Genomic DNA, 230,686 nt, shown 5'->3' on the forward strand with positions numbered 1-230,686 from the left:
ACAGCCTGTTACCCCGGCTTTTAGGAGCGGTCGAAAAGGACCGGAGACTCTCCCGGAAAGGCGTTGAGTTTTTGGGACTCAGGTACTGGGATCGCCTTGCGGTAGACGAGCTATTGGCGGATCTTGTACCAACGGCGGTGCGCTTCAAAAAAGGGAAGGCCAAGGCATGTGTTTCTGTGCACTTCAAATACAATCCGGCTAATCTAAATTGCATCTACATCTGGAATTTTGTGCGCAATATTTACGTCGAAGTGCCTTGCGTTAACGTCGAATATGCCAATGGCCTGAGCCTTTTCCAGCACAACTTCATCCGGGCTCGTGCAAGAGAAGAAGGGATGGAGTTCTCTACAAACCTTCAGAAAATCAAGGCTCGTCTACGTGTGAAGGAACTGTATGCTTCCCTTGTCCCAAAGGTCAGGGTGCAAAGACGAAGCAAACTTGAGCGATTAATGACTTCGCCGCGCGTTCAGGAACTGATCTCTATCGAGAGCTTGGGAGCGGACTTTCCTGACTTCGATCTGCTGCCACAAAAAACGCTCGCCAGTATTCGTACAGATAAGGGAGAGCCCCCAGAGATTTCCCCGCCTGGCGCTGCCAAAGCCAGAAGGACACGCGCGCAAACGCGTAAAGCTCTCGAGGCCGGTAGCCAGGCCCCTTCGACCGAAGAAATCACCTCAAAATACTTTAAATCCAGTTCATCTCAGGCCCCATGGAAAGGGTATGATAATGGCTAAAATCTTTTATATGCCTCTTACGGGGCAGTTGAGCGCTGACTTCAGCCCTAGCACAACTAAAAAAGTTGCGTCAGCTTTGTCAAAATTCTCTTCAGTTTTCATCAATTTACCACAGCAAACACAGGTTCATGCTCATTTGGATTGCCTGCGTCTTACTGGCAAAGCGAGTAAGGGAGAGCCGCAAAGGGCCCTGCGCTGTTTGGCGCCGCCAGCATCGGGCAAAAGCACCTTGGCGCAGACCTACGCCCGCTCCGTCAATACGGCTGTACCTGCGGGTGAAAACAGTACGCCTGTAGTGTACGTCTCTCTACAAAACAATGCGACCAGCAAGCGGTTTATGCAGTCGATATTGTTTGGCCGTAACGCCTCTGACGTCGGTACCGAAATGATGCTCAAGCGGCGCATCGTTGATGATTTTGCTAAAAACGGGGTGGAGCTGTTGATAATTGATGAGATCCATCATGCATCGACTAGGGATGATTCAACCCCGCTCACCAATGTCGTGAAATCATTTCTGAACGATGCGATCTGTCCCGTAGCATTTTTCGGAACGCCGGCCGCCGAAAACCTCTTTAGGGGGAATCGGGAGTTGGCGCAGCGAACCCAAATTGTATGTGACATCAAACCGCTTAAGTCTCATGCGGAAGATATGGAAACCTTGGCTGCATTCCTCGTTCAGATGGATCGTGAGCTCGTGAAACGTGATATTTTTCGACGATCATCGTCGTTCCTACACGATCACGCCGTTGAATGCCTTATGGAAGTTTCTGAAGGGGTTGTCGGGGCTGTAGCTCGCATATTGCAACATGCCCTCGAAATTGCCGTTTGGCGCCATGCTGACCACATCGAAATGTTCGATCTTGCACGGGCGGTAGACGAATGGGCGATTCCTCAGGGTTACGTCAACACTAACCCTTTTCTAAGGGGGAGAGCATGATGACATCGTCTGATCTTCCACAGCGTTTGCCCATATCCGTCGAGATCATTCCTGGAGAGACTCTGCACGGATACCTGCGACGTGTGGCGAACGCCAATCATATGCCCACAATGCGCTCCCTGTTTGTTTTACTTGGTATCAGTGTTGAATCCGAGCGTACAAGAGCAAGCCAGATGCTTGCCGATTTGCCCCGTATGACCGCTATATTGGGACAAGATGCCGAGACTATTCGTGAATTGATTCCTGTATTCAATGTCAAAAGTGGGCAGACGGCGGAATTCCACAGGCTTAAAATCAGAGATTTGTATATTAATCACAATGGAAGGCGGGTTTCGCCGTCAGGGCTACAAGTATCCTCCCACCACAGATTCGAGTGGGATTTATTACCGCTAGGATTTTGTGCCGAGACATGGGACTTGCTTATTGACCGATGCCCACAGGACGGTTGCGGAAATAGACTGACGTGGGCAGGACGTGGAGCTATCCACCTTTGCGGCCATTGCGGGTACGATCTACGATCAGCTTCCGTCGCCAAGGTTCAGCCCGAGCACCGCCAAAACCTGTCATTCCTAGCGGATATAATCTGCGGTGAGCCTCTTCGCCAACAACGCGCTCTACTGCGGCTGCATCCTCAGCTTCGTCATTTGAACAGGGGATCATTGTTTGAGCTCGTTTTGTTATTCGGTCGGGTAGAACTTACATTTTCTGGGAAATACGAGAGTTTAAGAGGGCGCCATAAACTGGGGTACCCGGAACGTCTCCTTTTGGGGAGTGAAATTTTGATCGGCTATCCCCAAACTATTTTAGATCGCATTGCGGCAGATAATATTTGGCTGATGCCAAAATATTTCACGGTCTTGAGGGAGATGGCCCTCTCAAATCTTACAGAAGAGGCCGCCAACTTTTTATCATTTATGATTCAGGAAATGCGGCCAAAATCGTCCAACAAAATTGAGGACTTGGCCGCCACGCGGCAGACCGAAGGCATGCTAACACTCAGGGAGGTTGCTCGCACATTGAAGATTCAGAATGCCGATGTACGCAGTCTTGTTAACAACAAGCTGTTGCCAGCAATCAATGTTCGATGCAGGCATCGTGCTTACCAATGGTATCGCCGTGGTGATGTCGAGAAGCTCTCAGAAGAGATGGAAGATCGTATCTGTTTGGCCGATATGAGCGCAGACACCAAGCTACCCATTCAGGCATTTGAACAGCTAGTCGATATTGGCGTTCTTAAGCGCCATCCATCAGTGGCACTCAGCAGCCTATATAAAGGCACATATGTCTATCCTTGGCACTGGCATGTGTTCCAGCGAAAATTCAACAAATCAGTCGGCATCACTGAAGAGGGGGATAGCGAGCGGATACCATTGGCCGAGGCTTTCAAATCTATTGGCGGGCGCCCTAAGCCGTGGGGCGGTTTGATTGTAAAGACACTTGCAGGGGCACTTCCTGGTGGTCTGAAAATGTTTTTGCCAGAAAACGGATGGAGCTCTGAAAACCTAAGTATTAGCAAGGAGTGTTATCATCTCTTGATGTATGGCCAGGTTGATTTCAATCTGATGGGCACGTTCAGTAGAGCGGCGTGTACGCGGCTTGAAGCAGAGGAATATTTGAATTGTTTTCCGCGTGATATATCAACGCTCTTGAATTTGGGGCTGCTGCGCTATGTTAAACATACCAGCGCAGCCTTGGACTTCGAATGCGTTCAGTCAGTTGGGAAGGTCTATATTTCTGCCTGTGAAATTGCAGCGCGTTTGGGAATAAAGGCCATGAATCTTGCGAAATGGGCTAGGGTACATGGTCTTGAGAAGCCTGATGAAAATAGTGTCATGTGGCGAAGGCAGGATGTAGAAATTTATCTGCCGACGCAGCAATCCACATGGTCACATTCAAGCCAAAACGAGAAGGCGCGTTACGGATAGAGAATATATGCTCGCCGTCACATCATGAATAATGCACATGTCGTAACGGCGAGCATCTCGCTACGTTCAAGGCACAATAAAAGCCTCCGTTAACAGGCCTTCCAAGACGGCTTGACCGGTTTGGTTGTGCAAATAATCTTTCGGTGCGACATCAAGAGCCGGGTGCCAGGTTACCAACCAAGTCCGGGTCCATTTCCAGGCATCAAAATTTGGCAATGGATTGACTACTTTGAGTTGCCTGGCAATTGTGCCAATCAAGCGAGCAAGCCCCAATGCCTGCTCTGTCTCACGCGCATCCAACATTTTGCCCTCCCTGGCTTTTTGAACGACATCGGATGGGCAAAGGTCAAGCGCATGCAGGAGCGTAAGGTCTACATCGGTCGGACTAAGTCGCTTAACCAGAGCGATCAGATCCGTTGCCGACATGCCGGAGCGGATCAATTTAACCCGATCCTTAAGTGGCAAATCGTTGACGGCTTCGACGTCGCATAAATTGAGGGCACGTAACTCCTTCGATAGCGGCGCCGACAGTACCTGGTCTCGCCAAACTATCTCCTGACCAACTGGAAGCCTGTTGAGCCATGCCCGATCTTCGTCGCTGAGGTTGTCATGACTTGCGATTGGCCACAGCAGGTCTTCCATCGATATGTGATGTGGCGTAGGGCGAAGTCGTCGTGTGGGATTGGTCTTCAGGATGTTTTTCATGCGCTTGTTCCATAGCTATACGCGCGGGGCAATCCCGCGTGCAGGTTATGGAGCTGATCAAGGTCGAACAAGCCGGGTAAAACTAATCCTCCGGCCGACGAAGGTCAATGTCCGTGGCGGCTATCAAGATTCCTACAATAGGAATCGAAAAATAGCAAAAAATCGCATTTTATGGCCGGGAAAATGACAATATTTACAAACGGTTGTGGGGCGAGCGACAAAAGTGGAAAGTCTAAGCGTCAAAATGGGGCGAACTGGACGAACTTAGCCGGTCCGCTCGAACAAGCGGACTTTGCAAATCCGAAATAGGTCAGTATGTTAGCAAGCGCGCCTTAACCGGCCCGCACAATTTTTGTGCGTTAGCATTAAGACACGCAGATTTTAGCGTTAAAGCACGCAGATTTACCCACTCAAAATTGATTTTGACAAATTTCGCTACCCAAGATGTATAATTTTGGGCGTCAATGCCGCTCTAAACGCGCAGAAAACGCGCAAATTTCATTTGCTAATCCCGTTCCCGGGGGAGCCATCAAAACGGCCAGCACCTGACGGGTTTTGGCCCAGAGCGGACATTGATACATAGGGATGATTTCAAAAAGCGGACATAGTTGAAGTTGGCTTAAATTAGTCGCACCACTCTTCCTGTTGGCAGAGCCACGAAAGTCGCTTTGCTCAGCGCCCTAGCCACCTCGTTTAGGGGCGTTTCAACTGGGGCCCCGCGATACAAGCAGAACACAAAGGCGCACCTTAACCATATATTTGAATGCGGCATGATATTTTCCCGGAATGAAGAAAGCTGTACTTTTCGTGGTGCTGACCTTTTGGACTTCGAGCGCCATAGCCCGTGAGACCAATCTCGACCTTGCGGGCCCGGCAACGATTTCCGGCTGGGTCGATCTGCGTTTGGGCCATGCAGACGGCGAAAAAAGCTGGCTAAAGGGCGGCTTTGGCAAGCTGCGCAAGGGCGGTCATTCGGCCAACGCGTATTTGGCTCAGGCGGCGTTATTGTGGACGCCCCGGCTCAGCGACAATATCACGGCCCATGTGCTGGCGCATTACGTACCGGACGCGGTCAATCCGCTTGGCGTGTCCGAAGCCTATTTTAAATGGAAGCCGGTGCCAACGTCGCCCACGCGCTACAGTATGCGCCTCGGCCGCATGTTTCCGCCCATTTCGCTTGAGCATGATGGTCCCGGCTGGACGACGACGCGCACCCTGACACCTTCGGCGATCAACAGCTGGGTGGGTGAAGAGCTTCTGCTAGATGGGCTTGAAGCCAATGTTCAAACCACCGTTGGCGATCATAAGCTTGGCGGAACGTTTGGCGTTTACGGCTCTGACGACACCGCCGGCACGATCTTGGCGTTCCGTGGCTGGGCATTGCATGACATTGCGTCCTCCGGCAATACGAAGCTACCTCTTCCAACGGGCAATGGCACGGGATACAGCGCTGTCTTCCTCGAGCAGGCGCCCTACAGCAAACCGTCGGTAGAGGTCGACGGCCGCATGGGCTATTACGGCCGTATTGACTGGCGCCCGCCTGTTCCGGTCGCTTTCAATGTGATCTATCTCTACAATCCGGGAACGCCGACGATTGTCAAGAATGGACAGTACGGCTGGACGACACGGGTCGTCGGTGGCGGGCTGCAGGCAAGAATTAGCCCGAAGGACGAGGTCCTAAGTCAGGTCATGTGGGGCACGACCAAGATGGGCGGAATCGTTGACGCCAACCGTCACGCCGTCGATATACATTTCGATTCGGCCTATGCCTTAGTGTCGCATAGCTTCGACGACGGTACCAAACTGACAGCGCGCGGGGAGTATTTCGAGGTCATCGACCATTCGTGGGTCGACTCTGACAATAATAACGAAAAGGGCTATAGCGGGACCCTTGCCTGGCGAAAGCCCGTTGGCCCGAATCTCGACCTGGCGGTTGAGGCTGTCCACATATGGAGTCTAAGACCGGCGCGCCGCACGCAGTTCGAGGCCGCCAATCAGACTCAAAGTCAGATACAGCTGGCGCTTAAATTCCACATTTAGAGCAAGGGCGCGCTCACGTCCCATAATTCGGGATGAGCGTCGATATAGGCGTCCATGGCGTCAGCCATGCGTTTGTGGTCGGCCAGGCTTCCATGATAGTCGCAGGCCGTGCCCTCGATCGTTTTTGCATCGATTGGGATGAACCCGGTTCGGACGATGCCTATCTGCGCCGCGGCCTTGCGCCAGGCTTCTTCTCGTGCTGCAACCCTCTCAACCTGTTTCGGATCGCTTAACTTAGTAATGTCGGCTGTCCAGACGACAAAAGCAGCTGACGGATATTTCCGGTGCAACGTGGTAGCAAAAGCCACATAAGCCTTCTCATAATCCGCCTCAAGCGCCTTCTGCGTCGCCCACTTTTCTCCAGGTTTGACCGGTGTCGCAAAATCGGCGTCCAGCTTGAGCATGACGATCTGCGGCTGCCACGTCTTGTCCTCATCGCGTACCGACCTGTCGAACAGTACGAAGGGATAGACCTTCGGCATGGTCAAGTCAGGCTCGGCGCCGTCATAATTCCGCACCACGCCGCGGCCCGACCAGGCATTGATCCGGTAATCGGCGTTGAAATGCTTCGCCGCCAGCACTGCATAGCCTTGTTGCGTATCGGTCCGCGCGCGGACCTCTTCGCTGGTGCAGGTGCGAGTGTCGGACCGGTCGCCATATCCAGTCATTGAGGAATCACCGATGAACTCGATCTGGCGAGGCCGAGCGGGCGCCGTAAGTGGCGTCTCGCCAGCCGGGATATAGAAGCCGTCGAAGGCCGCGGCATGGGCTATGCTTTCTGTCACCTTTTCCAGCCGGACGGCGTGTGGTCCGTCACCCAGACCATCGACCTTAAACCGCGCTTCGCCCGGCTGGTTGATCGTGACAGGACCGAGATTGTCGATCAGCAGGCGATATTCATTGTAGGGATCACTGAAAGCCAGATAAAATTTGGGGCCTTCGAAGCGGCTTTCAAAGTAGACGCCGGGCCATTGGTGCTCGTAAGCGGCGCCGCCGCCCGGCATGGGATGGACGACAACCCGTCCACCGACATGGACGTCCACAACCTGGAGGTCTGCGGGAACCGCCGGCACAGGCGTCACCGTTTGGGCAAACGCGGGCATGGCGATCGATATCAGCAGCCATCCCGCTAGCGAAACTCCGCGCATCATTACACCCCTCCGGACGGCAAACTGCGCAATCGTGTCGACGACATGCTTATCGTTCTCGATTGTTGGCATGTCTGAACTGGCACTTGTGTGGGAGACTATAAGGCACAAACTGCGGGTTGAATCTACTCTATAAAGTTTGGTCGCCCTTCAACACCAATTGTGATGAAAGAAAACGGGAAAGAGCGCCGCATCCGGCGCTCTTTGTTGGTTTGGACTAAGGCGCCCTGCGCAAGGTTTATGCGGCGGCAGGTCCGGGCTGGGCGGGCTTTTTGCCGCCTGCGTCCATCCACGAAAAGCATAAAGAGGCGACGACCAGCATGACCCACGGGATCAGACAGGTATAGAATGAAATAAAGACGGGCGAACCGGCATGTACGGCAGTCGCGATCAGGAGCGCTGGGCCGATCAGGGCGGCCAGGCAGCACCAGGCAAACGCTTTTGGGCGCCACCGGATCAGGCAGATTGCCGCGGCAATGTAGCTACTGGCGGTGAAGCCGCAATAAGCCAGCAGGACCGGATAGTCGCGAAGACGGGCCGCCGCCACATCGGGATGCCGCAGCAACAACTGGTCGTAAAATCGGTCAGGGGCATGGAAGAATAGGACAGAGACAAAAAACACAAAGCCTGAGATGAACAGCGTCCCGTAAAGCAGGGTGACGAGTCCAACGCCCAAGCGGCCAAAACCAGTGATCAGTTTCATGACGGTAATCCTTTCCGAACAGGCGGCCCACAGGCAGCCGAAAGCGAATATCAAGGCTTCCTGGCCATTGTCGATGATCTCGATTTCATGGCGCATGGCTTCGCCCCAGGCCTTGCGGTGCTCTGGCAACATGGCAGTGGCGATGTTGAGTATGTCGTGCGCGATCATGCCGGCTTCACTTGAATCTGACCGGTTTGACCGAGGGGCGCCGGTGAGCCGCGCGCCAGTTCGACGCCGTCACTCGTCAATCGGTAAGCGTGGCGCGGCGGACGCCCCGCCTGCTGTGCCGGCAGCCATTCGCTTTCGAGCAGGCCTTGATCGCCCAATCGCATCAGGATCGGGTAGAGGGTGCCGGACTTCAACCCGGTTTCCTTCGACAAGTCATAACCATAGCGCCAGGCCTGCGGCTGAGCGAGCAGGGCGGCGAGTACGGATCGGGTCTGAACGGATATATTGGGCGAACGTGCCATGACACAATAACTATATATGTAGAGTTTATTGTCAACCCCGTGTGGAATAGACTGAGCGTTGGTGTTGGGCGATTGCTATTTGAGTGATCTCAAGCCGAGGCAGTAAAAATATTCGATGTATTTGTCGTGCATTAACCGTCCCCGTTAATATCGCCGTTATTTAATCTTGCTACATGTTTCTAAAGTTTTTTTTGGCTATTGAGTCCATATGTATCCGTTCAAGCGTTTCAGCGATCAGCCAGAGCTGGCAAGACCCACCATCATGCCCGACCTTTTGGTCGTCACAGCTGTTAGTTTGATTGGCACTTTAGCGCTGCATAGATTCGACTGGTTCGAAGCCGTTTATGCGTTCACCCGTCCGTATGAGAGCCATGAAATCGATAATTTATTGATTATTGTGGCGTTTATCGCTGTGGGGGCGACGGTCATCTCCATACGCCGGTCCCGGGAGGTGCGCCGGGAGTACGAACAGCGTCTGAAGGCGGAAGGCCATATGGAAACGCTGGCCCTGACGGATGCTCTGACCGGACTGGCCAATCGTCGCCATCTTTACGGCGCTCTTAAGCGCAGGTTGGGGGCAGGTTCGACCGAAGGCTCGGGTTTCGCCGTCTGTATTTTTGACCTCGACAGATTCAAGCCCATTAATGACGTTCACGGCCATCTTGTCGGGGATAGGCTGTTGCAGCAGATTGCGCAGCGTGCCCAGGCACACCTTCGCTCTGGCGATCTGTTGGCCCGCCTCGGTGGGGATGAATTCGCCCTCATCATTAATAACAGCTCCGCCGACGAAGATATGTCCGGATTTGCCGAGCGTTTTATCTCAAGTCTGTCTGAACCGTTCCACGTCGATCAACTGGTTTGCCACGTCGGGGCGAGCATGGGGATTGCATTTGGCCAGGGTGGAGCGTCACAGACGCCAGATGGGCTTTTGCAAAAAGCCGATCTGGCGCTTTATCGCGCCAAGACGGAAGGTCGCGGAACGTTCCGGTTTTATCACGATGCCATGGATGCCAAGGTTCATGAGCGTACCCTGATCGAACTGGAGCTGCGGAATGCCGTAGAACGGGGCCAAATCCGACCCTATTTTCAGCCCTTGGTGTGCCTGCGGGATGGCCGCATCGAAGGCTATGAAATCCTGGCCCGCTGGATTCATCCCACCATGGGGCTTGTCTCACCTGACCGGTTTATCACAATTGCCGAGGAAGCGGGGTTGATCGGCGAGATTTCGCTGTCGCTTCTGGACCAGGCTTGCGAGCAGGCGCGCAGCTGGCCGAAGGGAACCTATCTCTCGCTCAATATTTCTCCGGTCCAGTTCCGTGATCCGCAGCTCAGCACGAAAATTTGCCACATCCTCGATAAGGCCGGTTTTTCGGCCGAGTGCCTGGAAATTGAAATTACCGAGAACGCCTTGGTGCACGATGTCGAGGTTGCACGTAATACGCTGATGGCGCTGAAGGCCAGAGGCATGACTTTGGCTCTGGACGATTTCGGCACGGGGTATTCCAGCCTGCAACACCTGCGTTCCCTGCCGTTTGACAAGCTCAAGATCGACCAGTCATTCGTCATGAACATGAGCGAGAGTGCGGAAAGTCGCAAGCTGGTTAAGGCCATCATCGCCATGAGCCACAGCCTGGGCCTGAAAACAACGGCGGAAGGCATTGAAACCCATGCGCATGCGCTGCGCTTGACGCAAATGGGCTGCGAGACCGGCCAGGGCTATCTGTTTGGCAGGCCGGCGCCTCAGGCTTGCCAAACCCTGGCCGAGGTCAGCGGGGCAGCCTGACGAGGGATGAAATCGGTCAATAACAACTATTGTGCTGGTGCGGGTGTTTAAAGCGACGAGGCGTATCAGATACCGAGCAGCTTACTTCATGGTCCGTTTAAGTCCTTCCTTTGCATCCGTATTGCCAGGGTTGAGGGTCAGGGCGTAGCGGTACATCTGCGCGGCCAGGCCAGTCTGGCCAGCCTTTTCAAGTATCTCCGCATAGCTTTCCGGCAGGTTGTCGCTGTCTGGATAAAGGCCGATGGCGGTGCGGAGGGTGTCGTTCGCCTGGGACAGATGGCCGTGTTCGGCGAATTCATAGCCGAGATTGTTCAGATCGTCTTCGCTGAGCGCGTAGCTGCGGTCGCCTTTCAGGCTGTAAAGCTGTCCGAAAGCGGCGTCGCTGCCATGATCCATCAGCGCGCGGCCGTAGATTTTCGCCAGAGACTTCTGGATTGGAAGCGGCGGCAGGTCATTGAGCAAACGCATGGCCGACAGGGCCTTCTTGTATAAGCCCTCGCTGTCGGTGTTGTCGAAGACAATGACCGTCTGATGACGGGTCAGATTGCGCATGAACATAGTAGCACAGCCCGGCATGCCGCCAGCGTGCCAGACGATCGTGCCCAGTGACTTGTCGCGGAAGATGAACCAGCCCAGGCCATCATCGGCATCACCCATGCCGCCGATGTTCTTCCAGACGAAATTAGGGCTGCCATCGGCCAGTCTCGCCGGAGCGTAGGCCGTGGCCAATGTCTTGGCGCTGAGCAGACGGCCATCGGATAGGGCCAGATCGAACTTCAACATATCGCCGGTGGTGCTAACCACACTGGCGTTGCCGTATGTCAGGTCCTGGTAATAGCTGCGCGCGCCGTCGAAACGTACGCGCTGGCTGGAATAGCGGAATGGGAAATCGTAATTTTGGGCAAATTGCGGTGTGTCGGCATGATTAAGCTGCGCCGTTTTGAGGTAGGTGTGCGCCATGCCGGCGGGTGTCAAAACGTGCGATATGAGGTAGGCATCGAAGCGCTGGCCGGTCCGTACCTCGACCAGATGCGCCAACAATTCGTAACACAGATTGCAATACCACCATTTCTCACCGGGTTTCAGCCTGTGGTTGATGTTAGCCGCTGCGATCGCAGGCACCAGATCGTCCATAGTCATTTGCCGGCCGGTCTTGGCCTGATAAGCCGCGAATGGCGCTTCGAAGTCGCCTTCCAGAAGACCGGAGGTGTGCGACAACAATTGCCGAATGGTGATGTCCTTATAGGGAAAAGCCGGAAAATAGCGGACGAGTGGGATATCGAGTCCGATCTTGCCCCGGTCAACGAGTTGCAGCACCGCTGTTGCGGTGAAGACCTTGCCAATCGAGGCCATTTCGAATTCAGTATCGGCTGTATTGCGCCGCTCCGCCTCGAAATCAGCAAATCCAAAGGACTTTTGATAGACGATTTTGCCGTTTTCGGCCGCCAGTACATTGCCGTTGAAGGCATCGCCTTGGGCCTGAGCTGCGAAGAAGGCGTCGATTTTCGCCGCCCTCTCATCAGCGATTGCGTTACCGACCCAAAAAACACCCAACACAGCCATAATCGGCAGTAACATTTTCATGGCCATCTTTCCTGAGAGGTGTAATAGTCCGATTAGGACCATAATAGTCCCAATCGTACTATAAGAGTCAAATGGAAAAATCTCTTACAGAATTGGAAGGCGCCGTCCTTTCGGAAATTCACCATCGCGGCAAGGCGACGGCGTTCGCCGTCCGCCGCGCATTTCAGGTCTCGCCATCGGTTGAATGGAGCGGAAGCGCTGGCGCCGTCTATCCAGCAATTAAGCGCCTGACTAGCAATGGCCTGATCCGGTCTGAGACGCAGAACACGGCACGCAAGACGAGCCATTTGTCTCTGACGCCGCTCGGTATTGCTTTGCTGGACGACTGGGTGGCGGATATAGGACGGGCCGTCGGCGTCGGCCTCGATCCGTTCCGCCTGAGATCCGGTCTGTGGGCGCACTTGCCAACCGAACGCCGTCAAACGGCGTTTCTGGCTTTGCGCGATGCTCTCGTCTCTCAGATCGCTGAGGCCGAAGCCTATCATGCCACTCTAGATGCCGTTGAGCAGCGCCGCACCGAATTGGCCATGATCCTTCAGCGCGCTCGGCTACAATGGGTCGAGCGCGAACTGTCGGCACAATAGAACTGTGGCGGTTTCCAACCGAATTGCGACGTTCGGTTTTGGGTCAGCGGTCAACCGTCATTGGCACGGCTCTTCGATCGGTTATGCTGAGGGCGTTCTTTCCCGAAGCCGGATGCCATACAGGGCCTGTACCGCAGCAACGAAGTCCCCTGAATTGTGCGTATCGAAAACGCCGTTGACCCGCACCCTGGCTGAGGTTGCGTTATCGACGACGAGTGGGGTGGTGCGGTAACGATTCATTTCGGCGACGGCGTCACTCAACGGGGTGTCGTGGAAATAGGCGCGCTGGTTCAGCCAGTTCTCAACGCGCAGGCTTTCCGCCGGAATCTGGGCCAGAACCTCACCCTGCTTGTCCAGGCGCAAGGCCTGCCCGGCAGACAGGCTGCGCACGCCCGCCTCTTCAACCGCGTGGTCGCCCCGTTTGCCGGTTCGGATGTGGCCTTCGAGCAGGTCGATATCGATCCGTTGGTCCGGGTGAAGCTGTACGGCGAAACGGGTGCCGGTCACGCGGATGCGTGCGGCGCCGGCCGTGACGTAAAACGGATCGCGGTCGGCACGATGGGCCACCTCGAAATAAGCCTCTCCGGACACCAGCCGGATTTCGCGTTTCCGGCCGTGGAAGCGTACCTCCAGATTGGAGCCGGTATTCAGTGTCACGCGGCTGCCATCATTCAGCGCTACCGTCAGTTGGCCGCCTACGGGGGTGCTGTACGTCAGCGGACGTTGCGTCCACAGCGCCGTTCCGATGGCCGCGCCGGTGAGGCCGGCCGCCAGCAGGCCGCCCATGGCCCAACGACGGGACATCTGCGGGGTGGCCGTGTCGGCGCGCACATCTTCGATGCCCAATAGGCCAATGGCGTCCCATATGTCGGCCATTTCATCGTCTTTAGGTGTGGTGCTTCCCGATGTCTCCAGATTTGCGACAAAGGTTTCGCTGTCGGCTGGGGGACGAGAGGGGAAGTTGATTAAATTTCGAACCATCCACATTCCTTTAGGCTATCGCGGCAGTGCGCCAAGGCTTGGCTAAGTTGCCGTTGAACGGTACGCATCGGGGTGCGGTTCTTGCGTGAAATTTCGCCGAGGCTTAAGCCTTCGATGCGGCTTTGTAATAGGACGCGGCGCTCGGGCGTGGGCAATTTTGCAATGGCCGCGCGCAGAAGGTCGGCATTTTGGCGCCAGCGCACTTCGTCAAACGGTGACGGCTGTTCTGCGGCCAGGTCGGCAGGGATTTCGTCGTGGTCGCCGGCATGGCGGGCACGACGGCGGCGATACAGATCATGGAGCACGCTGTCGGCGGTCTTGAAGACATAGGTCGCATTGAAGTCAGGGGGCGGTTCGCCCTGGGCCAGTCGCGACAGCCTCAAATAGATTTCCTGCAAAGTGTCCTCCACGTCTTCTCTTTTCAAGGCGCGCGCCAGGTAGCGGCGCAGGCGCCCGTCGAAGCGCGCCATCACGTGGTGAACTTCAGTGCCGCGTTTGAGCTCGCACGTGTCGTCGGTCGTCTCCGTGAGGGTCACGAACCTGTGCCTTTCTCAATGCGCCTGTTACTAGTGACGCAAGGCTGTGGCGATTACGCCGCGCCTTTTGTCAAATAATCAAAAAAAACGCTAATACGCCGGCAACGTCACAAAACTATGACATGGCGGCGATAGGCGTGCCTGACATGAGACAGCCAAACCGCTCACGGTGGCGCGCCGGAATAGCGGCGGTAATAGTCCTGCTGTTTCTGGCCGTTCCCGTCCATGGTCAGGCGCAGGCCTTGCATTTTGACGTGCCGCGCCAGCCCTTGGGCGATGCGCTCAATGCCATAGCGGAGCAAAGCCATACGCAGCTGCTGTTTTCACCGGACGCCGTCCGTGGCCGCGTCAGCGAGGGCGTTCGCGGCCAGTTGACGGCTGAGGCGGCGTTTAAGAAGGGACTGGCGCATAGCGGCCTATGTGTGCGACGCGTCAGTGCGCACACCTTTGTCATCTATGCCGAACCGACCGCCGCGCTTCCTATAGCCGATCGCGTAAAGCCAATAGCGGAAGGCAAGCCGGTAGAAGTCGTCGTTACCGCCCGTCGTCAACTCCTCTCGGTCGATGGCGGAGGGACGGTGATCCATTACGGGAAGGCCGGGGCACCCGTGGCCGAAATCGGCCGCGATGTCTTGCTGTCCAAACAGGGCGGCAATGCCTTGGACAGTTTGTCCCTGTTTAGTGGCGTCCATATTCTGAATACGGGAAGCTCGTTTATCGGCGGTGTGGATGGCGCTTCGCGCGGCGAAGGGATGTATGTTGCGGCGAGGGGGCTCAACGCCGAGTACAGCCTGAATCTTTCGGACGGTGTGCCGATAGCCCAGGGCATGCCCTATTCACGGGCCATGCAGATGGGGGTGCTGCCGCCTGAGGGTTTGCAGGCGGTTAGTCTTTATCGCGCCAATACGGCGGATATGGCGGGCGATGCCATTGGCGTCACATTGGATTGGCGCACGCCAAACCCGTTTGATTTTCCGGCCAATGGCTATACGCGCCTGCAAGTGCTTTCAACGACGGAAAGTCGTGCCCGGGATTACGGGCTGACAGGTCTGGGCGGCGGAGTCACGTTTGAACTGGCGCGGCGATGGGGACGCCAAAAAGATATTGCCGTCTATCTCAGCCTGTATAGCGATAGACGGTTGTTCGCCAATTCCGAAATCGGCGGGATTATGGCGGCGCAAAATGACCACGCCTGGGCGTTCGGACTGGCCACGTCGGCAACGGGCACTGAGCCCGCGCATGACGCCGATACCAATCTGGCGCTCACAGGGTTGAATTTTGGCGTTTCGGAAGGGACAACGCGGCGCACCGGGGGTGTTTTCAATATCGACTGGCGGCCTGTCGATGGCCTGGACGCCTATTTGCGGCTGAATATGATAAAGGCACATACGGAGCAAGCCTCGACCCTGGACCAAATTGTCCCAACGGCGGTGTCGTGGCGCAAAACCGATGCGGACACATACAGGCTGAGTGTGGACAGTGTTTCGACGCGGGTTTGGTACGAAACCAATCCGGAAACGATCAAACTGGCTAATGTAAAAACCGGGGTGGATCTAAAGACAGAGGCGTTCAGCCTGTCTGCCTACCTGTTCGCCAGCCATTCTGGTTTTGACCGCCCGGACCATTTGGAAACGTCGATCCGCGTCGACGAAAATGATGGCGTAAATGCCGGCAATGCCCCCCGCCCGTTGGGGGGAGACCTTATACGCTATAGTCAGTCTGGACGGCCGCTGCTCAATTTGACGCCCGACATGCTGGCGGATTTCGACCAGGCGGATACCCGGCTTTTGGCCCGGCGCGCCGGACAATTGACGGCTCAGACCTCAGAACAAACACGCGCGGGCGGCGGGTTTGACGCCCACTGGCGGCCGGCGGGGGGATTGATGCTGGATTGGGGGGCGCGCGTTACGGATAGCTGGCGAAGCATGACCTACCGTGACTGGCGCAACGACTATTTTAGCGCCCTGATGGGGCGTGCCGGTGTGACCTGGTCCGATCTGGGTCTGGTCAAGGGCACCTATTCGCAGGCGGTTCCGGGGCTTTATGACTGGCGGTTGCCGCGAGTAGACAATCAGCATTTGGAAGCCCTGTTCGATCACTACAAAACGGACGCCAGTTTTGATACCTGCGGCGCTTTATTCATAAATAACGACAATTGCGCCAACCAGTCGGGCAGCGAACAGAGTCTTGCCGCCTATGCCGCCTTGCACATACCCTTAGGGAAATGGACGCTTTCACCCGGGTGGCGGCAGGAGTTGACAACCATCCGCAACACCTACTGGTTTCTGCCTATGGACACCGGAAACGAGCAACCCGGTGAGTGGCAAAACAGCGAGACATCCTACAATGAAGGCTTGCCCAGCCTTTTTGCCACCTGGCGCGGGGACGACGGTATGGCCTTAAGTCTGGGCGTGTGGCGGGCCTATTCCCGTCCCTCTTTCCAGCAGCTCGCCGGCGGTGCCAAGGCGACGGCGACGGGCGGGGTTATAACCATTGAAAGTGGCAACCCCAAACTAAAGCCCGTTACGGCGACCAATGCCGATATATCCCTTGTCTGGCCTTTGGCACACAGCGGGCAGATACGGCTGGCCGCGTTTGGTAAGGGTCTAAAGGATTACCTTTATGACGCGGGTACAGGTTTTGTGAATGCCAGTTCATCAGACGCGGACGCCATTCGTTATGTCATTCCGCACAATGGCGGTCGCGGCAGCGTGGTCGGTCTTGAGCTTGAGGGGCAGGTCTTCCTATATCGTCACTTCAGTCTATCGACGGCCCTGACGCGTCAATGGACGGATGTCGATACCGGAAGCGCCGCGGTCGGTCGTCATAAGCCTCTGCAAAATGCCCCAGGGTTTATAGCCAATCTCGGCCTGGGCTATGCGGGTCAAACCCTGAGCGCAACGCTGAACTACCGGTTCAGTTCAGCCTATCTCGCCAGCTATGACGTCCTATATATCCAATCGTCCTGGGATGATCAGTGGGTGCGACCATCACAGCGTCTGGATGTGAACGGCAGTTGGTCGCTGACGCCGCACGCGCGGGTTCGGTTCGGCGTCGACAACCTGTTAAATGAGGTCTCCTACTGGACGCATGTCGGCAAGCACAGTCTGGCTGTCTCCGATATCGTCGATTCCGGCCAGACCTACCGCCTGTCCTTCGATTACAGCTTTTAGACGCTTCATCGCCCTTTCAGGGGAAGCCCCGCGTCGGTGATCAGTTTTTCCGTCGCTGTGTCCCCGCCGGTTTGCGAGGCCTGCCACAGGCGCATAGGCCCAATCTGAGCCAGGGCAGGCAGACGCAGACGCCAGTTATAGTCGGCGGTGCCGGCTACGAGCCCAAAGCGATGTGCCACCTGGGCCAATGCGGCATCGCTGGACTGTGCGGCGGGCTCCGAAACGATCCAGTTCTGGTCGCTCAGGGTGTGAACGAAACATTCCGGCGGCCAGGGCGCCTGCGTATAGAGCGCGGTCTGCGCGTCTTTTTGGGCGATGATCGCGGCGGCTTCCAGCCAGGCGGCTACCTTCTTTTGGTCGCCATCCAAAGGGGCGGCGTGGGCACAGGCCATGGTCTGGATGAGCTTCGGGGGCAGGCCGCGGCTTATAGCCTCCGCCAGGGCCAGCACATGGTGTGCGCCAGTGCCCGCTACCTGAATTTCCGTTTGTTCCGAGCCGTCTTCGCGCCATTGAAAGACCAGGGCCTTGCCCCAATCGTGCCAGATGACCGCTGAGGTCAGCAGATCTTGGTCCAGTATAAGGCCGGACTCGTCGTGCCAGGCCTGAACGAGGTCATGACTCTGGCGCAGGTTAAACGCCTCATGAAGCGCCAGGCCGCCGGGCCAATCATGATGGCTGCCCATATTGCCGCCAGGCGCGGACAGAAAAGGCTGCGGGCGCGTGGGGCAGGCGCCGTCATTGGCCAGAAGTGGTGGAAAGACGCCGTCCGCCAGCCTCAGGCGATCGGCTGGGTCGCGCGGGGCGGATAACCATCCGGCGGAGACCAGATGGTCAATTATGCGCGTTTTATCGCGAGGGGTTAAACCGGCGCGGTGGTGAATGCAGGCCGTGTCATCAAGGGCCGCCAACGCCGCCTGACGCAGCGCCGGATCGCGGATGGCCTGAGCCGACTGGGTCAGTGTTTTGAGCGCGATGCTGGCTTCGGCGGACGCTTTGGCGACCTGCAACGCCTGTTCATTTCCCGCCTGCGCCAAGGCCGAGGTGGCCAGGGTCAGGAACAGGCAAGCAAACGCCGCTAGAGCTTTCACGGCTTGGTCGCCGCTGGTTTTTCGGCCTTCAGGCTGAGGGCGTAGGCCATGACCTGATAGATGTAGCTGGACTCAACCGTCCCAGAGAGCAGATGCGCCTGTGGGCCCGTGGCATAGACAGGCACATCCTCGCCGGCATGTTTGGCGCTGCCCGTCAGGATCAGGGCCTGCTGATGGTAGTCGGGTGATTCCGCCACCTCTTCGGTGAGCGGTGTCTTGTCGTCGCGCTTGGCGCCGGGACCAGAGGCGTAGCTGAGGATGGTATAGGGCTGGCCATTGTCATCCAGGATCGGCTTGCCGTCGATTTGCGCCAATCCCATTATGGAGGCATTGCGCGATGCGTAGCCGGACATGACCAGGCCGTGGCTGTGATCCGCCGTGACAATAATCAGGGTGTCCGCCGGGTCGGTCTTGTCGAGGGCGACCTGAACGGCTTTTGACAGTTCGTCGACATCGGTGAGGGCGCGGTAGCCGTTATTGACGTGATGCCATTTGTCGATCGAGGCCGATTCGACCATCAGGAAAAAGCCGTTCGGATTTTGCGACAAGACGTCGATGGCGCTGGCGGTCATCTGGTCCAGGTCCGGGATATTGCTGTGTTCCGGATCAACGGGTGATGGCAAATCGCCCTCCGAAAACAGGCCCAGCAAATGGTCCGTCTTTTTCGGGTCAAGACTTTTCAGGGCGGACAGCGAGTCGGCGAAAATGGCATGCGGGCTTTGCGACAGCCATTCGCGGGTCAGGTCGCGACCGTCGGCGCGGACGCCTTTGCGTGGACCGAGATCCGGTAGGAATTTCTCTATATCGCCACCCATGGCGACATCCATGCGAATGGCGGCCGGGGCTTCGACCAGTTGCCGCGCCAGATCGACACAGCCGTTTTCGATGGCTTCGGCGCTCATATCGCTGTCGGCGCGCCACTGACGTGATGGGGTGTGGCCATAAGCGCCGGCGGGGGTGGCATCGGTTACGCCCGCTGTTGTCACGATCCCGGCAGAGCGGCCGCTGAGCTTGGCGGTTTCGGCCAGGCTTTCGATTCGGGCCTTGAGTGCGCCGCGGCAGCGATTGGTGGTGATGCTACCGTCGACGCCGATGGCGGCATTGCGGGTTTTCACACCGGTCATGATCGCTGAAATCCCGTTGGCCGAGTCGGTGACGAGGTTGTCGATCGAATAGGTTTTGGAAAAACCGCCATAGGGAAAGGTTTCAAATGACAGGCGATAGCTGGCGCCATCCAGCCCGCGTTTTTGGCCCGCCAGGATGCGCCCGGCGGTGACGGAATTGATACCCATGCCATCGCCGATAAACAGGATGACGTTCTTGGCTGGCCGGACGTTGGGTGCGCGTTTCAGGGCCTCTTGCAGCGCCTTATCGCCCTGATAGTAATCGATATTCTGGCTGCGGTCGCGTACGGCGGGCAGGGTATCCTGGGCGGCGACGGGAAGGGCAATGGCCCACATCAGGGCAATCAGGCTGGAAAAACGTCCGATAGGCATACGGTATGTCCTTAAGTCAAAGTTGGGTATAAGCGCCGGGCCTAATCCTCAAGGCGCATCCGATCGTTCATCAGGGATGTAAACCTTTTTAGCGGGCAAAGGGCCTGGCCGTTGACCGTGCAGGTCTTCATCCTGAGGGTTTGGACAACGGGCGGATGCTGCAAATCCAAAGGCGTCAGAGTGCGCAATTGGTCGAGCGTTTGCGCCTGATATATGACACGCACATAACGCTTGCCCGTCTTTTGCGACTTCAGAACCTCAAAGCCGATCGCGCCACCGACGGGCATATCCTGATAGCCATAGCTGTCGATATGGAAATCCACCCCGACGAGCGCGGCCAAGGCGGCGATGTTGTTGTCATGTCCCACCAGAAGTGTCACGGGTGGCGCATTGTCGGCCGTAAGCGTATCCAGGATGCGGCGGCCCATCGGGCCGGCGATACGCGGCGCCATGTAAGGTGAACGCACATAGACGTCGAACAGCAGGCCGTGCAGGCGCGAAATTTCGCTTAGACGTGCCGGGCTGGCGCGGCCCCACCCCACCTGATCCAGCGGCAGGCCTTCGATATATTGCAATATAAACACCTCGGCCGTGCCTGACGTCGTGGCAATCGGGCCGGTCAGGTCTATGCCGCGCCCATCGGCGCCGATTTTGACGTCGCCGGGAACGGAGGCCAGGTCGCAGGCCGGGTGGGTGTGGCGGCAATCCAGTATGTTTTCGAGTGTGCGAACCGCCTGACGGTGACGCGCCATCAGTTTGTCCGCGCTGCCAAACGCGGTCTTGAAAGACGACAGGGCGGCTGCCGGATCGTACGGAACGGCCTGTGCCTCGATAGGTTCGAACAAGGGGTCGTGTGCGTCGGCGGCCAAGTGTCCAACCGGCACGGCGCAGCCGGGCGCCAGACCCTCTGCCAAGGCCGTGGCCGATGTAATGGTTCGTTCTTCCTTATTGGCCCAGATATCTACCTGTGCTGTGGTCGCGCAACCGCTTGGCGGCAAAAGCCCTTCTTTTGTCAGCCATAGACGATCATAAACCCCCAACAGCCGCATCCCCGCCTTGCCGTGCGGCGTCATTCGGCTTTCCGGCGTTGACCAGACCGGCCAGGCCTCATGCGCCAGGCTTTCCTCGGCTTCGCCTTGGAGCGGTGCGCGCACGCCGTGTCGATACAGCATGACGACGCGTTCCAGCTTCATATGTGCGGCCGCCGGTCTGGCGGAGGCGGGGCCAGTAGCACAAAGGGCCATGAGCCAGACAAGAGACAATTTAGAGGCCAGGCGCATGGGATACTCGATCTAAGGGCAGGGGTGAAAAAATAGATATCCCGCCGCTCGGGCTTGAGAGGCCGAGCGGCGGGACAGGGTAAGCCTCAGTACTGATACTTCAGCGTAACCAGGGTGGTCTGGCCCGTATCAACGATATCGTTGATGGTGTAGGCCTTCTTGCCGACATGCGACCAGTAGCTGTAATCCTTCAGCAGGTTGGCTACGGACAGGTCGAGTTTCAGATGCGGGTTGATGGTGTAACCGGCATGCAGATCCACGCGGCGGGCTGGCTTGATCCACAGATCTTGGCCGGCGATCAGGGCGTAATCGGTTATATAAGCGCCCTTGTAGTTCCAGTTCAGGTCCAGGCTCAGGCCGTGTTTCTCATAGAAGATCGAGGCGTTGGCCAGCCATTCAGGGGCGTTCTGGATCGGCTTGAACTGTCCCGAGCCCATGTCTGCACCGAGGTCCACCCGCGTCCACTGGCGCGTGGCGTTCATGCCCAAGCCGAAGCCGGACATCCAGCCGGGCAGCATGGAGAATTTCTGACGCAGTTGTGCCTGAAGGCCCGTTACGTGACCATTGCCGCCGTTTTGCGGTTGGGTGGTGATAACCTTGCCCTCGGTAAGGGTGGCCGTATTGAGGTAGTTTGAGCCATTGTCGTAGATATAGTGCGACAGGGACTTGTAATAAGCGCCGATCATGGCGTGACCGCCGGCGCTGTTGGTCCATTCGGCGGACAGGTCGTAATTGACCGCATCGATGGCCTTAAGCTTCGGATTGCCCATGCTTATGGTCGTCGTACCGTCGGCCGAGATCGAGGTGTTCGATCCGCCACCCAGCTGCGTAAAGGGCGGACGGGTGTAGGAGGTCCATACCGAGGCGCGATAGACTGCGTTTGAGGCTGGACGATAGTTCACGAACAGGCTCGGCAAGAACTTGTTATAGCTGACATGATTGGTCTCGAAATGGCCGTCCTGTTCTACGCCGGCTTGTCTCGGCGTAACCCAGTAGGTGTTGTCGATCTGGGTGTGTTCGTAACGGGCGCCCGGAATGACTTCCAGGTTGTTGAAGAGGTAATTGGCGGTCAGATAGGCGGCGCTGACGTCTTCGGTGCCCTTCTGCGTATTACAATTCAGATTGTTGATCGTATTGTTGGAGCAGGTGTCGAGGCTAGAGTCGGTTTTGAACTGGTAGAAGTACTGGAACAGCTTGGCCTGATCGACCTTAGGGGCGCGGATATTGTAAACGCCCGGGAAGACGCTGTTATAATAGTCCGTGGCAAGGCCCAAAGAGGACCAGGTTTCGCCGCCATGTCCGAGAGAGTTGGCGAAATGGTCGTTCGTCCAGTCGATGTTGGAGATCGCGCGACGGCTTTCGGTGAACTTTAGGCCGGTCTTGATATATTGCAGCGCGCCGCCATCCGCATCATAGCGGGCGTCAAAGCGGAAGCCATCCTTGTCCTGCTTGGACAGGCCCTGGGTTAGCTGGCCCGAACGACGGGCGAGCAGGGCGGTTTCCGAATTGTTCAGATCGTTATAGATCTGGGTCGTATACAGCGGAATGGGGAAGCCATTGTTGTCATAGCCGATGGACAGGCCGCCCAGCGGGCGGTTCGAACCATGGTTGAAATGGTCGCTTTGGTTGATGCGGGCAGAGGCTTCGATATGGTCAGGACGGTCGTTCTGGCCATGGCTGTAGAAGGCGCTGGACGACAGGGTCCATTGGTCAAGGCGCTTTTCGCCGCCGACGGTGAAGGTCGACAAGATCGCCTTTTCCGGATTGGTTTCATACCAGACGCGCGTCGAGATCTGGTCGACACTCAGGCCGTAGCGGTCCGTGGTGCCCATTTGGGGATGGCTCTTGGAGGCGCTGACATATTGCACCAGGGTGGAGTTTTGCTCGGTATCGGCACGAGCATACGAAGCGCGTGCGTAGAGATCGGTGGTGTCATCCAGCTTCCAGTCGAACGACATATTGCCGCCCCAACGTTTGGTCGAGCCGGTCGATACGCCGATATTCAGGCCGGTCTGGGCCAGGTTGGCGGCCTTGTTGATGCCTGGATAGGAATTTCCTTTTGCGTCGGTAACCAGATAGTCCCAGCCGCCGTCATTGGTGGCTGCCATTACGCCGGCGGATTCCGAGTTGGCATAGCTGCGCTCATCGTAGAAGGCGCTGACATAGATACCCAACTGGTCGTGATCGCCGAACTTGTGAGAGAATTCACCCGCAATGCCGCCGCCGGTGCCGTTGTCACCGTAGTCACGGGCCCGGCTTTCGAGGCGGCCTGAGACGGTCAGGCTGGCGGAGGTTTTTGGGCTGAAGTTAAAGGCCGTCGGTGTACGGAAATCCACCGTGCCGCCAATCGCATCGCCGTCCATGTCCGCGGTCGAGGTCAGATTGACGACGATGGTTTGCAGGCCGGACGGCGGCAACAGGCTAAGTTGGACGCCGCGCGAATAGGGCATGCCCTGGGCGACCGGCACGCCATTGATCAGGTTGAGGTTATATTCGCTGTTCATGCCGCGCAGAGACACGAACATGCCTTCGCCGCGTGAGGCACCGTCGATGCCACCGAAGAAGGAGTGGCCCGTGTTCATGACGTTCACGCCAGGCAGAGTGCCCAGGGCTTCGGCGACATTGTGAACGGCCGTATGGTCCAGATCGTCCTTCGACAAGGCCGTGATCGTGTTCGTCGCCTTCATTTGCGCGCTGATGGCTTTGTCACGCGTGGCGAATACAGTGACGATGGTCGTGCCGTCGTCCGCGGCTTTGGTGTCGGATGCTTGGGTTTGTGCCTGAGCGACGCTATAGCTGCCGAAGGCCATGGCTGACGCCAGCAGCGCCAGTTTGAATGTGTACTTTTTCATCTTTGTCCTCGTGTGGGTAGATGGCGGCTAAAGACCGCTCCCCAGGACAAGTGACGCAGGCGATTTCACATCGCGCAGATTTTAACAAAAAATTCACACGGCGGGCTATTTCGGTGCGGCGCTGACGCGTTCGCCCTTCCGGATGACAAGGGTGGTGTCGGGCGGGACGGGCGTCCAGGTTTCATTGCGCGTCAGGGGCGTGGAGGCCAGGATGATCACCCGGTCGTCGGGCGTGGTTTCCTTGGCAAAGTCGACCTCCATATCCTCGTCGATCAGGCTTGCCTGACCGAAAGGGGCTTTGCGTTCAACATAGCACAGCTTGGTTGAGCAACTGGCGTAGAGGGAGCGGCCGTCGCTCAGCAGGGCATTGAATACGCCGAGTTCGCGTAGATCGGCAAACAGGTCGGACACGGTCCGTGCCAGTTTGCTGTCGGACGGACGGCGCGGATATAGCGCTCTGAGCTCATCAAGAAGCCAGCAAAATGCGTGTTCGCTGTCGGTGGTGCCGATGGGCAGATAGTGGCCAAGCTTGCGTTTTTTTATACCCTTCAACTGGCCGTTATGGGCGAAGCTCCAGGCGTTGCCCCATAGTTCCCGCGTGAAGGGGTGCGTGTTTTCAAGCGATGTCTTGCCGCGGTTCGCCTTGCGGACATGGGCGATGACCATAAGACTCTTGATCGGGTAGGCGCGGATAAAACGGGCCAATTCCGATTGGGCGCTTGGGTTGGGATCGTGGATCGTGCGGCAGCCCTTGTGCTCGTAAAAGCTGATGCCCCAGCCGTCGGTGTGCACGCCGGTCGCGCCGCCGCGCTGCGCCAGCGCGCTGAAGCTGAAACGGACATCGGTCGGCACATTGGCGCTCATGGCCAAAAGCTCGCACATAAAAACCTCCCTGGAGGCCTTCGGTGTCGCTTCATATGGCGCGATTGTAAACCGAGAAATGCTACATCGATACGGCAGGGGACCTATACAGGCCCATACTTCGGGCGAAAGCGCGCCGCCCGCCCTTGACCTTGGTGGGCGATGATGGCCTCATCGCCGTATGAAGTATATGGCGGGCATGACGCGGATATTGGTGATGGTGTGGCTTTGCCTGGCGTCGGGCGTGGCCGCGGCACAGCCATCTTCGTGCCAGACCGGCAAGGCCGTCATGTTTGCCGGGTTGAACTGGGAAAGCGGTGAATTCCTCACGGCCGTGTTGCGCGAAATCCTGGAACGCGGCTACGACTGCAAGACCGATTCCCTGCCCGGCAACACCGTCACCCTGGAACAGGCCCTGGCGAATGACGATGTCCAGATCATCGCCGAGGAATGGGTCAGCCGCAGCGACACCTGGAAACGGGCCGCCGACGCCGGGACCGTGCGCGCCGTTGGTCATCCATTCGTCGGCGCGACCGAGGGCTGGTATGTGCCGGATTACCTGGTGGCGGGCGAAACCGCACCGGCGGCGGGCCTGCGCGACGTTGCGCAACTGTCCCAACCCCGCTATGTCGCCCTGTTCCGCGACCCCGAACAACCGACTAAGGGTCGATTTCTAAACTGCCCCTCGGGCTGGACGTGCGAAGGCGTCAACAGCGCCAAATTGCGCGCCTACGGCCTGGATGGTCATTATGTCGATTTTCGCCCCGGCACCGGACCGGCCATGGATGCGGCCATCGTTGCGGCCTACGCGCAGAAACGGCCGCTCCTTTTTTATTATTGGTCCCCCAGCGCGATTGCCGGAAAATTCAATCTGGTCCGGTTGCATGAGCCGCCCTATTCCGAACGCTGCTGGTCGGCCCTGACCAGCAAGAGTGGTAAGCTGGCTGGCGGGTGTGCCGCGCCGGAAGCCGATATCGCCTATGGCGTATCCGCCGCCTTTGCTGAAAAGTCACCGGATGTGGTGGCCCTGCTGACGCGCGCGACGGTGCCGCTCGACATCCTCAACGCTAATCTGGTCGCGATTTCTGCCAAGACCGCCGATCCGCGCCAGCAAGCGGTGATTTTCCTCAGGTCGCATCCTGAGGTCTGGCACAGCTGGGTAGATGCACCGACCGCGCAACGCATCGATGCGGGGCTGGGGCTCACCGCCGTGACAGCGAAATCGAACTTTCCTCAGGGGCTGACCGTGTCCATCCGCCAACCAGTGAATGCGGCGGTTGATCGGCTGATAAAGGACCATGGCGGCGCCTTCCGGGTGGTGTCCGACCTGATGCTGAGCGTGGTGCTGGGCGTGGATGCGGTACTCGGGTGGCTGCCGTGGTGGCTGCTGATAGCCGTCGTGGCGGCATTGGCGTGGCTGGGGTCACGGCGGCTGTGGTTGACGGCTGTGGTGGCCGTGCTGTTGTTCGGCATCGGCGTGCTGGGCTTGTGGGACCTCATGACGCAAACCCTTAGCCTGATGATCATCGCCTGTGTCATCGGTCTGATCATCGGTGTGCCCGCCGGTATAGCCGTCGCCAAGTCGCGCACGTTTCGCGCCATCGCCATGCCCGTGCTTGACGTCATGCAGACCATGCCTGGCTTCGTCTATCTCATTCCTGCGCTTATGCTGTTCGGGCTGGGCAAGGTGCCTGCCATTCTGGCGACGGTGGTTTTCTGTCTGCCGCCGATGGTCCGCCTGACCGCGCTCGGCATCGAACAGGTCGACCGTGAGATACGCGAAGCCGGTGAGGCTTTCGGCCTGACACAGTGGCAAATGTTGCGCAGCATAGATTTGCCGCTGGCCCGTCCTGCGATCATGGCCGGTCTTAACCAGATGATCATGCTGGCCCTGTCCATGGTGGTTGTGGCCTCCATGATTGGCGCGCGGGGATTGGGCGAGCAGGTGCTGAACGGCATACAGACGCTCGACGTCGGTCAGGGGCTGGAAGCCGGCATAGGCATCGTCATCCTGGCCTTCGTGCTCGACCGCGTGACCCAGGGTTTCGGGAAGGCGGGCAAATGAAAATCGCCGTGCGCACCATCAGCAAGGTGTTTGGCAAACGCGATCAGGCGGCGTTGGCCATGGCGCGCGACGGTGCGACCAAGGCGGATATACTGGCGCGGACGGGCTGTACCCTGGCCTTGCGCGACATTACCCTGGATATTCCGTCCGGTGGCATCTTTGTCCTTATGGGACTATCGGGATCGGGCAAATCGACACTTGTGCGGCATCTCAATCGTCTGATCGAACCGTCGGCAGGGCAGGTTCTGTTCGACGGCCGCGACATACTGGCGCTCGATCCGCCGTCTTTGAGGACGTTTCGCCGGCACACAGTGAGCATGGTGTTTCAGGGCTTCGGCCTGCTGCCCCATCTGTCTGTGCGCGATAATGTCGCCTTCGGGCTGATTGCGCGCGGGGAGCCGAAGGCCGAAGCGCTCGCCAAGGCAGCGCACTGGATCGCTACGGTCGCGCTCGATGGTTATGAAAATGCCCTGCCATCGGTCTTGTCCGGCGGTATGAAGCAGCGTGTGGGACTGGCGCGGGCGCTGGCGACGGATACGGATGTGATTCTGATGGACGAAGCCTTCAGCGCGCTCGACCCTCTGATCCGCGCCGAGATGCAGGACTTGCTGCAAGGTTTGCAGGCGCGGCTGGCCAGGACTATCGTCTTCGTTACGCACGATCTGGCCGAGGCGACGCGCCTGGGTGACACCATCGCCATCATGAAGGATGGCGAAGTCGTTCAGGTCGGCGCACCGGCGGATATCCTGAATGCACCCGCCGACGACTATGTCGCGCGCTTCGTGACAGCGCAAACGCGCGCACTGCGCTGAGCCATTTCCGGTCAGGCCTTAAGGCTGAAGACGGCAAATTCCGGGGCTGGGCTGACCCACACCTGTTCGACCGTGAAACCGGCGTCGGCGGCCAGAGCGCCGAAGCTTTGACGGGTGAACTTGTGCGAATTTTCCGTGTGCAGGCGTTCACCTGCCTTGAAGGCAAAGGTGTGACCAGCGGCATGGACAATCTGGTCGACGCGGCTGACCAGATGCATTTCCATGCGCGCATATTCGGCATTCCAGATCGCCAGGTGGTCGAAGGCGTTGAGGTCGAAGGTGCCGGCGAGTTCTGCGTTAATCCGGCGCAGCACATTTTTGTTGAACTCGGCTGTGATGCCTGCCGCGTCGTTATAGGTCGCCACAAGAGTGGCCTCGTCCTTGACCATGTCGGCACCGACGATCAGGCGCGCATCGCTTCCCAGCATGGCGCGCATGTTGCGCAGCAATTGCCGGGCTTCCGGCACTGAGAAATTGCCGATGGTCGAGCCGGGAAAGAAGCCGACCAATGACCGACCGCGCAAGGCGCGCGGCAAGTCCAAAAGGGTGGTGAAGTCGCCAACCACGGGCGTTACGACAAGATTGGGATAGTCGCGGTTGAGGCGCAAGGTGGCCTGACGCAGGGCATCGTCGCTGATATCGATCGGGACATAGGCGGTGATTTGCGGCGCGGCGTCGAGCAACCGGCGGGTCTTGTCGCTGGCGCCGCTGCCAAATTCGACCAGCACCGCGTCGGCGGGTATGGCGGCGGTCAGCTCGGCCGCAATGTCGGCCAGCAAGGCGGATTCCGTGCGCGTCGGGTAATATTCCGGCGTGCGGCAGATGGCTTCGAACAGCTCCGATCCGGTCGCGTCGTAGAAATATTTCGGCGACAAGGATTTTTGCCGTGCCGATAATCCCGCCACGACATCTGACGCAAAGGTGGCCTCGTCCCTATCCGTGGCGGCCACACCGGCGTGAAGGTCGCGGGCCAGGCGCACGCCTGACCGCATCCAGCGTTGTTCCGGCCGGAAAAAGTTGCGGTAGGAGGGGCGCGCGTGTCCGGGCGGGGTGAAGGCGCAGCCGCCGCGCAACACCATTTGGCCGCTCATGAACTTGCCATTATATTCGCCGACCGCGCCGCTACCGGGCGTAAAGCCGGGATAGGGCAGGTAGGCGCTGGCCGTCCATTGCCAGGCGACCGTGTCGACCTGTTCCAATGCGCCGTCGCTGGCGGCGGCCTCCCATTCGGCTTCGGTCGGCAGACGCGCGCCGGACCAGCGGGCGAAGGCGTCGGCTTCATAAAAACTGACATGGGTGACGGGTGTATCCGGCATGACCGGGACGGCGCCGCCCAAGGTCATCTCGCGCCAGCCCTCCGACGTGGCGTGCCAATAGGCGGGCGCTTGCCATCCGTTTGTCTGCACCTGGGTCCAGCCGTCGGACAACCACAGGTCAGGCCGCGCGTATCCGCCGTCAGCCATGAAGGCCAGCCAATCGCCGTTGGTCACCAGGCGGTCGCTGATTTCGAACGGTTGCAGCCAGACCTTGTGGCGCGGCGTCTCATTGTCGAAGGCGAAGCCGCAGCCACTGTGGCCTATGTCGACCAGGCCGCCGGGACGCAACTGGAAACGTCCGGCGCGTCCGCTGTCGTCGCCGGGCCAATCGGGGGCTGCGGCCGGGCGCAGGGGCGACTGGCTGAACAGGTGCAAAATATCCATCAGCAACAATTCCTGATGCTGCTCTTCGTGCGCGAGGCCAAGCCGCAAAAAATCAATCGTTGATTCGTTGATGTCCCCGGCCAGAAGCGCGTGCATATGGGTATCGACATGACGACGATAGGCCAGGATGTCGTCCAGCGGTGGCCGGGTCAGCAGGCCGCGTTGCGCGCGCGGCTGGCGTGGGCCGAGCGCTTCGTAATAGGAGTTGAACAGGAAAGCATAGTCGGGATCGAAGGCCTTGTAATGCGGCTGTCCGTTCAACAGGAAGGTCTCAAAAAACCAGGTGGTGTGGGCCAGGTGCCATTTGGCCGGACTGGCGTCAGGCATGGACTGCACCACCATGTCTTCCGGCGACAGAGGCGCCACCAGATCAAGGGTACGGGCGCGCAGCGTGAGATAGAGATCAAGCAGGCTGTCCTGCGGTGCGGCGCGCATCTGGCCGGGCATCTGGCATGGGGCGGTGTTCATGACGACTGACTTTCGTGGTCCGGACGTTTGTGGGTATGCGGTCTGGGTACGCGGGCAGGGCAGATCAGCGCTCGACGAGGGCGTCGATGCGATCGGGATAGAAGGCCAGGTATCCGGCGATGTCACTGACACTGGGGTAAGGGTGTTCATAGGACCAGACGGCATTGACCGCCTTGTCGCCGCCGGCGGGAATACTGAAATAGCTGCAATCGCCTTTGTAAGGGCAGTAGGTGGTATGATCGGTTCCGGTCAGTTGCGACATGTCGGTGTCTGCGCGCGGGATGTAGATCACCGCCGGGTAGCTGGCCTCTTGAAGATTCAGCGCCCGATCTGTTTCGGCGATGACCCGGCCGGCGACGGTGACCGTTACATGGTGGCCGTTCGGCGTAATCGTGATGGGATGATCGGCGCTAGGAATTTTTACAGGCTTGTCGCTCATGTCGCGTCTCCGATGGCATCTGGTGGATGCATTATCGGTCATCGGGAAATAAAAATTCCAGCCGGACTATAAAGGAATTGCCGCCCGTCGCCTCAGATGACCGCAATAGCATATATACAGCCGTCCTGCCCAATTCTGACAGCAGCCATATGAGGCACTGTCCAGACGCAACACATAGGGCATCGGGGGGCATCGGGATATCGTTCCTATGTCGTGGCCGATATCCCTTGCTCAGTCAGTCGCGCTATTGCGCGCCCGCATAGGTCCAGGTGACGCGGTCATGCAGGTCCTTGCCGGCAAAGGCTTCGACGACATTTTCCCCGTCACGCAGATCGATATCCCAAGTCGCGATATGGTCGGTTACGGGTTTGGCGCCGAGGGGTTGGCCGTTTAACGACAGGCGTACCTCGTCCATGTTGGAATAGACCTTCACCGTAACGTGCCGCACGCGCTTATTGGTGTCGCGCGGGCTGGTGATATGGATCATCCGCTTTTCCGCCCAGTTGGCCTGGTACCAGTAGTAGGCGTCCTTCTTCGTCTTGCGGTCTTCGGTGATCAGCCCCTTGTCGTTGATGGCCGGGCGATCGCCTTCGTTGCGACGGAAAGACGGGAAATCGATAGCCACCCAGATGAAGTTCGACCACAGATAGGGGCGGCTTTTCAGGATGTTCCAGTTGGCTTCGTGATACAGGGCCTGATACTGCTCGGGGTGCCAATAGGCCTGGGGGATGACGGCCTTGGGCGGGTCTTCCTGATGCAGGATGCTGGCGCCGGCGCCGTATTCGCTGACCCCGAAAATGCGATCTGGATATTTGGCATGCAGTTCGTCGGCCCATTTGCCCATATCGGCGAAGCTGTTGCCGTACCAGCCGAAATACCGGTTGTAGGAGGTGACATCGCTGTGATTGGCGACGGCATCGTCATCGGCCAGGCAGCAATGGGCATAGACGGTGAGGCGCGACGGGTCCATCTCCTTGGCGGTCGATTGCAGGGCGGCCAGTACCGGATTGGGATCGGGCTCGAGATGGCGGATTTCATTGCCCAGGCCCCACAGGGCGACCGAGGGATGGTTATAGTTTTGCGCGATCAGTTCGCGCATCTGCTGCACGGCATTATCCTGGAAGGCCTGGCCGGCGCTGATTTCGTCGACCAGGGGCGCCTCGGTGGTGATAAGTATGCCCATGCGGTCGGCGTCGTCATAGACACGCTGCGGGTGCTGCATATGCGCCAGCCGCAACGCCGTGACACCCATCTCGTTCATCAGGGTCATGTCTTCGTCGATATCGGCGTCGCTGACGGCAGTGCCGCGTCCCTTGCGCACCGGTTGCTGCATGTTGGCGCCATAGACGGCATAGGGCTGGCCATTGAGCAGGAAGCCCTTGTCGCGGGTCACGGTCACGGTGCGGATGCCTAGCGGCACGGTGACGCTGTCGTCACCGGCATCGACCACGACGGTGTAGAGGTATGGATCCTTGCGGCCGGCCCAAAGACGGGGGCGATTGACCTTTAGCGCCTGTTCGACCGTCTCGCGGCTGGCGGGGGCCAATGTCCGGGCGGTGGTAGCGGTGGCCACGGTTTTGCCGTCAGCATCGACGATGCGGATGCGAACCTGCACCTTGGCCGCTTTCGCGGTTTCATTGCGCAGCAAAACGCGGGCGGAGATATCCGCCTTCGCCGTGGAGATCGCCTTGGTCGTGACGTAGACGCCCGGGCCGCCGTGGTCCATCAGGTCGATATGGACGCCACCGGTCGTGATCAGGGACACATTGCGATATAGGCCGCCGAATATGTTGAAATCGCCGGTCAGCGGCGCGATCTGCGGCACGCGGCTATTGTCGACGCGGACCGCAATCAGGTTGTCGCCCGCCTTGAGCGCCTGGGTGATATCGAAGCGAAACCGGGCATAGCCGCCTTCGTGGTGGCCGACGTTCTCGCCGTTGACATAGACGTCGGTGGTGAGCGCGGCGCCATCGAATTGCAGGACGTAATGCTTGCCCGCTTCGGGTGTCAGGGTGAGCTGATGGCGATACCAGGCCGGACCGCGATAATAGACGCCTTCCGGCTCGCCGCGCGATTTGTCGCCGCCCTGATTGGCGTCGCCGGCATTGAAGGTGTGGGGCAGGTTGACCGGCTGCCAGCTATTGGCGTGAAAGTCCACCTGGCTGGCGGCCGGCACGTCTTCCTTGATGAACAGCCAGTTGGCGTTGAGCGACCTCTGTTCGCTGGCAGCGGCGGGCAGTGCCAGCAGGGCTAGGCCGAGGATAAGGGCGAAGGGTTTCATGAAGCGTTTCCTCTTCTTGTGTTTCAGGCCGCGACGCGGACGAGGCGCACGGCCATCCACGGCTTGCCGGGCAGGGTGATGACGGGGCGGGCGGGGTCGTTGAAATCGTAGGCGTCCTTTTTGGCCAGGGTGAACGCACCATCGACCGGGGTCACGGTCATGTTCCAGGTGTCGATAATGTCAGCGCGGAATTTTTCCCCGCCGGTCAGTCCGTTTTTCGGCAGGCTTAGCGGCCACTGCGTCGGCGTTTCTTCGCCGAAATAGCGCAGATAATACTGGCCTTCCTGACCGCCGAGGTGACGTTCCCACCATTTGTCGATCGGGTCGATCCCGCTACCGGGACCTTCGGCCATGATCTGTTTCAGGAAGGCGATGCGACGCCAGCTTTGGCCCAGCAGCGTGCCGCCCTGACCGAGCCACGAATGGTCAGGCCCGCTCTTGTCGGCGGTGAAGGTTTCGGAATGGCCGACATAGGTGCCGCCGATCAGGCCGTGCCAGAACCGCATCAGCAGCTGTTCGCCGCTCAGATTGCCCCAGCGTGCCGCGATATCGCCTTCGTAGCACACTTCGTCGAAGACGACCGGCTTCTCCCAGACGCTGCGATAGGTTTCCGCCGTGCGGTCATCAAGAACGGCTGAGCCGTTCTGGACGCTGGAATGGGTTATCCAGGGCTTGCGATTGTCATAAAGGATCTTGAGATTGTGGATCGAGCGCAGGCGGTCGTGGGCGTCTTCGGACTGGATCAGCCGGAACAGGTGGTCGATATCATCGGTCGTTTTGGTCTTGATCAGGTCGAATTCGTTGGCGAACGACCACCAGACATTGCGGTAGGCGGACAGTCGGGCGATCAGGTAGCGCAGATAGCGTTCGTCCTGGGCGCGGGTCATGTCGGAAAAGCCGCGCTTGGCGTCATAGGGCTGGTAGATGATGATGTCGGCTTCGACGCCGATGGCCAGCAGGCGGGCGACGCGGTCTTCGAACCGGCGGAAATAGGCCGGATTGAAGCGGGTCCAGTCCCAATCTTTATCCCCTGTCCCCAGCTTTTCGAAGGGGTAGATGGCTTCGGCGGCGACATTGGGGAATACGCACATGCGGATCTTGTTGAAGGGCGAAGCGGCCAGGGTCGCCAGGGTCTGGTCGCAGCGGGCGTCGGATTGTTGCGCCCACGAATAGCAGGTGGTGCCGATAGGGGCGTAGGGGGTGCCATCGGCATAGGCGAAATGGTAGCCATGCGCCACGCGGACGGGGCCGTGATTGTCGCGCGACGGTGGGACGGCGTCGAAGGCGCCGGTCTGGTCATTCAGCGCCGGCGCATTGCTGACGGTCTTCCAGCGCCAGGTGCCTATGTCCGGCGGGCTGAAGCGAATCCGGTAGACGCCGCCACCATCGTAAAACCCGCCGACCCGCATCACGGACCGGCCATTGGTGAAATCCGCCGCGATATCAACATCGATGAACGGGTTGCCGGTATCGGGACCGGTAAAGGTCAGTTCATGACAGCCCCAGCGCTCGGTAACCGGTGTCTTGGCGGCGGGCTTTACCGGCCAGGCATCCGCGGCGGTGAAGACGCCAGCGGACAAGCCCGCCAGGGCGGCGGCGGACAGCAGGCTGCGGCGAGAGAGTGTCATCTGGCATTTCCTCGTTTTTATAATACGTATTATGTTTTCACAAAGCGCCACGCCGCGCAAGTGTTTCCGGCATACGATTTTTCGGCACACGATGATGTCAGGGCTGCTCGGTCAGGCTGTAGATGCGCTCCATTTCCAGCCAGGTCGATCCTTCAGGCCCGAAGGGTAGGGGCTTCTGAAAGGTGCGCATCAGGGCGTCCCATGCCTGCACATCCGGGTTGTCGGCATCGCGCGCGGCCTTGGCGACGGGGTCGAACCTGTCCCCCTGGTCCATGATGAGGACCATCCGATCCCCGACCAGGTAGATTTCCAGGTCGCGGATGTCGTCAGCGCGAATGGCGGCGGTAACGGCAGGCGGGGGCGCTCCGGCGGCGTGCCAGGCCCTGTAGCGCGCAATGCCTTCGGCATGGATGTCAACGGCGAAGACTTTACGAACCATGGGGTTTCATTCCGGGATGTTTTCCTTGAAAATCGCCTGGACCCGTATCGGCAGATAGGCCTTCAGCGTTTCGCCGCGCACGGTTCGCGCCAACTGGTCCACGGCGTCACGCGCTTCGACGTGCGGGTTCTGGTCGATGACCGCATCCATCGTGCCGGATAACAGGAAACGCCGCGTGTGGTCGGTCAGCTCATGGCCGATAAAGACGATCTGTTGGGCGCGGCCGCTTTCTTCCAGAGCCCGGGCAATGCCGCGGTTGCCGGCACCGATGTTGTAAATGCCGGCCAGGTCGGGATATTCGTGCAGCAGGGCGCGGGCTTCGGTATAGGCGGCCTCGTCGTCGTCATGCACTTCGCGCAGTTCGACGACGGACAGGTTGGCGTAGGATTCGCGCAGGATATGCCGGAAACCCATCTCGCGTTCTTCGTGGCCGCGATAGGACAAGGAGCCTGCGAACAGGGCCAGCTTGGCCGGCGCGCGGGGCAGGAGCCGCCCCAGCAGATAGCCGCTCAGGCGGCCGGCGGCGCGGTTATCTATCCCGATATAGCCTTCGCGCGGCACATTGGAGATGTCCGAAATCAGGGTGAAGACCACGGTTCCGGCATTGCGCAACTGACGCAGCGCTTCGCGCACGACCGGATGATCCAGGGCGATGACGCCCACGCCGGTTGACTGTCCGGCCAGCTTCAAAAGTGCATCGGCCAGGGCGTAGGGATCGAAACCTTCGATGAAGTGGAGGCGTAGGTCGATGTCGCCGCGATCCGCGCTGACCTCTTCCAGCGATCGCGCCAAATTCTGCATGAAGGTGTTGGTGCCGTTTGGCAGAATGAAATCCAGCGTGACGGGGGCGCGGCTGATCGAAGTTTCACCGGGTTGGCTGATATAGCCAAGCCGGGCCGCGGTCTGGATAACGATGTCGCGAGTGCGGTCGCGCACGCCGGGGCGCTTGTTCAGGACCCGGTCCACGGTCGCGGTGGAAACGCCCGCCTGCCTGGCGATATCGATCAAGGTGGCACGTGTTACGGCCATTCGGCGCTCTCCCTGTATGGCCGCAGACCGTGGCGATGAGTCTTGCGGCTTTTGACATCAAAATACATCGGACGGGCGTGCCGAAGTCAAGCGGTTTTATAGGCTGGCAGCGTGGGTAGGCTTTGGGGTCGGTATAGGTATGAATATATATAATTGAATTTACTTGGATAAATTCACCGCTATGCGACGGCGAGAAAGAAATTACACATATGATGTATGATGATGCATTGACATCAAGTCCGATCGGTATATGACTGGTCACCATCAAAAAAAGTCGCGTACAGGGATTGGGACCAGCGAATGGCTGAACTTTTCAAGCGAACCTACACGCGCCGCGATCTGGCGGCGCATACCGGGCAATTGTCGCAATTCGCGGGGGTGCGCCTGATGACCCTGGGTGACGGTATTGAACGCGGCGTGCGCTTGCTCGAATTTCGTACCGGATCCGGATTGCGCTTCACGGTTTTGATCGATCGTGCCATGGACATTGCCGACTGCGACCATAATGGCCGTGCGGTCGGCTGGCATTCGCCGTCGGGCTTCCGTCATCCGGGTCTGCACGACTATGAAGGCGAGGGCGGCCTGGGCTGGTTCCGTTCCTTTTCGGGGCTCATGGTTACCTGCGGCCTGGATCACATTCTGTTCATGGATGAGGATAACGCGGACCACTATGTCTACGGACCGCGCAAGAGTGTGAAATCGTCTTTGCATGGCCGCGTCGGCACCATTCCGGCTCGACTGACCGGCTATGGCGAGCACTGGGACGGTGACGTTTGCACCTTGTGGGCCGAAGGGGTGGTCCAGCAATCGACGGTGTTCGGCGAAGACCTGCACCTGATCCGCCGCATCGAGGCGACCGTCGGCAGCGATGAAATTCGTCTGCATGACCGCGTCGTCAATCACGGCTTTTACCGCACGCCGCACATGTACTGCTACCACATCAATGTCGGCCATCCGGTCCTGGCCGAAGGGGCGCGCTATGTCGCGCCGGTTCGCGACGTTGTCTGGGCGTCCCATGCCGGTGACGATTACCGCAAGCAGGCCGTGGGCTATCGCACGCTTCCCGCGCCGCAGATGAATTTTCACGAGCAGGTCTGGCAGCACGACATGCAGGCCGATGCCGATGGCCGGGTCACTGTCGCCCTGGTCAACGAAGCCATCGGTTTCGGTTTCGAGGTCGAAGTGCTGAAGTCGCAGTTTCCGGCCATGTACGAATGGCAGAACCTTCAGGCCGGTCATTATGCCCTGGGTATAGAGCCGTCCTCGAACCACGTCTTTGGCAAGCCGTTCGCCAAGGCGCGCGATGAACTGATCTGGCTCGAGCATGGCGATGAGCGGCGCTATGACAGTGTCTTCCGCATCCTGCCCGATGAGAGGGCCATCGCCGACGCCGTTGCGCGCATCGAAGCGGTGGCGGTTCAACCTGCCGATGACTATCCGGCGCCGTCGGGACACTTCCCGCCGATCGGGGAGCGTTGATATGTCGATAAAGAATACAATGGCGGGTAAGGTCGTGCTCTATACGGGTGCGGCGGGCGGACTGGGTCTGGGGACCACCTTGCGGTTTCTCGAACGCGGCGCCACCGTCGTAGCGGTCGATCACGACGAGACGAAGATTGCGGCCTTAAGCGCCGAGGCGGACAAGGTCGGCAGTGGGCGGCTACTGGTGACGCAATCAGACATGTCTGACCTGACCGGCTTTCGCGCCGACCTGAGGGCCAGCCTGAAGGAAACGGGCGGCTTCGACATCGTCATCAACAACGCCGCCATCTATCCGTCCAAGCCATTCGAAGAGTTCACGGTCGAAGACCATCAGCGCGTGCAATGCGTCAATGTCGATGCCGGTATCGTGGCCGTTCAGGAGTCGCTGCCCGGTATGAAGGCCAAGGGTTTTGGGCGCATCATCAATATCGCCTCCATCACATTGTCGGGCGCATGGCCGAACATCTATCCCTATGTCGCATCAAAGGGCGCGCTGATTGGGCTGACCCATGCCTGGGCGCGGGAATTCGGCGCGTGGGGCATCACGGTCAACGCCATCTCCCCCGGCGCGTTTCCGACCGATGCCGAGGCCATCAATCCCGATCCCGAAGGCTATAATCGGCATGTGCTGGCGCAGCAGTCGATCAAGCGCCGCGGCCATGTCGGCGACATCGCCAATGCCATAGCCTTCCTCGCTGCCGAGGACACGGGCTTCATCACCGGCCAGACGCTGAACGTCAACGGCGGCTGGGTGATGCACTGACTTTCAAGCAAGGAATGAAATCACCATGGGTATCTTAAGCGGCATTCGCGTCCTGGACTGTTCCATCGCCATGGCCGGGCCGTTCGCGGCGCAGCGCCTGGGCGACATGGGCGCCGACGTTATCAAGGTCGAGCCGACGACCGGCGAATGGCAACGCCACGCGCCGGCGGGCGGGGCGTGGGGCAATGAGATAAACGTTTCCTTCCTGTCGCTCAACCGCAACAAGCGGTCCCTGGCCGTCGATCTGAAGTCGGCAGAAGGCAAGGCCTTGCTGCTGGAAATGGTCAAGACCGCCGATGTCTTCCTGCAAAATTACCGGCCCGGCGTCGCCGCCCGCCTGGGGGTCGATTACGAAACCTTATCGGCCATTAATCCGAAGCTGATCTATGTCTCCATGTCGGGCTATGGCGAGGACGGACCCTACAAGAACTATCCGGGCCAGGATTTGCTGCTGCAATCCATGTCCGGTGCCATGATGTCGGCCGGTTCAAAGGACGCACCGCCATCGCCGGCGGGCCAGTATCTGGTTGACGCCATCACTGCCTATACCGCGTTCGAAGGAGCCTTGGCGGCGTTATTCCACCGTGAGCGGACGGGTGAGGGGCAGAAGGTCGAAGTCAATATGCTTGACGCCATCACGACCATCCAGATGCAAGAGCTGTCCGTCTTCACCGTTGGCCACAAGCCGCAGACCCGTTCGGTCGAGCCGCACGCGCACAGCTATATCCGCGCGCCCTACGGTGTCTTCAAGACCAAGGACAGCTACATCACCATTGCCATGGCCAATCTGAAAACGCTCGGCAAACTGATCGAAGAACCCTTCTTCGCCAATCTGGAAGACCAGACGGATTCGTGGACATACCGCGATGAAATCTACGCCATGACGCGGATCAAGCTCGAAGGGAAAACAACTCAGGAATGGCTCGACCTGTTCCGCCCGGTCGATATCTGGTGCGGTCCGGTCTACGGCTATGCCGATCTGGTCGAAGACCCGCAGATCAAGCACAATGGCACCTTCGTCGAATATGACCACCCGACCGAAGGCCACGTCAAGACACCGGGCTTCCCGATCAAGTTTTCCAAGACGCCGTCTACCATCGGCCGGGGCGCGCCGCGTGTCGGCGAACATAGCCGGGAAATCCTGGCCTCGCTCGGCAAGTCGGAAGTGGAGATCGACGCCATCCTGGCCAGTGGCGCGGTGAAGCAGGCCGATGTCTGACACGGTTGCGTATCGCGGGCTGACCTGGGATCATCCGCGCGGCTTTACTGCGCTGGACGCGGCGGCCCGGGCTCGCCCTGAGCTTGGCCTGTCGTGGGCCGTGCATTCTCTGGAAGGGTTTGAAACCCATCCCATCGCCGACCTGTGTGATCGCTACGACCTGGTCGTTCTGGACCATCCGCATGTCGGCGAGGCGGTAGAGGGCCAATGCCTGTTGCCGCTGGAAGACCTGTTTTCGGCGCATGAGATCGAAGGGTGGCGGCGCGACTGCATCGGGCCGTCCCTGGCCAGTTACAATTTCGCCGGCCGGCAATGGGCGCTGCCGCTGGATGCGGCAACCCAGGTCATGGCCTGCCACCCGTCCGTCAGGGACATTCCCCGGACCTGGGACGACGTGCTGGCCTTCGACGGGCCCGTCGCTTTGTCGCTGGCCGGGCCGCACGCCGCCTTGAGCTTTCAATCGATCTGCGCGGCCCTGGGTGAACGCCCGGCCACGGTGGACCCCGATATCTTCATCAGCCTGCAAACAGGCCTGGCCGCCTTCGACCTGATGCAGCGTCTGAAGGACGCGTCGCCGCTCAGTGTGCGCGACCTCAATCCGATCGGCATTCTTCAGCACATGGTCGATCATGACGATGTGGCCCTGTGTCCGCTGATCTACGGTTACGTCAATTACGCCAACCGCCTGACCTTCGCCAATGCGCCGCGCGGAAATGTCGAGACGGGGGGCGGCATTGGCTCGACGCTTGGCGGCACGGGGATTGGCATTTCGAGACGCTGCCGGATGACGCCGCAACTGCTGGATCATCTGCGCTGGTTGATGTCGCCACAGGCGCAGGTGGATTTCATTCCCGCCCATGAGGGGCAGCCGTCCTTGCGTGCCGCCTGGCGCGACGCCGGCGTAAATGCCCGGTGGGGCGGGTTCTACGCCAACACCTTCGATACGCTGGAGGCGGCCTATGTGCGCCCGCGCCACAACCGCGCCATTGCCTTCCAAACGGAAGCCTCGGCGCGCTTGCGTGCCGCCCTCTTCGATCACGGCGATCCGGCCGCCCTGCTGAACGACCTGCAAACCGCCTATGCCCGCACCCGTGTCCCTGGTACCGAGAGATAACATGACGTCTGACCTGATCTTCGACTTCGATGGCGCAGTCGCCATCATCACCATCAACCGTCCGGCCAAGCTCAATTCAATGACGCCGGACATGGCCCATGCCCTGGAAGCCGCGGTGGCGCACTGCAATGCGTCTGACACTATCCGCTGCGTTATCGTGACCGGCGCCGGCGATCGCGCCTTTTGCGCCGGGTCGGACATCCGCACGCTGGACGACTACGCCACGCCGTGGGATTTCCGCAATCGCGGCGACTATTGCGATGCCATCCGCCTGTGCTTGAAACCCACCATAGCAGCGGTCAACGGCTATGCCTTCGGCGGTGGGCTGGAAACGGCAATGAGCTGCGATATCCGCATCGCGTCGTCCAACGCGCAATTCGCCGCGCCGGAGATCAAGCTCGGGTGGATCGGCGGCGGTGGCATGGCGGCGGGACTGGTCCATTCGATCGGGGCCTCAAACGCTTCGCTGATGATCCTGACCGGCGATGCCATCACGGCGCAGAAGGCGGAGCAATGGGGGCTGGTCAGCGAGGTCTGTGAGCCGGCGGACCTGATGGCCCGTGCGCGGGCCATCGCCGACACCATCGCGTCGCGGGCGCCGATCGCCGCCGAAACCGGCAAACTCAATTTGCGTGCAGCCCATACCATGCCGTATGAGAAGGCGGTCGAATACGAGCGCGACCTGCAAACCATCTGCTTCGCTACCGATGACGCGAAGGAAGGCCGCGCGGCCTTTAAGGACAAGCGCTCGCCCGTATTCAACAGACGCTGATACTATAAAAGGACACACTGCCTATGACCCTGCCTAAAATCCTGATCACCCGTCCGTGGCCCAAGGGCGCTCAGGCCTATATGCAGGCGAAATACGATGTGACCGTCAATGACAGCGGTGTGCCGCTCACTCATGACCAACTCATCCAAGCCATGTCTGACTATGACTGCGTCTGTTCGTCCCTCGGCGACCCGATGGACGCGGCGGTTTTCGCCGTGCCCAATGCGCGTGCCCGCATGATTGGTCACTATGGCGCCGGCTATGAAAATATCGATGTCGCCGCCGCCAAGGCCGCAGGCATCACGGTGTCCAACACGCCCGATGTCCTGACCGACGCCACGGCCGACATCGCCCTTATGCTGATGCTGATGACCTCGCGCCGCGCGTCGGAAGGTGAGCGTCAGTTGCGCGCCGGCCAGTGGAAGGGATGGGGGACGACCGCCCTGATGGGGCAGTCGCTCGAGGGCAAGACGCTGGGGCTGGTCGGCTTCGGCCGCATCGCCCAGGCGACAGCGGAAAAGGCAGCGCGCGCGCTTGGCATGAAGATCGCCTATTACAGCCGCCGACAAGCGCCGGCGGAGGCGGAAGCGGCACTCGATGCGCGCTATGTCCCGTCACTCGACGGTCTGGCCGCGGTGGCCGATGTCCTGTCCCTGCATACGCCTGGCGGCGCGGAGACCCGGCATATGGTCGATGCGCGCCTGCTTGGCCTGATGAAGCCGACGGCCATCCTGATCAATACGGCGCGCGGCTCGGTGGTCAAGGAAGACGACCTGGCCGAGGCGCTCAAGGCCGGAACGATATGGGCGGCCGGTCTCGATGTTTACGAACATGAGCCCGACGTGCATCCCGCCCTTTTGCCCCTGAACAATGCTGTCCTGCTGCCGCATCTCGGCAGCGCCACGGTCGAAACGCGCGAAGCCATGGGGATGCGGGCCGCCACCAATGTCGATCTCTTCTTCGCGGGGGAGCCCGTTCGTGACCGCGTCGCTTGAGACGGTCGCGGCGCATCTCGCCCGGTGGCGACGTGAGGCGGACGGTCCGTTTGTCCTTGGCATCTGTGGCGCGCAAGGGTCAGGCAAATCCACCCTGGCCGAAGGCTTGCGCGATCGTCTAACAGCGGACGGTGTAAACGTTGCCCTGCTGTCGCTGGACGACCTGTACCTGCCGCGTGAGGCGCGACCGGTGCAGGTGTCAAAGCTGTTCGCCACGCGTGGCGTGCCGGGCACCCATGATGTCGCCCTGGGCGAGCGGACGATCAAGCGCCTGATTTCCGGCCTGCCGACACGTTTGCCGCGGTTTGACAAGGCGACAGATGCGCCGGTGCCTGAAACACAATGGCCCGAAGTGACGGCACCCGATGTCTTGATTTTCGAAGGTTGGTGCGTCGGTGCGCGCCCGCAACCGGAGGCGGCCCTGTGCGATCCGGTCAACGGTCTGGAGCGCGAGGATGACGGCACGTGGCGGCAAGCGGTCAATGCGGCCTTGCACGGGCCCTACGCCACCTTGTTTGCCCATATCGACCGGCTGGTTTTGCTGGCCGCGCCCGATTTCAGCGTTGTACGCGACTGGCGGATCGAACAGGAGCAGGCCCTGCGCCAACGCCTGGCGGCCGAAGGCCGGTCGGGGAGCCGCGTCATGAGCGATGACGAGATCGGCCGCTTTATCCAGTATTATCAGCGGCTGACGCAACATATCCTTGACACCATGCCCGCCTATGCCGATTTGACCCTGCGGCTTGACCGCGCGCGACACCTCGTCTGATATCTTCAAGGACCCTTTGTCATGATTATTTCCGCCGCCACCGATTATCGCGAAGCCGCCCGCCGCAAGCTGCCGCGCTTTCTGTTCGATTATCTCGACGGCGGGTCCTATGCGGAAATGACTCTGCGCAACAATGTCTCCGACCTGTCGTCTCTGGCCCTGCGTCAGCGGGTCCTGCGCAATGTGGCCGACCTGTCGCTGGAAACCGAGCTGTTCGGAGAAAAGATGGCCATGCCGGTGGCCCTGGCACCGGTCGGGCTGGGCGGCATGTATGCCCGGCGTGGTGAAGTGCAGGTGGCGAAGGCGGCGAAAAAGGCCAAAGTGCCCTATATCATCTCCACCGTCTCCTTGTGCCCGCTCGAGGAGATCGTCGAAAAATCGGGCTGCGACATCTGGTTTCAGCTCTATGTGCTAAAGGATCGCGGCTTCATGCGCCATGCCCTGGAACGGGCGCAGGCGCTGGGGGTTACCAAGCTGGTTTTCACGGTCGACATGCCGGTGCCGGGCGCGCGCTACCGCGACCGACATTCGGGCATGAGCGGCGATTTTGGCCCGGTGCGCCGTATCGTACAGGCGATGCTGAAACCCGGCTGGGCGTGGGATGTCGGGGTCAAAGGCACGCCGCACGACCTGGGCAATGTCTCGAAATATCTCGGCAAGGCGACGGGGCTGGAAGACTATATCGGCTGGTTGGGGGCCAACTTCGATCCGAGCATTTCGTGGAAGGATCTGGAATGGATCCGCGATGTCTGGAAGGGCCCGATGATCATCAAGGGCATACTCGATCCGGACGATGCCCGCGACGCGGTGCGGTTCGGGGCGGACGGTATTGTTGTATCGAACCACGGTGGGCGGCAACTGGACGGGGCCTTGTCAACCTGCAAGGCCTTGCCGGCTATTGCGGACGCGGTCGGGGATCAACTGACCGTTCTGGCCGATTCCGGTATCCGGACCGGTCTGGACGTGGTGCGTATGCTGGCCCTCGGGGCGAAGGGCGTGCTGCTGGGCCGGGCCTATATCTATGCCCTGGCCACCCATGGCGAGGCCGGGGTGACCAACCTGCTGGGCCTGATCGAAAAGGAAATGCGCACGGCTATGGCCCTGACCGGCGTCAAGTCCATTGCCGAAATCGACCGGTCCCTGCTGGCTGAGGTTCGATAAGGGCTATTTCCGGACGCCTGCCTGATCGATGACGGTTTGCGCTGCGTCGGGCCAGTCCTTGTCAGGGACAAGGTGGTCGTCGGTGATCAGGTTCCCGGAGTCGGCGATCCAGCGCCCGCCGATACGGTTGCTGTCATGGAAATTGCCGGTGGCGGTATTCTGTGTCGTGATGCCGCGCGTGTACTGGCGGCCCACCGTATTGGCATTGAGCCAGCGGCCGCGCGTTTCAATAACGTTGTTGGTGACGGTGATGAATTTCGAACCTTCGTCGAGATAGATGCCGATGGCTTCGCCGATGCCGAAGACATGGTTGTCACGGATCACCGCGCCAGGATTGGCCGACAGATTGTAGATGGCGCCGCCATCCTTGTACCAGCTTTTGACGCCATGCACCCGGTTGCCGGCCACCAGCGTGTTGCGCAGGGTAGTTGGCGTATCGTAGGCGGTGTTGGTTTCATAGCCTTTTTGATTGTCGCGATAGTTGGGATTGCCGCCGGCGTCGTTATAGCCCCAGCCCCAGCCAATATCGATGGCGTCGTAAGGCGCTTCGGAAATGTCATTATGGGTGATCTGCGCCCCGTCGATATAGGTGGTCAGGATGGCGGCGCCTTCTTTGTAGTCCTGGCTAACGTTGCTGATGACATTGTTGTCTATAACGATCCGGGCATTGATCAGGCGCGGATCGGAGGGGTGGTGCGCGTCGGCACGGACACCGCCGGCCATGACCGCGCCGCCCGACAGGCCGGTGAAGCGATTGCCGGTAACGGTGATGTCCTGCGCGGCCAGTCCCGCACCGCTGAGGTTGGCGGTGTCGTCATTGCCGATGCCGAGACCGATCTGGCCCAGTTGCGAAAACTGATTATTTTCAAAGCGAATATGCCGAGCGGCCGCGACCTGGACGGCGGCGGGCATTTGGTGCCACCTCTGGCGCATGGCTTCGAATTCCGGGCAGCCCCAGCCGCAGGTCTTGTAGGCGTCCGCCGGTCGCTTGGTGGCCACGTCCTTCAGGTAGGCGGCGCTTTGCTGGCTGGCGTAGCCGGTGGGCGCGGAGGGACCGGTCCATGACGAATAGGAGAAGCGCAGGCCCTTGAAGGTCAGGTTGCGCACCGGCGCGTCCAGCGTACCGGAAATGCTGACCAGGGTTTCCAGGCGCGGCAGGGTAACGGTCAAGGCCTTGATGTCCGCATCCTCGGCGATACGGACGTACAGCTTGCCCGCCTCGGGGTCTATAAACCACTGATAGGGATTGGAATGCCACTGGTTGGTCACGCCAAACAGCTCCGGCGCATTGACCAGGAACAGGCGGGAATCGTCGGGGAAGATCGGCGAGGAGAGGGTGTCGTAGCCCCAGGTGTTATTGTCCCATGATGGTTGCTGCATGGTGACGGTCTTGCCGTCGATGCTTTTCACCGGCGCGTAGCGGTCGGTGAAGAAGCCGGTCATTTCCATTTCCAGACGCGACGGATGCTTGATATCGGCAATATAGGCCAGGTCAGGATTTTTGATGACGAATCCGGTGGCGGTAAAATCGATATCGTGCGCCTTTATTTCAATCTTCGGGCGTTCGGCCAGCACGCCGTCGATCCAGAGCTGACGCGACTCCAGGCCCTTCGGGACATCGGCGACATAGACGAAGGTCTTGGCATCCACCAGCGTGAAACCGGTGACATTCATACCGCCCGACAGCATGGGTTTGGCCTTTGGCGTAGCCTGCCATGAGACCGTATGCGTGCCTTGGCCGCCGTCGGCGGCGGTGAAGACAAGGGGCGCGGTCAGGCTATAGACACCGTCGGCGAGACTGACGGTCACATCACGGGACGTATTGACTGCGCGCACCGCCGCCTGAGCACGCGGCAGGGTCTTGAAGGGGGCCTTGGCGCTGCCGTCGCCGTTGTCATTGCCGATGGGGGAGACATGAATTTGAACGGCGGTCGCCGTCTTGGCCTTGGTGCGGGCTAGAGAGGCAGCTGGGTGGAAGGCCAGGCAGGCAGCCAAGACAAGGAGTGGTGCGGCGCGGCTGGCATATGACATCTGGCATTCCCTAAAATTATATGATGTATTATGTTTTAGCCTATGGCACGCACGCCCTCAGGTCAATTGAAAAGGGCCTCCGGATCGCTCCGGAGGCCCTGATTGCTTTATAATTAGGCGGCGCCGACGGTCTGTTTCTGCGACCCCAGGCCCTCAATGCCCAGTTCCATGACATCGCCGACATTGAGATAGATCGGGTCCGGCTTCTGGCCGAGGCCGACGCCCGGCGGCGTGCCGGTCGAAATCACGTCGCCCGGATGCAGGCTCATGAACTGAGAGACATAGTGGACCAGGAAGGCGGGCTTGAAGACCATGGTGGCCGTCGATCCGTTCTGGAACCGCTTGCCGTTCACGTCCAACCACATCTTGAGATTGGTGACATCGCCGGCTTCGTCCTTTGTGACCAGCCACGGGCCGATGGGGCCAAAGGTGTCGCACCCCTTGCCCTTGTCCCAGGTGCCGCCGCGCTCCGTCTGGAAATTGCGTTCGGACACGTCATTGATGGTGCAGTAACCGGCAACATAATCGAGCGCCTCGGCTTCCGACACGTAGGACGCCTTTTTGCCGATAACGAGACCGAGTTCGACTTCCCAGTCGAGCTTGGTTGAACCGCGTGGCTTCAGCACTTCGTCGTTCGGGCCGATGATGGCGGATGTCGCCTTCATGAACAGGACGGGTTCATCGGGGACAGGCAGGTTGGATTCGGCGGCGTGGTCGGCATAGTTCAGGCCGATGCAGATAAACTTGCCCACCCGCGCGACGCACGGACCATAGCGCGAACCGGCCGGAGCCAGCGGCAGGTTGGCGGGGTCGATGGCGGCGATTTTGGCCAGGCCGGCGTCGGACAGGGTGTCGCCGGCGATGTCGTCAACCACGCCGGACAGGTCGCGGATCCGGCCATCGGCATCGAGCAGGCCGGGTTTTTCCGAGCCCGACGGGCCGAAGCGAAGCAATTTCATCTTGAATATCTTTCCCAGTGAAGGCGATTTTGACAGAGAGGGGCGTATTACAGCATCACGTCAAAAAAGTGGATGCCCCTTTTGAAAACAACTTGCCTATTTAAAACAGGCCGGCCATTCGCAGGCTGATTGGCGTTTAGCGTCAGTTCAACCAGCCGCCATCGATAATGTGCGCCTGACCGGTGGTGAACCGCGATTCGTCCGACGCAAGATAGACGGCAAAGGCCGCTAGTTCCTCGGGTGTGCCGAAACGGCCCTGAGGTTGGCGGGCCAGGAAGGCGGCGCGGCCTTTTTCGTAGTCGCCAGTGTCGCGCATCCTTTGTTGCAGGGACGGGGTTTCGATCGTGCCGGGACAGATGGCGTTGCAACGGATGCCGTGGGCGACATAATCGGCGGCGACCGACTTGGTCAGGCCGACCACGGCCGCCTTTGAGGCGCCGTAGGCGAGGCGGTTGGCAACGCCCTTGAACGCGGCGACGCTGGCCATATTGATGATAGAACCGTTCTGACGCGCCAGCATGCCGGGCAGAAAGGCCTTAATGGTGTGGAACATGGCCGTGACGTTGATATCAAAGCTGAACTGCCAGGCCGCGGCGTCGGTGGTCAATACCGTACCGGCGTGGACATAGCCGGCGCAGTTGTACAGAACGTCGACATCCGGGAATTCCTCAGCGAGCGCAGCAATGGCCGCTGGATCCGTGGCGTCAAGCTGGCGGCAGATTGCCCCCTCAAGGCCCGCCAGGGTTTCCAGCTTTACGTCGGTTGCGATAACCGTGGCCCCCTCGGCGATAAACGCTTCGGCGGCGGCGCGGCCCATGCCTTGTCCGGCGGCGGTGATAAAGGCGGTTTTGCCCGACAGGCGTCCCATGGCTTACTCCAAATATATCATATGTATTATGTTTTGGTTTAGCGGCGCACAGGTGCTGTGTCAATTGGATTTGCGGGCGAAAAACGGCGCGGACGGTCAAAAAAAGCCCGCAGAGTCCATAAGGACGCTGCGGGCCAAGAAACCTCTGTTTCCCAAAGCGGCCAACGGGTGAAGCCGCTTCGGGGACGCAACAGGAGGTGGAACCTCAAGATCGGGAGGAGAGTTGAGGCGGGGAAGAGCTAGTAGCGGAAGCGGACTCCGAAGGCGACGCGCTTGCCGGTGGTGCGGTATTCCTTGGTGCGGTCCGGTGTAACCGAGTAGATGAACTCGTTCTCGTCGGTCAGGTTGAGGCCGTCCAGGTAAACGCTGAAGTGGTCGTTGATGTCGTAGGACAGGCTGGCGTCCAACTGGCCGTAGGCATCGAAATATTCCGGCTCGCCGTTCCGGCCCGAAGCGACCTGCAGGAACTTGTCGCGCCAGGTGTAGGCGAGACGTGCCTGGATCGGACCCTTTTCATAAAAACCGATCAGGCTATAGCTGTACTTCGACAGGCCTTCCAGGCCGTAGGACACATTAGCCACGGTGTTGGTGTAGTTGGCGTTCGACTCTGCGTAGGTGAAGCTGGTCTGCACGCCCAAGCCGTCGAATGGCGCCGGCAAATTGCCGAAGACCTGGCGGTAGCCCAGTTCCATGCCCTTGACGACCGCGCCCTTGCCGTTGGTCGGTACGGTGACCTGGAAGGTGACCTGATCGACCTTTTGCGGCGTCGTCGTCAGGGTGACGAACGAGTCGATATTCTTGTAGAAGGCTGAGAAAGTAAGGGCCGACAACTTGTCGAAATACCATTCCAGCCCGCCTTCGATCTGCGAGGCACGGAACGGCTGAAGGTCTGGATTGCCACGCTTGATCGTTTCGTTGCCGGGATTGGTCTGGATGGACTGTTTCGGCGATAGGTCGGAAAGGGTCGGGCGGGTGATGACACGTGACGCCGAGAAGCGGGCGATCAGTTCGTCGGTCAGGTTGAGGCGAGCGTTCAGCGACGGCAGGATATCGGTGTACTTGCCTTCGAAGCTGACCGGCACGACGCCGGACACGGTGATGATGTTCTGGCCCGCCCCGTTAGGTACAGCGCTGAGCACGGTTTGCGACGCACCAGACGAGGTATATTTGGTGTCTTCGACACGGACACCGACATTGATCGCCAAGGGCATGTTGCCGAGATCGGCGCGGATGTCGCTCATCAGGTAGCCGATCAGGACCTTTTCATCGACGACCGAAGATCCGGCCGGATCGAAGCGGCCCGGGGCGAAGGCCTTGCCGTCTTGGGCGGCAAATTGGGCCACCTGCTGGATGACGGCCAGCGGATCGTAGGCCACCCAATCACGGATGATGTTGCCGCTATGGCTGGCGAAGAAATCCATGTTCGTGTTGGAGAACAGGGACTGCGGTAGGACACGGTCAGAACCGCAATAGGCGCATTGTTCGCCACCGGGCGTCGAGTTGGTGGTGATGGTCTTTGTGCGGTTTTCGCTGGCGATGCCGCCATACAGGGTGACATTGCCTTCTGGCGACCACTTGCCGTCGATCTTGAACTCGTTGGTTTCGTCGTCGATGTCCGAACCGCCGCCCCAGATATAGTAGTGGGCCGTGATGCCCTGCGGGTTGGTCGAGGCGTTGGAATAGTTCGGCGACGTGAAGCCGTAATCATAGATCGGGCTGCCTGAGCGACGATCGAACCACAGATCCATATTCTTGCGGCGGATGGTCGTGAAGTAGTCGTTCTCCTTGCCACGGCGTTCGGCCTTCGAGGTCGAGGCGTCGAAGCTCAGGGTCAGGGTGTCGGTTACCTTCCAGGCGGCGTTCAGGCCGACCATCGAGGTGGTGACATTGCGCGTATCGTGTTGCAGGATCTGATCGACCGTACCGCCGGTATAGCGTTGGTACACGGCTTCCTTGCCCTGGACGACCTGCTCCACCAGCGTGCCGCCGGAAAAGTCATAGGCGAGACCGGTCTGGTCTTCGGTGATTTTAGCCTTGGAATACAGGCTGTCGAGGGTCAGAGTCAGGTTTTCGACAGGCTTCCATTGGACCGAGGCGTTGAGGCCGGCCATGCTCTTCTTGCGCACGAAGAAGAAGGGCGACAGGTTGGACGGCATGGAAATCTTGCTGAACGGCGCCACGTTCGGGCCGACGCGGGCACCGACGACCCCGCCCGACGTATAGTAGCTGTCGGTCGATGAGCGGTAGACGTGACCGGCGCCAATGGTGAATTCATCGTCACGGACGGTCTGGTCCATGTAGGAGGCCGATAAGGCGACGCCCAGGGTGCGGTCGCGGTTGCGCCAGCTCATGACGGCCGAGGCTTCCGGGTTGTTGGTGTCGGCCAGTTCGGCATGGGAGGAACCGACGGAACCGGCCAGCATGAAGGTCTTGGTCTGATCGAGTGGGCGCAGGGTGCGGACATCGACCGTCGCGCCGATCGACGCGCCGTTGATGTTGGCCTGGGGCGACTTATAGACGTCGGCGCCGGCGATCAGTTCCGACGGCAGGACGTCGAAGGAGAATTCGCGGCCGTTATTGTCGGTGGCCAGCGTGCGGCCGTTGACAGTGACCGCATTGAACTTCGGTCCGAAGCCGCGCACCGAGATGTAGCGGCCTTCGCCGCGGTTGCGTTCGATGGTCACGCCGGGGATGCGTTGCAGCGATTCGGCGACGTTCTGGTCGGGTAGTTTGCCGAGGTCTTCGGCGGCAATCGAGTCGACCGAATTGATGGCGGCTTTCTTGATGTCGAGCGCCGCTTTGATGGAGCGTCGGATGCCGCGCACCGTGACGATGGTTTCATCGGCAGGCGCCGTCGCTGTGGTCTCCTGGGCGGCTGCGAAGCCGGGCGAAGACAATACGGCGGCGGACATGGCTGTGGCGGCCAATAAGAGCAATTTCCTGGACATGGTTTCCTTCCTTGATCGCCCCTTGTGGTCGGAGCTGATGAGGTAACACTATTGCAACATAATATGTGTGTCAAATTATCATCATATGTCCGACAATATGGATTTTGATTATGCCGTTGGGTGTGACGCGCGCATGGCGTGGTCTGATGACAAAATGGGTCCATGGGTCATGACGGCCCCTGACGTTTCCTGAACGCCGGGGTCTGCGCCCCGATCGCCTTCTGCATTTGGGTTTTAGCCTTAGCCACGCCGCCGATTCCGCCGGGAGCCGGCGAAAGCTAGGGCATGGCAATAGAGGCATATCGCCCGTCAGTATTGTAACATGAAATTTTCGCAATACATCATCACGCAGACGAAAAAAGAGGCGGTTTGACGTGGTTGTCGACGAGTTTCCCGCTCAGCGATAGCCTCTATCTGTCAAGGAATACCCAGGCTTGTGATTGTCTTTTTGCGCCGAGGCGAAAGGGTTTTGGGGTTGTGACCAAATGATCACATTTATGATTTGAATTTTTGGAAATGCATCATTTAATGATTTAATTTGATGTTTTCGATAAATAATTGTCTGAGTTAATGGGTGGCTTTTGCCATAAAAAAGCCGCCTCCGGTGCGGGGCCGAAGGCGGTAGGGACGTATGGGTAGGGGAATCGAACCCTATTTGACCGAGCGGATCGGCAGGACGAAGAAGGACCCGGCGAAGACGAAGACGATGGCCGCGATAAACAGGACGCGATAATCGGTATCGAAATATTTGAGCAGTTGCGCCGCCATGACCGGAGAAATGATCTGGGGGATGTTCACCGCCGTGGTCAGCAGGCCGAGATCCTTGCCCGCTTCGCCGGTGTCCTTGGGCAAGACCTGCGTCATCAGGGCCATGTCGATTGACATGAAGGCGCCATAGCCGATGCCGATCAGGGCGGCGTAGCCGTACATGCCATTCAGGTTCGGCATGATCAGCGGCACCACCAGCGCCGCACCCATGATCAGGCTGGCCGCGAAGACAAACGGCTTGCGGCGCTTGACCCAGTCGGACAGCACGCCGGACAGGAAGGACGAGGTCATGACACAGACAAAGGTGATGGCCGACACTGTGCCGATTACGATATTGGCGCGGTCGGTGCCCAGGCCGATATAGTCCTGAAGGATGTAGAGCAGGTAGGTGACGATGGCCTGATAGCCCATATAGATGGTAAAACGGCCGGCGAAGGCCCACCAGAAGTCGGGATAGGCCTTGGGGTCGATCCAGAAGCCTTTGGCAAAGTCGCCGAGGCTGAATTTGACCAGAGGTTGGCCCTTTGACGACGTGTCGGGATTAAGTATGACAAAGGCGATGCAGCAGATGGCGATGGCGGCGGCGAACACCCCATAGGCTAGCGGCATATTGTCGGCGAGGCGGCCGGCGACAATCATCCCGACCGTGCCCCCCGCCGTCATGCCGGCGCCGACGAAGCCGGACGCCGTGCCGCGCGCGTGTTCGGGAAACCGGTCGGCGACCACGGTCGTCAGGGCCGGCTGCATGGCGTTGAGCGCGATGGCGGCAACGACCCAAACGGCGGTGATGGTCCAGAAGGTCGGCATGTAGGCGACACTGGCCAGGGCGACGGCGCCAATGATCGATCCGGCGACGATCCAGGGCGTGCGCCGTCCCCAGGTGGACAGTGTCCGGTCGGAAAAGGCGCCGGCGATCGGTGTGGTCAGGGTTGAAAAGATCGAGGTCACGAAGAACATCAGCCCGAGGTTTTCCACCTTGTGCGCCGGGTCGAGCGCGGCGATCTGGTTCGGCAGCAAAACCGCCAGCACGCCGCAGTAGAGGGCCAGCAGCATGAAAAAGCAGATGAACAGCGAGATGAGCAGCTTCCAGCGCGCGGCGCCTTCGACATGCGGAATGCCCAGACTGACGGCGGGGGCTTCGGTTAAGGTCGGCTGCTGATCCATGGTTTCCTCTTGTTTTGTTTTTTTCTTATACGCGATATAGGCGCCGGGCGGTCCGTGACCAGACTTGGGCCTGGGCGTCCGGCGGTAAATGGGCGAGGGCATCGGCCACGACCGACCGCCAGCGCGAATAGCCGCCGGCCAGTTCGACGACGGGCCAGTCGCCGCCGAAGAGGCAGCGATCCGCGCCGAACGCCGTCAGGGCGTGGTCGAGATAGGGGCGTAGCTGATCGGGTGTCCAGGTTTCCCAGTCGGCTTCGGTCGGCAGGCCGGACAGTTTGCACGCCACACCCGGCATATGCGACAGCACCGTGATATGGTCGGCCCAGCCATTGGCGTCGATGTCCGCGCCATGCGTCTTGATGTCCGGTTTGCCGAGGTGGTCGATCACGACGCGCGCGTCGGGTACGGTGGCGAACAGCTGTTCGAGCGCCTGACGCAGCTCCGGCAATTGGCGCGCGCGGATGCACATATCCAGGCTAAAGCCTGCGCGCGCGGCGGCGGCGAGCCCCGCAATATAGCCCGGGGAGGTCATGAAGCCATCCGGCTCGTTCTGGGCGCTGCGCCGGATGCCCACCACCTTGGGCTGGTTTTTCAAAGCGGCGATGTGTGCTGTATCGCCCCGTTCGAGCGGGGCAAAGGCAACAATGCCCAGAATCGGAAACGCAAGGCCGGCGACCCATTCGGCCTCGGCCAGCGCCTGGGCCGGATCGCAGTCGGCCTGCACGAAGATCGCGCCCTCTATCTGCGCACCCGTGGCGGCGAACTCCGCCGGGCCCATGCGGCCGCTGATCGCGGGCACATATTTCAGCCAGTCGTAGCTCAGCAGGGCCGGGTCCCAGACATGCAGGTGGGCGTCGATCATGGCATCATTTTCCGGCCTTGCCACCGTTTCCGGGCAGGACATCCCAGCCTTTGTCGCGGACGGGCGCCAGGATCGCTTCGACCTGCGCCAAAAGAGCCTGATCGATGGGTTGCGACAGGGCGGCGATATTGTCACGCATGTTGGCCGGACTGGAAGAGCCAATCACGGTCGTGGCCATGCCGTTTTGAATTGCGCCCTGAAGGGCGAATTGCAAGGCCAGTCGCGATATGTCGGTGCCGGCAGCTTCGCACAGGCGCGCCGCTTCGGCCGCTGCGGCATGGACCGAGGCATGGCCCGGATGCCAGTCGGGTGGGCCGCGCCGGGTCAGCAGGCCCATGCCGAGCGGCGATGCGTTGAAGACGCTGATGCCGTGGGCCTGAAGGCGCCGAGCCACGGGGGCCAGGCGCTGGTCCTGGAGCGTGTAGGTGCAGTAGGCCATGACGGTATCGACGTTGTGTTCGACGGCGACGCGTTCAAGCAACGGCAGGTCGTAGCCGGTGATGCCGACGAAACCGATGACGCCTTGTCGCTTCAGATCGTGCAAGGTGGGAATCGCTTCTTCGACCAACTGGCGATAGTCGCCCATTTCGATATCGTGGCATTGCAGCACGTCGATATGGCCACAGCCAAGGCGGGCAAGGCTGGCGTCAAGGCTGCGCAAGGTGGCGTCGCGCGAAAAATCCCAGTCCTTGTCGCCGTAACGGCCGATCTTGGTGGCCAGGACATAGCGGTCGCGCGCGATGCCGGACAGGGCGTGGCCTAGCGCGGTTTCGGCCTTGGTCAGACCGTAATAGGGGGCGACATCGATGAAATTAACGCCGAGCTCCAGGGCCGTATGCACGGTGGCGTCGGCATTGTCCTGGGACACATCGGAATAGACGCTGCCAAGCGACGCCGCCCCCAGGGCGAGGGCGGATATGGCGGGGCCATTCGGCGACAGGCGGGTTTTATGCATGAAAGAGATCCTGGGCGAGCTATTGGCCGGGCCGTAGAAGGGGGCACGACGCCCGGTGAAGCGGGAGCGGACGAGGTAGGCGTCAGGATTCGGGGACAAGGCGCAATCCCGCACGGGCTGGGCGCACGTGCGGTCCGCCGGTCACGTTCCATTGGCCGGACTGACGCTTATTGACGATCAGATCTTCATCGACGGCGATGCCCAGGCCGGGCGCGTCGCCCAGCACGATGCCGCCATCGACGATCTGCTGGTCCACAGTCAGTCCGAATGGCGTCTTCCAATCCTGCACTTCGACGGTCAGCAGATTGGGCACGGCGGCGGCGGCGTGGGCGATGGGATTGGCGTTATAGCCGACCGGCGACACCGGAAGGTTATGTGCATGGGCCGCCGTAGCCACGCGGTTGAAATGGGTGATGCCCCAGACCATGCCGGCCTGGACCACATCGACCGCGCCGGCGGTGAAGAGGGCGAGGTACTGATCGAGACCGGTCAGGTTTTCGCCTGTCGCCACGGCGCACTTGCTGGCCCGTGAAATGAGGGCATGGCCTTCGGCGTCCCAGCGGCGCACGGGCTCCTCGATCCAGGTCAGGTCGATGTGCTGTTCGATTTCGGCAATGTGGCGGACTGCCTGCTTGCGTGACCACGATTCGTTGACGTCGAACATGATGGCGGGGCGCGGGCTGTTGCGTTTAAGCACCTCACGCACGCCCACCATGCGGCGAATGTCGCGGTCGATGTCGCGGCCGCCCTTCAGCTTGGCCGAGCTATAGCCGCGATCGGCCCACTCACCGTACAGGGCATATAGGGCATCGTCGTCCAACCCCATGCACAGACCGGACGCGTAACCCGGCACGAAGCGGTCGCGCGCACCCAGGGTCCGCCACAGGGGCTCGTCCGCCAGCTTGGCCTTCAAATCCCACAGCGCCATATCGACCGCACCGATGGCCCCATAAGTCGCGCCGGCATGGCCGCTTTTGAATACATGCGCCAGCATCCGGTCATATAGGGCCGAGACGGCGCGCGGGTCTTCACCTTCGACCGCGGGAAAGACGCGGGCGATATCGGCGTGCGCGCCCAGGCCGACGCCGGTTACGCCTTCGTCCGTTTCCAGCAACAGAATCGGCACGTCGGTAATGCCCGACATGACCAGACCGTTGACGTCTCCGATCGGGCGGCCCCAGTTGTGGATGGTGGTGAGGCTGCGATACCCGGTAATTTTCATCTGAACGACTTTAGAAGGACGGGACGGGTCCCGTCATATGGAATTATAATATGTATGACGACATTAGCATGCGTCCTGTGGGGTGACAAGCGGCATAAATGGAACGGCGCGGGTGAATTTTTCCCGGCAATTGCGCGACCGGATTCGACCGCTCAGCCGCTACAGATTCTAAGTCATTGAAAAGGTGTTGAAACAGGGCTTGCGGGGCTTCGCAAAATATATGACATATGCTCTTTCTGAGCCTGTCGCGTCGGGATTGAAAGCCGTGATGTTTTCGAGTCTTCCGTGGTAATCTCATTAGATTCGCCCCCGTTAAGGTACAATCGATTGACCGCCATCGCCTTTTCCGCCCGTAACGCCCGCCGCCGTCCTCGCCTTGCCGTGGCCGTCGTCGAAGATCTGGTCACCGCCATAGTGACCGAAGTGTATCCGGCCGGCTCCGCCTTGCCGCCGGAAAACGTGCTGTGCGACATGTTCGAAGTCAGCCGCACCGTTATCCGCGAAGCCACGACCGCCATGACCGAAAAGGGGCTGGTCGTGTCGCAGCAGGGGCGGGGCACGATCGTTCAGGATTCGTCGCATTGGAGCCTGCTTGACCCGATGGTGCTGGGCGCCCTGTTCCAGCGCGACGACGGGCTAAGCTACCTCGATAACCTTGTCGAAATTCGCGTGACGCTGGAAGCCTCGATGGCCGCCAAGGCCGCGAAGAAGGCGACGGTGGAGGACCTGGCCGAGCTGACGGCGCAGATGGAAAAGCTGGAAAGCCTGATTCCGACGCCTGCGGCCTATGTCCACGAAGACGTGAAATTCCACGACATCATCATGCGCGTGTCCGGCGACCGGCTGAGCGAGGCCATCATCAACTCCATTCAGGGCAAGGCGCTGAAAAATCTCAACTATTCCGGCAAGCTTAATATTGCTCATATCAAGGAAACCCACGCCGCCCATGTTCAGGTCTATCAGGCGATCCTGAAACACGATGCGGATGCCGCCGCCAAGGCCATGCGCGACCACATCGAAGGGTCGTGGAAGAAGCGCCGCCCAACCAGCCTCAAGGCGTGAAACGGTCATCCTTGCGTCGCAGTCGTCGCTAGCCGGCTAGCACTCGACTCAAGGCTGACCGTTTCACGCGTCGGTGTTTTAAGAGACGGTGGTGATGTCGGAGCCGTTCTTTTGAACGACGGTATTGGATGCAAAGCCGTCGATGCGGCCGCCTTTTACATCGTCGAGCACGATGACCGGGCGGGCGTCGGGCTTTTCAACCTCAAAGGTGCAGCCCGTAAGCGTGAGGCCGCGCACATTGCGGGCATAGAACCCATAGGCGGGCAAGGTGCCCATAAAGCTGACCTCCAGGCTCGATTCCCGTTTTTCCTTTGGTGTCCGCGCCGCATCTTCCGCCGTGCCGCCACCGGAACTGACGACGAGGACGTTGCGAAAGCTGACATCCATGATCGGCGCGTCGGGGATGCCCTGAACGCCGCAAGGGTAGCGGCCATCGGCGCCGGACACCTGAATGGTATCAAACCGCACGCGGCGACAGGCGCCGACGCTTGTGCCTTCGGGGGCGCGCAGGCGGGCGGCCTGACGCACGAACAGAGGATGATTGACCGGGTTGCGCAGGACGATGTTTGAAATCACCACGTCTTCGAGCACGCCGCCATCCACCACGCCGACCAGAATGCCGCGCGTGTTTTCGCAATCGCAGTCGCTGATGCGGATATTGCGGAAACCGCCATTGCTTTCGGTGCCGAGCTTGATGCGCCCCAGCACTCCGATATCGTCGACCGAGCGGTAGTCGGACGCGCGATAGGTGCCGTCGAGCACCGAGCCCATGGCAAAACCGGAGGTCCGGCAATTGGTGATGCTGATGTTTTCGGAAACGATCTTGCGGCCCAGGGCATAGCTCGATTTGACGACGATAGCGTCGTCCTTGGGCGCATTGACGCGGCAATTGACGACCTGAACGTCGCGGCAGCAATCGACATCTATGCCGTCGCGGTCCGTATCGACCAGGATGGTGTCGATGGTCGCGTTGCGGCATCCCAGGAGATGACAGGCAAAATGACCGCCCTGCAAAATGGTGATGTCGCGGACGAGCACATTACGGCAGTTTTTTAGCCCAAGGGCGCGAATCCCTTTGCCCTGCATGGCGACTTCCTTGGGATCAGCCGACCGGGGCGCGATCCAACCGGTGACGCCGTGCCAGCGCGCACCCGGGTCTTCGCGCACCAGTCCCTTGCCGTGGATGACGCCGCGCCCGATGACGGAGACATGATCGGCGCCATCGGCATAGATCAGGCTGCAATGGAATTGTGTGATGCCGAAATCCTGAAACTGTTCGGGCAGATCGGCTTCGGCGACGTCATAGCCGCCCTTATGGATGGCCGGATCGGCGGCTTCCAGTACGCAGCCTTCGGCCAGCAGCAGGGTGATGTTGTCGAACAGGCGGATCGAAAAACTGAGATAGCGTCCGGCGGGAAGCAGGACCGTGCCGCCGCCCGCTTTGACGGCGGCCGCGACGGCGCGGTTGATGGCGGGGCTGTCCACGGTGACACCGTCGCCGCGCGCACCGAAGTCGCGAACATCGAACAGGCCGCGTGCCGCCAGGGCAGGGAGGGCTATCAGGGCTGCAGCACCGGTGAGCAGAGAGCGACGGATCACGACGGTTTCCTTATCTTTTCGGCGACTGGCGATCCATCCGGCTTGGGCAGGTCGGCGGGCTTGGGCCTGGGCTTCACGTCGCCGAATTCGACCGGCCCGGCCTCTGGCATGATGCCGGCATTGGCCATGACCTGACGCGCGCCGTCCGGCCATTTGCCATCGGTGACCAGATGATCGTCGACGATCAGGTCTTCCTGATAGGCCGACCAGATGCCGCCGGTCGTGGTGGTGTTATGCCAGTTGCCGCGCGCGGTGTTGTTGGTCGAGGTGCGCAGGGGCAGGGCGGAGCGTGCCGTATTGATATTCAGCCACTGGCTGGCGTCCTCGATAACATTGTTGCGCGCCAGTATGCCGCGCGATCCTTCGTCGAAATACAAGGCGATGCGGTCGCCGATATCGAAGACATGGTTTTCGGCGAATACGCAGTCGGGGCAGGCGCCCAGATTGTAGATCGCGCCGCCGTCCTTGAACAATTGCTTGACCTTATAGACACGGTTGAAGCCGACGAAGACGTCCTTGTGCGTTGTCGGCGTATCGTAGACGGGATTGCCGCCGCCGCCGGCCGCCACCGTGCCGTAACCGCGCTGACGCGTGCGGTAGTTGGGGTTGCCACCGGCATCGACATAGCCCCAGCCATAGCCGACATCTATGGCGTCATAGGGGGCGTCGCTGATGTCGTTATGCAGGATGACCACGTTCCAGACATAGGTGCTGAGGATGGCCGAATTGTCCTTGTAATCCTGGCTGATGTTCTGGATCAGGTTGTTTTCGACAATGAGCTGGCGGTTGGTCAGTTTCGGATCGGACGGGTGGTGCGCGTCAGGCAGCACGCCGCCGGAGGAAATGGCCCCGCCGGCCAGGTCGGTGAAAACATTGCGCGACACGACGATGTCGGCGGTGGCCAGTCCTTGGCCCGACAGGTTGGCATTGGCGTCGTTGCCGATGCCGAGCGCATACTGACCCAGGTGAGCGAAGACATTACTGTCCAGCACGATGTGTTCGGCAGCAGCGAATTGCACGGCGGCCGGTGTCTGGTGCCAGGTATTGCGCACGGTTTCGAATTCCGGGCAACCGGTCTTGCATACGGTCAACACGTCCTTCGGAAAGGCCGCTGCCTTGCCAGTCAGGAAGGAGCCGCTTTGCTGGCTGGCGAATCCTTCGGGCGAAGATGGGCCCATCCATGACGTATAGGAAAATTGCAGGCCCGACAGGGTCAGGTCGGACAGGGGCGCCTCAGGGGTGCCGGCGGCGCTGATCAGGACTTCGAGCCGCGGCAGGACGACCCGCGCCGTTTTCATGTCGGCGTCCTGGGCCGGCCGGTAATAGAGCATTCCGGCGGCGGGATCGATGTACCACTGGTTGGGCTTGGTCAGGAAGGCCAGGCTGTTTTGCAGAAGCAGGTGCGACCACTCCGGATGGAAGGGGTAGGGGATGCTGTCATAGCCCCAGATATTGTTCGACCAGGCCGGCTGTTGCATGATGAGGGTATTGCCGGTGATCGTTTCGACCGGCGAAAAGCGGGCGGTGAAGAAGCCCTGGCTTTCGACTTCGATGCGGCGCTGGTCTGGCAGCTTGGCCAGCCAGGCCAGGGATGAGTCCTTGAGCGTCATGCCGGTTTCGGTGAAGGTCACGGCGTCGCGGGAAATCTCCATCTGGGCGCGCTGCGCCAGGCGGTCATTGACCCACAGCTGGCGCGTATCCGTGCCCTTGGGCACGTCGGCGACATAGATATGCCGCGCCGCGTCGAACAGTTTCCAGCCCTTGACCTCGACCCCGCCGGACAGGACAGGGCGAGCATTTGGCGCGTTTTTCCAGGTGACCTTGAACCCCTTCTGTCCGCCGTCGACGCGTGTGAAGACCAGGGGCGCGGTCAAGGCATAGGTGCCATTGGCCAGAACGACCGTCACGTCTCCCGCCGTATTGGCCAGCCGCACGGCGGCCTGGGCCCGCGTCAGGGAGCGGAAGGGTTTGGCGGCCGTGCCGTCATTGGCGTCGTCTCCCTTGGGCGAGACATGGATTTCGCGGGAGGGGTGTTCCCATTTGGTCTGGGCATGGACGGGCAGGGCCAGACCGGCGCCGAGCAGCGCCAGATAGAGGCGGGGATTGATGGGCATTTTTTATGTCTCCTCTTTATCGGCGGAACACGTATCGGCCGGACCCGACCTCGAAACGCACCTGTCCGGCGGCGCGGGTCACACCGCGAATATCGGCATGGCGGTCAACGGGCGTATTCCCTTCGCGCCATGGTCCGTCCGGCAATATCACCTCGGCCACCGCATTGGGGGGGACGGTGAGGTCATAGCGGGTCAGGCCGCCGGCGTTGCCTTCGCATTTGCCGGCGAACAGACCGAGGCAAGAGTCGTAGGTGGCACCGACCGAGCCGGCTTTCGGCAGGTAGACAGGCTCAGCACGCAACCGGCGGAAGCCGGGCGCGGCGGGCGATAGTCCAGCCAGACGGCGATACATGAAACCGCACACGGCACCGTAGGCATAGTGGTTGTAGCTGTTCATCGCCAGGTCACCCGTATCGCCGTCCCACCGTTCCCACATGGTGGTGGCGCCCTTGAGTGGCATATAGCCCCAGGACGGCTTTTCTGTCTGTAGCAGCAGGCCCGATACGGCGTCGAAATGGCCGGTATCGGCCAGCACGTCGAGCAGGTAGGGTGTACCCAGGAAGCCGGTCGATAGCTTCATGCCGCGGCGGCGGATATCGTCGGCCAGGACCTGGGCCGCACCGGCGATACGGTCGGCGGGCACCAGTTTGAAATAGAGGCTGAGGACCTGGCTGGTCTGGCTGCCATTGCCGCATTTGCCCCGTGCGTCGATGAATTCGCGGGCGAAGGCCTGGCCGATATGGCCGCGCAGGTCGCGGTATTGACCGGCCAGGTCGTCACGGCCGATGGCGTGGGCCATGTCGGTCATCAGGTCGGCGCAATAGGCCCAGTAGGCGGTGGCGCACAGGATGCGTGGTGTGGTCTCGTCGTCCGGCTTCACCGCATCGACGGACAGCCAGTCACCGAGATCGAGGCCGCGATCCTTGCGCCAGACATGGTCCGGATTACGGGTCAAAAGATAGGTCATCCACGCCGTCATGGCGTCCCAGTTTTCAGCGATGACCGCCGTGTCGCCGTAGCGTTTCCACAGAGTCCACGGCAGGATGACGCCGGCCTCGGACCAGCCCGCCGTCGTGACTTTGGGGAAGGATTCTGGCTGGGGCACGACAATGGGATAGGCGCCTTCTGGCGTCTGGGCGGCGCGGGCTTCGATCAGGAAGCGGCGGATGAAGGGATCGACCTCCATGTTGAAGGCGGCAGCGTCCAGAAAGACCTGGATATCGCCCATCCAGCCCATGCGCTCGTCGCGCTGGGGGCAGTCGGTCGGCACGGCGAAGAAATTCGAGCGCTGGCTCCACACGGCGTTGTTCCAGAACTGCTGGACCAGCGCGGAGTCGAAGGTCATGCGGCCGGTGTCGCGGCACGCCGACGACACGACGATGCCTTCGATATCGGCGGCCTTCGGGGTTCCGGGATAGTTTTCAACCTGGACATAGCGGAAGCCGTGATAGGTGAAGTGCGGTTCATAGGTTTCGCCCCCGGCGTCACCGCGCAGGGTATAGTGGTCCTGGCATTTGGCCATACGCAGATTGGCCTGATCGACCTCGCCATCGGCCTTGAGATATTCGGCGAATTTCAGGGTGACGGTCTGTCCGGCCTGGCCCCGCACCCTCAGGCGCGCCCAGCCGGCGAAATTCTGCCCGAAGTCGAAGACGTACACGCCGGGTTTCGGCTGTGTGATCCGCGCCGCGCGGCGTGTGCCGATCGGGACGAGGTGAGGACTGGTTTGCGCCAGGATGCGGGTATCGGGCGCATCGCCCAGGCGGACGCGGGGCCAGCGTGTCGCGCCGAAGCCGGGCAGGTCCCATCCCGGTGTTTGCTGGCGGGCGTCGAAGACTTCGCCATTATAGATTTCCGAACTGACGATGGCGGACTGGCCGATGCGCCAGGTGTCGTCCGTCACGATCCATTCCGAACTGCCGTCAGCATAGTCGAGGCGCAATTGCGCCAGCAGGCGGCGCGGCGCGGGACCGAAGCCGTAGCGTTCCAGCCGCCAACCAAAGGCGCTGGCATACCAGCCGTCACCGACCAAGACGCCGAAGGCGTTTTCGCCGCTGCGGATCAGCCGCGTGACGTCATAGGTCTGATAGAAGATATGATCGCGCGCCACGCTGATTTCCGGAGCGAGCCGGGCGGGCGACACAGGCTGGCCGTTCAGGCGTGCCTCATAGGCGCCAAGCGCCGTGGCATAGAGGCGGGCATTGACCACCCGTCCCTTCGGCGTGAAGGCGGTGCGCAATTGCATGGCGGGTTCGGCCGGGCGCGGATCGTTTTGCGCGTCCGAACCCGATTTTTGCGCGTTGGTCCAGTCGGTGGCATCGAAAGTCGCCGCCGTCCAGCCTTCCGGCGGCAGGGGCCGGACCTTCCAGTGGTTGTCGCTGACCAAGCGCTTGATCGTGCCGTCGGACAGGCGCAGCCGGATCAGGGCCGCGAACGCCCCGCCATCGACCGGAAAGAAGCCGGTGGTTTCAGCTTGGACCATAACGCAGACGCTATTGCGGCCGGGTTTGAGGCGGGCGGGGACGGGGACCAGCGTGCCCCAGTTGGGCACGGGCTGATCGGGAACGGGCAGGGTTTCACCATTGGCCCATACCCCCCGTATCCAGTCCTTGCCGGAAATCAGAACGTCAGCCGATACCAGAGATGTCGGCACGTCGAAATCGAGACGAAAGGCATGCAGGCGGTCATCGAGCGCGGTTTGCGACCAGATCCATTGCAAGGCGGCGGCGCGGTCGCCTTCGGCCAGTCCGTCTTCGGCGACGATCCATCGGGCCTTCCAGTCGTCAGGGGTGAGCAGGCCGGTCTCGAACCAGGTCGCGGCCGACCGGGCGACCCGGCCGCGATTGTCCGTCACCTCGACCGACCACCAGACGCGCTGCATGGCGGCAAGTGCCTTGCCCGCATAGGGGATATCGAAACAGGCCTCGCTGGCGATCACGCCTGAATCCCAAAGGTCGGCCCGGGTCGTATCCGGGGTGGAGGCGGCGCGCAGGCGGTAATGGGTTTGCATCAGGCCGCGATCCGCCCCGCTCAGGCGCCAGGACAGGCGCGGGGCCCGTTCCTGGGTGCCCAGTAATTCCACTGTCTGCTCGGCCCTCAGATCCGTCACGGCGAATCGTGCGGTCGGCGTCCTGGCCAATGCGGTATTGGCGGGAACGGCTGCGGCCACGCTTGTGGCGGCGAGGAAATGCCGCCGGTTCAGCCGGGGTCCGATAGGGGGCATGGGCGTTGTCCTGTATCCTGTGCGGCCCGATGGGAACTGCAGGCTCTAAAAATATAATACGTCATACCTATTATAGGGAGCCGATCAAATCAACCGCCGAATTGTGAGCTCTCATGCCCAAACGTGTACGCCAGGTTCAGGCAGAGATTGCGGCGCGGTAAAATTCCCCCATTGGCAGAATATCAATGTTATATTATCTTAGGTTGCCGAACCGGAGCGATACCGGTCCCGCCAGTAGGACTTTCCATGCGTATTCGATGACTTCTTACAGGCCTTGGGGGACAACCATGCCGAATGCGAACGATATTGCCTGGTTCAAGACGCAGTTCGAACCGACCCTGGCTGCGGCGCTCGCAGGGACGCCCTATACTGCGAATTTCCTCTGTGCCCTGGCGTGCCAGGAAACGGGCGAGGTCTGGCCAGTTCTGCGCAAAAAAGGGTTGGCCACGGATGAAATTGTTCGCCTCTGCGTTGGCGATACGCTGGACGATACCAAGGGACGCAGCGCCTTTCCGCGCAACCGGGCAGAACTGGAGGCGGCAAAGGATGGGTCGCGGATGTTTGGTATCGCCCGCCAGGCCTTGCTGGATATGTCGGCCTATATCGATGGCTACAAGGGCGCGGCCAGCAATCCGAACAAGTTCTGTCACGGCTTTGGCGTGTTTCAGTATGATTTGCAGTTTTTCAAAACCGATCCCGACTATTTCCTTGACCGCAGGTATGAGACGTTCGGCGCTAGCCTGGGCAAGTGCCTGCAGGAACTGGATCACGCGGTCGAAAAGCGTAACCTGCCGCGGACCGGTAAGCTGTCGGAAGCGGACCTGGCATCGGTGGCGATCGTCTATAACACCGGCCGGTATGACCCCAGAAAGGGCCTGAAGCAAGGCTATCGGAACGCGGCGGGGGTCTATTACGGCGAGGCGCTGGTTGCCTTTATGCGCTTGGCCGGCACTGTCTCCGTCGATGTCGTGACACCGCCGCGCCCTTCAACTGAACCGGCCATAGTTACGCCGCCGACCCCCGTTGCGGCGGCGGGCAAGCGGTACAGGGTCGATACCCAGTCGGACCCGCTGGTCCTGCGATCTGCGCCGGTCAAATCACCGCCGGGCAAAAAGACGAACCGCATCGGTCTGCTGCCTGACGGCACCATCGTCAGGGCGGTCGGGGATGCCCGCCAGAACGGCTATTTGCAGGTGCAGACCAGTCTGAACGGCGCCCTGCTGACGGGGTGGGCCTATGCCGACCTGCTGAAACCGGTCGTGGAAACAACGCCAATACCAGTTGTCGAGGCGGCTGAGCCTTCGGTCACGCCACTCTTGCCGGCCGTCTATATGCCGCGCAAGGCTGGTACGGTCACGAAACGGACGGACCCCGCCGGGGCCTATTCTCTGAATGAACCCGGGCAACCGGGCCGGACTGGCGATACACCGGACGCCTTGAAGACGTCGATCGCTCGCATCATAGCCTGGCTGGCGCCTGATCTTCCGGCCCACAAACGCTATCAGCCTACGGCCAGCAGCACCTTCTGTAATATCTACGCCCATGACTTCTGCTACCTAAACGGGGTCTATCTGCCGCGTGTGTGGTGGAGCCAGGCGGCCATTGTCCGGCTTCTCAAGGGAGAGACCGTGACGCCTGTTTACGGAACCTCAATCGACGAGATTCGCGCCAATGGCCTGTTTCGCTGGCTAAGGGACTTCGGCCCTGATTTCGGCTGGCGTCAGACCGGTACGGTGACGAAGTTGCAAGCGGAAGTGAACCAGGGCGCGATTGGATTAATCGTCGCCCGCCGGACCGAAGAGGGCAAATCTGGTCATATCGTCGCCGTCGTCCCGGAAACTGAAACCCACCGGGCCACGCGCAATGCGGCGGGTGAGGTAACCAACCCGCTGCAAAGTCAGGCCGGTACGGTGAACTTTTCCTATGGCACCGGACGCAAGGATTGGTGGCTGGGGGCGCAGTTTGCCGAACATGCCTTCTGGATACATGGCTGATCCAATAGGCATCTTATGGCTTTTTGATGCGCCCGCTTAACGGACCCTCGATATTTCTTACCTTTCCGCCCTTATGCTGCGGTGCAGGACATATAACTATTCAGGAGCCGGAACATGGATACCCTAGACACGGTCAAGACCGGCAAGACGCCGGAAGCGAATGAGGTAGAGCCCGGGGATATCGGCCTGGCTGCCGCGCTCCCCGAGTCGGGCGACGTTGCGGATATGGATGGCCCCGCAGATTACGAACAAGACGCGGAACAGGACGCTGCCTCAGTCGCACCTAAGCGGAATTGGTGGAAGATCGCGGGCATAGCTGCCGGTGGTCTGGCGGTTGTTGCGGCAGCGGGCGGCTATGTCTACTGGCGCGCGCAGCAAAACAAGCCGAAAACCCGTTTCGAGCGGTTCAAGGCGCAATTGGGACTTGATCGTCTGCCCAAGGCGCTCAGGCAAATTGATCTTGATGATCTCGACCGCCGCCGCCGCGAAGCGACACGCGTTGCCAGACAAACCGTTCACGCCGGCGCGAAACGCGTCGCTGAATTGACGCGTTGATTGGAGCCTATGATGAAAAAGACCGAAGACACCGCTGTAAACGCCATGCCGGAAGACGTTGTCGCCATTCCCCGTCCGGCGAATGAACTGGATGGCGGAGGTGAGGCATTCGCCCATTGGCCTAAGGAGAAGGCGTCGAAAGACAAGTCTGACAAAGCCGGGAAATAGCCAAGAGGCGTTGGCGCTGGCGTTTACAGCGCCGGATTCACCTTGAGCAAAACCGCGCCATGCGCGGGCAGGATTACGGTTCGCGAATCGGTGGGTTTGATGTCCTCAGCCTTCCAGACGTCGCGAACCGTTTTTGGCGTAAGGCCTATTGCGCCCCACGGTATTGTGACGGTCGCTTGACCTGCGCCGCGATTAAAGAGGCCGACCGCGATTGAACCGTCGGACAATTTTTTGGTCCAGATTTCCGTTGTGCCATCCTTGTGGACCGGCAGGCCTTGCGCCCCAAGGCGGTCCTGATCGATAGAGATAACCTCCGGGTTGGTCAGCAGGGCCAGGGTTTCCGGCGTCATGGTGCGGACGTCGTTGCCGAGCACCAAAGGGGCCGCCATGAGCGCCCATAACGACATGTGGGTGCGGTATTCATCCGTCGTCATGCCGCCATTACCGACTTCCAGCATGTCCGGATCGTTCCAGCCGTTCGGACCCGTGTGATTGGCGACGCCGTTCTTATCGAAACCGATCTTCGCCATGGTGTCGTAATTGTCTTCGATATCGCCGGTGGTGCGCCACAGGTGACCGCCGACCTGGCGACCCCACGCGCCCACATCGAAACGGCCGTACTGACACAGGCTGTAGACGATGTCGCGGCCGGTGGCGTTGAGGGCCTCGCCCATCTCCTGATAGGTGGCGTAGACGGTTTCGGGCGTATGATAGAAGGCTTCCCCGGAACACAGGTCGTATTTCAGATAGTCGACACCCCAGTCGGCGAAGGTTTGGGCATCCTGTTTGATATGGCCGTAAGAGCCTTCGTAACCGGCGCAGGTCTTTGGCCCCGGCGACGAATAGAGGCCTAGCTTCAGGCCGCGCGCATGGACGTAATCCGCCAGCGCCTTCATATCCGGAAAATGGGCATTCGGCTGCAACGCGCCGTTGGCGTCGCGCTGCCCCTGCCAGCCGTCGTCGATGTTGACGTAGATGTAGCCGGCGTCGCGCAGGCCGGAAGACACCAGGGCGTCGGCGATTTCGCGGATGGTCTTGTCATTGATATCGGTGGCGAACTTGTTCCAGGAACTCCAGCCCATGGGCGGAGTGGCGGCCAGGGGTTTCTGTGGGACAACCCGATGGTCGGGCAGGGTATGTGCCGGAAAGTCGAGCGCCTTGATTTCGGCGGCATCGCCCTTGTGCGCGGTCACGTCGAAGTCCTGATACCAGACCTTGCCGGTCATGCGCACCTTGTCGCCATCCGGCTTGACGATGATGTCGGTCATGGCGACGCGCGGATTGCCGTTATAGAGCTTGAAAACAAGGGCATCGCCGTCCTGTTTCAGATCGGTCAGCGGGAGGTCGCCGTACCATTTCGACGTGATCCGGCTATCGGCGCCATCGATGATCAACCGGGTAAAACCGGGAAATTCAGGCGAGCTGTCGAACACCCACGCGCCCTTTGGCGCATCGGCGAACGCAGAGGCCGTGGCCATAAGACCGGCAAGGACAGTGGTGATCATCAGACGGCGCATAGCAGGCTCCTTGGTTGACATAAAGTATATAGTATACATAAATGCCGCTCTGACAATGCAGGAGCGGCCCTATGCGAACGAAAATTGCAGCTACCGGTTTCATATTGGCGCTCACACTGGCTACCTCTTTGACCACTACGATTCCGGCGCAGGCGGCGCCGACGGTCGCGGACTATCAACAGGCGCTTGGGCTGCGCGATGCCTGGTCCGGTCTGACCGAAAATATTGCCGAGCCGGCCCAGTGGATCGAGGGCACGCATAGATTCGTTTACCGCAAGACCGTGCCCGGCGGTTTCCAGTTCGTGATGATGGACGCCGATACGAAGGCGAAAACCCCGGCCTTCGATCATGACCGCCTCGCCAAGGCGTTCACCGCGGCGGGCCTTGACGGTTCGGATGGTCTGCACCTGCCGTTCGTGCGCAATTTCAGCCGCATGGAGGTTATCGACGGCGGCAAGGCGCTCACCGCCTATATCGACGAGGTGTCGTGGACCTGCACCCTGACCGACTATGTCTGTACGCGCCAGCCGGACAATGACGGCCGCCAGCCGCGCGGCTTCGACGTGGTGCGTGACCTTAAAATTCCGGCGGCCAACAAGCCGGTGGCCTCGCCCGATGGCAAATGGGTCGCCTTCGTGCAGAATTTCAATATCGCGGTGCGTCCGGCATCGGGCGGTGACGTGGTCCTGCTCAGCAGCGATGGCTCAGAAGGCGAGTTTTACGACGCCGATTCGATCACATGGTCGCCGGATTCGCAAAAACTGGCCGCCTATCGTGTCCGTCCCGGATTCCGCCGCGAGGTCACGCGGGTGATTTCGTCGCCGAAGGATCAGGTTCAGCCGAAGGTCGATGTCCAGCTCTATCCGAAGCCGGGCGACGCGGTGGATATCGACCGGCCGGTTCTGTTCAACGTCGCAGCGCGAGCGCAGATCGCCGTGCCATACGATCTGTTTCCCAATCCCTATGTCATGTCATCCCTGACCTGGCGCGCGGATTCCAGCGCGGTGACCTTTGAGTACGACCAGCGCGGCCATCAGCTTTACCGCCTGATCGAAGCCGACGCCAAAACCGGTTCGGCGCGGGTCGTCGCCGAAGACAGCGCCAAGACCTTCGTCAATGTCGAGCGGCGCTACAGCCACGACGTCAAGGGGCGCGAACTGATCTGGATGTCGGAGCGCGACGGCTGGAACCATCTCTATCTGTACGACGTGAAAACGGGCCGGGTGAAAAACCAGATCACCAAGGGCCAATGGGTGGTTCGAAACGTGCTTAAGGTCGATGACGACAAGCGCCAGATCTGGTTCGCCGCCGGCGGCATGTATCCGGGCAAGGATCCGTATTTCCAGCATGTCTACCGCGTCGACTTTGACGGCAGCCACCTGACGCCGATCACCACGGTGGATGCCTATCACGACGTCAGTTTCTCCTCGGACATGGCCTATTATGTCGATACCTATTCGCGGATCGATCTGCCCAATGTGTCCGAACTGCACGCTGCCAACGGCACCCTGGTGACCGAGGTTGAGCATGGCGACATCACCAGGCTGCTGGCCGCCGGTTTCCAGCCGCCGGAGGTTTTTGTCGCCAAGGGCCGTGACGGCAAGACCGACATCTGGGGCGTTATCGTCCGTCCGCAGCATTTCGACCCGGCGAAAAAATACCCGGTCATCGAAAACATCTATGCCGGACCGCACAGCTCCTTTGTGCCCAAGACCTTCTGGCCGTTCGGCCCCCATTCCAGCGGCGATAAGGTGATCGGCATGCAGGCCATGGCCGATATGGGTTTCATTGTCGTGCAGATCGATGGCATGGGCACGATGAATCGGTCGAAGGCCTTCCATGACGTCGCCTGGAAAAACCTCGGCGACGCCGGCTTCCCCGACCGCATCCTCTGGCATCAGGCGGCCGCCGCGAAATATCCATGGTACGATATCAGGCAGGTCGGTATCTATGGCGGCTCCGCCGGCGGTCAGAACGCCTTGAGCGCTGTCGAATTTCATCCCGAATTCTACAAGGCCGCCGTCGCCTATGCCGGTTGCTTCGACAACCGCATGGACAAGATCGGCTGGAACGAAGAATGGATGGGCTGGCCGGTTGATGACAGCTATGCCAAGGCCTCCGGCGTCGATAATGCGTGGCGCCTGAAAGGCCATGTGCTGCTGATCGTCGGCGAACAGGATATGAATGTCGATCCGGCCTCGACGCTTCAGGTCGTCAATGCCCTGATCAAGTCGCGCAAGGAATTCGACCTGATCGTGGTGCCCAATGACGGCCACGGGGCGTTGCGCAACACGGGCGACGTGACCTATGGCCTGCGCCGCCAATATGACTTCTTCGTCCGTCACCTGCGCAAGGAAGCGACCCCTGAATGGAATGCCCAATGAACGAGCGGGGTAAGGCAAGCGCCGTCACCGCTGAAACCGGACAAGACAGCCTTTGAAAAAGCAGGTCGTGACGATTGGACGGTAAATCGTATAATTTATATTTGACGGAAGGGCATGGAGGTGTTTTACATTACTCAGTCAAATGCGCGACTTCTGGTGCGCCCTTGACGAGTCCGCGTAGCGGTTCCGGTTGTGGTGTCAGTGTTTCTCCGGGCTTGCGCCCAACCCGTTCCGCCTACGATGTCTTCCTCCCGATCCGGTGTTCGGATCACCCTAACCGACGCGACGCTTCACTCCCGTGGCGTCGCCTATGTCGGTGCCCAACTTGAAAGCGTCCGCTGCGAATTCTTCCCTGCGGCGGACGCTCTTTTGTCATTTTGAAGGTCTTGCCGATGCTGTTTCGCCCCGCTTCTGTTTCCCTGTTGGTTCTGGCTGCAACGCTGAGCCTCGGTGGTGTATGGAGTGGATCGGCTCAGTCAGAAGCCTTGGCGCAAACCCCGGCATCGACTCAGGGCGTTCACGCCTGGAACTCACCCGACGCGCAGATTGCCGTCTTTGAAACCCCCGATTTCCTGATCTCCCTGCAAGAGACGTCGCAGACCCTGGTGTCGCTGATGCCCAAGGCGGCTAAGGACGGGTTTGACTTCGCGCCGTCAAACCGCTTCACCCAGCGTCTCGGCGATGGCGCCTATCGCATCGGTGATCTCGACCTGCGCCTGCGGGCTGTCGGCGCGACCGACTGGCAGGATTATTCGACCGCGTTCAAGCGTAGGCCGGTCACGCCGCTCAAGGTCAAGGGCGCATTGGCGTCCGCCGACCTCACGCCCTCGCTTGGTGCGGGCTTTCCGCTGAAGGTGACGCGCACCTGGGCGGTGGCGGATGGCAAGCTGGTTCTGCGCTACACGATTTCAAATCCGGGCAAGACGGCGATCGAAATCGGCGGTCTGGGCCTGCCTATGGTTTTTGACAATATCATCACCGGACGGCACCTGGACGACGCCCACGAAACCGCGTCCTTCTATGACCCCTATGTCGGCCGTGACGCGGGCTACCTCCAGGTCACGCGCCTCAATGGCGCCGGCCCGGCCCTGCTGGTCCTGCCGGAAAAGAACACGCCGTTCGAGTTGTACAAGCCGATCCTCAATGAACGCAACGCCGACAAATCGCTGAAGATCTATAGCGACCCCGAACAACGCAACATGACGTTCGAAGGCTTCTACGACTGGATGGTGGCATCGAAGGGCTTTGCCGATACCGACTGGAAGGGTGTCGAGCAATGGAATGAGACCGCCTCCCTGGTGCTGAAGGCCGGTGAGAGCCGCACCATCGGTGTCCGCTTCGTGCTGTCGCCGTCGATCCGTGACATCGAGCCGACCCTGATCCAGCATGGCCGCCCCGTCGCGGTTGGCCTGCCGGGCTATGTCGTACCGACCGACATGGACGCCTCTCTGTTCATCCATTCCGCTTCGGCGGTCAAATCGGCCACGGTTTACCCCGAAGGCGCGCTGGAACTCAGCGCGGCCGAAAAGGCCAAGTCAGGCTGGGTGCGATACGCGGTAAAGGGAAAGACCGCCGGTCGCGCCCGCCTGGCCCTGACCTATGCCGACGGTACGGTGCAGACCGTCCATTATCTGGTCACCAAGCCGGAGCAGCAGGTGGTGGCCGATATGGGCCATTTCCTGACCACCCGCCAATGGTATGACGTCCCGAACGACCCGTTCCACCGCAGCCCGTCCATCATGGGCTACGATCGCGACAAGAATGAAATCATCACCCAGGACAACCGCGTCTGGGTGGCGGGCCTGAGCGACGAGGGCGGCGCCGGATCGTGGCTGGCCACCATCATGAAGCAGCTCGACAACCCCGTGCCGGCGGAAGTGGCGAAGTTCGAAACCTTTGCCGATACGACCCTATGGGGGCAAATCCAGACGCCTGACGGCAACGATAAGTACGGCGTGCGCAAGAGCGTCATGTTCTACGATCCAACCCTGCCGGAAGGGACCTACGATCCGAAGCTGAACTGGAAGGTATGGTCGGCCTGGGACCGCGAAGGGGCTGCCGACCTCGGCCGCTCCTATAACTATCCCCACGTCGCCGCGGCCTGGTGGACGCTCTACCGGCTCGGGCGCTATCACAGCGGCCTGACCCAGAAGGAAAGCTGGCAGACCTACCTGACGCGCGCCGCCGAGACGACCAAGGCGATGATGACCAAGGCACCTTACTACACCCAGTTCGGCCAGATGGAAGGCGATGTCTTTGTCTACATCCTCCAGGATCTGAAGCGCGAGGGCTTTACGGCCGAGGCGACCGAAATCGAAGCGATGATGAAGGGGCGTGCCGATCACTGGAAGACCCTGAAATATCCGTTCGGTTCCGAAATGCCGTGGGATTCGACCGGTCAGGCCGAAGTCTATATGTGGTCGCGCTATTTTGGTGATGAAAAAGCCGCCGACACCACCCGCGAAGTCATCCTCGCCTACGATCCGACGATCCCGCACTGGGGCTATAATGGTTCGGCCCGCCGGTTCTGGGACTTCCTCTATGCTGGCAAGCAGTCGCGTATCGAGCGTCAGTTGCATCATTACGGTTCGTCGCTGAACGCCGTGCCGCTGTTCGATGCCTACCGCGCCAATCCGAAGGATTATCAGCTCCTGCGCGCGGCCTATGGCGGCCTGATGGGGGCGCTGACCAATATCGATAGCGAAGGCTTCGGGGCCGCCGCCTTCCATTCCTTCCCCGACGCCATGCACTGGGACGGGATGAATGGCGATTATGGCATGAGCTTCTTCGGCCACGCCGTGTCATCGGCCTCGTATCTTGTCGATCATCCAACCTTCGGCTGGACTGGATTCGGCGGCAATGTCAGCCAGTCCGGCGGCGTCATCACGCTGACGCCCCGCGACAGCGCTCGCACGCGTGTCTTCATCGCGCCGGCGGGCCTGTGGGTGACGCTCGACGCAGGCAAGATCGCCGCCGTGAGCTACGATCGCATGACGGGCAAGGTGGTGCTGAGCTTCGAGCCCGCGGACACCTATACGCCGGAAGCCTGGGTCAACGTCACGACCACGACGGCGGACGGTAAGCCCTATGCGGCATCGGCCCCGGTTCAGCGGGGCGCCTACGTTGTCAAATTGGGTGCAAATGAAACCACCCTTGAGTTGCTGCCGAAAGCAAATTAACACTTGTCAGGCCACGGTCCATATCGGATCGTGGCCAATATAATTTTTAGGGACTGAGTATGGGACTGTTTGGACCACTAAAGCCGCTTCACCGGGCGGAAGAAGACGGCAAGGCGCTGGCCAAGACCTTGAGTTGGCCGCACCTGATGGCCCTGGGCATAGGCGGGATTATCGGCACAGGTATCTATACCCTGACCGGGGTCGGCGCGGGTCTGGCCGGTCCGGGCGTCATATTGTCGTTCGCGATCTGCGGGCTGGTCTGCGCCTGCGCGGCCCTGGCCTATACCGAAATGGCGACGCTTATCCCCACGGCGGGGTCGGCCTATACCTATACCTATTCCGCCATCGGTGAGATTGCCGGTTGGGTCGTCGGCTGGGCGCTTATCCTCGAATACTCCCTGGCCTGTTCCAGCGTGGCCGTCGGTTGGTCCGCCCACCTGGTCGGCTGGCTGGAAGAAGGGGTCGGCCTGCATTTGCCCGCCTTCCTGCTCAACGGGCCGCACGCGGGCGGGCTGGTCAATCTGCCGGCGGTTCTCGTGTCTTTGGCCGTCATGGGCCTTTTGCTGATCGGTGCGCGCGAAAGTGCCACGATCAACATCATCCTCGTCATCATCAAGATTGTTGCGCTCGGCGCCTTCATCTTCCTCGGCCTGCCGGCCATTCAAGCCGGCAATTACGATCCGTTCGCGCCCTATGGCTTTATCGGCCAACAAATGGGCGGTGAAAAGGTCGGCATCATGGCAGCGGCGGCGATCGTCTTCTTCGCCTTTTTCGGCTTTGACGCCGTGTCGACTTCGGCGGAGGAGGCCAAGAACCCGGCGCGCGACCTGACGGTCGGCATCATCGGCTCGATGGTTGTTTCGACGATCATCTACATGCTGGTGGCCGGTGTCGCCGTGGGCGTGGCCCCGTTCCGCGAAATCGCCGACAGCGCCGAGCCGCTGCCGCACATCCTGCGCAGCATCGGCTACCCATTGGTCGCCAGCCTCGTCGGCATGGCCGCCATTGTCGCCCTGCCGTCGGTCATTCTGGTCATGATGTATGGCCAGAGCCGTATCTTCTTCGTCATGGCGCGCGACGGCCTGCTGCCCGCCTTTGTCGCCAAGGTCAATTCCAAGGGCTCGCCGGCCCTGATCACGCTGCTGACCGGTATCTTTGTCGCCATCTTTGCCGGTTTCGTGCCGTTGAAGGAAATCGCGGCCCTGTCCAATGCGGGCACCCTGATTGCCTTCATCGCCGTGGCGCTATCCATGATCATCCTGCGCCATAAGATGCCGCACGCCGTGCGGACCTTCAAGACGCCGCTGTACTGGCTCGTCGGGCTGGTGGCCATCGGTGGCTGCGGCTTCATCTTCTATAGCCTGCCGATCCAGAGCCAGCTATTCACCCTGATCTGGATGTGTATTGGCCTTGGCGTCTACTTCTCGTACGGGTTCTGGCATAGCCGCCTGCGCAAGGAAGAGACAAGCTCCGCCGAATAAATGAAAGCCCCGGAGACGATCCGGGGCTTTTTTCATGGCTGTTTTACGGGTTGTTTTAGGGCTGGCTGTATTCGGTAATGAGGTCCTGGAAGGTGGCATTGATATGCCGGTGGACCAGTTCGATGACTTCGTCCGCCCGTCCGTTGGCCCAGTGGTCGTAGATGATCTCATGCTCCTGATGGGCCTGGTCCTCGCTGCCGGCAGGAATGAGATATTCGCCGACATTGCGTTCGGAAATCAGATGCAGACGCTCGATGAAGCGCACCGTTACGGGTTTGCGCACCGGATGGATGAGCGAGAGGTGGAAGAGGCGGTTATACCGGCCGATTTCCGCCTTGTTGGTCTCCGCCGCATGTTGAAGGTCGTCGAGCGCGGCCCGCGCCTGACGGCGGTCGGCTTCAGTTGTCCGGGTTGCCGCCAGGCCGACAGCCTGTGGCTCCATGCTCAGGCGCAGGGTGTAGACATCTTCGGCTTCTTCGAGGGTCAGGGGCGGAACAAAAAAGCCGCGATTGGCTTCGAGCACAATCAAGCCCTCGTTTTCGAGGCGAATGAGCGCCTCGCGAATGGGAATCTTGCTGACGCCCAGTTCGGCGGCCAGCGCATCCTGACGAATCGCGTCGCGAGGGGTCAGAGAGCCAGACACCAGCCGGTCGCGAAGAATGTTGTAAATTTGCTCGGAAAGCGACTGAACGTGAATTCCCATGGGACACCTGGCTATCTTGTGATCCCGGCGCGTTACATCCCTGTTTTCGTTCCGCCGGTTGGCCCGGCTGTTGAGTCAATTATACCCCCGGAATGCATCTTTTTTGCGACGCGCCGGACAGGAAAGGAAAGCTGCGGCTTCTATAGTAAGCCGTGTTTAGGCATGCGCCTTTTCGGTTTCGAACTGCTTGCGCAGGTCTTCGAGGGTCATGGCGATGTGCTGGTGCATCAAGGCCGCCACCTCGGTGGCCTTGCCCCCCGACCATAGTTCGAGTAGCGCCATGTGTTCGTTATGGGCGCGGTCGTCCCGGCCAGCCGGTTCGAGATGTTTTCCGACGTAGCGTTCGGAAATGATGTTCAGCCGTTCGACGATCTGGATGGTAACCTGGCGGTTGAGCGGTCGGACCAGCGACATATGGAAGGCGCGGTTGAGGCGGCCGACCTGCGTTTTGTCGGTATTGGCGGCGGTATCTAGCGCGTCGAGCGCGGCCTTGGCTTTGCGCTTATCGGCATCGGTCGCGACTTTTGCGGCTTCTGCGACCGCGTCAGGCTCGATCTTCAGGCGCAGGGCATAGACCTCTTCGACCTCTGTGGCATTGAGCGGCCGCACGAAGAACCCCCGATTGGCCTGAGACAGCAGCAGGCCATCCTGTTCCAGGCGGGCCAAGGCTTCGCGCAGAGGAATTTTGCTGACCCCGAGCTCTGCGGCCAGCGCGTCCTGTCGAATGGCAACATCGGCGGGAATCTTGCCCGAGATGATACGGTCGCGCACGAGCGAGAAAATTTGTTCGGATAGGGTCTGAACCACTAGGGTCATGAAGGTCGTCCGCTCTGGATCGGGGAGTCTGTCGAATCCCCGCTGTCATTTTTATATAGTATACCAGTATCTAGACACTCATTTCATTCTGTGACAAGGGACCAGTACTGGTTGCAACTGTAAAAATCACACATTTTGTGACAAGCGTCGCGTTTTCACCGTTTCCGTGTGATGTGCTGAGTTAAAGCACTTGAAATCCTTGCCAAAAGCGGTCTTCGCGGTCAATCCAGATATTATTGAAACCGGTGGAGATGGCTGAGCCTTCTATCGACGGGATGATCGCCTTCTGATCGCCAAGCATGACCTCGTCTTCGACGCGGCCGATGAACTGGCTACAGATATAGCTTTCGTGAACGAAACGGTCGCCCTTTTTCAGCTTGCCCTGGGCGTGCAGATGGGCCAGGCGCGCTGACGTGCCGGTGCCGCAGGGCGACCGGTCAATGGCGCGTTCGCCGTAGAAGACAGCGTTGCGCCCATCGGCGTCCGGCGATTTCGGTTTATCGGCCCACAGGACGTGGCTGACGCCGCGGATGGTGGAATCCACCGGATGGACGGGCTCATAGACGTCGCGGACCAGCTGGCGGATCGTGCGGCTCAGTTCGATGATGCGGGCGGCGCCCAGGTCGTCGAGGCCGGTATAGGCGCCTTGCGGTTCAATGATGGCGTAGTAGTTGCCGCCGTAGGAGACGTCGAGGGTGAGGGGGCCAAAGCCCGGCACGTCGATCTCGATGCCGGTCTTGGCCAGATAGGCCGGAACATTTGTGATGCGGACCGACGTCACCTTGTTGCCTTCCGAAGCATAGGCAATGTCGATGATGCCGGCGGGGACTTCCAGCTTGAGCCGGCCGGGCGTGCGAGGCGTTACCAGGCCGTTTTCAAGGGCGAAGGTCACCATGCCGATGGTGCCGTGTCCGCACATGGGCAGGCAGCCCGAGGTTTCGATGAACAAGATGCCGGCATCCGTGTCTTCGCGCGCCGGCGGATAGAGGAAGCCGCCGGACATCATGTCGTGGCCGCGCGGCTCGAAGCACAGACCCGTGCGTATCCAGTCGAAGCGTTCCAGGAAGTCCTGACGCCGTTCCGACATATTGGCGCCTTTCAAAAGCGGTGCACCGCCCGCGACAAGGCGGACCGGATTGCCGGCCGTGTGGCCGTCGATGCAGAAGAAGGTGTGGCGCATGGGAAGACTCCGGGACGAAGACAGGCGGTCCGCGTTACACGAACCGCCTGTCTCAGGCAATAATAGCTAGGCAGGCACTAAGGCATGCCAGTTAATACAGGCTTGGCTTAGGCGGCTTTGGTGATCTTCAGGCTGGGGCGTGTCGCCGCTGCCTTTTCGACCATCGCGGTCACTTCGGCGCGGCGCGCGCCGGTCAGCGGCATGCGCGGCATGCGCACGCGTTCTGACCCGCGGCCCATGATCTGTTCGGCCAGCTTGATCGACTGGACGAGATCGTGTTCGGCATCGAGGTGGAGCAGCGGCAGGAACCAGCGGTAGATTTCGCGGGCCGTGTCGATATCGCCGGCCTTCAGAGCCTTGACCAGCATGACGGATTCATGCGGGAAGGCCGAGGTCAGGCCGGAAACCCAACCCTGGGCGCCCAACAACAGACCTTCGAAGGCCACGTCGTCGAGACCGGCGAATACCGTGTAACGGTCGCCGAACGCATTGTACATGTCGGTGAACCGGCGGGTGTCGGCGGTCGATTCCTTCACGGCGACGATGTTCTTCACCGGACGCAGGGCTTCAAGCGCTTCGTTGGTGATGGCGACGCGGTAGGCGGTCGGATTGTTGTACAGCATGATCGGCAGCGACGTGGCGTTGGCGACCTGCGTGAAGTGTTCGACCAACTCAGCCGTCTTAGGCACATAGACCATGGCCGGCAGCAGCATCAGGCCGTCGGCGCCGAGCGCTTCGGCATCCTTAACCCAGGCGATGGCCAGCGTCGTCGTCAGTTCGGACACGCCGGTGACGACCGGGACGCGCTTGTTGACGACTTCGACAATGGCTTTCAACAAAACACGCTTTTCGTCAGCGGTCAGGGAGTTGTTCTCGCCGCAGGTCCCCATCGCGATAATTCCGGTGACGCCGTCATTGATCAGGTCGTCCACGACACGTTGCGTGTCCGCGACATTGATCGAAAAATCTTCATTAAATTGCGTCGTTACGGCCGGAAACACGCCCTGCCAATCGATTTTCATCTATATACTCCTGGAGCTTGCGTAAGAACATATACCGTATACTATATGCGATGGTGTATTGCAACAAGGATGATGAACGGCCATGAATGCCTCCTCTCAGACTCTTATTATCGGCGGTGGTGTCATCGGTTGGAACATTGCCCTGGCGCTTCAGGCGGCGGGGCATGAGGTTCGCCTATGCGATGACGGTAACCGCGTTACCTCTGCATCCTATGGCAATGCGGGCCACATTGCTACAGAGCAGGTTGATCCCCTGGCGTCCATGGCCGTGGTGCGGTCGGCGTGGAAGCGCTGGTTTGTCCGCGGTGGGGCGCTTTCCCTGCCACCGCAAGGGTTTGGCGCCTGGATGCCGTTTTCATTGCGGCTGCTCCGGGCGGCGCAACCGGCAAGGTTCACGCGTGGAAAAGCGGCGCTGAGTGGCCTGTTGACCCAGGCCATGCCGGCGTGGCGGCGGCGCGTAGCGGATATAGACGCGCCGGACCTGCTGCGCGAAGACGGCCATTTCGTCGTGTGGGAAAGCGCGGAAAGCGCGGCACGGGGGCTGCGGTCCTGGTCATCCGCCGATACGGGCACGGCCAGCCTGAGGCCGGTGACCGAGGACGAAATGTCACAGTTATCGGCCCTGACTAAGCGCAAAATCCACGGTGCAATTCGATTCAACGGTACCGCCCAGATCAGTGACACCCGTCGTATGCTGGAAACGCTGGAAAACCGATTCGTTGCGCGCGGCGGGGCGATTGTTGCCGCCCGGGCGGTGGCGCTTGTGCCGGGCGGCGTGCGTCTGTCGGACGGGACCGTGGCGATGGCGGATAACGTCATCGTCGCCGCAGGCATCGGATCGAAGCCGCTGCTAGAACAGGCGGGGCTCAAGGTGCCGATGATCGCCGAACGCGGCTACCATATCCAAAGCGCCGACCACGGCTGGCCGTCCGGCTTTCCGCCGGTGGTGTTTGAGGACCGCTCGATGATCGTCACCGGTTTCGAACGCGGGCTGCGCGCCGCCAGCTTTGTCGAGTTCAACCGGCCGGATGCCGCCCCGGACCCGCGCAAATGGGCGCGCCTGCGTCACCACGTCGGCGAACTGGGATTGCCGTTCACGGGGGCGGGTGATGAATGGATCGGTATTCGTCCGACCCTGCCGGACTATCTGCCGGCCATAGGCAAGGCTTCGAACGGACTCTATTATGCCTTCGGCCATCAGCATCTGGGCCTGACCCTCGGGGCGGTGACGGGCGAAATCGTCGCCGCCATGATACAATCGGGCCAGGGCCCGCAAGACTTCGACCTCAAACGTTTTCAGTAAGGACACCCCATGATCGGTTCTTCCACCCCCGCCGCCGAACTGGCCAAATTGTCACCCTATGCCAAGCTGGCGCCTGCGATCACGGTTGCCGAGCGTCTGGCGCGGATCGAAAAGGCGCGCAAGCTGACGCGCGACATGGGCGCGGACGCCTTGCTGGTCGGAGCAGGCGCCAGCCTCAACTATTTCGCCGGCGTGCCGTGGGGCGCGTCGGAGCGCCTGGTCGCCATGCTGTTGCCGGTATCGGGCGATCCGGTGATGATCTGTCCGTTTTTCGAGCAGGGATCGTTTGAAGCCGATCTGAAAATCAGCGCCGACCTGCGCCTGTGGCAGGAGCACGAAAGTCCGCACGCCCTGATCCGGCAGGCCATGGACGGTTTAGGCGCGTCGGTCATCGCCGTCGATCCGGCCATGTCGTTCGAAATGGTCAGCCGTTTGGGCCGAGAAACTGGTCTGGATATCCGTGAGGCGTCATCGGTGATCAATGGCTGCCGGATGTACAAGTCGGCGGCGGAAATCGCGCTGATGCAGCAGGCCAAGGACATGACCCTGCTGGTCCATCAGGCGACCGCGCGGATGCTGCATGAAGGGATCACCACAACAGAAGTGAAGAACTTCATCGAGGCCGCCCACCGCGGGCTGGGCGCCGCCGGAAATTCGTTCGTCATCGTCCAGTTCGGCCACGCCACTGCCTATCCGCACGGCCTGCCCGGTGAACAGGCACTGGCGGATGGCGATCTGGTGCTGGTCGATACCGGCTGCTACGTCCAGGGCTATACCTCCGACATTACCCGCACCTACAGCTTCGGCCAGCCGACTGCCCACCAAAGACGTATCTGGGACATTGAAAAGGAAGCGCAGGCCGCCGCCTTTGCGCGGGTCGAAGTGGGCTTGCCGTGCGAAGCGGTCGATTATGCGGCGCGCGAGATCCTGCAAAAGCATGGTCTAGGGCCGGATTACAATCTGCCTGGCACGCCCCATCGCACCGGCCACGGCATCGGCCTAAGCATTCACGAGCCGGCCTATCTGGTGCGGGGTGACACGACGCCGCTGGCGCCCGGCATGTGTTTCTCAAACGAGCCGATGATCGTCGTGCCCGAACAGTTCGGCGTGCGTCTCGAAGACCATATGTATGTGACGGAAAGCGGCGCGAAATGGTTCACCGAACCACAGGAAGCCATAGACCGGGTATAGAGTCTACTCCGTGTAAACTTAGAGCCTTCGTCGGCTCAGTTGAGCCGCCTCATGGCTCTCATTTTTTGTAACGCCTCATGTTTTTCCGAAAAGTGGGGTCCACTTTTCGGCATGAGGCTCTAGGCTAGGCTGCCAGCTTTACGCAGTTTCTGCCGGCTTGTTTGGCCTTGTAGAGCGCGGTATCTGCCGCCTCGATCAAGGCCTGCGTGGTGCGGGGGGTATCTTCCAGCATAGCCAATCCGGCGGATATGGTCACATTAGGCAGTCCGACGCCTTCATGACTGAACGTTAGTTGCGAGATCGCTTCCCGTAATTGGTCTATCCGCGCCAGGGCATCTTTACTTTGGGTTTCAGTCATCAGAACCATGAATTCTTCTCCGCCAAAACGGAAAACCCAATCGGTCTCTCTCAGGTGGGTTTGGGCAAATTTTGCAACGGCAATCAGGGTAGTGTCACCGGCCAAATGGCCATGCAGGTCATTGAATTTCTTAAAATGATCGATATCGAACATGACCAGGCCCAGCGGGCGGTTATGCCTCAGAGCTTTGCTGATCTCTTTTTCGGCCACAATATCCAGATAGCGACGATTAAACAGGCCTGTAAGAGGATCGCGTATCGATTGTTCGTTCAAGCTGTCGCGCAGGCGGATATTGGCGATCGTAAGGCCAATTTGATGACTGACCATTTCCGCAAAGCGCATCAGGTCAGGACTGCTCGCCTGAACCGCTTGCGTATTTTGGTAGACCAGACTGAGTAAGCCTAAGGTCTCGCCGTGGGCAATCAACGGCAGGCACAGAGTTTCATTGGCACCGTTACAGGAGTCCAGATGTCTGCAGATGGGGGTCGGCGAATTTTCGTGATGCACATGAGCCTGGCCCAATCTTAAGCCCCAGCACTGCTGTGGAGTAAGATAGGGGGTGAATTCGATATCGCCCCAGGTCACCAGCGTATCCAGTTGGTTGCGTGACGGCGCAAAAGTATGAAGCGCGCCGGCGCTCCCGTCAAACAGGCGTCCAAGCAGGGGCGCCGCAACCTCCGTCAGTTCCGCAAAGGAATTGCAGCTCTGCAGATAATTGCTGGCTTTATTAAGTCTTGAGACCTCATTACGTTCGCGGGTCAGGTCGGCCATGCTCTGATCGAGGTCTTTGGCATAGGTGGCCAGTTGCTCAGAGGTTCTTTGCTGTTTACGTAGTTCGCGCCGTGGAAGTACAAACAAAAGAATCCCGACGACAACGGCCTCAAGAATGAAAAGTGTAAATGATACGGTCGCCTGTTTTAGGGCGCTGGCATATTCATTTTCGAGATATGTGGTCTGACCCTGCTCTGCGGAAATTACCCCCGCTACAAGCGCTTTACGCTTTTCCATAAACTGGCGGCTTGTGGACTTTTGGATAAGGTCAATAGCGGCCGCTTTTTTGCCCGAAGTGGCAAGCGTCATAGCCTCGTCAATCTCAGTCAGTCGGCTTTCAAGCACGCTGGTGACCTGATCAATTTGTTTGCTCGTGGCCGTCTTGGCCTGAGTAACCGTCCGGATATCTGATATATTGTCGTATGCGTCGTGCCGTGCGCTTTGATATTGAGCCGCATCCATGGGATCGCCGGTCATTATGTAGCGCTGCTGGATGTTTTCAACCAGAACAGTGTGGGAAATTGCCGCGAAAATCTTCTCGCGCACTAGGGTTGATTGCCTCAATCCATTGGCGGCATGATGCAACTGGCGCATACTGTTGCTGAGTACCGCAATATTGGTGGCAGTGCCTACAAAAATTGCTACAATAATGCCTACGTTGAGTAAGTGTTTGGTGTCAATTTTTCTCAAAATGGTCTCAGGTAAGCTTAACAATGTGGGTAAATGAACCCAATTGATGTAGCGTGCCATATTTAGGTAAATATTTCATCTGTTGCATGGTTTTATCAATAGCTTAAGCCCAGGCCAGAAAGAGGTAAGGGGTTTCTATAGAGCTCGTCCCGATCTATTTGGATCAAGCCCGAGCTCTAAGTTTATGATTAATCCGCTATAATAGGCGCTTCCGTTTTGCCCGTCATAGGTCCCCTTGCCGCCGTCGGCGATGAAGCGGTCGCTAGCTGCTCTTACTCAGCAGGTCCCGATCCGACGACCTGGCCGCTCGGTTCTGAGCTGAGCCAACGATAGGTCACGCCACCGAAAACGCCGCCAGCAATCGGGGCGAGCCAGAAAAGCCAAAGTTGGTGTAAGGCCCAACCGCCGGCAAACACGGCCACGCCCGTGCTGCGCGCGGGATTGACCGAGGTGTTCGTCACATCGATGCTGATCAGGTGGATGAGAGTCAGTCCGAGCCCGATGGCCAGAGGGGCAAAACCGGCCGGGGCCTTGCCATGGGTGGCGCCCATGATAATGAACAGGAACAGAGCGGTCAGGACGAACTCGGCCACAAGGCAGGCCAGCAGCGAATAGTGGCCCGGCGAGTGGTCGCCATATCCGTTCGACGCAAAACCACCGGCAAGGTCAAAACCGGCTTTACCGCTGGCGATGACATAGAGGACGGCGCCGCCAATCAGGCCGCCGACGACCTGGGCGGCCACGTAAGGAAGGATCTGGTTGGCGGGGAAGCGGCCGCCGGCGGCCAGTCCTATTGTGACCGCCGGGTTAAGGTGGCACCCTGAAATATGTCCGATGGCATAGGCCATGGTGACAACGGTTAGACCGAAGGCAAGAGACACGCCCAAATAGCCGATGCCAATGTTTGGCAAGCCTGCGGCGATGACTGCACTGCCGCAGCCTCCGAACGTTAGCCAGAATGTCCCGATCGCTTCGGCTGTGTATTTCTTCATGGTCATTGACAAACCCCTGTTGAAAAGATGCGGCCCCCAATGGCTGCAGCCCAGGCGTCTATATATCCCGCACACAACTGAAGGCGCAATGATAGGTTAAAGGGGCGGTCGCCTCGCTGTGATATGGTCTTCTCTGACTGGGGTCAGGAATAGCAGTCGTCCTTGACCTTGCCGCCGGCATCGAGGTCGATATGCGTGCTATTCATACGGGCGGGGTGCATATAGTAGACGTCGGCCGGAATGCGATGATCCCAGCGATAGACCTCTGACAGGAGAGCGAAGAACTCCGGGTCGCGCGCCTTGAAATCATCCGCGTTCACGATGGTGATGGCGTCGGTGATGTAGGCCTTGTTGGAATTGAACCAGAACTGCGTGCCCTCGGCCCAATATTCCTCGACATTGAGCGCCATGTAGGCGCCGGCCCACAGGCCCTTTTCCTTCGAATGGGCGAATGCGGTTTCGACACGCGCCGCCAGGGCCGGGTCGGCGGTGCGGATGGCGCCAAATATGCTGTGCGAAAATTCGTGGACCAGAATGTTTTCGCCGTAATAGCGCGTCTTCGGCACCCCCAGGATGTTTTCTGCTGCACCCGTGGTGTAGATACCGCCCATGCCGCGCGCCCGCTGGGCCCAGTAGTCGCGGTCGCTTTGCAAGCCGATGGTTTTCGCGTAGTCGCGCACGTCGCATTTCGACAGGCGCGGGTCGTCTATGGCCGGCTTTTTCCAATCGCTCTGTTCGGGCAGATCGGTCGTGGTTTCGTCTATCGCCATTATGCCGACACGCGCGCCTTCGCGGATCAGCTGGTTTCGGATATCGGGTCGTTCGGACAGCATATAGAGCACGATGTCGCGCGCCACCAATATGCCCGCGTCCGGCACACTGCGCGAGCCGACGATCGGGATGCCGCCGGCATCGGCGTATTTCTGGTAAAACGGACTGAGCCCCAGCCATGATGGTGGCGGGGTGATCATCCGCGCATCGAACGCCTGGATTTCCGCCCCCGCCATGGCGGCCCGATCCGCCTCATTGGCGGTTGCCGGCGTCACGCAGACGAGGGCTGCGGCCAGGGTGGCAATGGCAGCCCCGTAAAATCCGTTATTCCTCGTCGGCATAGGGTCCTTTACCGCCATCGGCGATGAAACGGTCGATACGTGCCTCGAGCACGGGCAGGGGCACGGACCCCAGTTCAAGCACGGCGTCGTGGAATTGGCGAATGTCGAACTTTTCGCCCAACGCCGCTTCGGCCTTGTGACGGGCCTTCCAGATGGCCATTTCGCCGAGATAATAGCTGAGCGCCTGACCAGGCCAGGCGATATAGCGGTCAACCTCGGTTGTGACTTCGTGCTTCGACAAGGCAGTGTTTTCGAGAAGGTAGTTTTGCGCCTGTTCGCGCGTCCAACCCTTGGCGTGGATACCGGTATCGACGACGAGACGGCAGGCGCGCCACATCTGATAGCTCAGCATGCCATAGCGTTCATAGGGGGTGTGGTACATGCCCATTTCGACGCCCAGGCGTTCCGAATATAGGGCCCAGCCTTCGCCATAGGCCGAGATATAGGTGTATTGGCGGAACGGCGGCAGCGATTTGTTTTCAGACGCCAGGGGCATCTGCCAGGCATGGCCCGGCGCGGATTCATGCAAGGTGAGGGCGGCCAGTGAATAGAGCGGGCGGGCAGGCAGGTTATAGGTGTTGACCCAGTATCCGCCCGGGCCACCGCGTCCACCCGTGTAGAAGGGCGCCAGTTCCGGCGCGACAGGGATGATGGCGAAGCGCGACCGCGGCATACGACCGAAATATTGCGCGGCCTTGCCATCGAACTCCTTGGCGGTCCAGGCAGCGCGGTCGAGCAGGTCCTGCGGCTTGGTGACATAGAATTGCGGGTCGGTGCGCAGGAAGTTATTGAAAGCGGGCAGGTCGCCCTTGAAGCCGACCTCTTGCTTGATGGCCATCATTTCGGCCTTGATCTTGGCCACTTCGTCCAGGCCGATCTGATGAATCTGTTCCGGCGTCATATCGACAGTAGCGTATTCGTGCACCTGGGCCTGGTAGAAGGCCTTGCCGTCGGGCAGGTCATAGGCGGCGATGGATTTGGCGGCGCCGGGGATATATTCGTCGCGGATGAATTTCAGCAGGTCGCGGTGAGCGGGTAAAACCTTGCTGGTGATGGCCTCGGCGGCCAGCTTGCGCAGTTCGGCCTGCTTGGCGGCCGGAATCGTGACGGGCATGTCCTTGAACGGCTGGTAATAGATATTATCCTCTACCGACTTTGCGTCGAGCACGCTGGTGATCGTGGCGTCACGGCCCTGCAACGAAATCTGCGGCAGGGTGAAGCCACGTTTCAGGCCGGCACGCATATTGTCGCTATTATCCTTGAAATAGCGCGGCATGTCGTTGAGTTGGCTGATATAGTTGCGGTAATCCGCTTCGGTGCGAAACGTGCCGCGCGCCATTCCGGCCAGATCGCCCCAGAATGAGGTGTCGCCGCTTAACGGGCGCTCATAGATCTTATAGACCTGACTCTTGATCAGGGTTTCGATCTGGAAACGATAGACCTGATAATTTTCGGCCTCGCGCGGCGACAGGGCCTTGACATCGACACCGTCCAGTTGCTTCAGCACGTCGCGCCAATAGGCCAGTTTGGCATCCTGCGCTTTTTTGGAAACATCGGGCAGGTGGGCGGCCACGTCACCTGACGGTGTATCTTCGTTGGCGGCCTCGGTCTTCTGGCGCCAGTCCCATTCCGTCTTATATATGCTTTGAAACTTCGCATCGGTCGCCGGGTCGGCAAAGGCCGGGGCGACTAGGACGGACGAGGTCAACACCGAGGTTGTGACGAGCAGGAAAGCGGTGGCGCGCAGAAGCTTTTTCATCGGATTTGACCTTGTCTGGGGAGTTGCACATATATTGTATACAGTATAATCATTTTGCGACAATCCCCGGATTTATGAAAAACGAGGCCATTATGACCCGCTTGAATGCCACTATCGATCGTCGTTTCCTGCTGCGTGGCGCTGCTGCCGGCACCCTTTTGAGCGCTGTGGGCGGTGTCGCCTTCGCGGCCACGCCACCGAAGGGGCCAATTGTCGCCGAGGCCGTTCCGATGCAGGACGTGCGCCTGACGCCGTCGCCTTTCCTTGATGCTATCGAGGCCAATACCAAATATCTCATGTTCCTGTCGCCGGACCGCTTCCTGCACAATTATCACAAGTTCGCAGGCTTGCCGGTCAAGGGCGAAATCTACGGCGGCTGGGAATCCGACACCATCGCGGGCGAAGGGCTGGGCCATTACCTCAGCGCCCTGTCCTTGATGTACGCACAGACGGGTAACCCGGAGTGCAAGCGTCGTGTCGACTATATTGTCGATGAGCTGGCCAAGGTGCAGGCGGCGCAGGGCGACGGCTATACCGGCGCCATCATGCGCAAGCGCAAGGACGGCAGCCTGGTTGATGGCAAGGAGATTTTCCCTGAGGTCATGGCGGGTGATATCCGTTCGGCGGGATTTGATCTCAATGGCGCGTGGTCGCCGCTCTATAGCCTGCATAAGCTGTTCGCCGGCCTGCTCGATGCCGACAAATACTGCGGTAACAAGAAGGCCATCGCCGTCGCGGAAGGCTTCGGCGGCTATATTGAGAAGGTCTTCGCCGCACTTGACCCCGAACAGACGCAAAAGCTGCTCAATTGCGAATATGGCGGCCTCAACGAGTCGTTTGCGGAGCTGTACACGCGCACACACAATCCACGCTGGCTGGCGCTTTCAATGCGCATCTATGATACGCGCATGCTGACTCCGTTGGCCGAAGGCCGCGACGTGCTGGCCAACAACCATGCCAATACCCAGGTGCCGAAACTGGTCGGTCTGGCCCGCATCTATGAAATCAATCGCGAGGAAGGCTATGGCCACGCCGCCTCCTTCTTCTGGCAACGCGTGACCCAGCATCACAGCTTTGCCATCGGCGGCAATGCCGACCGCGAATACTTCTTCGAGCCGGACACCATTGCGCAGCATATCACCGAACAAACCTGCGAAAGCTGCAATACCTACAATATGCTCAAGCTGACGCGCCACCTGTACAGCTGGTCGCCTCAGGCCTCCTATTTCGATTACTATGAGCGTGCGCACCTCAACCATATCCTGGCGCACCAGAATCCGAAGACCGGCATGTTCACCTACATGATGCCGCTGATGTCGGGGACGGCGCGCGAATATTCGTCGCCGGACAACGACTTCTGGTGCTGCGTCCTGTCGGGCATCGAAAGCCATTCCAAGCACGGCGACAGCATTTACTGGCAGCAGGGCGATACGTTGTTCGTCAACCTGTATATTCCGTCGAAGATGACCTGGGCAGCGCAAAAGGCGTCGTTCGAGTTGACGACGCGCTATCCGTACGAAGGGCAGGTGACGTTGAAGCTGGGCCAATTGTCGGGCGCGAAGACCTTCACGGTTGCCTTGCGTATCCCGGCCTGGGCCAAGACATCGACCATCCGTGTTAATGGCAAGCCGGGCCTGGCGACCTCGGCCAATGGCTACGCCCTTGTTCGTCGTAAGTGGCGGGCCGGCGATGAGGTCACGCTTGACCTGCCGCTCGACCTGCGTTTCGAACACGCCGCCGGTGACGAAAAGGTTGTTGCGCTGATGCGTGGGCCGCTGGTTATGGCGGCCGATCTCGGCGCGGCCGATGACAAGTGGGAAGGCGATGCACCGGCCCTGGTCGGGGCCGATCTGCTGGGCGCCATCACGCCGGTGTCGGCGGAGCAGGCGGTTTACCGCAGCAATGGTATTGGCCGCCCGGGCGACATGACGTTCAAACCCTTCTACGCCCAGTATGAGCGCCGCAACGCCGTTTATTTCAGCAAATATACCGATGCCGAATGGGCCGACGCCCAGGTGACCTACCGTGCCGAGCAGACGCGCCTGAAGGACGAAGCCGCGCGATCGGTCGATGTCATGCACCTCGGGGAAATGCAGCCCGAACGCGACCATAACCTGCAATCGGAAATTTCCTATCCCGTCGTCTATCGTGGTCGTCAAGGCCGGGACGCCCGGACACGCGGCTTCTTCTCGTTCGACATGAAGACCCAGCGCGACGGCAAGGAGATGGGGCCGCTTATATTGCAGGCGACCTATTGGGGATCGGAAAACAACCGGGTGTTCGACATATTGGTGGATGGCGTGGCCATCGCGCATGAACGCCTGACCGGCCGTCAACCCGGCGCGTGGATCGATGTCAACTATCCGATCCCGGTGGAACTGACCAAGGGCAAGGCGAAGATCACCATCAAGTTCGACCCGAAGGAAGGCAAGACCGCCGGTCCGGTCTTCGGCGTGAAGTTGTTCACCGCCACGGCGGCCGGAACGACCACTTAGGTGCTCTAAGGTTTGCCCGCATCGAGAGATCTGGCCAGGGATTGTTTTATGCGTCTGGCCAGATCCGGGGTCATGGGGCCAAGTGTCCCGCGATCCCGGTCTGACAGGTGGGCCAGCGCTGCCTGGTCGAAAACATAGTAGTCGAACAGGGGGCGCCACAGGTCGTGGTGATCCGCCGGCAGATCGCGGACAGCCAGTATGGCGTGAAACAGGGCGTCATATGGCGACGCCGCACTCGCCGCGTCGTCCCACCAGTAGTTCACCAGTACATTGAAGGCCGACAGCGAGTGTACCTGATGCCACCATCCGTAAGGGATATAAAGGGCGTCACCCGGTTCGAGATCGGCGGTTAGCATCGTCTTCTGCGCTTCGGCGAATAGCGGATAGCGGTCAAGGTCGGGATTGGATGCATCGACCATGCTGACCGGTACGCCGCCAATCGTACGATCGAACGGACCTGGATAGAGATTGGCCACCTGGTCGGGTGGAAAGAGCAGGAAGCGGCGGCGACCGGCGACGACACAGGCGATGTTGTAGTTCAGGTCGTAGTGGGCGCGCGTCACCGCCTGATTGCCGATCCAAATGCGGGGGGCGACGTCGGGCAAAAGATCGAGGCGGTTTTCGGCGCCGAAGCCCGGCATATGCTTGCTGATTTCAGCGGACTGAACATACACGGAATGGGGCCGGTCTTGATTGCGTTCCTGTCTCAGGCGGTCGAGCGCCTGAGGAATAGGCGCGGGGCCGTAACGGAAATTGTCAGACCGCGTATCGGCACCGTAAAAGAAATGTCCGGCGATCTCCGGCGTGCCGACATAGACGCCGGCGATTTGGCCCGTGTCATGACCCGCTATATAGTCGATCAAGGCATCGTCGGACTGTCGCCCGTGGGAGACGGCCGGCCAGTCGGCGACCGCGCCCTTCAGAATAGCCGGGCGACCCAATGGCCGAATCTCTCCGGCGAAGCGCTCAGGCGTCACAGAGGTGTAGGTGGCGGTAACGGTCATGAGGGCTCTTTCGCGGCGATTGCCTCCAGTTTAGCGCGGAGAAGCATGACATAAAAGCATCACCTGACACAGGATCGTCATTTTCGTATACCTTATGTCTTTAAATCGTATAATTTATAATTGACGTCATCTTTCATCGGTGTTTTTTTCGTTCGGGTCAAATTTGTTGCGTGCGGGCGGCGTGTACCGTGCGTCAAGACGATCTAAACAGAAAAGGATTCACAATGACATCGAGAAAAAGAGCCTTGATTATGACCGGGGTTGCTGTGGCCGCGCTCGGAACTGCCTGCTTGACGATGCCTGCTTTCGCTCAAAGCGAAGCGGCCCCGGCGCCTGAGGCGTCGGCCGCCACCGAAGTGGTTGTGACGGGTACGCGTATCCGCCGCCCCAATCTGAAGAGCGCATCGCCGATCACCTCGGTCGATTCTAAGGAGGTCAAACTCCAGGGCGCCATCGCGGTGGACACCTTTCTGAAGAGCTTGCCGCAAGTCGAAGCCGGCAACAATGAAAACCAATCCAACAATTCGGACGGCACCGCGGGCGTGAACCTGCGCAGCCTGGGCGTCAACCGCTCGCTCGTCCTGATCGACGGCCAGCGTTTCCTGCCCACTCTCGGCGTTGACCTGAACTTTATTCCGTCAACCCTGGTTGAGCGCACGGACGTGCTGACGGGCGGCGCGTCCTCCGTCTATGGGTCGGACGCCATGTCGGGTGTTGTCAACTTCATCATGCGCAAGAAGCTGAACGGTCTGCGTGTCGACGCCCAGTACAGCATCTACGAGCATACCAATGATGACAGCTACCTGCGCGGCATTCAGTCAGCCGCCGGTATCAAGCTGGCCGACAAGAACGTCTGGGATGGCCAGAAGTATGATTTCAACGTTGCGGCCGGTGGTGACATCGATGGCGGCAAGGGCAATGTCATGGGCTATTTCGGCTATCGCAAGATGGAAGCCGTGCGCCAGGATTCCCGCGACTATTCGAACTGCGCCCTTGTCTTCGCGGATGATAGCGGTTCGCAATTCGGTTGCGGCGGGTCGAGCAACCATGCCTATGGCCGCTTCCGCCCCCTGACCGGTCCGAACGCCAACCAGGATTTCGCTAACGCCAAGGACGGCACTAAGACCTGGGTCACAAACGATTCCAGTTTCAACTATAACTACGCGCCTGACAACTATACGCTGCGCAATTCTGAGCGTTATCAGGCCGGTACGTTTGTGAACTACAAGTTTAATGAACACGTCGAAGCCTATGGCAGCGCCATGTTCATGGATGACCACTCCATCAGCCAGGTGGCACCGTCGGCCATCTGGTCGGGCCGCCCATTCACTGTCAACTGCGACAACCCGCTGATGAGCGATGCGCAAAAGACCATCCTGTGCGGATCCACGACCTCGACGGCCGACGCCCGGACCCAGGTTGTTTATCGCGCAGCGACCGGCGCACCGCGTCGTAACGACATGCGCCATACCAACTATCGCTTTGCTGGCGGCTTCCGTGGTGCCATAAACGACGTCTGGTCGTATGATGCTAACTACATGTACGCCAGCACGACGGCGCAATCGAACTATCAGAACGACATTAACCAGGACAAAGCCGCAAAGGCCCTTCAGGTTGTAAACGTCAACGGCGTGGCGACCTGTAAATCCGTTGTTGATGGCACTGATCCGCTGTGTAAGCCGATCGACGTCTTTTCAGCCAAGGGACCTGACGCTGCCGGTTACAACTACATCTATGCGCCGACCTTCACGCATATCGCCCAGACGATCAACGTGTTCAACGCTTTCGTCACCGGTAACCTTGGTGAGTACGGCGTGAAGTCGCCGTGGGCAGATGGCGGCGTGGCGCTCGTGCTCGGTGGCGAAAAACGCCGCGAATCCTATGATGCGAAATACGATGAGACCCAATTGGCCGCCGGCCTTGTCAATACCGACGGCAAGATTTCCGTCAACGAATACTTCACCGAACTGGATGTTCCCGTCGTCAGCGACAAGCCCTGGGTCAAGTTGCTGAACCTGGGCATCGGCTATCGGAATTCAGATTATTCGGCGTCCTCGTCTTCGACGTCGGGCTCGTCAAAGAAAACGGAAACCTACAAGATTGAAGGCCGCTACGCGCCTACGAGCGATATCCAGTTCCGCGCCAGCTATAACAAGGCCATGCGCGCCGCCAATATTACCGAGCTGTTCGCGGCTCAGGGCGTTGGCAATGTCGGCCTGATCGATCCATGCGCCGGTGCGACCCAATCGGCCACAGAAGCACAATGCGCTTTGACGGGCGTGACCCATAACCAATATGTCAACAAGACGATCGAAGCGACGCCGGCCGATACGGGCACGGCCTTGAGTGGTGGCAATCCGGACCTCAAGCCGGAAGAAGCCAAGACGACGACCTATGGTTTTGTCTTCACCCCGCGTAATATTCCGCTGGCCGTCAGCGTCGACTACTACAAGATCCACGTCGATGGCTACATCGGTTCGATCGATCCTGCGGTCTCGCTGTCGCAATGTCTCACGACCGGGAGCGCCTTCTACTGCGGCCTGATCCATCGCGATCCGGAGACGGGTGCCTTGTTCGGGTACAACATGGCCGGTGGCCACGTCATTTCGACCAATGTCAATACCGGCTTCCTTGAAACGACTGGCTATGACGTGACCGCCACCTATAACCTCGCCACGGAAAACCTGTTCGGCAAGGACTACGGCACCGTCAACTTCAGCATGGTCGGCACCTATCTGAAGTCGCTGAAAACCGAAGTCCTGCCCGGCCTTGGCACTTACGACTGTACCGGCCTCTTTGGTGGCACCTGCGGTCAGCCCAAGCCTAAGTGGCGCCACAACCTGCGCACCACCTGGAACGTACCGGGTGACAACGTCTGGGCGCCGACCACGGTTTCGGTCAACTGGCGCTACTTCGGTAAGGTCGATCTGGCAACGAATACCAGCGATCAATATCTGTCGGGCACCAAGTCGGTCATCAACGCCAAGATCGAAGCCTATAACTATATCGATCTGGCGATCACTAAGAACTTGCCGCATGACCTGGTCCTGCGCGCCGGTATCAACAATGTCTTCGACAAGAACCCGCCTGCCATCATGGGTGGTCTGCTTGTCACTAACGGTAACGGCAACACCTATCCGAGCACCTACGACCCGCTCGGCCGCATGTTGTTCATTGGCATTTCCTCGGCGTTCTAAACCAGCAGAACGTCTAACCGGAGCGAAGCGACCTGAAATGGACACCGCGTTTCGCTCCGGTTTTATGATTGAGTATCCTGTCTATCCAAACAGTGGCCTTGACGTCTTGGCCTGATGATTGAGCGGCGCTGCCGGGTTTCCGGCGGCGCCGTTTCTGTATTTACGGAGCCTCCCCATGCCCGCCTTCGACCGCCGCGCCTTTCTCACCGGTTCCACCATCGCTGCCGCGACGGCCGTGGCCGCGCCAGCCATCGCCCTGCCGAAGCTGACGCCCGCCGGCGATGTGACGGGCCATGCTGAGGTGGCGCGGTTCGGTGACTGGACGGTCTATGAGGACCAGACGCGCCGCGATGGGGCCATCACCTTTGTGTCCAGTGGGCAGGCACTCGTGCTGGGCAAACGGCTCGAAGCCTGTTTCGACGACATTACCCCAAGCTATCTCGGTCTGGCGCTGAAAGACATCTGTCTGGCCGACGCCGACCTCCTGGCCGACACACTACTGGCGGGCGGTGGCGATCCGGATCCGCAGCAGGTGCGCGGGGCCGCGCCGCCGCTCGGCTGGAACTTCACGCCGGAAAGTCTCTATACCCGCCTGGCCTGGACCAATTTCGTCGGCACGCGCCAGCAGGGCGACACCATGCCGGTCTTTCCCAACGGGCGAACGCGCGGCTATCGGCCGGAACACGATTTCCCGGAATTACAGGGCGACGCCATGGCGAAAACCCGCTGGGAGGGCCTTCTCGGCGGCTGGTTGCCGGCGATCCACAAGATCATTCAGGTGTCGGATAGCCGCTATTACGACCTGATTGTCTTCGCCGACGTCAAGGCAACCGATCCGTTGCTGGTCCAGACTTGGCACCGCACGGTGCAATATGACAATGGCAAGCCGGTCAAGACGCGCTTCGGCTATTCCTATGCGCCATTCCCACCCCGGCGCGCGGAACCGGAGGCGACGCAGTTCTATCAGGCCCTGTTCGATTTCGCCGCCTATTGGCACGCGGAAGTGAGGGATCAGGCCGCCGTGAGTCTGCCGGATGGGGCGCTGTCGGACATGGTCAGCCATGCCTTCGTCAAGGAACTGATCACCCGCCCCGGCGGCACCTATCCGAAATATGGCGTGGTGGACCGCGACTATTTCGGACCGGAATATGACGGCTTCCAGGATATCTTCACCTCGTCGCTCTACGCCAATCTGGAGTGGGGACGCTTCGGTCAGGCGAAGATAGTCATCGACAACTATTTCGATCAGTTCGTCGCACCGGACGGCATGATCAATATGCGCGGACCCGAAGTGCCGCAATTTGGCCTGACGCTGAGCCTGCTGGCGCGATATCTGACCTATACGGGCGACGCCGCGACACTGAATCGGCACGCGGGCAAGATCGCCAATACGGTCACCCTCTTGACCGAACTGCACGACCTCAGTCTGAAAAAGCCTGCGGGCGATCCGGGCTTCGGCCTGATTGACGGCTGGAGCGAGTCGGATGCCTGCCTTCATCCCGACCCCAGCCTGTGGTGGAAGCCCTACTGGAATAATTCTGCGTTTGCGGTGCGGGGCTGGCGGGACATCGCACGCGTCTGGCCCTTGATCTCGCGCGACCCGTTGCCGGAAGTGTCCCTCCGCGCCGACCGGTTGCAGGCGCAGCTTGTCAAGACGATGCGCGCCAGTGTGCGCATCGATCTCACGCCACCCTATCTGGCCGTTCTGCCTGGCACGCGTCAGACCCACCGCGAGGCCTATGCTGAGGCCCACGAAAAGAAGCAGCGCACCGAGCAGGGCTGGGCGCACCGTGTCTATGCCGAACTGCTCCATGCCGATGTTTTGCCCGACGACCTGGCGCAGATCGTGATCGACGGCGTGCGCGGACATGGCGGGACCTGTATCGGTGTCGTCGCCAATATCGCCCCGGCCAACGAAACCTCACGCAGTCAGTTGGGCTTCATTTCCTACGGTTACGCCCAGCAATTGCTGCGCAGCGACCGCATCGAGGAATATCTTCTGTTCCTCTATTCTCATCGCTATCATTCGCATACACCGGGTACATGGGTGGCCGGGGAAGTGTCGGATATCGACGGCGGCCTGCCGCTGTACTGCGTTCCGGCGCAGCTGACGATTCCGAAATTGGTGCGGTGGATGCTGGTCTTCGAAGCGTCGGACAGCGAGACCCTGTATCTCGGCCGGGCGATTCCGCGCGACTGGTTCACGTTAGGCCAGCCGATCGCGATCACCGGCGCGCCGACCCGCTGGGGCCGTGTCGATCTCAGCCTGAAGGGGGATATGGCGGGTCGCGTTGTCACTGGGACGATTGCGCTTCACGGTGCTGCCAGACCGCAAGAGGTGCGTTTGAGGCTGCGCCTGCCGAAGGGCAAGCGCCTGAAGAGCATACGCATCAATGGAAAGGCCGTCCGGCTGGAGGGTGACACGGCGGTGTTCGCGCCCGGTGGTCAGTCGCAAATGACCCTCCGGGCGGATTTGGTGTAATCGCCTGCAAAAGGGGATCGGGGAGGGGCTGTTTGCAATGGCCACCGGGCCCCTCACCCGGTCGCCCTCGCAGCGTTCGGCTCCCGTCCTCTCCCCACATGTGGGGAGAGGGGGATTTGTGCTCAAGGCGCTACAAATAGCGATTTAGGCCTTCTGGTCCTTGATCCAGACCTGGGACTGCAATCCGGTGAAATGCCGGCGCGGTCCCACTTCGGCCTGAGCGGCCTGAACCGTACCGGGGGCGTAATTGACATCACCCGCGCCGATTTCCGCCGCCGCGCCGATCCGGTTCATGCGGGCGAAGTTCGGAATGGCCAGCAGGGTCGAGCCATCGGCCCATTTGCCGGTCAGGGCGACCACGCCGCCCAACAGGTCGGGACGCCATTCGGCTTTGATCGGGGCGGCGCTCAGCGGTTGTTCGATGCTTTTCTGGTCCGCCAGTTCCACATTGTAGACCAGAGGGCCATAGCCCAGGGCCACCTTGCCGCGATCGGCTTCGATCTTCGGATCCGCATGGATGCGTTGCGGCGCCATCGGCAGTTCCAGTTCGATGCGGTCGCCGGCTTTCCATTGACGGGTGACGACGGCGTAGCCCTTTTCGACCTTTGGCGTGATAACCTGTCCGTTCACCTTGAACACCTTGACGCCGCTGATTCTGGGTTCGGCGGTATAAAGCGCGCTGGTGGTACGGTCGGGAATGCGGACGTGGACGGTGAAGGTCTTGCTTTCCTTGGGGTTGACGGTGATCGATACCGTGCCACTCCACGGATAATCGGTCTTTTGCACCATTTCGACATCGGTGCCGGCGACCTTTTCGACCGTGATCTTGCTGCCTACGAACATGTTGACGTAAATCCCCGCCTTGTCCTTCACATAGGTCCAGGTCGGCAGCATCAGCAGGGTACGCGGGATATTGGCGACGCAGCACGGACAGACGTGCCACAGGGTGCGTTCGGTATTGATCAGCGGATTGGTGTAGCAGAAGCTCTTGCCGTCCAGGTCCACGCTGCCGAGCAGCGCATTGTACATCGTCTGCTCATATAGGTCGGCATATTTGGCATCGTGATAGGCCAGGTTGAGCTTGTACTGGAAGAAGATCAGGCCGCAACTGGAGCACGATTCGCAATAGGCAGTGTTGCGCAGGCTGTAGTCAGGGCCGAAGCCTTCCGAGGTTTCGCCGCTGCCGATGCCGCCGGTGACATAGTATTTGCGGTTGACCATATTGTCCCACAACGACATCACCGCGCTCTGGTAATCGACATCCCCGGTTTCGGCGGCGATGTCGGCCATGCCGGAATAGAAGTAGACGGCGCGGACGGCGTGGCCGACGGCCTCATACTGCTTGATCGGCGGCAGGTGGCTCTGGTCGTATTCCTGGCCGCCGCGACGCGATTCCAGCAGGAACCGCGCCAGGCTGATATAGGCGTCGCCGCGGCCATGACCTTCTTCGTCATTGACGAAACGGCCAAAGCGCACGAGCGCCTGTTCCATTTCCTGGTGGCCGTCGAACCATTCCTTTTTGCCCGGGCCGATATTGGCCACCCAGCAGTCGGCCAGCTTCTTGGCGGCGTTGTACAGGCGCAGATCCTGACCGTTGGTCAGGGTGTAGTGATTGATGGCCGATTCGATGAAGTATCCGGCGATATAGCCTTCATGATCGGCGCGGTGTTCCGGCGACCAGCGTTCCGGCCACGCGCCCGGCGCAGCCAGTGTATGGGCCGTTTGCAGATAGCCGTCCGGTTCCTGGGCGGCGAGAATGATCGGAATCCAGCGCTCTAGCGTAGCGCGCATCTTGTACTGGGCGGCTATCATCTCGGCATCGCCCTGCGGATCGACCATCAGGGCGATACACATGGCCTCGACCGACTCGACGACCCATGCGTTGGAGAAGACGTAGCCCTTATGCGGCGCGTGCGGTTCGCCGCGGTTAGCCTTTCCGGCCTCGATGAAATTATCGATGCCGCCATTGCCGATTTTCAGATCCGTGCGTTCGCAATAGTCGATGACGTGCGGAATCCAGTTGACGATCAGCGCCTTGGCACGGGCATTCCATAGCGGGCTGTCGATGCTGTAGCGCTTGGTGTAGACGACATCCAGCCGCTCGGCCGGCGGTCCCGCCTGGGCATGGACGCGCAGTGTCGAGGTCGAAACCTTGCCGCCGGACTTCGCCGCCAGTTCGACCTCATAGAGGCCGGGCGCCGAAAAGGTTGCCGTGGTGTCGGCCTGGGCGGCGTCGGCGAAGGTCACGGTGCCGGGGCCGGACACCTTGCGCCACAATACGCCCGCGTCGGCCGTCGGGGTCAGCCAGTCGGCCTTGCCCATCAGATAGGTCTTGCCGCCGAGGATGACGGTTCGGTCGATCCCAGCCGCTACAGCCGGGGCGAAGGCGGGAATGACGCCTTCACTCCATACACGCCATTCCAGTATGCCAGTCGACAGTGTGCCGTCGGAGACGATTTCCAGACGCAGCTTGTCCGTCTTCACCGCAGTGAAGGTGACAGTATTAAAGGCATCCTTGGCCACACCGTAGCCGCTGGCGGCGGCCACCGGCACGAAGGCCTTGCCGTCCCAGTACAGCAGACGCCACGCCTTGGGCGCGCCCACGCCCTGGCCGTCGATCCACCAATAGACCTCGACCTTGTTCGTGGTGACCGGCTGGCTCCAGTCGTATTGCACCCACTGGGTGTCGGTCTTGGGCCAGTTGCCGTACATGCCCTTTTCGGCGTCGGCGGAATTGGCCGGCGTGTTGCCGTCGTTCAGGGCGGCGACCTTGGTGTCACCGGAATTATAGGAGGTCGACGGCGTCGCGACCTTGGCCAGGTTTACCGACGCGTCGGCGGCCATGGCCGCGCCCTGCCAGGCAGTAGCGGCGAAGGCGGCCGCGCCAAGACTACCCAAAAACCAGCGGCGATCGAGGCCGCAATCGCAAGACGCGCCCGTGTCATGGGTCGTGCACTGAAACTTGGATAGTCTGGGCATTGGCATCCTCCGGGGAGTTTTTGTTATGGGCTTTGCGCCGTTAGGTCGGCATTCTGGACTAGGTGTGATAACGTATGGGATCGGTATGCTATACTCTATTTACCGTCAGGCGGGCGTTCCGGCAGGCGCGGCGGTGAACAACAGAACGCCGAACACCATGGCGGTGGAGCGGCCTTCGTGCGGCACCAGCTTGACGGTGACGGATGCCTTGCCCTGAGTCAGCGCCTCCGGCACAGGGTATTGCTCATCGAAGAATTCGCCGGGCTTGGGTGATTTATGCGAGACGGTCGTAAGCTTCTGGCCGTCTATCAAAATGTCGAAATCGCATCTGTCATCACCCCAATAGCTAGCCTGCATGACCAACGGGCCAGGCTTGACCTTCATGGTGAAGGACATGAAGCCGCCTGATCGCGCGTCGCGACCGTTGCGGCCACGATAGGTGCCGGGCCACGATACGTCCGATTCCAGGTTGTGATCGCGTTCGGCCTGCATTTCGCCCAGGTGCATGACATCGACCGAACGGGTGGCCAGGTCGCGCTGGCGGTCCTGGTCAGCCAGGAAGGCGGCTTCTTCGACCTTCCAGTCGGCTTCGTTGAAGGCCTTGAAATATACGGCGCTGCGGCGTTCCCACTGGCTATAGAAGGGCACGAACTGCAATTCTCCCGGCCGTCCGATCCCGACCGTCTTGTAATGGGCCTTTTCAGCGGCGACAGGCGTGAAGCCTGCCAGCAGGTCATTGCCGACAAGGGCCGGGTCGGTCGCCTTGTAATCGTCTTCGACTGAGCCGAGGTCGGCGGCGAGAACCAGCGGGCCGCGCAATATGGCGACCACGCCCGGATTGTCGCCGGTCGGTTCGACGCGCAGATCGAGCGGCAACGAAAGGGCGATACGATCGCCGGCTTGCCATACCCGGTCGATGACGAGGTAGCCGCCGTCGCGCGTGGCCTCGATACGCTTACCGTTCAATGTCAGGGTCGCCGTCTTCGCCCAACCGGGGACGCGCAAGGCCACCTTGAAGCGAGAAGGGCGGCGCAGGCTGGTTAGGCTCAACCGCGCTTCGCCGTCGAAGGGGTAGCCGGTGTCGAGCCGCACGGCGGCGCCCTTGGCCGCCCATTTGGCGGTCGAGGGAATGTACAGGTTAACGAGCAGTGTGTCGGCCTTTTGCCAGTAGATCGACTCGGCGTGCTTGGCGTGGCTTTCCATGCCCGAGCCGTGGCAACAGGTCCAGTTATCGACCGGATCGGAGAAGCCGCGCGCCGCGCCCGTGAACAGCGGTGTCATATAGCTGAACATGCCGGTCTTCGGGTTTTGCTGCGCTAGGATATGATTGAAGTGGGCGCGTTCGAAATAGTCGAAATAGCGCGCGTCGGGCGACCAGCGATACAGATCGCGCGTCAACTTCATCATGTTATAGGTGGCGCAATGTTCGCACGTCGCTTCGGTGATGTGCTTCGATATGGTGTCAGCCGCGAAGAAATATTCCCGGTCACCATTGCCGCCGATGACATAGCTATGGTGTCCGGTGACACGTTCCCAGAAGAAATCGGAGGCGGTGCGATAATCCGCCTTGCCCGTGATGTCGTAGAGCCGGGCCGCGCCCAACACCTTCGGGATATTGGTGTTGGAATGGATATTGGCCAGCTTGTCTTCGCGCGCCACCATCGGGTCCATGACGCGGTGGTGGTACAGACGCTCAGACAGCTTCAGCCAGCGCGGGTCCTGGGTGCGCTGGTACAGTTCGGCAAAACTATCCTCAATGCCGCCATGTTCGCAATCGAGCACCGTCTGGACCTGTTGGTCGCTGAGCGCCGCAAAGACCTTGTCAATATAGACGCTGAGCCCGACGGCCACGGGAATGGCCTTGTCATAGCCGCACAGGGACTGGGCATCGAACAGGCCGCTATAGAGCTTGTGCCAGTTGTAGAAGGGCACCCAGCAGCCGTTCAGATCGAAGCCGGCGGACCGAATATCGCCCGACATGATCTCCGGGAAGATTTCCTTGCCGTCAACGACCGTGCCGTCCTTGCGCTTACGCAGGAAGCCGGCGACATAGCCGTCACCCTGGGCGCCCTGAATCAGGGCCAGTTCATCGATGACGTAACCGGCGCGTTGCTTCAGCACCGGATTGCCGGTTTGCGCATACATCAGTGAGATCGCCGACATATAGTGCCCAAGACTGTGGCCGGCGATGGTGTCCTGTTCCCAGCCGCCATAGGCCTCGGCCTTGGGCTTAAGACCGGCGCCCTTGCGGAAATTGTGCAGGAACCGGTCCGGTTCGAGCGTCAGCAGATAGGTCTCATTGACATCCAGCGCCGTCTTGAACGGTGAGGGCAACAGGCGGACATCGCTAAGCGGCAAGGCGCTGACCGAAGCGGCAGGTGTCTGGCTGAAGGCGGCCGAGGCCGATACCGCGCTCAGGCCGGTGAGGGCAGCGCTGGCGTACAGGAACTGGCGGCGGGTGTGCACGGACAAGGACATAAGGGGCTCCATGTTGTCGGACAATTTGGTATACAATATACGCGAAACTGGCAAGGCGGAAGTCGGAGAATCCCGAAAGCCAGTCCAAATTTCGCCGTTATTTGACTGTTTTGAGCCTTATTTTTATTGCAAATGCCAACCATAGAAATGGAAGAATTGCAGGTCTAGGAGCGAGAAGTTTTTTATATTGTTGTAATATTTAAGAAAAATCTTGTCCTTTGTCATCGCTTCGTTACGCGGGTGGCCGCGAGATACGAGCAAAAATGTTTCACATGAGTAACATTTAATTGTCTTGTTATTGAGATCGGTTTCGTAATGTTGTATATCGTATAAAATATTTTGCCGATATGTGAATTCGTGCCTTCTTGCGGCGTCAAATTACCGAACCAAGGAACAAAGATGGTTAAATCTACGAAGAGTAAGAGCTTGCTTTACGCCGCGACCGGCCTGGTCGTCGCCATGATATGCGCGCCTGCGCTGGCACAGGAAACCACACCGGTCACGACCACGACAGAAGCGACGCCCGACAGCGACGTTGAAGCTGTCGTTATCGTAAAAGGCTTGCGCAAAAGCATGAAGACGGCGGTGGACCGCAAGCGTCGCTCCGCGCAGATTGTTGATTCGGTTGACGCTGAAGATGCTGGAAAGTTGCCGGATAACAATGTCAACGAAGCCATTGCCCGGATTACCGGTGTTCAGATCGAACGTGAGCGCGGCGAGGGCACTGGCCTGAAAATCCGCGGCATGGAAGATGTCCAGACGACCCTGAACGGATCTCCGAACAATACCGGCGTCGGCCGTAGCGCTTCGCTAAATGATATTCCGGCAGAACTGCTTAAATCGGTGCAGATTTATAAAAATCGCACGGCGGATCAAGTCGAAGGTGGCATTGCCGGTACAGTCAATGTCGATTTGCGGCGGCCTATGGACTTGCCTAAAGGGTGGACGTTGGCGGGCAGTGTCCGCAATGTGTACGCCAATGTTGGGAAAACAGAGAGCCCGTACGCCAGTGCGCTGATCGCCAAGCGTTTTGACACGCCGATCGGTGAAATGGGTTTCCTGGTCAACCTGTCGCATCAAGAAAATAATTATAATGAGCAATGGGTTATTTCCGAAACACCGGCCTATTTTTGGGGTACCCAGCAGGCCAGTTTGCCGGCCGCTCAGCAAAACACGACGGTTGCGCCTTATAAGGTTCAGAACGGCATTCAGCGCGGTACAGTTAAGCGCAACGCCTACAATCTGGCCTACCAGTGGCGCGTGAACGAAGATCTCGATTTGCTCGTCGAGGCTATCGGCTTCGATGCCGATGAAAACCGCGCGGTCGATTTCCTGGAGGCCAGCCCAAAGGAAGGTCCCGGCGTCTTGACCGATGTTGTCTACATGGCTGACGGTAAGACCGTAAAGTCTATGACGTTGAAGGATATCAATCCGTCTGATGGCAACATGCTGGCGGCAGGCCCGTTCGCCCGTGACGATGTCTACACCACGCGTAACAGCCGCATTAATGCCGAAGCGCATTGGCATAAAGACCGTTGGACGGTGAACGCAAGCATTTCGAAGGACAAGAATCGCTTCGACGACAGCTGGTACCAACAGATTATCCGTCTCAACGGGTTGGCTGCCGTTAATTTCGATTTCGCCTCCGACAAGATGAAGGAGACGGGGCCATATGTTGAATTTCTGGACGTTAACGGTAAGTCGATCGACCTGACCGATGTAAATAACTACAACATGCGTCAGATTGAGAACGGCAAGGGCTTCGAAACCAGCGAGGAGACCGCCTATGCGTTCGACGCGACCTATCGGGTTAGCGACGATAAACTGATCCGTAGCGTACAATTCGGGGCGCGAAAAACGGCCCGCGACGTAGAGCGTCTTTATGGTTATCGTTATGCCGGCTTTATTGATGCTAAGGCGATCAAGCTGGCGAATTTTCCAGGCGGCAATAATCTGGATACAGTTTACGCCAATGTTCCGGGCTATCAGTCCGCTCAATGGTACCGTTTGTCACTCGATAGCTATCTGGAAAATTTCGATACTATTCGCGGCCTGGCTTCTAACCCTGCGACCTTGTCTTATGGCGGCGGTGGCGCATGGGATCCTGCCGCTCAGGCGGAGGTTCCGGCTACCCAGCAGTGGTCAACGCGCGATGTCCAAACTGAGCGGATGATGGGTACGTTCACGTCTAATGAAAATACTGCGGCGGTGTATGCCCAGCTTTTCTACGGCTTCGATGTCGGCGGCCTACCCTTTGACGGCGTTATTGGCGGGCGATCGGTTCATACCTGGGGAGCAAGCTTCTCGGTCGATCGTCAGGTCGATATTACGGACCCCGATAATGACCCCTCGACCAACAACAACGTAACGACGGTCCGGATGGTGCCGCGGACGACGGAACTTGACTACGAGGACTTCCTGCCAAGCGCGCACATCGTCGCTCACTTCACGCCGAAAATGCAATTGCGCATGGCCTATTCGAAGAATGTTCAACGTCCAAACTTCGCGCAGGCAACCTCCTTCACCTTCTTGAACACGCCGGTTATCTATCCCAATCAGTCGACCCAACCTAAGGGGTCGGGCTGGGGGGGTAATGCCGAGCTGAAGGCCAATCGCGAAGATAACTATGATGCCTCGCTGGAATATTATTTTGGCCGCGGCGGCGTGGTGTCTTTCGCCGCTTACCTTAAAAAGCCTGACGGCTTTATCTATGACGCGCCAGCCGATGAAGTGATCGACGGCATCACCTACAACATCTGGCGTCCGCGAAATGCGAGTGCCGGTACGTTCCAGGGCTACGAATTCAATGCCCAAGGCTTCTTTGACTTCCTGCCTGGCAAATGGGCCAATTTTGGTGGCCAGTTCAATTACTCGTACAACCAGGTCGCTAAAATTGATTACAACGGTGCTGACAGCAATGCGCTTGGTAGTTCAAAATATACGTACAATCTTATACTTTACTATGATACGCCGACATTGAGTGCGCGCGTGGCATACAACTATCGAGACCGGTTCCGTACGGGCATTTTTGAGCAGCAATATGCTCAATACTCCCCATATATCGAAGCGACCTCGCGTTTAGACGCAGCGATTAACTGGACGCCGATACGCCGGCTTACGCTAAGTCTTGAAGGCACCAACCTGCTTGAGAACAACACCAAGCTGTCATGGGGCAATGAACGTTTGTTGCCGCAAGGCATTCGTGTTCAGGCACGTACCGTTCAGCTCAGTGCCCGCTTCCGCTACTAAATTCTGTACGCTATGAATACTTAAAGCCCCGTGCCATCTTGGCATGGGGCTTTTTTCGCATAAACCGAAAATTTTGGGAATGGCGGGCGACTTGTCTACTCATTTCGGCGTCCAAATATGCGTGCAAAGCGCGCCATATCCTGCCGGCTCATATTCCGGCGAAAGGGACTAGATATCTGGCCGGGCAGATGCGCGACCGGATCGCCCAGGGTCTCAAATACGAAGTAATCGAGTAGGGCGCGCCAGGCTTCGCGCTGAGTAGGTGGCATGTCTTTGAAAGCCAGCGCCGCCAGGATCAACGCATCCACCGGGTCGGGCGAATCGTCGCGCGCGGGGTCCCACCAGTAATTGATGAGCATGTTGAGTGGCCCGATTGTTTGAACATGATGCCACCACAAAGGGGGAATGAACAGGCCATCGCCGGGTTCTAGGCGGGCCACTACAGCCTTGCCAATCGCTTCCTTCAGTCGGGGAAAATGTTCGAAGTCCGGCTCTTCCAATGAGGCCATACTTACGGGAACGCCGGCGGGCGTCATGTCAAGCGGACCAGGATAAAGATTGCCCGTCTGGTCAGGTGCGAACAGGGTGAATGTCTTCTCGCCGGCTATATGCACGGCGATGTTTGCCATGTAGTCAAAATGCGTCTGGGTACGTAGGGTGTTGCCCAGCCAAATCCTCGGGCGAACCGATACATCCAGTAACGGCATGTCCAGATCGGCGGCCATATCCGGAACCAGATGGTCAACAGATTGCGCCTGCATGTAGACAGCTTCGACTTCACCCTTGTCTGCCACCGACAAGCACCAACCGACGAGTGCGCGCAGCGCCCGCTTGTGAGTCTGATAATTAACGCCTGTCAGCCTGTCATTATAGAAAAATCGGCCTTTGAGCTCCTTTTCCGCAAAGGCTACATCCACCATGCGGCCAGAATCGTATTGGAGCAGGTAATCGCCCAGCGCGCGAGGCGAAACACGTGCCGCTTTCACCGCCGGCCAATCAACGGCAATGCCTTTAAGAATGACGGGAACGCCGGCCGGTTCGACTTCGCTTTCGAAGGTTTGCCGGTCGATATTCTCAACTGTGCGCACTTCGGGACGTGTCAAGGACATGATTCACGTCCCAACCCGCTGTCGGGAGGCGCAAACGCCTGCGATGTATGACTCGTGCAATGGCATAACGCCCGCCAGAGCGGCGGTACCTTCGCGAATGCGATCCATACGCCAGTCGAATTCCTCCTTTGCCATGACATCCGCCTGGGGCGCGTAGGAGAGGGGTCTCAGGCCTTGACCGACCAGAACGGCAAACCAACTGGCTTCCTTGAACAACTCATTTGCTTCTACCAGAGAGTGATTATGCTCTTCGAACGCCGCCAGTCTGAACTTGACACTGTCGGGAATCTCCATACGCTTACAGTGCGCCCAGAAATCCGTGTCTTCGCGTTTTGTCACTTTGTAATGCGCGATCAAAAAGTCCTTCACGTTGTCATATGCGGCTAACATGTCGCGGTTGAAGCAGTCGCGCAGCGTGTCGGTAATGACCTTGCCCGGGAAATAGCGTAGCAAGGTGAGCACGGCTTCCTGCACGAGATGGATAGAGGTCGACTCCAGTGGCTCCAGAAAACCACTGGCCAGTCCCACGGCTACGACGTTGCGGTTCCATTGCTTTGTGCGGTGCCCGGTGACAAAGCGGATGACGCGTGGTTCGGCTTGGGCCTTGCCGTCCAGCCTTTGCAGCAAAAGTTCGCTCGCCTTGTCTTCGGATAAATAACTGTCGCAGAACACATAGCCATTTCCGGTGCGATGCTGGAGCGGTATGCGCCATTGCCAACCAGCTTCACGGGCGGTGGACTGCGTGTAGGGTGTGATGGGGCGGGTTTTTTCGCACGGCACGGCGACGGCGCGGTTACAGGGTAACCAATGAGACCAGTCAGTGTAACCGCTCTTCAGGGTTTGCTCGATGAGCAGGCCCCGGAAACCTGAGCAATCGATGAACAGGTCGCCGTTAATTGTGCCGCCATCTTCCAGCGTCACCGACTCAACATCACCGGAGTCAGGGGCTTGGGCGACGGCGTTGATCTTGCCTTCCCGGCGTACTACGCCCTTTTCCTCTGAATAGGCGCGCAGAAATTTGGCGTATAAGGAGGCGTCGAAGTGGAAGGCATAGTTGACGTTCGGCGCCTTCGGATTGATTTCCGCCATTCGGCCAAACTTGTTCTGGCGCGCAGCCAGGGTTTGGGGATTGAAAAGGCCAAAATCGGCCGATCCGCCCGCCAGGTGATATCGCATCCAGTAGTGGGTGAAGTTAATACCGTTCATATCCAGGCCATATGTCCCGAACGGATGGAAGTAGTCGCTGCCCTGGGCCGACCAGTTGAGGAAACGGATGCCCAGCTTGAACGAGGCATTCGTTTCGCGCATGAAGGTATTCTCGTCGATTTCCAGCATCCGGTTGAATTCCTGGATGGTGGGAATCGTCGCTTCACCGACGCCGACCGTCCCGATTTCATCGGATTCGATGAGGGTGAGGCTGTATTTTTGCGTGCCCAAAACCTTAGACAGGGCGGCCGCGGCCATCCATCCGGCGGTTCCGCCGCCAACAATCACTATGTTACGAATAATGCCAGCTGTCATAACGCCTCACACCTAGGACCATTTAGAGTATGACGACGCGTAGCGGGATGTCAATTCTACCGTATATCGTATAAAATATTTGACAGCTCTTGGGAATTATGTCGGTTATGTCCGACAATAAGCGCTGGGGTGAGATGTGATGAATATATCCAAAATTCATGTCGCGGGCCTGATCGGCGGCGCCATGGATATCAACGCGCCAGACGGCGCCAAGGCGCTGCATTTCAGCAGTAATGACGACCTTTACGCGGATAATACCGTGAGATCGTAATGGCGACTACCCGGTGACGCCGCACCCAATTAACAAACCCGCCGCTTTCAAGAGTTGATCATGCGCCTTTTTCCCCTTGCCCTGACGGGCACCGTTTCTTTGCTTGTCCTGTCGCCGGCTGCATTCGCGCAGACAGCGCAGCCGTCCATCACCGACCGGTATATCACAGCCCAATCCTATCTGGCGGGCAAGCCTATGGAGTTGGTCACGGACCTCGACCTGCGGGCACGTTTTGTCGATGGCGGCAAGGCGGTATTGTATCGCCGTGGCGCGAAGGGGCAGGGCGTAATTTCGTTGGCTGACACGGCAACTGGCCAGGTGAGCGATCTGGTGACAGAAGCCGCTATGAAGCCGCTTTTGATACCGATCCTGGGTGACAAGGGGCCGTACGACGCGTGGCCGGAAGCCTATGACGCCGATACCCGTCGCCTGACCGTGTCGGCAGGCGGGCGCAAGCTGATCTATGATGTGGCGGCGGGAACCGTCACCGCTGCGCCGTTTTCGCCGCCGCCGGCCGTCGATGCCGGTGTGGTTTCGCCCGATGGCCTCTATAGGGTGATCCATAAGGGCTACGATCTGGCCCTGGTCGAAATCGCCACCGGAAAGACCGTGCCCCTGACCGCCGATGGCAGTTATGACCAGCGCTATGGCATGAACTATCCGATGTTCGCCGACATGGTGGAGGCCAATACCGAAACCCCGTCCATGCCGGTCAGCGTGCAATGGTCGCCGGATTCCAAACGTATCCTGACCTACCGCCTCGACCGTAACGGCAGCTATATCTGGCACGGCGTGCAACCCAATCCGCCGGGCAGCCAGTTCCCGCGTCACTTCGATTATGTGTACCCCACGGCGGGCGCTGCCCAGGTGCCGCAATTCGTGCCGGTCGTGCTCGACCCGGCGGCCGCTCTGGCGGGTAAGATCGCGCCTCTGGTGCTCAATGTGCCTACCAACCCAATGCTGTGGCCTGGCGATCCCAACATGGGCTGGGATAAGGATCATGTCCTGTATCAGTGGACACGGCGCGGCTACGGTGAGATCAGCCAGTATGAAATCGATCCGGCGACCAATATGGCAAGCGTGCGCACCCGCGAAGTCATAAAGCCGCTAGTCACGGTGACGTCGTCTTCCATCCGCCCGACGCCGGAACTGTCCGGCGATCTGGTTATTTCTGAGCGGACCGGCTGGGCCCAGCTTTACTATGTGCCAAAGGGCACAGTGACGCGACCGGGCGAGCTGACGCAGGGCAAGGCGCTGACCAAGGGGAATTGGGAAGTCACCGACATTCTGCGCGTCGATGATAAGGCGAAGACCCTGCTGATCACCGGCATTGGGCGCGAAGCGGGCGTAAACCCCTATTTCTCCAGCCTGTACAGCGTCACCCTCGACGGAGCGATCCGCAATCTGACGCCCGAACCGCTGGATCATGACGTAACGGTCGCCGACGATGGCAAGACCTTTATCGACCGCATGTCCAGCCCGACGATGCCGACGCGCACCCTGTTGCGCAGCGCCGCCGATGGCCGCATTGTCGCCGAACTGGGCCATGCCGATCCGTCCGCCTTGCTGGCGACGGGCTTCACGCCGGCCGAACCGTTCCAGACCCTGGCCAACGACGGCAAGACCGTGCTGTACGGCATGATCTTCCGCCCCAAGAACTTCGATCCGTCGAAAAGCTATCCGGTGATCGAATATGTCTATACCGGGCCGACGACGCACGTCATCGCCGAATCTTATGGTCGCAATCTGCGCAATCCGGCGATTGGCATGGCCCAGATCGGCGCCATTGTGGTGGAGATCGATGCGCGCGGCACGTCCCAGCGCGGCCAGGCCTTCCGTTTGCCCGCCTACCAAAATCTCGGCGAAGTCGGGTTGGACGACCATATCTGGGTTTTGAAGGCGATGAAGGCGAAATACAGCTATTTCGACCTCGATCGGGTCGGTGTCTTCGGCCATTCGGCGGGGGGCTACGACGCGGCGCGCTTCATTTTGCGCCGTCCGGAGGTGTACAAGGTCGCCGTCGCCAATTCCGGCAATCAGGATCAGCGCCTGGACAAGGCGTGGTGGCCGGAAGTCTCCATGGGCGTGGCAGACGACGCCACATGGGAGCGTAATTCGAATACCTCCGTTGCTGCCAACCTCAAGGGACACCTGATGCTGACCCACGGGGATATCGACGACAATGTGCCGGTGGCTGCCACCTTGCGTCTCGACGCCGCCCTGGTCGCCGCGAACAAGCCGCATGAACTGGTCATTTTCCCCAACCGTACGCACAATTCGGTCGGGCCGTATTACTGGCGCAAGCATATGGATTTCTTTACGCAATACCTGCTGGGGGAAGCCCCGCCGGCCGCCGACGCCAAGTTCGACCAGAAGTGAGGGGCATGATGAAAACCCATAGGAAGTTTGGCACGCTTGTCTCGGTCCTGACGCTGTCTTCGGTGCTGGCCGTGGGCCTGTCCGTCGCTCACGCCCAGACCTTGGCCCCGGCCCCAGCCCAGATACCGGGCACCTGGGAAACCGTTCATGCCAACGGCAATCCCATTCTGCCGGACGGCAAGGACTACACCACTGATCCAGCCCCGCTGGTCGCCAACGGCAAGCTGTACATACTGACCGGCCGCGACACCGCCGATGTCGGTGTCAATGATTTCATCATGCCCGAATGGCAGATGCTGGAAAGCGACGATCCGGCCACGGGCGTATGGCGGCATAACCCGCATTTCATGCGGCCCGAAGACGTCTTTAAATGGGCGACCCCGGCGCGCGCCTATGGCGCCCAAATTGTGCAGGGGCCTGATAAGCGCTATTACATGTACGCACCAATCATCGAAAGGGACAGCCCGAACAAGGACCCCTTCGCTATCGGGGTCGCGGTGTCCGACACGCCGGAAGGGCCGTGGACCGACGCGCATCCCGCTGGGCCGGTTGTGTCGCAATCCTATCCGGTCGCTAACACCATCCAGAACATCGACCCGACGGTTCTGGTCGATGATGACGGCCGCATATACCTCTACTGGGGCACGTTCGGACGCTTGAAGGGCGTCGAGTTGGAAAAGGACATGGTGACCTTCAAGGGGACGCCGGTGGACGTGACGGGGCTGACCGGCTTCTTCGAGGCCCCGTGGTTGTTCAAACGGAACGGCACCTATTACATGATGTACGCCGGCAATAAGGCCGGTCCGGACTCGGACTGCACCGAAGCGGTTTATTATGCGTGCCAGGCCTACGGAACCGCTTCGTCACCGCTGGGGCCGTGGACCTATCGGGGCGTGTTGCTTGATCCGGTGTCTTCGACGACGTCCCACGGCGGTATCGTACAGTTCAAGGGCAAGTGGTACATCGCCTACCACACTGCCGACGCCAAGGGCGGGGACCATTTCCGCCGCAGTGTTTCGCTCGATGAAGTGACCTGGGACGACAGCGTCACGCCGGCACGTATCGAGAAAGTGGAACCGACCCGCCCGCCCGCACCGCCGCCCGAGCCTCAGCGCAATATCGCCCCAGCCGCCCGTATTGTCGCCTCCAATTCCCCTGTGCCGGTGCAATACTGGATACGCGCCCTGAACGACGGTAAGGTGCACGCCAATCCGTTGCCGCCCGACACCTGGGGCACCTGGACGCCCAACAACCCGGCGCAGCAATGGGTGGTTTATCAATGGGAAGCGCCGGTCAAGCTAAACGGGTCACGCATCCGCTTCTGGAACGATCAACCCGCTGGCTCCGGTGTCGGGGTCGCGCCGCCCAAGGCCTGGCACCTCGAATACTGGGATGAGCATAAATGGGTGCCGGTCAGCCACACCACGGCCTACGGCACCTCGACCGAAGACTTCAATGCGGTCAGCTTCGATACGGTCGAAACACGCTGCCTGCGGGCAGTCTTCGACGCCTCCAGCGATGGCAAGACCTACGCTGCCATAGCCGCGCAGGAATGGGAGGCCCTCTATCCGAAGCCGGTACTGGTCGAAGCAGCCGACACCCGGCTTTCCGCGTCGCCTATCTGCGCGGCGTCGTAGGCGATGTCATCGTCACCAATAGGTCGTTCCGGCCGGGGTTTGCTGCCCCGGTCATCTGTTTTTATATTACGGTAGTCTTTCCATGTCCGAGATCCAGGCTGAAACCCAGGCCCTGTCCCTGTCAGAGGCGTTCGACCTCAGCACCCGCATCCTGACCGCAAACGGCTTTTCGGCCGATCACGCCGCAGCCATCGCGCGTACGATTTGCGCCGGCCAGCGCGACGAATGTCACTCCCACGGCCTTTACCGGCTTCTGGTCTGTGTTCACACGGCGCGGGCGGGCAAGGTGTCGTGCGACGCCGCTCCGGTGATCGTGGATGCCGCGCCGGGCCTTGTCCGGGCCGATGCGCAGGGCGCCTATTCCTTGCTGGCCTTTGAAACCGGACGGCCCTTGCTGGTCGAAAAGGCCCGCCAGACAGGCATTGCGGCCCTGGCCATCAACCACTGCTACCATTTCTCGGCCCTGTGGCCTGAGGTCGAATCCATCGTGGCTGAAGGACTGGTGGCCCTGGCCCTGACGCCTAGCCATAGCTGGGTTGCGCCCTATGGCGGCACCAAAGGGGTGTTCGGCACCAATCCGCTGGCCTTCGCCTGGCCTCGGCCCGGCCAGGACCCGTTCGTTTTCGACTTCGCCACCAGTGCGGCGGCGCGCGGCGAAATCGAACTGCATCGCCGGGCCGGAAAGCCTATTCCCCTTGGCTGGGCGGTCGATGCGGACGGTGAGCCCACGACCGATGCGCAACGCGCCATGGATGGCGCCATGCTGACCTTTGGCGGGCACAAGGGCTCGGCCCTGTCGGCCATGATCGAGCTGATGGCGGGACCGCTGATCGGCGATCTGCTCAGCCTCGAATCGATGGCCTTCGACGCAGGCGCGAAATCGACCCCCTATCACGGTGAGCTGATCATCGCCATCGACCCGAACATCTTCATGGGCGGCAATGTGGCGCACCATCAGGCTCGTGCCGAAGCCCTGTTCGACGCCATAGTGGGGCAGGGCGCGCGCCTGCCGTCGCAGCGTCGCTATGCGGCGCGGCGGCGCACGGCGGAACGCGGTGAGGTAACAATCCCTAAGGCGCTTTACCAGGATTTGCTGGCCTTGGTGTAACGTCGCAGTAAGTGCGGGTTTGGGGCATAATATTTCTGGTTATGCGGGTGCGGCTGTAAGGTTGCACCCTTTTTTCATTTCATAGTCTCAATTTCTTGCTTTCATGCGGCAATAAAGCAAAAATCATTTCGCAGATTTCATGTTTCATGAGAAACTACTGCCTGAGCGACGTGTCACAGAATGCGCGCCATATAAAAACAGGTAGGTAACGATGCTGAATATTCCCAGGCTGCAACTGCATGTGCCGGAACCGCCGGCGCGTCCCGGCGATCCGGTTTCCTTCGATCATATCGATATTCCTGCCGCAGGCGCGGTGCGCCGTCCCGATACCGCGGCGCGCGAAGAGGACATGCGCGACCTGCCCTATACCCTGATCCGTGTGCTTGACGACGAAGGCCGGGCGGTCGGCCCCTGGGACCCGAAGCTGGACCCGGCCGTTCTGCTGAAAGGGTTGCGGGCCATGCTTATGACGCGCCTGTTCGACGATCGCATGTTCCGCGCCCATCGTCAGGGCAAGACCAGCTTTTACATGAAATCGACCGGCGAAGAAGCCATCGGCGCGGCCCAGTCCCTGGTGCTCGGCGCCGGTGATATGAGCTTTCCAACTTACCGCATGTCGGCCTGGTTGATGGCGCGCGACTATCCGCTGCTCGACATGGTCAACCAAATCTTTTCCAACGCCGACGATCCGTTGCATGGCAAGCAATTGCCCATCCTGACCTCGGCGCGCGACTACGGGTTCTATTCCATTTCCGGCAATCTGGGCAGCCGGTTCGGTCATGCCGTCGGCTGGGCCATGGCTTCGGCATACAAGGGCGACGACAAGATCGCCATCGGCTATGTCGGCGACGGCACCACGGCCGAAGGCGGCGTGCACGAAGCCATGACCTTCGCCTCGGTCTACCGCGCCCCCGCCATCCTGTGCATTACCAATAACCAATGGGCCATTTCCAGCTATTCGGGTTTTGCCGGGGCGGAAGCGACCACTTTTGCGGCGCGCGCCATCGCCTATGGCCTGCCGGGCCTGCGGGTCGACGGCAATGACTTTCTGGCGGTGTGGGCGGCGACGCAATGGGCGGCCGACCGGGCGCGCACCAATCACGGCACGACGGTTATCGAGCTGTTCACCTATCGCGCCGAAGGCCATTCGACCAGCGACGATCCGACCAAGTACCGTCCCGCCGACGAGGCCAGCCACTGGCCGCTTGGCGATCCGATCGCGCGTCTGAAACAGCACCTCATCGCCATTGGCGAATGGGATGAGGCGCGGCACGAAGCCCTTGTCGCCGAACTGACCGAAACCATTCGCGTGGCGGTAAAGGCCGGTGAGGCCGTCGGCACGCTGGGCAAATCCAAGCCGGATGTCCGCCACATGTTCGAAGGCATATTCAAGGAACCGGACTGGCGCCATATCGAACAACGCAACGAGATGGGGATCTGATCATGGCGCTCGACACAGCTAATACCATCTCCGTCAGGACGATGAATATGATCCAGGCGCTCAATAGTGCGCTCGACGTCAGCCTGGCCCACGATCCCGACACGCTGATCTTCGGCGAAGATGTCGGCTATTTCGGCGGCGTCTTTCGCGTCACCGACAAGCTACAGGAAAAATACGGCCTGACCCGTTGCTTCGATACGCCGATTTCGGAAGGCGGCATCATCGCCACCGCTATCGGCATGGGAGCCTATGGTTTGCGGCCCGTCGTCGAAATCCAGTTCGCCGACTATATCCTGCCGGCCTATGACCAGCTTGTCTCCGAGGCGGCGCGTCTGCGTTACCGGTCTAACGGTCAGTTCTGGGCGCCGATCACCGTGCGGTCGCCCTATGGCGGCGGCATATTCGGCGGCCAGACCCACAGCCAGAGCCCGGAAGCAATTTTCGCCCATATCACCGGGCTGAAAACCGTCATTCCCTCCAACCCGTATGACGCCAAGGGGCTTCTGATCGCCGCCATCGAATGCGACGATCCGGTTATCTTCCTGGAACCCAAGCGCCTGTACAATGGTCCGTTCGAAGGTCGCCCCGACGCGCAGGTCAAGACCTGGGCCGGGCATCCGATGGCCGAAGTGCCCGAAGGCCGGTACACTGTGCCCCTGGGCAAGGCCGCGACCGTGCGCGAAGGTAATGACGTCACCGTGCTGGCCTATGGCACCATGGTCCATGTCGCCCTGTCTGCCATCGAAGAAACCGGGATCGACGCCGAACTGATCGATCTGCGCTCCATCGTGCCGCTCGATATCGACGCCATTGTCGCATCGGTGAAAAAGACGGGGCGGTGCCTGATCGTCCATGAGGCGTCGAAATATGCCGGGTTCGGCGGCGAGCTGTCGGCCCTGGTGCAGGAACGCTGCTTCTATCATCTGAAAAGCGCGGTGCGTCGCGTCGGCGGTTGGGATACGCCCTATCCGCACGCCTTTGAATGGGATTATTTCCCCGGGCCGTCCCGCATCGTCCCGGCCCTTCGCGCCTGCCTGGAGGACTAAAGCAACAGTCTGGTGATCAGACCGCCGCTTTAGATTTTTTTCTATGTCGCACTTTTTAACCGAAAAGTGCGTCACACTTTTCGGAAAGTGCTTAGATATGGGACTCTTTCAATTCCACATGCCCGACATTGGCGAAGGTATAGCCGAGGCGGAAATCGCCGCGTGGCACGTCAAGCCGGGTGATGCCATCGCCGAAGATGCCGCCCTGTGCGATGTCATGACCGACAAGGCGACGGTCGATATGACCTCGCCGGTATCTGGCGTCGTGAAGGCGATTTTCGGTGAACCGGGCGGCGTCGTGGCCGTCGGTTCGGTCCTGGTTGAAATCGAGGTCGAAGGCGCCGGTAATGCGCCGGCGGTCGCACCGGTTGCCGCGCAACCCGACCCGAAACCCGCCCAACCCGCTGCGCCTCATGCGGCTCCTGTGGCCCCGCCGTCACAGGCGCAAACCCAGGCTGGCCCGCCCGCCTTTACGACGCGTCCCGAAGGCGAGGCGCCCTTGGCCGCGCCGGCCACGCGCCACCGTGCGCACGAACTGGGCATTCCGCTGCAATATGTCTCAGGCACCGGTCCCGGCGGGCGCATAACGTCCGAAGACCTGGACGCCTACATCGCACGCGGTGGCGCCCGCCCGTCTGACCCGGGCCAGACCCGGCGCACCGGCGTCACGGAAACGAAGATTATCGGCCTGAGGCGCAAAATTGCCGAAAAGATGCAGGAGGCGAAACGCCGCATTCCGCATTTTTCCTATGTCGAGGAATTTGACCTGACCGAACTGGAAGCCCTGCGCCGCGACCTCAATGACGACCGCGCCGACGCCACCCAGCCCAAGCTGACCCTGCTGCCCTTCTTCATGCGCGCCATGGCGGTATTGCAACCGGAGTTTCCGACCCTCAACGCGCGTTATGACGATGAAGCGGGCGTGTTGCACAGCTATGACGGCGTTCATATCGGCATCGCCACGCAAACCCCCGGCGGCCTGATGGTGCCGGTTGTGCGGCATGTTGAGGCGCTGAGCGTCTGGGACTGCGCCCGCGAAGTAGCGCGCGTAACCGCAGCGGCCCGCGATGGCACCGCCACGCGTGAGGAACTGTCCGGTTCGACCATCACCCTGACCAGCCTGGGCACGCTTGGCGGCATCGCTGCGACGCCAGTGATCAACGCCCCCGAAGTCGCCATCATCGGGCCCAACAAGCTGGTCGACCGGCCGGTGGTGTGCAATGGCCAGATCGTCATCCGTACCCTGATGAACCTGTCGAGCTCCTTCGATCATCGCATTGTCGATGGCCATATGGCGGCAAGCTATGTCCAGCGCCTCAAACGCCTGATCGAACGGCCGGCCCTGTTGTTCGTGACGCCGTTCGCGTCCGGGGAGCGGTCATGAGTGAAAAGCTGAAGGTCAGGGTTCTTGTCCTCGGCGGTGGCCCCGGCGGCTATGTTGCGGCCATCCGCTGCGGTCAGCTGGGGCTCGATACGGTCCTTGTCGAAGCCGATCGCCTGGGCGGCACCTGCCTTATCCGCGGCTGCATCCCGTCAAAGGCGATGATCCATGCCGCCACCACCTATGAGACGATGACACAGGCCGCATCGGGCGGGGCGTTCGGCATCCGGCTTAAGTCTTCACCGGAACTCGATATGGCCGAGACCGTGCGCTGGAAGGAGGGCATTGTCGATCGCCTTAACGGTGGCGTCGCTGCCCTATTGAAGCGGGCCAAGGTGCGGGTGATTTCCGGGTTCGGACGGTTTTCCAATGCGCGCACCTGTCACGTCACGACAGCGGACGGCGAGGTCGTCATCGAGGCGGAGCATGTTATTCTGGCCACCGGTTCCGTGCCGGTCGAACTGCCGTTCCTGCCGTTCGGCGGCAAGGTCATCTCCTCGACCGAAGCCCTGGCCCTGACCGATGTGCCGGCGCGGCTGGTGGTAGTCGGCGCGGGCTATATCGGCCTGGAGTTGGGGATAGCCTATGCCAAGATGGGCGCGCAGGTGACGGTGGTCGAGGCGATGGACCGCATCCTGCCGCTCTATGACGCCAAGCTGGTCGAACCGGTGCGTAAGTGGTTGAATGCGCACGGCGTGACCCTGCATCTCGAAGCCAAAGCTCTGGGGGCGGAAGGCGAGGGGCTGGCGATTGAGACCAAAGCGGGCGAGCGCCTGATCCTCCCGGCGGACAAGATCTTGGTCACGGTCGGGCGCAAGCCTGCGACCGCGGGTTGGGGACTGGAAGATATGGCCGTGGCCATGGACGGCCGGTTCGTCCGGGTCGATGACCGCTGTGCGACCTCCAGCCACAATGTCTGGGCCATAGGCGATCTGGTCGGCGAACCCATGCTGGCGCACAAGGCGTCGGCCCAGGGCGAAATGGTTGCGGAAATCATCGCGGGGAAACGCCGCCGCTTCGATCCGATCGCCATTCCGGCCGTCTGTTTCACTGAACCGGAAATCGTAAGCGTCGGTGCGGGGCCCGATGCGCCCGATACGGTGATGGGGGTGTTCCCGTTCGCTGCCAATGGCCGCGCCCTTTCGATGGATGCCGGCGAGGAGGGCGGATTTGTGCGCGTCATCGCCCGCGCCGATACCCACCGCATCCTGGGGGTTCAGGCGGTCGGGCGGCATATTTCCGAACTGGTCTCGACCTTTACCATGGCCATCGAAACGGGCCTGGTCCTCGAAGACGTGGCGGGCATTATCCATGCCCACCCGACACTGGGTGAGGCCTTCCATGAGGCGTCGTTGAAGGCGCTGGGGCATGCTATCCATATCTGACAGCGAACGGTGAGCTGCTGTGCGGCTGCATTTTTCGCTGGAGGCCGGACCGCGTCTGGCCTAATCAGGCGGGATGCACAGTGACATCGCTCCCTTCCACGCCATCGACATCAGCCGGCTGGCGCACAGCCTGAAAGCCGAGGGGCGTTCGATCATCCATATGGAGTTCGGCCAGCCATCGACCGGTGCGCCGCAGGCCGCCATTGCCGAAGCGCATCGCGTGCTCGACAGCGACGGGCTGGGCTATTGGGAAAGCCCGGAGTTGAAACAGAGGCTGGCCCAGCACTATTTCGACAGCTACGGCGTCGTCGTTGCGCCTGAGCAGTTTATCCTGACCTGTGGCGCGTCGCCCGCCCTGCTGCTGGCGCTGATTTCCAGCTTTTCGCCGGGGCAGCGCATCGCCCTGGCCCGGCCGGGCTATGTCGCCTACCGCAATACGCTAAAAGCCCTGAGCCTGGAGCCGGTGGAAATTGCCTGCGACAGCGCCATGCGCTTTCAACTGACTGCCGAAGCGCTGGCGACGCTCAATCCCGCACCGGACGGTGTGATCATCGCCAGTCCGGCCAATCCGACCGGCACGCTCATCGAACCCGATGAGCTGGCCGCCATCGCGCAGGTTTGCCGCGAGCGCCACATCCGCATCGTGTCCGACGAAATCTATCACGGCCTGAGCTATGTCGCGCCGGCCCGATCCATCCTCGAATTCGCGCCCGATGCCCTGGTCGTCAACAGTTTCTCGAAATATTTCAGCATGGTCGGCTGGCGGCTTGGCTGGCTGCTGGTGCCGGAAAGCCATGTCCATCGTGCCCGCGCCTTTGCCGGCAACCTGTTCTTGACGGCGCCGTCCCTCAGCCAGCATGCGGGGCTGAAGGCGCTGGACAGCCGTGATGAACTGGATGGCCATGTCGCGGTCTACCGCCGTAACCGTGAGCTTCTGCTGGCGGCCCTGCCGGCCTTTGGGCTGACGACCATCGCGCCGCCGGACGGCGCCTTCTACATCTATGCCAGCATCGCCCATCTGACCGATGACAGCCTGGCCTTCTGCAAGACCCTGTTGCTGGAAACAGGCGTCGCCACCGCGCCGGGGGTCGATTTCGATCCCGTCGACGGGCACCGATTCATCCGTCTGAGCTTTGCCGTCTCGACGCCGGAAATTGAAGAGGCGATCCGCCGGCTGACCGTCTATTTCAGGTCGATAAATACAGGGTTGGAATAGACCCACAGGTCGGGCCACGGGTCTTCGCCGACCGGGTCCGGCAAGGGCTCGGCTTCGTCGGTCGAGGTGCCGCGCAGGCGAATATAGGCGGGCGCGTCGGCTGTGAAGCGGTAGCTCAAGGTGATGATTTCGCCGCTGCGGGTCCAGTCGGCGGCGGTGAAGCGCTTGACGACATGGGCGGACGGCAGAGTGTCGGCATCGGGCGCGGCCTTGCCGGTTACCTTGCCCATGATCAGGTCGATGCGCTTTACGTCCGGATGGTCGCCATGGGCATTGGCGCCGGCGGGATCGCGCAGGCGCACCTTGACCGTCACGATCTGGCCTGTCTTGACGTGCGCTGTGCCGCCGATAGAGGCGCCCGCCACATCCATGTCCAGTTCGCTGACCAGATCGCCGGTGGTGACGAAGACACGGCCCTTGCGCAGGCCGTCGAGAATATCCTCAGGGGTGTGCCGCGCCAGGACATAGGTCTTGGCATACTGGCCGGGCCAGAAATCCTCGCCGCCGTCGGCAATGTTGCGGTGCGAATCCGACGACGCCGTGATCCAGAAATGCCGCCCTTCGCCGAGCAGGCTGTCCCACACGCCGCCGACCGTTGCCGTCATGGCGTCGAAGCCGCCAAAGGTCGGGGATTTTTCGTAATAGCCGCGTGCCCGCAGGGTCTGGGGCGTGACGCCAGGTTTCAACGACGCGCCCTGGTGGCCCGGCGCGCCTTCCATACCGACGGCAATATCGGGCGCCGTATCGTTCCAGGCGCGCAGCTCTGTCGGGGTGTGGCCGTGGTAGTCGCGTACACCCAAGGCGGACCGCGAGGGATGGTTGGCGATGATCAACGGGCGGTTTTCCATCGCGGTCATTTCGCGCAGCATTTGCAGCATTTTCGCCGTGGTGTCGCGGGCGGGATCTTCGACCTCATCCTTGGCGTAGGCACTTTCAAAGTGGCGCAGGCCATCGCGTTCGCCACTGTCCAGCGGCATGATCAGGCTGGAGTGATCGCCGCCGGGCGTGTCCAGCTCCATGCCGTAGAACTGGATCACCTCGGGGACGTCCCGGCGCGCGGCCAGCAGTTCTGGATAGGCCTGTTCGGCGCGTTGAACCGACAGGCCGGGGCCGCCGTGATCGACGGCGACCATCCAGCTCAGGCCGTAGCGGCGCGCTTCCTCGGCATTGCGTGCCATGGGGTAGATGCCGTCTGCGCCCAGGACGTATTTGCCGTCCTTGAACCGCCCGGAATAGCGGCTGTGGACGTGGTGGTCGCCGGCCTGCCAGGTGCGGGTCTCAGCGGGGGCGGCCTGGGTCGCGCCTGCCACAGTTAGGGCAAGCAGGGCCAAGCTAAGACGGTAGGGCATGGACACTCCGGTATCTTTAGGCGGGACCATCAGTTGCGCAGGCGGCGGGAGAAGTAGACGGCGCTGTAGGCCAGCAGGATCAGGCCGAGACCGGCGGTACCATAGGCGGCGGCAGCGAGAAACTGCGTCCATGGCAGCACGACGCCGCTGAAATTCTTGAACAGCAACAGGGCGACGGAGCCGAGATAGCCGCTGGCATCGGCGACGTAGATGAGAAAGCCCGCGGTTCCGGCCATACGGCTGGCGGCGATAAAGCGGTCGAAAAGAAGCGCGTTGAACGGCGTATAGGCCAGATAGAGACCGCCACCGAGCAGGATCATCCACCAGACCGGACCGGTCAGGCCTTGCTGGAACGCGAAGGTGGCGCCCGCCGCCAACAGAAGACCCAGGCCGACCATGGCCAGGTTGGCCATGAAGGCGATCCGGTTGTCACGGAAGATGGTCAGCAAGGCCATGGCGAGCAGGACGGCGGCACCGACGGGCAATTCCGAAACGGTGAAGATGGAGGCGCTGTCCTTGAAGCCGAGGTCCGTCCAGATTTCCGCCGCAAAATTATCGCGGAAGTCGCGCAGGGCGGTCAGGCCGACATATAGGACGATCAGGGCGACAAGACCCGGCGCGTAGGCCGAAAACACCGCGCGGCGAGCCGTCCGGTTCATGGGCACACGGGCGGTGCGGGCGGCTTCGTCTTCGGCGCTGGGCGGGGGCATCTGGGCGAGGCCCAGGACGCAGATCAGCAGCAGGGGCGCGAAGATAAGGCCGGTGACGGCGGGCATCCAGAATTCCGTCGCCCAGCCTTGCAGCATGACCCATTTACCGACCGACTTCACCACGCCGGACGAGACGATGAAACTGGCGCACAGGATCGAGCCCAGGATTTCGGAGGCGCGGCGGCCTTCGAGAAAGCCGAACACCAGGCCCCAGATCAGGCCAAGGGACAGGCCGTTGAAAAAGAGGCAGGCAATGTTCCACGGCGCGGGGACGGCGGCAAACGCGACCAAGGTCAGTTCGGCGAATCCGATCAGAAGGACTATGGCCAAGGCACGCCACCGTGGGGGTAATTCCGACACCACCTTGACGCCGATGACCTTGGACAGGGCGTAACCGAAGACCTGGAAGATGACCAGGGCGATCTTGTAATCGACCACAATGCCGAACCCCAGGGCCCCGACATCAGCATAGCTGGCGACGGCGAACGGCTTGCGGTAGGCATACATGGCGAAATAGGCGCCGAACGCCATAAGCCCGCCGTATAGGGCGAAAACCGGCGTCGGCGCCTTGGCCAGCCAGCGTTGAAACGGAGACAATGCGGCGGCGGTCATATTGGGCTTTCCTTCAGGTCCGTGTGGCGCCGGGGCGCTGGCCGGCGGTTATGCGGGCCTCAAGCTCAGGCAGCAGGGCAGCGATGTCGGCAACGCTGTCCACAACGTAGTCAGCCCCCGCCGCCAGCAGACCGTCACGGGCCTGCGATACACGCCCATTGCGAAGCATTGGTGACAGCGCGGCATAGGACGGCATGTCCAGGCCCGTACCATTGCCGCTGGCCGCAACACCGATGGTCCAGACACCGGCTTCGCGGCCCTCCTGGATGCCGACCACGGCATCATCGACCTTTACGCAGGCGCGCGCCGGCCAGGCGCCCAGTTCGACCAGGGCCTTCCATGTCATGAGCGGAGAGGGGCGCCCCTCTGGCGTTTCACCGGCGCAGACGACCAGATCGGGCGAATAACCCTGCGCGGCGGCGCGCGGCAGTATGGCCTGCATCATCTCACGGCTGTAGCCGGTGCCGGAGCCAATGCGCACGCCGCGACCGCGCAGGTTACCAACCAGGTCGGCGGCGCCGGGAATAAGGTCGGCGGTGGCGGCTGCGGCGTCGATCATGTCGGGCGCGAGGTCTAACAGGAGCCTGTCCAGGTCCGCCTCTCCCGCGTCGGTGCCATGTGTGTCGCGCCAGACGGTGCGCATGGGGTTACGATTGAGGATGGCGGCGATGTGGGCGCGCTTGGCCATGCCCATGTCGGCGCGGGCCTCCGCCTCGCTGAGGGTAAAGCCTTCACGGGCGAACAGGGCCTGAAGCGCCCGAACGGGTGCCAGGCTGCCGTAATCGACCATTGTGCCGGCCCAGTCGAATACGAAGGCCTTGATAGGGGAAGGGGTCATGGAGTCCTCAGAAACTTTTGAACGTCTGTTCGGCGATGGCAAAGGCGGTCGATGCGCCGGCGCCGCAGGTGACGACACACAGGCGGACGTCCGGCAGGGGCGCGTCGATGAGGTAAAGGCGGTCCGGGGCCACGGCATAGGTGCCGGTCCAGCGTTCGAGTATTGATGGCGGCGTACCCAGAACGGCGCGGTATTCGTCCAGGATGAGATCGTCCACTGCCGTGGAAGCGAAGGGTTCCGGCGCATCGTCATAGTGGTGGCTGTCACCGACGACGATGGATCCGTCTGCACTCTGGACCACGATCAGGTGGACGCCGTGTGCGATGTGTTCGGCGTGGCTGTCGCGCAGGCGATCGGTGAGGGCGCGGGCTTCCGGCAGGTCGGAATAGCCGAGATAGCGGATGAGGCTGAGGTCGGACATGACGGCACCGGGCAGCCTTATGCCGGGGTCGTCCAGCCGCAGCATCTGCAACTGGCAGCGGGAGACGTTGTGCGCGCGGATGCGGTCGGCAAACAGGCCGGACAGGTCGTCGCCCGGGCAGACGATGATGCGTTCGGCGCGAAACGTGCCCCGGGAGATGGTCAGTCGTCCCTGTTCGACACCCGTTACCGCCGTGCTGTAAAACCGTTCAACGCCCAGGGCGGACAGGTATTGGCTGAGCAGTGGAATGGCGGTGCGGGATTCAACGCGCAGGTCGTGCGGGGAATGCAGGACGGCGCGTTGTCCGTCGGCCAGGAAGGGCGCGTCTTGCGGGCGCAATATTTCGCATCCTTCGCCCATTTCCGTTGCGAGAAAGGCGTGCAGCACGGCCTCCGATTCGGGATAACGCGCGGCGACATAGAGGCCGCGATGTTCGATGGCGATCCCGGCCGGACCGGCGACATCTTGCCATATATCGCGACTGCGCTGCGCCAGTTGGTGGAAGGCACCGCGCTGCTGGCCCGTCACCGTTACAAAGCCGAAATTGCGGATGGAGGCGCCGGTCGCGCGCGCCTGGCATTCGAACAGGGCAACCGTAAGGCCGGCTTTCGCGGCGGCGTAGGCATGGGCCAGGCCGACGATACCGCCGCCGACCACGGCGACGTCAAAGGTCTTGATCATGGCTATACGACCATCCGCCCGATGCCGGGATCGGTTCGGCTGGCGCGGCCGGTTTCGATGTGACCGGCGTAGCGGCGCGACCAGGCCGTGTCGCCGGCAATCGTCAGGGTCAGGTCGTACCAGTGGTCGCTGGCGCCGAGATCAAGCTTTACGGTCTGGGTTGCCTGGCCGGCCAGATCCATGGTGCGCGACCCCGCGCCGTAACGCGGATCGACAGTGAGCGTCACGGTCAGGGGCCCTTCGCCGGTGTTTCGCAGGGCCAGGACCAGTTCGCCCGTCTTCGCCGCTTCACTGACCTGAACGTTGACGGGATCGGGAACGCGCTTGTCGTGGCGTTCCATCTGGCCGGTGAAATGGCGGTAAAAGCCGTTCGGGCCATGGACGGCCAGATCGTAGCGGCTGCGGTCAGGATGGTTCCAGTGACCGGCGGTATGGCTTTGGCCGGCATCGAGCGTATAGCGCCACGGCCCTGCAACGGCATAGGGACCGTAATCATGGATGGTGAAGACGGCAGCCTTGGAGCCCGTATTGGCCAGGTCGATGAAAAAGTCGCCGCCGATTTGGCGACCGTTGGCGGTCAGGGCATAGGGCAGGGGGCGGGCGGGACGTTGTTCGGCCGGTTGGCCGCCGGGCGCCTGGATCGCCGGAATTTTCAGGGATGGTTGCGCGGCGGCATGGGCCAGGCGCGCCTTGTAGTCATCGGTCGAAGGCAGACGCAAGTGCGACAGGTCGCGATTGGGCGTTTTGAAATCGAAGGCGGAGGTCAGATCGCCGCTGATGGCGCGTCGCCAGTCACTGATATTCGGCTCCATGACGCCGAAACGCTTTTCAATGAACTTGATCGTTGAGACGTGGTCGAAGGTCTCGGAGCATACAAAGCCGCCGCGGCTCCAAGGCGAGACGACCATGGCCGGGATGCGGATGCCCAGGCCGAGCGGTTGCAAGCCGGAATTGGGGCTGTGGGGATCGTGGCCGTAGTCCTTGAACTCGCCCGCGACGTTCACGCCGCTGAAGCCTTGCGTCTCGTCGGCGGGCGGCATGGGCGGCAACATATGGTCGTAGAGGCCGCCGGCTTCGTCATAGTTGATGATGAAGACGGTCTTGGCGAAGACGTCGGGGTGATCGGTCAGGGCCTCGATCAGCTTGGCGCAGACGTTTTCGCCATCTGCGGGCGTATAGCTCGGATGTTCGGACAGGGCGGCGGCGGTGACTATCCACGACACCTGCGGCAGTTTTCCAGCCGCGATATCGGCGCGGAAGGCCTCAACCAGTTGCTGACCGTCGGAGCGCGTGCGGTCGGCGCCGGTCTTGTGCTCGGACACCCATGACCGGCCGCGCCGGTAGAGGCTCGACTGCTTTTCGCACGGGCGGAACGGCTTGAAGACCGACAGGATGTTGTCGCCGAAATTGTCGTACTCCTGATAGACCTTCCAATCGATCCCGGCCTTTTCCAGCCGCTCGGCATAGGTGGTCCAGGTATAGGCGGTGATGGGGCGGTCTTCGGCCATGTCGGCCGAGGGCGTTTCGTCCTCGCCGTAATTGCTCAGCACAGGCTCGCCGCCGACATGGCCCGCGCCATTGCATCCGGTCCACAGATGCAGGCGGTTGGGATAGGTCTGGGTCAGGGTGGAGCAGTGGTAAGCGTCGCAGATGGTGAAGTTGGCGGCCAGCGCGTGATAGTAGGGCAGGTCGGAGGCCTTGTAATAGGTCATGCGGTTCTGCAATTGCTTGGACAGACCCCATTGATCGTAATGGCCGCCATTGACGATCAGGGTCGCCGCGTCGTGGCCCTGGTCTGCGCCATCGACGACATAGGCATTGGCTGTCTTCGAATCCGCCCAATAGGGCATGACATAGCCATCGGCATGCTGGTCGCTCGGCTGGCGCCAGACGCTGTGACCGTTGCGCAGCCGTAGCGGGCGCGGATCGCCCTGGCCGCGCACGCCGGCAAAGGTGCCGAAATAATGATCAAAGGCCCGATTTTCCTGCATGAAGATGACGATGTGTTCGACATCTTCGATGGTGCCTCGGGTGTTGTTGGCGGGGGTCGCCATCGCCTTTTCCAGTGAGGCGAGGGCGGCGGCGCCCAAGCCCGCGCCAGCCATTTGCAGCAGGCGGCGGCGGTTGGTTTCAGCGGGGATTCGGGTCATGACGGCGCCTTATCGAGACAAAATCCCTTCTGGTATAGACCAGAATTTTCAGGCGTAGTTTTAAATTTTCATGACAATTTCAAGGGCCAGAAAATTGGTAATGGTTCGGAAATTTGTTTGTAGCGGTATAGATGATCTGGTATAGACCAGATAACTATTTCTGGAATCGCTTATGAATACGACGTCTCAATCCCTCCTGTCTCACGCCCTGGACTCATCCGATGCCGTTGCGGATATATTGACACTTTATGCTACGCGTGGCGACGATCACTACGGTGAGCATGTCAGCCAGCGTGAGCACGCCGAACAATGCGCCTGGCACGCTCAGGCGGATGGCGCGGATGAGGCGCTTGTGGTGGCCGCCCTGTTGCACGACATCGGCCATTTGCTGCACAAGTTCGGTGAGGACGCGGCCGACCGCGGCATAGATACGCGTCATGAGCGCATCGGTTCTGGTTATCTGGCCCGTATCCTGCCGCCGGCCGTTACGCGGCCGATTGCCCTGCATGTTGCGGCCAAACGCTACCTCGCCACCGCAAACCCGGAGTATCTGGAAGGGCTGAGCGACGCCTCGCTGCAAAGTTTCATCTTGCAGGGCGGAATGATGAGCGAGGCGGAAATGGCGGCTTTTCAGGCAGATCCGGACCATGACGCGGCGATGAAATTGCGGGCATATGATGAGCTGGGTAAGGTGGTTGGCGTTGAAATGCCTGGTTTTGCGACCTATGAGCCGATGATCCGCAGGCTAATGGTTGGGGCAGACGTGGCGGTGGGTGCCGGCGCGGCCTGACGGGTAAAATCAATTCCGTGCTGGACGCGGGATGGCCGAATCGGCTTTCAGTCGCAGGTCATCCATTATATTCGCGTGCCCGCCATGACTGCCAAAAAACCGCTTGATCGGCCCGACTGGTGGATGGATCTGCCCGATGCGGTGGATTCGCGGCACTATCTTGGGGTCCGCGACAGTATTGCCGCCCATATTCACAACGGCAATCTGGCCGAAGGGGCGTGTCTGCCATCCGAACGCCAGCTTCAGACCGGCACGGGCGCGGCGCGCGGCACGATTCGGGCTGCCCTGTTCCAGTTGGAGGCCGAAGGGCTGATCTATCGCAAGGAACGCAGCGGCTGGTATGTGTCGCCGCCGCCGATCGTGTACGATCCGACGCGATGGGAGGGCTTTATGTCCTATGTCGCGGCGCAGGGACGGACGCCCAAGACTGAATTGCTGGACGCGCGGACGATTGCCGCAACGGCTGAACTGGCGGTGGTGTTTGGCGTCGATATGGGCGCGCCGCTATATGAAATTCGCCGCCGTCGCTATATCGATGACCGCGCCGTTCTGGTTGAAACCATTCATGTCGACCCGCGTTTGACGCCGTCATTGCTTGAGCACGACCTTAGCCAGTCTCTCACCCAGGTGCTACGCAGTCACTATAGTATAGCCGTCGTGCGCAACCGTATAGAGATGGCGCCGTGTGCATTGACTCAGGATGAGGCGGTGGCGTTGCGCCTCAAGTCGGGCCTGCCGGGCCTGTTGGTCAAACGCATCAGTTATGATGCGCAGGGACGTGTTGTTGAATACGACCTGGAATATTGGCGCCACGACGCTCTTAAGATCAGCGTCGACATTCGCGTCGGCAACTGACTTTCGGTCTTTCAAGCAAAATTTGAAATGAGGCGGACTTAGCGCGAAGGTTGCTGTTTTGGCGCGCGTGTTGCCGTCAAATATGCTTCGGGACATGCATAAAATCATATATATGTGACACTTTTTTAACAGTAAGCTAAAAAGAATATAAAATTAATCAATTGAATTAAACTGGTTTACACCAGATTTATTTTGCGACATTAAGCAACTGCTTCTTACTAATAATCATTAACTGGGCGTAACCTGTCCATATCGAATTCTGTCTTGTGTCAGAAGGTGCACCTCTGTGTGTCTACTTCGGACCAATCGGGGGCAGGGACGGATCGGGTGCGCAGTCACAAAGAAGCATCGCAAAAACAGCATATGGACACATCTGGAGAACACCCATGTCATTCCATCCCCTTACGTCACGGCTTAGTGCCGGTGCGCGCTCGCGTGCTCTTGTCGGCGTCAGCTTCGGCGCCCTTGTGATTGCCCTGCCTTTGGCTGCCTTCGCTCAGGATCAGGCGCCGGCCGAAGACACCACCACGGTTGTGGTTACCGGCCAGCGCCTGTCGAACGCCAACTCAATCGGCCAGCAGAAGAAGGCCACTGCGGTCACCAATGTCATCTCGTCAGATGATCTGGGCAAGTTGCCGGACGCCAACGTGGCCGACGCCCTGGCGCGCGTCCCCGGCGTCAATGTTGTGGTCAACCAAGAAACCGGCGAAGGCGAATATGTCGCCATCCGTGGCTTCGGCGGCACGTTCAACACCTACGCCATCAATGGCGTTCGGGTGGCCCTCACCGATACCGACAGCCGCCGGATGTCGATGACGGTCCTGCCGCCTAACGGCCTGAAGGCCATTTCGGTCAGCAAGACCCTGACACCGGACATGGACGGCGACGCCATTGGCGGCGCGGTCAATTTCGTGACCCCGAATGCCTTCGACTTCAAAAAGGACGTCGTTCGCGTCTTCGCCAGCTATGGCATAAACGATCGCGCCCAGGCCCAGGGTGAAAAAGACGGCAACGCCCAGATCCAGATTGACGCCTCCCATCGTTTCGACGGCGGCAAGTGGGGCGTTTTCGGGTCGTTCAACTATGGCAAGAGCAACTACCATAACGAAGAAACTGAGAATGACGGCGAGTGGGAACCTTACCACTGGCGCAAGGATTCTGAAGAAGCCATCGACGAGAAGTCGATGTACCTGCCGGGTATCGACCTCGACTATCGTCGCGGTTCGCAGGAGCGTTACGGCGGCAACGTCTCGGTCGATTACCACGGCGATGACACCCAGCTCTATCTGCGCGGGCAGTTCTCCAAGCTGAAGCGCGTCGGCACCAACGACTATACCGACGAACGCAGCCGCAAGACCGCCCGCCTTCAGCAGGTCAACATCGACGACACCTCGCTCAAGCAGCCGGAGCAAATGATTGTCGGCCACGGCGCGCGCGGCAATATCTATGGTTACACCACGGCGCAGATCAAGGATTACGACGGTGACGGCGTCATCACCGATGCGGATATGAAGAGCAGTTCTTCATACTGGTCGCTGAATGGCCGTTCCGGTGTCTGGGACCCGAAGGCCTTCCAGTTCGCCCGGACGTTCGAGACCCAGGATCAGGAATCCAACCTGATGACGGTGAATGCCGGCGGCATCACCCACAAGGATGCCCTGACCCTCGAGTATGACCTCAGCTATTCCTACGGCGAAAAAGGCAATAACGGCCACTTCGGCATCGGGTACAATTGCGATAAGTGCAGTACCGATCCGATGTTCACCTCCACCGGTATCCTGTGGTCGTCTGCCGATCCGCGCTTCCCGCTGGCCCAGTTGCCCGCCTACGCCGCCAATGTCGATCATCGCGACGATCTCCTGCCGTTCGATGGCGCCTTCTTCGACAAGGACAAGCAATCCGACGCCCGCACCGCGCTGCGCGTTGACGCCACCTATGATTTCGGCGGTGTCTTCGACCATATCAAGGCGGGTTTTAAATACACCAAGTCCGAGCGCAAGTATGACTCCACGCCGCTGTGGGACGGTAATGTCGATGGTACGCCGCTGGAAAACTCGACCCTGGCCTCTTCGGGCCTCGTTGAGCGCCAGGTCCAGGGCATAGATCACGGCACCTACTATTACGGTTCGATCATGAGCCGGGCAGCGGTGGAAAAAGCGATTACCGCCGCCATGGCCCGTAATCCGACCACCTTCTCCGCAGCCGATCTGAATCAGTCGGACAAGCATGGATCTGAAACCGTTACCGCCGCCTACGCCCTGGCGGACATGCGCTTCAACGACGTTCAGGTTCTGGCCGGTGCGCGGGTGGAACATACCGCAGTTGAAAACACCTCATGGGCTTCGGACGATGACAATGGCGGCACATCCGGCTTCGTCACCTACAAGAAGACGTACGACAATGTTCTGCCGTCGGTCACCGCCGTGTGGCGCCCGGACAGCAAATTTGTCTACCGCGGCGCCTTGTGGACCAGCTTCTCGCGTCCCGAATATGGCAATATCAGCCAGGGCGTGTCGATAGGCCGCGATCCGTCGACGCACGAGATCGTCAAGGTCGAACGCGGCAACCCCGACCTCAAGCCGGCCCAGTCGCTCAATCTCGATCTGTCGGCTGAATATTATCCCGACGCGTCGAGCATGGTGTCGTTGACCTACTTCCAGAAGGTCATCCACGACTTCATCTTCACCAATGGTTCGTCGGTCAATGCCGACACCAAAGAAGGCACGATTGAGTATACGCAACCGCAAAACGGTAAGAAGGCGACCATTTCCGGTGTCGAACTCAATGTCATCAAGTCGTTCGAAGGTCTGCCTGCGCCGTTTGACGGCTTCGGTATCGAGTTTAATGTCACCTCGCAGAACTCTTCGGCCGAAACCGGCCTTAGCTATCGCGTCGGGCGGCCGATCCCGTTCATCCAGTCTCCGGACCTGAACTATAATGCGGGCCTGACCTACCAGAAGTACGGGTTCGAAGCGAAACTGGCCTACCAGTATCAAGGCGCCTATATCGAGGACCTGCGCGATAACGCCGTGGACAAGTGGGTGCAGCCGAACAAGAGCCTGGACCTGCACACGCGTTACACCTTCCGTCCCGGCCTGAGCGTCGATTTCGATGCCCAGAACATCCTTGACGGCCACCGCTACTACACGACCAAGGGCAAGCACCCGTCCTATCAGAAGGACTATATGGAGCCAGGCCGCAACTTCATCCTGCGTCTCGCCTACAGCTACTGATGTCCCAGAGGGCCGTTATCCCCGGCCCTTGAACCTGCGGCGCTCCGGACCCGTCCGGAGCGCCTTTTGCATTGGAGCGACACACTTTTTGGTTTTAAATTATCATATAAATCAGATATGAAGGAATTAGCCGCGTTAAAGACGGCAAGGCAGCGAGGGTACGTGACAGGACAAAGGCCATTGGCCGGAACCGCAGCGATGTCGATATCGCTTTGGTCGGTCGGCGGATCTGTTCCAACGCGCCGATCTACCGCTTCGGCACACCAGGTTCAGGGAGATTTCAATGAAGACGACATCCGTAATGAAGGCCTTTGTGGTAGCCAGCGCCCTCGGCCTGGCGGGACAGGCGATGTTAATGCCTGCCCACGCGGAAACCTCGCGCTGGCCGGCGGCCAAGGCCAACCAATGGTACGGCGAACAGCGCTGGCTCGTCGGCGCCAACTTTCTGCCGACCGATGCGATCAACCAGTTCGAGATGTGGCAGGCCGATACCTTCAATCCGGCCGAAATCGACAAGGAATTTGGTTATGCCGAGGGTATCGGCATGAACACCATGCGGATCTTCCTGCATGACCAACTGTGGGCGCAGGACCCGGAAGGCTTCAAAAAGCGCATCAACATTGTCCTCGATCTGGCGGCCAAGCATCATATCAAGCCGATGCTGGTCCTGTTCGATTCCTGTTGGGACCCCAACCCCAAACTGGGCCCACAGCATCCGCCCGTTCCTGGCGTGCACAATTCGGGCTGGGTGCAATCGCCCGGGACGGCGGGCCTGCTGGATGAGGCCGGCTGGCCGAAATACGAATCCTATGTGAAGGGCATCGTCGGTGCCTTCGCCAAGGATGATCGCATTCTGGCCTGGGACGTGTGGAACGAACCGGACAATCAGGGCGGCGGCAATTACACTCAACTCGACGAACCTACGAAGACGGCTCAGGTGGCCAAGCTGCTGCCGCAGGTCTTCGCCTGGGTGCGTACCCAGGACCCGGTCCAGCCACTGACCTCCGGTGTATGGCACAATGACGACTGGTCGCCGAACGGCCGCCTCAACGCGGTGGAACGCGTGCAGATCGATCAGTCGGACGTCATCAGCTTCCATAGCTATGACTGGCCCGAGCGTCTGGAGCAGCGCATCAGGTCGCTTCAACCCTACGGGCGGCCCTTGCTGATGACGGAATATATGGCGCGCGGCAATGGCTCGACCTTTGATTCGGCCCTGCCCATGGCGCGTAAATACAATGTCGCGGCCATCAACTGGGGCTTCGTCCTGGGCAAGAGCCAGACCAATATGCCGTGGGATTCCTGGGAAAAGCCCTATACGAAATCCCAGCCGACCCTGTGGTTCCACGATATCTTCTATCCGGACGGAAAGGCCTATCGCCAAGCGGAGGTCGAACAGATCAAGGCCATGACGACCGAGGCGGCAAAGGCCTTCAAAAAGCAGTAGATGAGCGGTGCCGGGAAGCAGTCTCCCGGCATTTTTCATGATCTCGCGGTCGTGTGGCCCCGTTGAGTTTTTTGAGGTCTGACATGTTTCGTTTTGTTTTCACGGTCCTGACATCGCTTGCCCTAGCGGCCGGTTCAGTGCAGGCCGCCGTACCTGTGCTCGACGTCGATTTTCCCGATCCGCTCGTTCTGCCCGTCGATGGCGGACTGGTCGCCTACGCCACCAATGGCAAGTCGGGCGGTAAGCGCCTGAATATCCAGTTTTCGCGGTCAAGCGACGGCGTTCACTGGAGCGCGCCGGTCGACGCCATGCCGGAACTGCCGCGTTGGGCGCGATCCAGCGCCCCGGATGTATGGGCGCCGGAAGTCATGAAAATCGGGGACACCTATGTCATGTATTTCAGCGCCCGCCATAAGACGCGCATGCGACCGGATGGCCTGACCCTGTGCGTCGGTGCCGCCGTCTCTAAGGTGCCAGAGGGGCCGTTCGTCCCCGAGACGAAGCCGCTGACCTGTGGCGGTGAATTGGGCGCCATCGACGCCAGTCCGTTCCGTGATGGCGATGACCTGTGGCTCTATGTCAAGACCGACGGCAATTGTTGCGGGGTGCCGATCAGCATCATCGCTCAGCGCCTTACCGCCGACGGACAGCACCTGGCCGGCGCGCCCGCGTTGGTCGAGGGCGTAACCAACGACAAGCCCTGGGAAGGCGGCGTGGTCGAAGGCGAACAGATGATCAAGCACGACGGCCGTTACTACATGGTCTATGCGGCCAATGATTACGGCAGCGACGCGTATGCAACCGGTTATGCGGTGTGCCAGGGGCCTGTCGGGCGATGTCGCGACGCCGACGAAAATCCCATCCTGAAAAGCGCGCCGGGACTGGTCGGGCCTGGGCACCAAAGCGTTTTCGATTTTCGGGGGCGGACCTGGATCGCCTATCATGCCTGGCGCTATGATGGCGACCCGCGCAAACGTTACCGCGCCCTATATATTTCGCCGCTCGACTGGGTGGACGGCAAGCCGGTGATCGCCCCTTGAGCCTGTTCACGGCTCCCGTTTACGCGGATGGTGAACGGCCTTCCTCGACCGTTTCTATGGTCCCTTTATGCGCAGCCGGTCATGACGCGGCGCGTTTTTATGTCCGCCTCAATAGGATCGCCAAAGAACTGAAACGGAGATGTTCCATGCCTTCCAACCTGATTATCGACGAAGACGATCCTGATATCGATGCCGACGATGCCGGTGTGAATACCGAAGATGTCGGCGGGGCCAATACCGATACGATTGACCGGGCGTCGCGCGATATCGAAGATGGTGATGCCGACCAGCCGGACGGCGACAATCCCAACGATCTGGGCGAGGACGAGACCCTGACCGATCTGTAGGGTGCGCTGAAATAGTATCTTTCGCATCTATCCTGACGGAGCGTTTTGGCGCATGATGTCGTCATAAACAAAAAAGCCGCAGGAAACGAAATGCCCCAGATACCCCCTTCAGACTCCATCGTCATTGCCGGAATGGCGCGCACGCCCATGGGCGGTTTTCAGGGTGATTTTGCCGCCGTCACCGCGCCTGAGCTTGGCGCCGTGGCCATTCGCGCGGCCCTGGGGTCAGCAGCGCCGGATATCGTTGATGAGGTCATTATGGGCTGCGTCCTGCCGGCTGGGTTGGGGCAGGCGCCGGCGCGTCAGGCCTCGCTTGGAGCGGGCCTTCCGGTGAGCGTGCCAGCTACCACCATCAACAAGATGTGCGGCTCCGGCATGAAGGCGGTCATGATGGGGTTTGACGCCATCCGCGCCGGATCGGCCGATATCGTCATAGCTGGCGGCATGGAAAGCATGTCGAACGCACCCTATCTGCTGCCGAAGGCGCGCAGCGGCATGCGGATGGGCCATGGCGAGGTCAAGGACCACATGTTCCTCGACGGCCTGGAAGACGCCTATGAAAAAGGTCGTCTGATGGGGTCGTTCGCCGAAGAGGCCGCCACCCACTACCAATTCACTCGCCGGATGCAGGATGATTACGCCCTGGCGTCCCTTGATCGCGCACTGAAAGCGGACTTCAGCGCCGAGATCGCGCCCGTCGAAACCAAGGCGGGCACGATCAGCCGCGACGAACAGCCCGGTAAGGCCAGGCCGGAAAAGATACCTACCCTTAAACCCGCCTTCGCCAAGGACGGCACGGTGACGGCCGCCAATGCCAGCTCGATTTCTGATGGCGCGGCGGCGCTATTACTGGTGCGTGAGTCCAATGCCGAAGTGAAGGGCTTGACGCCGATGGCCCGCATAATAGCCCATGCCAGTCACGCCGAGGAACCGAAATGGTTCAGCCGGGCCCCGGTCGGTGCGATCCAGGCCGTGTTGGCCAAGACGGGTTGGTCGATCGATGAGGTCGATCTGTTCGAGATCAACGAAGCCTTCGCCGTGGTGGCCTTGATTGCCATGCACGATTTGGGGATACCCCACGACAAACTCAACATCCATGGCGGCGCCTGCGCGCTTGGCCATCCCATCGGGGCCAGCGGGGCACGCATACTCGTCACCCTCGTCAATGCCCTGATACAGACGGGCGGGCGACGTGGCATTGCCGCCGTTTGTATTGGCGGTGGCGAAGCGACCGCCGTGGCTGTGGAGCGGGTTTAAATCGCCGACAGCGCAATGCGCCACAGGGCGTTATTGGCGGTGAAATCGTAGGCGCCGTCGCAGAGCAGGGCATCGAACGGGGCCAGCGCGAAGACGTGACCGTTCATGTGAACCGCCGTGACCATGGTGCAGATCAGAAGTGTCGCGCCCTCTGTCCGGCCCGCCAGAGTCCGGTCAACACGCGCCCGAAAGGCGCCGCGCCGGGTCATGACGTTCAGATCGGTCACCGGCAATAGCGGCGTACCATAGATGGGCGTGCCGCCGTCGAAAGCCAGGCTGTCCCCGGCGTTCAGCAGATGACGGCCATCGGGCAGGTCGAGTTGCAATTGCCCCGCCAGGATGGTCAAGTGGCGGTCGATGCCGTCGAAGCGTGAAAACGGACCGGCCTGGGTGACGTCGGCCATGCTGACGCGCCACAGGAAGTCATCCATGCCCGCGCCGTCGGGGAAAACGGCGATCTCGCGCGTCACGCCGCCGCCGTTTTTCCACGGGACAGCGACGCGTCCGGCGGCGGCCAGATGGCGGATCACAGTATGCCCGGCAGATCGAGGCCTTTTTCGCGGGCACAGTCGATGGCGATGTCGTAACCGGCGTCGGCATGGCGCATGACGCCGCTGGCCGGATCGTTCCACAGGACGCGGGCCAACCGTTTGGCGGCGTCGTCCGTGCCGTCGGCCACGATGACCATGCCGGCGTGCTGAGAATAGCCCATGCCGACCCCGCCGCCGTGATGCAGGCTGACCCATGTCGCGCCCGAGGCGGTATTGAGCAGGGCATTGAGCAGGGGCCAGTCGGATACGGCGTCCGAACCATCGCGCATGGCCTCGGTTTCGCGGTTGGGCGAGGCAACGGAGCCGGAATCGAGATGGTCGCGTCCGATCACGACGGGCGCCTTTAGTTCGCCGTTTCGCACCATTTCGTTGAAGGCGAGGCCCAGCCGGTGGCGATCGCCCAGCCCGACCCAGCAGATGCGCGCGGGCAGCCCCTGGAACTTGATACGTTCGCGGGCCATGTCGAGCCAGTTGTGCAGGTGCGGATTGTCGGGGATCAGTTCCTTGACCTTGGCGTCGGTCCGGTAGATGTCTTCGGGATCGCCGGATAAGGCCACCCAGCGGAACGGGCCTATGCCGCGGCAAAACAGCGGCCGGATATAGGCGGGAACGAAACCGGGGAAATCGAAGGCGTTTTTGACCCCTTCATCGAACGCGACCTGGCGGATATTGTTGCCGTAATCGACGGTCGGCACGCCGGCTTTTTGGAAATCAAGCATGGCGCGGACATGTTGCGCCATGGAGGCCTTGGCGGCCCCGGCGACGGCCTGCGGATCGCGTTCGCGCCGGTCTAGCCAGTCCTCGACCGTCCAGCCAGAGGGCAGATATCCATTGACCGGATCGTGGGCGGAGGTTTGATCGGTGAGCAGGTCCGGGCGCACACCCCGACGGAACAGCTCGGGCAGGATATCGGCGGCATTGCCGAGCAGGCCGACCGATATCGGCTTTGTGGCGTTGCCTATCATGGCCAAGGCATCGTCGATATCCCTGGCCTGGTAATCGAGATAGCCGGTGCGCAGGCGCATCTCGATGCGCGACGCCTGGCATTCGATGGCCAGACAGGACGCACCCGCCATGACGGCGGCCAGGGGTTGCGCCCCGCCCATGCCGCCCAGGCCGGCGGTAAGCAGCCACCTGCCGCTCAGGTCGCCGTTATAATGCTGGCGGCCCATCTCGACAAAGGTTTCGTACGTGCCCTGAACAATGCCTTGGGTGCCGATATAGATCCACGATCCGGCCGTCATCTGGCCATACATCATCAGCCCCTTGCGGTCGAGTTCGTGGAAATGCTCCCAATTGGCCCAGTGCGGCACCAGGTTGGAATTGGCGAGCAGAACGCGCGGCGCGTTTTCGTGGGTCTCGAACACGCCCACCGGCTTGCCCGACTGGATCAGCAGGGTCTGGTTGTTTTCGAGGCGTTTCAGGGTCTCGACAATGCGGTCAAAGCTTTCCCAGTCGCGCGCCGCCCGGCCTATGCCACCATAGACGACCAGTTCTTCCGGTCGTTCGGCCACGTCGGGATGCAGGTTGTTCATCAACATGCGCAAGGGGGCCTCGGTCAACCAGGATTTGGCGGACAGCTGTGTTCCGGTGGCCGGGGTGATCATGCGTGAATTATCGAGACGGGTCATCTTCTTGTCCTTGCAATGGTCAGTATGGCCGAAAAATGGGGCTTACTTCGGTTCTACAGTCGGCAGCGGGATATTCGCGGCGGTGGTTACGGCCCGCGAGCGGACCAGATCGATGGCCAAGGCCATGTCGGGGTGGAAGTGGCGGTCGTGGTCGAGCGCGGGCACGGCGGCGCGGGTCAGGGCGCGGACCCGTTCCAGGGCATCGGATGAGGTCAGCGGCGCGTGGAAATCACAGCCCTGCGCCGCCGCCAGCAATTCGATGGCGATGACGGCAAAGGCGTTTTCCGCCATGTCCATCAACCGGCGCGCGCCATGGGCCGCCATGGAGACATGGTCTTCCTGATTGGCCGAGGTCGGGATGGAATCGACGCTGGCCGGATAGGCGCGCTGCTTGTTTTCGGAGACCAGGGCGGCGGCGGTGACCTGGGGGATCATGAAGCCGGAATTGAGGCCCGGCTTTGGCGTCAGGAAGGCGGGCAGGCCGGACAGCGCAGGATCGACCAGCATCGCGATCCGCCGTTCGGCGATGGAGCCGATCTCGCAGAGGGTCAGGGCGATCATGTCGGCGGCGAAGGCCACGGGCTCGGCGTGGAAATTGCCGCCGGACAGGGCTTCGTCGGGATCGGTGAAGATGAGCGGATTATCGGAGACGCCATTGGCCTCGGTTTCAAGGGTCGTGGCGGCCTGGCGCAGCACATCAAGTGCCGCCCCCATGACCTGTGGTTGGCAGCGCAGGCAGTAGGGGTCCTGAACCCGTTCGTCGCCCTTGAGGTGAGAGGCCCGGATGGCTGACCCATCCATCAGGGTGCGCAAGGCGTGGGCGGTGTCGATCTGGCCCTGATGGCGGCGCAGCGCATGAATGCGGGGATCGAACGGGGCATCGGACCCCTTGGCCGCCTCGGTCGATAAGGCACCGGTAATGAGCGCTGTTTGCAGCAGGGATTCGGCTTCGAACAGTCCCGCCAGCGCGTTGGCGGTCGAAAACTGCGTGCCGTTGAGCAGGGCCAGGCCCTCCTTCGGTCCCGGCGTCAGGGGCGATAGGCCCGCTTCGGTCAAGGCTTGCAGGGCGGGTTTGCGCACGCCGCCTGAGTCTATTTCACCGACGCCGATCATGCACGCGGCCATGTGGGCGAGTGGCGCCAGATCGCCCGACGCGCCGACACTGCCCTGGCAGGGAATGACCGGCATCAGGTCATGCGCCAGCATGGCCTGCATCAGGGTCAGGGTCTCGACGCGAATGCCCGATGCCCCCTGGGCCAGGGAGGTCAGTTTGAGCGCCAGCATCAGGCGGACGACCGGCCGGGGCGAGGGCGCGCCGACACCGGCGGCATGGGACAGGATGATATTGCGCTGAAGCGTGATCAGGTCCGCATCATCGATGCGAGTCGAGGCCAGTTTGCCGAAGCCGGTATTGATGCCGTAGACGGGTTCGCCCCTGGCCAGGATGCGCGTGATGGCCGCGGCGCTTTCGGCGACCTGCGCCAGACAGGCAGAGTCGAGACGGAAGTCTTCGCCGCGATAGATGCGCCGCCAGTCGGAGAGTGGCACCTGGCCGGGAATGAGGATCATGCGGTTTTACCTTGGAAGACGCGGGCATGGAGGGGCGAGGTGCCCATGAAATAAACGAGGTCGGCGGCTTGGTCGCAGTCCCAGACAGCGAAGTCGCAGCTCTTGCCCAGCTTCAGCGCGCCGATGTCGTCGCGGCCGAGCGCGCGGGCGGCATTGGCTGTGACGCCGGCCAGGCATTCATCCACTGTCAGGCGGAACAGGGTGGCGGCCATGTTCATCGCCAGCAGAATCGAGGTCAGCGGCGAGGTGCCGGGGTTGCAATCGGTGGCGATGGCCATGGGCACGCCGGCGGCGCGCAAGGCTTCGATCGGCGGCTTGACCGTTTCGCACATGACGTAAAAGGCGCCAGGCAGAAGCGTCGCGACGGTCCCGGCGGCCCGCATAGCTTCGATCCCGTCGGCGTCGAGATGTTCGAGATGATCGGCCGACAAGGCGCCATACCGTGCCGCCAGCGCCGCGCCATGCAGGTTGGACAATTGTTCAGCGTGGATCTTGACCGCCAGCCCGTGTGCCCGGGCGGCGGCGAAGACCCGTTCGGTCTGGGCGGGGGAAAAGCCGATGCCTTCGCAAAAGACATCGACAGCCGAGGCCAAACCGACGGCGGCGGGAATCATCCGGGTGCAGACCTCGTCGATATAGGCGTCGGGATGGTCTTTGAACTCCGGCGGCAGGGCGTGCGCGCCGAGCAGGGTGGTCACGATGCGAACCGGGCGATGCTGTGCCAGGGCGCGGGCGGCGCGCAGCATTTTCAGCTCGTCTTCCAGGGTCAGGCCGTAGCCGGATTTGATCTCCACCGTCGTCACACCGGACGCCAGCAGAGCGTCCAGACGGGGCAGGGCGGCGGTAATTAGCGCCGCTTCGTTGGCGGCGCGTGTTGCGGTAACGGTGGACAATATGCCGCCGCCGGCTCGCGCGATGTCCTCGTAGGACACGCCGTCGAGACGCAGTTTGAATTCGTTGGCGCGGTTGCCGGCGAAGACAAGGTGGGTGTGGCAATCGATCAGGCCCGGCGTGACCAGTCTGCCGCCCAGGTCTATGACCTCACCCTCGAAATCCGCCGGTGGGCCCGCATGGATGATGCGGCCGTCGCGGACGGCGATCATGCCGTCGTCGATGATCGGCTGGCCGGCGGCGGTCAGCAGGCGGGCGCGAGTCCAAACCGTATCGCAACGCATGAGGGCTTCCCTGAGACAACGAATATGTCTATACATAACGGCATAATGTATAGACATATCGAACGCAAGGCCCATGTCATCACTATGGTTTGAAAAAGCGTTGCTGAAAAATGGCTGGCAGTCCGGCGTCCGCCTGACCATTGCCGACGGTCGGATTGCCGCCATTGCCACCGATACCGAGCCGCAGGGTGAGCAGCACGCGGTCGGCGTTCCGGGCATGCCCAATGTGCACAGCCACGCCTTTCAGCGTGTTATCGCTGGTCTCACCGAACGCCGGGGCACAGAACCGGACAGTTTCTGGTCGTGGCGCGACCAGATGTACCGGTTTCAGGCGCGCATCGACCCGGACGCGTTTCAGATCATCGCCAGTATGGCCTATATGGAAATGCTGGAGGCGGGCTTTACGCGCGTCGGTGAATTTCATTATCTGCATCATCCCCAAACCGGCCCACAAACCGGCCGGTTCGACGATCCGGCCGAGATGGCTGCGCGGGTCGTCATGGCGGCGGAGACGACCGGCATCGGCCTGACTCTACTGCCGGTGTTTTACGCCCATGCCGGATTTGGCGGTCAGGCGCCCACGGCGGGACAGGCGCGTTTCATTCACGACCTGGACGGTTTTCAGCGCCTGCTGGAGGCCAGCCGCCGCCATGTCGCGCGGCTGGATGACGCTTGTGTCGGCATCGCACCGCACAGCCTGCGCGCGGTGACGCCCAGCGAGTTGGAGGCCCTGATCCCGATGGCCGAAGGCGGACCGATCCACATCCATATCGCCGAGCAGGTGCGTGAGGTCGAGGATTGCATCGCCCATACCGGCCAGCGCCCCGTCGAGTGGCTGCTCGATCATGCGCCGGTCGATGGACAATGGTGCCTGGTGCACGCCACCCATATGACGACTGAGGAAACGAAGCGCCTGGCCAAGTCCGGCGCGATAGCGGGCCTCTGTCCCGTTACCGAGGCCAATCTGGGGGACGGCCTGTTTCCGGCGCGCGAATATCTGGCGCACGGCGGGCGTTTCGGTATCGGTTCGGATTCCAATGTGCTGATCGGTGTTGCCGAAGAGTTGCGGCTGCTGGAATATGGCCAGCGGCTGTTCCACCGTGAACGCAACGTGCTGGATAACCTCTATGTCCGCGCGCTCGATGGCGGGCAGGCCCTGGGGGCACCAGCAGGGTTGGATGTCGGCCAGCCGGCGGATATCGTCAGCCTCGATTGCACGCTTGACGCCTTTATCTTCGCCTCGGCGCGTTCGCCTATCGACTGCGTCTGGCGGTTCGGTCGCAAGCAGGTTTCGGGCGGTCGCCACGTGGCGCGTGACGCCATTCTTGCCGACTATCGTCAACTCATGCAAAAGCTGTCGGCATGAAGCCGCTGCACCAGAAAATCCGCGACGATATCGAAGGCCAGATCCGTTCCGGCGTGCTGAAACCCGGTGATCGCATCCCGTTTGAACATGAACTGATGGCGCACTATGGCGTGTCGCGCATGACCGTCAACAAGGCGCTGACACCGCTGGACGAGGCGGGGCTGATCGAGCGCCGCAAGCGGGCGGGCAGCTTCGTGCGCCTGCCGCGTCTCGACTCCACCGTGCTCGATATCCCGGACATCCAGCACGAAATCACGGCGCGGGGCGAAGCCTATCATTTTGAGCTCCTGTCCTACACGATCCGCACGGCCAGCACGGACGAAGAGACGGAACTGGCTGGCGGCGGCCAGGTCATCAGCCTGACTGGCCTGCATTTCGCGTCGGCCAAGCCCTTGGCGTTCGAACGCCGCCTGATCAATCTGGGCGCTGTGCCCGATGCCGAAACCATCGATTTCACGCGCCAGTCACCGGGCCACTGGCTGCTGGGCGCCGTGCCGTGGACCCATGTCGAAAACCAGATTAGCGCAGCGATTGCGGAGGGTCAGATCGCGCGGCATCTGCGGCTCGATGCCGGGGCGCCGTGCCTGGTGGTTGACCGCCGGACCTGGCGCGACAAGGCGCGCGTCACGACCGTGCGTCAGGTGTTCGACGGGGCGGCCTATCGCCTGATTGCGCGTTTCGATCATGGTTAGCGGATGATCATATTGCATTAATCGCTATCGCGGATACTTTGTCCAAATCTTAGAGCATTCGTCGGCTCAGTTGAGCCGCCTCATGGCTCTCATTTTTTGTAACGCCTCATGTTTTTCCGAAAAGTGGGGTCCACTTTTCGGCATGAGGCTCTAGTGTAGGAGTACGGTATGCGGTCCTGGCCCTGCCTGACCTGGGTGCGTTCGACGCCACCGGTCATTGCGCTCGCCCTGGCGATTGTCGGCGGCGCGACGCCCGCCCACGCCACGCTCGGCGGCAAGCTCGATTCGGTTGAACGCGACCGGGCCCGCCTGGCGCCCCGTAGCCTGACGCGCCTGCCGGGTATCGGCTACACGGTCCACGAAATGACCATGGAAAACGCCACGGTCGTCCGCGAATATAGCCGGACGGACGGAACGGTTTTCGCCGTCAGCTGGATCGGGCCGCAACGTCCCGATCTAAAAAGCCTGTTCGGCGACAGCTATTTTACCCGCTTCCAGGCCGATAACCAGACCACGGGCCGCATCCGCGCCCGTCGCGCCCTGGCGGCGACGCACAGTGACTTCCTTGTCCGCACCGGCGGTCACAGCGGCGCCTTCTGGGGCATGGCCTTTTTGCCCTCGGCGGCGCCATCGGGTGTCAGCCCGCAGATGCTGCAAGAAGGGGAACAGTGATGAAGCGCCTGTTCTGTATCGGTTTCTTTCTCCTCCTGGCCGCGTGCGGTGGCGGCGGAAGCGGCGGCAGTAGTAGCGGTGGGGGCGGGGTAAGCGTCGGCGGCTCCAGTTCGTCGTCATCCTCCTCGTCATCCAGCAGCGCCGCGCTGACCAATTTCACGGCGATATCGGTCGATGCCGGCCCGGCCCAGGCGACGGGCAATGTCAATATCCCCTTCGTCACCGTGACGATCTGCGTGCCCGGCACGGTGACCTGCCAGACCATCGACCATGTGATCATGGACACCGGATCGACCGGTCTGCGGATCGAATATGAAGCCCTGACGGCGCAGATGCGCGCGGGCCTGCCCAAGACCATGCAAGGCACCGCCGGTGTCGGCGAATGCTATCAGTATGTCGATGGCTATGTCTTCGGTTCGGTACGCACAACAGACATGACGATCGGTGGCGAAAACGTCAGTTCTATGCCCTTCATGGTGATCGGCGATACCGGCGATTACGCCACGGTCCCGACCGCCTGTTCATCGAGCGGCGGAACGGCGCACGACACCATTGCTGAGTTTGGTGCTAACGGCATTATCGGCATAGGCGACAGCGTGCTCGATTGCGGCAGCTATTGCGCCAGCACCACCAGCAACGGCTACTATTATGCCTGCACCGGCGGGTCATGCACGCAAACGACCTTCGCCACCGCCCTGCAAATTCCGAACCCGGTGGCGCGCATGGCGGTCAACAATAACGGCACGGTTGTCGTCCTGCCGGCGGTGACGGGCCAGGGCGCCGCGACGCTCAATGGCACACTCTATTTCGGCATCAATACCCAGTCCAACAACATGTTGGGCACGGAGACGATCCTGAGCGAGTTCAACAACGGTTACCTGACCTCGACCTACAAGGGCCAATCCCTGACCCGGAGCTTCGTTGACAGCGGCACCAACTTCTACGGCTTCACCGATTCGACCATTCCCTTGTGCACCGGCAATCTCAAGGGCTTCTATTGCCCGACCAGTTCGCTGGCCCTGAGCGCGGTGCTGAGCGGCGCGAACGGCGCCAGCAAGACGGTGAACTTCACGCTCGACAACGCGGACACCCTGGTCCAGACGCCCTATTACGCCTTGCCTGGCATAGGTGGCGATCCGCATGCCTTCGATAGCCTCAACGCGTTTACCAGCAGCTTCGATTTCGGCCTGCCTTTCTTCTACGGCAAGCGGGTCTATACGGCCATCGCCGGGCGCACGGCCGGCGGTGCGGTCGGTCCCTACGTCGCTTTCTAGTGCGGCGAGACGGCAAGGTCTTGCGCGCCGGATGAATTGGTTTAGCCTCGGGCACGATCTGACAACAGGAGTGCTCCGTGGCGGCCTTTTCCGACTTCTATTACGATAGCCATGACGCACGGATACGGTTGTATGCGCGGGATTACGGCGGCGATGGCCTGCCGGTCATCTGCATGCATGGCTTGTCGCGCAACGCCGCGGATTTCGACTGGCTGGCGGCGCATCTGTCACCGCGTTACCGGGTGATTGTGCCGGACCAGCGCGGGCGGGGATTGTCGGGATGGGATGCGGAGCCGGCCAACTATACGCCCGCGCTCTACGTACAGGATATGTTCAAGCTGATGGTTGATCTGGGCGTAGCGCGCGCTGCCTTGGTCGGGACCTCCATGGGCGGGATCATGGCGATGATCATGGGCGCCATGGCGCCCCAGTCACTAGCCGGTCTGGTCATCAACGATGTCGGGCCGGAAATCGCCGTCGAGGGATTGGAGCGTATTCGCAGCTATGTCGGCAAGTCGCCGCCGATTACCTCCTGGACCGATGCTGCCGCACGGGCAAAGGAGACGAACGGCGTCTGTTTCCCCGATTATGACGACACCGACTGGATGGCGTTCGCGCGCCGGACCTATCATGCCGATGCGGCGGGATTGCCGGTGTCTTCCTACGATCCGGCGATTTCGGGCGCCTTCGACCCGAACGGACCGGTGGTCGCGCCGCCGGACATGTGGGCGTTGTGGGACGCGCTGAAGGGCCTGCCGATCCTGGGCATTCGCGGGCAACTGTCGGACCTGTTGACCGAGGCGACCTTCGGCCAGATGCTGGAGCGCCACCCTGCCATGCATGCCGTCACCGTCGCCAATCGCGGCCACGCGCCGATGCTGGATGAACCCGAAGCGGTCGATGCCATCGATGCGTTTCTCGGCGGGTTGGAAAACTAGGTGTGATCGAGCCCATCTATTTCTATACGCCACAGGAGAGCTATGGCGATTTCTCCAACTTCTCGCGTCATGGCATAGACATGGATGGTCGGTGGTGGGCGACAGTCGAGCACTATTTTCAGGCCCAGAAGTTTGAAAATCCGCAATACCGCGAAAAAATCCGACGGGCTTCCACGGCGAAACAGGCGGCCGCTCTTGGCCGCGATCGAACCGTGCCGCTGCGTTCGGATTGGGAGGCCGTCAAGGTCGATATCATGCGCAAAGCGGTCCTCAAGAAATTTCAAACCCATGCCGCCTTGACGGCGCTTTTACGCGAGACGGGAAACCGGCCCATTGTCGAAAACGCGCCAGGCGACTATTTCTGGGGTTGCGGCCAAGATGGCACCGGTGAGAACTGGCTGGGCCGTATACTGGAAGATGTAAGAAAGCAGTTGGTATAATGGTACGGTTTACGGCGGTGCAGGGCGACATTACGCGGCTTGAAGTCGATGCTATTGTCAATGCCGCCAACTCCTCCCTGCTGGGTGGCGGAGGCGTGGACGGGGCCATTCATCGCGCGGCCGGGCCGGAGCTGGTCCATGCCTGTCGTTTGCTGGGCGGTTGCCGGACAGGCGAGGCTAAGATCACGCCTGGCTACCGCTTACCGGCGAAATTCGTCATACACACCGTTGGACCGGTATGGCGCGGCGGTGACAATGGTGAGCCGGAACAACTGGCGGCCTGTTATCGTCGTTCCATCGAAGTTGCGACGCATGCGGGCGTGCGGACAATTGCCTTCCCGAGCATCAGCACAGGCATATTTGGTTATCCGATATGGGACGCCGCGCCGATTGCTTTGGAAGCGACACGTACCGCGGCCGAGTCTCCGCTGGAGGAGATCGTCTTCTGTTGCTTCACCTCAGGCGACCTTGATGTTTATGAAGGCGTGATCAGGGGCATCTAATAATCCTTCGAAATAATGCATGCCGATGCTGTCGTTCAAGCCGTGGAGCGCATCCGCCAGTTTTGCTTTGAATCGGTCGTTTGAGGGGAAAACGCCTAAATTGTGCCGTTCGGACCATATTCCAGGAAGGCCGGCCGCTCGCACAGGCGGCTATACCATTCGGCAACGGCCGGATAGACGGGACGCTCTATCGGCGTGCGTAGCCAGCGGTTGGTGGACAAACCCAATACGATGTCGGCCAGGGTAAAATCACTGCCAGACACATAGGCGCCTGTCTTGGCCAGTTGGGCATCCAAAATGGCCATCATCCGATTCCAGGCCTTGACGCTGGCCGCGATCTGGTCGGTATCCTGATAGGCCGGGTATTTCCAGTGCAGGGCGCAGAAGGCGTATCGCCAGGCCTGGTTCAATTCGGTCGCCTGCCAGTCAACCCATTGTTCGACGCGGGCGCGCGAGACAGGATCGGAGGGCAACAAATCGTCGCGCTCAGCCTTATTGATCAGGTATCGGCAAATTGTGTTGGATTCCCAAAGGACAAAATCGCCATCGATGATCACCGGAATTTGCGCATTCGGGTTTAGCCCACGAAACTCTTCGGTTTCAAGTGAGCGAAAGCCGGTGCCATAGTCTTCGCGGTCAAAGGCAAGCGATAGTTCTTTGCATGTCCATAGAACCTTGCGCACGTTGAGCGATGATGCGCGTCCCAGAATTTCCAGCATCTAATAATCCTTTGAATAACGCACACTGGCGCCTGAGCCCATATTGCCCATGGTGGACAGGATGCTGAGCGAGCGGGACAGGGCGATTTCAAGCTGGGTCGCGGTGAAGCCCTTCGTATCGGTGACGATTTCGACATAGACATTGTTGGTCAGGTACTTCCCGGCTGCCAGCGATGTGCCGCGACCAGTGCTGGTGTCGGCACTGACAACGCGCAGGCGATCGATGCCGGTCGCCGCGCGAAGGGCACCGAGCGGATTGAGATAGTCCTTGCCGCCGTTCAGGCCGTTGACCGCGGAGGCCAGTTGCAAGGCTTCGGTCGCCGAAATGTTGGCCACGCTTTCGCCGAACAGCAGACGCGACAGGATTTCGTCCTGGGGCAGGGCCGGGCTGGACGAGAAGGCGATGCTCGGCCGCTGGGCTGACCCCGTAACCTTGATGACGCCCTGTATGTCCTGCACAGTGGCGCTGGCGGACAGATTGATTTCGGGATCGGCCACAGGGCCGCCGTCGAAGGTAATGGTGCCGTTGTCGATATCGAACGAGCGCCCGGCGAAGGTGTAATTGCCGCGCACGACCTTGAGCGTGCCGACGACGCGCGGATCCTTGGTGGTGCCGTTGATGCGCATCCGCGCCGACCATTCCGATTCCAGGCCCATGCCGGAAACGAAGATCTGGTTGTCGGCCCGGGCCTGGATGTCGAGACGCCAGAAGGCGGGCAGGGACTGGGCCGATGGCGCGGGCGTGCGATCCTCGCCCTTGCGGCGCACGCCGTCGAGGACAGGCACTTCCGCTGCTTTTTGTTTCACGATGACGTATTTGAACTGCGGCAGGCGCAGGTCACCCTTGATCAGGCCGCCATCGGCCTCGGTATTGGTGATGTCGATCGTGCCCGACACGGTCGAATTGATGGATTCGGAACGGGCGAGGCGGGCATTGGTCATTTCGACATGGACCGACATCGGGAATTTCTGCGTGGCAGCCAGACCGATCCAGCCCGCGCCGCTCACCGTGCCTTCGCCCGCGCGACCGGTGAACTGCGTCAGTTCAAGGCGGTCGTCGGTGAATTTGCCGTCAAGGGCAATGGCGGTGATGCGGGTGCCGAGATCTTCGTTGTCATAGGTCAGGCTGTTGGCCTTGATGACCCCGGCAAAATGCGGCTGGTTGATCGATCCGGACACGTCGGCCGCCACGGCTACGGCGCCGGACAGGGTCTGGCGCGGCAGACCGCTCAGTGAGAATAGCACGCCAGCGGGACCGTTATAGCGTACGCCGCCGCTGATCGCGCCCGATTGCAGATCGGCCACCCAGTCCCCGCCATTGGCGGGCGCCAGCCGGATCTGGGCCTGGCCTACCGTCGCCGATCCCTGGCGGATAAGGGCGTGGACATAGTTGTCGTCCGGGCGGCGGTCGGGGTTCAACTGCGCATCGAGGGCGATATCGACCGGGGCCGAAACGACGGCGGCGCTGCTGCGCGAAAAGCGGCTAATGGTGAGATTGGCGCGTGCGGTCGGGAAGCCGTTGCCGATACGGCTAAAATCGATGGCGCCATTGACCATGCCGGTCAGGCCCAGATCCTGCTGGACCATATTGGCGAGCGACAGGTCGAGATTGTTCAGGCGGGCCTGAGCTTTCAGTGTGTCACCGAACCGGCCCGACAGGTCGATATCGCCCGTACTCATGACGATCTTGACGGGTTTTAAAATCCACTCGTCACCAGATTTGCGGATGACGGCGGGATGATTGAGCCGGAACGCAATATCGTTCGCCTTGCCCTGGGCCGCGAAGGTGTAGGTCTCAGGCGCAATAGTGCCGTTGAGCGCGATGTTGAACGGAACATCCTTCTTGCCCGTGGCGATGGCCTGCACCGTGCCGTTTTCGCCGGTCATGGCGAGCTTGGCGCGTCCGGTGGCCAGGACGAAATCCTGATAGCGCATGTCGGCCATCTGGACGTCGGCGTTTAGCGTCATCTGGTCGTGCAGCACGATATTGGCGGCGATGATGGCGCGGCCGACATAGAGTTTCATGTCGCCGGGTACGGTGACAGCGTTGCCGGTGGCGTTGACGATGGCCGCCTGATCGCCGCCCTGGCTGCTCAGGACGGCCGTACCTTTCAGGCCCGATCCGCCGATGGCCAAGGTTCCGGCGAAGGGGCCGGCATCGGTCTGGGTCAGGAGGCCCGATGCGTCTATGCCGGCGAAGGTCGCCTTGTGGATGTCGATCTTAAGCGGCTTGCCGGTCATGACCAGGGCATCGGCCAGGAAGGGGCCGTAAGCCGTGCCACCATCGGCATTGACCTGGAAGCCCTGCGGCGTGGCGGTCAGGCGGGCCGTGACGTCAACCATCTTGACGCCCAGGCCCGGATTGGCGGCCTTGACGATGGCGTTGGGATGATCGAGCGATCCGGACGCCACGACATCGAGCGGGCCGTATTGGGTCGAATTGGCCTTGGCCTGCAATTGGATGCCACCCGTGCGCGTCAGGAGGCCGGAAGCGCCGATCAGGGTGAATTTCGGCGCCTTGCCCGACAAGGCCTTGAGGACGACCGTACCGTCTTCGGTATAGGCGTAGCCGCCGGACAGCTTGGCATTCCCGCCCAGGAAGCCGTCTATGCCTGCATTGGTGATCCGGGTCGTCTGGGCATTGGCCTGGCCTGTGACACTGACCTTGCCTCGATTGATCGTTACTGCGGCGGTGGTGGCCAGGTTGACTACGCCCACTTCGGCGACCGGATAGTTGTTGAGGTTGGCCTTGAGATTGGCAACGTAGCGGTTGGCGTTGAGATCACCGGTCAGCGTCGCGGTCGCCTTGATGCGGTCGGAGGCCAGGCGGACGGTACTGCTGCTCAGCTTGCCGTTTTCCAGGCGCACATCGCCGTTTAGCGTCAGGTGCGTCAGCAGCGGATCGACGCGTTCGTTGATGCCGGTGAGCGAGGTCAGTTGTGCGGCGATGGGCACAACGACGCCGGTGTCGGTGACGCGGCTCTTGCCCTTGGCGGTAAAGCCGGTCAGGTGAATCTGGCCCAGTTCAAACCGTTTGGCGGCCAGGTCGTAATCGATGCGGGGCGTTTTGAAATCGCCGTCCAGCAGCAGGTCGGCGCGCAGGTCCGACGCGGTGAAATCCTTGCCCAGTACGTCCGGCTTGAGCAGGCGTCCGTGCAGTTCCAGCTTGCGGAAATGATTGGCGCCAAGATCGACAACACCCTTGGCATCGATGCGCACGGCATCGGTCCAAACCGCCATGACGCTGTCGAGCGCACGGTCTTTGAGCGTCGTTTTGAGGTCGATCATCAAGGCCGGGGTCAACAAGGCGACGGTTTCGCCGGTCAGCACCTGATCCGGATGGGTTGACCCGGAGATATGAAAGACGCCGTTCTGGGCGTTGACGGCCAGGTCCATCAGGTTGTCTTCGCCGAAATTGGCGACGGCGCGGCCGTTCCATTGTTTCCATGTCCCCTGGCCCGACAGGCCGGCGGTAAAGGCCTTGTCGAACTTCAACAGTCCCGCTGCTACGCCGTCGGCAGGTGCCGTCAGGTCGGCCTTCATGTCGAGGCGGTTATCATTAGGACGCGCATCGACGACCAGGCGAAGGCGATCCCGCTTTTCCGACACCACCAGTGTATTGACCTGCACGCGCTTGCGCCGGATATGGGTGCCGCCAGTGATGGTCAGCACGTGGGCCTGGCCCATGACGGGGGCGTCGATCTGAAGGGCGTCGATCTGGATGCGGTTGACGTCGATGGCCAGGTTGGGCAGCAGGGGGCCATTCGATTCCGGGGTCTGGCTCGGGTTCAGCACCGGCTGGCGGATGATTTCTATCAGCGGGCTGGAAAAATCGCGAATGTCGATATGCTTATTGAGATAGCCGAAGGGGCGCCAGTCGAGGTGAATGGCCGGGCTCTGGATAAAGACGCCTTTCAGATCCTTCACCTTGACATTGTGCAGCGTCATTTCGCCGTAGAGCGAGCCATCGATATCGCCGATTTCGACCTGGAGGCCGGAATTGAGCTTGATGCCCGTGGCGAACTGGATCAGCAGGCGCCGGCCGGGCGAGGTGTTGAGTGAGGTGAGGGCGAGGCCGACCAGTATACCCACACCGACAATCAGCAAGGCGAGGTTACGTCCGACCTTAAGCCAGTTGACCTGCCGCCAGTCGAAACTGGGCTTTGATCTGGGGGCGGGCGATTGTCCAGCAGGCGGCCCGCTTTCGGGTTCGCCGTGTGGCTCGTATGTCGGCTCTTCTGAGGGCGGCGGCGATAAGGGGGCGGCTGAGCTTTCAGGCGCGCTGTTTTCAGGTGCGCCGTCGTTGGGCGTTATGGGCGGCTTAGGGGAGCGGGGGCGTCGGGCCATGCTAGAATGCCTGTCCTATGCCAACATAGAGGGCGACCAGGGGCTCGCCCACTTCCTTGCTGCGGTTGATCGGGGTGGCCACATCGATACGGATGGGGCCGAAATTGGTGTAGAGGCGCGCACCGATGCCCACGCCGACGCGCAGGTTGTCGAAGGTCGGCGTCGTAGACACATAGGCCTGGCCGATGTCGACGAACGGCACGATGCCGATATTGCCGATACGGTAGCGATATTCCACCGACGCTTCGAACAGGCTGAGGCCGCCCGTCGGATTGAACGTGTCGTCGAGCGGTCCGACCTGCTGATAGGAATAGCCACGGATGCTTCCGCCGCCACCGGCATACAGCCGACGCGACGGCGCGATCTGGTCCAGCGAGCCGCCGAAGATGAAGCCCAGCCGCGTGCGGGCGGCGATCACCGATTTTTCATTGACCGGGAAATAATAGCTGCCATCGATAATGGTGCGCACACTGGAGCCGCTGCCGCCCTGAAGGGAGACCTGGGGGGTCAGCTCGACCGACGCCCGGTAGCCGAGGCTTGGGTTAAGCAGGCTGTCGGAGCGGTCGTAGCCGATACGCGTCGGCAAAGCGACGACGTAATAGTTTTCCGTATTGCCGATATATTTATTGAAACCGCCCGTGGCTTCCTGGGACGCGGTAAGGTCGAAGCCGTAGGACCAGGTCCATACCTTTTGCCACAAGGGTGTTGAGACGCGTGACACCTGACCGCTAATTCCGGCGGTATAGGCTTCGTAACTGTCATAGATGTTGTGTGACGCGGTCGCCGACAGTTGGAAGGTGCGGTCACGCTTTTTGGCGTTTGCGCGCCGGAAGGTCGTGGTCAGCCCTTGTTGCTGAGTGCCGAGTGAGCCGGTCACGATCAGCGCGCCTTCGGGCGGGAACATGTTGCGGTTCTGCCAGGAGGCGGTGGCGGTGAAGCCTTCGCCGGTATTGTAGCCAAGCTGCGCCGCCAGGGTGCGATAGGGGCCGCGTTGCTGGTGCACCAGCAGATCGACATATTCGGTGCCATCATCGGCAAAGGTGCCGGTGGCCACGGGTTCGACGGCGACCGAGCGGAACAGACCTGTGGCTACCAATGCTTCACGCAGGTCGTCAACCCGGCGATTGTCGTAGAGATCGCCCTTTTCGAAGCGCGTCATCACCGCGACGTGGTCGGCGCCGAAGGCTTGCTTGCCATCGCTTTTGAAACCGCCGAAGCGCGAGCGATTGCCGGTATCGACGCTCAGGCTGTAATCACCCGTGTGTGCTGCGCCATCGAGCAGGATATCGCGCTGCCCCACCTTGGCGAATGGATAGCCGGTCTGCTGCATCACCACGCTGACATTGGCCTCGGCGGCAATGACGTTGGCGGCGACGATGGGATCGCCGGTTGACAGAGGAATGGCGTTGCGGATCAGGTCTGACGGCTCTGTCGGCTTGGCGGCGGCCTTGATTGTACCGAATGTATAGGCGGGGCCCGGGACGACGACGATATGGGCCTGGACCGGATCTCCGGCGGCCTGGGGTGTGGTGAGAGCGGTCGTGACCGTGCCGTCGTAATAGCCACGGCTTTGCAGCAGCCGCAGGATGATGCCTTCGTCCTCGGTCGCACGGGCGCGAACCTGGGCGACATTGACCGCCTTGCCCTTGCCGGCATCGAGCGAGCTCAGAGCCTTGAATTCCTCGTTCAGCTTGATGGTGTGCAGGCCGTCGACGACGGTGACATAGGTGATCTGAGGCTGGTCGGTTTCGGACGCGACGATGCCTTGGTTGGGTTGAACGTCGTAGCCTGACAAGGGCGGCAGAGGGGCGTCGAGCGTGCTGTCCTGGGCGGTGGTGACGGGTGCCAGGGCATCGGGGTCTTGCGGATCCGTGGCCGTGGCGGCCGGGGTGGCGGCCGGCATGGCTGTCTGGGGCTGGCCCTGAGCGGGCGCCTGAGTCTGTTGTGGTGGTGTGGGCGTTGCGGTTTGCGTGTCGTCGAGCGACGGCAGGGCGGCAGTAAAGGCGTCGTCGCTGATGATCGGCGTCGTATCCGGGTCGGCTTGCGGTGCGGGGGCGTCCGGTGTGACGGGCGGCGTGGCCTGCGCAAAGGCACCCCCCGCCATCATCAGGGCGGCGGCAGGCACGAAATTAAGCACGGTCATGACTTTGACGGTAAAAATAGGCACTGTCCTCAGATTGCGGTAACGGACCGACGAGACCGTTTTCTTGGGTGCGATACCTGTGCGCAAAAAATCGATGTGGAAATCTAGCAGCCACCGGTTTTATTTCGCTTAATGTATAAACGAATTGCAGCGCAAGGGGCGGAGTTCGGCGTGGCGGGAAAAGTGGCACGGTGCGGCATCGTCACCCCGTAAGGAAACTGCTATGTTGATGTCCATGCCTATTGAAACCGCTACATCGCCCGACGCGCTATGGGACGCTTTGAAAAACCGCGCCGGCGGCGACTTTTTTTACAGTGTCAAAACAACCGGTGTCTATTGCCGCCCGTCCTGCGCCTCGCGTTTGCCGCGCCGGGAAAACGTTGCCTTCTATTCGAGTTGCGACGCCGCCGAAGCCGCCGGTTTCCGGCCATGCCTGCGGTGTCGGCCGCGTGGCGACAGCCGCCAGGCCGAGCAGGCGCGTTTGATCGCCGAGATCTGCCGCTTCATCGAAGGCGCCGAAGACGCGCCGTCCCTCGACCAGATGGCCGCCCGGGCCGCCCTGTCGCCGCATCATTTCCATCGCCTGTTCAAATCGGTCACCGGACTGACGCCGAAAGCCTATGCCGATGCCCATCGCGCCCGTCGGGTTCGGGACGGTCTGTCAGCCGGAGAAGCGGTGACAACGGCGCTTTATGATGCCGGTTACGGCTCAAACGGACGCTTTTATGAACGCTCCAATGCGATTCTCGGCATGACGCCGACCCAGTTCCAGCGCGGCGGGGCGGGGGATATCCGCTTCGCCATCGGCCAGTGTTCGCTGGGCGCGGTGCTGGTGGCCCAAAGCGAGAAGGGCATATGCGCCATTACCTTGGGCGACGACGCGCGGGCTTTGGCCGCCGACCTCCAGGACCGCTTTCCCAGGGCCAATCTGATCGGGGCGGATGCCGCCTTTGAAGCGACGGTGGCGCAGGTGGTCGGCATGATCGACGGCGATCAGACCCCCGACCTGCCGCTCGATATTCGCGGCACAGCGTTTCAGCAACGCGTCTGGCAGGCCCTGCGCGCCATTCCGCCGGGCGAGACGCGCAGCTATAGCGAGGTTGCCGACGCCATCGGCGCCCCTAAGGCGGTTCGCGCGGTGGCGGGGGCCTGTGCGGCCAATGCCCTGGCCGTCGCCATTCCGTGCCATCGGGTGGTGAAGACCGATGGGGCGCTGAGCGGCTATCGCTGGGGCGTTGAACGCAAACGCGCCCTGCTGCTGAAAGAGGGCGCGTGATGCCCGAGGCGATGCAGGCCGATCTCGACCAATATGGTTACGCCATCCTGCCCGGCTGTGTGCCGCCGGCCGATTGCGCCGGTCTGGCGGCGCTTTACGACCGCCCGCTGTTCCGTAGTCACATCCATATGGCGCGGCACGGCTTCGGGCGCGGGGAATACAAGTATTTCAGCTATCCCTTGCCCGATCCGGTGGCCGGTTTGCGCGACCGGCTTTACTCGCAACTGGCGCCGATCGCCAATCTGTGGCAGGCGCGCATGGGGTTGGAGACGCGTTTTCCGCCCGATCATGAGGCATTTTTGGTGCGGTGCCATGCCGCCGGTCAGCGGCGGCCGACACCGCTGCTGCTTCGCTACGGGCCAGAGGATTACAACTGCCTGCATCAGGACCTGTACGGCGAACACGTTTTTCCCTTGCAGGCCGCGGTGCTGTTGTCGCGCCCGCAGGACGATTTCACCGGCGGGGCGTTCGTTCTGACCGAACAAAGGCCCCGAATGCAGTCACGGGCCGAAGTCGTGCCTTTGCAGCAAGGCGATGCGGTCGTTTTCGCCGTGCATCACCGGCCGGTCATGGGCGCGCGGGGCAGTTATCGCGTCAACATGCGTCACGGCGTGTCCCGTGTAAGATCAGGGCAGCGGCATGTTCTGGGGATCATATTCCATGACGCAGCCTGACCTGTTCGGCGATAGCTTCGCCCGCGACGGCGTCACGGTGTTGCGGCGGTTCGCGGAAAGTGATGACGTCGCCTTGGTGGCTGCCATTGATGCCATCGCGGCCGAAGCGCCTTTCCGCCGGATGACCGTGCCGGGCGGCGGCCAGATGTCGGTGGCCATGACCAATGCGGGCGTCGGCTGGGTAACGGACGCGCAGGGCTATCGCTATAGCGGCGAAGACCCGGTGAGTGGCAAGCTCTGGCCCGATCTGCCGCCCGTCTTCGTCGATCTGGCGCAGCGGGCGGCAGCAGAGGCGGGCTTCGACTTCACGCCGGACGGTTGCCTGATCAACCTCTATGCGCCGGGCGCGCGGATGGGCTTGCACCAGGATCGCAACGAACGCGATTTTTCCGCGCCCATCGTGTCGGTGTCGCTGGGCCTGCCGGCGAGGTTTCAGTTCGGCGGGCTGAGGCGTAGCGATCCGGTCGAGACACTCGTTTTGCATCATGGCGACGTCGTCGTTTGGGGCGGTCCGGCGCGCAAGGCGTTTCACGGCGTCCTCACCTTGAAGCCCGGCCATCATGCCATCGGCGGGCACAGATATAATCTGACCTTTCGCAAGGCGCTTTAAGGGTATAACCCTGCCGGGCAGGAGGAGCCCAAATGCGATGGATTGCCGGATTGATAACGGTGCTGAGCCTGGCGGTAGTGCCTTTGGCGGCGCGGACTGAGGTTGTCGATCAGGTCTGGGCCGGGCATCCGGTCGCCTTCGCCCTGGCCGCGTCGGATAAGCACCTGTTCGTCGGATATTATGGCGCCGATCGCCGCCTTACCGTGGCGGAGCGCGATATCTCCGGCGGCGCGTGGCGCTATACCCGGCTGGACACCTCGGTGGGCTGGGACAGCCACAACTACATCGCCATGGCCATCGATTCGGTGGAGCGACTGCATGTTGCCGCCAATATGCATGTGTCGCCGCTGACCTATTACACGGCAGCCAAGCCGGATGACGCCGAAAGCCTGAGGCGCGTGCCGGTCCTCATCGACCCCACGAGGGAACTGCGCATGACCTATCCTGTCTTCCTGAAGGACCGGGCCGGGCGGTTGATTTTCAGATATCGCGATGGCGGTTCGGGGAATGGCAACGATATCTATACGGTCTGTGACGGGCGGACATGGGCGCCTTTGCTGAACGTGCCCCTGACCGACGGTGAGGGAAAGCGCAACGCCTATCCGGTCGGGCCGGTGGTTGGGCCGGATGGCCAATTTCACCTGACGTGGGTGTGGCGCGAAACGCCCGATGCCGCCACCAACCATGATTTGAGCTATGCCCGCAGCGCCGATCTGAGTCATTGGCAAAAGGCCGATGGCACGCCCCTCGTCCTGCCCATGACCTACGAAAGCGCCGAGATTGTCGATCCGGTGCCGGTGGGCGGCGGCATGATCAACAATAATACCCTGATCGGGTTCGATGCGGATGCGCGCCCGCTTATCGCCTATCACAAATATGATGCCGCCGGACACACGCAAATCTATGTGGCGCGCTTCGAAGAGGACCATTGGCGTGTGGTCCAGGCCAGCGACTGGACCGGCTATCGCTGGGAGTTCGGCGGCAACGGGTCGCTTATATTCGAGGTGACGCTCAAGGCCGCCTATGCCCGTGGCGATGAGGTGATCGTGCCGGTAACGCGGCAGGGCGTCGCCACCGAATTGCATCTGCGTGCAACGGACTTGTCGCGGGTGGCCGAAACGCCCGCGCCGCCATCGCGCTTTGCCGCTGACATCAAGGGCGTGGCTATCCCGGCGGACATGCAGCTCAATCAGGTGGAGCTGGATGCCGGTGGGCACCACTACCTGCTGGCCTGGGCGACCTTGCCGCAGAACCGTGACCGGCCACGCGATGTCGTGCCGCCGCCTGTGCCGCTTATGCTGTTCGAAAAATAAACGCCCCATATAGCGCCCCGGCGGCGAAACCGTCGGGGCGCTATATGGTCAGATGGCTTTCGAGCGTCGTCTTAGGCCGTCTTTTTTGCGGGCGCCTTCTTTGCCGCCGGCTTTTTGGCCGCTGTGGTCTTGGTGGCGGTCGATTTCGCCGCCGCTGTCTTTGGGGCGGCCTTGGTAGTCGCTTTTTTGGCAGGGGCCTTTTTCGCCGGGGCCTTTTTGGTGGACGCGCCGCCCTTGGCTTTGATCAGGTCTATGGCCTGTTCCAGGGTGACGGTTTCCGGTGTCACGTCCTTCGGCAGGGTGGCATTGACCTTGCCGCACTTGACATAGGGGCCGTAGCGGCCAGCCATGACCGAAATCTTGTCGCCGCCCTCGCCAAACGTACCCAGTTCACGCAAGGGGGCGGCCGCCGCGGCGCGACCCTTGCCACCGCCGCCCGCGCGCTTTTCAGCGATCAGGTCAACGGCACGATTGATGCCGATTTCAAACACTTCGTCCAGACTGGCCAGATTGGCATAGGTGCCGCCGGTTTCGATAAACGGACCGAAGCGACCGAGACCGGCCACAATGGTCGTCTTGTCTTCCGGGTGGATACCGACGGTGCGCGGCAGGGACAGGAGCTTAAGCGCGCGTTCCAGGTCGATGGAGGCCGCCGGCCAGGCCTTGGGCAGGCTGGAGCGCTTGGGCTTATCGTCTTTCGATTCGGGCTCGCCCAACTGCACATAGGGGCCGAAACGGCCGATTTTCAGCGCCACCGTCTTGCCGGTTTCCGGATCGGTCCCCAGGTCGCGGTCGCCATTGGCGCCGTTTTCACCGTTTTCGGCATCGGGCGCACCGACGGGCCGGGTATATTTGCACTCTGGATAGTTGGAGCAGCCGATGAAGGCGCCGAAGCGCGAGGTCTTCAGGCTGAGCAGGCCGGTGCCGCAGGTCGGGCAGGCGCGGGGATTGCTGCCGTCGCCCTTGTCCGGGAAGATGAGCGGCCCCAGGCTTTCGTTCAGTGCGTCGAGTACCTGCGTGGTGCGCAACTCGGTCATGCCCTCGGCGGCAGCGTGGAAATCCTTCCAGAAATCGGCCAGCAGCGTCTTGTAATTCAGTTCGCCGGCGGAAACGAGGTCGAGCTTTTCTTCCAGGTCGGCGGTGAAGTCGTATTGGACATAGCGATGGAAGAACTGGTCGAGGAAGGCCGTAACCAGACGGCCCTTGTCTTCCGGAATGAAGCGGTTCTTGTCCATGCGGACATAGGCGCGATCGCGCAGCACGGTCAGGATGGAGGCATAGGTCGACGGGCGGCCGATGCCGAGTTCTTCCAGCTTCTTGACGAGCGTGGCTTCGGAATAGCGCGGGGGCGGCTCAGTAAAGTGTTGGTCGGCCTTGGCGGTATGGATGTCGGCCAGGGTCCCGGCCTTGACGGCCGGCAGGCGGCCGCCTTCGTCATCGGTGTCGTCGTCGCGGCCTTCTTCATACACCGCCATGAAGCCGTCGAAGGTCACCACCTGACCGGTGGCGCGTAGCGAGGTCTGCTTGTCGGCGGTAAACAGGTTGATCGTGGTGTTTTCGACGCGCGCCTGTTCCATCTGCGACGCCAGGGTGCGTTTCCAGATCAGTTCATAGAGGCGCGCCTGATCGCCATCAAGGCGCAGGGTTTCCGGGCGACGGAAGGCGGAGGTCGGGCGGATGGCTTCGTGCGCTTCCTGGGCGTTCTTGGCCTTGGCCTTATACTGGCGCGGCGTTTCCGGCACGTAGGCAGCCCCGAACCGTTCGCCGATCAGCTTGCGCATCTCGCTGATGGCCGAGGGTTCGATATAGACGCCGTCGGTACGCATATAGGTGATCAGACCGACCGTTTCGCCGCCGATATCGACGCCTTCGTATAGCTTCTGCGCTGTTTGCATGGTGCGGCTGGCCGAGAAGCCGAGCTTGCGGGCGGCTTCCTGTTGCAGGGTCGAGGTGGTGAAGGGCGGCGCGGGCGATTTCTTGCCGGGCTTCTGTTCGACCTCGGTGACGGTGAACTGTGAGCCCTTGATCAGGTCGCGGGCGGCGAAGGCCGACGCTTCGTCTGGCAGGTCGAACTTGCCCAGGCGCTTGCCGTTCAGGGTGAACAGCTTGGCGTTGAAGGGCGGGGAATTGGCCGAGACTTCGGCGTCCACCGTCCAATATTCCTCGGTCTTGAACTTCTCGATTTCAATTTCGCGATCGACGACGATCTTCAGCGCCACGGATTGGACGCGGCCGGCGGAGCGGGCGCCGGGCAGCTTGCGCCATAGGACGGGCGACAGGGTGAAGCCTACCAGATAATCGAGCGCGCGCCGGGCCAGATAGGCATCGACCAGCTCCATGTCGATGTCGCGCGGGGCGGCCATGGCTTGTTGAACTGCCGATTGCGTAATGGCGTTGAAGGTGACGCGCTGGACGATCTTTTCTTTCAGCACCTTCTTCTTGTTGAGCACTTCCAGCACGTGCCACGAAATCGCTTCTCCTTCGCGATCCGGGTCGGTGGCGAGAATCACGCGGTCGGCGCCCTTTATGGCATCGGCGATATCGTTGAGTCGCTTGGCGGACTTCGGATCGACTTCCCAGGTCATGGCGAAATCTTCATCCGGGCGGACGCTGCCATCCTTGGACGGCAAATCGCGGATGTGGCCGAAGCTGGCCAGAACAGTGAAACCCTTGCCCAGGTACTTGTTGATGGTCTTGGCCTTGGCCGGGCTTTCTACGATAACAACGGTCATAAAATCTCTTGTCAGGCGAAAAATCGCCGAAGCTCAGTCGGAAAAGAAGGGTGTATGCGACCTTAGATTATGCGCCACACAGAATAATCAAGGCGTCTAACCGGCCGCATACATGCTGAGCGATTCAATTTCTGTCAACGACAATAAAATAAAAGCCCGGCACAATTTAAAATAGATTTATAGTATTTTACGCTTTTTAATGGACGGGCCGCCGGTGTGGCGCGCCGCAATACGCTTACGCCCGTCTGTAATATCCGCCGTCATCGGCGACCACTACGCCGGCGATTTCCAGCTCGCTCAGGGCCGACAGAGCCAGCCAGGTCGGCGCACCGCTCAGGCGCAACAGGTCATCGCGATGGATCGGCGTATCGTTCACCAGACCTGACAAGGCGCGGCCGACGCGGGCAATATCGTCTTCGGCGGGGGCGCGTTCGGCGGGCCTGAGCGGATCCAGCGTCAAGGCGAATGGTGTCGGTGCCTCGAATCCCATCTGGCCTTCCAGCATCCGGATCACGTCGTCGGCGGTTTCGCACAGGTTGGCGCCCTGGCGCAGGAGATCGTTCGTGCCGCGGCAGCGCGGGTCGAGGGGCGAGCCCGGCACGGCAAAGACCTCGCGGTTCTGTTCCGCCGCCAGCCGCGCCGTGATCAGCGACCCGGAGCGCAGTTCGGCCTCGACGACGATGGTGCCGAGGCTTAGGCCCGAGATCAATCGGTTGCGGCGGGGAAAATCTTCGGCACGTGCCCTGTGCCCGACCGGGCTTTCCGACACAAGCAGGCCGTGGGCGGCGACCTGTTCGTAGAGGCCTTTGTTGTCCGGCGGATAAATGTCGTCCACGCCGCCGCCCAGCACCGCTATCGTCCCGGTTTTCAGGCTCATTTCGTGGGCGCGGGTATCGATGCCACGCGCCAGGCCGGACACGATATGAAAGCCCGCCGCTCCCAGGTCGTGGGCCAGGGATTGAGCGATCTTTTGGCCGACAGCAGAGGCGTTGCGCGCACCGACCACGGCAATCGCCTGACGGCGCGGCACCAGTGTGCCTATGGTCCACAGCACCGGCGGGGCGGCGTCGATCTGCTTCAGCAAGGCCGGATAGTCGGCGTCACCTAGCACGACCAGCCGGGCACCCGCCGCATCGGCGCGAGCCAGTTCGGCGTCCAGCCTGGCGATCGGATAGGGCGTAAGCGACCCGCCGGAGCGTTTGACGAGGAGGGGCAGGGCTTCGAGCGCGTTCACGGCCGAGCCGAAGCGCAGCATCAGGCGTCCGAAATGGACCGGGCCGATGCGTTGCGTGCGCGCCAGCCGCAGCCGCGCGATGCGTTCGGATGGATCGGCGGCGGCCGATATGCGGTCAAAGCCCACGGTAGCAAGTTCCCCCTGTCACCGAAAGACGCTAACAGGCTTTCGGGAAGGGCTCAAGCCTATTGCCAGGCTTCGCGGCATGGTCTTGTATGCGGGCATAAAAGGACTGATTTGATGAGTGATATCGAACCCCGCCCGCCTCTGGAAGAGGACATCTGCATACATATATTTACTGTTTCCTCCGGCATGGTGGGCGTGTGCCTGACGGCGGTCGGCTTGCTGCATATCGTCAAGGTGATCAACAAGATGGAAACCTTGGCCGACGATATCGTGACGGTGGATGCCGTAATGTTCCTGATCTCAGCCCTGAGTGCTTACTGGGCGTTGCGAACGCGCCGCCGTCAGCGGATTTACATGCTGGAACGTTTCGCCGACGGGGTATTTATCGCTGCCATGGTGCTGTGTGTGGTGGCGATCATATTCATCACCTATTGGCTGAACGCGATCTCGGTATAATTACGTTCCGCTCGCGAGAGCCTGTTACTCTTTTTTTCTGCCAATCTTCGGTTCCTCGCCCTTGAGCAGGCGGCGGATATTTTCGGCGTGGCGAATATAGATGAGTACCGCCATGAAGAGGGCCATGCCGAGGAACGGGTAGGGCGCCACATGCAACAGAAAACCAAGCGGCACGACGAAGGCCGCCGCCACTAGCGCGCCCAGGCTGGAAATGCGGAAAATGAAGGCGGTCAGCAGCCACAAGGCAGCGGCGATCAGGCCCATGGGCCAGCAGGCGGCGAACAAGGTGCCGAAGAAGGTGGCCACGCCCTTGCCGCCCTTGAATTTCAGCCAGACGGGGAACAGGTGGCCGAGAAAGGCGGCCGCGCCAGCCAGTGCCATGGCCGTCTGGCGCGTTTGCAGGTCACCCTTCATCAGGAGCAGGAAGGCCAGGCCAACCGCCAGCGCCCCCTTGCCCGTATCGCCAATGAAGGTGATGGCCGCCAGATCCTTGCGCCCGGTGCGCAGCACGTTGGTGGCGCCGATATTGCCGGACCCGACCGTGCGGATATCTATGCCTGCCGCCTTGGCCGCGATATAGCCGAACGGAATCGAGCCGAGCAGATAGCCGCCGATGATGGACGCCATATAGATGAAGGCGTCGAAGGAGTAGGGCGTGGTCACGCTATGGGTTCCGCCTGTTGTTTAGGAGTTCATGTCCGGGCATTTTCAGATTTCGTAGACGATTCGACCGTCAACGAGGGTTTTAAGCACCTTGCCCTGTAGCGTGCGGTTTTCAAAGGGTGAGTTCTTCGATTTCGACAGGATGTCGCGCTCGCGCAACGCAAATGGGGCATCTATATCGACCAGCAGCAGGTCGGCGGGCGCGCCCTTGGCGATGCGACCGGCATCGAGGCCGAGCAGTTGCGCCGGGTTTTGCGTCACCGTGCGCAGCAGGTCGATCAACGGAATATCGTTTTCATGATGCAGGCCGATCAGGGCCGGCAGCAGGGTTTGCAAACCGATGGCGCCGGGCGTGCTTTCCGAAAACGGCAGGCGCTTGTGCTCGGCGGGCTCAGGCGTGTGGTTGGACACGATGACATCGACCAGGCCAGAGGCCACGGCGTCGATCATGGCCAGCCGGTCGCGTTCGGCGCGCAGGGGCGGATCGAGCCGGAAGAAGGTGCGATAATCGCCGATATCAAGTTCGTTGAACATCAGGTGGTTGATCGAGACGCTGGCGAAGACTTCCAGCCCCTTGGCCTTGGCGCGTTCCAACGACCCAAGCCCTTCGCGTGTCGAGACCTGATCGACCAGGAAGCGTGCGCCGGTCAGTTCGACGAGGGCCAGATCGCGTTCCATCATGATCCGTTCGGCCAGGGCGGAAACGCCCGGCAGGCCCATGCGCGCGGCCATTTCGCCCGACGTGGCGACGGCGCCTTCCGATAGCCACGGTTCCTTTGGCCGGTGGGCGATCAGGGCATTGAACCCGTTGGCGTAGTTGAGCACGCGGCTGAGGATCTTGGAATTGACGATCGGTTCGTCGCCATTGGTGAAATAGAGCGCGCCGGCTTCGGCCATCAGGCCGATTTCCGCCATTTGCCGGCCTTCCAGCTTTTTGGTCGCGGCGCCGGCCGGATAGACGTGAACCAGTTCGATATCGCGGGCGCGCCTCAGGATGAAGTCGGCCATGGCGGGTTCGTCGATGCACGGATCGGTGTCGGGCTGGACCACGAAGGAGGTGACGCCCCCGGCGGCGGCGGCCAGCGAGGCCGATTTCAGCGTTTCCTTGGGCTCAGACCCCGGTTCGCCGGTGCGCACGCGCATGTCGATCAGGCCGGGCAGGATGGCGTTTTCATCGCAGTCGATGACGCGGATACCGGCGTGGCCGCTCGGCGTCTCGTGACCGTAGATGACGTCGGCAATCACGCCTTCGGCGACGATGACGGAGCCCGGACCGTCATATTCGGTGGCCGGATCGATGAGGCGGGCGTTGACAAAGGCTAATGCGCTCATCGGTCATTCTCCAAACGGGCGGCGAGGGAGGCCAGGACGGCCATGCGTGCGGCCACGCCCATTTCGACCTGATCCTGGATAAGGGAGACGCTGAGATCGTCGGCGATCTCCGAATCGATTTCGACGCCCCGGTTCATTGGCCCGGGGTGCATGACCTTGGCCCCCTTGGCGGCGACGGCCAGCTTTTCGCGGTCGAGCCCGAAGAAGCGGTAATATTCGCGCGTCGACGGGATGAAGGCGCCGTCCATGCGCTCCAGCTGCAGGCGCAGCATCATGACGACATTGGCGTCGGCAATGCCTTCGCGCATGTCGTGGTAGACCTCGGTGCCCCACTGATCGGCGTCGCCCGGAATAAGCGTCGGCGGTCCGACCAGGCGGACATTGGCGCCCATGGCGTTGAGCAGGATAACGTTGGAGCGGGCGACGCGCGAATGCAGGACGTCGCCGCAGATGGCGATGGTCAGGCCATCGACATGACCGAAGGCGCGGCGAATCGACAGCATGTCGAGCAGGGCCTGGGTCGGATGCTGGTGCTGGCCATCGCCGGCATTGACGACGGAACAGCCGACCTTCTGGGCCAGCAGGGCCGCCGCGCCCGATGCCGAGTGGCGCACGACGAGCAGGTCGGGCTTCATGGCGTTCAGCGTCACCGCCGTGTCGATCAGGGTTTCCCCCTTGGCGACGGACGAGGTCTTCATGCTCATATTAATGGTGTCGGCGCCAAGGCGCTTGCCCGCCAGCTCAAAGCTCGACTGGGTGCGCGTCGAGTTTTCGAAGAACATGTTGACCAGGGTGCGTCCGCGCAGCAGGTCGAGCTTCTTGGTCGATTGCCGGTTCAGGTCGACAAAGACATCAGCCAGATCGAGCAGGTTGGCGATATCGGGCGGATCGAGGTCCTGCGCAGCCAGGAAGTGGCGTTTCGGAAAGGCCGTCAGGCGCGTTCGGATCAGATCGTTTACATCAGTCATTGGGCGGGTCCGGATGAATTGCAAACTGTAATGACCGCGAGGCAAGATTTTGGCAAGCGTGCCGCGCAGCTATTATTCGCAGGCTAAACAAGGTGAAACATAAAGAGCAGAAGGGGCATGGTGAAGGCGCTCAGTGAGGTGGTCAGGGCGACGATGCCGGCCATCAAAGGCGCATCTCCGCCCATGTGGCGGGCCTGGACATAGGCCGCCGCCGCGCAAGGTGCCGCTCCACAGGCCAGAGCGATTCCCTGTGCCATCCGGTCGCCGCCCAGTCCATAGCAGATGGCCCATGCCATCACCGGCATGACCAGAACCTTGAACAACGAAACGGCGCCGACGAGGAAGGGCCGGCGCCAGACATAGCCGAAGCTTAAGCCCACGCCCGCCAGGATCAGGCCGGTCGGGATGGCCGCTTCGCCGAGCATGGTCAGCGATTTTTCTACGAAGGGCAGGGAGGGGACGCGCAGGAAATTGAGCAGCAGGCCCACGAGGCACGAGGCGAAAATCGGATTGGTCAGCAGCGTGCGGGCAAACCAGGCGGGCGTGCGCACGGGAACCTCGCCTTCCGGTTCGCCCCATTGGGCCAGAACCAGGATGCAGATCATGTTGCTGGCCGGGATCAGCGCGCTGATGGCCACCGCCGAAAGGCCGTTGGCCGAGGGGCCGAAAATTGAGGCGGCCACGGGCACGAAGATAAAGGAGTTGAAGCGCATCAACCCTTGAAAGACGCTGGTGAAGGTCGGGCCCGACAGGCGCAGGAACGGCTTGAGCGCGAAGCCGACCGCGGCCGCGATCACTACGGACCCGACGACGGCGACGCTGATCGGGCCGGTGGAAAAACCGGACAGGTCGGCGTGCCAGATGGCCGGGATCAAAAAGCCGGGATAGAGGACATATACGGCGAACTTCTCAATCGGCGGCCAGACATTGAGCGGCAGGAAGCCGGATTTTTTCAGCGCGTAACCGAGGGCGATCAGCAGGAAGACCGGGACGATACCGTTCAGGATCAGGTTCGGGGCCATCGTGGTCGCTATCCTCCCGCCGGACTGCCCGGCACGGACAGGCCCTTTAGCCGGTCAAGCGCCCCTTGCAGGATATAGGCGGCGGCATTGCGGTCTATGACTTCCGCCCGCTTGGCGCGGCTGAGGTCGGCTTCCTCGATCAGGAAGCGGTTCATGACGGACGACGACCAGCGTTCGTCCCAGAACGCGATCGGCATATCGCGCAGGCGCAAGAGGTTGCGGGCGAAGGCGCGGCACGACTGGCAGCGCGGACCTTCGGTGCCGTCCATATTGACTGGCAGCCCAATGACCAGTCCGGCGGCCTCACGACTGTCCATCAGCTTGAACAGGCGTTCGGCCTCAAGGGTGAACTTGGACTTGCGGATCAGTTCCAGCGGCGAGCCAATGGTGAGGGAAATGTCCGAAACGGCAACGCCGATGGTCTTTTCGCCCAGGTCGAGACCCAGCAGGGCGCGGCGCGGCGGAAGGGCTCCCGCCAGTTCGGTGATGTCAATAACAGCCATAAGCGGCTGCTTTGCCTCCTAAGCGGGCCAGAGTCAACAGACTGTCATGCAATCATCAGGCAATTGCAGAATGGGTGTCACGAGACCGCATTATGTGGGCCATGTTCGTTGCGGCGGATACTGTCGTTCGGCGAATGATTACAGTGGATATTAACAGATTAAAATTCTGTAATAAATTACATCAATGTAATTAATGAATGAGATGTAATACATGAATCCGATTTAACAATATTAATGTTCCATTTTGCTTACGTCGAGAGTAGATGTCTCCTCAGTTCTCAACGAGTACTCCTCCTCGCGCTTTAACGTCACAAAGGAAACAAGTCATGATCCGCTCTATCGCCACTATCGCCCTGATCTCCGCCGCCGCCCTGTCGCTGGCTTCTACCGCCAATGCCGGTACGTCGAACTTCCAACAACCGGAGCAAATCTCGGTCAGCACCAATAATGTCGACCTAAATGATGCCCGCCAGGCCAAGGTCTTCTACGGCCGCCTGTCCCAGGCTGCCGCCGAAGTCTGCGACACCCGCACCACGGGTTCGATGATCACGCACTATCGTGCCGAACGCGATTGCGAACGCCAGGCCGTTACCGACGCGGTCCGCCAGATCAACGCCCCGCAACTGAGCGCCATGGATGATAAGGTCAATAACCGCGGCGGCAGCGCCCGTAGCATGGCCGTCGTCGACGCTCGCGAATAGGCGACGACTGTAAACAGGGGCCGCTCCCCCCGATCGCAAAGGATATCTCCCATGTTTTACAAGATGTTGGCCGCGGCCGTTTGCGCCGGGACGATGGTTTGCGCCTTTGGCGCCGCGGCGGCGGAAAGCAATGTGTCCCGCATTCCTGTCACCTTCGAAAACCGGGACCTTAACGACCCGGCCCGTAGCGAAGCGGCCTATGCCCGGCTTTACAAGGTCGTGCAGCGCGTCTGCGATACGACGCAGGCCGGGCCCAAGTCCCGCGCGGAAGATGATCGAGCCTGCGAAGAACAGGCCATGGATGAGGCTGTCGCCAATCTCGGCAGCCAGGAAATGCGACGTTTGCACAGCCGCGAGATCGCCTCTCATGGCGCAAGCACTTACGGCGCCCGCAGATAGGGCAAATCCGTCCGCCGTCCATCCACTGCCTTAAAAAGGGTGTCGCGCGCAAGCCGGCGCCCTTTTACATGCTCAAAGGTCGTACAGGCTCGCCGCCTTAGAATTAGGGTGTGTTTTTGAAAAGCGTCTTGCCAAATCCAGCCTCAATCGCTAACCGGAACCCACAAGATTATATGGAGTCTGGTCATGGCCATCGATGTGGCAACGGTCAAAAAAGTTGCGAGCCTGTCGCGTCTGCGCGAAAGTGACGAACGCCTGCAGTCGCTTGCCGGCGAATTGAACGGCATACTGGGCTGGATCGAGCAGTTGAACGAAGTCGATGTCACCGGCGTCGAGCCGATGACCACGGCCATCGAGATGCCGCAGCCGATGCGCGAAGACGTCGTCACCGACGGTGACAAGGTTGCGGAGATCGTCGCCAATGCCCCGAAGTCGGTCGATGGCTTCTTTGTCGTCCCGAAGGTGGTTGAATAATTATGACTGAACTGACGAAACTGACGCTGAAGTCGGCGATCGACGGCCTCAAGGCAAAGACCTTTTCCTCCGCAGAGCTGACCGACGCCTTTATCGGCGCCATCGAGACGGCGAATCCGAAGCTGAACGCCTATGTCGAAACCACCTTCGATAAGGCCCGCGCCCAGGCTGCCGCCTCCGACGCCAAGCTGGCACGCGGCGAGGGGGGGGCGCTGGAAGGCGCGCCGTTGGGCATCAAGGACCTGTACTGCACCGCCGGCGTGCGCACGACGGCCTGTTCCGGCATTCTGGAAAACTTCGTCCCGACCTACGAATCGACCGTGACCCAGAACCTATGGGATCAGGGCGCGGTCATGTTGGGCAAGCTCAACATGGACGAATTCGCCATGGGTTCGTCCAACGAAACCTCCAAGTGGGGCAATGTCGTCAATCCGTGGAAATCGCGGGGTTCCAATGCTGAGCTGACGCCGGGCGGATCGTCAGGCGGATCGGCATCGGCCGTCGCCGCCGACCTGTGCCTGGCTGCCACGGCGTCCGACACCGGTGGTTCGATCCGTCAGCCGGCTGCCTTTACCGGCACGGTCGGCATCAAACCGACCTATGGCCGCTGCTCGCGCTACGGCATGGTGGCCTTCGCCTCATCGCTCGATCAGGCTGGCCCGATCACCAAGACGGTCGAAGACGCGGCGATTATGCTTCAGGCCATGTGTTCGCACGATGTGAAGGATTCGACCTCCCTCGACCTGCCGGTCCCGGATTTTTCCAGCTTCCTGGGCAAGTCGGTCAAGGGCCTGCGCATCGGCATTCCCGACGAATACCGTCTCGACGGTATTCCGGCCGAGATCGACGCCCTGTGGGAACAGGGCATTGCCTGGCTGAAAGACGCAGGCGCGGAAATCGTCCGTATCTCCTTGCCGCACACCAAGTATGCGTTGCCATGCTACTATATCATCGCGCCTGCGGAAGCGTCGTCGAACCTGGCGCGCTATGACGGCATGCGCTACGGCCATCGCGCCGCCGGCGTTCAGTCGCTGACCGATACCTATGAGATGTCGCGGTCGGAAGGCTTCGGCAAGGAAGTGAAACGCCGCATCATGATCGGCACCTACGTGCTGTCGGCCGGTTTCTACGACGCCTATTACGTCAAGGCGCTGAAGGTCCGCCGCCGCATCGCCGAGGACTTCACCAAGGCCTATGAAAGCTGCGACGTCATCCTTACGCCCGCCACGCCGTCGGCCGCCTTCGAATTGGGCGACCAGGCAAAGGCCGCCGATCCGGTTCAAATGTACCTCAACGACGTCTTTACGGTAACGACCAACCTGGCCGGGCTGCCGGGCCTCAGCGTTCCTGCCGGCCTCGATAGCCAAGGTCTGCCGCTCGGCTTGCAGGTCATCGGCAAAGCGCTCGACGAAGGCACGGTGCTCAATATTGCATCGGTGCTGGAAAAGGCCGCCGGCTTTTCAGCCAAGCCTGCGCGGTGGTGGTAGCCCTCCGCTGTCCTTGATTATTGCGGTGAATATTGCGACCGGGCGGGGCGGATGATCTATCCGGCCTGCCAGGGATGTGCCATAGTTTTTCGCAAGGGCTAAAGGCCTTCACATCCCAGGAGCAGGCCAGCGAGGCCTGGCAGTTTATGAATCGTATGCTTAAAACCGGCGTTGCCGTCATGTCCGCCATTGCCATGACCGCCAGCCCGATCGCTTTCGCACAAACCGCGCCGGGCGCGTCTTCGTCTGAATCTGGGTCTGCATCCGGCGACTCCGACGTCAGCAATGAAGACATAATGAATGTCGCGATTGTGTGTGTGGCCACCTATGATCTGGTGCTGGCGGACGCGCCGGCGGGTCCGCAAACGGAAAAGATCAGGGAAGCCCGCACCCTGGCCCGCTCCATCTATATGGAAGCCTCCGGTAATGACGACACCAAGGCGGACGCTGAAATCTCCGGTGTTGACGCGGCGCTGAAGGAAGAGGTCACCAAGGGCACGATGAAGCTGGATGAGCTGCGCGGCACCTGTGACTCCCTGCTGATGGATGACACGGTCCCGCCGCCCACGGCGTCGTGACGGCCAATAACACACCAGTTACGGGAAAGCCTTGGGTGACCAAGGCTTTTTTGGTCTATGCTGCCGGTTGCAATGACGAATGGTGATGGAATGTTGTCGAGCTATCAGGACATGGTTGCGTGGGGCCTATTGGTTCTGCCTCTGATCGTGCTGGCATGGGCGGCGGTCTGGTTCGTGCTCATTCAGGCCGAACGCAACCGGCATGAACGCTACAAGCGCTTCTATGCCATAATGGAACAACTGGCTAAATCTGACGGGCCCACCGCCGACAAGATGGCGGCGGCCTATGAACTACGTAACTACCGCGAATATAAGGATGTCATCGCCCGCGTCTTTATTGATGGCAAGGTTCGTGGCGATACCGCCGACGCTCTGTCCAAGCAGCTACGTGAAACGGTTGACCATATTCGTCATTAAGCGGGCTCGAAAAGCGCTTTAGTTCGCTGCCAGCCGTGTAACGGCCGGCAAGGGGGTCACTGTTGTATCGTAACCGGTGGGCGGGGTGCCGGTGTCTATATTCTTGATGGCAATCTGGTCCGGGTCTGGCAGGCGGTTTAACTGAGTCGCCACGACCGAGCCGCTGGTGAAAATGGCCAGGACCGCCGCTGCCAAACTGATGAGCAGGGCGTAGGGCGGACGACGCCTATGCTCGGCTTTTGCTTCCCAATAGAGGGAATAGGTGCTGGGGTGCGCCGTATGGATCATTGTGCTTGCTCTGTGTGCCACCTGTCCGGTCCGCCATCGCCGCCAGGTCAATTTCATGTGAGAATATGGCCGCGCGTGTAAGATTTCAGTGATCGATTCCCGTCGCCGTGTGTCGAATGGGTTAAGGCGCGTCATTGCGCAATCCTTATAAGCTGACGCCTATTTTTAAGGGCGTTGATCGATCGGCCTTTAGTTGAATTTGTATCTAAAGCTTGTGTTCTGCGTGCTTTTGGGCAGTATCTGCGCAACATCACATAACCGGAGCAGAGGATGAACCTCCCCGCCACAGCCCATCCGAAGGAAATTACCGTACGCGGTGTCATCCTCGGTATCCTGATCACGCTTATCTTTACCGCCGCCCAGGTCTATCTTGGCCTTAAGGTCGGCCTGACCTTCGCCACCTCCATTCCCGCCGCCGTCATTTCCATGGCGCTGCTACGTTTCGCCAAGACGGCGACCATCCAGGAAAACAACATCGTCCAGACCATCGCTTCGGCGGCGGGCACTCTGGCGTCCGTCATTTTCGTCCTTCCCGGCCTGATCATTATCGGCTGGTGGCGCGAGGTGCCCTTCTTCATCACGTTTGGCGCCTGCGCCATCGGGGGCGTGCTGGGCGTCATGTACACCATGCCGCTGCGCCGGGCCCTGGTCTCGCAATCGACCCTGCCGTATCCGGAAGGCGTTGCTGCCGCCGAAGTGCTGCGAGTCGGCACCACGTCGCGGGAAGGCGCGGCAGAAGGCTCTGCCGGGCTAATGGCGATCCTGCTGGCCTCCGCTGCCTCGGCGCTTTACGCCGCCGGTGCTGCGTCGAAAGTCCTCGCCGGGGAAATTTCGACCTATTTCAAGGTGAACAGTTCCGGTGGCGTTTCCGGCATGGCGGGCTCTTCGTCCCTGGCCCTGATCGGCGCTGGCCACCTCATGGGTATCACGGTCGGCATCGCCATGTTCTTCGGTCTGTTCCTGACCTGGGGGGTCGGCGTGCCGATCCTGTCGACCTGGACCATTGAATGGGCGGGCCTGGTGCCGCATCTGGTTGCCGCCCATCCCGATCCGGCCGTTGCGGTCGGCGAATATGCCGAAGGCATCCGTTCGAGCCAGATTCGCTTTATCGGCGCCGGGGTCATCGGCATGGCCGCCATCTGGACGATCGGCAAGCTGATCCTGCCGGTCTGGGGTGGCCTAATGTCGGCCCTGGAAGCCGGGCGTGCGCGCAAGGCGGGCGATGTCGATCTGCCGCGGTCCGAACATGACCTGCCGGTGTGGATCGTCGGACTGGTCATCATGCTGTCCATGGTGCCGGCCGGCTGGTTGCTGTTCGCCTTCCTGTCGGGTGGGCCCCTGAGCCAACTGGCTCTGCCGCTGGTCATCGCCGGTGTCCTCTACATCCTTGTGGCCGGGCTTCTGGCCGCCGCCGTCTGCGGCTATATGGCCGGCCTTATCGGCTCGTCCAATTCGCCGGTCTCGGGCATCGCCATTCTGGCCGTGCTGGGGGCCGCGGTCATCATCGGCATGATCGGCTACAAATTTACCGGACCGAATGTCGAAACCGCCCTGATCGCCTTTACGCTTATGGTTACGACCGTCGTTCTGGCCGTGGCCGTTATCGGCAACGACAATCTCCAGGATCTCAAGACCGGTCAGCTGGTTGACGCGACGCCGTGGAAGCAACAAGTCGGCCTGATCATCGGCGTTCTGGCTGGCGCCTGCGTCGTGCCTGTGGCGCTCAATCTGCTGAACAATGTCTGGGGCTTTGCGGGCGATCCGAACTTCCATGCCATCGACGTGGCCGGTGGTACGCTCAACGCGCCGCAGGCGACCCTGATATCGACCCTGGCCAAGGGCGCCATCGGCGGCAAGCTGCCACTCGGCCTTCTGAGCATAGGCCTGGTTGTCGGCGCGATTCTGGTCGCCCTTGACGAAGGATTGCGCATCGCGTCGAAGGGGCGTTTCAGCTTGCCGCCGCTCGGTGTCGGCCTGGCTATTTACCTGCCCGCCGGCGTGACCTCGCCGGTCGTTGTGGGGGCTGTCGCCGGCTGGCTGTTCATCAAGCTGGTGTCGAAACTCAGGACACACGACATCGCCGAACGTTTGGGCGTGCTGGTCGCCTCGGGCTTCATCGTCGGGGAAAGCCTGTTCAACGTCTTCTATGCGGGTCTGATCGCCGGAACGCGTAATCCCGGCATCATTACCGTGCCCCATCCGCCGTCAGAGCATCTGGGGATGTGGCTGGCGCTGGGGCTGGCCGCCATCATCGTCGTCGGTCTTTACCTGTGGTCCGGCGACCAGGCCAAGAAGATCGGCGATACCATGCACTGATACGGAACGTCCCTTGACGACCTCCCGGTGCACCGGGAGGTCGTAACGACAATTATGATCGTTTCAGGGGTTGAAGTTGCGATGCGAAGACAGCTAAAATTAGGCTCATGAACAATACCAACACCGAAAACCGCCCTGTCATCAACCCGATCCCGGCCGATGGCATCACCTATTACCTGCATCCGCATCCGCGTTCGCCGTTTTCGGAAGCCGTTCAGGTCGGTCAGACCCTGTACCTGTCGGCCATGATCGGCCTGGATGAGAACGGCAAGCTGGCCGAAGGCTTCGACAATGAAGTCAAGGCGATCATGGCCAATACCGCCGAAATACTGAAGCGCTACGGCCTGGGGATGGAACACATCTTCAAGGCGACGGTGATGTTGACCGATATTTCGAAGTGGGGCGATTTCAATCGGCTGTACAAGCCCTATTTCCACCCGGCGCGCCTGCCGGTGCGTACGGCTTTCGGCGTCACCAACCTGGCCTATGACGCCACCGTCGAAATCGAATTCTGGGCGCATGTGCCCGCAGGTGTGACGGCGGAATAATCCGCCGTCAGCGCGCCGGTCAGGCCAGCATTTTCTTCACGAAATCGACATAGCCGTCCATCCAGCCTTGGAGGAATTTGGCGGTGCCGGGGTTCAGGTTGCCGGAGTCGTCATAAAAGCCGTCCTTGATCGTCAGGTAGACTTCAGGGCCGGAAAATACCGTCACACCGACCGCAGCCAGGACATCGCGGGCGTGGGCCTGCATGACGGCGGTGCCGATAGCGCCGGGTGAGGCACCGAATAGGCCGCCTGGCTTGTTGCCCCAGACATTGTGGCCGTAAGGACGCGAGCCGACATCGATGGCGTTCTTCAACACGCCTGGCAGTGACCGGTTATATTCCGGCGAGATGACCAGAACGGCCTGGGCGGCCTTCACCTTGTCGCGGAAGGCGGTAACCGCCGGGGGCGGGGCCTCTTCGAAGTCCTGATTGTACAGCGGCAGGTCGCCGATTTCGATTATGTCGAAGCTGAGCCCCGGCGCGTTTAGCTTTATGACTTCCTGGGCCAGCTTGCGGTTGATGGATGCCGAACGCAGGCTGCCGATAACGACGGCAACGGAAATATCACTCATGGGGGTGCTCCTGATTTTGGGGCCTGATTTGGGCCTGATGTGGGCAACGAGATCCAACCTAGGGCCGCGAGCCTTCCATGCCAAGGGGCGAGGCAATCACGAAGGGTTCAGGCGCTGCTTGAGAAAGGCCAGGACAAGGATTTCTTCCGGCGTCAATTTTTCGTACTGCAACTGAAGCGAATGGTCGATTTCGCCGGATATTTGTGCGATCAGGCTGCCATCCATATAGGCGTCGATAATCTGGGGGTGGATATAGGACTTGCGGCAGACGGTGGGGGTGTTCCCCAGTTTTTTCGACACGTGTTCGATCGCCGCCACGACGTTTTTCTTGGCTTGGGCTGCCGAATCGTAACTGGCATATTCCTGCAAGGCGATGGCGGCCAGCACCGTGCCTGTCCAGGTGCGAAAATCCTTGGCGGTGAAGACTTCGCCCGTGACGCTTTTTAGGTAATCGTTGACGTCGCCGGACGTGACGTCCCGCACCGTGCCGTTTTCATCGACATATTTGAACAGTTCCTGGCCCGGGATATCGGCGCAGGCCTTAACGACGCGCGCGATGCGGCGATCGTTCAGCTTTAGGTTCCACTCCTTGCCGGACTTGCCCTTGAACCGAAAGCGGATGGTAGCACCGGTGACATCGACATGCTTGTGACGCAGGGTAGTCAGGCCGTAGGATTGGTTGGTGCGGGCATATTCATCATTGCCGATACGGATCAGCGTCTTTTCCAGCAGGCTGACCACGGTTGCCAGAACCTTCTCACGCGACAGGCCACGTTGCAACATATGTTGCGCGGTCACGGCGCGCAGGCGGGGCAGGACGTCACCGAAGGCGAGGATATGGCTGAACTTGTTCGCCTCGCGGAAATTGCGCCACTCGGGGTGATAGCGGTATTGTTTGCGACCGCGCGCGTCGAACCCGGTCGCCTGCATATGTCCGTTGGCATGCGGGCAAATCCAGACGTGGGTGTAGGCGGGCGGAATGGCCAGTTTGCGGATACGCTGGATGGTCGCTTCGTCGCGAATGCGTTGGCCGTGGGTATCGAAGAAGATGAAGTGTTTGCCGCGCTTCTTGCGCGCGAAGCCGGGTTTGGCGTCCGTGACATACCGCAAGCCCTGGGCCTTGGCCTGGGCGATGCAGTCCTCTGTCCTGTCAATTGGCCTTTCAAGGGTCTGTTCGGCCGTTTCCAGATTTAAAAGCGCGGCTGTTTTCATGACATTGAAGCTGCGGCTTCGGATCAGGAAAGAAAATAGGGAAGGCCGGGGTGAATAATAGTCGGAAGATAAATGTCGCCGACGTCCGTTTCAGCCGATCTCGTTCAGCCGATCTGGCCTTACCTTAAATTTATCGGCCTTACGGACGTTCACACTGCGATCCTTACCTGTGCGCGCGTAGGCTCAAGCGTGAAACAAGGAGGACTTACATGGCCCTGCGTCCCTACTGGAGCGGCACGATCCGTCTGTCGCTGGTCTCCCTGCCTGTAAACATGTACCTAGCCATCAACCGCCAAAAGACCGTCGCTTTCCATGAAATCTATCGTCCGACCGGGGAGCGCGTCGAGCATCACCTGGTCGCCGACGGTAAGGAGATAGATCGCGACGACATCGTAAAGGGGTACGAGGTCGAAAAGGGCGAATATGTCCTGATAGAGCCGGACGAAATCAAGGCGCTGAAAATCCCGTCCAGCAAGGTTCTGGACATCGTGGAGTTTGTCGCCCGCGACGAGGTGGATGATGTCTATCTGGAAACCCCCTATTACATAGCGCCAGATGGCAAGGATAACGACGCCACCTTCGCGGTCATCCGCGATGCCCTGCGGTCTTCCCGCAAGGTGGCGGTCGGGCAGTTGGCGATTGCCGGGCGCGAGCGTTTGTGCCTGATCCGTCCATTCGGTAGCGGCATGGTGCTGGAAACCCTGCGCTACGAAGAGGAAATCCGCGAAGAAGACCCCTATTTCGACGATATCCGCGACCGCAAGCCGGACTCAGAAGAGGTCGAATTGGCGCAAGAACTGATCAAGCGCAAGACGAAGACGTTCGATCCGGGCAAGTTCCATGATCATTATCGTGACGCTTTGCAGGAATTGATCAATGCCCGGGTTGAAAACCGCGCGCCGCGTGAGGTGGTGGAGGAGCGGCCGACGGCCACGGTGGTCAATCTGATGGATGCCTTGCGTCAGTCGCTGCGCAGCAAGGAGAGCGAGGCGCCGGCCGACGAAGCGAAACCGTCACGCACGCGGACCCCGCCGCAAAAACGCACGCGTAAGGCCAAACCGCCGTCGTCGTCTGGCAAGTCGGCAACCTCCAGCGAGAAAACGCCGGCCAAGCCAAAGAAGGCGACCGCACGAAAGGCCAGTTAATGCCCGACAATCTCGACAGGTATCGCCAGAAGCGCGATTTCGAGCGCACCGCCGAACCGAAAGGTGAGGTCAAGGCGACGACGGGCAACCGCTATCTGATCCAAAAGCACGACGCGACACGTCTGCACTACGATTTTCGTCTGGAACTGGACGGCACGTTGAAATCGTGGGCGGTGACCAAGGGACCGAGCCTCGATCCCGCCGACAAACGGCTGGCCGTGGAGGTTGAAGATCACCCTGTGTCTTACGGCGATTTCGAAGGCACCATCCCAAAGGGACAATATGGCGGCGGCACGGTCATGTTGTGGGACGAAGGCACCTGGGAGCCCATCGGCGATCCCCATAAGAGCCTGGAAAAAGGCGATTTCAAATTCCGCCTGCACGGCAAGCGGCTGGAAGGTGAGTGGGTTCTGGTCCGTATGAAGCCGCGTCCTCAAGACCGCGGACGCAATAACTGGCTGCTGATCAAGCACCACGACGCCTTCGAAGTTGAAGGCGACGCCGACCATGTCCTCAATGACAACACCATCAGCATCAAGACCGGCCGCACCATGGCGCAGATCGCGGCGGGTGAGGGCGGTGAGACGGTCTGGCGCGCCGGCAAGGCGGAAAAGTCCGCTCCCAAGACCCCAACTAAAGCATCGCAAGGCTCCCGACTGGCCTTTATCGAACCGCAACTGGCGACCCTGGCCGATGCCATGCCGACGGGCAAGGACTGGCTGCACGAGGTCAAGTTCGATGGCTATCGCACCTTAGCCTATATCGACGGCGACGATGTGCGCATGATGACGCGGACCGGTCTGGACTGGACGCCTAAGTTTCGTCATACGTCCGATCTGTTGCGCACGCTGGGCATCGGCTCGGCGATCCTGGATGGCGAGATGGTCGCCACGACACCTGAGGGGCGGTCCAGTTTCAAAAGCTTGCAGGATGCTCTGTCAGCGGGAAAATCCGCCGATCTGCAATATTATGTCTTCGACCTGTTGTATCTGAACGGCGAAGATCTGCGCCGTCTGCCGCTGGTCGAGCGCAAGGCGCGTCTGGCGGCGGTGCTCAAGGATCGCGACCTGGGCGGGCGCGTCATCTTCAGCGATCATTTCGTCGAGGCGGATAAAGGGTTTTTGAACACCATCTGCAACATGGAAATGGAAGGCATTATCTGCAAACGCGCCGATGCCCCCTATACCAGCGGGCGCGGAAAGGCGTGGCTGAAGGTCAAGTGTCACAAGCGCCAGGAATTTGTCATCGGCGGCTTTTCAGAGCCAACCCATGCCGAACGCGGAATCGGGGCGTTGTTGCTCGGCTATTATGACGAAGAAAAATTTGTCTATGCCGGCAAATGCGGCACGGGCTTCGACCGCGAAACCTCGGTCGCGCTGCGCAAGAGGCTCGACGAGATAGAAGTGACCAAAAGCGCCTATGACGACACATTGCCGGCCGATGCGCGGCGTGGCGCGCATTTCGTCGCGCCCCGGATCGTCTGCGAGGTCGAATTTACCGAATGGACGCCTGACGGCCGCCTGCGTCATCCGTCCTTTCAGGGCATACGCGAAGACAAGCCGGCGCAGGAGATTGGGCGCGACCGCGCCTTGCATGTTACAAAGGCCGCCATCGAAGCCAAACCTGCGGATGACGAAACCATGCCCGAGCCGAAAGCCGCCGGTCGATCAAAGGCGGGTAAAAAGACCAAAGACCCGGAGGTTGCCGGTATTCGCATTTCGCATCCTGACCGGATCATATTTCCGGCGCTGGGCGTAACCAAGCTTCAGTTGGCGGAATATTACCACAGCGTGGCCGACCATATGCTGCCCTATGTGATCAACCGCCCCATCTCCATGCTGCGGTGCCCGGAGGGTGTGTCCGATACCTGCTTTTTCCAGCGCCATATCGGTCGTGGCGAGATGAAGCACCTCTACGATACCGGCGTGAAGGTGAAGGGACGCGACGAAGACTATGTGATGATCAAGGACGTATCGGGACTGATCAGTATGGTGCAGTGGGGCGTCATCGAGGTTCACCCGTGGGGCGCCATGGCGGCCAAACCGGATACGCCCAACCAGATCATATTCGATCTCGATCCCGATCCGGAAACCCCGTGGGAGGCCGTTATCGAGGGCGTGCGCGACGTCAAAACCCGCCTGGATGAATTTGGCCTGGTGTCTTTCCTGAAAACGACGGGCGGCAAGGGGCTGCACATCGTGGTGCCCCTGACGCCGAAACACACCTGGGCGACCATAAAGCCGTTCACCAAGGCGATTGCCCAGTCCATGGCCCATGATGCGCCAGGCCGCTACATCGCGGTCGCGACCAAGGCGGCGCGCAAGGGTAAGATCTTTGTCGACTACCTGCGTAACGACCTGACCGCGACCGCCGTGGCGCCGTTTGCGGTGCGGGCGCGCGAAGGGGCGGGCGTGGCGACGCCTTTATTCTGGGACGAATTGTCGGCCAAGCTAAAACCGTACGATTACAACATCGGCACCCTTGCCGAGCGCCTGGCGCAGTTAAAGTCCGATCCGTGGGCGGATTTTCTGTCTACGCAACAGACCATTGACGAGGCTATTCTCAGGGCTCTGAACATCGATATCCATACCTGATCCCGATTTAACGGGCTATGTCTGGCGATACCTGTCATAGTCCGCGCGCACCCTTCCGGTGCTTAAGGAACGACAATGGCCAAGGGTCAAAAGAAGAGCAGCAAGGAAATCCGCAAGCCCAAAAAGGCGCCGGTTAAGGTTGAGGTCGTATCCGCCGGTTTCACCAAGGGCCAGCAGGCAACGTTGAACAATATCAAGAAGCCTTGAACAGTGGGGGCGAAAGCTGGTAACAGGGCTCGAAATCTGGAGACCTGATGTGACCGCTGCTGACGCCCTTGAAAAAATCTACGAGTCCCTCGCTGCCGACAATGCCGGTCTGGACGACGCCATCAAGGATCTGAAGGTGGCGCTGGCGGCCGAGGGCAAAAAAGAAGCCATGGTCGAACCGGGACGTCTGGCGCAAAACAATCGCCAGGGCCGCAAGCTGATGCAGTCCTATTTCAAGAAAAAAGGCGTGACCGTCGTTTTCGCCGGCGCGTAACGCGGATATTCGATCTCGCCGCTGTTCTGCGGCAGCGAAAATTGTATCCATCTTGATATCGTCAAGCCTTTGAAGCGGCGTGATTATGCGTATTCCATAAAAAGCGCATGCGGAATCACGCGTCTGTGTCATGCGGAACCTTGATCAAAGCGTGGGTTTAGGCAAGAGTAGCGCCAATCGCGCGTCTGGAGAAATTCGTCGGCACGGCCGCATCGCGACGCCAACTCAGATCGCCATAATGGGGAAGTTATTTATGAAGTCCGGTTTGTCTCACACTTTGATGGCGGTAGCCGCTACCCTGACGGGCCTTGCCACCCAGGCGCACGCTCAGGCGATGGCCAACCCGCAAGGGTCATCACCGATTTCGAATGCGCTGGACTGGATTCAGGGCACGCTGATGGGCAAGGTGGCGACAACCGTCGCTGTCATTGCCGTCGCGGCGGTCGGGTTCATGATGCTGACCGGCCGTATGAACTGGCGGTTCGGGGCCACGGTCATCATTGGCTGCTTCATTCTGTTCGGCGCGGCGACCATTGTCGGCGGAATCCAGGCGGTGGCCCATTAAGCGCCTGACATCATGACTGACTTGATTAAATCGCCGGTGTTCAAGGCGCTGACCCAGCCGCAGATGTTCGCCGGCGTGACCTATTCCTATTTCATCATCAATGCGGTGGTGACGACGGAGGCCTTTTTGATCACGCGCAGCTTCTGGGCCTTTGCCGTAGCCGCCATTGTGCATATGGTGGGCTATCTTGCCTGCCTGCGTGAGCCGCGCATATTCGATCTGTGGCTAACCAAGGTGTCGCGTTGCCCGCGGGTTCGCAATTATCGCCTGTGGCGCTGCAACTCCTATCACCCTTAACCTCCCTTATCCTGACGTCTGTTTCTCCTGAGTGTTTCGCCCATGGCCGATGGCCCCAAGACATTGAGCGGTTTCGCCCGCTGGTTCGATAAGGAACAGCGCGTCGGCGACCGGCTGCCCTATGACCGGCTGCTCGACGACCGGACGATCGTGCTGCGCGATGGCGCGTTGATGCAATCCCTTTACCTCGAAGGATTTGCCTTCGAGACGGCCGATACCGAAGAGGTCAATCACCGCCAGATCGTGCGGGCGGCAGCTTTGCGCGCCATCGGTTCGTCGCGGTTCGTTCTCTATCATCACATCATCCGCCGCCGGGTCAGTGTCGGTCTGCATTCGACCTTCGACGATCCGGTGTGCAACCTGATCCAGCAGAAGTGGCAGGACAAGCTGGCGTCGCGCCAGTTGTTCGTCAACGACCTGTTCATCACCATCGTGCGCCGTAACCCCAAGGGCAAGGTCGGCGTTGCCGAAAACCTCGCCAACCTCTTTGGGCGCGGCATGGGCGAAAACAGCCAGGCCGCCGGCATGGCGCGCGACCACAAGGAATTGCAGGCGGCGACCGAAGCCCTGACTGCTGCGTTGCAGGCCTATGGCCCGCGCGTGCTGGGCGGATATGAAACCGCAAACGGGCGCTGCTCCGAGCCGCTGGAACTGTTGTCGGCCCTCTATAACGGTGAGATGCGCCCGGTGCTGCGTCCGGCGACGGACCTGGGTAATTACCTGCCTTACCGCCGCATAAGCTTCGGGCTGGAGGCGATGGAGCAGTCGAGCCTGGGCCATGGCAAGGACTTCGCGGCCATCCTGTCACTCAAGGATTATCCGCCGCAGGCGACGCCGGGCATGTGCGACGCCATCCTGCGCTTGCCGTTTGAAATGACCCTGACCGAAAGTTTCGGTTTCGTCGATCGTCAGATCGGTCTGGAACGCATCAATCTGGCGCTCCGCCGTATGCGCGCCGCCGACGAAGAAGCCATGTCGCTGCGTCAGGGGCTGATGGCGGCCAAGGACGATCTGTCGACCGGGGCCATGGGGTTGGGCGAGCACCATATGAGCCTGCTGGTGCGGGCCAAATCGATTGACGCCCTCGATCCGGCGGCGGCGCAATGTCTGGCGGCGCTGGCCGATCTGGGTGCGGTCGCGGTGCGCGAAGACATCAATCTGGAGCCCGCCTTCTGGGCGCAGTTTCCCGGCAACGAAGCCTATATTGCGCGCAAGGCGCTCATCAGTACCGGGGCCTACGCCTCGTTTGCCTCGCTGCATGGCTTCCCCATCGGTCAGCCGGAAGGCAACCACTGGGGGCAGGCGGTCACGGTTTTCGAAACCTCGTCCGGCACGCCCTATTATTTCAATTTCCACAAGGCCGATCTGGGCAATTTCACCGTCATCGGGCCATCGGGCTCCGGCAAGACGGTGGTGCTCAACTTCCTGGCGGCCCAGGCGCAGAAGTTCCGTCCGCGCACCGTTCTGTTCGACAAGGATCGCGGGGCGGAAATCTTCATCCGCGCTATTGACGGGCATTACGCCACGCTGCGTCCCGGTGAGCCGACCGGCTTCAATCCGCTGCAACTGGCCGATAATCCCGGCAACCGCGCCTTTTTGCGGAGCCTGATTGCCCAGTTGCTGCACCGCCCGGACCTGCCGCTCAATTCCGAGGAAGAGGCGATCATCTCCGAGGCGGTGGACGCCAATTTCGAACAGGAACCGCAATATCGCCGCCTGCGTTTCTTCCGCGAACTGCTGGGCGGTGTCCGCCGTCCCACGCACGGTGATCTGGCCGCGCGCCTCAATCCGTGGGTGGGCGAGGGCGAGCACGCCTGGCTGTTCGACAATGCCGACGACGAACTGGACATGGATGCCCGCACGCTCGGCTTTGACATGACCCAGTTGCTCAATGAGCCGGTCTTGCGGACGCCGACCATGATGTACCTGTTCCAGCGCGTCGAAGAGCGGCTGGACGGAACGCCGACCATCCTCATCATCGATGAGGGCTGGAAGGCGCTGGACGACGAGGTATTCGCCGCCGCCATCCGCAACTGGATGAAGACCTTGAGAAAGCGCAACGCCATACTGGGCTTCGGCACCCAGTCGGCACGCGATGCGCTCGACAGCCGCATTTCGTCGGCGATCATCGAACAGGCGGCCACCCAGATATTCATGCCCAATCCGCGCGCCCAGGCCGAAGACTATTGCGATGGGTTCGGTCTGACCGAACACGAACTGGACCTGATCCGCGCCTTGCCGCCTCAGGCGCGCGCCTTCCTGGTCAAGCACGGCAACCATTCCGTTGTGTCGCGGCTCGACCTGTCGGCCATGCCGGATATACTGACCCTGTTGTCCGGCCGCGAGACCAGTGTGCGGCAACTGGACGATCTGCGCGCCCAGTACGGCGATGCGCCGGAGGCGTGGTGGCCGCACTTGCTGGGCCAGCCCTATCCTGAAGGCATCGGCAGTAAAGGCCGGCAGGAGGGGGCGCACTGATGTTGCAGGCCAGCTATTGCCCCGCCATATCCCTGGTCGGAGAGACGTCGGTATCGGGGTCGCTCTATGCCATGGACTGCCATATCAATGCGGCGGTCCAGACCGGATACGACCGTCTTTTCGGCAGCGGCGGCGCATTTGGCCTGGCCTTGCAGGCGCTGCTCATCATCTATGTTGCGCTGATCGCCATCGGCTTTCTGACCGGACGGACGCGGCTGACCCTGGTCATGCTGTCGCCGCGCGTCATGACCATGGTGCTGGTCCTCACCTTCGTGACCTTCTGGCCGGCCTATCACGCCGTCTTCTATGGCCTGATGATGGGCGGCCCGGACGAGGTGGCGGCGGCGCTGCTTGGGCAAAAAGGCAGCGCGGTGATGAACTTCGCCCAGAACCTCGACGGCCTGTTCGTCAAGTTCGCGGACATCGCCAAACGGCTGGACCCGGCCTATACCGCCAATGCCGGTAAGGTCGTCACCACGGCCGCGCAGCAGGTTGTCATGACTCTGCCGCAATCCATGCCGGTAAAGCTGTTCTGGCTGTCGGGCCTGTGCCTGCTCGTCTCGACACTCGGCATATTGATCCTGACGCGTCTGGTGCTCTATCTGCTGTTGATCCTTGGGCCCATCTTCATCGTCCTGGCCCTCTTCCCGCAGACGCGCGGCCTGTTCAATGGCTGGCTGCGAACGACGCTGGTCTTCGCGCTGGCGCCGCTGCTGACGGTGCTGGGTGGCACGGCGGCGCTGATGCTTTTCACGCCGCTGATCGAGGCGATCGGCAATGATCCGCAGGCCGCCGTGATCGCGGTTCAGCCCATGGTCATTCTGTTCATGGGCTCGCTGATCTATGCCGCCTTCCTGTTTGTCCTGATGTGGGTGGCGGCGTCGCTGGTACGTGACTGGCAGGCGGCGTTGCGCGAAAAATCGGCCATGGATTCGCAGGCTCCGGCCAGCCTCTACCCGTTCCCGGGATCGCAGGGCGCGGCCGCCTTGGTGGCGCGTCAGGGCGGCGGGACCAGTTCCGACGCCTACGAACGCACCGCCCCAATGATGTCGGCCATGAGCCGCAGCGCCGATATTGCCGCCCAGGCCGGCGGCAATGTGACCATCAACCGTTCCGAGGCACTCGGCCTCTACGATCCGCAGGCCCGCCAGACCAGTCCGGACCGCTTTGCGCGCGTCCAGGGACTGGGCCAGCGCTTCCGCAGCCAGCCGGTCGTCAACATGACACCCACCACCCCAAAAGGGGTCAGTAATCCATGAAGATATTTGCTTTTTCCCTGATTTTGGCGCTCGCGCCGGCAATGGCGTCCGCCCAGCAGTACGAGGCCGACACGCGCCTGCGGACGCTCGATTACGATCCGAAAGCCGTCGTCAAACTGGAAGGGTGCCAGAACTTCCAGACCATGATCACCCTGGCGCCGGACGAACGCGTCGAAAATGTCGGTGTGGGCGACAGCGCGGCGTGGCAGGTCATGCCGAACAAGCGCGGCAATCTGTTGTTCGTCAAGGCGGTGGCTGAACGCGGCTATACCAACATGACCGTGGTGTCGGACAAACGGAACTACAATTTCGAACTGCGCACAGCGCCCAAAGCCGACTGTACGGCCGGACGCCTGACTTACGAACTGCGCTTTCGCTATCCGCCCGCACCGGCGGCACCGGCCGCGGGGCCGAAGGCGGCGGCCGACCCCAATGCCTTCCTGCCGGTGCCGGAAAAGCGCAACGCCGCCTACACCTATTCCGGTGCGACCGAGCTGGTGCCTGTGCGCGTGTTCGATGACGGCACTTCGACCTACATGAAATGGGCGGCCGGTGTGACAACGCCGGCTGTCTATGCCTTAAATTCGGACGATACGGAAAGCCTTGTCAACTACGCCCTGCGCGGAGACTACTTTGTCATCGAACAGGTAGCGCCGGCCTTTGTCCTGCGGCGCGGCGACATGAAGGCTGTGCTTTATAACGATACCTATGTGGTGCAGGGGCTAGACGCCCTGTCGCCCAAGCCGCGCAAAGGAGGCGCCAAGTAGATGGTTGCCGGTTCCCGCCTGCCGCCGGGCAATGACCCGCGCCTGAAGATCGATGCCGACGAACTGGACGCCGCCAATACACAGGCCATGCCCCAGGTCGCCCGTACGGGCAGCATGAATGACGGCCTGGTGCTTATTGCCGGGGTTATCGGCGTCCTGGGTCTGGGCGCCATCACCTGGCTTGGCCTGTCGGGCCCGCAACCCAACCGCCAGATGACGCCGCCGCCGGCTCAGCAACCGGTACAGCCTGCGGCGCCGAGCGTGCTGCCGCCGATCGATCCGACGGTTAATCCCATCGTCGAGCCCCAGCCGCAGCAACCGGCCCTGCTGGCTCCGCCGCAAATGATAACGCAACCTCCGGCGCCGGTGGCCGTCGATCCGAACGCCACCCGTGCGCCGGCGCTCATCGTCGATAATTCGGTCCCTGCGTCTCAGGCCGCCGCTCAGGCCCAGGCCGCCGCCGCCGCGAAGCCGCCCGCCAATGCCAATGATGCCTTTATGGCGTCGCAAACGGCCGATGTGTCGCAACGCGCGTGGAAGATCGGCGACCCGTCCAAGGTCGTGCCGCAGGGCGCGGTTATTCCCGCCGTGCTGGAAACCGCCATCAATTCCGACCTGCCGGGCTATACGCGCGCCATCGTGTCGCGCGATATCCGCTCCTTCGACGGCACGACCATCCTGATCCCGCGCGGATCACGTCTGGTCGGTCAATACAAGTCCGGGCTGACCAGCGGCGAAACCCGCGCCTTCATCATCTGGAACCGCCTGATCCGTCCCGACGGGCTGTCGGTGCAACTGGCATCACCCGCCACGGACGATCTGGGGCAGGCGGGCGCGACCGGCAAGGTGGATACCCATTTCGCCAAACGCTTCGGTTCGGCCATGCTGCTGTCGGTCGTCAATGGATTGTCCGGCGCGCTGAGCGGCAACAAGAACAATACCATCGTCATCGGAACCTCCAAGGATGCCCAGGGCATTATGGGCGAGGCCCTGCAGAACGACATCAAGATTCCGCCGACGATCAAGGTGCCGCAGGGCGCGCCGATCCAAGTCTTCGCCGCGCGCGATCTCGACTTCAACCAGTAAGGCGTCCCATGGCAGCCCTGAAGACCGCAGACAGTCCCGAAAATAATTTCACCCCGCTGGGTGACGGCGTCTATCTGCGGACCTATCTGCGGCCGTTTCTGCCGTATCTCGAGCGCGACGACGTCACGGAAATTCTCGTCAACCAGCCGGGTGAGGTTTGGATCGAAATATCGGGCCGGCCCCATATGGAACGTATCCTGCTGCCGGAGGTCGATGACGTGCTTCTGGCGCGGCTGGCGGCCCAGATCGCGCGCGTGGCGCACCAGGGCATCAACCGTGAAAATCCGCTTCTGTCAGCGTCCTTGCCGAGTGGTGAACGGGTGCAACTTGTCGGCCCACCCGCCGCCAAGCATTGGGCAATGGCCATCCGCCGCCACCGCATGGTCGATTTGTCGCTTGACGCCTATGACCGTGGGCCGATTCCAGACATCGCCGGAAAGGGCAAGCGCGACGATCTGACCTATGCGCGCAAGCACCCCATCGCCTTCCTTAAAGAGGCGGTGCAGGCGCGCAAGACGATCCTGATTTCGGGGGGGACTTCCTCCGGCAAGACGACCTTCCTGAATGCGATGCTCAAGACCATTCCGGCGCATGAACGCATCATCCTGGTCGAAGACACGCCCGAAATCGCCGACAATCACGCCAACAGCCTGCGTCTGGTGGCCGTCAAGGGCGAGATGGGCGAGGCGCGCGTCACGATCAATGACCTCATGCAGGCGTCGTTGCGCTTGCGGCCTGACCGTATCATCGTCGGTGAAATCCGGGGTGAGGAGGCGACCACCTTCCTGCGCGCCATCAATACCGGCCACCCCGGCTCTTTCACAACGGTCCACGCCAATACACCCTCCGGTGCGCTGGAACAGATCGCGTTGATGGTCATGCAGTCGGGGACGCAATTGTCGCGCCTGGAGACGCTGAGCTATTGCGCCTCGCTGATCGATGTGGTGGTGCAGTTGTCACGCCACGGTGGCGAGCGGCTTATTTCGGATATTGACCTGCCGGTGCGATAAGCCGGTCGCCTTTGAAAACCAGCAGAGCCACGACTGCCAGGGCGATCAGACCAAAGGCGGTATCCACCCACAGCAGGTCCGGGGTATTTTGGGTGAAGAGGGCAGGCGTCCCCTTGAACACATCGTTTGCCGAAACAACGACGACAGCGCCGAAGAGGTTGTTGATAAAGTGCAGGCCCCAGCCGAGCGCCAAACTGCCGGTGCGGATGGCGATCAGAGCGAGGACGAAACCCATGACCGTGGCATTTACCGCCTGGGGCGTGCCATTGGGGATATGGAGCGCGCCGAAGACAAGCGCGCTGATTGCCGCCGCTATGACCGGCTGCTTGCTTGCCAGCAACAGGCTTTGAGTCAGGTAACCGCGGAAGATAAACTCTTCCGCAAAGGTCTGGACCGCCAGGCAGACAACCGTAGTGAGAACCAGGGCGGGCGTCAGGGCGCCGGCGGTTATTTTAAAGCCCTTCGGCGCCAGCCCCCAGTCGATGAGCGTGCCGACGATCAGGATCGCCAGCCACACGGCGGCGCCAATGCCGACCTGGCGCCAAGACCAGTTGCCGCACAGATCGGTAAAGCGTTTGCGGTGCATGAGCAGGGCCGCGATGGTGAAGCCGGCGATCAACCCTGCGAACACGACCCCCTGAAGGGCGAAGAACAGGATGGGGTGATCGCCCGCCGATTCAGCCTGCAACTGCTCTGGCCGGATCAGGTGCATCAGCGTGACCGGCATCAGCAACAGCAGAACGAAAATAAGCCAGAATACGAGCGCCAGCGGCCAGGCCACGATATAGCGCCACAGATTGTTTTTGCCGCGGGCGGCGATGTCTAAATAGGTCATGCCCTAGGAAGGCCTCGGGTAACCCGGCTTGTCAATAAAAAGGGTATGTCATGGCCGAAAAGCGGTGACGGGCGTGACACAGGCCTTTGGCCCGGATCAGCACCCGCAAACGCGCCGTTTACCGTTTGCGTCGCATCTCCTTCGCGCGTTGTTTGTCGAAGGCAGCGCGGGCCGTTGTGACGATCCGGCCCAGTTGTTGCGGATCGACAAAAGCATCGGCCTGGCCGGCTTGCGCGCGGGCTTCGCGGTCGAGCACGTCGGCCATTTCGGGGTGGTTGGTCAGCACAATATCGGCCTTCATCGCGCGGGTGAGGGCGAAGCTGTGTTCATAGTCGCTGGCAATGCCGGGATAGCGCTTGTTCCCGACCAGGATATTGCCACCGATCGTCAGGCTGCACGGAAAGACGACGTTCCGCACCCGGTTCGGCGCGATCACCTGGGTCGCCCAGGTGGTGCAGCCCCGGGTGTGGCCCGGTGTGAAGGTGGCCGTCATGCGCACCCCGCCGAGCGCGATCGTTTCGCCATCCTTGAGCACATGATCGACATGCACCGGCGGGAAGTGGCCGGTGGGGTAGTTGGTGTCTCCGTCGTGCGTGCCGTGTTCCAGCGCCCAGCGGTCGCCCGGTGAGGCATAGACCTCGGCACCTGTATCGCGTTTGAGTTGGGCGATACCTCCGGCATGGTCGAGATGGGCGTGTGTGTTGATGATGATCTTGATGTCGCTCAGTTTGAAGCCCAGCGCCTGGATGTTCTGTTCGATCAGCGGCGCAGCGGCTTCTGGACCGGCGTCGAGCAGGATGGCCTGGTGGTTGGCAGCGATCAGATAGACGCCGATTCCCTTGGTGCCGACATAATAGACATTGTCCGCGATGCGGAATGGTGCGGTGGGCGCGGTCCAGTCCGGGTCCGATTGCGCCTGCGCAAGGCCAGGCATCATCATTGTCAGCGCCAGGGCTGTGGCGCTGAAAGATATATATTTTTTCATGGGTGTCTCCTTGGTGGCCAAGGTTTAGATGGGATAAGGTTATTAAGGCAAACGATAAGATTTGGGGTTTGGTATGAGAAAAATTTGGTCTTGATTGCTAGGGTATCTGCTTCGCAGGAGCTGTCTTGTCAGTAAAAAGGGAATGTCATGGTCGAAATGCGGTGACGGGAGTGACACAGAGCTCTCGTTTTTTTTGCCGCAATCTCTGGTTATCGATTGCGTGTCAATTGCAAATCCGGGGACTACACCATGCATCATCAAGATAATGAACCCGCCCACAAGGACGAGGGCTCACTCCAGGACTTCATCGTTTCGGCCCTGCCGTCACGGCGCAAGGCGCTTTGGTTTCTGGGGGCGTCCGCCCTGTCGGCTAGCGCCCTGTCTGCGTGCGGCGGTGACGGATCATCAGGCGTATCGGCGACGGTATCGACCGGAACGTCATCGAGTTCGTCTTCGTCTTCATCCAGTTCTTCGTCCAGTAGTTCGTCGTCGAGCAGCTCATCCAGTTCTTCGGCCAGCGGCACCTGCACCACATTGCCGGAAGAAACGGCCGGCCCCTATCCGGGCGACGGGTCAAATTCCGCATCGGGGTCCATCGTCAACGTCCTGACCCTCAGCGGCATCGTCCGCAGCGATATCCGCACCTCCATCGGCAGCTATTCCGGCACCGCATCGGGTACGCAACTGACGCTGAAGATTCGCCTGGTGAACACCAATCTGGGCTGCACGCCGCTCACCGGCTACGCCATCTATCTGTGGCACTGCACCGACGACGGCCGCTACTCCCTTTACACCGTGACCAACCAGAACTACCTGCGCGGGGTTCAGGTGACCGACGCGGACGGTTATGTCACCTTCGTGACGGTAATTCCCGGCTGTTATTCCGGCCGGATGCCCCATATCCACGTCGAGGTCTATACCGGCCTGTCGACGGCGACCGCCTATACCAACAAAATCAATACTACCCAGTTCGCGCTCGACCGTACCTTCGCCACCAGCTTCTACGCATCGGCTAGCGGTTATAGCGCATCGATCGCCAATCTGAACGCGATCACCTTTGCCACGGACAATGTGTTCGGCGACGACACAGCGGCGCAGCTGGCGGCATCTACGATCACGCCGTCAGGCAGCCTGTCGGCGGGCTATACGGCGAGCATCGACCTTGGGATTGCGGTGTGACGCTCTACAGGGAGGCGACGCCGGTATGAACCGGCGGCGCCTTGATTTTCTTTTTTGCCGGCTGACAGATGACCAGGGTAACTGGAATATTGCGTAACTCGCATTCCTCACGGCTCAGATACTGGTGGTAGGTCAGAGGGGCGTAGAAGAGATAGCTGCACGCGATGACGACCGACAGGGTGCACAGGATGCTGAAGCGGTGTTTTTCAATGAGCGGCACGCGCCGCGACACAATCTTGAAGACCAGTGAGACCAGCAGGAAGCTCAGGGCCAGGCCGATGAAATAGTGGTATATGTACATGACCCGGTGCAGGCCCAGATAAATGTGGAAGGTCCAGAAGATCATGAACATGGCAAACAGGGCTTCCAGCCGGTCGTAATCCTGCGACACCTCCGTCTCGCTCTTGTCGAAACGGCGGCGCAGGATAAGGACCAGCGCGCCGGCTATGCCCACAATACCCAGTCCCCAGTTGACGGGATTGCCGATCATCTGGACATAGGCCGTCTTCTTGCCGTCGAAATCCCAGCGGTAATTTATCGCCTTGGCCATGAAGGGCCACAGCACTGGTTGTGAGCCGTTCGGTTCGGTCTTCACCTCGCCGGTGAAATCATACTTCATGTAGCGGTAATAGTCGTTGGTGGCGGCCCACAGGACCACCGGCGTCAGGGCGCGCTTGCCCATCAGATAGTCTTTGTAGGGCTGGCTGGTGGCGCGCAGGTCGCGCTGGCCGGCGCGCGTCGTCGAATCCGGCAGGTTCGGGTTGATGGCGAAATGCAGGGTGAAGATGGCAGCGACCGTGGCTACGAAGGCGCCAATGACGGCGGTGCCGCGCCAGAACTGGCGTAGCCAATTCGCCCGCGAACGATCCACCCACACTGCCCGGATGAGGCTCAGGGCGCCGAGCGCCAGCATGACAAGCGAATTGACCTTGACCATAAAGCTCAAGCCGCACAACAGGCCGAACAGGGCATAGGTCACCAGCGGCCGTTTTGGCTCACGCCCGAAGGTGAATAGCCAGACCAGGATAGAGCCGAGGGTGAAGGTGAACTGATAGGCGTCCAGGTGCGCGGCGCGAAAATGGACGATATAGGCGTTTTCGAATACGAACAGCAGGGCGAAGACAAAGGCTTCGAAGGCTTCACCGCTCAGGCGCAGCACGATCAGGTAGAAGAGCAGAGCGGCAACCACCGAAAACAGGGCCGATGGCATGCGGATGGGTGTGAAGTCGTAGCCTTTCGGGACCACGCGCGAATCGATCTTCTTCGTGTCACCCAGGAAGTGGGTGTCGATATCCTTATTGACGCCGAACATCTTACCGGCCTTGACGCCGGCATCCATGAACATGAACCCGAGCGGCGGGTGCGAGGCGTATTGCGCCTTATCCTCGACATAGCGCTGGGTCGAGGTCAGGTAATAGCTTTCGTCCCAGAAGGCGTGATGCGGATTGTCTAGGTCACGGACGAAATTCAAAGCGGCCAGGATGACGATCAGGACGCCCAGCACCCAGCGCAGGGTCTTTTCGTCGGCGTTCCATAAGGCGTTGGCGAAGGCTTTGGTTTTTTGGGAAAATGAGACGGCAGGCATGTTCGGGTCGGCGGTCATAGAGGCTCGCACATGTCGTTGATTTGCCTCCTTATGCCCTATTCGGAACGGTCTGCCTACGGCTTAATTGCGCCTGGATGGATGCCGTTTATGGTCATCGCGCCTGCCAATGGTGAAAGCGCGCCGCCGTCTGGCTTAGGGCGCCTAGCGATACAGATTGCAGACATTTGCCTTTGCGCACATAGACCCTCACGCCGAAAAGTGGAGACACCACTTTTCGGAAAAACATGAGGCGTTACAAAAAATGAGAGCCATGAGGCGGCTCAACTGAGCCGACGAATGCTCCAGGCCTCGCGAAGTTAATTGATTTGCAACTATAGGTGTGTTAGCTCAACCTGTCGTCTTCGAATCCCCCATCGGATGATGATATCCCTTGTCAGATGCGGACCACAGCAGATAGGTCGAGCATTTCCTGTCGCCGGGCCTGCGTTCAACAGGTCCGGCGCTTTTTTGTCAGGAGCGCAGGCGGTAGCCGGTCTTGAAAATCCAGGCAATGATCGCCGTGCAGATCGCCATAAAGGCGAAGGTCATGCCGAAGCTGATCCATACATTGACGTCGGCCTTGCCATAGAAGGTCCAGCGGAAGCCGTTGATCAGGTAGACGATCGGATTGAACAGCGTCACCTGTTGCCAGATGGCCGGCAGCATCTTGATGGAATAGAAGGTGCCGCCCAGGAAGGTCAAGGGCGTGATGACCAGAAGCGGCACGACCTGAAGCTTTTCGAAGCCATCGGCCCAAACCCCCAGAATAAAGCCGAACAGCGAAAAGGTCAGCGAGATCATGGCCAGGAAGACCAGGGCCATAAGCGGGTGTTCGATATCGTAGGGCACGAAGACGCGAGCGGTGGCCAGGATAATGGCTCCCAGGATCATCGACTTGGTCGCGGCCGCGCCGACATAGCCTAAAAGCGCCTCGACCACCGAAACCGGTGCGGACAGGAGTTCGTAAATGGTGCCGGTAAAGCGCGGCAGGTAGATGCCGAAGGAGGCGTTCGACACGCTTTCGGTCAGGATGCTCAGCAGGGTCAGGCCCGGAACGATAAAGGCGCCGTAGCTGACGCCGTCGATCACCGTCATACGGCTGCCGATGGCGGAGCCGAAGACAATGAAATAGAGCGAGGTCGACAGGACGGGCGCAGCGATACTCTGGAACAGAGTCCGCCAGGTGCGGCTCAGTTCGAACATGTAGATGGCGCGGACGGCGTGCATGTTCATTGGCGTGTCTCCACCAGACCGACAAAGATGTCTTCGAGCGACGACCGTTCGGCGTGGACCGTCTTGAAATCGATGCCGGCAGCCATGAGGTCTTTCAGCACGTCGGCGACGCCGGTATCTTCGGCATCGCCTTCACCATGCAGGGTGAGGGTCAAGGTCATGCCGTCGCCCGATAGCTCAAGCGGTTGATCGAGGTTGGGCGGCGCATCGCGTTTTTCTTTCAGACCGATGGTCACCCGCGTCTGGCCGAGCTTTCGCATCAGGGCGTGCTTGTCTTCAACCAGGACGATTTCGCCCTTGTTGATGACACCTATACGGTCGGCCATCATTTCGGCCTCTTCGATGTAATGGGTGGTCAGGATAATCGTCACACCCTGATCGCGCAGTCGCCCGACCAGGTTCCACATGTCGCGGCGCAGTTCGACATCGACCCCTGCCGTCGGTTCATCCAGGAACAGGATTTTCGGCTCGTGCGACAGGGCCTTGGCGATCAGGACGCGCCGCTTCATGCCGCCGGACAGGGTGGCGATCTTATTGTCCTTCTTGTCCCACAACGACAGGTCTTTCAAAACCCGTTCGATATGCTGCGGGTTGGGCGCCATGCCGAACAGGCCGCGCGAAAAGCTGACCGTATGCCAGACGGTTTCGAACATGTCGGTCGCCAGTTCCTGGGGGACCAGGCCGATCTTGGCGCGCGCCTTGCGGAAGTCGCGGGTAATGTCGTGGCCGTCGGCGATCACAGTCCCGCCGGTCATGCGCACCAGGCCGCACACCACGCCGATCAGGGTTGTCTTGCCCGCGCCATTGGGGCCTAACAGGGCGAAAATTTCCCCGCGCCGGATATCGAGATCGATGGATTTCAGCGCCTGGTAGCCCCCCTTATAGGTCTTGTTCAGCTTCTGGATCGAGATTACCGAATCCGTCTGGGTCATTTGGGCGATTTCCTTTGTCGGCTGACGCGGGACTCGTATAGCGTGATCCTCACCAAAAAACGACAGCGGAAAGAAACGATATGAAAGCCTCGCGTTTTGCGCTTTTGGCGTTTGCCGGTTTGGCGCCTGCACTTCTGGCCCTTGCACTCCCGGCGCAGGCCAAGCCTCAAAAAGCTGATACGGTGTTCCTGCATGGGTATGTCTATACGGTCGATGCGGCCGACAGTGTGGCTGAAGCCGTAGCGGTCCGGGACGGACAGATTGTCTATGTCGGTGGCGACGACGGGGCGCGGGCCTTGATCGGCAAGGCGACGCGGGTGGTAGACCTGAGCGGGCGGTTGTTGATGCCGGGGCTGATCGACGGCCATATGCATCCGCAAGCGGGCGGCCTGAGGATGCTGGGCTGCAATCTCGACTATGCCGCGCTGACCCAGGCGGAATTTCAGGCACGCATTCAAAAATGCGTCGATGATGACAAGACGGCGGGGCCGGACGATTGGCTGATCGTCATCAACTGGTTCGAGCAAGGCGCGAAACCGGAGGGCACGGTGATGACGCGGGCGGCGCTTGATGCCGTGCGTACGACCCGCCCGATAAAGGTGCATTCTTCCTTTGGCCATTCCGACCTGACGAATACGCGGGGGCTCAAACTGGCGGGGATTACGCGCGATACGCCCGATCCCAAGGACGGCACGATCGTGCGCGACGCATCGGGGGAACCGACCGGTCTGTTGCAGGAAGCAGCTCAGGATTTGATAGACAAGCTTATCCCGGCGCCTTCGGTCGAAATGAATTACAAGGCGACACAACTGGCGCTCAAGGCCATGCGCGAGCAGGGCATTACCAGTTTCCTTGACGCCTATACCGACATTGAAACCCTGACGGCCTACAGCACAGTGGTGCGCGAAGGCGGTCTTACGGCGCGGGGGCATTTCGCCGTACTTATCGATTCGCCGGAAGGTTATGACGCGGGCAAGGCGGTCGCCGAGGTTCTGCGGCAAAAGGCGGAATTTGATCGCCCGGGTGTCGGCCCGGCGCCCGGAATGACGGTCGATACAGCCAAGCTGTTCCTTGACGGCGTCTATTCCGCGCCCGCCTATTCGGCGATGATGATTCAGCCCTATTTTGAGCACGGACGGCCTGGGCACAATCGCGGGCCGAAGCCGTTTTTCACGGACGACCAGTTGCAAGACACTTTGATACGGCTGGCGGCGGTGGGGCTCAATCCGCACATGCACGCCGAAGGCGACGGGTCGGTGCGCCAGGGCCTGAACGCGGTGGCGGCGATGCGCAAGGTCCATCCGGGCAGCGATATCCGGCCCGCTATTGCCCATGACGAAATCGTCCATCCCGACGATTTTTCCCGCTTCGCCGAGGTTGGCGCCTTGCCGGTCCTGTCGTTTCAGTGGGAGCGGCCGTCGGTCGATATCGAGCAGTCGAAACCCGCCCTGGGGCCCGTGCGCGCCGCTCTGATGGAACCGGCGGCGCTGCTGGACATCAACGGGGCGCGGATCGTCTACGGATCGGACTGGCCGGTCGATGCGCTCAACGAATGGTTGGCGCTTCAAATCGCGGTGACGCGCACGGCGATTGGCGACGATGCGGTCAAATATCCCGGACGGTTGGGGATCGATCCGGGTTTAAGCGTGGCCCAGGCCGTGCGAGCCATCACCCTCAACGCCGCCTATAGCCTACGTCAGGAAGACCAGACGGGATCGGTCGAGGTGGGCAAGCTGGCCGACCTGATCGTGCTTGATCGCAACCTGTTCAAGATCAAGCCTGAGGAGATCGGCGGGACGCAGGTGCTGCTCACCATGGTCGGCGGTAAGGTGGTTTATCAGACCTTGAAATGAGTACGCAAGCGCCGGTTGAAGCCGTCTGACCATAAAAAAGGTCGGCCACAAAGAAAAAGGCCGGCGAGGAGAACTCGCCGGCCTTTCTGATTAAAGCAACAAATCCTTATTTGAATTTGTAGCTGAGTTCGAAATAGGCGCTACGTCCGACGGAATCGTACCAGTTGGAATTGTAGTAGGGGTAGCTCGCCCACGTATTGTCTTTGGCCGGCTTGGTGTCGAGAAGGTTGTTGATGGTCAGGGTCGCTTTCACGGAAGGCGTGATGTCCCAGAGCGCCGTGGCATTATAGAGGGTCCAAGGCTTCACCCATGCATCTTCATCATAGTTGGGCAAGCGGCCAATACGGGTGCCTGACACGGTAACCGATACCGGCGACAGCGACCAGGTCAGAGCCATATTGGTCTTGTCACGCGGAATGTAGTAGCCGCTATCCTGCGCCAGGCGATCAACCTCGGCATCGCCGGCGTACTGGACTGAGGTGTGGTTCAGGACGTGGGTATGACCGGCGGACAGTTTGAACTGACCGTAAGGGGTTGGCCACATGGCGTGCATTTCGACATCAATGCCATCGGTCTTTTCATTCGAGACGTTGATGGGGTTGATATATACAAAGGTAATATTGCCAGCTGTGTCGCGATGCACGCGAGACAGGGCGTCAACGCAGGTCGGAGAACCGCTGTTGACGGCCGTTCCTGTCTCCGTGGCGCCGACCCGACAATCGGCCTCATCTCGCAGCACCTGATCAAGGCTCATGTCATTGACCTGATCGTTCATGTCGACGTTGAAGTAATCAACAGAGATGTCGAAATAACGGTTAGGCTGCCAGACCGCGCCATAATTGTACGAGGTTGAGGTTTCCGGCTTCAGGTTCCGGTTGCCTTCACGATGCTTTAAAATATCCTCGTCGGCGTATGAGCAGTCGGAATAGTCAGTGCCAGGTTCTTCGGTGCGGCACTTGTAATAGTCGGTGACCGACGGATGGAAGAGATCGAGATTGGCGAAAACATAGTGCAGATCCGGCGCGCGGAAACCGGTGCCATATGCGGCACGCAGCAGCACCTCTTTGACGGGGCGATATTCAAGGCCCGCATTGTAGGTGAGCTTGCCGATTGTGTGACCATCGTATTTATACTGATCATAGCGCGTGGCGAGGCTGCCTTGCACTGTCGAGAGCAGGGGCAGGTTGAACTCGACGCCGAGGGCCTGATGACTGCGTTCACCTGCGCCTGAGGTTGCGGCATATTGATAGTAATAGCCAAAGTTCGTGGCTTCTGGATTTGGATCTACCGCGTAGTTCTGATGATCGAGTTCGGCGATGACGGCAAAGCCGACCGGACCGGCGGGCAGATCGAAGATATCCGGGTGGTTCAGCGTAAGAGAAACGCCCTTCGTTGTGGCCTTGGCACTGGTGCGGGCTTCTTCGGAAATGGTATCGTATTGTGCCGGCGTCAGAGCCGTGAAAAGTTTGGCAGGATCAGCATTGAAGATATCGTAACCGTCCGAATCCACGCCCAGAGATGCACCCAGGTAGTAGGCATTAGCCTTGCTGGCAACAATCTGCGGGATTTTGATCGTGCTGGAATATTGCGAATAATTCAAAGCGGCTTCATAGGTCCACTGTTCGCCAAAATGTCCGCGAATGCCAGGCGACACCGACAGGGTCGACGAGTGGTTGGTGATCATGCCTTTTTTTAGACCACCCATTTCCTCCGGCATGAAGACACGCGCCCAGTTTTCATAGCTGCCGGAATATTCATTATAGAAGTCGGAGGTACTGCCATCGGGCAGTTGATAGCGCCAGTAGGTTACATCGTTCATCAGGGCCGTATCGCTGGTGCCAAGAGACACTTCTGCGAACAGGCTTGTCGTATCGTTGAGTTGATAATTGATGTTGGTGAAGGTGTTAAGCGCTTCTCTCTGCGATAGAATAGTGCCGTAGGAAACAGCCGTAGGCGAGGCGCAATAATAGTCGTCAAAACGGTCGGTCGTTTTGACGACCGTACCGCCGGCCAGGCTTGCCAGACCAGAACAGTCCGTTCCGCCCTCAGTGGCAGTATAGGCGTCATCGTCATAGCGCTGCGCCACCTTGAACGGGAAACGGGCGCGCGCTGTCGGCGCGTCGTCGCGGGAATCCTGAATTTTGCGGTCAAAAGCCCACAGAGGGTCTTGCTTATCGTATTGCGCGCCAAAGGAAATGCTCAGGCGGTCTTTATTAAATCCGGTCGCCAGTGAGAGGCGGTGGCTGGCGCCACCCCCGTGCTCGGTCATGCCGTAACGATAGTTGAGTGTGGTATCCTCAACATTTTTCTTCATGGTGAAGTTCACGACGCCCGCAATGGCGTCTGAACCATAGATGGCGGAAGCCGAACCTGACAAAACTTCGACTCGGTCGATGAGGGCGGCCGGAATATTGGAAATATCGGTGAAGTTGCTCAATCCGTTAAACGGCATCGGGAAGTCCGCCACGCGACGGCCGTTGATCATGATCAGCGTGTGGTTAGGGCCGAGGCCACGCAGATCGACCTGAGCCGAACCCGGCGTCATGATGGCGCCACCGTAGGATTGCTGACTTAAGGTTTCACCGCTGTTTTGCGTCACCGACTTTAAGATGTCCGGCACGCTGGCAAAGCCGCGGGCGCTGATATCGTTGGATGTGATTACGGTGACGGGGGCAGGGCCTTCCTTCTGGGTGCGGGGAATGCGTGAACCCAGTACGGTAATGGTTGTGGTTTCCTCAGCGGCCGTGTTATCGGATGTCGCCGTTTGTGCATGGGCGGTTGCGGTAAGCCCGTATAGGCTGCAACCGGCCAGCAAGGTCAGCTTGCATAGGCGCTTAAATCTGGAGTGAGATCTCGATTTCGTCATGTCGGCGGCTCCTTGAATGGCGGGTGTTCGCGGTTGCAAATCCTAAAGCGCGCGAAAAAATAGTAACAAATTGCACCATTTTCGCAAAAACTTGCTGAAAACTGACATCAATGTGTCAATCTTTGCAATCAAATTGTTGCCATAATTTGAATTTGAGATCACAGTTGCGGCGACATGTTGCATTTGCGCACTAATTTGCGCGCCTTCGCCGCCATTCTCTGCAGGAGCCCCCATGCGTCGCCTGATTCTCACCTTCGGTTTTGCCTGTCTCGCCTTAAATCTCGGTAATGTTGCCGATGCGGCGACAAAGCGGTGGACGGGCGGGCCTGGCTACAAAACCTTCGTGATTGGCGACGAAGCCAAGCCGACCCCCGATCCGGTCAAGGGCGGCTTTTTGTTGAGCGGGGGCGGGGACTGGGCGCTTGATGCCTTTCGGTGGTTCACGGCCCATTCCGGTCACGGCCACATTGTCGTGCTGCGGGCATCGGGCACAACCGAAAGCCAGGACGAATTCTATAATAACGTAAAGGGCGTCACCAGCGTGCGCACCTTCCTGTTCACCGATCGCAAGGCGGCCTATGACGCGAAGCTGCTGGCGGCGATCAAATCGGCCGACGGCATCTTCCTGGCCGGTGGCGACCAATCGAACTATGTCCGGATGTGGAAGGGCACGCCGCTCAATGCCGCGCTGGACGCCCATGTGGCGGCGGGCAAGCCGCTGGGCGGCACCTCCGCCGGGCTGGCGGTGCAGGGCTCGTGGCTTTACGGCGCCATGGATGGCGGCAGTATCACCTCCAAAGAGGCGATGAGCGATCCGCTGGGCGCTGCCAATACGATTGAAGGCGATTTCCTGCATTCGGCGCTTCTGGCCGATATTGTCACAGATAGCCATTTCGAAGTCCGCGACCGCCTGGGCCGCCTCATCGCCTTCGTGGTCAAGGCTGAACAGCTGCGCGCCGCGCCCAACAAGCGTTACGCGCGTCCGCTGGTCGGGCTGGGCATCGACGAGGCCGCCGCCATGACGGTGGAAAGCGATGGAACAGCGCGTGTGCATTCCAACACCGATGGCCATGCCTGGCTGGTGCAGGGCGGTGAGGTCCATGATCTGGCGGTCGGAAAGCCGCTGAATATCGCCAATGTGCATGTCACCGGCATAGGCAAGACCAGCACCTTCAATGTCAAGACGCTGGAGGTCGGTTTGCCGGCCTTCACCCGGATTTACGATGTCAAGGACGGCATCCTCGCCAAGCGCGTTCACTGGTCGCTGGCCATCCACGGCGGCGCAGGGATCATCGACCGTGCCGACCTGACGCCGGAAACGGACGCGGCCTATCGTGGCGGGCTGAGCCAGGCGCTGAAGGCCGGCCAGGACGTGCTGGAAAAGGGCGGCACGGCGCTGGACGCCACTCAGGCCGCCGTCAGGGTGCTGGAAGACAATCCTCTGTTCAACGCCGGCAAGGGCGCGGCCATCGCCGCCGACGGCAATGTCTATCTGGATGCGGCGGTCATGGATGGCGCGACCCAGAAGGCCGGCGCCGTCGCCGCCTTGACGCGCACCAAGAATCCGATCCTCGCCGCCCGCGCGGTGATGGACAAGACCCGCCATGTCTTACTGGCCGGAGAGGGCGCCGACGCGTTCGCCAAGGCCCAGGGGCTCGAGCAGGTCGATCCGTCTTATTTCCATACGCCGGAACGCGAGCAGATGCTGGTGGACTGGAAGAAGGATCATCAGGCCATGATCAATCCGACGCACATGTATGGTACGGTCGGTGCGGTGGCGGTCGACTCCGACGGCAATCTGGCGGCGGCGACCTCGACCGGTGGTCTGACGGGCAAACAGTGGGGCCGTATTGGCGATTCACCGCTGATCGGCGCAGGCACCTATGCGCGCAACGGTGATTGCGCCGTATCGGCCACCGGAACAGGTGAATTCTTCATTCGGGATTCGGCCGGCCGCCAGGTCTGCGATCGTGTGCGCTGGAACCATCAAGGCATCGATGCGGCGGCCAATGACACCATCATGTCGATCGGCTCGATCGGTGGCGACGGCGGTTTGATCGCCATGGACGCGTCGGGCAAGGCAAGCTTTGCCATAAACGATCTGGGCATGTATCGTGGGGCGGTCTCTTCCGATTCCCCCGTTGTTCAAACCGCGATCTATGTTGATGAAACGCTGAAATGACCAGAAAAGGCTCTGCCGCCGAGCTTGACGCCATAGACCGCAAGCTGATGGCTGCCTTGCGTGAAAACTCGCGCCTGCCGGTGTCGCAACTGGCGACCATGCTCGATATCCCACGCGCGCAGGTCTATGCGCGGCTGGAGCGGCTTGAAAGCGAAGGCGTCATCGACGGCTATACCGTGCGGCTGGGACAGGCCTATTCCAAGACCCGGCTGCGGGCGCACGTCATGATCAAGACCCTGCCGCGCCTGTGTCAGGAGGTCGAGATGAAGCTGCCTGACATCCCCGAGGTCTCGGCGGTCTATGCGATCAGCGGCGAATACGACATCATCGTCATGGTCGAAGCAGCCGACAGCATCGAAATGAATGAGCTCATCAATCGCATCGGGCTTCTGGAGGGCGTGGAGCGAACGACGACCTCGATCATCCTGGCAGCCAAGCTCGAGCGGTAAAAGGATCAGAAGCCGCCGTAGCTTCGGCGGAGCAATCGCGGCATCTTCGCGCCGACTGATCGTCTGAACACGGGGCGCTGGCCGCATCGACCATCTTCAAAAGGGACTTTCCGGGCGCTGCATTTCGGTGCACAGTGGGCGTTCTGGGGAGACCTAAATGAAAAAACTGATCAGCAAGGTGGTTATTGTTGGCGGCGGCACCGCCGGTTGGATGACCGCGGCCATGTTGGCCAAGACCATGGGCACGCAGGCCTACGACATCACGCTGATCGAATCCGAGCAGATCGGCACGGTCGGGGTCGGAGAGGCGACCATTCCGCCGATCCAGATGTTCAACAGCGTTCTGGAACTGGATGAGGATGAATTTGTCCGCGAGACCAATGCAACGTTCAAGCTCGGCATCCGCTTCAATAGCTGGTTCATGCCGGGGTCGAGCTATTTCCATCCGTTCGGCTTTATGGGGCAGGACATGGATGGGATTGGTTTTTCGCATTTCTGGCTGCGGTTCGCCCGCCTGAGCGGCAATGTCGATTTTGGCCGCTTCAATGTCGAAACCATGGCCGCCAATGAAAACCGTTTCGGCCGGACGCCGCCCGCCGACGGACGCGAAAAATACGGCCTTAACTACGCGTTTCAGTTCGACGCCGCTCTTTATGCCGCCTATCTAGGAAAATACGCCCAAAAGCGCGGCGTGAAGCGGGTCGAAGGCTTGGTGGTCGCGGTCGATCAGGAGGCCGAAAGCGGCTTCGTTACCGGCGTGCGTCTGAAAGATGGTCCCACCATAGCGGGCGACCTGTTTATCGACTGCTCCGGCTTTCGCGGTCTTTTGATCGAGGAGACGCTGAAGGCGGGGTACGAGAATTGGAGCGAGTGGCTGCCGTGCGACCGCGCCGCCGCCGTGCCCTGCGACAGGAATCCGGGGCCGATCACCCCTTATACCACCTCGACGGCGCAGGAGGCGGGCTGGCAATGGCGCATTCCGTTGCAGCACCGTACCGGCAATGGCTACGTTTTCTGCTCAGACTTCATCAGCGAGGACGCGGCGTGCGAAAAGCTGCTGGGGCGTCTTGACGGCGCGGCGCAGAAAGACCCGAAGGTCCTGCGTTTTACCACTGGTCATCGCCGCAAAATCTGGGACAAGAATGTCATCGCCGTGGGATTGGCCTCAGGGTTTCTGGAGCCGCTGGAATCGACCTCCATCCACCTGACCCAGTCGGTCATCACCAAGCTGATCAGCCTGTTCCCCAAATTCGGCGTACAGCAGAGCGTGATTGATCAGTTCAACCGTGATATCTTGGCCGACTATGTGAACGTGAAGGACTTCCTGATCGCACACTATAAGGTGACGGGACGTGAAGACACGCCCTTCTGGAAACGTTGCAAGTCCATGGATATTCCCGACAGCCTGAAACATCGTCTGGAGATATTCAAGACGACCGGGCATATACATGTGCAGCCCCATGAGCTGTTCAAGGAAGCGAGCTGGTTCGCGGTGTTGGTAGGGCAGGGACTGTTCCCGGACAATTATCATCCGCTGGCCGACACCATATCGGAAGATGCCCTTCGCCAGCGCCTCGCCCGGATTCGAACCGGGATCACCGACCGGGTAAACGGATTGCCGGCGCATGACGCCTTTGTCGGGCGCGTCGGTGCGGTGCGTGCGGCGGTTTGAAGACCGGGCGGCCGTGACCGAACGCCATGGGGCGCTTTTCAGTTTAAGGGCTTTTCGATAGGGCGCGCATTATTTAATGATGGCTGCCGACACTTATAAAAAGGGAGGGGCTATAGCCGGCCTCCCGCATGGGAACAGGACGGATCATGGGTTGCAAGCTCGGCATAGTCGTCACCTCTGCCTGCCTTCTGGCGTTTGGCGCTGGTCTGGCACCAGCCCATGCGGACGCGGTCGCTGTATCGGCTGTGGTCCAGAATGTCGTGGCGTCGGCCGAATCGCCGAACGGCCAGTTGCATGTCGATATTTCGATCGATGGCGAGGGACGGCTGTCCTATGCCGTCACGCGGGCGGGAAAGCTGGTCATCGCACCGTCGCGCCTGGGGTTTGTGCTGGCCAATGCGCCGAAACTGGACGGTGGGTTTGCAGCGGGAGCCATAACGCACGCGTCGCACGATGAGACGTGGGAACAGCCATGGGGCGAGCGCCAGTTCGTACGCGATCACTATAACGAGGTCCGCGTCGAAGCGGTCCAGGCCGCCCAGGGCAACCGGCGTTTGGCGGTCGTGTTTCGCGTCTTCGACGACGGGGTTGGGTTTCGCTATGAATTTCCCGACCAACAGCAATTGCATGACGTGCGTATCACCGACGAACTGACTGAGTTCCATGTCGCCGACACGGCGACCGCCTGGTGGGCATTGGGCGGCGAGCTGTCCAATCTGGAATATCTTTACAAGCAAACGCCGCTCGATCAGCTTAGCCAGGCCCAGACGCCGGTGACGCTCAAGACGCAAACCGGCACCTATATTTCGATACATGAGGCCGCCCTGATCGACTATGCCGCCATCTGGCTGCGCCGTACCGACGGACAGACCTTGCGCACGCAACTGGCGCCGTCCAGCCTGGGGCCGACGGTGGTGCGTCAGGCGCCCTTCAATACGCCGTGGCGCACGATGATCATTTCCGACACAGCGACCGACCTGCCCATGTCGAACATTGAGCTGAACCTCAACGCGCCGAACAAGCTGGGCGACGTATCGTGGGTCAAGCCGTACAAATATGTCGGCATCTGGTGGGAAATGCACCTGGACAAGGCGACGTGGAGCTCCGGCCCCAGGCATGGCGCCACCACCGCCAATGCCGAGCACTATATCGACTTCGCGGCGAAAAACGGCTTCCGCGGCGTGCTGGTCGAAGGCTGGAACAAGGGGTGGGACGGCACATGGTACGGTAACGGCGCCGACTTTTCCTACACCGAACCCTATCCGGATTTCGACATCAAGGCGGTATCGGCCTATGGCCTGAAAAAAGGTGTGCACCTGATCGGCCATCACGAGACCGGCGGCAATATCGCCCACTATGAAGACCAGATGGACGACGCCCTGAAACTGGACCAGTCCCTAGGCATAGACAGCGTGAAGACCGGCTATGTCCATGAGTTCGGCGCGGCGCGGATGCGCGCCCCCGACGGCAGCATTTTCTACGGCAATACCGATAGCCAACAGGCGGTGCAGCATTATCTGAAAAACGTCGTCACGGCGGCGAAATATCATGTGGCCATCGACACCCATGAACCGGTCAAGGATACGGGCCTGCGCCGGACCTATCCCAACTGGGTATCGCGTGAGGGGGCGCGGGGGCAGGAATATAATGCCTGGGGCAATCCGATCAATCCGCCCGAACACGACGTCAACCTGGTGTTCACGCGTATGTTGGCCGGACCGATGGACTATACGCCGGGCATATTGAGCCTGGAGGGCAATAAGAAAGACCTCTATTCGACCCAGGCCAAGCAGTTGGCGCTGTATGTCGTGCTCTATTCCCCGATCCAGATGGCGGCCGATCTGCCGGAAAACTACGCCAAGTATCCGAAAGCCTTCCAGTTCATAAAGGATGTGGCGGTGGACTGGGCCGACACCCAGGTCCTGAACGGGGAGGTGGGCGAGTACGTCACCTTCGCGCGCAAGGACCGGCATTCCGAAGACTGGTACATCGGTTCGATTGCCGATGAAAACGCGCGCACCCTGTCAGCGCCGCTGGTCTTCCTGACGCCGGGCGTGACCTATGAGGCCCAGATTTACCGCGATGGCCCCAAGGCCGACCTGAAGGGCGATGCGCGCTTCGACATCGTGATCGAAACCCGCGCGGTCACCCGCACCGATACGCTCACACTGACCCTGGCACCCGGCGGCGGCGAGGCGATCCGCTTCACGCCCGTCAAGGGCAAGGCAAGGCCATCCGCCAAGGCGGGCCGGAAATAACGCGTCTCTTTTGGGACAGCTCGTTTTCGCCTAATGGGACTTCTGAAATTTGTGAAATTAACCCATTGGGCGAATTTATTTCTGAGAATTGGGAATAGATAAGTCTCTGGTCCTTTTTCGTATTGAGGCTTGTCAGTTCGGTTCTTTGTTGCTAGATGAGAATGATTATCAACATCGGCCTCATCCTGTCATGTCCCTTTCCTCGTCGCCATCCCCGATCCAGTGGGGCAGCTTCTGGCGCAATCAGTTGCGGCAATGGCACTGGATCAGTTCGGCCGTATCGCTGATCGGATTGCTGCTGTTCGCCGTGACGGGGTTTACGCTCAATCATGCCGCCTCGATTGAGGCCAAGCCCAAGATTACCTCCGTCGCAAAGCGGTTGCCGCCCGAGGCGCTGGCCAAGCTGTCAGCCGTGACCGCCAACACACCGTTGACCGCCGCGCAGGCCGAGGCCATTCATGGCGCTACCGGCATAGACGTCCGCAACGCCACGGTCGATGCCGATGAGGAGGGGATTTACCTTGCCCTGCCGGAACCGGGTGTCGACTCCACCCTTGAAATCGCCCGCGCCGATGGCCGCGCCACCTATGAACGCACCGATCGCGGCGTCATCGCCGTGCTGAACGACCTGCATAAGGGCCGCCATTCCGGGCCGGTCTGGTCGTTGTTCATCGATGTGATCGCCATTGCCTGCGTCGTCTTCGCCGTCACCGGCCTGGGTCTGCTGTGGCTCTATGAAAAAGGTCGCCGCATCACCTGGCCGCTCGTCACGCTCGGACTGGTCGTGCCCGTTATCCTGTTCCTGTTGTTTGTTCATGCCTGAGGTTTTTCGCCCTATGTCCGCTATCTCCCCGTCTTTTCTGTCCAGGCCGTTTCTCACCCTTGCCGGTGTGGTCGCCGCGTCCGGCCTCACTGTGACCCAGGCCTTTGCCGGCCAGGTGGTCGTCGATGTCGAAATCCCGCAACAAAAGGTGGCGGAATATCATAAGCCCTATGTCGCGGGCTGGATCGAAGACGCCAGCGGCGCGCATCTGGGCAATGCCTTCCTGTGGTACGACGTCAAGAAGCCGGAAAACCGGGGCGCGAAATGGTTGAAGGATTTGCGCTCGTGGTGGCGCAAGAGCGGCCGCGATCTGAGCTCGACCGATGGTTTTTCGGGCGCGACCCGTGCGCCGGGACGCAACGCGCTGACGCTCGACAGCAATCTGCCCCTGTTCAAAAACCTCAAGCCCGGCCAATACAGCTTTGTCGTCGAAGCGGCGCGTGAGCAGGCGGGGCATGAAGTGGTGAAGGTGCCGCTGGCGTGGAATCCCGCCAAGGCGACCAGCGGCAAGGCCAAGGGGGCGACCGAGCTTGGCGAAGTCAAGGTGACGTATAAGCCGTAATGCTGACCGCGGCGACCGCCCATGACCGCCGTGTCCTGGTCCCCGATCTGGACGCGGTGCCGCCGCGTCCAGACGGCGCGACCGGCTATGCCCTGTCCGGGCGGGCCTTTGCCACCGGCTGGTCGGTGCGCCTCTATGCCGACGCCGCGCCGCAAGGGCTGACGGAACGTATTCAGGCGCGGCTCGACGATATCGATCGAGAAATGAGCCCGTACCGGGTCGATTCGGACCTGACGCGGTTTAACCTGGCGCCGGCCGGTCATTTCGTGGCCCTGCCGGCACGTATGATGACGGTGGTGGCCCATGCTCTGGATATAGCCGCCCTGACCGACGGCGCGTTCGATCCGGCCATCCTGCCGGCGGTCGAATTGTGGGGGTTTGGCGCGAAGACGGTGGCGCCGGGCGTGCCGGATCCGACGGAGGTCAGTGCATTGAAATCCGGCGGCTGGCGTGACCTGACCTGGCGGGCCGACGGCATGATCAAGCCGTCAGAGGTGCGCATCGATCTGTGCGCCATCGCCAAGGGATTTGCCGTCGATGAGGTCTTGCGCCTGGTGCGATCCGAACCGGGCGTGCGGTCAGCCCTGGTCGAAATCGGCGGGGAGTTGGCCGGTTGGGGTGTTCAGTCCGACGGCCAGCCGTGGTGGGTCGATGTCGAAACACCGTCGGGCAAACGGACCGTGGCGGCGCTGTGCGGCGGAGCGGTGGCGACATCGGGTGAGATCATTCGCCATTTCAGCCACGGCGGCCAGCTCTATTCCCACACCATGGATGGGGCGACGCAATCGCCGACCCGGTCTGACGTCGTCAGCGCCACGGTATTCGACCCGGCCTGCTGGCGCGCGGATGCTTTGGCTACGGCCCTTACGGTCATGGGCGGAACGCGCGCCCTGGCCTTTGCCGCCAAACATGATATTGCCTGCCTGCTGTCCCTGCGGGAGGGGGCGACGGTTCGCGACGGTCTCAGCCCGGCGCTGGAAGCGTGGCTATGATGGGAAAGACGCCATGATCGAGGGTCTGACGCAGGATACAGGCCGGTTGACGGCCGCCGTGGCCTGGGGCGCGCTGTTCGCCGTCACCTGCCTGTGGGCGGTGGTGAAGCGTCGGTCCAGGGGCGGCGGGACAAGCGACATCATCGTCCTCCATGCCTCCCAGACCGGGCAGGCGGAAGAGATCGCGCGCCATGCCGCCAAGGCCTTGTCGGCCGGGGGCCGCGACGTGCGGGCGGTCTCGACATCGGCGGTCACGGGCGGCCAGTTGCAGGCGGCGAAATATATTCTGTGCGTCGCTTCGACGACCGGCGAAGGCGATGCGCCGGATGAGGCGCTGACCTTCGAACGCACCCTGATGGCGCAGCGGCTCGACCTCAGCGGTCGTCAGATCGCGGTACTGGCCCTGGGGGATCGCAAATATGACGCCTTCTGTGCGTTCGGGCGGCGCGTCTTTGACTGGCTGACGGCGTGCGGCGGGGTGGCGGTGGCGCCGCTGATCGAAGCCGACGATCTCGACGCAGAGGCCCTGACGCGGTGGCGCGATCTGGTTGCCGGTCTGGGCGGGCAGGGCGCGGGTAATGGCAAAGAGCCGGATGCGATCGCGCGGCCGTGGCGGCTTGAGGCACGGACACGCCTTAATCCCGAGGGCGACAATCCCCTCTACCATCTGCGCTTTGAGAGCGACGCGCCGGCCGACTGGCAGGCGGGCGATCTGGTCGAGATTGTCACCCCGAACGGCCACCGCCGCGACTATTCGCTGGCCAGCCTGCCTGAGGAGGGCGGGATCGATCTGTACGTCCGTCAGGTGGTGCGCGAAGACGGCAGCCCCGGCGACGGATCGGGCCTGCTCATCGAAGGCTTGCGGTCCGGCGATGTCCTGCCGATGCGTGTGAAGACGCACCGCAATTTCCATGCGCCCGATGGCGTGGGGCCATTGCTGCTGGTCGGCGCGGGATCGGGGCTGGCCGGTCTGCGCGCCCATATCCTTCAGGCGGCAAAGGCAGGGCGTCCGGTATGGCTGATCTATGGCGAGCGTCATCCGGTGCGCGACGGGGCCCTGGCCGATGCCATGCGCGGCTGGCAGGCAGAGGGGCGGTTTGAGCGGCTCGACCTCGCGTTTTCGCGGCCGGACGCTGGCCAGGGGCAATATGTCCAGGCGGTGGTGACGACGCGCGGCGAGGATATTCCGGCTTTTCTGGGCGACGATGGCGCCATCATGGTGTGCGGCGGCTTAGATATGGGGTTGGGCGTCGAAGCGGCCCTGACGGCGTTGCTCGGTCAGGCCTGGGTCGATGCGGCCAAGGTGTCTGGACGCTACCGCCGCGATCTGTATTGATAGGTATGATGACTTATACCGCCCTGCTTGCGGGGCGGGGGACCGCACGAGGCAGCGTTTACGCTGGCGAGATGTGGTGGTGGGGGCCTTGCTTCGTCAAACACCCAATGGTCAGGTCGTCCTTAAGCGTGGTTGTAATCGAGACGTTTTGAGGCTGAACCAAGACCCCCACCACCACATCTCACGCGACGCAAATTCCGGTATTTTAATATGCTCCGTTTGAGCGGCGCGTTTCGTGCGGTCCCCCGCCCCACGGGTGGGGCGGTATAAGCGGGATTCAGTTTTTGCTGTAGACGACGGAGCGTAAAAAAGCCCCCTGCCGGGGGGAGCAGGGGGCTTTTGGGCGTCGCTGTCGCGGCCTTATGGCGAGATGAAGTCGTCGCCCTTGTGGTCCTTTTCTTCCTGTTCCAGAATCCGCCGATCGGTCTCGTCGATGACCTTATCGTGGTTGCGGTCCTGGCGGTCGAACATGGCGTGACCCGATGCCTGATATTCGTCCCAGGTCATGGCGCCGTCATGGTTGGTGTCAAGCACGCCATAGCGGACATAGGCCTGACGCATCTCGCGATCATATTCTTCCTTCGCCTTTTCCCGATCGGCGATCTTGGCGACGTCGGCCTTCAGGCGGGTTTCGAATTCCGCGACATATTCGGCATCGCTGAGAACGCCGTCGTGATTGGTGTCGGTGCGGTCGAAGCGGACGCGGCGTTCGGCGTCGAATTCGTCGCGCGTCACCTTGCCGTCATGGTTGGTGTCGTAGTCGCGGATCATCGCGCTGATCGCGTGCGGCGCGGCCATGGCGGGTGACAGTGGCGCGAGGACGGTGAGCAGGCCCAGGCCGGTCAGGGGCAGTATCAGGGTTTTCATTGCGGGAGAACCTCCAGTGTCAGGGTGGCGGTGTGGCTGATCCACAGGTTGGGATTGTCGGGAGCGGCATTGCGCACGCGGGTTTGCACCAGGTAGAGGCCGGCCGTTTTGGGCGTGAAGCGGAACGCCCCGCTGGCATCGCTGGTCAGTTGCAGTTCGGGTGTCTTCTGGCTTTCGTACATGTCGCCATCGCGCATGACGGTGATGGCGGCACCCGCGACGGGCTTGCCGGACTCGCGAACGGTGAGGGTAATGGCTTCGCCGGCATAGAGATCGTTCGGCGCGGTTGTTGGATGGATTTCGACGCCCTTTTCAAATTCGGTTGGGTTGCCTGCGGGGCTGGGCTTGCCCCGGGTGACATAGACGTCGGCCCGGGTGACGCTCTGGACATCGACCAGGGTTTCGCCGTCTTTCGCGCCTTCATTGCCTTCGATGAAACGCAAGGCGCCGCCTTTCAGGCCCGCCTTGGCGACGCGCCCGGTGCGTTCACCGCTGGTGATGCGGTAGGTGCCGTCCTGCGGGAGCGGCACTTCGAGGAACGTTGCGTCCTTGAGCGCGGCGGCCGGTGTCAAGGCGGTACGGGTGCCGTCCGGTGCGATGACGGCCCAGCCGTCGCTCTTCATGGCGATTTCGGGACGCAGGGCGCCCTCGGCGAAGGCGGCTTCGACCGTGACGTGGTCGAGCCGCGCATCGGCCGTGAAGGTATTGGGCTTGAGATAGGGCGAATGGGCCAGGGCGGCCCCGGCCGCAAAGGGCAGGATGAGCAGGCTCAGACCGAAAGGATGGAGTTTCATGATGTGTCTCGCGATGTGAGGATCAGAAGCGGTAGCTGAGCGACACCGAGCCGTTGATGCCCGGCTGGGTGTAGGCGTCTATGACGGTCGAGGTGCTGGACAGGCCGCGGGCGTCGCTCCACCAGGCGTATTTTTCATCGGTCAAGTTGAAGACACCGGCGCGCAGGGTGGCGCGGTCGGTGACGTTCCAGAAGGCGGTGAGGTCAAGCGTGGTGAAGGCATCGGGGATATAGCACGACGGCGTGCAGGTGATGCCGGCGCGGGCAGCGGCCTTTTTCTCGGCGTGGGTCACGGACAGCGCCCCGCCATAGTTTCCGGTGGCGGCGCGATAGGTGAGTCCGGCCACGACCTTGGCCGGATCGATGCTGGCCAAGGACGTGGCGACACCGAGCGTCGTCTGGGTGCCGGTGGTCAAGGAGCCTGCGGCGGTGAAGGAGACCGTCTGGCTCAGCCGGACAGCGGCCTTGGCTTCTACGCCCGATATCTCGGCCCGGCTATAGTTGACATATTGGTAGATGGCGGGATTGGCGGGGGTGAAGGCCCCTCCGATCATGATCTGGTCGATGAAGTTCTTGTACTGGCTGGTGAAGGCCGTGACGCCGGCGTTCCAGGTGCGGCCGCCGAAGCGCACGCCCCCTTCGAGGGAGCGGCTGGTTTCCGGCTTCAGGTTCGGATTGGGAATCGATTTGTAGTTGGCGATCGGATTGGCGAAGGCGTTGTTGACCTCATTGGGCGATGGCGCCTTGAACCCTTCGGCATAGTTGAGGAAGACCGACAGGTCAGGCGTGAGGCGCCAAAGCGCGGACAGCTTGGGCGAAACGTGGTTGCCATCCTGTCCGCTGGCGGCCGAGGTCAGGAGCGCGTCGGGCTTGGGCGTCAGCTTGTAGCTGTCGTAACGCAGGGCGGGGTAAAGCGACAGACGGCCGTCAGCCAGGGTGATTTCGTCCTGGATAAACAGGCCGCCACGTTCGTAATCGGTATTGGGGAAGGCGCGGGTCGGGAAGACTTCGCCCGCCGGGGGCACGGTGCCGTCCCGCAACGATTCCTGCCGGGTCTTGGAATAGTCGCCGCCATAGACAAGGTTATGCGTGACGCTGCCCGTATCGAAGCGGCTGGTCAGTTCGACAGTGCCGCCAAAGACCTTATTGTCGAAATCGTTGATGCGGATGCGGTCGGCGGCCGTGTTGCGGTCTTCGAAGGCGTTCTGGCTGGATTTGCTCGTCTGGCCGTAAACGACCACGAAGGCGCTGTCGATAAAGCCCGTCCCCACGTAGCGGTAATCGAAGCTGACGCGGTCGCGATCGGTTGTGTCATGGGCCGTGAGGGCCAGCACGCTGGTGCTCGCCAGGGGCGGAACGGCGACGGCGCTGAGCGCATTGGTATCGACCACCGCGTCGAGGTGGTCGAGCGTCAGACGAAAACGGTGCGCCTCGGACGGCTGGTAGACGATCTTGCCCAGCACGGCATTGGACTCGATGTCCTGCGGGTTTGCTTTTGTGCGGGTAATATTGGGGGCATCGTTCTTGCCGTGCGTTTCCTGTTCATGACCGTCGCGGCGGGTATAGGCCAGCATCCCTGACCACCCGTTGTCGTTCCGCGCCGCAAAGACAAGGCCCTTGCTCCAGCTGTCGTCGGCGGAACTGTAGCCCAGCTTGGCCTGGCCGCCGAAATGCTGATCCGGGTTGAGATAGTCGCTGGGGTTTTTCGTGGTGTAGCTGACTGCGCCAGCGACGCCGTCGGAGCCGTAGAGGGCGGAGGCGGGGCCACGCAGGATTTCGACCGATTTCAGCAGGTCCAGGCCGACATAGTCGCCCCGGCCGACCGATTGGCCGCCGAATGCAAACCCATCCGGCACGCGCACGCCGTCGATCTGGATCAGGACGCGGTTGCCTTCCAGACCGCGAATATTGAAGCCCGAATTGCCGTCACGACCGGTGTTGGAGCCCGCGGCGGTGAAGCGCGATGGGCTTGAGCGAACGGAGACCCCCGGCTCGTAGCGCACCAGATCCTTGATATCGGTGACCATGCGGTCTTCCATATCGTGGGCGGTGATGACGCTGACCGTAGCGGGCACGTCGTCGACCTTTTTCTCGCTCCGCGTCGCAATGACGGTGACTTCGGTCGCGGCGTCTGTAGTGGCTGGCGCGCCAGCCGATTCGGCGAGGGTTGGGCTGGCCTGCGCCAGACAGAGCAGGGAAGCGGACGTAAGCAACGCAATACGCATGGAGATCTCCTCAGATAGTGATGGGGTTGCAATAATGAGAATAATTCTCAGAGTCAATCGCAATGCGGTCATTTTTGAGAATAATTCGCAATTTGTAATGTTGGCGGCCGCAACACGTAAAAAGGTCGGCATAGGGCAGGATAGGGTTTGCAATTGCGAATAGTTTGCATTAACTCTCGCGCGACTGTTTCAGGGAATCCGCCGCATGTTCAAACCGCTGCTCACTGGTCTTGCTGTCGTCTTCGCGTTCACCGCCGCCTCGGCGCAGGCGCGCACCAGCTATATCCTGCCGTACAATTTCGCGCCGACCGACGCCTATGTCACCGCCCAGGCAGCGACTTCGGAAAACGTGTTTACACCCGAAGGCGCGCTTAAGCTTGATGCCTTCCAGGTGATCGACAGTGCCGGCGTCGTCACCACCGCCAAGGGCGTTGCGTTTAAGGAAGTGACCCTGTTCGAATCGGCCCTGCCGCATGAAGGGACGTTTCGACTGACGACCGGCAACCGCGAAATGCGCACCATGCAAATGATGCAGATCGATGGAAAGTGGCGTCCGGTGCGGGGCCCGGGCGGCCCAGCGCGCCCAGGTGGCGAGGGCAAACCGGCGGAGGGTGCGCCCCAAACTCCGGTTCAACCCGCCGCTCAAGCTCAGGCCATTCCGGCCGACGCCAAGACGGTTACGGTCAAGAGCATGATGCGCGCCGACAGCTATATCTCATACAAGAAGCCGTCCGACACCCTGCCGCCCGCCGAGGGCAAGGGGCTTGAAATCGTACCGGTGACGCACCCCAACCGCCTGTTCAGCGGCAACGCCTTCGACTTCATTGTCACCTTTGACGGCCAACCTTTGTCCGGTGTGACCTACAAGGTGTCGCGCGGCGGCGACCAATATGCCGATTCCAGCTATGCCTTAAGCGCCGACAGTGCGGCGGGCGGGAAGGGCGAGGTCGTGTTTCAAACGCCGGGCATCTATGTCATCGAGATCAGCCGCAAATGGCTGGATGGCGACCTGACCGATCCGCGCAGCTGGAGCTACAGCCTGACCGTTGAGGTTGCGCCCTGAGGACGGATAGGCCCAGCGGCTTGATTTGATGGCATCAGGTGCTTGTGAATGATGTGGCGTCCGCGTAATCTGACCGAAAGGGACGGTAAACGTGGCGAATGTCGAACTGAAGGGGCTGGAAAAACGGTTCGGGACGCAGCGCGTTCTGACCGGCATCGACCTGACCATACAGGATGGTGAATTTCTGGTCATCGTCGGTCCGTCCGGGTGCGGGAAATCGACCCTGTTGCGGGTCATTGCCGGACTGGAGCCCCCGTCGGCGGGTGATGTCTGCATCGATGGCCGCAGCGCGCTCAACGATCCGCCGGCCCAGCGCGGCGTCGCCATGGTGTTTCAATCCTACGCCCTTTACCCCCATCTCAATGTCCGCGACAACATGGCGTTCGGCCTGCGCATGGCGGGCATGCCCGAGGTCGAAATCAGAGCGGCGGTAGCGCGGGCGGCGCAATTGCTCGGTATCGAAGGCCTGCTCGATCACCGGCCCAGGGCCTTGTCCGGAGGCCAGCGCCAGCGCGTCGCCATCGGCCGGGCCATTGTGCGCCAGCCGCGTCTCTTCCTGCTCGATGAGCCCTTGTCGAACCTCGATGCGGGCTTGCGTGTCCATATGCGCCACGAATTTGCCCGGCTGCACCGCGAACTGGCGACGACCATGATCTATGTCACCCACGATCAGGTCGAGGCCATGACCCTGGCGGACCGGATCGTGGTGCTGAATGGCGGGCGCATCGAACAGATCGGCACGCCGCTGGAGGTGTATCACGCCCCGTGCAACCTGTTCGTCGCCGGTTTCCTCGGTTCGCCGCGCATGAATCTGATCGGCGGAGAAATCGCGGCGATCGGCAAGGCGGCGGTCAAGGTCCGGCTGGCGTCCGGCGCATTGGTGTCGGCGGCGGTCGATGCGGGCGCGGCGCGGATCGGCGATGCGGTCACGCTTGGGATACGGCCCGAATCGCTCGGCAACGGCCGTTCGGCCAATGCCTTGCCGGTCACGGTCGATGTGGTCGAACGGCTGGGCAGTTCGCAGTCCGTCTATGCCCTGATGGCCGGCGTCGAAACCGCTGTCTGCGCCCTCCTGCCTGGCGGCGACCCGGTGCAGCACGGCGACACCCTGACCCTGCATTTCGCGACTGCTGAGGCCCACCTGTTCGATGCCGGCGGCCAGGCGTTCGTCCGCCTGAAGCCCGGTGGCCGGAGCATCTAGCGATGCGCGCCTAAATCGGCTCGGACAGGATTTCGCCATGGCTGGCGATGACGTGCGCATAATATAGGGCGCTGTCCTTGGGCGTGCGTTCCAGCGTGTCGAAATTGACATGCACAATGCCGAACCGCTTGCCGTAGCCCAGCGACCATTCGAGATTATCCATGAAGGACCAGACCATATAGCCCTTGATGTTTACGCCCTGCCGGATGGCGTCGTGCACGGCCGTCAAATGCTTTTGCAGGTAGTCGGTGCGCAACGGGTCACGGACGCGGCCATCGCGGGCGGCGGGCGGATCGTAAAAGGCGGCACCGTTTTCAGTGATATAAATCGGGGTATCGCCATAGCGTTGGCGCACCCACAACAGCGTGTCGGTCAAGCCTTGCGCAAACACTTCCCAGTTCATCTCGGTGTAGGTCGATTGGGACTGACGCACGACGGCGGCTTGAAGGAAGGTGTCGTCGGCATGGCGGACGACGGCGCGCGTGTAATAGTTGATGCCGATGAAATCGACGGGCTGGCGGATCAGGTCGAAATCGGCCGGATCGTGGGCTGGCCAGGCGCCGTTGAACACCTCGCGCAATTCGATCGGATAGCTGCCCAGCAAGGCGGGGTCGAGATATTGTTCGTTCATATAGGCGGCGGCGCGGCGGGCGGCGGCGACATCGGCATTGGAGGCACTGGCTGGATATTTCGGTTCTATATTGACGACCAGGCCGATCTCGTGACGGCCCACTTCGCGATAGGCCTTCACCGCGGCGCCATGGGCGCGCATGAGGTTGTGAGAGGCAAGGGGGGCTTCGTAGCGGTTGCGGTGGCCGGGTGCGATCGTCCCGTTGAGATAGCCGCCATCGCTCACCACCCATGGCTCGTTGATCGTGGCCCATTTTTTTACCCGGTCGTCGAAGGCCTGGAACACGACGCGGGCATAGTCGGCGAACCAGTCGGCGCTATCGCGATTGAGCCAGCCACCGCGATCGTCCAAGGCCGCCGGCAGGTCCCAGTGGAACAGGGTGGCGATCGGCTCTATGTCGTTGGCCAGCAATTCATCGATCAGGTCCGAATAGAAGGCAAGGCCGGCCGGGTTCACCTCGCCCGTGCCATGGGGCAGGATGCGCGCCCAGGACAGGCTGAAGCGATAGGCCTGTATGCCGAGCTGCTTCATGAGGGCGATGTCGTCGCGGAAGCGATGATAGTGGTCGCAGGCCATGTCGCCGGTGTCGTTATTGACCATCATGCCGGGGGTATGGGCATAGCGGTCCCAGATGCTGGGGCCCTTGCCATCGGCATCGGGCGCGCCTTCGATCTGATAGGCGGCGGTGGCGCATCCCCACAGGAATCCGTCTGGAAAACGCAGCGACATAACCCCCTGTTTCCTTTTTTTAGCAGGCCTCTAACCGGCTCTAATTCGGGCACTTTTGTCCGTGTGTACCGACATATATCGGCGTTGACAAGAAAATTGTAAGCGTTTACAGCCTTGACCCAAGTTCGCATATAAGGCCGAGTAAGGGCCGCTTTCAGGTCCATTGGGCACCGTTTGCAGTACAGGGAAAAGGTATGATTAGTCGTCGCAATCTGTTGTTTGCCACGGGGGCTGTCGTTGTTTTGGCGGCCTGTGCCAAAAAGCCGGAGGCGCAGACGACGGACTTCGATCCGCAACTGGCCGATCTGCATCGGCGCACATTCGATTATTTCTGGGAAACGACAGACGCCCGCACGGGGTTGGCACCTGACAACTGGCCCAATCCGGATTTCTGCTCGATTGCCGCAACCGGCTTTGCGCTTACCGCCTATTGCATCGGCACGAAGAACGGCTACGTCAGTCGCTTCGATGCCGCCGAACGCACGCGCATCACCTTGCGCACCTTTTGGAACGGGCCGCAGGGGCCGGACACCAGCGGCACCATGGGCCATAAGGGCTTCTTCTACCACTTCCTGCATATGGACAGCGGCCTGCGCTATCGCAATGTCGAACTATCCAGTATCGATACGGCGCTTTTGCTGGGTGGGGTGCTGACGGCAGCAGGGTTTTTCGATGGTGGCAATGCCATCGAAAGCGAAATCCGCGACCTGGCGCGCAAGATTTATGAGCGGGTCGACTGGACCTTCATGGCACGCGAGTCGGGTCTGGTCAGCATGGGCTGGCATCCGGAAAGCGGCATGCGCGACCACGATGCGCAGGGCCTGATCAACCGGAACTGGGATCGCTACAACGAAGGCATGATCGTCTATCATCTCGGCATGGCCTCGCCGACCCATCCCTTGCCCGCCAAGGCCTGGCAATCCTGGATGGCGTCGCTCAATACGTGGGGCGACAATTATGGCGAACCGCATCTGGGTTTTGCGCCTATGTTCGGGCATCAGTATTCGCAAGGCTGGTATGACTATCGCGGCATTGCCGACGCCTATATGCGTGACAAGGGCATCGACTATTTCATCAATTCGAAGCGCGCCACCGAGGCGCAGCGCAATTACGCCATCAAGAATCCGGGCGGGTTCAAGGATTACGGCGCCGATATCTGGGGTCTGACCGCCTGCCGGGGGCCGGCCTATGTCAAGGGCATGGTCAATGGCCGTGAGGTCCAGTTCCAGGAATATAGCGCGCGCGGACCGCAGACGGGCGACAAGGAGGGGCTGGACGACGGCACGATCGCGCCTACGGCCGCGGCGGGTTCGGTCATGTTCGCGCCCGACATCTGCGTGCCGGCCATCAAGGCGATGATCGACCGGTACGGCAGCGACCTGTATGGCAAGTACGGCTTCTTGGACGCCTTCAACCCCAGCTTCCCGGCGGATCTGCCGTCGAAGACGGGGATCCATACGGCCAAGGCGGGCTGGGTGTCGAACGATTATCTTGGCATCGATCAGGGCGCAATCCTGATTGGTCTGGAAAACTACCGCTCGGGCTTCGTTTGGGATATATTCAACCGTAGCGCCACGACCGGTCCATTGGTCCGTAAGGCGTTCCTGGCGGCGGGGTTCGAGCCGGTCGCCGCTTCCGGCCATTGGTTGAAGACCTAGATGCATACCGACCGGCGCAGGTTTGGACTGGCTCTGGCGTCGCTTGCGGCCGCCATGCCGGTGGCCTGTGCGCGGCCGGAGCGCCCTTTGCGTATCTGGGCGATGGGCCTGGAAGGTGAGGCGCTCGATCGTTTCGGCCGGGATTTCGAAGCCTTGCATCCTGACATGCCCGTGCGCATCCAGGCCTTGCCGTGGGGGGCGGGGCACGAAAAGTTGCTGACCGCATTCGCCGCCGACAATCTGCCTGATGTGGTGGCGCTGGGGAACACCTGGATCGCCGAGTTTGCCGCCCTGGGGGCGCTGCAACCGCTTAACGCGCGGCTGGCGCAGAGCACCATCACCCTCGACCGCTATTTCGATGGCCCGCGTAAGGCGGTGACGGTCGGCGACGACATATTGGGCATTCCGTGGTACGTCGATACGCGTCTGCTGTTTTACCGCAAGGACCTGCTGGCGAAGGCTGGGTTTAGCAGCGTGGCCAAGACCTGGGACGGCTGGGATCAACAACTGGCGGCGCTGTCGGGGGCGCGGCGCGGTGGCAAATATGGCCTGCTTATGCCGTTTGCCGAATACGAGCCCCTGGTCGCCTTTTGCCTTCAGGCCGATGAACCGATCCTGATGGACAGTGCGACGCGGGGCGGTTTCCGCCAGAAAAGTATTCGCGACAGCTTCGCCTATGCTGTGTCCCTCTATACGCGCGGCTTCGCCAACCGGCTGACCCATTCGGAAGTCACCGACGTCTATTCGTCTTTTGCTCGCGGCGACTTTGCTTTCATCATCACCGGTCCGTGGAATCTGGCGGAATTCGCCCGCCGCCTGCCGGCTGACATGCAAGGAAAATGGGCAACCGCGCCCCTGCCGGGACCCAATGGGCCAGGCGTGTCTTCCGCCGGCGGCGTGTCGATGTGTATTCCGAAGTTGTCGCGCAAGCCGGATCAGGCCTTCGCCTTCATTCAGTACATGTGCGCACCGGAGCAGGCAGCGGCCTTTTACGAACAGACAGGCGATCTGCCCGCTGATCGCGGGGCGTGGCAACTGACCAACCTGATGCACGATGCGCGATCGCTGACCTTCTTCGATCAGTTGAACCGGACGCGTCCGCCGCCCCAGGTGCCAGAATGGGAGCGGATTGCTAATGAGATGGGGGCGGCGCTGGAACGCGTCGTGCGCGGGCTTACCACTCTGGACGCGGCCCTTAAATCGCTCGATGAATTCGCCTGGCGTGCTCTGGCCAAGCGTCGGTCGCTTCTCGAAGCGCGGGGGGTAGCATGACCGCGATCCGTTCTGTCCTGCGTGATCTGGCGCCCGGTCACGTCTTTGTATTGCCGGCCATGCTGGTCCTGGCGGTCTTTTTCCTGGTGCCGGTTTTCGGCGCCCTGGCCATGTCGTTCACCGATTTCGACATCTATGCCATGGCCGACCTGAAAAATCTGCGCTTTATCGGACTGGACAACTATATCAACCTGCTGCACACGCCCCTGTTCTGGAAGGCGTTCGGCAATACCTGCTATTTCGCCCTGGTCGGCGCGCCCCTGTCGATCATGGTCTCGCTCGGCATGGCCATGGCGCTCAATGTGCCGGGCATCGGGCTCAAGCCGCTGTTCCGCACGGCCCTGTTCGCGCCCTATGTCGCCACGCTGGTCGCCGCGGCCGTCATTTGGCGCTACATGCTGGATTCGCAATATGGCTGGCTCAACCAGTTCCTCATCGTTATCGGCATTCGCCCCATCGACTGGCTGGGCAACCCGCATTTCTCCATGCCGGCGATCATCCTGTTTTCGGTGTGGAAGAATTTCGGCTACAACATGCTGATCCTTCTGGCCGCGTTGCAACGCATTCCCGACGACCTGTACGAAGCCGCCCGCGTCGATGGCGCCGGGCCGTGGGAGCGCTTCATCCACGTCACCTTGCCGGGCGTCGCCCCCAGCCTGTGGATGGTGGCCTTGCTGACCGTCGCCGGTTATTTTCAGCTGTTCGCCGAGCCCTATGTCATGACCCAGGGCGGCCCGGCGCAATCGACCGTTTCGCTGCTGTATTTCATGTATCAGGACGGGTTCAAGTGGTGGAACCTGGGGCACGCTTCGGCCACGGCCTTCATCCTGTTCGCGGTGTTGATGGGGCTTAGCTTCCTGCGGCCGAAGGGCGAGGAGGTGTTCGCATGACCATGCCCCGCCTGACCGTGGAAAAAGTCCTTGTGACCACGCTTCTGGTCATTGCGTCGCTGGCCGCGAGCTTCCCGCTTTTATGGATGGTCTCCATGTCCTTCATGCCGGAAGCCGAAGCCAATGCCTTTCCGGCGCGTCTGTTCCCGCATGAGCCGACTCTGGCCAATTACGCGGAGCTGTTCGCCCATCAGCGCATGGGCCGTTTCCTGATCAATTCGCTGCTGGTATCGTCCCTGGCCACGTGTCTGTCGCTGATCTTCAACGTCACCGCCGGTTACGCCTTCGCCAAGCTGGCGTTCCGCGGGCGGCAAAAGCTGTTCCAGTTCCTGCTGGCCCTTGTCGTCATTCCCGGACAACTGATTATGCTGCCGCTGTTTTTCCAGTTGAAGATGCTGGGCCTGCTCAATTCCTATGGCGGGGTTGTTGTGCCCTTCATGGCGTCGCTGTTCGGTATTTTCCTGGTGCGGCAGTACGCGCTCAGCCTGCCCGATGAAATGCTTCAGGCGGCCCGCGTCGATGGCGCATCGGAATGGCAGATTTTCCGCCGTATCGTCCTGCCCAACCTGTCGCCGATCATCGTGACCCTCGGCGTCTTTACCTTCCTCATGGCCTGGAACGACTTTCTCTGGCCGCTCATCGTCCTGTCGGACGACCATAACTACACCCTGCCGCTGGCGATCGCCTCGCTGTCGCAGGAACATATTCAGGATTCCGGTATGGTGATGGCCTGCGCCACGGTCACCATCGCGCCGGTCATCCTGCTTTTTCTCGCCCTGCAACGCCACTATGTCCGCGGTCTGCTCGCGGGCAGCGTGAAGGGCTAACTATATTCACAGGAGTAACGCTCAATGAACGCCTTTAACCCCTCCCGCCGATTTTTCCTGAAAGGCGCCGTCGCCACGGCCGCCCTGGTGCCGGTCGCCGCCCCCGGTTTTGCCAAGGTGACGCCGGCGCCCGATCCTTTCATCGAAAAGCTGATCAAGAGCCTGACGGTTGAGGAAAAGGCCGGCCAGCTTAGTCTGTACGGCGATTCCACCCGCTTTGACGGCCCACCGATCAACCCGACCTCCGAACAGGCCCAGACCAAGGACAAGGTCAAGGCCGACATCGCCGCGGGCAAGATCACCGGCCTGTTCAACGGCATCGGCGTCGCCGGTGGCCGCGAATTGCAGCAGGTAGCGGTCGAGCAGTCGCGCAGTAAGATTCCGCTGATTTTCGGCGGGGATATCATTCACGGCCTGAAGACGACCTTCCCGATTCCGCTCGGCGAATCCGCTTCGTTCGATACCGACCTGGCCATGCGTACAGCGCGTGCCTCGGCGCTCGAAGCCACCGCCAAGGGCATTCACTGGACCTTCGCGCCCATGGTCGATGTGGCGCGCGACCAGCGCTGGGGCCGGGTCGCCGAAGGGGCGGGTGAGGACACCTGGCTCGGCATCCAACTGGCCGTGGCGCGCGTCAAGGGCTTCCAGGGCAACAGCCTGAAGGACGACCGGACCATGCTGGCCTGTCCCAAGCATTTCGCGGCCTATGGCGCGGTGCAGGGCGGGATGGAATATAATACTGTCGATATTCCCGAAACCACCTTGCGCGAAGTGCACCTGCCGCCGTTCAAGGCCGCCTTCGACGCCGGCGCCATCACCACCATGTCGTCGTTCAACGATATTGCGGGCGTGCCATCGACCGGCAACCACTACCTGCTGACCGATATCCTGCGCGGGGAATGGGGCTTCAAGGGACTGGTCGTATCGGACTACACCTCCGAAGAAGAACTGATTCTGCATGGCTATGCCGCCGATGGCGCCGACGCCACGGCCAAGTCGCTCAATGCCGGTTGCGACATGTCGATGCAGTCGGGCCTGTACATCAAATACCTGCCCGAGCTGGTGAAGTCGGGCAAGGTCAAGATGGCCACGTTGGATGAGGCCGTGCGCCGCGTGCTCTACGTCAAGAAGGCGCTGGGCCTGTTCGACAACCCGTATCGTTCGCTCGATCTGGGCCGGGAGCAGACCGACGTGCGTCACGCCGACACCATTGCCCTGGCGCGCGAGGCCGGCCGCAAGTCGTGCGTGCTGCTCAAGAACGAAGGCAATCTGTTGCCCCTGCCCAAGACCGGCAAGACGGTCGCCCTTATCGGGCCGTTCGGCAACGACAAGGAAAATTGCCCCGGGCCGTGGGCGGTATTCCCCGACATTGCCTCATGCGTACCGCTGGAGCCCGCCTTCCGCGCCGTGCTGGGCGACCGCCTGACGGTGGTCAAGGGATCGGACGTCGAAGCGCCGATCGATGGCGGCCTCGCCTTGGCGGTCAAGGCGGCTCAGGCGGCTGACATCGTAGTTCTGGCCATAGGCGAGGCCGGCAACATGTCGGGTGAGGCGCAGTCGCGCGTCGATATTTCCGTGCCTGTGCCGCAACTGGCCCTGGCCGAGGCGGTCGCTGCCACGGGCAAGCCGGTCGTTGTCCTGCTCAAGCATGGCCGCGCCATCGCGCTGACCGGCGCGGTCCGGAACGCCCAGGCCATCCTGTGCACCTGGTTCCTCGGCTCGGAAGAAGGCCATTCCGTCGCCGATCTGGTCTTCGGCGATTTTGCGCCGCAGGGTCGCCTGCCGGTGTCCTTCCCGCAGGCCTCCGGTCAGGAGCCTTACTATTACAATCACCGCATCACCGGCCGCCCGCAGATCAGCGACGACAAGAATTTCAAGGCGCGCTATCGCGAAGTGACCAACGAAGCGCTGTACCCGTTCGGGCACGGCCTGACCTATTCCACCCTGTCCTATGGGGCGACGGCGGTGTCGGCGGCCACCCTGACCCTGACCGGGTCGATCCAGGTGACGGCCACCGTGACCAATACCGGCGCGCGCCGGGCGCACGAAGTGGCCCAGCTTTATATCCACGACAAGGTGGCCTCAATGACCCAGCCGATCCGGGCGCTGAAAGGCATCAAGCACCTTGACCTCGAGCCCGGTCAGAGCGCTACGGTGACGTTTGAGCTGACGGCCGCCGACCTGGCCTTTGTGCATCCGAACCTGAAAACGACGGCGGAGCCCGGACGGTTCGACGTCTGGGTCGCGCCGTCGGCTACGGGCGGGACGCCGGCGACTTTTGAACTTAAGGCCTGATAGATAGGGACGCGGTCGTGCAGACTTCCTTGATCAAGACCATCACGATTGTCGGCGGCGGCACGGCGGGATGGATGACCGCGGCCCTCCTGTCCAAGCTGCTGCTCGGGCGCTTCCAGATTACCCTGATCGAATCCGAGGACATCGGCACGATCGGGGTGGGGGAGGCGACCATCCCGGCGATCAAGGTCTTCAATCAGTTGCTCGACCTCGACGAGGTCGAGTTCCTGAAGGCGACCCAGGGTACGTTCAAGCTCGGCATCGAATTCGTCAACTGGCGCGACAAGGGGCACAGCTACATCCACGGCTTCGGCAAGATCGGCGTCGATCTCATGTGGCTGCATACCCATCAGTTCTGGCTGAAGATGTTCCCGAAGGGGGGCGTGAAGGATTTCGACCACTACGGCCTCAACACGCTGGCGGCGCGGCGCAACCGGTTCAAGATGCGCCGCCCCGACGATTCCCCGCCGATGTCGGATATGGACTACGCCTATCATTTCGACGCCTCGCTGTATGCCCGCCATTTGCGGGGCCTGTCGGAGCGGCGCGAGGTGCGGCGCATCGAAGGCCGGATTACTCAGGTCGTGCTGCGGCCGGACAATGGCTATATCGACTCAGTGGTGCTGGAAAACGGCCAGGCAGTGGGCGGAGACCTGTTCATCGACTGTTCGGGAATGCGCGGGCTTTTGATCGGGGAGGCGCTGGGTGTCGGGTACGAAGACTGGAATCACTGGCTGCTCAACGATCGCGCCTATGCCGTGCCGTGCGCACACAGAGGGACCGGGGCGGGTGTTTCGGAAAGTCTAACCCCCTATACCCGCTCCATCGCCCATGCGTCGGGCTGGCAATGGCGCATTCCGCTGCAACATCGTATCGGCAACGGCCACGTCTATTCGAGCGCCTATCTCAGCGATGACGAAGCCGCCACGACCTTGCTAAAGAACCTGGACGGCCAGGCCTTGGCCGATCCGCGTCAGGTCAGGTTCCGTCCCGGCAAGCGCCAGCGGGCGTTTGAAAAGAACTGCGTCGCCATCGGCTTGTCCGGCGGGTTTCTGGAGCCACTGGAATCGACGAGCATCCACCTGATCCAGACCGGCATACTGCGTTTGCTGGCCCTGTTCCCCGGTCAATCCTTCGACGCGCGCGACATCGCCGAATATAACGCCCAGACCGATTTCGAATATCGCGATGTCCGCGATTTTATCATCGCCCACTATAAGGTCACGGATCGCGAGGATACGCCATATTGGGCCTATCTCAAGCACATGGATATACCCGACTCCCTGGCTCAGCGTATCGAACTCTTCCGGTCCTCGGCCCGCTTCTTCAAGCATTCGGCCGCCGAGTTATTCCATGAGGAAAGCTGGGTCCAGGTGCTGCTGGGGCAGGGGCTCGACATGCGTTACGACCCGATGGTGGATATGATACCGGAAGACCAGATTACCGCCTATCTGCGCGATATCGAAGAGGTCATAAGCGAATATGCCGACGGTATGCCGATCCATGCAGACTTCATCGCCCGATATTGCAAGGCCCCGCCGCTTTAGAGCCTTCCTCGGCTCAGTTGAGCCGCCTCATGGCTCTCATTTTTTGCAACGCCTCATGAGGTGTAACCCGCTGGCCACTGTATCGGCGGATTATAGCATCCAAGGGCGGTCATAAGCATGTCTCCGCTTACCGCAAATTTTTATATTTAATTGTTTTTATTGTTTTTTTGATTTGTCGGACATCTGCCTAAACCTGTGTAAGCGCTTACAAACGCGTTGACAATCAAATTGTAAGCGGTTACGGGTGGCCCAAATATGACAGAATTTTCATGAACGGCGCGAATTGCGGCATGAAAATGGCATAATGTAACGGGAGTGATTTCGGTCAATATGCGTGGCGCCACATTAAAAGATGTTGCCAAGGAGGCGGATGTCTCCATCGCGTCGGCTTCGCGCGCCATAAATGGCCTCGACAATGTCGCCGAAGGTGTGCGCACGCGTGTGCTCGAAGCTGCCGCCCGTTTGCACTATATTCCGCATGGCGGCGCGCGGGCGCTGGCCATGAATCGCACCAACACCATTGGCCTTCTGCTGCCCGATATTCACGGCGAGTTCTTTTCCGAAATCATTCGTGGCGTCGATGTCGCGGCGCGGGCGCACGGCCTGCACCTGCTGGTGTCGGGCTCTCATGGCGATATCCGGGAAGCGGGTGTGGCGGTCATGGCCATGTCCGGTCGTGTCGATGGGCTCCTGGTCATGTCGCCTTTCGTAGATTCGCAGGATATGGGCGCCGTTCTGCCGGTCAGCCTGCCGCTCGTCACCATTGCCAGCCGTATCGGAGACGGCGCTTCGGGCTCGATCACGGTCGATAATTTCGCCGGTGGCCGGATGGCGGTTGACCACTTGATCAGCCAGGGCTGTACGCGGCTGGCGCATATCAGCGGACCGGCCACCAATCACGAAGCGCGCGAGCGCCAGCGCGGATTCGAAACGGCGGTTGCCGAGGCGGGCGCGAAACTTGCGTGGAGCGCGGTCGAAACCGGCGACTTCGGCGAGGATTCGGGGTTTGAGGCCATGCGCCGTCTGTTGGCCGCCGATGTCCGGCCTGACGCTGTCTTTACGGGCAACGACATGATGGCGGTCGGTGCGCTCTTCGCCCTGAAAGAGGCGGGGCTCAAGGCGCCCGACGACGTTGCCGTTTTGGGCTTTGACGACGTGCCGATCGCACGCTTCGTCCAGCCGGCCCTGAGCACGCTCAAGGTCGGTGTCTACGAACTGGGCCGGCAGGGCCTGGACCTGCTGGCCAAGGCGCTTGCCCAACCGAACGGTGCGCCGTCGGCGGCGCAACGCATAATAATTTCCCCAGAATTGGTCATTCGGGAAAGCAGTAAGAAAGTCTGACCGGCGAAACATGAGTAGAGTTGGCCCTAAGCTAAAGGCGGGGCTGCGGCATCTAAAACAAGCTTACACAATAGTGTGGAGGAAAAAGAATAATGATTAAGTTTTCAAAATCGCGTTTGGCTGTAAGCGCTTCCATAGTCGTCCTGTCGACGGCTCTGGTCGTGGCTTCACCGTCGTTCGCGGCCGGTGACACGGCAACCCTTCAAGGGCGTGCGGCGCCTGGAAGCAAGGTGACCGCAACCGATACAAATACCGGCCAAAAGGTCACCGTTACGGCGGGTGCCAACGGCACCTACATCATCGTCGGCCTTCGCCCCTCGGCCTATCATGTGACCTCTGGCTCGATTGCGGAAGACATTACGCTAGCCGTTGGCGAAACCTCGCTTCTGGACCTCGACGCAGGGCAAGGCACCACCACGGTGACCGTCGTCGGCCGCCGCAGCAAGGAAGTGCGCACATCTGAAATCGGCACTTCGCTTTCGACGACGCAAATCGAGAACTTGCCACAGAACGATCGTAACTTCCTTAATTTCGCGGCCTTGGCGCCGGGTGTTTCGGTCTCTAATGGCAATAAGACCTTCCAGGCCGGTGGCGTTGGACCGGATCAGGTCAATGTCTTCATCGACGGCCAGAGCTTCAAAAACCAATCGAGCCACGGCGGCGTTGCCGGTCAAGCCTTCTCACCGGGCAACCCCTTCCCGCAATTGGCGGTTCAGGAATTTAAGGTGTCTTCCCAGAACTTCCCGGCGGAGTTTGATCAGTCTGGTTCAGCCATTATCACAGCTGTCACCAAGACAGGCGGTACGGATTTCCACGGCACATTCTTTACGCAGTATCAAAACAAGGACATGACAGGCCGGCCGTATTTCGACCGTCCGGGTAACGCCAACAACCCGAATGGTACAAACCCGAAGCCTGATTACAAGCGTTACCAATATGGCGCCGATATCGGCGGCCCGATCATCAAAAACGTTCTGCATTTCTACGCTGCGGCGGAAGTTCTTGATCAAACCAGTCCTTCCATCTCGGTTAACGTCGGATCAGCTACGCCGTCGAGCGTGGCTACGGCGGTTAACGGCAGCTTCCCCACCACCTTCAAGCAAACGCTTTTGTTCGGTAAGCTAACTTGGTTTGCTACGGACGCGGACAAGGTCGATTTCAGCATCTTCAACCGTGACGAAGACAATTTAATCGATTTCGGCGGTAATCGCGCTGTAACCGGGGCTCGTAACGTGACCGGAACAACGAAGAATATCCAGGCGGAATGGACGCACCGCGCCGATACGTACTTAAACGAGTTCAGTGTCGCTTATCAGGATGCGTCAACGCAGACGCCGGTAAAAAATCCGGGACCGCAATACACGCTGCAAACCTCCTCCGCCGGTGGCGATCAGGCCATATTGGGCGGCAATAACTTCAGCCAGCAAAGCGGGCAGAAATTATGGACGATCAAGAATAATATCACCTTTAACAGTTTTGACTGGCATGGCTCGCATGTGATCAAGGCGGGCGCTAAGATCACCACGGGCGATCTTAGCCGCAATGAAAGCAGCAACGTTTACGGCACCTATTACTACGTTGCGTCCACCTACACCGGAACGGCCGCCGACCCCGGCAGCAGCGTCCCGTTCAAGGCGGATATCAACTTGTCTCCGCCCACGACCTTTACCAGCAGCAATACTCAGGTCGGCCTGTTCATCCAGGATACGTGGCAAGTGGGCGACCATTGGACCTACAACCTGGGTGTCCGTTGGGATTACGAAACCAATGCCATGAACAACAAGTTCGTGACACCGACGGAAGTGGCAACCGCACTGCGTAATTACGCCAACTGGAAGGCCGCTGGGATCAACGCCGAAGACTATATTTCCAACGGTCATAATCGCGATGCGTACACCGGTGCGTTTGCGCCAAGGCTGGGTGTGTCTTACGATGTTTACGGTGACCGCAGTCTCATATTCTTCGGTGGGTGGGGCCGATATTACGACCGCGATACCTATCTATCCGGCCAAATCGAGTCGGTTACCCAAACTAACCAGAAGGTCATTACGCAAGGCTTCTATGGGGCGGGAACGGGTAACACGCTTGTTGATGCAAACAATGACGGCAAGGACGACCGCGGCTATATTCAATGGCAAGCGGCGTACAGCGACCCGGCAAAATTGCGTGCCGCCGTGGCAGCAACGGGCGTCGGCGGTTCTGTGTGGGCGCTAAACAACAAGACAAAGACGCCCTATTCAGACAACCTGACTATTGGCTTCCGTAAGCGTCTCGGCGCAGCCACCCTATCGGTTTCAGCACAACACAACATGTCGTACAACGTCTTCCAATATGTGCGTGGAAACCGTCTGCCGGACGGCACATATACGTCGAAAGGCGATGGCTGGACAGAAGACACCTTCCCGGCTTCCGGCATCCTGCCGGGCTACAGCGGGAAGCTAAACATCGGCGCATCTGATGGTAAGTCGCGTTACAATGCCTTGTTTGTTACCGTAGATAAGCCCTTCACCCGCGCCTCAAAGTACGGTTACACCGCTGCCCTGACGCTGGCGGACTCGAAGTCCAACGGTTCTGAACTGGGATCGGATGAGTTCTTCGGTGGTCCGAGCCAGAGCACCTTCGGTTACAATAGCTCGCTCGGCGTCGATAAGATGCGATTTGTTGGTACCGGCATCGTGCTTGGGCCTTGGGATACAACCATTTCGGCGACTCTGACCCTGGCCTCCGGCCAGCCGTTCGGTTCAGTCGATGGCACACAGGCTGCGCCTGAAAACGCCTGCTGTATCGTCAATCTGGGCGGTGTCTATTTCCCGAAGGATAAGCTGTCCTATCAACAGCTGGACATGCGTATCGCCAAGGACTTCGAACTGCCGAACGGCAACATCATTACACTTGATGGTCAGGTCTACAACCTATTCGACCACGTCAACCGCGCCTACTCGGCGTGGGGTGCAGGCGCGAACTGGGGCGGTGGTCCGGCACTCAAGGAAAATTCCACTCAAGGTCCGGCCCGTACCTTCCAGGTTGGCCTGAAGTACAAGTGGTAAGTCTTTAGTATCCTGGTGACTGAGTAACTCTGCTGGGGGGAGAGCGGTTTGTTTTCCCCCCTTTTTTATTCCGAATTTCCTTTTTATCCCAAATTTCCGGGCGTTTTTTATGTCAAATTCTCGCGTACAGGCCGGGGTGTCGCGCCGTGGCTTTCTGGGCGGGGCCGTGTCCGGCCTGGCCATTGCCGGTGTGGCCTCGGGCTTCGCTCCTGCCTTTGCCGCTCCCAAGGATGCCTTTATCGACGGCCTGATCGCCAAGATGTCGGTCGAGGAAAAGGCCGGACAACTGAGCCTGTACAGCGATCCGGTGCGCACCGAAGCGGCGACCTTCAATCCCTCGGTGGCCAGTGTGCCCAAGACGCAGATGCTGGCCGATATTGCGGCGGGCAAGATCACCGGCCTGTTCAACGGCATGGGCGTGGCCTTGGGGCGCGAATTGCAAAAGGCCGCGGTTGAAACCTCGCCGCATGGCATTCCGCTCATCTTCGCCGCCGACATCATTCACGGTATGAAGACCGTTTTCCCGATCCCGATGGCCGAGGCGGCCAGCTTCGATCCCGAATTGTCGCGCCGCACCAACCGGGTTGCCGCGCTGGAGGCCACGGCGTGTGGCCTGCACTGGACCTTTTCCCCGGCCGTCGATGTGGTGCGCGACCAGCGCTGGGGCCGCACGGCCGAAGCGGCCGGCGAAGACACGTGGCTGGCCTGTCAGTTTGCCGCCGCGCGCGTCAAGGGCTTCCAGGGCGACGACCTGAAGGCCGAAACCTCCCTGCTGGCCTGTCTGAAACATTTCGCCGCCTATGGCGCCGTCGAAGGCGGCATGGACTACAATACCGTCGAAATCACCGAACAGACCCTGCGTCAGACCCATCTGCCGTCGTTCCAGGCGGGCATTACCGCCGGGGCCTTGTCCGTCATGTCGTCGTTCAATGACATCGGCGGCGTGCCGTCGACCGGCAACCGGCGTCTGTTGACCGACATCCTGCGCGGGGAAATGGGCTTCAAAGGCTTTGTCGTATCCGACTTCACCTCCGAAGAAGAACTGATCCTGCACGGGTTCGCCGCCGATGGCCGCGACGCCGCCAAGAAGGCTATTCTGGCCGGGTGCGACATGTCGATGCAATCGGGTATCTACATGAAATACCTGCCCGACCTGGTCCGCAGCGGCGAAGTGCCGATGTCCGTGCTCGACGAGGCCGTGCGCCGCGTCTTGCGCGTCAAGCAGGCGATCGGCCTGTTCGACAACCCGTACCGCTCGCTCGACGCCAAACGCGAGCAAACGCAACTGCGCCTGCCGGAAAGCCTGGCCCTGGCGCGCGAAGCGGCCCGGCGCGCCTGCGTCCTGCTGAAGAATGACGGCGATGTCCTGCCGTTGAAGAAAACCGGCCAGAAGATCGCCCTGATCGGGCCGCTGGCCGACGATTTGAACCAGCTCAACGGCTATTGGGTCGTCTTCCCGGATACGCGCAAGGACATCACCGTGGCCATGGCCATGCGCGGCATTGTCGGTGACGGCAATCTGAACGTGGTCCGGGGCGCGGACATCGATGCGCCCATCCCCGGCGGTATCGACGCGGCGGTGGCTGCCGCCAAGGCGGCGGACGTCGTGGTGCTGTGCATCGGCGAAGGCCAGGAAATGTCGGGTGAGGCCCAGTCGCGCACCGAAATCACCGTGCCTGCGGCGCAGCAAGCCCTGGCCGAAGCGGTGGCGGCGACCGGCAAGCCGGTGGTGGTGGTGCTGAGCCATGGCCGCGCGCTGGCGCTTGAAGGCGCCGTCCGCAACGCTCAGGCCATCCTGTGCACCTGGTTCCTCGGTTCGGAAGCCGGCAATGGAATTGCCGACCTTCTGTTCGGGGATCACAGTCCGTCGGGCCGCCTGCCG

Annotated in this window: 172 protein-coding genes and 1 pseudogene (1 of these 173 cut by a window edge); 98 read left to right on the forward strand and 75 right to left on the reverse strand. The window is 60.7% G+C overall.

The annotated features are described in order from the left end of the window. The 3 genes and pseudogenes from AEAC466_RS0122335 to AEAC466_RS32170 form a co-directional block, all read left to right on the forward strand. Positions 1-734, forward strand: a pseudogene (locus AEAC466_RS0122335) (Mu transposase C-terminal domain-containing protein); the annotation flags it as partial. Continuing rightward, complete coding sequence (locus tag AEAC466_RS32165) at positions 727-1,671, forward strand: TniB family NTP-binding protein (protein ID WP_023457930.1); 945 nt, start codon at positions 727-729, stop codon at positions 1,669-1,671. The pseudogene AEAC466_RS0122335 and the gene AEAC466_RS32165, both read left to right, overlap by 8 nt. Then, positions 1,668-3,596, forward strand: a complete 1,929-nt coding sequence (locus AEAC466_RS32170; protein WP_023457931.1) for a TniQ family protein — start codon at positions 1,668-1,670, stop codon at positions 3,594-3,596. Before AEAC466_RS32165 ends, AEAC466_RS32170 begins: the two co-directional genes overlap by 4 nt. Positions 3,597-3,662: 66 nt before the next feature. On the opposite strand, the gene AEAC466_RS32175 is transcribed toward AEAC466_RS32170, so the two are convergent. Next, positions 3,663-4,301: a hypothetical protein gene (locus AEAC466_RS32175; RefSeq protein WP_155913589.1), complete on the reverse strand. Its 639-nt coding sequence runs from the start codon at positions 4,299-4,301 to the stop codon at positions 3,663-3,665. A gap of 786 nt (positions 4,302-5,087) precedes the next feature. On the opposite strand from AEAC466_RS32175, the gene AEAC466_RS32180 reads away from it, so the two are divergent. Further along, a complete protein-coding gene (locus AEAC466_RS32180) occupies positions 5,088-6,341 on the forward strand; it encodes a hypothetical protein (protein WP_023457933.1) in 1,254 nt (417 codons plus the stop codon). Here AEAC466_RS32180 and AEAC466_RS32185 read toward each other — a convergent pair. The 3 genes from AEAC466_RS32185 to AEAC466_RS32195 form a co-directional block, all read right to left on the reverse strand. Then, positions 6,338-7,492 carry a hypothetical protein gene (locus AEAC466_RS32185; protein WP_023457934.1) on the reverse strand — a complete coding sequence of 385 codons (1,155 nt, stop codon included), beginning with the start codon at positions 7,490-7,492 and terminating at the stop codon, positions 6,338-6,340. The genes AEAC466_RS32180 and AEAC466_RS32185 overlap by 4 nt on opposite strands. Positions 7,493-7,727: 235 nt before the next feature. Next, the gene (locus AEAC466_RS32190) at positions 7,728-8,360 is read right to left on the reverse strand and encodes a hypothetical protein (protein ID WP_023457935.1); all 633 of its coding nucleotides are present in this window, start codon (positions 8,358-8,360) and stop codon (positions 7,728-7,730) included. Then, positions 8,357-8,662 (reverse strand): PadR family transcriptional regulator, encoded by a 306-nt coding sequence (locus AEAC466_RS32195; protein ID WP_023457936.1) that lies wholly within the window; start codon positions 8,660-8,662, stop codon positions 8,357-8,359. Before AEAC466_RS32195 ends, AEAC466_RS32190 begins: the two co-directional genes overlap by 4 nt. Before the next feature lie 262 nt (positions 8,663-8,924). Here AEAC466_RS32195 and AEAC466_RS32200 point away from each other — a divergent pair, with 262 nt between their 5' ends. Beyond that, complete coding sequence (locus tag AEAC466_RS32200) at positions 8,925-10,445, forward strand: putative bifunctional diguanylate cyclase/phosphodiesterase (RefSeq protein ID WP_162148939.1); 1,521 nt, start codon at positions 8,925-8,927, stop codon at positions 10,443-10,445. 81 nt (positions 10,446-10,526) lie between these two features. Here AEAC466_RS32200 and AEAC466_RS32205 read toward each other — a convergent pair whose 3' ends face one another. Next, positions 10,527-12,029 (reverse strand): serine hydrolase, encoded by a 1,503-nt coding sequence (locus tag AEAC466_RS32205; RefSeq protein WP_162148940.1) that lies wholly within the window; start codon positions 12,027-12,029, stop codon positions 10,527-10,529. Positions 12,030-12,100: 71 nt separating this feature from the next. Between AEAC466_RS32205 and AEAC466_RS32210 the strand changes: the two genes are divergently transcribed. Further along, complete coding sequence (locus AEAC466_RS32210; RefSeq protein WP_023457939.1) at positions 12,101-12,613, forward strand: PadR family transcriptional regulator; 513 nt, start codon at positions 12,101-12,103, stop codon at positions 12,611-12,613. An 81-nt stretch (positions 12,614-12,694) separates the two neighbouring features. Here the strand turns inward: AEAC466_RS32210 and AEAC466_RS32215 are convergent, their stop codons facing one another. Both AEAC466_RS32215 and AEAC466_RS32220 read right to left on the reverse strand, forming a co-directional pair. Continuing rightward, positions 12,695-13,489, reverse strand: coding sequence for a FecR family protein (locus tag AEAC466_RS32215; RefSeq protein ID WP_023457940.1), 795 nt, complete (start codon positions 13,487-13,489; stop codon positions 12,695-12,697). 89 nt (positions 13,490-13,578) lie between these two features. Beyond that, positions 13,579-14,130, reverse strand: coding sequence for an RNA polymerase sigma factor (locus tag AEAC466_RS32220; RefSeq protein ID WP_023457941.1), 552 nt, complete (start codon positions 14,128-14,130; stop codon positions 13,579-13,581). Positions 14,131-14,276: 146 nt separating this feature from the next. Here AEAC466_RS32220 and AEAC466_RS32225 point away from each other — a divergent pair, with 146 nt between their 5' ends. Next, positions 14,277-17,303 carry a TonB-dependent receptor gene (locus AEAC466_RS32225; protein WP_162148941.1) on the forward strand — a complete coding sequence of 1,009 codons (3,027 nt, stop codon included), beginning with the start codon at positions 14,277-14,279 and terminating at the stop codon, positions 17,301-17,303. Positions 17,304-17,308: 5 nt separating this feature from the next. Here the strand turns inward: AEAC466_RS32225 and AEAC466_RS43735 are convergent, their stop codons facing one another. From AEAC466_RS43735 to AEAC466_RS32245, 5 genes are all read right to left on the reverse strand, one after another. Further along, positions 17,309-18,391: a hypothetical protein gene (locus AEAC466_RS43735; protein ID WP_023457943.1), complete on the reverse strand. Its 1,083-nt coding sequence runs from the start codon at positions 18,389-18,391 to the stop codon at positions 17,309-17,311. Beyond that, a complete protein-coding gene (locus AEAC466_RS32230; protein WP_023457944.1) occupies positions 18,388-19,887 on the reverse strand; it encodes an alkaline phosphatase in 1,500 nt (499 codons plus the stop codon). The genes AEAC466_RS43735 and AEAC466_RS32230 overlap by 4 nt, the downstream gene beginning before the upstream one ends. Positions 19,888-19,928: 41 nt before the next feature. After that, the gene (locus AEAC466_RS32235; protein ID WP_031238612.1) at positions 19,929-21,167 is read right to left on the reverse strand and encodes a histidine-type phosphatase; all 1,239 of its coding nucleotides are present in this window, start codon (positions 21,165-21,167) and stop codon (positions 19,929-19,931) included. Positions 21,168-21,253: 86 nt separating this feature from the next. Further along, a complete protein-coding gene (locus AEAC466_RS32240) occupies positions 21,254-24,019 on the reverse strand; it encodes a TonB-dependent receptor (RefSeq protein ID WP_023457946.1) in 2,766 nt (921 codons plus the stop codon). Between the two features lie 105 nt (positions 24,020-24,124). Continuing rightward, positions 24,125-24,901, reverse strand: a complete 777-nt coding sequence (locus AEAC466_RS32245; RefSeq protein WP_023457947.1) for a class II glutamine amidotransferase — start codon at positions 24,899-24,901, stop codon at positions 24,125-24,127. 178 nt (positions 24,902-25,079) lie between these two features. Here AEAC466_RS32245 and AEAC466_RS32250 point away from each other — a divergent pair, with 178 nt between their 5' ends. Next, entirely contained in the window at positions 25,080-26,945 is a 1,866-nt protein-coding gene (locus AEAC466_RS32250) for a glycine betaine ABC transporter substrate-binding protein (RefSeq protein ID WP_031238615.1), read from the forward strand. Beyond that, a complete protein-coding gene (locus AEAC466_RS32255; RefSeq protein ID WP_023457949.1) occupies positions 26,942-27,757 on the forward strand; it encodes a quaternary amine ABC transporter ATP-binding protein in 816 nt (271 codons plus the stop codon). The genes AEAC466_RS32250 and AEAC466_RS32255 overlap by 4 nt, the downstream gene beginning before the upstream one ends. A gap of 11 nt (positions 27,758-27,768) precedes the next feature. Here the strand turns inward: AEAC466_RS32255 and egtB are convergent, their stop codons facing one another. The 6 genes from egtB to AEAC466_RS32285 all read right to left on the reverse strand — a co-directional run bounded on the left by egtB (position 27,769) and on the right by AEAC466_RS32285 (position 35,741). Further along, the gene (gene egtB, locus AEAC466_RS32260; RefSeq protein WP_023457950.1) at positions 27,769-29,925 is read right to left on the reverse strand and encodes an ergothioneine biosynthesis protein EgtB; all 2,157 of its coding nucleotides are present in this window, start codon (positions 29,923-29,925) and stop codon (positions 27,769-27,771) included. Positions 29,926-29,989: 64 nt separating this feature from the next. Next, positions 29,990-30,364, reverse strand: coding sequence for a DUF427 domain-containing protein (locus AEAC466_RS32265; RefSeq protein WP_023457951.1), 375 nt, complete (start codon positions 30,362-30,364; stop codon positions 29,990-29,992). A gap of 244 nt (positions 30,365-30,608) precedes the next feature. After that, the gene (locus tag AEAC466_RS32270) at positions 30,609-32,645 is read right to left on the reverse strand and encodes a glycoside hydrolase family 2 protein (protein ID WP_023457952.1); all 2,037 of its coding nucleotides are present in this window, start codon (positions 32,643-32,645) and stop codon (positions 30,609-30,611) included. Between the two features lie 23 nt (positions 32,646-32,668). After that, entirely contained in the window at positions 32,669-34,273 is a 1,605-nt protein-coding gene (locus tag AEAC466_RS32275; RefSeq protein WP_023457953.1) for a DUF5605 domain-containing protein, read from the reverse strand. 97 nt (positions 34,274-34,370) lie between these two features. Then, on the reverse strand, positions 34,371-34,712 hold the full coding sequence (locus tag AEAC466_RS32280; protein WP_023457954.1) for an L-rhamnose mutarotase: 342 nt from the start codon (positions 34,710-34,712) through the stop codon (positions 34,371-34,373). A gap of 6 nt (positions 34,713-34,718) precedes the next feature. Then, the gene (locus AEAC466_RS32285; protein WP_023457955.1) at positions 34,719-35,741 is read right to left on the reverse strand and encodes a LacI family DNA-binding transcriptional regulator; all 1,023 of its coding nucleotides are present in this window, start codon (positions 35,739-35,741) and stop codon (positions 34,719-34,721) included. Positions 35,742-36,041: 300 nt separating this feature from the next. Here AEAC466_RS32285 and AEAC466_RS32290 point away from each other — a divergent pair, with 300 nt between their 5' ends. Genes AEAC466_RS32290 through lldD form a run of 8 tightly spaced genes read left to right on the forward strand, consistent with a single transcriptional unit; the run spans position 36,042 to position 44,016 of the window. Next, entirely contained in the window at positions 36,042-37,220 is a 1,179-nt protein-coding gene (locus tag AEAC466_RS32290; RefSeq protein WP_023457956.1) for an aldose 1-epimerase family protein, read from the forward strand. Position 37,221: 1 nt separating this feature from the next. Next, complete coding sequence (locus tag AEAC466_RS32295; RefSeq protein ID WP_031238622.1) at positions 37,222-37,986, forward strand: SDR family NAD(P)-dependent oxidoreductase; 765 nt, start codon at positions 37,222-37,224, stop codon at positions 37,984-37,986. A 25-nt stretch (positions 37,987-38,011) separates the two neighbouring features. Beyond that, on the forward strand, positions 38,012-39,205 hold the full coding sequence (locus AEAC466_RS32300; protein ID WP_023457958.1) for a CaiB/BaiF CoA transferase family protein: 1,194 nt from the start codon (positions 38,012-38,014) through the stop codon (positions 39,203-39,205). Then, positions 39,198-40,319, forward strand: coding sequence for a hypothetical protein (locus AEAC466_RS32305; protein ID WP_023457959.1), 1,122 nt, complete (start codon positions 39,198-39,200; stop codon positions 40,317-40,319). The genes AEAC466_RS32300 and AEAC466_RS32305 overlap by 8 nt, the downstream gene beginning before the upstream one ends. A gap of 1 nt (position 40,320) precedes the next feature. Next, positions 40,321-41,091 carry an enoyl-CoA hydratase/isomerase family protein gene (locus tag AEAC466_RS32310; protein WP_023457960.1) on the forward strand — a complete coding sequence of 257 codons (771 nt, stop codon included), beginning with the start codon at positions 40,321-40,323 and terminating at the stop codon, positions 41,089-41,091. 23 nt (positions 41,092-41,114) lie between these two features. Further along, a complete protein-coding gene (locus tag AEAC466_RS32315; RefSeq protein WP_023457961.1) occupies positions 41,115-42,086 on the forward strand; it encodes a 2-hydroxyacid dehydrogenase in 972 nt (323 codons plus the stop codon). Continuing rightward, positions 42,070-42,855: a hypothetical protein gene (locus AEAC466_RS32320; protein ID WP_023457962.1), complete on the forward strand. Its 786-nt coding sequence runs from the start codon at positions 42,070-42,072 to the stop codon at positions 42,853-42,855. The genes AEAC466_RS32315 and AEAC466_RS32320 overlap by 17 nt, the downstream gene beginning before the upstream one ends. A 21-nt stretch (positions 42,856-42,876) precedes the next feature. Then, positions 42,877-44,016 (forward strand): FMN-dependent L-lactate dehydrogenase LldD, encoded by a 1,140-nt coding sequence (gene lldD / locus AEAC466_RS32325; protein WP_023457963.1) that lies wholly within the window; start codon positions 42,877-42,879, stop codon positions 44,014-44,016. 3 nt (positions 44,017-44,019) lie between these two features. Here the strand turns inward: lldD and AEAC466_RS32330 are convergent, their stop codons facing one another. From AEAC466_RS32330 to AEAC466_RS32365, 8 genes are all read right to left on the reverse strand, one after another. Next, positions 44,020-46,047: a right-handed parallel beta-helix repeat-containing protein gene (locus AEAC466_RS32330; protein WP_023457964.1), complete on the reverse strand. Its 2,028-nt coding sequence runs from the start codon at positions 46,045-46,047 to the stop codon at positions 44,020-44,022. 113 nt (positions 46,048-46,160) lie between these two features. Continuing rightward, positions 46,161-47,006 (reverse strand): fumarylacetoacetate hydrolase family protein, encoded by an 846-nt coding sequence (locus AEAC466_RS32335; RefSeq protein ID WP_023457965.1) that lies wholly within the window; start codon positions 47,004-47,006, stop codon positions 46,161-46,163. Between the two features lie 142 nt (positions 47,007-47,148). After that, a complete protein-coding gene (locus AEAC466_RS32340) occupies positions 47,149-47,874 on the reverse strand; it encodes an SDR family oxidoreductase (protein WP_023457966.1) in 726 nt (241 codons plus the stop codon). Positions 47,875-48,113: 239 nt separating this feature from the next. Continuing rightward, on the reverse strand, positions 48,114-50,822 hold the full coding sequence (locus AEAC466_RS32345) for a TonB-dependent receptor (RefSeq protein ID WP_235074250.1): 2,709 nt from the start codon (positions 50,820-50,822) through the stop codon (positions 48,114-48,116). Positions 50,823-51,473: 651 nt separating this feature from the next. Continuing rightward, positions 51,474-52,754, reverse strand: coding sequence for an MFS transporter (locus AEAC466_RS32350; protein WP_023457970.1), 1,281 nt, complete (start codon positions 52,752-52,754; stop codon positions 51,474-51,476). 25 nt (positions 52,755-52,779) lie between these two features. Next, positions 52,780-53,616 carry an amidohydrolase family protein gene (locus AEAC466_RS32355; protein WP_031238626.1) on the reverse strand — a complete coding sequence of 279 codons (837 nt, stop codon included), beginning with the start codon at positions 53,614-53,616 and terminating at the stop codon, positions 52,780-52,782. Between the two features lie 4 nt (positions 53,617-53,620). After that, positions 53,621-54,571, reverse strand: a complete 951-nt coding sequence (locus tag AEAC466_RS32360; protein ID WP_023457972.1) for an aldo/keto reductase — start codon at positions 54,569-54,571, stop codon at positions 53,621-53,623. 82 nt (positions 54,572-54,653) lie between these two features. After that, a complete protein-coding gene (locus AEAC466_RS32365; protein ID WP_023457973.1) occupies positions 54,654-55,793 on the reverse strand; it encodes a mandelate racemase/muconate lactonizing enzyme family protein in 1,140 nt (379 codons plus the stop codon). A 327-nt stretch (positions 55,794-56,120) separates the two neighbouring features. Here AEAC466_RS32365 and AEAC466_RS32370 point away from each other — a divergent pair, with 327 nt between their 5' ends. Next, positions 56,121-56,855, forward strand: a complete 735-nt coding sequence (locus AEAC466_RS32370; protein WP_023457974.1) for a FadR/GntR family transcriptional regulator — start codon at positions 56,121-56,123, stop codon at positions 56,853-56,855. A 78-nt stretch (positions 56,856-56,933) separates the two neighbouring features. On the opposite strand, the gene AEAC466_RS32375 is transcribed toward AEAC466_RS32370, so the two are convergent. Genes AEAC466_RS32375 through AEAC466_RS32385 form a run of 3 tightly spaced genes read right to left on the reverse strand, consistent with a single transcriptional unit; the run spans position 56,934 to position 63,791 of the window. After that, entirely contained in the window at positions 56,934-58,454 is a 1,521-nt protein-coding gene (locus AEAC466_RS32375; RefSeq protein ID WP_023457975.1) for a rhamnogalacturonidase, read from the reverse strand. Continuing rightward, a complete protein-coding gene (locus AEAC466_RS32380) occupies positions 58,451-60,568 on the reverse strand; it encodes a right-handed parallel beta-helix repeat-containing protein (protein WP_023457976.1) in 2,118 nt (705 codons plus the stop codon). The genes AEAC466_RS32375 and AEAC466_RS32380 overlap by 4 nt, the downstream gene beginning before the upstream one ends. Before the next feature lie 16 nt (positions 60,569-60,584). Next, a complete protein-coding gene (locus AEAC466_RS32385) occupies positions 60,585-63,791 on the reverse strand; it encodes an alpha-L-rhamnosidase (protein ID WP_023457977.1) in 3,207 nt (1,068 codons plus the stop codon). Between the two features lie 287 nt (positions 63,792-64,078). Between AEAC466_RS32385 and AEAC466_RS32390 the strand changes: the two genes are divergently transcribed. From AEAC466_RS32390 to AEAC466_RS44435, 3 genes are all read left to right on the forward strand, one after another. Further along, positions 64,079-65,785 carry a hypothetical protein gene (locus AEAC466_RS32390; protein ID WP_023457978.1) on the forward strand — a complete coding sequence of 569 codons (1,707 nt, stop codon included), beginning with the start codon at positions 64,079-64,081 and terminating at the stop codon, positions 65,783-65,785. Between the two features lie 114 nt (positions 65,786-65,899). Continuing rightward, positions 65,900-66,340: a hypothetical protein gene (locus tag AEAC466_RS32395; RefSeq protein ID WP_023457979.1), complete on the forward strand. Its 441-nt coding sequence runs from the start codon at positions 65,900-65,902 to the stop codon at positions 66,338-66,340. A gap of 9 nt (positions 66,341-66,349) precedes the next feature. After that, a complete protein-coding gene (locus AEAC466_RS44435; protein ID WP_023457980.1) occupies positions 66,350-66,508 on the forward strand; it encodes a hypothetical protein in 159 nt (52 codons plus the stop codon). Between the two features lie 23 nt (positions 66,509-66,531). Here AEAC466_RS44435 and AEAC466_RS32400 read toward each other — a convergent pair whose 3' ends face one another. Further along, a complete protein-coding gene (locus AEAC466_RS32400; RefSeq protein ID WP_023457981.1) occupies positions 66,532-68,025 on the reverse strand; it encodes a glycoside hydrolase family 27 protein in 1,494 nt (497 codons plus the stop codon). Between the two features lie 71 nt (positions 68,026-68,096). Between AEAC466_RS32400 and AEAC466_RS32405 the strand changes: the two genes are divergently transcribed. The 3 genes from AEAC466_RS32405 (at position 68,097) to AEAC466_RS32415 (ending at position 75,069) form a co-directional block, all read left to right on the forward strand. Continuing rightward, entirely contained in the window at positions 68,097-70,409 is a 2,313-nt protein-coding gene (locus tag AEAC466_RS32405) for a S9 family peptidase (RefSeq protein ID WP_023457982.1), read from the forward strand. Positions 70,410-70,801: 392 nt separating this feature from the next. Then, entirely contained in the window at positions 70,802-73,588 is a 2,787-nt protein-coding gene (locus AEAC466_RS32410) for a DUF5695 domain-containing protein (protein ID WP_023457983.1), read from the forward strand. Positions 73,589-73,647: 59 nt separating this feature from the next. Beyond that, positions 73,648-75,069, forward strand: coding sequence for an amino acid permease (locus AEAC466_RS32415; RefSeq protein WP_023457984.1), 1,422 nt, complete (start codon positions 73,648-73,650; stop codon positions 75,067-75,069). 55 nt (positions 75,070-75,124) lie between these two features. Here AEAC466_RS32415 and AEAC466_RS32420 read toward each other — a convergent pair whose 3' ends face one another. From AEAC466_RS32420 to AEAC466_RS32435, 4 genes are all read right to left on the reverse strand, one after another. Then, positions 75,125-75,772 carry a GntR family transcriptional regulator gene (locus AEAC466_RS32420; protein WP_023457985.1) on the reverse strand — a complete coding sequence of 216 codons (648 nt, stop codon included), beginning with the start codon at positions 75,770-75,772 and terminating at the stop codon, positions 75,125-75,127. A gap of 156 nt (positions 75,773-75,928) precedes the next feature. Continuing rightward, entirely contained in the window at positions 75,929-76,588 is a 660-nt protein-coding gene (locus tag AEAC466_RS32425) for a GntR family transcriptional regulator (protein WP_023457986.1), read from the reverse strand. 181 nt (positions 76,589-76,769) lie between these two features. After that, entirely contained in the window at positions 76,770-77,768 is a 999-nt protein-coding gene (locus AEAC466_RS32430; RefSeq protein WP_023457987.1) for a 4-hydroxyproline epimerase, read from the reverse strand. A gap of 107 nt (positions 77,769-77,875) precedes the next feature. Further along, positions 77,876-78,790, reverse strand: coding sequence for a dihydrodipicolinate synthase family protein (locus AEAC466_RS32435; protein WP_023457988.1), 915 nt, complete (start codon positions 78,788-78,790; stop codon positions 77,876-77,878). An 82-nt stretch (positions 78,791-78,872) separates the two neighbouring features. Between AEAC466_RS32435 and AEAC466_RS32440 the strand changes: the two genes are divergently transcribed. Beyond that, positions 78,873-80,093 carry an NAD(P)/FAD-dependent oxidoreductase gene (locus AEAC466_RS32440; RefSeq protein WP_023457989.1) on the forward strand — a complete coding sequence of 407 codons (1,221 nt, stop codon included), beginning with the start codon at positions 78,873-78,875 and terminating at the stop codon, positions 80,091-80,093. A gap of 9 nt (positions 80,094-80,102) precedes the next feature. Beyond that, entirely contained in the window at positions 80,103-81,284 is a 1,182-nt protein-coding gene (locus tag AEAC466_RS32445; RefSeq protein WP_023457990.1) for a M24 family metallopeptidase, read from the forward strand. Positions 81,285-81,408: 124 nt separating this feature from the next. On the opposite strand, the gene AEAC466_RS32450 is transcribed toward AEAC466_RS32445, so the two are convergent. The 4 genes from AEAC466_RS32450 to AEAC466_RS32465 form a co-directional block, all read right to left on the reverse strand. Continuing rightward, the gene (locus AEAC466_RS32450) at positions 81,409-83,163 is read right to left on the reverse strand and encodes a diguanylate cyclase (RefSeq protein ID WP_081714603.1); all 1,755 of its coding nucleotides are present in this window, start codon (positions 83,161-83,163) and stop codon (positions 81,409-81,411) included. Positions 83,164-83,375: 212 nt separating this feature from the next. Beyond that, positions 83,376-84,101 carry an aquaporin Z gene (gene aqpZ, locus AEAC466_RS32455; RefSeq protein ID WP_023457992.1) on the reverse strand — a complete coding sequence of 242 codons (726 nt, stop codon included), beginning with the start codon at positions 84,099-84,101 and terminating at the stop codon, positions 83,376-83,378. Positions 84,102-84,238: 137 nt separating this feature from the next. After that, positions 84,239-85,207 carry a hypothetical protein gene (locus AEAC466_RS32460; protein ID WP_023457993.1) on the reverse strand — a complete coding sequence of 323 codons (969 nt, stop codon included), beginning with the start codon at positions 85,205-85,207 and terminating at the stop codon, positions 84,239-84,241. After that, entirely contained in the window at positions 85,191-86,966 is a 1,776-nt protein-coding gene (locus tag AEAC466_RS32465; protein WP_023457994.1) for a DUF885 domain-containing protein, read from the reverse strand. The genes AEAC466_RS32460 and AEAC466_RS32465 overlap by 17 nt, the downstream gene beginning before the upstream one ends. Positions 86,967-87,058: 92 nt before the next feature. Between AEAC466_RS32465 and AEAC466_RS32470 the strand changes: the two genes are divergently transcribed. Further along, complete coding sequence (locus AEAC466_RS32470; protein ID WP_031238640.1) at positions 87,059-89,461, forward strand: glycoside hydrolase family 127 protein; 2,403 nt, start codon at positions 87,059-87,061, stop codon at positions 89,459-89,461. Between the two features lie 5 nt (positions 89,462-89,466). On the opposite strand, the gene AEAC466_RS32475 is transcribed toward AEAC466_RS32470, so the two are convergent. Then, the gene (locus AEAC466_RS32475) at positions 89,467-90,465 is read right to left on the reverse strand and encodes a cupin-like domain-containing protein (RefSeq protein WP_023457996.1); all 999 of its coding nucleotides are present in this window, start codon (positions 90,463-90,465) and stop codon (positions 89,467-89,469) included. 251 nt (positions 90,466-90,716) lie between these two features. Here AEAC466_RS32475 and AEAC466_RS32480 point away from each other — a divergent pair, with 251 nt between their 5' ends. Continuing rightward, positions 90,717-93,662 (forward strand): TonB-dependent receptor domain-containing protein, encoded by a 2,946-nt coding sequence (locus tag AEAC466_RS32480; RefSeq protein WP_023457997.1) that lies wholly within the window; start codon positions 90,717-90,719, stop codon positions 93,660-93,662. 175 nt (positions 93,663-93,837) lie between these two features. After that, positions 93,838-96,144 carry a hypothetical protein gene (locus AEAC466_RS32485; RefSeq protein WP_023457998.1) on the forward strand — a complete coding sequence of 769 codons (2,307 nt, stop codon included), beginning with the start codon at positions 93,838-93,840 and terminating at the stop codon, positions 96,142-96,144. A 144-nt stretch (positions 96,145-96,288) separates the two neighbouring features. On the opposite strand, the gene AEAC466_RS32490 is transcribed toward AEAC466_RS32485, so the two are convergent. Next, entirely contained in the window at positions 96,289-99,123 is a 2,835-nt protein-coding gene (locus AEAC466_RS32490; protein ID WP_023457999.1) for a beta-L-arabinofuranosidase domain-containing protein, read from the reverse strand. Positions 99,124-99,228: 105 nt separating this feature from the next. Further along, complete coding sequence (locus AEAC466_RS32495; protein ID WP_031238644.1) at positions 99,229-101,601, reverse strand: glycoside hydrolase family 127 protein; 2,373 nt, start codon at positions 101,599-101,601, stop codon at positions 99,229-99,231. Positions 101,602-102,000: 399 nt separating this feature from the next. Here AEAC466_RS32495 and AEAC466_RS32500 point away from each other — a divergent pair, with 399 nt between their 5' ends. Beyond that, the gene (locus tag AEAC466_RS32500) at positions 102,001-104,850 is read left to right on the forward strand and encodes a TonB-dependent receptor (RefSeq protein ID WP_031238647.1); all 2,850 of its coding nucleotides are present in this window, start codon (positions 102,001-102,003) and stop codon (positions 104,848-104,850) included. Between the two features lie 95 nt (positions 104,851-104,945). Here the strand turns inward: AEAC466_RS32500 and AEAC466_RS32505 are convergent, their stop codons facing one another. Together AEAC466_RS32505 and AEAC466_RS32510 are read right to left on the reverse strand one after the other, a co-directional pair. Further along, a complete protein-coding gene (locus AEAC466_RS32505; protein WP_023458003.1) occupies positions 104,946-105,959 on the reverse strand; it encodes a cupin-like domain-containing protein in 1,014 nt (337 codons plus the stop codon). 3 nt (positions 105,960-105,962) lie between these two features. After that, positions 105,963-107,480 (reverse strand): tryptophan halogenase family protein, encoded by a 1,518-nt coding sequence (locus AEAC466_RS32510; protein WP_023458004.1) that lies wholly within the window; start codon positions 107,478-107,480, stop codon positions 105,963-105,965. A 139-nt stretch (positions 107,481-107,619) separates the two neighbouring features. Between AEAC466_RS32510 and AEAC466_RS45115 the strand changes: the two genes are divergently transcribed. From AEAC466_RS45115 to AEAC466_RS32550, 9 genes are all read left to right on the forward strand, one after another. After that, positions 107,620-107,751, forward strand: coding sequence for a hypothetical protein (locus AEAC466_RS45115; protein WP_023458005.1), 132 nt, complete (start codon positions 107,620-107,622; stop codon positions 107,749-107,751). 60 nt (positions 107,752-107,811) lie between these two features. Next, positions 107,812-110,130: a S9 family peptidase gene (locus AEAC466_RS32515; RefSeq protein ID WP_023458006.1), complete on the forward strand. Its 2,319-nt coding sequence runs from the start codon at positions 107,812-107,814 to the stop codon at positions 110,128-110,130. Between the two features lie 5 nt (positions 110,131-110,135). Beyond that, positions 110,136-111,767 (forward strand): family 43 glycosylhydrolase, encoded by a 1,632-nt coding sequence (locus AEAC466_RS32520; RefSeq protein ID WP_235074251.1) that lies wholly within the window; start codon positions 110,136-110,138, stop codon positions 111,765-111,767. Between the two features lie 82 nt (positions 111,768-111,849). After that, positions 111,850-112,875 carry an Ldh family oxidoreductase gene (locus tag AEAC466_RS32525; RefSeq protein WP_023458008.1) on the forward strand — a complete coding sequence of 342 codons (1,026 nt, stop codon included), beginning with the start codon at positions 111,850-111,852 and terminating at the stop codon, positions 112,873-112,875. A gap of 211 nt (positions 112,876-113,086) precedes the next feature. Further along, a complete protein-coding gene (locus AEAC466_RS32530) occupies positions 113,087-114,316 on the forward strand; it encodes a 3-methyl-2-oxobutanoate dehydrogenase (2-methylpropanoyl-transferring) subunit alpha (RefSeq protein ID WP_023458009.1) in 1,230 nt (409 codons plus the stop codon). Between the two features lie 2 nt (positions 114,317-114,318). Then, complete coding sequence (locus AEAC466_RS32535; protein ID WP_155913593.1) at positions 114,319-115,362, forward strand: alpha-ketoacid dehydrogenase subunit beta; 1,044 nt, start codon at positions 114,319-114,321, stop codon at positions 115,360-115,362. A 97-nt stretch (positions 115,363-115,459) separates the two neighbouring features. Further along, positions 115,460-116,746, forward strand: a complete 1,287-nt coding sequence (locus AEAC466_RS32540) for a dihydrolipoamide acetyltransferase family protein (protein WP_023458011.1) — start codon at positions 115,460-115,462, stop codon at positions 116,744-116,746. After that, positions 116,743-118,128, forward strand: a complete 1,386-nt coding sequence (lpdA, locus tag AEAC466_RS32545) for a dihydrolipoyl dehydrogenase (RefSeq protein WP_023458012.1) — start codon at positions 116,743-116,745, stop codon at positions 118,126-118,128. The genes AEAC466_RS32540 and lpdA overlap by 4 nt, the downstream gene beginning before the upstream one ends. A gap of 73 nt (positions 118,129-118,201) precedes the next feature. Then, positions 118,202-119,344, forward strand: coding sequence for an aminotransferase class I/II-fold pyridoxal phosphate-dependent enzyme (locus AEAC466_RS32550; RefSeq protein ID WP_023458013.1), 1,143 nt, complete (start codon positions 118,202-118,204; stop codon positions 119,342-119,344). On the opposite strand, the gene AEAC466_RS32555 is transcribed toward AEAC466_RS32550, so the two are convergent. From AEAC466_RS32555 to AEAC466_RS32575, 5 genes are read right to left on the reverse strand one after another with little or no spacing between them, the layout of a single operon-like run. Beyond that, positions 119,311-120,693 carry a hypothetical protein gene (locus AEAC466_RS32555; protein WP_023458014.1) on the reverse strand — a complete coding sequence of 461 codons (1,383 nt, stop codon included), beginning with the start codon at positions 120,691-120,693 and terminating at the stop codon, positions 119,311-119,313. The genes AEAC466_RS32550 and AEAC466_RS32555 overlap by 34 nt on opposite strands. A gap of 29 nt (positions 120,694-120,722) precedes the next feature. Continuing rightward, complete coding sequence (locus tag AEAC466_RS32560) at positions 120,723-122,015, reverse strand: DUF5690 family protein (protein WP_023458015.1); 1,293 nt, start codon at positions 122,013-122,015, stop codon at positions 120,723-120,725. A gap of 13 nt (positions 122,016-122,028) precedes the next feature. Then, positions 122,029-122,853 carry a phosphonoacetaldehyde hydrolase gene (phnX, locus tag AEAC466_RS32565; RefSeq protein WP_023458016.1) on the reverse strand — a complete coding sequence of 275 codons (825 nt, stop codon included), beginning with the start codon at positions 122,851-122,853 and terminating at the stop codon, positions 122,029-122,031. Positions 122,854-122,860: 7 nt separating this feature from the next. Continuing rightward, on the reverse strand, positions 122,861-123,955 hold the full coding sequence (locus AEAC466_RS32570) for a TIGR03364 family FAD-dependent oxidoreductase (protein ID WP_023458017.1): 1,095 nt from the start codon (positions 123,953-123,955) through the stop codon (positions 122,861-122,863). Positions 123,956-123,957: 2 nt separating this feature from the next. Next, positions 123,958-126,105, reverse strand: a complete 2,148-nt coding sequence (locus AEAC466_RS32575; protein ID WP_023458018.1) for a phosphocholine-specific phospholipase C — start codon at positions 126,103-126,105, stop codon at positions 123,958-123,960. A gap of 172 nt (positions 126,106-126,277) precedes the next feature. Between AEAC466_RS32575 and AEAC466_RS32580 the strand changes: the two genes are divergently transcribed. The 7 genes from AEAC466_RS32580 (at position 126,278) to AEAC466_RS32610 (ending at position 135,074) form a co-directional block, all read left to right on the forward strand. Then, a complete protein-coding gene (locus tag AEAC466_RS32580) occupies positions 126,278-126,895 on the forward strand; it encodes an HD domain-containing protein (protein WP_023458019.1) in 618 nt (205 codons plus the stop codon). Positions 126,896-126,979: 84 nt separating this feature from the next. Continuing rightward, positions 126,980-127,750, forward strand: coding sequence for a UTRA domain-containing protein (locus AEAC466_RS32585; RefSeq protein WP_023458020.1), 771 nt, complete (start codon positions 126,980-126,982; stop codon positions 127,748-127,750). 386 nt (positions 127,751-128,136) lie between these two features. Then, on the forward strand, positions 128,137-130,983 hold the full coding sequence (locus AEAC466_RS32590; RefSeq protein ID WP_023458021.1) for a TonB-dependent receptor: 2,847 nt from the start codon (positions 128,137-128,139) through the stop codon (positions 130,981-130,983). Between the two features lie 283 nt (positions 130,984-131,266). Further along, positions 131,267-132,430 (forward strand): cellulase family glycosylhydrolase, encoded by a 1,164-nt coding sequence (locus AEAC466_RS32595; RefSeq protein WP_235074253.1) that lies wholly within the window; start codon positions 131,267-131,269, stop codon positions 132,428-132,430. A gap of 83 nt (positions 132,431-132,513) precedes the next feature. After that, positions 132,514-133,470: a glycoside hydrolase family 43 protein gene (locus AEAC466_RS32600; protein ID WP_023458023.1), complete on the forward strand. Its 957-nt coding sequence runs from the start codon at positions 132,514-132,516 to the stop codon at positions 133,468-133,470. 146 nt (positions 133,471-133,616) lie between these two features. Next, positions 133,617-133,817, forward strand: coding sequence for a hypothetical protein (locus AEAC466_RS32605; RefSeq protein WP_023458024.1), 201 nt, complete (start codon positions 133,617-133,619; stop codon positions 133,815-133,817). Positions 133,818-133,907: 90 nt separating this feature from the next. Further along, complete coding sequence (locus AEAC466_RS32610) at positions 133,908-135,074, forward strand: acetyl-CoA C-acyltransferase (RefSeq protein ID WP_031238662.1); 1,167 nt, start codon at positions 133,908-133,910, stop codon at positions 135,072-135,074. Here AEAC466_RS32610 and AEAC466_RS32615 read toward each other — a convergent pair. From AEAC466_RS32615 to hutI, 4 genes are read right to left on the reverse strand one after another with little or no spacing between them, the layout of a single operon-like run. Next, complete coding sequence (locus tag AEAC466_RS32615) at positions 135,071-135,604, reverse strand: HutD/Ves family protein (protein ID WP_023458026.1); 534 nt, start codon at positions 135,602-135,604, stop codon at positions 135,071-135,073. The two genes, AEAC466_RS32610 and AEAC466_RS32615, sit on opposite strands and share 4 nt — an antisense overlap. After that, on the reverse strand, positions 135,601-137,256 hold the full coding sequence (hutU, locus tag AEAC466_RS32620; RefSeq protein ID WP_023458027.1) for a urocanate hydratase: 1,656 nt from the start codon (positions 137,254-137,256) through the stop codon (positions 135,601-135,603). The genes AEAC466_RS32615 and hutU overlap by 4 nt, the downstream gene beginning before the upstream one ends. Positions 137,257-137,298: 42 nt before the next feature. Continuing rightward, positions 137,299-138,825 carry a histidine ammonia-lyase gene (gene hutH / locus AEAC466_RS32625; protein WP_023458028.1) on the reverse strand — a complete coding sequence of 509 codons (1,527 nt, stop codon included), beginning with the start codon at positions 138,823-138,825 and terminating at the stop codon, positions 137,299-137,301. Beyond that, entirely contained in the window at positions 138,822-140,000 is a 1,179-nt protein-coding gene (hutI, locus tag AEAC466_RS32630) for an imidazolonepropionase (RefSeq protein ID WP_023458029.1), read from the reverse strand. The genes hutH and hutI overlap by 4 nt, the downstream gene beginning before the upstream one ends. Positions 140,001-140,073: 73 nt before the next feature. Here hutI and AEAC466_RS32635 point away from each other — a divergent pair, with 73 nt between their 5' ends. The 7 genes from AEAC466_RS32635 (at position 140,074) to AEAC466_RS32665 (ending at position 145,885) form a co-directional block, all read left to right on the forward strand. Beyond that, complete coding sequence (locus tag AEAC466_RS32635; RefSeq protein ID WP_023458030.1) at positions 140,074-141,366, forward strand: formimidoylglutamate deiminase; 1,293 nt, start codon at positions 140,074-140,076, stop codon at positions 141,364-141,366. After that, positions 141,363-142,058, forward strand: a complete 696-nt coding sequence (gene hutC / locus AEAC466_RS32640; protein WP_023458031.1) for a histidine utilization repressor — start codon at positions 141,363-141,365, stop codon at positions 142,056-142,058. Before AEAC466_RS32635 ends, hutC begins: the two co-directional genes overlap by 4 nt. A 168-nt stretch (positions 142,059-142,226) precedes the next feature. Beyond that, the gene (locus AEAC466_RS32645; RefSeq protein WP_023458032.1) at positions 142,227-142,730 is read left to right on the forward strand and encodes a DUF2844 domain-containing protein; all 504 of its coding nucleotides are present in this window, start codon (positions 142,227-142,229) and stop codon (positions 142,728-142,730) included. Then, positions 142,730-144,004, forward strand: a complete 1,275-nt coding sequence (locus AEAC466_RS32650; protein ID WP_023458033.1) for a DUF3443 domain-containing protein — start codon at positions 142,730-142,732, stop codon at positions 144,002-144,004. The genes AEAC466_RS32645 and AEAC466_RS32650 overlap by 1 nt, the downstream gene beginning before the upstream one ends. A gap of 77 nt (positions 144,005-144,081) precedes the next feature. Then, the gene (locus AEAC466_RS32655) at positions 144,082-144,942 is read left to right on the forward strand and encodes an alpha/beta fold hydrolase (protein ID WP_023458034.1); all 861 of its coding nucleotides are present in this window, start codon (positions 144,082-144,084) and stop codon (positions 144,940-144,942) included. 2 nt (positions 144,943-144,944) lie between these two features. After that, positions 144,945-145,382 carry an NADAR family protein gene (locus AEAC466_RS32660; protein WP_023458035.1) on the forward strand — a complete coding sequence of 146 codons (438 nt, stop codon included), beginning with the start codon at positions 144,945-144,947 and terminating at the stop codon, positions 145,380-145,382. Further along, on the forward strand, positions 145,382-145,885 hold the full coding sequence (locus tag AEAC466_RS32665; protein ID WP_023458036.1) for an O-acetyl-ADP-ribose deacetylase: 504 nt from the start codon (positions 145,382-145,384) through the stop codon (positions 145,883-145,885). The genes AEAC466_RS32660 and AEAC466_RS32665 overlap by 1 nt, the downstream gene beginning before the upstream one ends. Before the next feature lie 95 nt (positions 145,886-145,980). On the opposite strand, the gene AEAC466_RS32670 is transcribed toward AEAC466_RS32665, so the two are convergent. The 3 genes from AEAC466_RS32670 to AEAC466_RS32680 are packed head-to-tail and all read right to left on the reverse strand — an operon-like array spanning position 145,981 to position 153,094. Then, on the reverse strand, positions 145,981-146,604 hold the full coding sequence (locus AEAC466_RS32670; protein ID WP_023458037.1) for a glutathione S-transferase family protein: 624 nt from the start codon (positions 146,602-146,604) through the stop codon (positions 145,981-145,983). Beyond that, positions 146,605-150,951, reverse strand: coding sequence for a translocation/assembly module TamB domain-containing protein (locus AEAC466_RS32675; protein WP_023458038.1), 4,347 nt, complete (start codon positions 150,949-150,951; stop codon positions 146,605-146,607). A gap of 1 nt (position 150,952) precedes the next feature. Next, positions 150,953-153,094, reverse strand: coding sequence for an autotransporter assembly complex protein TamA (locus AEAC466_RS32680; RefSeq protein ID WP_023458039.1), 2,142 nt, complete (start codon positions 153,092-153,094; stop codon positions 150,953-150,955). Positions 153,095-153,317: 223 nt separating this feature from the next. Between AEAC466_RS32680 and ada the strand changes: the two genes are divergently transcribed. The 4 genes from ada to AEAC466_RS32705 are packed head-to-tail and all read left to right on the forward strand — an operon-like array spanning position 153,318 to position 156,967. After that, positions 153,318-154,370, forward strand: a complete 1,053-nt coding sequence (ada, locus tag AEAC466_RS43740) for a bifunctional DNA-binding transcriptional regulator/O6-methylguanine-DNA methyltransferase Ada (protein ID WP_023458040.1) — start codon at positions 153,318-153,320, stop codon at positions 154,368-154,370. After that, the gene (locus AEAC466_RS32695; RefSeq protein WP_023458041.1) at positions 154,370-155,044 is read left to right on the forward strand and encodes a 2OG-Fe(II) oxygenase; all 675 of its coding nucleotides are present in this window, start codon (positions 154,370-154,372) and stop codon (positions 155,042-155,044) included. The genes ada and AEAC466_RS32695 overlap by 1 nt, the downstream gene beginning before the upstream one ends. Beyond that, the gene (gene alkB / locus AEAC466_RS32700) at positions 155,031-155,654 is read left to right on the forward strand and encodes a DNA oxidative demethylase AlkB (RefSeq protein WP_023458042.1); all 624 of its coding nucleotides are present in this window, start codon (positions 155,031-155,033) and stop codon (positions 155,652-155,654) included. Before AEAC466_RS32695 ends, alkB begins: the two co-directional genes overlap by 14 nt. Before the next feature lie 32 nt (positions 155,655-155,686). Further along, positions 155,687-156,967 (forward strand): BNR repeat-containing protein, encoded by a 1,281-nt coding sequence (locus AEAC466_RS32705; RefSeq protein ID WP_023458043.1) that lies wholly within the window; start codon positions 155,687-155,689, stop codon positions 156,965-156,967. 71 nt (positions 156,968-157,038) lie between these two features. Here AEAC466_RS32705 and topA read toward each other — a convergent pair whose 3' ends face one another. Together topA and dprA are read right to left on the reverse strand one after the other, a co-directional pair. Then, a complete protein-coding gene (topA, locus tag AEAC466_RS32710) occupies positions 157,039-159,699 on the reverse strand; it encodes a type I DNA topoisomerase (protein ID WP_023458044.1) in 2,661 nt (886 codons plus the stop codon). Between the two features lie 235 nt (positions 159,700-159,934). Further along, positions 159,935-161,059 carry a DNA-processing protein DprA gene (gene dprA / locus AEAC466_RS32715; protein ID WP_023458045.1) on the reverse strand — a complete coding sequence of 375 codons (1,125 nt, stop codon included), beginning with the start codon at positions 161,057-161,059 and terminating at the stop codon, positions 159,935-159,937. A gap of 114 nt (positions 161,060-161,173) precedes the next feature. On the opposite strand from dprA, the gene AEAC466_RS32720 reads away from it, so the two are divergent. After that, a complete protein-coding gene (locus AEAC466_RS32720) occupies positions 161,174-161,515 on the forward strand; it encodes a hypothetical protein (RefSeq protein ID WP_023458046.1) in 342 nt (113 codons plus the stop codon). Positions 161,516-161,539: 24 nt separating this feature from the next. On the opposite strand, the gene plsY is transcribed toward AEAC466_RS32720, so the two are convergent. From plsY to ruvX, 5 genes are all read right to left on the reverse strand, one after another. Continuing rightward, the gene (gene plsY, locus AEAC466_RS32725; RefSeq protein ID WP_052025109.1) at positions 161,540-162,142 is read right to left on the reverse strand and encodes a glycerol-3-phosphate 1-O-acyltransferase PlsY; all 603 of its coding nucleotides are present in this window, start codon (positions 162,140-162,142) and stop codon (positions 161,540-161,542) included. Between the two features lie 81 nt (positions 162,143-162,223). Then, positions 162,224-163,510 (reverse strand): dihydroorotase, encoded by a 1,287-nt coding sequence (pyrC, locus tag AEAC466_RS32730; protein ID WP_023458048.1) that lies wholly within the window; start codon positions 163,508-163,510, stop codon positions 162,224-162,226. Next, a complete protein-coding gene (locus AEAC466_RS32735) occupies positions 163,507-164,478 on the reverse strand; it encodes an aspartate carbamoyltransferase catalytic subunit (RefSeq protein WP_023458049.1) in 972 nt (323 codons plus the stop codon). The genes pyrC and AEAC466_RS32735 overlap by 4 nt, the downstream gene beginning before the upstream one ends. A gap of 83 nt (positions 164,479-164,561) precedes the next feature. Continuing rightward, positions 164,562-165,500, reverse strand: coding sequence for an AEC family transporter (locus AEAC466_RS32740; RefSeq protein WP_023458050.1), 939 nt, complete (start codon positions 165,498-165,500; stop codon positions 164,562-164,564). A gap of 8 nt (positions 165,501-165,508) precedes the next feature. Beyond that, positions 165,509-166,003: a Holliday junction resolvase RuvX gene (gene ruvX, locus AEAC466_RS32745; protein ID WP_023458051.1), complete on the reverse strand. Its 495-nt coding sequence runs from the start codon at positions 166,001-166,003 to the stop codon at positions 165,509-165,511. A gap of 326 nt (positions 166,004-166,329) precedes the next feature. Here ruvX and AEAC466_RS32750 point away from each other — a divergent pair, with 326 nt between their 5' ends. The 6 genes from AEAC466_RS32750 to AEAC466_RS32775 all read left to right on the forward strand — a co-directional run bounded on the left by AEAC466_RS32750 (position 166,330) and on the right by AEAC466_RS32775 (position 170,059). Next, positions 166,330-166,704 carry a UrcA family protein gene (locus AEAC466_RS32750; protein WP_023458052.1) on the forward strand — a complete coding sequence of 125 codons (375 nt, stop codon included), beginning with the start codon at positions 166,330-166,332 and terminating at the stop codon, positions 166,702-166,704. A gap of 51 nt (positions 166,705-166,755) precedes the next feature. Next, the gene (locus tag AEAC466_RS32755; protein ID WP_023458053.1) at positions 166,756-167,103 is read left to right on the forward strand and encodes a UrcA family protein; all 348 of its coding nucleotides are present in this window, start codon (positions 166,756-166,758) and stop codon (positions 167,101-167,103) included. A 186-nt stretch (positions 167,104-167,289) separates the two neighbouring features. After that, positions 167,290-167,577: an Asp-tRNA(Asn)/Glu-tRNA(Gln) amidotransferase subunit GatC gene (gene gatC / locus AEAC466_RS32760; RefSeq protein WP_023458054.1), complete on the forward strand. Its 288-nt coding sequence runs from the start codon at positions 167,290-167,292 to the stop codon at positions 167,575-167,577. 2 nt (positions 167,578-167,579) lie between these two features. Next, positions 167,580-169,064, forward strand: a complete 1,485-nt coding sequence (gene gatA, locus AEAC466_RS32765) for an Asp-tRNA(Asn)/Glu-tRNA(Gln) amidotransferase subunit GatA (RefSeq protein ID WP_023458055.1) — start codon at positions 167,580-167,582, stop codon at positions 169,062-169,064. Positions 169,065-169,138: 74 nt separating this feature from the next. Then, a complete protein-coding gene (locus tag AEAC466_RS32770; protein WP_023458056.1) occupies positions 169,139-169,642 on the forward strand; it encodes a hypothetical protein in 504 nt (167 codons plus the stop codon). Positions 169,643-169,699: 57 nt separating this feature from the next. Continuing rightward, positions 169,700-170,059, forward strand: coding sequence for a hypothetical protein (locus AEAC466_RS32775; protein WP_023458057.1), 360 nt, complete (start codon positions 169,700-169,702; stop codon positions 170,057-170,059). An 18-nt stretch (positions 170,060-170,077) separates the two neighbouring features. On the opposite strand, the gene AEAC466_RS32780 is transcribed toward AEAC466_RS32775, so the two are convergent. Then, positions 170,078-170,347, reverse strand: coding sequence for a hypothetical protein (locus AEAC466_RS32780; RefSeq protein WP_023458058.1), 270 nt, complete (start codon positions 170,345-170,347; stop codon positions 170,078-170,080). A 270-nt stretch (positions 170,348-170,617) separates the two neighbouring features. Between AEAC466_RS32780 and AEAC466_RS32785 the strand changes: the two genes are divergently transcribed. After that, complete coding sequence (locus AEAC466_RS32785; protein WP_023458059.1) at positions 170,618-172,663, forward strand: OPT family oligopeptide transporter; 2,046 nt, start codon at positions 170,618-170,620, stop codon at positions 172,661-172,663. Positions 172,664-172,770: 107 nt separating this feature from the next. Then, on the forward strand, positions 172,771-173,211 hold the full coding sequence (locus AEAC466_RS32790; RefSeq protein WP_023458060.1) for a RidA family protein: 441 nt from the start codon (positions 172,771-172,773) through the stop codon (positions 173,209-173,211). Between the two features lie 19 nt (positions 173,212-173,230). Here the strand turns inward: AEAC466_RS32790 and AEAC466_RS32795 are convergent, their stop codons facing one another. Together AEAC466_RS32795 and AEAC466_RS32800 are read right to left on the reverse strand one after the other, a co-directional pair. Beyond that, the gene (locus AEAC466_RS32795; RefSeq protein ID WP_023458061.1) at positions 173,231-173,782 is read right to left on the reverse strand and encodes an NADPH-dependent FMN reductase; all 552 of its coding nucleotides are present in this window, start codon (positions 173,780-173,782) and stop codon (positions 173,231-173,233) included. A 96-nt stretch (positions 173,783-173,878) separates the two neighbouring features. Further along, positions 173,879-174,994 carry a DNA topoisomerase IB gene (locus AEAC466_RS32800; RefSeq protein WP_023458062.1) on the reverse strand — a complete coding sequence of 372 codons (1,116 nt, stop codon included), beginning with the start codon at positions 174,992-174,994 and terminating at the stop codon, positions 173,879-173,881. A gap of 209 nt (positions 174,995-175,203) precedes the next feature. Between AEAC466_RS32800 and ku the strand changes: the two genes are divergently transcribed. The 11 genes from ku to virB11 all read left to right on the forward strand — a co-directional run bounded on the left by ku (position 175,204) and on the right by virB11 (position 186,676). Beyond that, positions 175,204-176,139, forward strand: a complete 936-nt coding sequence (gene ku / locus AEAC466_RS32805; protein ID WP_023458063.1) for a non-homologous end joining protein Ku — start codon at positions 175,204-175,206, stop codon at positions 176,137-176,139. Further along, positions 176,139-178,733, forward strand: coding sequence for a DNA ligase D (ligD, locus tag AEAC466_RS32810; RefSeq protein ID WP_023458064.1), 2,595 nt, complete (start codon positions 176,139-176,141; stop codon positions 178,731-178,733). The genes ku and ligD overlap by 1 nt, the downstream gene beginning before the upstream one ends. 75 nt (positions 178,734-178,808) lie before the next feature. Next, positions 178,809-178,940 (forward strand): hypothetical protein, encoded by a 132-nt coding sequence (locus tag AEAC466_RS45120; protein ID WP_023458065.1) that lies wholly within the window; start codon positions 178,809-178,811, stop codon positions 178,938-178,940. A gap of 49 nt (positions 178,941-178,989) precedes the next feature. Further along, positions 178,990-179,214 (forward strand): hypothetical protein, encoded by a 225-nt coding sequence (locus AEAC466_RS32815; RefSeq protein WP_023458066.1) that lies wholly within the window; start codon positions 178,990-178,992, stop codon positions 179,212-179,214. A gap of 253 nt (positions 179,215-179,467) precedes the next feature. After that, a complete protein-coding gene (locus AEAC466_RS32820) occupies positions 179,468-179,779 on the forward strand; it encodes a TrbC/VirB2 family protein (protein WP_023458067.1) in 312 nt (103 codons plus the stop codon). 12 nt (positions 179,780-179,791) lie between these two features. Further along, positions 179,792-180,076, forward strand: a complete 285-nt coding sequence (locus AEAC466_RS32825; RefSeq protein ID WP_023458068.1) for a type IV secretion system protein VirB3 — start codon at positions 179,792-179,794, stop codon at positions 180,074-180,076. Positions 180,077-180,118: 42 nt separating this feature from the next. Next, positions 180,119-182,554, forward strand: a complete 2,436-nt coding sequence (locus AEAC466_RS32830) for a VirB4 family type IV secretion/conjugal transfer ATPase (RefSeq protein WP_023458069.1) — start codon at positions 180,119-180,121, stop codon at positions 182,552-182,554. Next, positions 182,554-183,813 carry a type IV secretion system protein gene (locus AEAC466_RS32835; RefSeq protein WP_023458070.1) on the forward strand — a complete coding sequence of 420 codons (1,260 nt, stop codon included), beginning with the start codon at positions 182,554-182,556 and terminating at the stop codon, positions 183,811-183,813. The genes AEAC466_RS32830 and AEAC466_RS32835 overlap by 1 nt, the downstream gene beginning before the upstream one ends. Further along, a complete protein-coding gene (locus AEAC466_RS32840; RefSeq protein ID WP_023458071.1) occupies positions 183,810-184,580 on the forward strand; it encodes a TrbG/VirB9 family P-type conjugative transfer protein in 771 nt (256 codons plus the stop codon). The genes AEAC466_RS32835 and AEAC466_RS32840 overlap by 4 nt, the downstream gene beginning before the upstream one ends. Next, positions 184,581-185,666, forward strand: a complete 1,086-nt coding sequence (gene virB10, locus AEAC466_RS32845; protein WP_023458072.1) for a type IV secretion system protein VirB10 — start codon at positions 184,581-184,583, stop codon at positions 185,664-185,666. Between the two features lie 8 nt (positions 185,667-185,674). Beyond that, the gene (gene virB11, locus AEAC466_RS32850; RefSeq protein WP_023458073.1) at positions 185,675-186,676 is read left to right on the forward strand and encodes a P-type DNA transfer ATPase VirB11; all 1,002 of its coding nucleotides are present in this window, start codon (positions 185,675-185,677) and stop codon (positions 186,674-186,676) included. On the opposite strand, the gene AEAC466_RS32855 is transcribed toward virB11, so the two are convergent. Together AEAC466_RS32855 and bla are read right to left on the reverse strand one after the other, a co-directional pair. Further along, positions 186,645-187,511, reverse strand: coding sequence for a CPBP family intramembrane glutamic endopeptidase (locus AEAC466_RS32855; protein ID WP_023458074.1), 867 nt, complete (start codon positions 187,509-187,511; stop codon positions 186,645-186,647). The two genes, virB11 and AEAC466_RS32855, sit on opposite strands and share 32 nt — an antisense overlap. Positions 187,512-187,629: 118 nt before the next feature. Next, positions 187,630-188,496, reverse strand: coding sequence for a subclass B3 metallo-beta-lactamase (gene bla, locus AEAC466_RS32860; RefSeq protein ID WP_023458075.1), 867 nt, complete (start codon positions 188,494-188,496; stop codon positions 187,630-187,632). Positions 188,497-188,745: 249 nt separating this feature from the next. On the opposite strand from bla, the gene AEAC466_RS0122350 reads away from it, so the two are divergent. Beyond that, positions 188,746-189,675, forward strand: a complete 930-nt coding sequence (locus tag AEAC466_RS0122350) for a dioxygenase family protein (RefSeq protein WP_031238684.1) — start codon at positions 188,746-188,748, stop codon at positions 189,673-189,675. 4 nt (positions 189,676-189,679) lie between these two features. Here AEAC466_RS0122350 and AEAC466_RS32865 read toward each other — a convergent pair whose 3' ends face one another. The 3 genes from AEAC466_RS32865 to AEAC466_RS32875 form a co-directional block, all read right to left on the reverse strand. Next, positions 189,680-191,278: a phospholipid carrier-dependent glycosyltransferase gene (locus AEAC466_RS32865; protein WP_023458078.1), complete on the reverse strand. Its 1,599-nt coding sequence runs from the start codon at positions 191,276-191,278 to the stop codon at positions 189,680-189,682. Between the two features lie 453 nt (positions 191,279-191,731). Next, on the reverse strand, positions 191,732-192,493 hold the full coding sequence (locus AEAC466_RS32870) for an ABC transporter permease (protein WP_023458079.1): 762 nt from the start codon (positions 192,491-192,493) through the stop codon (positions 191,732-191,734). Beyond that, positions 192,490-193,425 (reverse strand): ABC transporter ATP-binding protein, encoded by a 936-nt coding sequence (locus AEAC466_RS32875; RefSeq protein WP_023458080.1) that lies wholly within the window; start codon positions 193,423-193,425, stop codon positions 192,490-192,492. The genes AEAC466_RS32870 and AEAC466_RS32875 overlap by 4 nt, the downstream gene beginning before the upstream one ends. Before the next feature lie 80 nt (positions 193,426-193,505). On the opposite strand from AEAC466_RS32875, the gene AEAC466_RS32880 reads away from it, so the two are divergent. Continuing rightward, the gene (locus AEAC466_RS32880) at positions 193,506-195,278 is read left to right on the forward strand and encodes an amidohydrolase (RefSeq protein ID WP_023458081.1); all 1,773 of its coding nucleotides are present in this window, start codon (positions 193,506-193,508) and stop codon (positions 195,276-195,278) included. Between the two features lie 106 nt (positions 195,279-195,384). Here AEAC466_RS32880 and AEAC466_RS32885 read toward each other — a convergent pair whose 3' ends face one another. Next, positions 195,385-198,144 (reverse strand): TonB-dependent receptor domain-containing protein, encoded by a 2,760-nt coding sequence (locus AEAC466_RS32885; protein WP_031238685.1) that lies wholly within the window; start codon positions 198,142-198,144, stop codon positions 195,385-195,387. 232 nt (positions 198,145-198,376) lie between these two features. On the opposite strand from AEAC466_RS32885, the gene AEAC466_RS32895 reads away from it, so the two are divergent. The 8 genes from AEAC466_RS32895 to AEAC466_RS32930 all read left to right on the forward strand — a co-directional run bounded on the left by AEAC466_RS32895 (position 198,377) and on the right by AEAC466_RS32930 (position 208,418). Next, entirely contained in the window at positions 198,377-200,326 is a 1,950-nt protein-coding gene (locus tag AEAC466_RS32895; RefSeq protein ID WP_023458084.1) for an isoaspartyl peptidase/L-asparaginase, read from the forward strand. Continuing rightward, a complete protein-coding gene (locus AEAC466_RS32900) occupies positions 200,323-200,775 on the forward strand; it encodes an Lrp/AsnC family transcriptional regulator (RefSeq protein WP_023458085.1) in 453 nt (150 codons plus the stop codon). Before AEAC466_RS32895 ends, AEAC466_RS32900 begins: the two co-directional genes overlap by 4 nt. A gap of 157 nt (positions 200,776-200,932) precedes the next feature. Beyond that, on the forward strand, positions 200,933-202,447 hold the full coding sequence (locus tag AEAC466_RS32905; protein WP_023458086.1) for a tryptophan halogenase family protein: 1,515 nt from the start codon (positions 200,933-200,935) through the stop codon (positions 202,445-202,447). Between the two features lie 146 nt (positions 202,448-202,593). Then, entirely contained in the window at positions 202,594-204,705 is a 2,112-nt protein-coding gene (locus AEAC466_RS32910; protein WP_023458087.1) for a glycoside hydrolase family 97 protein, read from the forward strand. Between the two features lie 190 nt (positions 204,706-204,895). Next, a complete protein-coding gene (locus AEAC466_RS32915; RefSeq protein WP_023458088.1) occupies positions 204,896-205,528 on the forward strand; it encodes a PepSY-associated TM helix domain-containing protein in 633 nt (210 codons plus the stop codon). Positions 205,529-205,541: 13 nt separating this feature from the next. Continuing rightward, positions 205,542-206,090 (forward strand): DUF2271 domain-containing protein, encoded by a 549-nt coding sequence (locus AEAC466_RS32920; protein ID WP_023458089.1) that lies wholly within the window; start codon positions 205,542-205,544, stop codon positions 206,088-206,090. Further along, on the forward strand, positions 206,090-207,082 hold the full coding sequence (locus AEAC466_RS32925; protein ID WP_023458090.1) for an FAD:protein FMN transferase: 993 nt from the start codon (positions 206,090-206,092) through the stop codon (positions 207,080-207,082). Before AEAC466_RS32920 ends, AEAC466_RS32925 begins: the two co-directional genes overlap by 1 nt. A gap of 13 nt (positions 207,083-207,095) precedes the next feature. Continuing rightward, positions 207,096-208,418, forward strand: coding sequence for an NADPH cytochrome P450 oxidoreductase family protein (locus tag AEAC466_RS32930; RefSeq protein WP_023458091.1), 1,323 nt, complete (start codon positions 207,096-207,098; stop codon positions 208,416-208,418). A 360-nt stretch (positions 208,419-208,778) separates the two neighbouring features. Here the strand turns inward: AEAC466_RS32930 and AEAC466_RS32935 are convergent, their stop codons facing one another. The 3 genes from AEAC466_RS32935 to AEAC466_RS32945 are packed head-to-tail and all read right to left on the reverse strand — an operon-like array spanning position 208,779 to position 212,303. Continuing rightward, positions 208,779-209,285, reverse strand: coding sequence for an EF-hand domain-containing protein (locus AEAC466_RS32935; protein ID WP_023458092.1), 507 nt, complete (start codon positions 209,283-209,285; stop codon positions 208,779-208,781). Further along, positions 209,282-210,079, reverse strand: coding sequence for a DUF4198 domain-containing protein (locus tag AEAC466_RS32940; protein ID WP_023458093.1), 798 nt, complete (start codon positions 210,077-210,079; stop codon positions 209,282-209,284). Before AEAC466_RS32940 ends, AEAC466_RS32935 begins: the two co-directional genes overlap by 4 nt. 22 nt (positions 210,080-210,101) lie before the next feature. Beyond that, on the reverse strand, positions 210,102-212,303 hold the full coding sequence (locus tag AEAC466_RS32945) for a TonB-dependent hemoglobin/transferrin/lactoferrin family receptor (protein WP_023458094.1): 2,202 nt from the start codon (positions 212,301-212,303) through the stop codon (positions 210,102-210,104). Positions 212,304-212,508: 205 nt separating this feature from the next. Between AEAC466_RS32945 and AEAC466_RS32950 the strand changes: the two genes are divergently transcribed. Beyond that, positions 212,509-213,366 (forward strand): DUF4198 domain-containing protein, encoded by an 858-nt coding sequence (locus tag AEAC466_RS32950; RefSeq protein ID WP_023458095.1) that lies wholly within the window; start codon positions 212,509-212,511, stop codon positions 213,364-213,366. A gap of 91 nt (positions 213,367-213,457) precedes the next feature. Beyond that, positions 213,458-214,567, forward strand: coding sequence for an ABC transporter ATP-binding protein (locus AEAC466_RS32955; RefSeq protein WP_023458096.1), 1,110 nt, complete (start codon positions 213,458-213,460; stop codon positions 214,565-214,567). A gap of 10 nt (positions 214,568-214,577) precedes the next feature. Here AEAC466_RS32955 and AEAC466_RS32960 read toward each other — a convergent pair whose 3' ends face one another. Continuing rightward, positions 214,578-215,927, reverse strand: coding sequence for a GH1 family beta-glucosidase (locus AEAC466_RS32960; protein WP_023458097.1), 1,350 nt, complete (start codon positions 215,925-215,927; stop codon positions 214,578-214,580). 194 nt (positions 215,928-216,121) lie between these two features. Here AEAC466_RS32960 and AEAC466_RS32965 point away from each other — a divergent pair, with 194 nt between their 5' ends. The 9 genes from AEAC466_RS32965 to AEAC466_RS33005 form a co-directional block, all read left to right on the forward strand. After that, positions 216,122-217,585 (forward strand): glucoamylase family protein, encoded by a 1,464-nt coding sequence (locus tag AEAC466_RS32965; protein ID WP_023458098.1) that lies wholly within the window; start codon positions 216,122-216,124, stop codon positions 217,583-217,585. Beyond that, positions 217,586-218,857 (forward strand): sugar ABC transporter substrate-binding protein, encoded by a 1,272-nt coding sequence (locus AEAC466_RS32970; protein WP_023458099.1) that lies wholly within the window; start codon positions 217,586-217,588, stop codon positions 218,855-218,857. Then, on the forward strand, positions 218,854-219,747 hold the full coding sequence (locus AEAC466_RS32975; RefSeq protein WP_023458100.1) for a carbohydrate ABC transporter permease: 894 nt from the start codon (positions 218,854-218,856) through the stop codon (positions 219,745-219,747). The genes AEAC466_RS32970 and AEAC466_RS32975 overlap by 4 nt, the downstream gene beginning before the upstream one ends. After that, positions 219,744-220,574 (forward strand): carbohydrate ABC transporter permease, encoded by an 831-nt coding sequence (locus tag AEAC466_RS32980; protein ID WP_023458101.1) that lies wholly within the window; start codon positions 219,744-219,746, stop codon positions 220,572-220,574. Before AEAC466_RS32975 ends, AEAC466_RS32980 begins: the two co-directional genes overlap by 4 nt. 24 nt (positions 220,575-220,598) lie before the next feature. Next, the gene (locus tag AEAC466_RS32985; protein ID WP_023458102.1) at positions 220,599-222,869 is read left to right on the forward strand and encodes a glycoside hydrolase family 3 N-terminal domain-containing protein; all 2,271 of its coding nucleotides are present in this window, start codon (positions 220,599-220,601) and stop codon (positions 222,867-222,869) included. 17 nt (positions 222,870-222,886) lie between these two features. After that, positions 222,887-224,416 carry a tryptophan halogenase family protein gene (locus AEAC466_RS32990; RefSeq protein ID WP_023458103.1) on the forward strand — a complete coding sequence of 510 codons (1,530 nt, stop codon included), beginning with the start codon at positions 222,887-222,889 and terminating at the stop codon, positions 224,414-224,416. A 315-nt stretch (positions 224,417-224,731) separates the two neighbouring features. After that, positions 224,732-225,757 carry a LacI family DNA-binding transcriptional regulator gene (locus AEAC466_RS32995; protein WP_023458104.1) on the forward strand — a complete coding sequence of 342 codons (1,026 nt, stop codon included), beginning with the start codon at positions 224,732-224,734 and terminating at the stop codon, positions 225,755-225,757. Between the two features lie 92 nt (positions 225,758-225,849). Continuing rightward, entirely contained in the window at positions 225,850-228,804 is a 2,955-nt protein-coding gene (locus AEAC466_RS33000; RefSeq protein WP_023458105.1) for a TonB-dependent receptor, read from the forward strand. 109 nt (positions 228,805-228,913) lie between these two features. Beyond that, positions 228,914-230,686, forward strand: the 5' portion of a protein-coding gene (locus AEAC466_RS33005; protein ID WP_023458106.1) for a glycoside hydrolase family 3 N-terminal domain-containing protein. The gene runs 516 nt beyond the window's last position; 1,773 of the gene's 2,289 nt are visible here — the first part of the coding sequence; it begins with the start codon at positions 228,914-228,916; its stop codon lies off the right edge, out of view.

It is taken from the genome of Asticcacaulis sp. AC466, from assembly GCF_000495815.1.
Lineage (GTDB): Bacteria > Pseudomonadota > Alphaproteobacteria > Caulobacterales > Caulobacteraceae > Asticcacaulis.

What these genes read in the sequence shown, in the direction of transcription:
- AEAC466_RS33000 (WP_023458105.1), top strand. Translation starts at nt 225,850, where the DNA reads ATGATTAAGTTTTCAAAATCGCGTTTGGCTGTAAGCGCTTCCATAGTC.
- AEAC466_RS32635 (WP_023458030.1), top strand. Translation starts at nt 140,074, where the DNA reads ATGTCATCACTATGGTTTGAAAAAGCGTTGCTGAAAAATGGCTGGCAG.
- AEAC466_RS32530 (WP_023458009.1), top strand. Translation starts at nt 113,087, where the DNA reads ATGCTGAATATTCCCAGGCTGCAACTGCATGTGCCGGAACCGCCGGCG.
- AEAC466_RS32645 (WP_023458032.1), top strand. Translation starts at nt 142,227, where the DNA reads ATGCGGTCCTGGCCCTGCCTGACCTGGGTGCGTTCGACGCCACCGGTC.
- AEAC466_RS32210 (WP_023457939.1), top strand. Translation starts at nt 12,101, where the DNA reads ATGGAAAAATCTCTTACAGAATTGGAAGGCGCCGTCCTTTCGGAAATT.
- AEAC466_RS32295 (WP_031238622.1), top strand. Translation starts at nt 37,222, where the DNA reads ATGTCGATAAAGAATACAATGGCGGGTAAGGTCGTGCTCTATACGGGT.
- AEAC466_RS32775 (WP_023458057.1), top strand. Translation starts at nt 169,700, where the DNA reads ATGCTGCCGGTTGCAATGACGAATGGTGATGGAATGTTGTCGAGCTAT.
- AEAC466_RS32505 (WP_023458003.1), bottom strand. Translation starts at nt 105,959, where the DNA reads ATGTCCTTGACACGTCCCGAAGTGCGCACAGTTGAGAATATCGACCGG.
- AEAC466_RS32800 (WP_023458062.1), bottom strand. Translation starts at nt 174,994, where the DNA reads ATGAAAACAGCCGCGCTTTTAAATCTGGAAACGGCCGAACAGACCCTT.
- AEAC466_RS32610 (WP_031238662.1), top strand. Translation starts at nt 133,908, where the DNA reads ATGCCCCAGATACCCCCTTCAGACTCCATCGTCATTGCCGGAATGGCG.
- AEAC466_RS32195 (WP_023457936.1), bottom strand. Translation starts at nt 8,662, where the DNA reads ATGGCACGTTCGCCCAATATATCCGTTCAGACCCGATCCGTACTCGCC.
- AEAC466_RS32475 (WP_023457996.1), bottom strand. Translation starts at nt 90,465, where the DNA reads ATGACCGTTACCGCCACCTACACCTCTGTGACGCCTGAGCGCTTCGCC.
- AEAC466_RS32550 (WP_023458013.1), top strand. Translation starts at nt 118,202, where the DNA reads ATGCACAGTGACATCGCTCCCTTCCACGCCATCGACATCAGCCGGCTG.
- AEAC466_RS32780 (WP_023458058.1), bottom strand. Translation starts at nt 170,347, where the DNA reads ATGATCCATACGGCGCACCCCAGCACCTATTCCCTCTATTGGGAAGCA.
- AEAC466_RS32755 (WP_023458053.1), top strand. Translation starts at nt 166,756, where the DNA reads ATGTTTTACAAGATGTTGGCCGCGGCCGTTTGCGCCGGGACGATGGTT.
- AEAC466_RS0122350 (WP_031238684.1), top strand. Translation starts at nt 188,746, where the DNA reads ATGCATCATCAAGATAATGAACCCGCCCACAAGGACGAGGGCTCACTC.
- AEAC466_RS32520 (WP_235074251.1), top strand. Translation starts at nt 110,136, where the DNA reads ATGATGAAAACCCATAGGAAGTTTGGCACGCTTGTCTCGGTCCTGACG.
- AEAC466_RS32665 (WP_023458036.1), top strand. Translation starts at nt 145,382, where the DNA reads ATGGTACGGTTTACGGCGGTGCAGGGCGACATTACGCGGCTTGAAGTC.
- AEAC466_RS32950 (WP_023458095.1), top strand. Translation starts at nt 212,509, where the DNA reads ATGTTCAAACCGCTGCTCACTGGTCTTGCTGTCGTCTTCGCGTTCACC.
- ligD (WP_023458064.1), top strand. Translation starts at nt 176,139, where the DNA reads ATGCCCGACAATCTCGACAGGTATCGCCAGAAGCGCGATTTCGAGCGC.
- AEAC466_RS32865 (WP_023458078.1), bottom strand. Translation starts at nt 191,278, where the DNA reads ATGACCGCCGACCCGAACATGCCTGCCGTCTCATTTTCCCAAAAAACC.
- AEAC466_RS32675 (WP_023458038.1), bottom strand. Translation starts at nt 150,951, where the DNA reads ATGGCCCGACGCCCCCGCTCCCCTAAGCCGCCCATAACGCCCAACGAC.
- AEAC466_RS32485 (WP_023457998.1), top strand. Translation starts at nt 93,838, where the DNA reads ATGCCCGCCTTCGACCGCCGCGCCTTTCTCACCGGTTCCACCATCGCT.
- AEAC466_RS32930 (WP_023458091.1), top strand. Translation starts at nt 207,096, where the DNA reads ATGATCGAGGGTCTGACGCAGGATACAGGCCGGTTGACGGCCGCCGTG.
- AEAC466_RS32525 (WP_023458008.1), top strand. Translation starts at nt 111,850, where the DNA reads ATGTCCGAGATCCAGGCTGAAACCCAGGCCCTGTCCCTGTCAGAGGCG.
- AEAC466_RS32460 (WP_023457993.1), bottom strand. Translation starts at nt 85,207, where the DNA reads ATGCCGACGAGGAATAACGGATTTTACGGGGCTGCCATTGCCACCCTG.
- AEAC466_RS32270 (WP_023457952.1), bottom strand. Translation starts at nt 32,645, where the DNA reads ATGAAACCCTTCGCCCTTATCCTCGGCCTAGCCCTGCTGGCACTGCCC.
- AEAC466_RS32170 (WP_023457931.1), top strand. Translation starts at nt 1,668, where the DNA reads ATGATGACATCGTCTGATCTTCCACAGCGTTTGCCCATATCCGTCGAG.
- AEAC466_RS32245 (WP_023457947.1), bottom strand. Translation starts at nt 24,901, where the DNA reads ATGTGCGAGCTTTTGGCCATGAGCGCCAATGTGCCGACCGATGTCCGT.
- AEAC466_RS32825 (WP_023458068.1), top strand. Translation starts at nt 179,792, where the DNA reads ATGACTGACTTGATTAAATCGCCGGTGTTCAAGGCGCTGACCCAGCCG.
- AEAC466_RS32510 (WP_023458004.1), bottom strand. Translation starts at nt 107,480, where the DNA reads ATGACAGCTGGCATTATTCGTAACATAGTGATTGTTGGCGGCGGAACC.
- AEAC466_RS32365 (WP_023457973.1), bottom strand. Translation starts at nt 55,793, where the DNA reads ATGAAAATTACCGGGTATCGCAGCCTCACCACCATCCACAACTGGGGC.
- AEAC466_RS32980 (WP_023458101.1), top strand. Translation starts at nt 219,744, where the DNA reads ATGACCATGCCCCGCCTGACCGTGGAAAAAGTCCTTGTGACCACGCTT.
- AEAC466_RS32880 (WP_023458081.1), top strand. Translation starts at nt 193,506, where the DNA reads ATGAAAGCCTCGCGTTTTGCGCTTTTGGCGTTTGCCGGTTTGGCGCCT.
- AEAC466_RS32870 (WP_023458079.1), bottom strand. Translation starts at nt 192,493, where the DNA reads ATGAACATGCACGCCGTCCGCGCCATCTACATGTTCGAACTGAGCCGC.
- lldD (WP_023457963.1), top strand. Translation starts at nt 42,877, where the DNA reads ATGATTATTTCCGCCGCCACCGATTATCGCGAAGCCGCCCGCCGCAAG.
- AEAC466_RS32570 (WP_023458017.1), bottom strand. Translation starts at nt 123,955, where the DNA reads ATGATCAAGACCTTTGACGTCGCCGTGGTCGGCGGCGGTATCGTCGGC.
- egtB (WP_023457950.1), bottom strand. Translation starts at nt 29,925, where the DNA reads ATGAACACCGCCCCATGCCAGATGCCCGGCCAGATGCGCGCCGCACCG.
- AEAC466_RS32305 (WP_023457959.1), top strand. Translation starts at nt 39,198, where the DNA reads ATGTCTGACACGGTTGCGTATCGCGGGCTGACCTGGGATCATCCGCGC.
- phnX (WP_023458016.1), bottom strand. Translation starts at nt 122,853, where the DNA reads ATGACCCCTTCCCCTATCAAGGCCTTCGTATTCGACTGGGCCGGCACA.
- AEAC466_RS32430 (WP_023457987.1), bottom strand. Translation starts at nt 77,768, where the DNA reads ATGCGCCACACCTTCTTCTGCATCGACGGCCACACGGCCGGCAATCCG.
- AEAC466_RS32405 (WP_023457982.1), top strand. Translation starts at nt 68,097, where the DNA reads ATGCGAACGAAAATTGCAGCTACCGGTTTCATATTGGCGCTCACACTG.
- ruvX (WP_023458051.1), bottom strand. Translation starts at nt 166,003, where the DNA reads ATGGCTGTTATTGACATCACCGAACTGGCGGGAGCCCTTCCGCCGCGC.
- AEAC466_RS32590 (WP_023458021.1), top strand. Translation starts at nt 128,137, where the DNA reads ATGTCATTCCATCCCCTTACGTCACGGCTTAGTGCCGGTGCGCGCTCG.
- AEAC466_RS32960 (WP_023458097.1), bottom strand. Translation starts at nt 215,927, where the DNA reads ATGTCGCTGCGTTTTCCAGACGGATTCCTGTGGGGATGCGCCACCGCC.
- AEAC466_RS32500 (WP_031238647.1), top strand. Translation starts at nt 102,001, where the DNA reads ATGGTTAAATCTACGAAGAGTAAGAGCTTGCTTTACGCCGCGACCGGC.
- AEAC466_RS32970 (WP_023458099.1), top strand. Translation starts at nt 217,586, where the DNA reads ATGCATACCGACCGGCGCAGGTTTGGACTGGCTCTGGCGTCGCTTGCG.
- AEAC466_RS32300 (WP_023457958.1), top strand. Translation starts at nt 38,012, where the DNA reads ATGGGTATCTTAAGCGGCATTCGCGTCCTGGACTGTTCCATCGCCATG.
- AEAC466_RS32480 (WP_023457997.1), top strand. Translation starts at nt 90,717, where the DNA reads ATGACCGGGGTTGCTGTGGCCGCGCTCGGAACTGCCTGCTTGACGATG.
- AEAC466_RS32205 (WP_162148940.1), bottom strand. Translation starts at nt 12,029, where the DNA reads ATGAAAATGTTACTGCCGATTATGGCTGTGTTGGGTGTTTTTTGGGTC.
- AEAC466_RS32920 (WP_023458089.1), top strand. Translation starts at nt 205,542, where the DNA reads ATGTCCGCTATCTCCCCGTCTTTTCTGTCCAGGCCGTTTCTCACCCTT.
- AEAC466_RS32820 (WP_023458067.1), top strand. Translation starts at nt 179,468, where the DNA reads ATGAAGTCCGGTTTGTCTCACACTTTGATGGCGGTAGCCGCTACCCTG.
- AEAC466_RS32330 (WP_023457964.1), bottom strand. Translation starts at nt 46,047, where the DNA reads ATGTCATATGCCAGCCGCGCCGCACCACTCCTTGTCTTGGCTGCCTGC.
- AEAC466_RS32735 (WP_023458049.1), bottom strand. Translation starts at nt 164,478, where the DNA reads ATGACTGATGTAAACGATCTGATCCGAACGCGCCTGACGGCCTTTCCG.
- AEAC466_RS32310 (WP_023457960.1), top strand. Translation starts at nt 40,321, where the DNA reads ATGACGTCTGACCTGATCTTCGACTTCGATGGCGCAGTCGCCATCATC.
- AEAC466_RS32355 (WP_031238626.1), bottom strand. Translation starts at nt 53,616, where the DNA reads ATGATCGACGCCCACCTGCATGTCTGGGACCCGGCCCTGCTGAGCTAC.
- AEAC466_RS32410 (WP_023457983.1), top strand. Translation starts at nt 70,802, where the DNA reads ATGCTGTTTCGCCCCGCTTCTGTTTCCCTGTTGGTTCTGGCTGCAACG.
- AEAC466_RS32940 (WP_023458093.1), bottom strand. Translation starts at nt 210,079, where the DNA reads ATGAAACTCCATCCTTTCGGTCTGAGCCTGCTCATCCTGCCCTTTGCG.
- AEAC466_RS32230 (WP_023457944.1), bottom strand. Translation starts at nt 19,887, where the DNA reads ATGCCTATCGGACGTTTTTCCAGCCTGATTGCCCTGATGTGGGCCATT.
- AEAC466_RS32215 (WP_023457940.1), bottom strand. Translation starts at nt 13,489, where the DNA reads ATGGCCGACATATGGGACGCCATTGGCCTATTGGGCATCGAAGATGTG.
- AEAC466_RS32390 (WP_023457978.1), top strand. Translation starts at nt 64,079, where the DNA reads ATGCCGAATGCGAACGATATTGCCTGGTTCAAGACGCAGTTCGAACCG.
- AEAC466_RS32575 (WP_023458018.1), bottom strand. Translation starts at nt 126,105, where the DNA reads ATGACCCGAATCCCCGCTGAAACCAACCGCCGCCGCCTGCTGCAAATG.
- virB10 (WP_023458072.1), top strand. Translation starts at nt 184,581, where the DNA reads ATGGTTGCCGGTTCCCGCCTGCCGCCGGGCAATGACCCGCGCCTGAAG.
- aqpZ (WP_023457992.1), bottom strand. Translation starts at nt 84,101, where the DNA reads ATGACCATGAAGAAATACACAGCCGAAGCGATCGGGACATTCTGGCTA.
- AEAC466_RS32345 (WP_235074250.1), bottom strand. Translation starts at nt 50,822, where the DNA reads ATGTCCAGGAAATTGCTCTTATTGGCCGCCACAGCCATGTCCGCCGCC.
- AEAC466_RS32465 (WP_023457994.1), bottom strand. Translation starts at nt 86,966, where the DNA reads ATGAAAAAGCTTCTGCGCGCCACCGCTTTCCTGCTCGTCACAACCTCG.
- pyrC (WP_023458048.1), bottom strand. Translation starts at nt 163,510, where the DNA reads ATGAGCGCATTAGCCTTTGTCAACGCCCGCCTCATCGATCCGGCCACC.
- AEAC466_RS32165 (WP_023457930.1), top strand. Translation starts at nt 727, where the DNA reads ATGGCTAAAATCTTTTATATGCCTCTTACGGGGCAGTTGAGCGCTGAC.
- AEAC466_RS32340 (WP_023457966.1), bottom strand. Translation starts at nt 47,874, where the DNA reads ATGGGACGCCTGTCGGGCAAAACCGCCTTTATCACCGCCGCCGGACAA.
- AEAC466_RS32985 (WP_023458102.1), top strand. Translation starts at nt 220,599, where the DNA reads ATGAACGCCTTTAACCCCTCCCGCCGATTTTTCCTGAAAGGCGCCGTC.
- AEAC466_RS32315 (WP_023457961.1), top strand. Translation starts at nt 41,115, where the DNA reads ATGACCCTGCCTAAAATCCTGATCACCCGTCCGTGGCCCAAGGGCGCT.
- AEAC466_RS32905 (WP_023458086.1), top strand. Translation starts at nt 200,933, where the DNA reads ATGAAAAAACTGATCAGCAAGGTGGTTATTGTTGGCGGCGGCACCGCC.
- AEAC466_RS32200 (WP_162148939.1), top strand. Translation starts at nt 8,925, where the DNA reads ATGCCCGACCTTTTGGTCGTCACAGCTGTTAGTTTGATTGGCACTTTA.
- AEAC466_RS32255 (WP_023457949.1), top strand. Translation starts at nt 26,942, where the DNA reads ATGAAAATCGCCGTGCGCACCATCAGCAAGGTGTTTGGCAAACGCGAT.
- AEAC466_RS32275 (WP_023457953.1), bottom strand. Translation starts at nt 34,273, where the DNA reads ATGACACTCTCTCGCCGCAGCCTGCTGTCCGCCGCCGCCCTGGCGGGC.
- AEAC466_RS32555 (WP_023458014.1), bottom strand. Translation starts at nt 120,693, where the DNA reads ATGCCCTACCGTCTTAGCTTGGCCCTGCTTGCCCTAACTGTGGCAGGC.
- AEAC466_RS32265 (WP_023457951.1), bottom strand. Translation starts at nt 30,364, where the DNA reads ATGAGCGACAAGCCTGTAAAAATTCCTAGCGCCGATCATCCCATCACG.
- AEAC466_RS32900 (WP_023458085.1), top strand. Translation starts at nt 200,323, where the DNA reads ATGACCAGAAAAGGCTCTGCCGCCGAGCTTGACGCCATAGACCGCAAG.
- AEAC466_RS44435 (WP_023457980.1), top strand. Translation starts at nt 66,350, where the DNA reads ATGATGAAAAAGACCGAAGACACCGCTGTAAACGCCATGCCGGAAGAC.
- AEAC466_RS32720 (WP_023458046.1), top strand. Translation starts at nt 161,174, where the DNA reads ATGAGTGATATCGAACCCCGCCCGCCTCTGGAAGAGGACATCTGCATA.
- AEAC466_RS32945 (WP_023458094.1), bottom strand. Translation starts at nt 212,303, where the DNA reads ATGCGTATTGCGTTGCTTACGTCCGCTTCCCTGCTCTGTCTGGCGCAG.
- bla (WP_023458075.1), bottom strand. Translation starts at nt 188,496, where the DNA reads ATGAAAAAATATATATCTTTCAGCGCCACAGCCCTGGCGCTGACAATG.
- AEAC466_RS32225 (WP_162148941.1), top strand. Translation starts at nt 14,277, where the DNA reads ATGAGACAGCCAAACCGCTCACGGTGGCGCGCCGGAATAGCGGCGGTA.
- ada (WP_023458040.1), top strand. Translation starts at nt 153,318, where the DNA reads ATGTTGATGTCCATGCCTATTGAAACCGCTACATCGCCCGACGCGCTA.
- AEAC466_RS32580 (WP_023458019.1), top strand. Translation starts at nt 126,278, where the DNA reads ATGAATACGACGTCTCAATCCCTCCTGTCTCACGCCCTGGACTCATCC.
- AEAC466_RS32420 (WP_023457985.1), bottom strand. Translation starts at nt 75,772, where the DNA reads ATGGGAATTCACGTTCAGTCGCTTTCCGAGCAAATTTACAACATTCTT.
- AEAC466_RS32540 (WP_023458011.1), top strand. Translation starts at nt 115,460, where the DNA reads ATGGGACTCTTTCAATTCCACATGCCCGACATTGGCGAAGGTATAGCC.
- AEAC466_RS32650 (WP_023458033.1), top strand. Translation starts at nt 142,730, where the DNA reads ATGAAGCGCCTGTTCTGTATCGGTTTCTTTCTCCTCCTGGCCGCGTGC.
- AEAC466_RS32490 (WP_023457999.1), bottom strand. Translation starts at nt 99,123, where the DNA reads ATGCCCAGACTATCCAAGTTTCAGTGCACGACCCATGACACGGGCGCG.
- AEAC466_RS32785 (WP_023458059.1), top strand. Translation starts at nt 170,618, where the DNA reads ATGAACCTCCCCGCCACAGCCCATCCGAAGGAAATTACCGTACGCGGT.
- AEAC466_RS32385 (WP_023457977.1), bottom strand. Translation starts at nt 63,791, where the DNA reads ATGCCCCCTATCGGACCCCGGCTGAACCGGCGGCATTTCCTCGCCGCC.
- AEAC466_RS32795 (WP_023458061.1), bottom strand. Translation starts at nt 173,782, where the DNA reads ATGAGTGATATTTCCGTTGCCGTCGTTATCGGCAGCCTGCGTTCGGCA.
- AEAC466_RS32495 (WP_031238644.1), bottom strand. Translation starts at nt 101,601, where the DNA reads ATGTCCTTGTCCGTGCACACCCGCCGCCAGTTCCTGTACGCCAGCGCT.
- AEAC466_RS32515 (WP_023458006.1), top strand. Translation starts at nt 107,812, where the DNA reads ATGCGCCTTTTTCCCCTTGCCCTGACGGGCACCGTTTCTTTGCTTGTC.
- AEAC466_RS32680 (WP_023458039.1), bottom strand. Translation starts at nt 153,094, where the DNA reads ATGACCGTGCTTAATTTCGTGCCTGCCGCCGCCCTGATGATGGCGGGG.
- AEAC466_RS32400 (WP_023457981.1), bottom strand. Translation starts at nt 68,025, where the DNA reads ATGCGCCGTCTGATGATCACCACTGTCCTTGCCGGTCTTATGGCCACG.
- AEAC466_RS32830 (WP_023458069.1), top strand. Translation starts at nt 180,119, where the DNA reads ATGGCCGATGGCCCCAAGACATTGAGCGGTTTCGCCCGCTGGTTCGAT.
- AEAC466_RS32435 (WP_023457988.1), bottom strand. Translation starts at nt 78,790, where the DNA reads ATGAAAATCGATTGGCAGGGCGTGTTTCCGGCCGTAACGACGCAATTT.
- plsY (WP_052025109.1), bottom strand. Translation starts at nt 162,142, where the DNA reads ATGGCGTCCATCATCGGCGGCTATCTGCTCGGCTCGATTCCGTTCGGC.
- AEAC466_RS32380 (WP_023457976.1), bottom strand. Translation starts at nt 60,568, where the DNA reads ATGCCCATCAATCCCCGCCTCTATCTGGCGCTGCTCGGCGCCGGTCTG.
- hutC (WP_023458031.1), top strand. Translation starts at nt 141,363, where the DNA reads ATGAAGCCGCTGCACCAGAAAATCCGCGACGATATCGAAGGCCAGATC.
- topA (WP_023458044.1), bottom strand. Translation starts at nt 159,699, where the DNA reads ATGACCGTTGTTATCGTAGAAAGCCCGGCCAAGGCCAAGACCATCAAC.
- AEAC466_RS32875 (WP_023458080.1), bottom strand. Translation starts at nt 193,425, where the DNA reads ATGACCCAGACGGATTCGGTAATCTCGATCCAGAAGCTGAACAAGACC.
- AEAC466_RS32415 (WP_023457984.1), top strand. Translation starts at nt 73,648, where the DNA reads ATGGGACTGTTTGGACCACTAAAGCCGCTTCACCGGGCGGAAGAAGAC.
- alkB (WP_023458042.1), top strand. Translation starts at nt 155,031, where the DNA reads ATGACGCAGCCTGACCTGTTCGGCGATAGCTTCGCCCGCGACGGCGTC.
- lpdA (WP_023458012.1), top strand. Translation starts at nt 116,743, where the DNA reads ATGAGTGAAAAGCTGAAGGTCAGGGTTCTTGTCCTCGGCGGTGGCCCC.
- hutU (WP_023458027.1), bottom strand. Translation starts at nt 137,256, where the DNA reads ATGACCCGTCTCGATAATTCACGCATGATCACCCCGGCCACCGGAACA.
- AEAC466_RS32695 (WP_023458041.1), top strand. Translation starts at nt 154,370, where the DNA reads ATGCCCGAGGCGATGCAGGCCGATCTCGACCAATATGGTTACGCCATC.
- AEAC466_RS45115 (WP_023458005.1), top strand. Translation starts at nt 107,620, where the DNA reads ATGAATATATCCAAAATTCATGTCGCGGGCCTGATCGGCGGCGCCATG.
- AEAC466_RS32280 (WP_023457954.1), bottom strand. Translation starts at nt 34,712, where the DNA reads ATGGTTCGTAAAGTCTTCGCCGTTGACATCCATGCCGAAGGCATTGCG.
- AEAC466_RS32180 (WP_023457933.1), top strand. Translation starts at nt 5,088, where the DNA reads ATGAAGAAAGCTGTACTTTTCGTGGTGCTGACCTTTTGGACTTCGAGC.
- gatA (WP_023458055.1), top strand. Translation starts at nt 167,580, where the DNA reads ATGACTGAACTGACGAAACTGACGCTGAAGTCGGCGATCGACGGCCTC.
- AEAC466_RS32600 (WP_023458023.1), top strand. Translation starts at nt 132,514, where the DNA reads ATGTTTCGTTTTGTTTTCACGGTCCTGACATCGCTTGCCCTAGCGGCC.
- AEAC466_RS32885 (WP_031238685.1), bottom strand. Translation starts at nt 198,144, where the DNA reads ATGACGAAATCGAGATCTCACTCCAGATTTAAGCGCCTATGCAAGCTG.
- AEAC466_RS32585 (WP_023458020.1), top strand. Translation starts at nt 126,980, where the DNA reads ATGACTGCCAAAAAACCGCTTGATCGGCCCGACTGGTGGATGGATCTG.
- AEAC466_RS32440 (WP_023457989.1), top strand. Translation starts at nt 78,873, where the DNA reads ATGAATGCCTCCTCTCAGACTCTTATTATCGGCGGTGGTGTCATCGGT.
- AEAC466_RS32915 (WP_023458088.1), top strand. Translation starts at nt 204,896, where the DNA reads ATGTCCCTTTCCTCGTCGCCATCCCCGATCCAGTGGGGCAGCTTCTGG.
- virB11 (WP_023458073.1), top strand. Translation starts at nt 185,675, where the DNA reads ATGGCAGCCCTGAAGACCGCAGACAGTCCCGAAAATAATTTCACCCCG.
- AEAC466_RS32360 (WP_023457972.1), bottom strand. Translation starts at nt 54,571, where the DNA reads ATGCATAAAACCCGCCTGTCGCCGAATGGCCCCGCCATATCCGCCCTC.
- AEAC466_RS32395 (WP_023457979.1), top strand. Translation starts at nt 65,900, where the DNA reads ATGGATACCCTAGACACGGTCAAGACCGGCAAGACGCCGGAAGCGAAT.
- hutI (WP_023458029.1), bottom strand. Translation starts at nt 140,000, where the DNA reads ATGCGTTGCGATACGGTTTGGACTCGCGCCCGCCTGCTGACCGCCGCC.
- AEAC466_RS32190 (WP_023457935.1), bottom strand. Translation starts at nt 8,360, where the DNA reads ATGATCGCGCACGACATACTCAACATCGCCACTGCCATGTTGCCAGAG.
- AEAC466_RS32535 (WP_155913593.1), top strand. Translation starts at nt 114,319, where the DNA reads ATGGCGCTCGACACAGCTAATACCATCTCCGTCAGGACGATGAATATG.
- AEAC466_RS32560 (WP_023458015.1), bottom strand. Translation starts at nt 122,015, where the DNA reads ATGACCGCCGCCGCATTGTCTCCGTTTCAACGCTGGCTGGCCAAGGCG.
- AEAC466_RS32935 (WP_023458092.1), bottom strand. Translation starts at nt 209,285, where the DNA reads ATGAAAACCCTGATACTGCCCCTGACCGGCCTGGGCCTGCTCACCGTC.
- AEAC466_RS32235 (WP_031238612.1), bottom strand. Translation starts at nt 21,167, where the DNA reads ATGCGCCTGGCCTCTAAATTGTCTCTTGTCTGGCTCATGGCCCTTTGT.
- AEAC466_RS32840 (WP_023458071.1), top strand. Translation starts at nt 183,810, where the DNA reads ATGAAGATATTTGCTTTTTCCCTGATTTTGGCGCTCGCGCCGGCAATG.
- AEAC466_RS32910 (WP_023458087.1), top strand. Translation starts at nt 202,594, where the DNA reads ATGGGTTGCAAGCTCGGCATAGTCGTCACCTCTGCCTGCCTTCTGGCG.
- AEAC466_RS32425 (WP_023457986.1), bottom strand. Translation starts at nt 76,588, where the DNA reads ATGACCCTAGTGGTTCAGACCCTATCCGAACAAATTTTCTCGCTCGTG.
- AEAC466_RS32250 (WP_031238615.1), top strand. Translation starts at nt 25,080, where the DNA reads ATGACGCGGATATTGGTGATGGTGTGGCTTTGCCTGGCGTCGGGCGTG.
- AEAC466_RS32335 (WP_023457965.1), bottom strand. Translation starts at nt 47,006, where the DNA reads ATGAAATTGCTTCGCTTCGGCCCGTCGGGCTCGGAAAAACCCGGCCTG.
- AEAC466_RS32750 (WP_023458052.1), top strand. Translation starts at nt 166,330, where the DNA reads ATGATCCGCTCTATCGCCACTATCGCCCTGATCTCCGCCGCCGCCCTG.
- AEAC466_RS32285 (WP_023457955.1), bottom strand. Translation starts at nt 35,741, where the DNA reads ATGGCCGTAACACGTGCCACCTTGATCGATATCGCCAGGCAGGCGGGC.
- AEAC466_RS32445 (WP_023457990.1), top strand. Translation starts at nt 80,103, where the DNA reads ATGATCGGTTCTTCCACCCCCGCCGCCGAACTGGCCAAATTGTCACCC.
- AEAC466_RS32175 (WP_155913589.1), bottom strand. Translation starts at nt 4,301, where the DNA reads ATGAAAAACATCCTGAAGACCAATCCCACACGACGACTTCGCCCTACG.
- AEAC466_RS32740 (WP_023458050.1), bottom strand. Translation starts at nt 165,500, where the DNA reads ATGGCCCCGAACCTGATCCTGAACGGTATCGTCCCGGTCTTCCTGCTG.
- AEAC466_RS32770 (WP_023458056.1), top strand. Translation starts at nt 169,139, where the DNA reads ATGTGCCATAGTTTTTCGCAAGGGCTAAAGGCCTTCACATCCCAGGAG.
- AEAC466_RS32925 (WP_023458090.1), top strand. Translation starts at nt 206,090, where the DNA reads ATGCTGACCGCGGCGACCGCCCATGACCGCCGTGTCCTGGTCCCCGAT.
- AEAC466_RS32855 (WP_023458074.1), bottom strand. Translation starts at nt 187,511, where the DNA reads ATGACCTATTTAGACATCGCCGCCCGCGGCAAAAACAATCTGTGGCGC.
- ku (WP_023458063.1), top strand. Translation starts at nt 175,204, where the DNA reads ATGGCCCTGCGTCCCTACTGGAGCGGCACGATCCGTCTGTCGCTGGTC.
- AEAC466_RS32450 (WP_081714603.1), bottom strand. Translation starts at nt 83,163, where the DNA reads ATGGCACGCTACATCAATTGGGTTCATTTACCCACATTGTTAAGCTTA.
- gatC (WP_023458054.1), top strand. Translation starts at nt 167,290, where the DNA reads ATGGCCATCGATGTGGCAACGGTCAAAAAAGTTGCGAGCCTGTCGCGT.
- AEAC466_RS32185 (WP_023457934.1), bottom strand. Translation starts at nt 7,492, where the DNA reads ATGATGCGCGGAGTTTCGCTAGCGGGATGGCTGCTGATATCGATCGCC.
- AEAC466_RS32290 (WP_023457956.1), top strand. Translation starts at nt 36,042, where the DNA reads ATGGCTGAACTTTTCAAGCGAACCTACACGCGCCGCGATCTGGCGGCG.
- hutH (WP_023458028.1), bottom strand. Translation starts at nt 138,825, where the DNA reads ATGATCCTCATTCCCGGCCAGGTGCCACTCTCCGACTGGCGGCGCATC.
- AEAC466_RS32975 (WP_023458100.1), top strand. Translation starts at nt 218,854, where the DNA reads ATGACCGCGATCCGTTCTGTCCTGCGTGATCTGGCGCCCGGTCACGTC.
- AEAC466_RS45120 (WP_023458065.1), top strand. Translation starts at nt 178,809, where the DNA reads ATGGCCAAGGGTCAAAAGAAGAGCAGCAAGGAAATCCGCAAGCCCAAA.
- AEAC466_RS32790 (WP_023458060.1), top strand. Translation starts at nt 172,771, where the DNA reads ATGAACAATACCAACACCGAAAACCGCCCTGTCATCAACCCGATCCCG.
- AEAC466_RS32670 (WP_023458037.1), bottom strand. Translation starts at nt 146,604, where the DNA reads ATGCTGGAAATTCTGGGACGCGCATCATCGCTCAACGTGCGCAAGGTT.
- AEAC466_RS32895 (WP_023458084.1), top strand. Translation starts at nt 198,377, where the DNA reads ATGCGTCGCCTGATTCTCACCTTCGGTTTTGCCTGTCTCGCCTTAAAT.
- AEAC466_RS32240 (WP_023457946.1), bottom strand. Translation starts at nt 24,019, where the DNA reads ATGAAAAAGTACACATTCAAACTGGCGCTGCTGGCGTCAGCCATGGCC.
- AEAC466_RS32470 (WP_031238640.1), top strand. Translation starts at nt 87,059, where the DNA reads ATGACCCGCTTGAATGCCACTATCGATCGTCGTTTCCTGCTGCGTGGC.
- AEAC466_RS32835 (WP_023458070.1), top strand. Translation starts at nt 182,554, where the DNA reads ATGTTGCAGGCCAGCTATTGCCCCGCCATATCCCTGGTCGGAGAGACG.
- AEAC466_RS32965 (WP_023458098.1), top strand. Translation starts at nt 216,122, where the DNA reads ATGATTAGTCGTCGCAATCTGTTGTTTGCCACGGGGGCTGTCGTTGTT.
- AEAC466_RS32605 (WP_023458024.1), top strand. Translation starts at nt 133,617, where the DNA reads ATGCCTTCCAACCTGATTATCGACGAAGACGATCCTGATATCGATGCC.
- AEAC466_RS32705 (WP_023458043.1), top strand. Translation starts at nt 155,687, where the DNA reads ATGCGATGGATTGCCGGATTGATAACGGTGCTGAGCCTGGCGGTAGTG.
- AEAC466_RS32595 (WP_235074253.1), top strand. Translation starts at nt 131,267, where the DNA reads ATGAAGACGACATCCGTAATGAAGGCCTTTGTGGTAGCCAGCGCCCTC.
- AEAC466_RS32350 (WP_023457970.1), bottom strand. Translation starts at nt 52,754, where the DNA reads ATGGATCAGCAGCCGACCTTAACCGAAGCCCCCGCCGTCAGTCTGGGC.